This is a genomic window from Pseudomonas baetica (assembly GCF_002813455.1).
Classification (GTDB): Bacteria; Pseudomonadota; Gammaproteobacteria; order Pseudomonadales; family Pseudomonadaceae; genus Aquipseudomonas; species Aquipseudomonas baetica.
In genome coordinates, this window is record NZ_PHHE01000001.1 from 5,002,385 (window position 1) to 5,233,070 (window position 230,686).

At 60.6% G+C, this 230,686-nt stretch carries 165 protein-coding genes, 2 tRNA genes and 8 pseudogenes (2 of these 175 cut by a window edge); 91 read left to right on the forward strand and 84 right to left on the reverse strand.

Translation table 11 applies throughout. The annotated features are described in order from the left end of the window. Nucleotides 1-142 carry the 3' portion of a DUF6124 family protein gene (locus ATI02_RS23290; protein ID WP_095191558.1) on the forward strand. 221 nt of this gene lie to the left of the window's left edge, so 142 of the gene's 363 nt are visible here — the last part of the coding sequence; the start codon falls outside the window, past its left edge; the stop codon is at nt 140-142. A 71-nt stretch (nt 143-213) separates the two neighbouring features. Here the strand turns inward: ATI02_RS23290 and ATI02_RS23295 are convergent, their stop codons facing one another. From ATI02_RS23295 to ATI02_RS33355, 4 genes and pseudogenes are all read right to left on the reverse strand, one after another. After that, nucleotides 214-1,473, reverse strand: coding sequence for a type II toxin-antitoxin system HipA family toxin (locus ATI02_RS23295; protein WP_095191557.1), 1,260 nt, complete (start codon nt 1,471-1,473; stop codon nt 214-216). Further along, the gene (locus ATI02_RS23300) at nt 1,466-1,783 is read right to left on the reverse strand and encodes a helix-turn-helix domain-containing protein (RefSeq protein WP_095191556.1); all 318 of its coding nucleotides are present in this window, start codon (nt 1,781-1,783) and stop codon (nt 1,466-1,468) included. The genes ATI02_RS23295 and ATI02_RS23300 overlap by 8 nt, the downstream gene beginning before the upstream one ends. A 183-nt stretch (nt 1,784-1,966) precedes the next feature. Further along, nucleotides 1,967-2,374: a type II toxin-antitoxin system HicB family antitoxin gene (locus ATI02_RS23305; protein ID WP_100847491.1), complete on the reverse strand. Its 408-nt coding sequence runs from the start codon at nt 2,372-2,374 to the stop codon at nt 1,967-1,969. A 35-nt stretch (nt 2,375-2,409) separates the two neighbouring features. Continuing rightward, a pseudogene (locus tag ATI02_RS33355) lies at nt 2,410-2,487 on the reverse strand (type II toxin-antitoxin system HicA family toxin); the annotation flags it as partial. Nucleotides 2,488-2,556: 69 nt separating this feature from the next. On the opposite strand from ATI02_RS33355, the gene ATI02_RS23315 reads away from it, so the two are divergent. Next, nucleotides 2,557-3,776 (forward strand): IS3 family transposase gene (locus tag ATI02_RS23315; protein ID WP_425273623.1). Its coding sequence is split into 2 segments (ribosomal slippage): nt 2,557-2,902 and nt 2,902-3,776, totalling 1,221 coding nucleotides; the frame shifts between segments, so codons are not numbered across the junction. On the opposite strand, the gene ATI02_RS23320 is transcribed toward ATI02_RS23315, so the two are convergent. Beyond that, nucleotides 3,748-4,716: a UvrD-helicase domain-containing protein gene (locus ATI02_RS23320; RefSeq protein WP_100847493.1), complete on the reverse strand. Its 969-nt coding sequence runs from the start codon at nt 4,714-4,716 to the stop codon at nt 3,748-3,750. The genes ATI02_RS23315 and ATI02_RS23320 overlap by 29 nt on opposite strands. Before the next feature lie 11 nt (nt 4,717-4,727). Here ATI02_RS23320 and ATI02_RS23325 point away from each other — a divergent pair. Continuing rightward, a pseudogene (locus ATI02_RS23325) lies at nt 4,728-5,232 on the forward strand (XdhC family protein); the annotation flags it as partial. Between the two features lie 33 nt (nt 5,233-5,265). On the opposite strand, the pseudogene ATI02_RS33150 reads toward ATI02_RS23325, so the two are convergent. From ATI02_RS33150 to ATI02_RS32785, 4 genes and pseudogenes are all read right to left on the reverse strand, one after another. Beyond that, nucleotides 5,266-5,919: pseudogene (locus ATI02_RS33150) on the reverse strand (SGNH/GDSL hydrolase family protein). A gap of 79 nt (nt 5,920-5,998) precedes the next feature. Next, nucleotides 5,999-7,015, reverse strand: coding sequence for a hypothetical protein (locus tag ATI02_RS23335; RefSeq protein WP_146166084.1), 1,017 nt, complete (start codon nt 7,013-7,015; stop codon nt 5,999-6,001). A 146-nt stretch (nt 7,016-7,161) separates the two neighbouring features. Further along, the gene (locus tag ATI02_RS32780; RefSeq protein WP_238156215.1) at nt 7,162-7,569 is read right to left on the reverse strand and encodes a hypothetical protein; all 408 of its coding nucleotides are present in this window, start codon (nt 7,567-7,569) and stop codon (nt 7,162-7,164) included. Nucleotides 7,570-7,792: 223 nt separating this feature from the next. Then, nucleotides 7,793-8,152, reverse strand: a pseudogene (locus ATI02_RS32785) (DegT/DnrJ/EryC1/StrS family aminotransferase); the annotation flags it as partial. Here ATI02_RS32785 and ATI02_RS32320 point away from each other — a divergent pair. The 16 genes and pseudogenes from ATI02_RS32320 to ATI02_RS32805 all read left to right on the forward strand — a co-directional run bounded on the left by ATI02_RS32320 (nt 8,110) and on the right by ATI02_RS32805 (nt 70,820). Then, entirely contained in the window at nt 8,110-8,451 is a 342-nt protein-coding gene (locus ATI02_RS32320; RefSeq protein WP_167394857.1) for a hypothetical protein, read from the forward strand. The pseudogene ATI02_RS32785 and the gene ATI02_RS32320 sit on opposite strands and share 43 nt — an antisense overlap. 1,314 nt (nt 8,452-9,765) lie before the next feature. Then, nucleotides 9,766-11,646: an ACP S-malonyltransferase gene (gene fabD, locus ATI02_RS23350; RefSeq protein ID WP_095190429.1), complete on the forward strand. Its 1,881-nt coding sequence runs from the start codon at nt 9,766-9,768 to the stop codon at nt 11,644-11,646. A gap of 3 nt (nt 11,647-11,649) precedes the next feature. Further along, nucleotides 11,650-17,001 (forward strand): amino acid adenylation domain-containing protein, encoded by a 5,352-nt coding sequence (locus tag ATI02_RS23355; protein ID WP_095190428.1) that lies wholly within the window; start codon nt 11,650-11,652, stop codon nt 16,999-17,001. Continuing rightward, nucleotides 17,001-20,930, forward strand: coding sequence for a beta-ketoacyl synthase N-terminal-like domain-containing protein (locus tag ATI02_RS23360; protein WP_095190427.1), 3,930 nt, complete (start codon nt 17,001-17,003; stop codon nt 20,928-20,930). The genes ATI02_RS23355 and ATI02_RS23360 overlap by 1 nt, the downstream gene beginning before the upstream one ends. A 19-nt stretch (nt 20,931-20,949) precedes the next feature. Continuing rightward, nucleotides 20,950-29,268: a non-ribosomal peptide synthetase gene (locus ATI02_RS23365; protein WP_100847495.1), complete on the forward strand. Its 8,319-nt coding sequence runs from the start codon at nt 20,950-20,952 to the stop codon at nt 29,266-29,268. A 152-nt stretch (nt 29,269-29,420) separates the two neighbouring features. Then, nucleotides 29,421-30,875 (forward strand): annotated as a pseudogene (locus tag ATI02_RS33360) (type I polyketide synthase); the annotation flags it as partial. A gap of 321 nt (nt 30,876-31,196) precedes the next feature. Beyond that, on the forward strand, nt 31,197-47,396 hold the full coding sequence (locus ATI02_RS23370; protein WP_244196551.1) for an SDR family NAD(P)-dependent oxidoreductase: 16,200 nt from the start codon (nt 31,197-31,199) through the stop codon (nt 47,394-47,396). Beyond that, complete coding sequence (locus ATI02_RS23375; protein WP_100847497.1) at nt 47,380-54,423, forward strand: beta-ketoacyl synthase N-terminal-like domain-containing protein; 7,044 nt, start codon at nt 47,380-47,382, stop codon at nt 54,421-54,423. The genes ATI02_RS23370 and ATI02_RS23375 overlap by 17 nt, the downstream gene beginning before the upstream one ends. After that, on the forward strand, nt 54,423-65,864 hold the full coding sequence (locus ATI02_RS23380) for a beta-ketoacyl synthase N-terminal-like domain-containing protein (RefSeq protein ID WP_100847498.1): 11,442 nt from the start codon (nt 54,423-54,425) through the stop codon (nt 65,862-65,864). Before ATI02_RS23375 ends, ATI02_RS23380 begins: the two co-directional genes overlap by 1 nt. Before the next feature lie 50 nt (nt 65,865-65,914). After that, nucleotides 65,915-67,336, forward strand: coding sequence for a cytochrome P450 (locus ATI02_RS23385; RefSeq protein WP_100847499.1), 1,422 nt, complete (start codon nt 65,915-65,917; stop codon nt 67,334-67,336). 54 nt (nt 67,337-67,390) lie between these two features. Further along, the gene (locus tag ATI02_RS23390) at nt 67,391-68,146 is read left to right on the forward strand and encodes a metallophosphoesterase (protein ID WP_095190421.1); all 756 of its coding nucleotides are present in this window, start codon (nt 67,391-67,393) and stop codon (nt 68,144-68,146) included. Further along, on the forward strand, nt 68,143-68,946 hold the full coding sequence (locus tag ATI02_RS23395; protein ID WP_095190420.1) for a 4'-phosphopantetheinyl transferase family protein: 804 nt from the start codon (nt 68,143-68,145) through the stop codon (nt 68,944-68,946). The genes ATI02_RS23390 and ATI02_RS23395 overlap by 4 nt, the downstream gene beginning before the upstream one ends. After that, nucleotides 68,894-69,454 (forward strand): hypothetical protein, encoded by a 561-nt coding sequence (locus ATI02_RS32790; protein WP_238156200.1) that lies wholly within the window; start codon nt 68,894-68,896, stop codon nt 69,452-69,454. The genes ATI02_RS23395 and ATI02_RS32790 overlap by 53 nt, the downstream gene beginning before the upstream one ends. Beyond that, complete coding sequence (locus ATI02_RS32795) at nt 69,403-69,942, forward strand: hypothetical protein (RefSeq protein WP_238156201.1); 540 nt, start codon at nt 69,403-69,405, stop codon at nt 69,940-69,942. Before ATI02_RS32790 ends, ATI02_RS32795 begins: the two co-directional genes overlap by 52 nt. A 32-nt stretch (nt 69,943-69,974) precedes the next feature. Beyond that, nucleotides 69,975-70,508, forward strand: coding sequence for a hypothetical protein (locus ATI02_RS32800; RefSeq protein WP_238156202.1), 534 nt, complete (start codon nt 69,975-69,977; stop codon nt 70,506-70,508). A 45-nt stretch (nt 70,509-70,553) separates the two neighbouring features. Then, nucleotides 70,554-70,820 carry a hypothetical protein gene (locus tag ATI02_RS32805; protein ID WP_244196552.1) on the forward strand — a complete coding sequence of 89 codons (267 nt, stop codon included), beginning with the start codon at nt 70,554-70,556 and terminating at the stop codon, nt 70,818-70,820. A gap of 453 nt (nt 70,821-71,273) precedes the next feature. On the opposite strand, the pseudogene ATI02_RS33365 reads toward ATI02_RS32805, so the two are convergent. The 3 genes and pseudogenes from ATI02_RS33365 to ATI02_RS23420 form a co-directional block, all read right to left on the reverse strand. Then, a pseudogene (locus tag ATI02_RS33365) lies at nt 71,274-71,420 on the reverse strand (PAAR domain-containing protein); the annotation flags it as partial. A 187-nt stretch (nt 71,421-71,607) separates the two neighbouring features. Then, nucleotides 71,608-72,258, reverse strand: a complete 651-nt coding sequence (locus ATI02_RS23415; protein WP_095190413.1) for a FlhC family transcriptional regulator — start codon at nt 72,256-72,258, stop codon at nt 71,608-71,610. Then, entirely contained in the window at nt 72,255-72,731 is a 477-nt protein-coding gene (locus ATI02_RS23420; protein WP_100847500.1) for a hypothetical protein, read from the reverse strand. The genes ATI02_RS23415 and ATI02_RS23420 overlap by 4 nt, the downstream gene beginning before the upstream one ends. A gap of 241 nt (nt 72,732-72,972) precedes the next feature. On the opposite strand from ATI02_RS23420, the gene ATI02_RS23425 reads away from it, so the two are divergent. Next, nucleotides 72,973-74,192, forward strand: a protein-coding gene (locus tag ATI02_RS23425; RefSeq protein WP_425273624.1) for an IS3 family transposase whose coding sequence is annotated in 2 segments (ribosomal slippage) — nt 72,973-73,318 and nt 73,318-74,192 — 1,221 coding nt in all. Because the reading frame shifts where the segments join, the coding sequence is not laid out codon by codon here. Between the two features lie 256 nt (nt 74,193-74,448). Here ATI02_RS23425 and ATI02_RS23430 read toward each other — a convergent pair. Further along, nucleotides 74,449-74,805, reverse strand: coding sequence for a DUF6572 domain-containing protein (locus ATI02_RS23430; protein WP_100847502.1), 357 nt, complete (start codon nt 74,803-74,805; stop codon nt 74,449-74,451). A 10-nt stretch (nt 74,806-74,815) separates the two neighbouring features. Beyond that, nucleotides 74,816-75,767, reverse strand: a pseudogene (locus tag ATI02_RS23435) (S-type pyocin domain-containing protein); the annotation flags it as partial. A 64-nt stretch (nt 75,768-75,831) separates the two neighbouring features. On the opposite strand from ATI02_RS23435, the gene ATI02_RS23440 reads away from it, so the two are divergent. After that, nucleotides 75,832-76,994 (forward strand): IS3 family transposase gene (locus ATI02_RS23440; RefSeq protein WP_095191983.1). Its coding sequence is split into 2 segments (ribosomal slippage): nt 75,832-76,087 and nt 76,087-76,994, totalling 1,164 coding nucleotides; the frame shifts between segments, so codons are not numbered across the junction. A 463-nt stretch (nt 76,995-77,457) separates the two neighbouring features. On the opposite strand, the gene ATI02_RS23445 is transcribed toward ATI02_RS23440, so the two are convergent. Further along, a complete protein-coding gene (locus ATI02_RS23445) occupies nt 77,458-77,778 on the reverse strand; it encodes a helix-turn-helix transcriptional regulator (RefSeq protein ID WP_100847503.1) in 321 nt (106 codons plus the stop codon). Nucleotides 77,779-77,886: 108 nt separating this feature from the next. Between ATI02_RS23445 and ATI02_RS23450 the strand changes: the two genes are divergently transcribed. Continuing rightward, nucleotides 77,887-78,381 (forward strand): hypothetical protein, encoded by a 495-nt coding sequence (locus tag ATI02_RS23450; RefSeq protein ID WP_100847504.1) that lies wholly within the window; start codon nt 77,887-77,889, stop codon nt 78,379-78,381. Between the two features lie 423 nt (nt 78,382-78,804). On the opposite strand, the gene ATI02_RS23455 is transcribed toward ATI02_RS23450, so the two are convergent. The 14 genes from ATI02_RS23455 to ATI02_RS23525 form a co-directional block, all read right to left on the reverse strand. Continuing rightward, a complete protein-coding gene (locus ATI02_RS23455; RefSeq protein WP_100847505.1) occupies nt 78,805-80,424 on the reverse strand; it encodes a relaxase family protein in 1,620 nt (539 codons plus the stop codon). Continuing rightward, a complete protein-coding gene (locus ATI02_RS23460) occupies nt 80,421-80,798 on the reverse strand; it encodes a plasmid mobilization protein (RefSeq protein ID WP_100847506.1) in 378 nt (125 codons plus the stop codon). The genes ATI02_RS23455 and ATI02_RS23460 overlap by 4 nt, the downstream gene beginning before the upstream one ends. Nucleotides 80,799-81,570: 772 nt before the next feature. Beyond that, nucleotides 81,571-83,538: an antiviral reverse transcriptase Drt3b gene (drt3b, locus tag ATI02_RS23470; protein WP_100847508.1), complete on the reverse strand. Its 1,968-nt coding sequence runs from the start codon at nt 83,536-83,538 to the stop codon at nt 81,571-81,573. Next, entirely contained in the window at nt 83,531-84,784 is a 1,254-nt protein-coding gene (drt3a, locus tag ATI02_RS23475; protein ID WP_100847509.1) for an antiviral reverse transcriptase Drt3a, read from the reverse strand. The genes drt3b and drt3a overlap by 8 nt, the downstream gene beginning before the upstream one ends. A gap of 500 nt (nt 84,785-85,284) precedes the next feature. Next, nucleotides 85,285-87,060, reverse strand: coding sequence for a replication endonuclease (locus ATI02_RS23480; protein WP_100847510.1), 1,776 nt, complete (start codon nt 87,058-87,060; stop codon nt 85,285-85,287). A gap of 149 nt (nt 87,061-87,209) precedes the next feature. Continuing rightward, nucleotides 87,210-87,506 carry a hypothetical protein gene (locus tag ATI02_RS23485; RefSeq protein ID WP_100847511.1) on the reverse strand — a complete coding sequence of 99 codons (297 nt, stop codon included), beginning with the start codon at nt 87,504-87,506 and terminating at the stop codon, nt 87,210-87,212. After that, nucleotides 87,500-87,673 carry a helix-turn-helix transcriptional regulator gene (locus ATI02_RS33370; protein WP_100847512.1) on the reverse strand — a complete coding sequence of 58 codons (174 nt, stop codon included), beginning with the start codon at nt 87,671-87,673 and terminating at the stop codon, nt 87,500-87,502. The genes ATI02_RS23485 and ATI02_RS33370 overlap by 7 nt, the downstream gene beginning before the upstream one ends. A 336-nt stretch (nt 87,674-88,009) precedes the next feature. Next, nucleotides 88,010-88,306 carry a hypothetical protein gene (locus ATI02_RS23495; protein ID WP_100847513.1) on the reverse strand — a complete coding sequence of 99 codons (297 nt, stop codon included), beginning with the start codon at nt 88,304-88,306 and terminating at the stop codon, nt 88,010-88,012. Between the two features lie 22 nt (nt 88,307-88,328). Further along, on the reverse strand, nt 88,329-89,600 hold the full coding sequence (locus ATI02_RS23500; RefSeq protein WP_100847514.1) for a tyrosine-type recombinase/integrase: 1,272 nt from the start codon (nt 89,598-89,600) through the stop codon (nt 88,329-88,331). Between the two features lie 164 nt (nt 89,601-89,764). Continuing rightward, nucleotides 89,765-89,838, reverse strand: a tRNA-Gly gene (locus ATI02_RS23505). Between the two features lie 254 nt (nt 89,839-90,092). After that, nucleotides 90,093-90,977: an alpha/beta fold hydrolase gene (locus ATI02_RS23510; RefSeq protein WP_100847515.1), complete on the reverse strand. Its 885-nt coding sequence runs from the start codon at nt 90,975-90,977 to the stop codon at nt 90,093-90,095. Nucleotides 90,978-91,292: 315 nt separating this feature from the next. Then, nucleotides 91,293-91,985, reverse strand: coding sequence for a pseudouridine synthase (locus ATI02_RS23515; protein WP_100847516.1), 693 nt, complete (start codon nt 91,983-91,985; stop codon nt 91,293-91,295). Nucleotides 91,986-92,018: 33 nt separating this feature from the next. After that, nucleotides 92,019-92,249, reverse strand: a complete 231-nt coding sequence (locus ATI02_RS23520) for a cysteine-rich CWC family protein (protein WP_095187687.1) — start codon at nt 92,247-92,249, stop codon at nt 92,019-92,021. Continuing rightward, nucleotides 92,242-93,729, reverse strand: coding sequence for a sensor domain-containing diguanylate cyclase (locus ATI02_RS23525; protein ID WP_100847517.1), 1,488 nt, complete (start codon nt 93,727-93,729; stop codon nt 92,242-92,244). Before ATI02_RS23525 ends, ATI02_RS23520 begins: the two co-directional genes overlap by 8 nt. Nucleotides 93,730-94,217: 488 nt before the next feature. Between ATI02_RS23525 and ATI02_RS23535 the strand changes: the two genes are divergently transcribed. From ATI02_RS23535 to ATI02_RS33095, 6 genes are all read left to right on the forward strand, one after another. Then, a complete protein-coding gene (locus ATI02_RS23535; RefSeq protein WP_095187689.1) occupies nt 94,218-94,601 on the forward strand; it encodes a hypothetical protein in 384 nt (127 codons plus the stop codon). A gap of 201 nt (nt 94,602-94,802) precedes the next feature. Continuing rightward, nucleotides 94,803-96,011: a glycosyltransferase family 4 protein gene (locus ATI02_RS23540; protein WP_100847518.1), complete on the forward strand. Its 1,209-nt coding sequence runs from the start codon at nt 94,803-94,805 to the stop codon at nt 96,009-96,011. Between the two features lie 36 nt (nt 96,012-96,047). After that, the gene (locus ATI02_RS23545) at nt 96,048-96,908 is read left to right on the forward strand and encodes a hypothetical protein (RefSeq protein WP_100847519.1); all 861 of its coding nucleotides are present in this window, start codon (nt 96,048-96,050) and stop codon (nt 96,906-96,908) included. A 2-nt stretch (nt 96,909-96,910) separates the two neighbouring features. Next, nucleotides 96,911-98,038 carry a hypothetical protein gene (locus ATI02_RS32325; RefSeq protein WP_167394891.1) on the forward strand — a complete coding sequence of 376 codons (1,128 nt, stop codon included), beginning with the start codon at nt 96,911-96,913 and terminating at the stop codon, nt 98,036-98,038. 44 nt (nt 98,039-98,082) lie between these two features. Continuing rightward, on the forward strand, nt 98,083-99,834 hold the full coding sequence (locus ATI02_RS32130) for a calcium-binding protein (protein ID WP_167394892.1): 1,752 nt from the start codon (nt 98,083-98,085) through the stop codon (nt 99,832-99,834). Beyond that, nucleotides 99,791-102,475, forward strand: coding sequence for a calcium-binding protein (locus ATI02_RS33095; protein WP_167394858.1), 2,685 nt, complete (start codon nt 99,791-99,793; stop codon nt 102,473-102,475). Before ATI02_RS32130 ends, ATI02_RS33095 begins: the two co-directional genes overlap by 44 nt. Before the next feature lie 70 nt (nt 102,476-102,545). Here ATI02_RS33095 and ATI02_RS23555 read toward each other — a convergent pair whose 3' ends face one another. Further along, complete coding sequence (locus ATI02_RS23555) at nt 102,546-103,658, reverse strand: enoyl-CoA hydratase/isomerase DspII (protein ID WP_095187690.1); 1,113 nt, start codon at nt 103,656-103,658, stop codon at nt 102,546-102,548. Nucleotides 103,659-103,790: 132 nt separating this feature from the next. On the opposite strand from ATI02_RS23555, the gene ung reads away from it, so the two are divergent. Next, entirely contained in the window at nt 103,791-104,483 is a 693-nt protein-coding gene (ung, locus tag ATI02_RS23560; RefSeq protein ID WP_100848491.1) for a uracil-DNA glycosylase, read from the forward strand. A gap of 138 nt (nt 104,484-104,621) precedes the next feature. Here ung and ATI02_RS23565 read toward each other — a convergent pair whose 3' ends face one another. The 5 genes from ATI02_RS23565 to ATI02_RS23585 form a co-directional block, all read right to left on the reverse strand. Beyond that, nucleotides 104,622-105,653 carry an AbrB family protein gene (locus ATI02_RS23565; protein ID WP_100847520.1) on the reverse strand — a complete coding sequence of 344 codons (1,032 nt, stop codon included), beginning with the start codon at nt 105,651-105,653 and terminating at the stop codon, nt 104,622-104,624. After that, a complete protein-coding gene (locus ATI02_RS23570) occupies nt 105,646-107,160 on the reverse strand; it encodes a tripartite tricarboxylate transporter permease (protein ID WP_095187692.1) in 1,515 nt (504 codons plus the stop codon). Before ATI02_RS23570 ends, ATI02_RS23565 begins: the two co-directional genes overlap by 8 nt. 1 nt (nt 107,161) lies before the next feature. Beyond that, complete coding sequence (locus ATI02_RS23575; protein ID WP_095187693.1) at nt 107,162-107,620, reverse strand: tripartite tricarboxylate transporter TctB family protein; 459 nt, start codon at nt 107,618-107,620, stop codon at nt 107,162-107,164. Between the two features lie 56 nt (nt 107,621-107,676). Next, the gene (locus ATI02_RS23580; RefSeq protein ID WP_100847521.1) at nt 107,677-108,654 is read right to left on the reverse strand and encodes a Bug family tripartite tricarboxylate transporter substrate binding protein; all 978 of its coding nucleotides are present in this window, start codon (nt 108,652-108,654) and stop codon (nt 107,677-107,679) included. Between the two features lie 101 nt (nt 108,655-108,755). Beyond that, a complete protein-coding gene (locus ATI02_RS23585) occupies nt 108,756-110,048 on the reverse strand; it encodes an OprD family porin (protein ID WP_095187695.1) in 1,293 nt (430 codons plus the stop codon). A gap of 236 nt (nt 110,049-110,284) precedes the next feature. Between ATI02_RS23585 and ATI02_RS23590 the strand changes: the two genes are divergently transcribed. Both ATI02_RS23590 and ATI02_RS23595 read left to right on the forward strand, forming a co-directional pair. After that, a complete protein-coding gene (locus ATI02_RS23590; protein ID WP_034153139.1) occupies nt 110,285-110,956 on the forward strand; it encodes a two-component system response regulator TctD in 672 nt (223 codons plus the stop codon). Further along, nucleotides 110,949-112,334 carry a two-component system sensor histidine kinase TctE gene (locus ATI02_RS23595; protein ID WP_100847522.1) on the forward strand — a complete coding sequence of 462 codons (1,386 nt, stop codon included), beginning with the start codon at nt 110,949-110,951 and terminating at the stop codon, nt 112,332-112,334. The genes ATI02_RS23590 and ATI02_RS23595 overlap by 8 nt, the downstream gene beginning before the upstream one ends. 95 nt (nt 112,335-112,429) lie before the next feature. Here the strand turns inward: ATI02_RS23595 and ATI02_RS23600 are convergent, their stop codons facing one another. Further along, the gene (locus tag ATI02_RS23600) at nt 112,430-113,251 is read right to left on the reverse strand and encodes an HDOD domain-containing protein (RefSeq protein ID WP_095187697.1); all 822 of its coding nucleotides are present in this window, start codon (nt 113,249-113,251) and stop codon (nt 112,430-112,432) included. Between the two features lie 35 nt (nt 113,252-113,286). Beyond that, on the reverse strand, nt 113,287-114,228 hold the full coding sequence (gene ygfZ / locus ATI02_RS23605) for a CAF17-like 4Fe-4S cluster assembly/insertion protein YgfZ (protein ID WP_100847523.1): 942 nt from the start codon (nt 114,226-114,228) through the stop codon (nt 113,287-113,289). Nucleotides 114,229-114,378: 150 nt separating this feature from the next. On the opposite strand from ygfZ, the gene ATI02_RS23610 reads away from it, so the two are divergent. Together ATI02_RS23610 and ATI02_RS23615 are read left to right on the forward strand one after the other, a co-directional pair. Continuing rightward, the gene (locus ATI02_RS23610; RefSeq protein ID WP_034153143.1) at nt 114,379-114,633 is read left to right on the forward strand and encodes an FAD assembly factor SdhE; all 255 of its coding nucleotides are present in this window, start codon (nt 114,379-114,381) and stop codon (nt 114,631-114,633) included. Further along, nucleotides 114,617-115,069 (forward strand): protein YgfX, encoded by a 453-nt coding sequence (locus ATI02_RS23615; RefSeq protein WP_095187699.1) that lies wholly within the window; start codon nt 114,617-114,619, stop codon nt 115,067-115,069. Before ATI02_RS23610 ends, ATI02_RS23615 begins: the two co-directional genes overlap by 17 nt. Here the strand turns inward: ATI02_RS23615 and nadB are convergent. After that, complete coding sequence (gene nadB / locus ATI02_RS23620; protein WP_095187700.1) at nt 115,038-116,654, reverse strand: L-aspartate oxidase; 1,617 nt, start codon at nt 116,652-116,654, stop codon at nt 115,038-115,040. The two genes, ATI02_RS23615 and nadB, sit on opposite strands and share 32 nt — an antisense overlap. Nucleotides 116,655-117,212: 558 nt before the next feature. Here nadB and rpoE point away from each other — a divergent pair. The 4 genes from rpoE to ATI02_RS23640 all read left to right on the forward strand — a co-directional run bounded on the left by rpoE (nt 117,213) and on the right by ATI02_RS23640 (nt 121,024). Next, on the forward strand, nt 117,213-117,794 hold the full coding sequence (gene rpoE / locus ATI02_RS23625; protein ID WP_003172477.1) for an RNA polymerase sigma factor RpoE/AlgU: 582 nt from the start codon (nt 117,213-117,215) through the stop codon (nt 117,792-117,794). 30 nt (nt 117,795-117,824) lie between these two features. Further along, the gene (locus ATI02_RS23630; RefSeq protein ID WP_064388462.1) at nt 117,825-118,412 is read left to right on the forward strand and encodes a sigma-E factor negative regulatory protein; all 588 of its coding nucleotides are present in this window, start codon (nt 117,825-117,827) and stop codon (nt 118,410-118,412) included. Between the two features lie 8 nt (nt 118,413-118,420). Continuing rightward, nucleotides 118,421-119,386, forward strand: coding sequence for a MucB/RseB family sigma factor regulatory protein (locus ATI02_RS23635; protein WP_100847524.1), 966 nt, complete (start codon nt 118,421-118,423; stop codon nt 119,384-119,386). Between the two features lie 207 nt (nt 119,387-119,593). Beyond that, entirely contained in the window at nt 119,594-121,024 is a 1,431-nt protein-coding gene (locus tag ATI02_RS23640) for a DegQ family serine endoprotease (protein WP_100847525.1), read from the forward strand. A 76-nt stretch (nt 121,025-121,100) separates the two neighbouring features. On the opposite strand, the gene ATI02_RS23645 is transcribed toward ATI02_RS23640, so the two are convergent. Next, entirely contained in the window at nt 121,101-122,534 is a 1,434-nt protein-coding gene (locus ATI02_RS23645; RefSeq protein ID WP_100847526.1) for a M48 family metalloprotease, read from the reverse strand. Between the two features lie 99 nt (nt 122,535-122,633). Here ATI02_RS23645 and ATI02_RS23650 point away from each other — a divergent pair, with 99 nt between their 5' ends. After that, nucleotides 122,634-122,873 (forward strand): sulfurtransferase TusA family protein, encoded by a 240-nt coding sequence (locus tag ATI02_RS23650; RefSeq protein ID WP_095187704.1) that lies wholly within the window; start codon nt 122,634-122,636, stop codon nt 122,871-122,873. Nucleotides 122,874-122,906: 33 nt separating this feature from the next. Beyond that, nucleotides 122,907-123,977, forward strand: coding sequence for an AI-2E family transporter (locus tag ATI02_RS23655; RefSeq protein ID WP_095187705.1), 1,071 nt, complete (start codon nt 122,907-122,909; stop codon nt 123,975-123,977). A gap of 141 nt (nt 123,978-124,118) precedes the next feature. Here the strand turns inward: ATI02_RS23655 and ATI02_RS23660 are convergent, their stop codons facing one another. Both ATI02_RS23660 and ATI02_RS23665 read right to left on the reverse strand, forming a co-directional pair. Further along, complete coding sequence (locus ATI02_RS23660) at nt 124,119-124,592, reverse strand: peroxiredoxin (RefSeq protein ID WP_100847527.1); 474 nt, start codon at nt 124,590-124,592, stop codon at nt 124,119-124,121. Nucleotides 124,593-124,602: 10 nt separating this feature from the next. Further along, the gene (locus ATI02_RS23665) at nt 124,603-125,163 is read right to left on the reverse strand and encodes a glycine cleavage system transcriptional repressor (RefSeq protein ID WP_095187707.1); all 561 of its coding nucleotides are present in this window, start codon (nt 125,161-125,163) and stop codon (nt 124,603-124,605) included. Nucleotides 125,164-125,500: 337 nt separating this feature from the next. On the opposite strand from ATI02_RS23665, the gene dapA reads away from it, so the two are divergent. The 6 genes from dapA (at nt 125,501) to ATI02_RS23705 (ending at nt 133,095) form a co-directional block, all read left to right on the forward strand. Beyond that, the gene (gene dapA, locus ATI02_RS23675; RefSeq protein ID WP_095187708.1) at nt 125,501-126,379 is read left to right on the forward strand and encodes a 4-hydroxy-tetrahydrodipicolinate synthase; all 879 of its coding nucleotides are present in this window, start codon (nt 125,501-125,503) and stop codon (nt 126,377-126,379) included. 17 nt (nt 126,380-126,396) lie between these two features. Next, complete coding sequence (bamC, locus tag ATI02_RS23680; RefSeq protein WP_095187709.1) at nt 126,397-127,512, forward strand: NlpB/DapX family lipoprotein; 1,116 nt, start codon at nt 126,397-126,399, stop codon at nt 127,510-127,512. A gap of 6 nt (nt 127,513-127,518) precedes the next feature. After that, nucleotides 127,519-128,280, forward strand: coding sequence for an MBL fold metallo-hydrolase (locus ATI02_RS23685; RefSeq protein WP_095187710.1), 762 nt, complete (start codon nt 127,519-127,521; stop codon nt 128,278-128,280). Between the two features lie 28 nt (nt 128,281-128,308). Then, nucleotides 128,309-129,022 carry a phosphoribosylaminoimidazolesuccinocarboxamide synthase gene (purC, locus tag ATI02_RS23690; RefSeq protein WP_100847528.1) on the forward strand — a complete coding sequence of 238 codons (714 nt, stop codon included), beginning with the start codon at nt 128,309-128,311 and terminating at the stop codon, nt 129,020-129,022. An 83-nt stretch (nt 129,023-129,105) separates the two neighbouring features. Then, a tRNA-Ser gene (locus ATI02_RS23695) sits at nt 129,106-129,195 on the forward strand. 399 nt (nt 129,196-129,594) lie between these two features. Then, the gene (locus tag ATI02_RS23705) at nt 129,595-133,095 is read left to right on the forward strand and encodes a glycosyltransferase (RefSeq protein ID WP_095187713.1); all 3,501 of its coding nucleotides are present in this window, start codon (nt 129,595-129,597) and stop codon (nt 133,093-133,095) included. 224 nt (nt 133,096-133,319) lie between these two features. Here the strand turns inward: ATI02_RS23705 and ATI02_RS23710 are convergent, their stop codons facing one another. Next, nucleotides 133,320-133,511: a YegP family protein gene (locus tag ATI02_RS23710; RefSeq protein WP_064119674.1), complete on the reverse strand. Its 192-nt coding sequence runs from the start codon at nt 133,509-133,511 to the stop codon at nt 133,320-133,322. A 230-nt stretch (nt 133,512-133,741) separates the two neighbouring features. Between ATI02_RS23710 and ATI02_RS23715 the strand changes: the two genes are divergently transcribed. Further along, nucleotides 133,742-134,662, forward strand: coding sequence for a LysR substrate-binding domain-containing protein (locus ATI02_RS23715; RefSeq protein ID WP_100847530.1), 921 nt, complete (start codon nt 133,742-133,744; stop codon nt 134,660-134,662). A 53-nt stretch (nt 134,663-134,715) separates the two neighbouring features. Beyond that, nucleotides 134,716-135,081: a 5-carboxymethyl-2-hydroxymuconate Delta-isomerase gene (locus tag ATI02_RS23720; protein WP_095187715.1), complete on the forward strand. Its 366-nt coding sequence runs from the start codon at nt 134,716-134,718 to the stop codon at nt 135,079-135,081. A gap of 3 nt (nt 135,082-135,084) precedes the next feature. Here the strand turns inward: ATI02_RS23720 and ATI02_RS23725 are convergent, their stop codons facing one another. Both ATI02_RS23725 and ATI02_RS23730 read right to left on the reverse strand, forming a co-directional pair. Continuing rightward, on the reverse strand, nt 135,085-136,020 hold the full coding sequence (locus tag ATI02_RS23725; protein WP_095187716.1) for a LysR family transcriptional regulator: 936 nt from the start codon (nt 136,018-136,020) through the stop codon (nt 135,085-135,087). Between the two features lie 197 nt (nt 136,021-136,217). Next, complete coding sequence (locus ATI02_RS23730) at nt 136,218-137,402, reverse strand: cyanate transporter (protein ID WP_100847531.1); 1,185 nt, start codon at nt 137,400-137,402, stop codon at nt 136,218-136,220. Between the two features lie 384 nt (nt 137,403-137,786). On the opposite strand from ATI02_RS23730, the gene ATI02_RS23735 reads away from it, so the two are divergent. From ATI02_RS23735 to ATI02_RS23750, 4 genes are all read left to right on the forward strand, one after another. Continuing rightward, nucleotides 137,787-139,436, forward strand: coding sequence for a phosphoethanolamine transferase (locus tag ATI02_RS23735; RefSeq protein ID WP_100847532.1), 1,650 nt, complete (start codon nt 137,787-137,789; stop codon nt 139,434-139,436). A gap of 237 nt (nt 139,437-139,673) precedes the next feature. Then, a complete protein-coding gene (rnd, locus tag ATI02_RS23740; RefSeq protein WP_095187719.1) occupies nt 139,674-140,807 on the forward strand; it encodes a ribonuclease D in 1,134 nt (377 codons plus the stop codon). Next, nucleotides 140,804-141,097, forward strand: a complete 294-nt coding sequence (locus ATI02_RS23745; protein ID WP_007911350.1) for a YcgL domain-containing protein — start codon at nt 140,804-140,806, stop codon at nt 141,095-141,097. Before rnd ends, ATI02_RS23745 begins: the two co-directional genes overlap by 4 nt. Nucleotides 141,098-141,202: 105 nt before the next feature. After that, nucleotides 141,203-142,135: a D-2-hydroxyacid dehydrogenase gene (locus tag ATI02_RS23750; protein WP_095187720.1), complete on the forward strand. Its 933-nt coding sequence runs from the start codon at nt 141,203-141,205 to the stop codon at nt 142,133-142,135. Between the two features lie 125 nt (nt 142,136-142,260). Here ATI02_RS23750 and ATI02_RS23755 read toward each other — a convergent pair whose 3' ends face one another. Continuing rightward, on the reverse strand, nt 142,261-142,854 hold the full coding sequence (locus tag ATI02_RS23755) for a nitroreductase family protein (protein WP_100847533.1): 594 nt from the start codon (nt 142,852-142,854) through the stop codon (nt 142,261-142,263). 164 nt (nt 142,855-143,018) lie between these two features. On the opposite strand from ATI02_RS23755, the gene ATI02_RS23760 reads away from it, so the two are divergent. Both ATI02_RS23760 and ATI02_RS23765 read left to right on the forward strand, forming a co-directional pair. Beyond that, complete coding sequence (locus ATI02_RS23760; RefSeq protein WP_095187722.1) at nt 143,019-143,468, forward strand: YcgN family cysteine cluster protein; 450 nt, start codon at nt 143,019-143,021, stop codon at nt 143,466-143,468. Nucleotides 143,469-143,503: 35 nt separating this feature from the next. Next, nucleotides 143,504-144,733 carry a hypothetical protein gene (locus tag ATI02_RS23765; RefSeq protein ID WP_100847534.1) on the forward strand — a complete coding sequence of 410 codons (1,230 nt, stop codon included), beginning with the start codon at nt 143,504-143,506 and terminating at the stop codon, nt 144,731-144,733. A 113-nt stretch (nt 144,734-144,846) separates the two neighbouring features. Here ATI02_RS23765 and ATI02_RS23770 read toward each other — a convergent pair whose 3' ends face one another. From ATI02_RS23770 to ATI02_RS23785, 4 genes are all read right to left on the reverse strand, one after another. After that, nucleotides 144,847-145,224 (reverse strand): YgaP family membrane protein, encoded by a 378-nt coding sequence (locus ATI02_RS23770; protein ID WP_095187724.1) that lies wholly within the window; start codon nt 145,222-145,224, stop codon nt 144,847-144,849. A gap of 81 nt (nt 145,225-145,305) precedes the next feature. Then, nucleotides 145,306-145,776, reverse strand: a complete 471-nt coding sequence (locus ATI02_RS23775) for an RNA methyltransferase (RefSeq protein ID WP_046816778.1) — start codon at nt 145,774-145,776, stop codon at nt 145,306-145,308. A gap of 182 nt (nt 145,777-145,958) precedes the next feature. Beyond that, entirely contained in the window at nt 145,959-146,330 is a 372-nt protein-coding gene (locus ATI02_RS23780; RefSeq protein ID WP_007911336.1) for a YajD family HNH nuclease, read from the reverse strand. A gap of 48 nt (nt 146,331-146,378) precedes the next feature. Beyond that, nucleotides 146,379-147,065 carry a spermidine synthase gene (locus tag ATI02_RS23785; RefSeq protein ID WP_095187725.1) on the reverse strand — a complete coding sequence of 229 codons (687 nt, stop codon included), beginning with the start codon at nt 147,063-147,065 and terminating at the stop codon, nt 146,379-146,381. Between the two features lie 78 nt (nt 147,066-147,143). Between ATI02_RS23785 and ATI02_RS23790 the strand changes: the two genes are divergently transcribed. Continuing rightward, nucleotides 147,144-147,428 carry a hypothetical protein gene (locus ATI02_RS23790; protein ID WP_100847535.1) on the forward strand — a complete coding sequence of 95 codons (285 nt, stop codon included), beginning with the start codon at nt 147,144-147,146 and terminating at the stop codon, nt 147,426-147,428. Here the strand turns inward: ATI02_RS23790 and ATI02_RS23795 are convergent. Together ATI02_RS23795 and ATI02_RS23800 are read right to left on the reverse strand one after the other, a co-directional pair. Further along, a complete protein-coding gene (locus ATI02_RS23795; RefSeq protein ID WP_100847536.1) occupies nt 147,425-147,898 on the reverse strand; it encodes a cyclic nucleotide-binding domain-containing protein in 474 nt (157 codons plus the stop codon). The genes ATI02_RS23790 and ATI02_RS23795 overlap by 4 nt on opposite strands. Before the next feature lie 201 nt (nt 147,899-148,099). Then, nucleotides 148,100-150,154, reverse strand: a complete 2,055-nt coding sequence (locus tag ATI02_RS23800; protein WP_100847537.1) for a S9 family peptidase — start codon at nt 150,152-150,154, stop codon at nt 148,100-148,102. A gap of 225 nt (nt 150,155-150,379) precedes the next feature. Between ATI02_RS23800 and ATI02_RS23805 the strand changes: the two genes are divergently transcribed. The 3 genes from ATI02_RS23805 to ATI02_RS23815 are packed head-to-tail and all read left to right on the forward strand — an operon-like array spanning nt 150,380 to nt 152,226. Continuing rightward, the gene (locus ATI02_RS23805; protein WP_095187729.1) at nt 150,380-150,877 is read left to right on the forward strand and encodes an MFS transporter; all 498 of its coding nucleotides are present in this window, start codon (nt 150,380-150,382) and stop codon (nt 150,875-150,877) included. Between the two features lie 17 nt (nt 150,878-150,894). Next, the gene (locus tag ATI02_RS23810; protein WP_100847538.1) at nt 150,895-151,671 is read left to right on the forward strand and encodes a class II glutamine amidotransferase; all 777 of its coding nucleotides are present in this window, start codon (nt 150,895-150,897) and stop codon (nt 151,669-151,671) included. 12 nt (nt 151,672-151,683) lie between these two features. Further along, complete coding sequence (locus tag ATI02_RS23815) at nt 151,684-152,226, forward strand: DUF2937 family protein (RefSeq protein WP_095187731.1); 543 nt, start codon at nt 151,684-151,686, stop codon at nt 152,224-152,226. Between the two features lie 36 nt (nt 152,227-152,262). Here the strand turns inward: ATI02_RS23815 and ATI02_RS23820 are convergent, their stop codons facing one another. Continuing rightward, nucleotides 152,263-153,177 (reverse strand): LysR family transcriptional regulator, encoded by a 915-nt coding sequence (locus ATI02_RS23820; protein WP_100847539.1) that lies wholly within the window; start codon nt 153,175-153,177, stop codon nt 152,263-152,265. Nucleotides 153,178-153,335: 158 nt separating this feature from the next. On the opposite strand from ATI02_RS23820, the gene ATI02_RS23825 reads away from it, so the two are divergent. From ATI02_RS23825 to ATI02_RS23840, 4 genes are all read left to right on the forward strand, one after another. Then, nucleotides 153,336-154,622: an MFS transporter gene (locus ATI02_RS23825; protein WP_100847540.1), complete on the forward strand. Its 1,287-nt coding sequence runs from the start codon at nt 153,336-153,338 to the stop codon at nt 154,620-154,622. A gap of 77 nt (nt 154,623-154,699) precedes the next feature. Further along, on the forward strand, nt 154,700-155,452 hold the full coding sequence (locus ATI02_RS23830) for a 5-oxoprolinase subunit PxpA (RefSeq protein WP_100847541.1): 753 nt from the start codon (nt 154,700-154,702) through the stop codon (nt 155,450-155,452). Next, nucleotides 155,449-156,153: a 5-oxoprolinase subunit B family protein gene (locus ATI02_RS23835; protein ID WP_100847542.1), complete on the forward strand. Its 705-nt coding sequence runs from the start codon at nt 155,449-155,451 to the stop codon at nt 156,151-156,153. Before ATI02_RS23830 ends, ATI02_RS23835 begins: the two co-directional genes overlap by 4 nt. Further along, entirely contained in the window at nt 156,150-157,073 is a 924-nt protein-coding gene (locus tag ATI02_RS23840; RefSeq protein ID WP_100847543.1) for a 5-oxoprolinase subunit C family protein, read from the forward strand. Before ATI02_RS23835 ends, ATI02_RS23840 begins: the two co-directional genes overlap by 4 nt. Nucleotides 157,074-157,215: 142 nt before the next feature. Here the strand turns inward: ATI02_RS23840 and ATI02_RS23845 are convergent, their stop codons facing one another. The 3 genes from ATI02_RS23845 to ATI02_RS23855 form a co-directional block, all read right to left on the reverse strand. Further along, nucleotides 157,216-158,394 carry a vWA domain-containing protein gene (locus tag ATI02_RS23845; protein WP_095187737.1) on the reverse strand — a complete coding sequence of 393 codons (1,179 nt, stop codon included), beginning with the start codon at nt 158,392-158,394 and terminating at the stop codon, nt 157,216-157,218. 12 nt (nt 158,395-158,406) lie between these two features. Then, nucleotides 158,407-159,252, reverse strand: a complete 846-nt coding sequence (locus ATI02_RS23850) for an AAA family ATPase (protein WP_095187738.1) — start codon at nt 159,250-159,252, stop codon at nt 158,407-158,409. 187 nt (nt 159,253-159,439) lie between these two features. Then, nucleotides 159,440-160,516, reverse strand: a complete 1,077-nt coding sequence (locus ATI02_RS23855) for a DUF748 domain-containing protein (RefSeq protein ID WP_100847544.1) — start codon at nt 160,514-160,516, stop codon at nt 159,440-159,442. Between the two features lie 126 nt (nt 160,517-160,642). Between ATI02_RS23855 and cysK the strand changes: the two genes are divergently transcribed. The 4 genes from cysK to ATI02_RS23870 all read left to right on the forward strand — a co-directional run bounded on the left by cysK (nt 160,643) and on the right by ATI02_RS23870 (nt 164,388). Further along, nucleotides 160,643-161,617: a cysteine synthase A gene (gene cysK / locus ATI02_RS23860; protein WP_100847545.1), complete on the forward strand. Its 975-nt coding sequence runs from the start codon at nt 160,643-160,645 to the stop codon at nt 161,615-161,617. Between the two features lie 184 nt (nt 161,618-161,801). Beyond that, on the forward strand, nt 161,802-162,740 hold the full coding sequence (locus ATI02_RS23865) for an aspartyl/asparaginyl beta-hydroxylase domain-containing protein (protein WP_100847546.1): 939 nt from the start codon (nt 161,802-161,804) through the stop codon (nt 162,738-162,740). 524 nt (nt 162,741-163,264) lie between these two features. Further along, nucleotides 163,265-163,429, forward strand: coding sequence for a hypothetical protein (locus ATI02_RS32410; protein WP_208637874.1), 165 nt, complete (start codon nt 163,265-163,267; stop codon nt 163,427-163,429). 95 nt (nt 163,430-163,524) lie between these two features. Further along, nucleotides 163,525-164,388, forward strand: coding sequence for a DMT family transporter (locus ATI02_RS23870; RefSeq protein ID WP_100847547.1), 864 nt, complete (start codon nt 163,525-163,527; stop codon nt 164,386-164,388). 36 nt (nt 164,389-164,424) lie between these two features. Here ATI02_RS23870 and ATI02_RS23875 read toward each other — a convergent pair whose 3' ends face one another. The 4 genes from ATI02_RS23875 to ATI02_RS23890 all read right to left on the reverse strand — a co-directional run bounded on the left by ATI02_RS23875 (nt 164,425) and on the right by ATI02_RS23890 (nt 168,560). Beyond that, a complete protein-coding gene (locus tag ATI02_RS23875) occupies nt 164,425-165,366 on the reverse strand; it encodes a LysR family transcriptional regulator (protein WP_095187746.1) in 942 nt (313 codons plus the stop codon). Nucleotides 165,367-165,433: 67 nt separating this feature from the next. Then, nucleotides 165,434-166,963 (reverse strand): tripartite tricarboxylate transporter permease, encoded by a 1,530-nt coding sequence (locus tag ATI02_RS23880; protein WP_095187747.1) that lies wholly within the window; start codon nt 166,961-166,963, stop codon nt 165,434-165,436. Beyond that, nucleotides 166,960-167,493, reverse strand: a complete 534-nt coding sequence (locus tag ATI02_RS23885; RefSeq protein ID WP_100847548.1) for a tripartite tricarboxylate transporter TctB family protein — start codon at nt 167,491-167,493, stop codon at nt 166,960-166,962. The genes ATI02_RS23880 and ATI02_RS23885 overlap by 4 nt, the downstream gene beginning before the upstream one ends. Nucleotides 167,494-167,546: 53 nt before the next feature. Beyond that, entirely contained in the window at nt 167,547-168,560 is a 1,014-nt protein-coding gene (locus ATI02_RS23890) for a tripartite tricarboxylate transporter substrate binding protein (RefSeq protein WP_095187749.1), read from the reverse strand. 377 nt (nt 168,561-168,937) lie between these two features. Between ATI02_RS23890 and ATI02_RS23895 the strand changes: the two genes are divergently transcribed. The 7 genes from ATI02_RS23895 to ATI02_RS23955 all read left to right on the forward strand — a co-directional run bounded on the left by ATI02_RS23895 (nt 168,938) and on the right by ATI02_RS23955 (nt 179,801). Next, on the forward strand, nt 168,938-170,278 hold the full coding sequence (locus ATI02_RS23895; RefSeq protein WP_100847549.1) for an MFS transporter: 1,341 nt from the start codon (nt 168,938-168,940) through the stop codon (nt 170,276-170,278). Then, a complete protein-coding gene (locus tag ATI02_RS23900) occupies nt 170,271-171,239 on the forward strand; it encodes an amidohydrolase family protein (RefSeq protein ID WP_100847550.1) in 969 nt (322 codons plus the stop codon). The genes ATI02_RS23895 and ATI02_RS23900 overlap by 8 nt, the downstream gene beginning before the upstream one ends. Then, nucleotides 171,236-172,240: a 4-hydroxythreonine-4-phosphate dehydrogenase PdxA gene (locus tag ATI02_RS23905; protein WP_100847551.1), complete on the forward strand. Its 1,005-nt coding sequence runs from the start codon at nt 171,236-171,238 to the stop codon at nt 172,238-172,240. Before ATI02_RS23900 ends, ATI02_RS23905 begins: the two co-directional genes overlap by 4 nt. Before the next feature lie 2,370 nt (nt 172,241-174,610). Then, nucleotides 174,611-175,936 (forward strand): MFS transporter, encoded by a 1,326-nt coding sequence (locus ATI02_RS23940; RefSeq protein WP_095187754.1) that lies wholly within the window; start codon nt 174,611-174,613, stop codon nt 175,934-175,936. Between the two features lie 33 nt (nt 175,937-175,969). Continuing rightward, complete coding sequence (locus tag ATI02_RS23945; protein ID WP_095187755.1) at nt 175,970-177,145, forward strand: L-rhamnonate dehydratase; 1,176 nt, start codon at nt 175,970-175,972, stop codon at nt 177,143-177,145. Nucleotides 177,146-177,200: 55 nt separating this feature from the next. After that, nucleotides 177,201-178,196 (forward strand): AraD1 family protein, encoded by a 996-nt coding sequence (gene araD1 / locus ATI02_RS23950; protein ID WP_100847554.1) that lies wholly within the window; start codon nt 177,201-177,203, stop codon nt 178,194-178,196. 24 nt (nt 178,197-178,220) lie between these two features. After that, the gene (locus ATI02_RS23955; RefSeq protein ID WP_100847555.1) at nt 178,221-179,801 is read left to right on the forward strand and encodes an aldehyde dehydrogenase (NADP(+)); all 1,581 of its coding nucleotides are present in this window, start codon (nt 178,221-178,223) and stop codon (nt 179,799-179,801) included. Between the two features lie 123 nt (nt 179,802-179,924). On the opposite strand, the gene ATI02_RS23960 is transcribed toward ATI02_RS23955, so the two are convergent. Continuing rightward, nucleotides 179,925-180,833 carry a DMT family transporter gene (locus tag ATI02_RS23960; protein WP_100847556.1) on the reverse strand — a complete coding sequence of 303 codons (909 nt, stop codon included), beginning with the start codon at nt 180,831-180,833 and terminating at the stop codon, nt 179,925-179,927. 227 nt (nt 180,834-181,060) lie between these two features. Between ATI02_RS23960 and aceK the strand changes: the two genes are divergently transcribed. From aceK to ATI02_RS23985, 5 genes are all read left to right on the forward strand, one after another. Next, nucleotides 181,061-182,782 (forward strand): bifunctional isocitrate dehydrogenase kinase/phosphatase, encoded by a 1,722-nt coding sequence (gene aceK / locus ATI02_RS23965; RefSeq protein WP_095187759.1) that lies wholly within the window; start codon nt 181,061-181,063, stop codon nt 182,780-182,782. A 104-nt stretch (nt 182,783-182,886) separates the two neighbouring features. Then, on the forward strand, nt 182,887-186,798 hold the full coding sequence (gene hrpA / locus ATI02_RS23970; protein ID WP_100847557.1) for an ATP-dependent RNA helicase HrpA: 3,912 nt from the start codon (nt 182,887-182,889) through the stop codon (nt 186,796-186,798). 330 nt (nt 186,799-187,128) lie between these two features. After that, nucleotides 187,129-188,250 carry a beta-ketoacyl-ACP synthase III gene (locus ATI02_RS23975; protein WP_100847558.1) on the forward strand — a complete coding sequence of 374 codons (1,122 nt, stop codon included), beginning with the start codon at nt 187,129-187,131 and terminating at the stop codon, nt 188,248-188,250. Between the two features lie 96 nt (nt 188,251-188,346). Then, nucleotides 188,347-188,961, forward strand: coding sequence for an RNA polymerase sigma factor (locus ATI02_RS23980; protein ID WP_100847559.1), 615 nt, complete (start codon nt 188,347-188,349; stop codon nt 188,959-188,961). Further along, a complete protein-coding gene (locus tag ATI02_RS23985; protein ID WP_100847560.1) occupies nt 188,955-189,194 on the forward strand; it encodes an anti-sigma factor family protein in 240 nt (79 codons plus the stop codon). The genes ATI02_RS23980 and ATI02_RS23985 overlap by 7 nt, the downstream gene beginning before the upstream one ends. A gap of 129 nt (nt 189,195-189,323) precedes the next feature. Here ATI02_RS23985 and ATI02_RS23990 read toward each other — a convergent pair whose 3' ends face one another. After that, complete coding sequence (locus ATI02_RS23990; RefSeq protein ID WP_034153200.1) at nt 189,324-190,646, reverse strand: putative porin; 1,323 nt, start codon at nt 190,644-190,646, stop codon at nt 189,324-189,326. Between the two features lie 280 nt (nt 190,647-190,926). Between ATI02_RS23990 and ATI02_RS23995 the strand changes: the two genes are divergently transcribed. Next, entirely contained in the window at nt 190,927-192,051 is a 1,125-nt protein-coding gene (locus ATI02_RS23995; protein ID WP_095187765.1) for a GNAT family N-acetyltransferase, read from the forward strand. 113 nt (nt 192,052-192,164) lie between these two features. Here ATI02_RS23995 and aqpZ read toward each other — a convergent pair. From aqpZ to ATI02_RS24020, 5 genes and pseudogenes are all read right to left on the reverse strand, one after another. Next, nucleotides 192,165-192,861 (reverse strand): annotated as a pseudogene (aqpZ, locus tag ATI02_RS24000) (aquaporin Z). Nucleotides 192,862-193,172: 311 nt separating this feature from the next. Then, nucleotides 193,173-195,005, reverse strand: a complete 1,833-nt coding sequence (locus ATI02_RS24005) for an ABC transporter ATP-binding protein (protein WP_100847561.1) — start codon at nt 195,003-195,005, stop codon at nt 193,173-193,175. An 88-nt stretch (nt 195,006-195,093) separates the two neighbouring features. After that, nucleotides 195,094-195,657, reverse strand: coding sequence for a peptidylprolyl isomerase (locus tag ATI02_RS24010; protein WP_095187767.1), 564 nt, complete (start codon nt 195,655-195,657; stop codon nt 195,094-195,096). A 3-nt stretch (nt 195,658-195,660) separates the two neighbouring features. Further along, complete coding sequence (locus tag ATI02_RS24015; protein WP_095187768.1) at nt 195,661-196,464, reverse strand: alpha/beta fold hydrolase; 804 nt, start codon at nt 196,462-196,464, stop codon at nt 195,661-195,663. 14 nt (nt 196,465-196,478) lie between these two features. Beyond that, complete coding sequence (locus tag ATI02_RS24020; protein ID WP_095187769.1) at nt 196,479-197,402, reverse strand: PA3225 family LysR-type transcriptional regulator; 924 nt, start codon at nt 197,400-197,402, stop codon at nt 196,479-196,481. A gap of 49 nt (nt 197,403-197,451) precedes the next feature. Between ATI02_RS24020 and ATI02_RS24025 the strand changes: the two genes are divergently transcribed. The 3 genes from ATI02_RS24025 to ATI02_RS24040 all read left to right on the forward strand — a co-directional run bounded on the left by ATI02_RS24025 (nt 197,452) and on the right by ATI02_RS24040 (nt 199,810). Then, on the forward strand, nt 197,452-197,766 hold the full coding sequence (locus ATI02_RS24025; RefSeq protein WP_100847562.1) for a 3-phosphoglycerate kinase: 315 nt from the start codon (nt 197,452-197,454) through the stop codon (nt 197,764-197,766). 231 nt (nt 197,767-197,997) lie between these two features. Then, entirely contained in the window at nt 197,998-198,597 is a 600-nt protein-coding gene (locus tag ATI02_RS24035) for an FMN-dependent NADH-azoreductase (RefSeq protein WP_095187771.1), read from the forward strand. 346 nt (nt 198,598-198,943) lie between these two features. Next, a complete protein-coding gene (locus ATI02_RS24040; RefSeq protein WP_100847563.1) occupies nt 198,944-199,810 on the forward strand; it encodes a carboxylate/amino acid/amine transporter in 867 nt (288 codons plus the stop codon). A gap of 100 nt (nt 199,811-199,910) precedes the next feature. Here ATI02_RS24040 and ATI02_RS24045 read toward each other — a convergent pair whose 3' ends face one another. Then, nucleotides 199,911-201,209 (reverse strand): mechanosensitive ion channel family protein, encoded by a 1,299-nt coding sequence (locus tag ATI02_RS24045; RefSeq protein ID WP_095187773.1) that lies wholly within the window; start codon nt 201,207-201,209, stop codon nt 199,911-199,913. 191 nt (nt 201,210-201,400) lie between these two features. Between ATI02_RS24045 and ATI02_RS24050 the strand changes: the two genes are divergently transcribed. Continuing rightward, complete coding sequence (locus ATI02_RS24050; RefSeq protein ID WP_038358505.1) at nt 201,401-202,741, forward strand: DEAD/DEAH box helicase; 1,341 nt, start codon at nt 201,401-201,403, stop codon at nt 202,739-202,741. A 63-nt stretch (nt 202,742-202,804) separates the two neighbouring features. On the opposite strand, the gene ATI02_RS24055 is transcribed toward ATI02_RS24050, so the two are convergent. From ATI02_RS24055 to ATI02_RS24070, 4 genes are all read right to left on the reverse strand, one after another. Continuing rightward, complete coding sequence (locus ATI02_RS24055; RefSeq protein ID WP_100847564.1) at nt 202,805-203,404, reverse strand: hypothetical protein; 600 nt, start codon at nt 203,402-203,404, stop codon at nt 202,805-202,807. Between the two features lie 12 nt (nt 203,405-203,416). Further along, nucleotides 203,417-204,001, reverse strand: coding sequence for a papain-like cysteine protease family protein (locus ATI02_RS24060; protein WP_100847565.1), 585 nt, complete (start codon nt 203,999-204,001; stop codon nt 203,417-203,419). 261 nt (nt 204,002-204,262) lie between these two features. Further along, nucleotides 204,263-204,538: a hypothetical protein gene (locus ATI02_RS24065; RefSeq protein WP_095187774.1), complete on the reverse strand. Its 276-nt coding sequence runs from the start codon at nt 204,536-204,538 to the stop codon at nt 204,263-204,265. An 82-nt stretch (nt 204,539-204,620) separates the two neighbouring features. Then, nucleotides 204,621-205,361 (reverse strand): DUF899 domain-containing protein, encoded by a 741-nt coding sequence (locus tag ATI02_RS24070; RefSeq protein ID WP_100847566.1) that lies wholly within the window; start codon nt 205,359-205,361, stop codon nt 204,621-204,623. Nucleotides 205,362-205,536: 175 nt separating this feature from the next. On the opposite strand from ATI02_RS24070, the gene ATI02_RS24075 reads away from it, so the two are divergent. Then, nucleotides 205,537-205,929 (forward strand): transcriptional regulator, encoded by a 393-nt coding sequence (locus tag ATI02_RS24075; RefSeq protein ID WP_100847567.1) that lies wholly within the window; start codon nt 205,537-205,539, stop codon nt 205,927-205,929. 61 nt (nt 205,930-205,990) lie between these two features. Here the strand turns inward: ATI02_RS24075 and ATI02_RS24080 are convergent, their stop codons facing one another. From ATI02_RS24080 to ATI02_RS24090, 3 genes are all read right to left on the reverse strand, one after another. Further along, nucleotides 205,991-206,860, reverse strand: a complete 870-nt coding sequence (locus ATI02_RS24080; protein ID WP_100847568.1) for a DUF6279 family lipoprotein — start codon at nt 206,858-206,860, stop codon at nt 205,991-205,993. 76 nt (nt 206,861-206,936) lie between these two features. Next, the gene (locus tag ATI02_RS24085) at nt 206,937-207,653 is read right to left on the reverse strand and encodes a TorF family putative porin (protein ID WP_100847569.1); all 717 of its coding nucleotides are present in this window, start codon (nt 207,651-207,653) and stop codon (nt 206,937-206,939) included. 217 nt (nt 207,654-207,870) lie between these two features. Next, nucleotides 207,871-208,059, reverse strand: a complete 189-nt coding sequence (locus tag ATI02_RS24090) for a PFL_1563 family small protein (RefSeq protein WP_016985943.1) — start codon at nt 208,057-208,059, stop codon at nt 207,871-207,873. Nucleotides 208,060-208,399: 340 nt separating this feature from the next. Here ATI02_RS24090 and ATI02_RS24095 point away from each other — a divergent pair, with 340 nt between their 5' ends. From ATI02_RS24095 to ATI02_RS24105, 3 genes are all read left to right on the forward strand, one after another. Then, nucleotides 208,400-209,236, forward strand: coding sequence for a CvfB family protein (locus tag ATI02_RS24095; RefSeq protein WP_100847570.1), 837 nt, complete (start codon nt 208,400-208,402; stop codon nt 209,234-209,236). Nucleotides 209,237-209,280: 44 nt separating this feature from the next. Beyond that, complete coding sequence (locus ATI02_RS24100) at nt 209,281-209,670, forward strand: DUF2177 family protein (protein ID WP_100847571.1); 390 nt, start codon at nt 209,281-209,283, stop codon at nt 209,668-209,670. Between the two features lie 299 nt (nt 209,671-209,969). Beyond that, entirely contained in the window at nt 209,970-210,854 is an 885-nt protein-coding gene (locus tag ATI02_RS24105; protein WP_420875225.1) for a DMT family transporter, read from the forward strand. On the opposite strand, the gene ATI02_RS24110 is transcribed toward ATI02_RS24105, so the two are convergent. Next, nucleotides 210,802-211,983, reverse strand: coding sequence for an MFS transporter (locus ATI02_RS24110; protein ID WP_100847573.1), 1,182 nt, complete (start codon nt 211,981-211,983; stop codon nt 210,802-210,804). The two genes, ATI02_RS24105 and ATI02_RS24110, sit on opposite strands and share 53 nt — an antisense overlap. 104 nt (nt 211,984-212,087) lie before the next feature. On the opposite strand from ATI02_RS24110, the gene ptrR reads away from it, so the two are divergent. Both ptrR and ATI02_RS33100 read left to right on the forward strand, forming a co-directional pair. Then, the gene (gene ptrR, locus ATI02_RS24115; RefSeq protein ID WP_095187783.1) at nt 212,088-212,981 is read left to right on the forward strand and encodes a putrescine utilization regulator PtrR; all 894 of its coding nucleotides are present in this window, start codon (nt 212,088-212,090) and stop codon (nt 212,979-212,981) included. A 142-nt stretch (nt 212,982-213,123) separates the two neighbouring features. Next, nucleotides 213,124-213,252 (forward strand): PA1414 family protein, encoded by a 129-nt coding sequence (locus ATI02_RS33100; RefSeq protein ID WP_007914492.1) that lies wholly within the window; start codon nt 213,124-213,126, stop codon nt 213,250-213,252. A gap of 133 nt (nt 213,253-213,385) precedes the next feature. Here the strand turns inward: ATI02_RS33100 and ATI02_RS24120 are convergent, their stop codons facing one another. The 6 genes from ATI02_RS24120 to speB form a co-directional block, all read right to left on the reverse strand. Beyond that, nucleotides 213,386-213,634, reverse strand: coding sequence for a phosphopantetheine-containing protein (locus tag ATI02_RS24120; RefSeq protein ID WP_100847574.1), 249 nt, complete (start codon nt 213,632-213,634; stop codon nt 213,386-213,388). A 43-nt stretch (nt 213,635-213,677) separates the two neighbouring features. Beyond that, nucleotides 213,678-214,403 carry an MBL fold metallo-hydrolase gene (locus ATI02_RS24125; RefSeq protein ID WP_100847575.1) on the reverse strand — a complete coding sequence of 242 codons (726 nt, stop codon included), beginning with the start codon at nt 214,401-214,403 and terminating at the stop codon, nt 213,678-213,680. Nucleotides 214,404-214,489: 86 nt separating this feature from the next. Further along, complete coding sequence (locus ATI02_RS24130; RefSeq protein ID WP_095187786.1) at nt 214,490-215,869, reverse strand: sodium:solute symporter family protein; 1,380 nt, start codon at nt 215,867-215,869, stop codon at nt 214,490-214,492. Nucleotides 215,870-216,046: 177 nt separating this feature from the next. Further along, the gene (locus tag ATI02_RS24135) at nt 216,047-217,549 is read right to left on the reverse strand and encodes a purine-cytosine permease family protein (protein WP_100847576.1); all 1,503 of its coding nucleotides are present in this window, start codon (nt 217,547-217,549) and stop codon (nt 216,047-216,049) included. A 56-nt stretch (nt 217,550-217,605) separates the two neighbouring features. After that, a complete protein-coding gene (locus ATI02_RS24140; protein ID WP_100847577.1) occupies nt 217,606-218,028 on the reverse strand; it encodes a YybH family protein in 423 nt (140 codons plus the stop codon). 10 nt (nt 218,029-218,038) lie between these two features. Next, nucleotides 218,039-218,989, reverse strand: a complete 951-nt coding sequence (speB, locus tag ATI02_RS24145; protein ID WP_003222717.1) for an agmatinase — start codon at nt 218,987-218,989, stop codon at nt 218,039-218,041. A gap of 283 nt (nt 218,990-219,272) precedes the next feature. Here speB and ATI02_RS24155 point away from each other — a divergent pair, with 283 nt between their 5' ends. Both ATI02_RS24155 and ATI02_RS24160 read left to right on the forward strand, forming a co-directional pair. Beyond that, nucleotides 219,273-220,166 (forward strand): LysR family transcriptional regulator, encoded by an 894-nt coding sequence (locus ATI02_RS24155; protein WP_007956593.1) that lies wholly within the window; start codon nt 219,273-219,275, stop codon nt 220,164-220,166. A 6-nt stretch (nt 220,167-220,172) separates the two neighbouring features. Further along, the gene (locus tag ATI02_RS24160; RefSeq protein WP_100847578.1) at nt 220,173-220,769 is read left to right on the forward strand and encodes a tRNA-uridine aminocarboxypropyltransferase; all 597 of its coding nucleotides are present in this window, start codon (nt 220,173-220,175) and stop codon (nt 220,767-220,769) included. A gap of 122 nt (nt 220,770-220,891) precedes the next feature. Here ATI02_RS24160 and ATI02_RS24165 read toward each other — a convergent pair whose 3' ends face one another. From ATI02_RS24165 to ATI02_RS24175, 3 genes are all read right to left on the reverse strand, one after another. Further along, a complete protein-coding gene (locus ATI02_RS24165) occupies nt 220,892-222,253 on the reverse strand; it encodes an HlyD family type I secretion periplasmic adaptor subunit (protein WP_100847579.1) in 1,362 nt (453 codons plus the stop codon). Between the two features lie 9 nt (nt 222,254-222,262). Beyond that, nucleotides 222,263-224,422: a type I secretion system permease/ATPase gene (locus ATI02_RS24170; RefSeq protein WP_100847580.1), complete on the reverse strand. Its 2,160-nt coding sequence runs from the start codon at nt 224,420-224,422 to the stop codon at nt 222,263-222,265. 170 nt (nt 224,423-224,592) lie between these two features. After that, entirely contained in the window at nt 224,593-225,951 is a 1,359-nt protein-coding gene (locus ATI02_RS24175) for a TolC family outer membrane protein (RefSeq protein WP_100847581.1), read from the reverse strand. 532 nt (nt 225,952-226,483) lie between these two features. Here ATI02_RS24175 and ATI02_RS24180 point away from each other — a divergent pair. Next, nucleotides 226,484-230,686, forward strand: partial view of a retention module-containing protein gene (locus tag ATI02_RS24180; protein ID WP_100847582.1) — the 5' portion only. The gene runs 3,669 nt beyond the window's last position; only the first 4,203 of its 7,872 coding nucleotides appear in the window; the start codon lies at nt 226,484-226,486; its stop codon lies off the right edge, out of view.

Consider the following 230,686-nt stretch of genomic DNA (forward strand, 5'->3'; position numbering starts at 1 on the left):
CTCCGCCACCACCATGCTCAACAACTTCGCCGCGCTGCTCGACACCTCGCACCGCAAGACCGCACTCGGCATTGCGCAGATTGTGATGTTGAGTGAGTTGGCGGTGAATAAGGCGCTGGATAACGTGGTGCCGGCGGCTTAACCACAACGTTGAAAGCCAAAGAAACCGGCCAATTAGAGCCGGTTTCTCGAAGCTGCTGACTGGCTGCAACTTCAAACAAGTAGCGCGATGTTTTGGTCGATTCGATGTTGAATGGTGCTTAGGGTTTCTCGGGTGATCACCCCCGGATACGAGCTTTCGGCGATGGCTGAAAATCGGCTTGCCACCTCGCAGAATCGGTCAATGATGTCTGCGGCATTTGCCGCTGCCACCTCAGCTTCCACTGCAAGGTTGAGCAGGTTTTCTCGTCCAATTTCCAATGCTTCGCCCATCACGTCCATCTGATGATAACCACCGGGCCCCTCGCAGAAGGTCACGTCGTAGGCGGGCGCTAATTTCCAATCTCCGCCAGGCGACATGATGTACGCAAAGTTCTTCGGATGGTCGTCTCGGTTGTTGAACGCGACATTGAAGACGATTCGCTCAAACGCGCTCGCTTTCTCTCGGACGTCGTTGGTGCACTTTTGAGTCGCCCGCAAGAAGTTGACGTAATCCAAAGAGCCTGGGGATCTGAAATCTGCACCGGTAAAGGCTGCGAGACTTTGCATTGGCACCCGCAGATTGTTTTGTCGATCAAAGCGTTTAGTGGCGAAAGCGGCCATTCCCTCGGACAGGCTGAAATAACGAGTGTCGGGCGTCTGGATACCGCACAAGCGTAGGCACGCGGCATAAACCATTTCGATGGCACACACCTCGGGATGTTCTTGCTGAGCAGGAAACTTCACCAGCCAGGCTTCGAAACCAGGCGTGGCTGCCGTGGTAAAGGTATCGTTTTCTGGATCGCGATAGACCAGCGCTTTTGGCCGGGCCCCCTGGGGAGAGCCTCCCACCAGTAGCAGCTTCTGAAGAAGCTCTCCACCTTCACCTTTGAGCACTTCCTGTACTTCGGCCGCGAGCAGTTCGATGGGAACATGCATTTGCGGTTCCAGTGCCTCGTGTGCAACAGGTTCGAACGACATGGCGCCCATGGCATTGTTGCCAATGTAGGCCAGACGCTCCAAAGGACCAACGCGTGCGGGGTTAATGCCGCGCCGTTTGAACAATCGGTCCATCAGCAACAGGCCCCAGCCGTCGGGCAGGGAGTCATAAACCGGTCCGGGCAGTCCCATCTGATGTGACGGGAAATCCCTGCTCAATTTGGCCCCCTGTAAAGGAAGCCTCAAAGAGGAGAGTTCCAGCCCTCTTTTTTTCGCCTCGTTGCTGAACTCAAACACAATCAGCGGGCGACCGGTCAGGGCTTTCGTGGAAGCAAGCGTGCCCCACCGCCAACGTTCACCCCAGCCCTCGTAGTAGACGTCAACTTGCTCAAGCATTGTCGGCTTTCCTTTTGATGCGATGACGCTTGGCAGTGTTTTCGTAGCGAATGAGGTCGTCCAGGGTTTCAAGTTTAGGCAAAAACAAATCTTCGAGTTCCTTGCCGCGTCCAAGAACCATGGCGACTCGCACCAGATTGTCGAAACCCACATTACGCCCGGCTTCAAGGTTTGACACCGTGTTCGTCCCGATACCGGCTCGTGCCGCTACGTCCGCCTGTGTCATCTCCAGAGCCAATCGTTCTGTGCGCAAGCGTTGGCAAATCCGTTTGACGATCTCGCTTGCGGTGCTGAGGTTTAAATCCAACATGTCGTATGTACCGTAGGCGTAAGTGCTATGACACTCGGAATTCTGAGTTTACTGAAATTCAGGCTTGGTTGTCACTACACAATATACTGTGGGTTAAGCACTAAAATCCTATTTAAATCACATAAAAATGGAGTTAGTCCTGCTTGGGTAGGGTTAGGTCAGCGCATATTGAAGCGACAAAATTCAACCCTGCTGTAAAACTTTCAAAGCCGCGGAAGCCAGAAACCCCGAACGACTTTTCTCTTCCGGGTGATGCAACACGTATTCATCAATGCGATTAATCAAATGCCCCGGCAGGGTGATGTTGAGTTTCTGGGCTTTGCCCAAATACTTCACGACATCAATATCCACCACTGCCCACGCGCATCCCGCGTACTTTGGATTGGCCACGTTCACGCCAAGTTTGCTGGCAGCCGGGATCGGCGCACCGTCCTCAGCCAAAATCTCGAAATGCCCCTCAATGGCTTCACGAGCCATGGCGACGGCATCATCCAGATCCTCGCCTGCCGAAAAACAGCCGGGAATGTCCGGCACTTCCACGCCCCAGGCCTGTTCCTCATCACCTATTGAAATCGCAATCGGGTAGAGCATGTTCGTTTCCTCTATGGCGCCGCTGACTGAGCAAGTCAAAGCAGCGCCTGTTGCAAAATACTGATGGCCGTTTTCTTCAGCAGATCTTTCTTCGGATGCGGCACCGTGACCATGAACGAGCCCCATGAAAGACAGGACACCGTTTCCCCCTTACGATAAGGGATAGGCAAACGGTTATGTTTATGACTAACAGCAACGATAAGAGTGGGGAGCTTTTGGGCCAGGAGCGGCGGCGCCGCTGGAGCCCAGAGCAAAAGCTGGCCATGGTTCGAGAGAGCCTTGAGCCTGGGCAAAGCGTTTCGGTGGTCGCTCGGCGCAACGGCATCAATGCCAACCAGTTATTCCTGTGGCGCAAGCTGTATCAAGACGGCAGCCTGTCGGCGGTCAGTGCTGGCGAAGCCGTGGTACCGGCCTCAGAGCTGAGCGATGCGCTCAAGCAGATCCGTGAACTGCAACGGATGCTGGGCAAGAAAACGATGGAAGCGGAAATCCTAAAAGAAGCCGTGGAGATCGCCCGGTCGCGAAAATGGATTGCGCACTCACCCTTGTTGCCGGGGGACGACCAGTGAAACTGGTCAGCGAATGTCTCGGTGTGGCGCGCTCGCAATTAACGGTTCGAATCAAGCAATCGGTATCGCCCAAGACACGGCGAAGCAGGCCTGTGAACGACGCTGAGTTGGTGGCCGAAATCCAGCAACAGGTCAGCGAGCTGCCCAGCTATGGCTACCATCGAGTCTGGGGATTGCTGCGTCGCGCCCGTGAAACCCAGCTGCTACCTGCGATCAACGTGAAGCGAGTTTACCGGGTGATGCGTGATCACAACCTGCTGCTTGAGCGCCGGATCAAACAACCCGGCGTGCCGCGTCGGCACGAAAGCCGTATTGCGGTGCAAACCAGCGATACGCGTTGGTGCTCGGACGGCTTTGAGTTCCGTTGTGAGGACGGCGCTAAACTGAGCGTGACCTTCGCCCTGGACTGCTGTGATCGCGAAGCCATCGGCTGGGTCGCGAGCCCGACCGGGTACAGCGGCGATGATATCCGCGACTTGATGCTGGAAAGTGTGGAGAAGCGCTTCGGTGATCAACTGCCTGCAACACCGGTGCAGTGGCTCAGCGATAACGGTTCGGCCTACACCGCCGAACAGACGCGCCTGTTTGCTCGGCAGATCGGCTTGCAGCCGGTGACCACACCAGTGCGTAGCCCGCAGAGTAATGGCATGGCCGAGAGCTTCGTGAAGACGATCAAGCGTGACTACGTGGCGCACATGCCCAAACCGGATCGAGAAACGGCGTTGCGTAACCTGGCAATTGCCTTCGAACACTACAACGAGCAGCATCCGCACAGCGCCTTGAACTATCGCTCACCGAGGGAGTTCAGGCGCTTGGCAGTGGCATCAATTTAACGGGGAGTTGGTGTCCGGTTTTGTAGGGGCAAGTCCAGGTTGTTCCCTTGGAGGCCATACCTTTCAGTACTAAGCCAGGTTTAGCCTTCTTCTTTTGAAGCAACTTATTCGCGAGAATAGCTACCTCAGGGCCAAATCGGAAACTTTGCGATAGCGAGCACCGCCTCCCATCCATGTTTCTCAAAGCGTCGACAGCCCCCCTGAATGCGTAGATCTGTTGTGCAGAATCTCCGACAGCGATCAGATTATTTGCATGCTCCAAGCACCCCAGCATGACCGCCGAGCTGTCTTGAGCCTCGTCGACAAGGACCGAGTCATATTCGTTCATACCTGGAGCACCCAAGAGGTGCCATGTTTTAAGATAAGCATCATGGCTGACCGGGATGCTGCCTTTGCTAAGAGGGGAGACCAGCTGGAACAACTGCTGAGTATCCTCTATGGCCTGCTCCACGCTAATGGCATCGTGCAGCAGCCACTGGGCTATGTGATCGAGGCATATGTTGTTGTCAGCTGATGCGCAGAAACGCTCCATTGATGTGAGCAGCGCTCTGGCATATGCAAACTTATCAGGAACTCCTGCACGACCATCTAGAGCAAGTGCATCGATGATGTGCTTGCTGTAAACGGATCCCGTTTTTCGATGTGCCAAGGCTTTAGAAAGTGCGCGATAGGCAGCACTATGAACGGTTCGAACCTCTACGCCGCTAGAGAATGCTTCTCTTCCTGCGACAGCCAAAGCGGAGTTGTACGCGAGGTACAATTGTTTAGCGTGCCCTGTTTCGAACAGCGCGGATGAGATTGACTGCAGAGTAGTGGTCTTTCCGCATCCTGCACCAGCCTCGATGACCAATGGCTTAGAGGAGTTCGCCGCTTCCAGAGCAGAATTCACACAGTGGATGGGGTTTGGGGAGCAATGGAACCAAAAACCAACGTAAGCCATTTCTGGTTCGTGAACGGCAGCCGCTGGTGCGCATGGCCAGCTGCTGGGCTGGCATGTGACGGTCATCGATGGGCGCTCGCACTTCGCCCGTCCGGAACGCTTTCCCGAGGCGGATGCGGTGCTGGTCGGCGATATTGGCCAGCCCTGATCGAGCAGGCCGCCGTGGCGGTGATGACCCACAGCCTGAGCCAGGACGGCCACTGGCTCCAGGGCGTGCTGCAAGGCAACCCGGGTTATGTCGGCCAGTTGGGCCCGCGCGATCGCACCGAGCGCCTGCTGGCGGCGATCCATCAACAGGCCGGGGCATTGCCCGGGCTGGACCGGCTGCATTACCCCATGGGCCTGGACCTGGGCGGCGACACGCCCCACAGCGTGGCGATGTCGGTCTTGGCGGAAATCAGCGCGTTCGTCAACGGCCGGGCCGGGGGTAGCCTGCGGCTGAGGACCTCGGGGATTCACCAGGCCCTCGAAGCAATCATGGACGACTCGCCGGCAGTCGTTGCCGGACATAGGTGACGATTGTTCCGGGCAGGACTGATGGCCCGGCGCCTACAGCTGGCGAATGACCCGGGCGACGTCGTCGGCAAGGATCCGGTAGAGCGCCGGGGAGGGGTGGAAGCCATCCCCTGCCATCAGCCCGGGGCGGCCAGCAGGCGGTTGAAGCGCCGCGCCCTGAGGCCCAGGTACCAGCGCAGCGGCTGCGGCAACGCGGGAAACAGCTGCATGGGCGGAACGGGCAGGAAGAGTATATGCCGGGCCTCGAACTTGCCCTGCAACAGCTCGACCAAGCGCGAGATTCGCGCCTGCCATCCGCCCGCGGCGACAGTGCCCGTGACATCGTTGACGCCAATGGACACCAGCGCCACATCGAAGCGTTCCACCGGGCCGCCCTCGAGCAACCGGGACAGCTGTTGCGCATCCAGCCCGGATTGGGCCCAGAGCCGCCAGGAAAGCTGAAAGTCGCCCATCAGCTCGCTGACCAGCCGGCCCGCGATGGCCTCGTTGGGTGGGCGCGCCGACCCCGGCCGCCGCAGAGTCGCCGAGGATCAACAGGCGCAGGGTCGGCGCGCTGGCGTCAGCGTGCCCGTGCTGGCCCTGGCGGGGCCCCTCGGCCTCCGGCAACCGGGGGGTGACCCAGCGAGTATAGAGCCCCTGGACGAGCAACAGCGGGCCGAGGGCGAGGGTGGCGAACATTTCAGTCATGGGCGGCAACACTCGCGATTCAGGTGGAACCACAGGATCTTGCCAACCGGTGAATTCGGCAACCGATATCGGTTGGCGGCTAACCGTGCCCGGCACTCCGGGCGTGCCCGCTCAAGGGGCGGCGCAACGGCCGGCAGGCTTTTTCCAGGGTGGCACGCAAGGCCTGGCACAGGCGATCCGGTTCGGTGCCCTGGCGAAAGCCGCCGACCCGCCGTTCGAGTTCGGCGAAACAGCGCCCCTCGGCGGTCCTTGCCAGGCTCAGGTCGGGGTCGGGCTGCACGTAGCGCGGATCGCCTGGCGCCAGGTAGAGGCCGTTGAGGTTCTGGTAGTCGGCGTCGATCCAGGCGTACAGGTGATGGTCGAAACGCTCGGCAAAGCGATAACGGCCGAAGTCCATGACCTTCAGGCGCAGCGGCGCGACGCTGGTGGCCCCGGCCAATTGCACATTGACCCCGTCGATCAGTAGCGGCGCGCCCTGGTGGTCCGCCAGCAGGCGCTCTAACATCCGTGCGACTTCCTGGCTGACCGCCAGCGCTTCGCCGTCGCGCCGCACCTGCAACGCTCCGGCCTCGCGGCTGACCTGGAAACGCACTGCGCCACAACTGCTGGCCGTCAGGCCATAACGCCGCAGCAACAGCTCGGCCTGCAGCAGGGCATCGAAGCCGAGGTCGATCAAGGCATAGGCCGGCAGCGGCGTGATCGCGCCGCCGGCGTGGGCCATGGCGGCGAATACCAGATGCTCCATCAGCACTTCATGCACCGCTTCGGCCAGGGTCAGCAAACCGTTGGAGTAGGGCAGCACCGGGGCTTCGTCCGGCGGCACGCCGATGCCCTTGATGTCGAACAGCACCTGTTCGCTTTCCAGCGCGCACAGCACCGCGGCGCGGCCATAGCGCGGCGGGCGCCAGGCTGCTACCCGGCGGCCGTCGAGGACGATCGGGGTGTTGATGCCTTGTGCCGCCGCCTGGCTGGTGGAGATAAAGGCGGCGTTGCGCAGCAGCCAGCGGTCGATCGCGGCCTGCTCGTCGGTGCCGTGTGGCGTCCCCCAGAGGGCGCGGAAGTCGGCGCGGATCGCCCTATAGTTGGCGAACAGCACCCGGGCGCCGGCCACCCCCAGCAGCTGTTCTTCGGCCAGGATCTGGCCGCAGCCGGCGTAGTCCGCCAGTTACCTTACCCGCGGGCCGGCCGCGAAGGGCAGGTCCAGGTCATGGTTCGGTTCATCCAGCGGGTCGAGACGTTTCATCAGTGGCCTCCGGCCCAGGCGGCGAGGCGCCGTGGGTGGTCGAGAGCGGCGAGCGGGTCCAGCAGAATCCAGCTGTGGTGCAGGTCCTGGGGCGGTTCCGGCCCCTGGGCCACCTCGCCACGGCGCCCGAGCATGGGCAACTCCCGCAGCGCGTCGCGGGCCGGGGCACAGATCCCCAGGGCCTCGGCATGGGGGCTGCAGCGCAGCCGTTCGAACAGCGACCGCTCGCGGGTGCGGACCGGCACGAATTGCCAGATCGGCGCCAATGCGCCTTCGACGGCCCAGGGTTCCAGGCCGTAATCGCGCAACCGCGCCAGCAGCTCCGGCACCTGTTGCCTGAGCCTGTGGGTACGCGCCTGGGCCGCGGCGACGGCGGTTATCAGCGCCGGCAGGGCATGGATCGACAAGGGCGGGCTCGACGCCGGCCGTGGCCGCGAACGCTGGCCCGGCGACCAGACATCGATCTCCATCCACCGGGCTATCGCCGAACAGCGCGCCACCGCCGATATCCAGGGGGTTGCCCTGGCCCATGGACGTGACCACCAGCGAAGCTCCGGAGCGGACCAGATCCCAGGCGCCGGCACTGTCTTCGATGATCGGCAGGCGCTCGCCCACTAGATGGCGCAAGGCCTGGATATCGCAGGGCAGGCCGTACTGATGGACCCCGATCACCGCGTCCAGGCCATTGATATGGGGCGCCAGGGCGGCAGGGCTGAGCAGCAGCGAGGCGGCGTTTTCGATAATCACCGGCACCGCGTCGGCATTGAGCACGGCCGCCACCACTTGATGGCAGGTGGCGGCCGGAACCGCGACCCGCCAACCCGCGGCGACGCCCGATTGACGCAGCGCCAGTTCCAGCGCCGCCGTGCCGGAGCCCAGCAGGGCGCCGTGGCGACGCCCATAGAACTGCGCGAGCCAGGAGGAGCACGGCAGCCGGTCGTTTTCCCGTGCCCGCCACTGGCCATCGGCGGGAAGCGCGACTACTTGCACTTGTCCATGGCACAGGCAGTCAAGGCTTCGACCTTACACTTGTCCATGGCGCAGGCGGTCAGGGCCTCGACCTTGCATTTGTCCATGGCGCAAGCGGTCAGGGCCTGGGCGCGCGGGCCGCCAATGCGCCAACTGGTGAATTTGCTTTCCGGCAGGGCATCACGCTTGACCACATCCAGATGCAGGGTGCGGGCCTCAAAGTCGTTGCATTCGAGGAGAATCTCGTCCTCGTCGACCGCGAAATGGTCATGCAGCAGGCAGAGTCCGAAGCGATCCAGGTTGCCGTGGCGTTCCAGTAGCTCGTGCAGGTCATTGATGAATTACGCATCAGACGCCCCCAGTGGCATGGCTTCGTCAAAGGAGGGATTGGTGTGCCCGTTCATTGGGTGTACTCCAATAGGTTTGATTTAAGGCCTGTCGTCTTCATCAAGCGTGCGTGCTGCGTTTGTGCCTCATACACCTCCTTGTTCCCGGGGGAACCTGGCTTGCGGATACCCATGGGCGCGCTGCCCGGTTGTCCGAGGCCAGCGCGCGTCGGCGCCGACGGCGCACAGGATCAGGCAGGGGAGGCCCCGGTGGCTTGCCGAATGGGGTTTGGCGAAGTGAAGGCGGCCATGCTGAAGATCCTTTTCATGGGGGAAGTCCTGGGTTCAGTACCTTGAACCGAGTGAGAGTCTTTGCGTGCCCCGATGCCTGTCGAGGGCGGCGCGGCAGGGGAAAGAACGCTTTTTGCCATCGCCGCCAGCACCGCCAGAAAGCTCCGGGCATTGTTATGGGCCAAGTAATCAAGGACTTCCGGGACCATCGTTAGGTTAAGGCAGAGTGCCACTAATAACGGTTGGTTATCTGGGCTAAGACAAAATAGTTGGTTGCTCCGCCACCCGGGCATAGCGCCTGGGTGTTGGGGGCGTGCGGCAGGAAAGAGGAAGAACAACCTCGATTCAACATCGCGGCATGAAACGCCTTGTCCCCCAATTGCACTAGAGCGGTCGCCGGCAGAGCCCGCAATTACAGTATGCGGCGTAAAACCAAGACGGATTCATCAAGGCTGTTTCAAATGCAATTAGTATCAGGATGTTTATTTCATGAAATTATTTTCATTCTTTTCAGTTCTTGACAGGCTTGCGAAAAAGCACTTTCTTTTTTTTGCTGGAAGTAACTACTCGGTTAAATAATTCGCTGACTTCAAGTTACTGTTTTACATGGCTTCCGGATATCGTATGGCGACATGTAGATCATGAAATTGGTGTCAAACCTATATGTTAAATTTTGTTCATGTTTTTCAGGTAATCGGGGCATAGTCACTCTAAATCAGGTTTAATATAAACATTAACCATTGATTTAATTGAATATTTTTTTAATCATAAAAAAATCAGTCAGTTTTTAACAAAAACCATTAATTCCCTGTGATAGGATTTATCGATATTCGATAGATGCCGTAATGGCTATTGAGTGGCCATGTTGGATGAACTCAAAAGTTCTCCTGTAGTCGATTGGTATTAATCAGCTCCTCTCTATATAGGCTGCGACAGTCTCGTTGCGGGCCGAGTGTGCGGCATGCCTGAATCAAATACATCTTTGAGGCGCGTCTGTACCTGCTAAAAGGTGATTGAATGCAAAAGATTTATGTTTTTCCTGGCCAGGGTTCACAACTCAAGGGCATGGGCGAGGCGGTGTTCGGCAAGTTCATAACCTATACGGACCTGGCCAGCGATATTCTCGGCTACTCCATCGTCGACCTGTGTCTCGAAGACCGCGACCAGCGCCTGAACCAGACCCAATACACTCAGCCGGCGCTTTATACGGTCAGTGCGCTGACCTACCTGGACCGCTTGCAGAGCGCTTCCGGGAACGAGCAGGTGGCGTATTTCGCCGGGCATTCCCTGGGCGAGTACTGCGCGCTCTTCGCCGCTGGCGGCTTTGACTTTGCCACCGGGCTGCAACTGGTCCAGCGCCGGGGCCAATTGATGAGCCAGGCGCCCAGGGGCGGCATGGCCGCGGTGCTGGGCCTGAGCGAGGAAAGGGTTCGCACTGTCCTGCGCGACAAGGGCCTGGACGCTATCGACCTGGCCAATATCAACTCGCCAGATCAGATCATTCTTTCCGGCCTGCACGACGATATTGTCGGCGAAGCGACCCGAGCGATCTTCGAGCAGGCCGGCGCCAGTTATGTACCGCTGAACGTCAGCGCCGCCTTCCACTCACGCTACATGCAGGATGTCGAACGCGAGTTCGCCGACTACCTGGCGGGGTTCTCGCTACAGCCCCTGTCCACCCCCGTGGTCTCGAACATGACGGCGCGGCCTTATCCGCAGCGCGATTACGCCGCCATCCTCAGCGGGCAGATCACCCATCCGGTGAAATGGTACGAAAGCATTTCCTGGCTGCTGACCCAGGATATCCAGCCGATCGAGGAACTCGGGCCGGGCAATGTCCTGAGCAAACTGACCGACAAGATTGTCAAGGCGCCGATGGCCATCGCGCCGACTGCCGCGCCGCCTGCTCCGGTCGCCCCGGCGCCGCGGGACACGATCTTCATGTATGGCGGGCAAGGCACCCAGTATTTCCAGATGGGCCGCGAGCTGTACCAGCACAACCCGGCCTTCCGCCAGCAGATGGATGCCTGCAGCGCCCTGGTGGAAGCAGAGTCGGGATTTTCCCTGGTCAAGGTTATCTACGATGAATCGCGCCGGGTCTACGAGCCGTTCGACTCGATCCTGCAAACCCATCCCGCGCTGTTCGCCGTCGGCTACAGCCTGACCGCCATGCTGCGCGCCGAAGGAGTCGAGCCCAGGGCCGTCCTGGGCTACAGCCTGGGCGAGTACATCGGCTTGACGGTCAGCGGTTGCCTGTCCTGGCAGGACGGGCTGCGCCTGACCCTGCGCCAGTCGCGGGTGCTGGCCGAGCATTGCCCCAAGGGCGGGATGCTCAGCGTGCTGGCGCCGGTGGAGCACCTGCAGCAGCATCCCGGGCTTTACCAGGGGGTGGAGCTGGCCGGGATCAATTTCGCCGACAATTTCTGTGTCTCCGGCGCCCGGGCCGACCTGGCCCGGATCAAGCAGGGCCTGGATGCCATGGGGGTGATCTGCATCGAACTGCCCGTGCAGTATCCGTTTCACTCCAGCAATATCGAGCCGGTCCGGGACAAGATCCTGGCGATCCTGGAAGGCATCGAGTTCGGCGCGCCGCGCATCCCCTATTACTCCTCCACGTTCGCCCGGGCCATTCACGCCGGCGACCTGGGCAACGCCCGGGATTACCTGTGGCGCGTCATCCGCCAGAGCGTGGATTTCCATGGCCTGGTCAAGCACCTGGCAAGCAGTGGCAGCCAGGCGCTGTTCGTCGACCTGAGCGCGACCGGCTCGCTGGCCAACTTCATCAAGTACACCCGCCCCAACAGTCTCAATTACAGCCATTCGATCAATCAGTTCGGCAAGGACCTGAGCAACCTTCATATCCTTCTCAACAAAATCACCGGCCGTTCAGGGGAGTAGCCCATGTCAGTCAATCCTGTCCCATCGGCGTGGCGCGTCAACGCGCGCGACTTCAACAACGCAGCGGGTTTTCATCAGTTGTTCGACGCCCGGTCCCGGGCCACCCCGGACGCTATCGCCCTGGCGGACGCCCGGCAGCGCCTGAGCTATCGCCAGCTGGCCGACAAAAGCGGGCAGTTGGCCGCCTACCTGGTCGGGCAGGGGGTGGGCGCCGGCTCGCGGGTCGCCCTGTTCATGAACCGCTCCCCCGACCTGGTGGTGGCGATGCTCGCCATCGCCCGGGTCGGGGCCACCTATATTCCGCTGGACCCGGTGTACCCCGAACAGCGCCTGCGCTACATGCTCGAGGACAGCGACAGCCGCTGGGTGCTGACCCAGGCGGAGGTCGAGCCGATGCTCGCCACACTGCTGGGCGAGCGCTGCGTCAGCCTCGCCCTGGACCGCCAGTGGCCGCTGGTCGCCGCCTGCCAGTCGCCCTTGCCCGAGCCGGTCTCGGCGCCCGGCAGCCTGGCCTACATCATCTACACCTCCGGCAGCACCGGCCAACCCAAGGGCGTGATGATCAGCCATCGGGCGCTGAGCAACTTTCTCCTGTCGATGGCCGAAGTGCCCGGGATGTCCGCCGCCGACACCCTGCTGGCGGTGACCACCCATTGCTTCGATATTTCCGGGCTGGAGTTGCTCCTGCCGTTGATCGTCGGCGGGCGTTGCCATATCTGTCCGGCCGAGACCGCGGGGGATGCCAGCCAGTTGATGAAGCTGATCGCCGAAGTCCGCCCCAGCCTGATGCAGGCGACCCCGGCGACCTGGCAGATGCTGCTGCGCGCCGGCTGGCAACCCCTGGCGCAACTGCGCATCCTCTGTGGCGGCGAGCCGATGCCCGAGACCCTCAAGGGCGCTTTCGAGCAGGCCGGGAATGCGGTCTGGAACATGTTCGGGCCGACCGAAACCACCATCTGGTCGACCCTGCAGAAACTGCAGCCCGGGCAGGCGATTTCCATCGGCCGGCCCATCGCCAACACCCGGCTGTACCTGCTGCGTGAAGATGGCGGCCACTGCGCCATCGGCGAGCCGGGCGAGTTGTGCATCGCCGGGGCGGGGGTGGCCGAGGGCTACCTGAACCGTCCCGAGCTGACGGCTGAGAAGTTCATCGACAACCCCTTCGAAAGCTCCGGCAAGCTGTATCGCACCGGCGACCTGGCCTGCTGGCAGGCCGATGGCCTGTTGCAGCACCTGGGCCGGATCGACAACCAGGTGAAAATCCGTGGCTACCGGGTCGAAATGGGCGATGTCGAGGCCCAGTTGGACAACCATCCCGAGGTCCTGCAAGCGGTGGTGGTGGCCCGGCAGCAGGCCGGCTCCGCGCAATTGGTCGGCTACTTCGTCCCGCGCCAGCAGGCACCGGATGCCGCCCTGGCCGGGCGCCTGAAGCACTGGCTCGACGAACGCTTGCCCGGCTTCATGGTGCCGAGCTTTCTGCTGGCCATCGAGCGTCTTCCGTTGACGCCCAACGGCAAGGTCGACCGCAAGGCACTGGCCCAGCGCCCCATTTCCGTGGCGGCGGGCGCCAGCACGGCGGCGCGGGGCGAGGTCGAGCGCTACATCATCGAGCAATGGCAGGCGCTGCTGGGGGTGGAGGATATCCAGCCGGACAGCCTGTTCGCCGAGGTGGGCGGCAATTCGATCGCGGCCAATGACTTTCTCGCCCGTCTCAACCGGCGGTTCGACACGCAACTGGTCCTGGCCGACCTGGCCGCCCACGCCAGCCCGACGGCCATCGCGCAACGCCTGCTGCATGGCCCGCAAGCGGCGCCGGCCGCCGTTGCCCCGCAGCCCGCAGGCGATGAGCGCAGGGACCCGTGGGACGACGACTCGCGAGAGGACATCGCCATTGTCGGCATGGCCTGCAGTTTCGCCCAGGCAGGGTGCGCGCAGGCGTTCTGGGGCAACGTCCTGGCCGGGCGCAACTGCATGACCTCCGCGGCCCTGATGCGTCCGCAGCTGGTGCGCGCCGATGCGCCGCTGTGGGCCGGGTTCATCGCCGATGCCTTCGACTTCGACCCGGTGTTTTTCCAGGTAGCGCCCAAGGAAGCGCAACTGATCGATCCCCAGCAGCGGCTGATGCTCACCTACACCTGGCGGGCCCTGGAGGACGCCGGTATCAGCGCCGAGGCGTTCCGCCAGCGGCGTACCGGGGTGTTCATTGCCGCCTCGCAGAACGACTACGGGGTCGCGGCGGCGCAGGCCGAAGAAAACAAAGGCTACCTGGCCACCGGGCAACTGGTGTCCATGGTCGCCAACCGGCTGTCCCACACCCTGGACCTCTCGGGGCCCAGCGAATGCATCGAGACCACCTGTTCGTCATCCCTGGTGGCCCTGCACCGGGCGATCCGCGCCATCCGCCACCGCGAGTGCGAGCAGGCGGTGGTGGGGGGCGTCAACCTGCTGCTGTCCCCCGAGTATTTTCACAGCTACGACGCCATGGGCCTGCTGAGCCCCGACCAGAGCACCCGGTCCTTCCAGGCCGGGGCCAATGGCTACGTGCGTTCCGAAGGCGCGGCGGTGGTGATTCTCAAGCCGCTGGCCCGGGCGCTCGCCGACAACGACCGCATCGCGGCAGTGATCAAGGGCAGCAGCGTCAACCACGGCGGGCGCTCCTCGTCGCTCACGGCGCCGAACCAGGAGGGCATGCGCAACGCCATGCTCGACGCCCTGGCCGATGCCCGCGTGACGGCGCAATCGCTGGGCTATATCGAAACCCATGCCACCGGCTCGCTGCTCGGCGACCGGGTCGAAGTGAACGCCCTGGAAGCGGTGTTCGCCGAACACGCCCCAGGCGCCGCGAGCACCGCGGACTGTACCCTGGGCAGCCTGAAACCCTGTATCGGCCACAGCGAAGTGGCCTCCGGCATGGCGGCGCTGATCAAGGTGGTGTTCGCCCTGCAGCAAGGCATCAAGCCAGGGGTACCCGGCGTGAGCGACGAGGACGTGGCCCGGCTGTGGTCTTCCAGCGTGTTCCGGATCAGCGCGCGCAACCAGCCCTGGGCCGCTGGCGCAACGCCTCGGCGCGCCGCCATCAACAGCTACGGATTCGGGGTCAACGCCCATGTGATCGTCGAACAGTACTGCCCGCCGGACGATACCCGCGGCGAAGACCACGACGCGCAATTGCTGGTGTTCTCCGCCAGGACCCCGGCGCAGCTGGCCAGCGTCCTGGAAAACCAGTTGGCCCACCTGCAGGGCCATTCACAGCTGCGGCTGCGGGACCTGGCCTACACCCTGCAAGTCGGCCGCGAAGGGCTCAAGGCGCGCCTGGCCTTTGTCGCCAGCTCGATCGCCGAGGCCCGGGAACAACTGGCCCGGGCCCTGGAAGGCCTGGCCGAAGGCGCCGACGCCTGGCCGGCGGGGATTTTCTACAGCGGCCGGCAGCTGGCGGCGGACGGCGAACTGGCCACCCTGGCCGCGCAATGGGTGGCGGGCGTGACGCCGGCCTGGCACCGCCTGCATCCGCCCGGCAGCGCGAAGAAACTGGCGCTGCCGCAGTACCCGTTCCAGTTCAAGCGCTACAACGCCCTGGCCCCGGACGAGTCGGAGCCGGCGGCCACGCCCGGGGCGCGCAGGATCTGCGTGATCGGAGCCGGTCCCGGCGGCCTGGTCATGGCCAAATCGTTGCTGGAGGAGGGGCACCAGCCGGTGGTGTACGAGTCCCAGGACACCCTGGGCGGGGTATGGAACCTCAAGCACGACAAACAGGTCGGCACTTACACCACCACGCGCTTCCAGAACTCCAGGGACACCAGCTTCTTTTCCGACTTCTACCCCGAAGACATCAGCGATACCTTTCCCAATGTCCAGGATGTGCGGCGCTACCTGCAGGCCTACGCCAGCCGTTTTGACCTGGAGCGCCATATCCACTGCCAGTCCCGGGTCGTTTCGGTCAAGGCCGAGGGCGCTGGCTGGCAGGTGGAAATCGAGTCCGCGGGCATCCGTCGCCAGGAGACCTTCGACGGGGTCGCGCTGTGCCACGGGCGATATCAGATTCCGCGCCACGCGCGGATTCCGGGGCTGGAGTCCTTCACCGGCCAGGTGCTGCATTCGGGGCAGTATTTCGACAACGCGCCGCTGGCGGGCAAGCGGGTGCTGGTGATCGGCAATGGCGTCAGCGGCATGGACATCGCCGGCGAAGCCAGCAAGGTCGCCGCCAAAGTCTATTGGAGCCTGCGCTCGCGCAAGTTCATCCTGCCGCGGATGGTAGGGTTCCTGCCCAACGACTTTGTCTCCCCGGCCAACCTGCTGATGCCCGCGGGGCTGCGGGCGCAGCGCAATATCGACCGCCTGCGCCTGGCGCTGCCGGCCTTCAGCGAGGCCCTGCAGCGCAGCGGCTTGCAGCCGACCCTCAACGAGTTCCGCCAGCACCCCTTCATTCACATCAACGATGAGGTGGTGGACCTGGTCAACGCCGGGAAGATCGAGACGATCTTCGGCCAGGTGGAAAAGTTCGTCGGCAACCGCTGCTTCCACCTCGGCCATGAACAGGTGCTCGAGGACATCGATGTGGTGGTGCTGTGCACCGGCTACCGCACCGGGGCGCTGTATGACTATGTGCAAGGCCTGGAGCCTGTCCGCGACCTGGCCATGGGGCTGTTCCACCGAGACGACCCGCTGTTGTTCAACCAGTACGGGCTGCAGGAAATCGGCGTGATCGGCACCTTGCCGTACCTGGAGATGACTTCGCGCTGGTATGCCCAGGTGGTCTCCGGCAAGTACCGGCTCAGCCAGCAGGAACGGCGGCAAACCGCCGATACCGACAAGATCATCATGGGCCCCCTGGCCAGCGTGGTGATCGGCCTGAAGCTCGGCCTGGTGCCGGACCCAGCGCGCGAATTCAAGGCCTTCTGGAGCCTGCTCAATACCCCGGGTTTTCCCGCCCAGTACCGCCTGCGCGGGCCCCACGCCAGCGCCGGGGCCGCGGCCATCGTCGCCGCGAGCCGCCAGCGCGCCTTTATCCAGGACGAAACCGGTGACGAGCAAATCAGTATCGTCAAGGCGCGCCTGCTGGCCGGCCTGGGCAGCGAGGCCGTGGCGCGCCTGGCGGCCGAGGGCCAGATTACTGCCGAGGAACGGCAGGCGGCCCTGGCCCGGCTCGACGATCCGTTGCGGCTCGACTGGGACAGCCAGTTCCTCACGCCCCTCAGCGACCGGGCGCTGGCCATTGACCAGGCCACCCAATCCCAGGACGGGGTGATCGCCGAGCATGACCGCCTGTACCTGGGCCTGCTCCGCAAGATCCAGCGCAAAGAAATCAACGCAGACAACTTTCTGTCGGAACTGAAGAAAATCTCAAGGGCCTCGTGATGACCTACCTGAACGCTTTTATCGACAAGGTTTCCAGCCAGAGCATTTCCGACGCCCAGGCCCTGGACCTGATCCGCCAACTGCATGAGTCGGTGCAGCAACCCGCGCCAGCGCCGGCCCGGGGCACTCTCGTCGAGCAACAGGTGCTGGCCGAACTGAGCGGCTTCCTGGTCGCCACCATCCACCTCGACCAGGGCGAAATCGAACCCGAGCGCAGCCTGGCGGACTATGGCTTCAACTCCATTTCCCTGACCGAGTTCTCCCAGCGTATCGGCGCGCGGTTTCCCGGTTTGCGGCTGGCGTCCTCGACCTTTATGGAGCATCCGTCGCTGGCGGCCCTGGCGCGCCACATCGCGCCCAGGGCCGGCCTTGGACAAGAAGCCCCGGCCACGGCCTCCGTGGACGTCGAGCATGTAGTCGCCGAGCGCTTGCAGCGTTACTTCCACGAGCAGGGCCAGGCGGCCGGGGCAACGGTCCAGCCGATTGCCAGAGTCGTGCGCGCCTCGGCCGGGCAGGGGCCTCGGCCGCAGGCCGGCTCGGGAACGGAGAACCACGACGAAGCGGCGGCACTGCACGAGGACATCGCGATCATCGGCATGGCCGCGCGCCTGCCCAAGTCCGACAGCCTGGCCGACTTCTGGCGCCGCCTGGTGGACGACGAGCCGTTCATTTCCGAGGTGCCGGCCGACCGCTGGGACTGGCGGGCGATCTATGGCGACCTCGACAGCCCGGACAAGACCGACTGTTATCACGGCGCCTTTATCGACGATGTGCGCGGCTTCGATCCGCTGCACTTCAACATCGCCCCGCGCGAAGCGGCGCTGATCGACCCCCAGCACCGGCTGATGCTGCAAACCGTGTGGGAAGCCCTGGAAACCTCCGGTTACCAGCGCGATCAGTTGCGCCAGCAGAAAATCGGCGTGTTCCTGGGCATCGAGCGCAAGGACTACGCCGACCTGATCCGCGCCAGCCAGGTGGCGATCGACGGCCACCTGAATACCGGCAACGCCCACGCCATGCTGGTCAACCGCATCGCCCACTATTTCGACTGGAAGGGCCCGGTGTCGACGGTGGATGCCGCCTGCAGCAGCTCGTTCGTCGCCATCGACCGGGCGATCACGGCCTTGCGCACCGGGCAGGCCCAGGCGGCCATCGCCGGCGGCGTCAACCTGGTGCTGAGCCCGGAAGTGAACATCTATAACCGCAAGCTCGGCCTGTTCACCGGCGACGGCATCGTCCGGCCCTTCGACAAGCAGGCCAACGGGCACTTCTTCAGCGACGGCCTGGGGGTGGTGATGCTCAAGCGCCTGTCGCTGGCCGAGCGCGACAACGACAACATCCTCGGCGTGATCAAGGGCCTGTCGGTGCGCCATGGCGGCAAGAGCCTGTACCTCACCGCGCCGAATGCCGAGATCCACTGCGAAACCATCGCCGAGGCCCTCGGACAGGCCGGCCTGCAACCGCGGGATATCGACTATATCGAGGCCCAGGGCACCGCCAACCCGATGGCCGACGAGGTGGAGCTCAATGCCTTCGACAAGGTCTTCAAGGGCTGCGCCAGCAAGCCCGGCTTCGGCACCCTGAAGGGCCAGCTGGGGCATTTTTCCGGGGCCTCGGGGGTGATCTCGCTGATCAAGAGCCTGTTGGCGCTGCAGCACGACACCCTGGTCAAGATCGCCAACCTGGAGGAGTTCAACTGGAACCCCGGGCAGGGCGAGTTTGCCTGCGAACCGATACGCGAGACCGCCGCCTGGGCACCGAAGACCCGCGACGGGCAACGCCAGGCGCGGCATATCGGCATCCACAATTTCGGTTTCGGCGGCGTCACCGGGCATATGGTGCTGGGCGAATACCTGGCCCCCGAAGCGCCCGCCATGGCGCCGCCCGCCGCTGGCGAGCAGGCGGTGCCGTTGTCCGCCCGCACCGCGGACCAGCTCGAGCAGGCCGCCAAGCGTTTGCTCGCCCATCTGCAATCCCCCGAGGCCGCGCAGCTGAGCCTGCGGGATGTGGCCAGCACCCTGCAGACCGGCCGTGAACACTTCGAACACCGCGCGGTGGTTTTCGCCGATTCGCTGGCGCTACTGACCGAGCGCCTGGAGCGCCTGCTGTCCGGCCAGGAAGATGCCGGCGCCTTCCTCAAGCGCGACCTGGAAACCGGCAAGGATGTGCGTCAGCTGTTCGCCAGCCCGGAGATGCAACCGGTGGTGCGGCAGTGGCTCGACGAGCGCAACCAGCGCGGCCTGGGACGCATCTGGGTCGCCGGGGTGGCGGTGGACTGGCAACGCCTGTATGCCGGCCAGCCAGCGCTGAAAAAAGCGCAGTTGCCCACCTATCCCTTTGCCCGGCATGCGTTGTGGATTCCCCAGGCGCCCGCCAACGGTCCGGCCGTGGCGTTGCCGGCGCCGATCCTGCAGCACAACGTGTCGACCTTCATGGCGCAGAAATACCGCTCGGAATTCACCGGCCAGGAGCCCTGGTTCGTCGCTGGCGGCGCCGACCTGTCGCGGCGTTTCGTCGAACTGGCGCACCTGCCCATGCTGATCCAGGCCACGCGCCAGGCGGCCGAAGTGACGGCCGACGAACCGGTTGGCCTGGTGTTGCACGACATCGTCTTTCCCCACGCGTTGTGGGTGGAGCGGCAGCCGGTCGCCGTGGAGTTGACCCTGGTCCCCGGTGAACACGAGCTGATCGATTACCGTCTCAGTTCTCCCGGCCAGGGCGACGCGGTCTTGCATATCCGCGGCCAGGCGCTGTTCGAGCCACGCCGATCCGTGGCCGCGCTGCAACTGCCGGCCGATGCGGCCGAGGCCGGCTGGCACCCGGTCACGCAGCCGGCGATGGTACTGCTGCAACTCACCAGTTTGCTGGCCCGGGAGCAGGCCTGCGAGGTCGCGGCCCTTACGCTGCTGTCGGTGGACGAAGTGCGGGTCGATGGCGCCCTGGAACAGGCCGCCTGGTTGTGGCTGCGCCCCTCCGACAACGATTTCGCCCAGGTGGAGATGCCGTCCACGGTGTCCCGTCTGGACATCGATATCTGCGATGGGGCGGGCGAGGTGCTGATGCAACTGCGGGACCTGGTGTGCAGCCATGGCAATGACCTGGACGCGGCCCCCGGACCGGTGCCGGTAAGCATGCCCGAACAGATCAAGGGCATGATCCCGACGCTCAACGGCACCGGGGCCATGACCACCGTCCTGCCGGCCTGCTCGCAGCTGTTCGTCGAGTTCGCCGCCACCACCGGAAGGGAAGTGATGGACATGGGCTGCGCCTACGGCGTGGCGACCATCGCCGCGCTGGAGCAGGGCGCCCGGGTGCTGGCGGTGGATATCGAGGAGCAGCACCTGAGGATTCTCGCCGACAAGGTGCCGCCACACCTGCGCGGGCGCCTGAGCACACTGGCCGGCGCCTTGCCGGACATGGATTTCGCCCCGGGCCGGTTCCAGGCGATCCATGCGGCGCGGGTCCTGCATTTCCTGGCGCCCCAGGCGTTTCGCGAGTCGATCCGCAAGATGGCCCGCTGGCTGGCCCCGGGCGGCCAGCTGTTCCTGACCTGCGACACCCCGTACTTCCCGCACTGGGCGGCCCGGGTCGACGAGTACGAGCGCCTCAATGCCGCGGGCGAGGAGTGGCCGGGCTATATCGCCGATATCGCCGGCTATTTCCGCAGCCGCGTCCAGGCCAGCGCCGGCAATGCCATCGACAGCGGCAGCCATGCCAGCGACGCCCTCAACGGCACCCCGCTGATCAACCTGGTGGACCCCGAGATCCTGGCCCGCGAATGCCGGCTTGCCGGGCTGCAGGTGGAGGAGGCCGGCTACGAAGGCCTGGCCATCGACTTCGAGGGCCACGCCGCCAGCGATGGCCTGGAGCATGCCAGCGTGATCGCGATCAAGCCCTGCAGCGCAACCCCGCGCAGCCTGCGCCGCTAACTTTCTGGATGGAACTCAGATGCCTGTTAAAGACGTGCAATCGGTCAAGAACACTATTCGTCGCCTGCTGGCTGACGCCCTGGGCGTCGCCGCCGAGGACATCAGCGAAAGCAGGACCTTTTTCGAACTGGGCCTGACCTCGCGTATCGGCGTGATGTGGATGGCCCAGGTCAACCAGGCCTATGGGCTGAGCATCCCGGCGGTGCGGGTCTTCAACTACCCGACCCTGGCGCGGATGGCCGAACTGGTGCACCAGGAACAGGCCGAGCAGGGCGTGGAGGGCAGTGCCCAGCGCCCGGCACGGGCGATGTTCGGGCGGCGTCCGGCGCCTGCCGCGGTAACGGCTGCGGCGCTGCCTGAGGCGCCGGCGTCCAGCATTCCCGCGCAGCCGAGGAAGCTGGCGTCGTTTCGTGCTCGGTCGCGCCCGGCCAGCGTCGAGCCCGCAAGCGTCCCTCAGGTGCCTGTCGCCAGGCCTGAGGCCAGAGGCGATGCCGGCGCCATCGCCATCATCGGCCTGTCCGGGCGTTTTCCCCAGGCGCGCGACGCGCGGGCGTTCTGGGCCGCCGTGGCCGAAGGCCGCGACTGCATCAGCCGCGTCGCCCGGGACTACTGGCGCATGGACCAGGCCTACAGCCCGACGCGCCAGGCGGGCAAGACCTATTCCGATTCCATCGGCGCGGTCGACGATATCGATTGCTTCGACCCGCTGTTCTTCAATATTTCCCCGGCCGATGCCGACGCCATGGACCCCCAGCAGCGGCTGTTCCTGCAAGAGGCGTGGAGCTGCCTGGAAGATGCCGGCCTGCATCCGCAACAGTTGGCCGGCAGCAAATGCGGGGTGTTCGTCGGCTGTGGCAGCTACGGCCAGAGCCAGAACGGCAATGCCCTGAGCGCCGCCGGTTTCCTCGGCGGCAGCGCCTCGATCCTGGCCGCACGCATCGCCTACCTGCTGGACCTGCGCGGCCCCTGCCTGACCATCGACACCGCCTGTTCCGCGTCCCTGGTGGCCATCGCCCAGGCCTGCGACAGCCTGGTGACGGGTAACAGCGACCTGGCCCTGGCCGGTGGCGTGTCGATCCTCAGCGACCCGTCGATCCACATCATGGCCAGCCAGGCCGGCATGTTGTCCGCCGACGGCCGTTGCTACAGCTTCGATCAGCGGGCCAACGGCTTTGTCCCGGCCGAAGGGGTCGGAGTGGTGGCCCTCAAGCGCCTGGCGGATGCCCAGCGCGACAACGACCCGATCTACGGCACGCTGATCGGCTGGGGGGTCAATCAGGATGGCAAGACCAACGGCATCACGGCGCCCAGCCAGACTTCCCAGGCCGAGTTGCAACAGGCGGTGTTCAAGCAGTTCGGTATCGACCCGCGCAGCCTGGGGCTGATGGAGGCCCATGGTTCGGGCACGCCCCTGGGCGACCCGATCGAAGTGGAGGCCCTGGTCAATGCGTTCAAGCCGTTCACCGACGAGCGCGGGTTCTGCGCCCTGGGTTCGGTCAAAGGCAACATGGGGCACATGCTGGCGGCGGCGGGGGTGGCGGGGTTCTTCAAGGCGCTCCTGGCGATCCGCCATCGGCGTCTGCCGCCCTCGGCGCACTTGCAGACCCTCAACGAACATATCCAGCTCGACCGGTCGCCGTTCTATATCCATACCGACAACCGCGAATGGACAGTGCCCGAAGGCACTCGGCGGCGCGCCGGGGTCAGCTCGTTCGGCTTCAGTGGCACCAATGCCTACGCGGTGCTGGAAGAGTACCCGCAGCCCGGCCCCGTGCCCGCCAGCGCACCCGCCGAGCAGGTGATAGTGCTGAGCGCGCAGAACGAGGAGCGCCTGCGCGCCTATGCCGGCAAGCTGCTGGAGTTCCTGCGCGGCGAGGGGGCGATGCTGCGCCTCGAAGACCTGGCCTACACCCTGCAGGTGGGACGCCTGGCCATGGACGCGCGCCTGGCCCTGGTGGCCGATTCCATGCAAACCCTGGAACAGGCCCTGGCCGCCTACCTGGCGGTGGCCCCTGGCGACGACCGCGAGGCCCGGCTGTTTCACGGCAAGCCTGTGGTCGAGCAGGACGCCCTGCTCGATGCCGACGAACTCCCGGCGACCGCCTTGCGCTGGGCGCGGGAGGGAAAGTGGGCGGCGCTGGCGCGGCTGTGGGTGCGCCGCGGCGGTTTCGACTGGCAGCCCCTGCGGGCCCAGGACGGCGAGCCGCCAGCGCGGCGCGTCAGCCTGCCGACCTATCCGTTTGCCCAGCGACCCTGCCAGATGCCGGTGTTCCGGGTATTGGCCGCGCCGACGGCGCCCGCCGGGCTGTCGCCACTGCTGCAGCGCAATGTCTCCACCTTCGAGGGCGTGGCGTTCCGTTCGCGGTTCAACGGCGACGAGTTCTATTTCGCCGACCATGTGATTGCCGGACGCAAGACCCTGCCCGGCGTGGCCTATCTGGAAATGGCCTGCACCGCCGGCTACCTGGCCTCGGGCCAGGCGATTTCCCGGGTGCGCAATATCGTCTGGCTGCAACCCTTCCTGGTGGACCGCGAGCCGGCCACCCTGGAACTGCGCCTGAAGCAGAAAAACGCCAAGACCCGCTTTGAAATCCACGACCTTTCCGGCGCCCGCGAACAGCTCTGCGCCCAGGGTGAAATCGTCATCGAGGCCGGCGCCTCCGAGCTGCCACCGGTGCCGTCGCTTGCCGGACTGCTGGCCGAGGCCCAACGGCTGGACGAAGGCGCCGGGTGCTATGCGCGTTTCGCGGCCCAGGGTTTTGCCTACGGGCCGACCTTCCGCGCCATCAAAAGCCTGTCGCGCAGCGGCGGCTACCTGATCGCCGAGATCCAGCGCCAGGCGGGCGGCGGCCAGGGCGAACAGCCGGTGCCGGAAGGCCTTGGCCAGCATTACCGGCTGCTCGACGGCTTTATCCTCAACCCGGCGCTGCTCGACAGCGCGTTCCAGCCGTGCATCCGTTTCTGCGAGGACGAAGACCCCAGCAGCACCTACATCCCTTACGCCCTGGAGCAGATCACCGTGCTCAAGGCCTTGCCCGAACGCTTCTACAGCGTCGCGCAGCTGCGGGAGATCGACGCCGAAAGCGCCCGTTGCTCGGTGCACATCCTCGGCGAGAGCGGCGAGCTGCTGGTGCATATCGACAACCTGACCCTGCGGCCGATCAAGGCGCGACAGGCGGCGTCGCCCAGCCAGCTGTACCGCATGGACTGGCTGGCCGCGGCGCCGGCACCCGAGATCGACGCCGCCCAGGCGCAGGCCGCGCGCCTGCTGTTCGTCGCCGATGGGCAACTGGCCGAGCACTTGGCCCGGCCCCAGGACATCCTGGTGTACCCCGGCGCTGCCTTTCGCTGCGTCGGGCCCCGGCACTATGAGGTAGTGCCCGACAATCCGCAGGATTACGCCAGGTTGTGGGAGGCCTGTGCCGAGCCGGTGTCGACCCTGGTCCATACTTGGGCCCTGGGGGCGCCGGTGGAGCTGCAACAAGCCCTGGCGCTCAATCTGTATGCGCTGACCTTCATCGCCCAGCAGTTGCTCCGTGGCGATGCCGCCAAGGGCACCACGCTGCTGCATTTCTATCCCCATGACGTGCCGGCCGGGGTGGCCGTGGGCGGCTTCATGCGCAGCCTGGCAGCCGAGCGGCCGGAGTGGGTGGCCCGCTCCATCGCTTTGCCCGGCCTTGGGGCGCAACCCCTGGCCGCACTGATGGCGCGGGAAATTGGCGTGTCGCAGCAACCCGGCCTTGGGGTCGAGGTACGCCTGGAAGAGGACCGGCGCCTGGTGCTGAGCGCGGTGCCCGATACTCAGACCGCCGTGGGCCAGGACGCCTTGCGCGAGGGCGGGGTCTACCTGATCAGCGGCGGGGCCGGTGGCCTGGGGCTGATCCTCGCGCGGGCGCTGGTACAGGGCTATCGCGCCCGGGTCTTCCTCACTGGCCGCACGCCATTGGCGCAGTTGCCGGCGGCGAGCCGGCAGGTCATTGAGGCACTCGACCAGGACGGGCAGGGCGCAGGAGTGGAATACCTGCCCGCCGATATCACCGACGCCCAAGGCAGCGCCGAGCTGGTGGCCGGGATCAGGCAGCGGGCCGGGCGCATCCACGGCGTGTTCCATTGCGCCGGGAGCATGGACAACGCCACGCTGGCGCACAAGGACGCCGCGCAGATCGCGCGCATCGTCAACCCCAAGGCCATTGGCGTCACCCTGCTGGACCAGGCCCTGGAGCACGAAGCCCTGGACCTGTTCGTGGTCTATTCGTCGATTGCGGCCGTGATGGGCTTTGCCGGCCAGACCGACTACGCCTATGCCAACCGCTTCCTCGATGGCTTTGTCGCCCAGCGCCAGCGCCGGGTCCGCCATGGGTTGCGCCAGGGGCGCAGCCTGGCGCTCAACTGGACCCTGTGGCGCGACGGCGGTATGCAGCTCGACGCGCAGAGTTCGCTGTTCCTGGAGCGCAGCCGCGGCCTGCAGGCCCTGGACGCCGCAGCCGGGATCGCAGCGCTCAAGCACTGCCTGGCTATCGAGGAGGGCACGCAGCGGGTGGTCGTCCAGGGGCAGGCCAACGCCATCCAGGCGGCCTGGAACGAGTTCCCCAAGGCGCCGCGTGGCAGCGCCGCGACACCCCGGCCGACAACCGCCAGCCCGCAGGGCCAGGGCTCGTCGGCGGTGGGGGAGCGGACCCTCGGCGAGCTGGCGGAGCTGCTCAAGCTGGCGCCCGCCGACATCGACCCGGACCAGGACCTGATGAAGTACGGCCTGGACTCCATCGGCGCGATGATGCTGATCAACAAGATCAACGACGCCTTTGACATCAACGTGCAACCGGCGGCGTTGCTGCGTCACACCAGCCTCAGGGCCTTTATCGCGCATATCTGCGAGGAGCATCTGCCCGCAGCCGAGGTTGCCGAGCAGACCCAGGCCGAGCCGCCGCTCGCGGCGCCGGCGGTCGCGGTGAACTACCCCGATCCTTACCTGGCCCCGGTGCCCAGGGGCGACTGGATCGACAGCAGCGCGCCGTCCGCCGCGGCCGCAATCGAGGCCGAGGTGTGGCCCATGAGCCATGGCCAGCAGTCGCTGTGGTTTATCCATAAGCTCAACGAAGCCAGCGCGGCTTATCACATCGCCATGACTTTCCGTCTGCGCTCGCCCCTGGATCGCGCCGCCCTGGAGCGCGCCTACAGCCTGTTGCTGCAGCGTCACCCGGCGCTGCGCGCGCGGTTCAGCGAACGCCAAGGGCAACCGGTGCAGGAAATTCCGCCAACGGTGCTGCCCGACATCGGCCTGTACAACCTGGCCGGCCAGTCGCGCGAGCAGGTGCAGGAGGCGCTGCAGGCCGCCCATCGCCAGCCGTTCGACCTGCAACAGGGCGCCCTCAGCCGGCTGCGCCTGTTTATCTGCGGCGAGCGCGACACCCTGGTGTTGTGGACCGTGCACCACCTGGTGTCGGATGCCTGGAGCCAATGGCTGCTGCTCGATGAATTGCTAGGCGGCTACGCCGCCCTGTGCCGCGGCGAGCAGCCGCTGCTGGCGCCATTGACGGCCAGCTTCGCCGATTTCGTAAGCGAGGAAGAGGCGTTTCTGCTCAGCGCCGCCGGCCAGCGCCAGCGGGATTTCTGGAAAGCCCGGCTGGCCGACCCAGAGGTGCGCCTGAACCTGCCGCTGGATTTCCCGCGGCCCAAGGCCCAGACCTTCAATGGCGCGTCGCTGGCGATCCAGTGCGACAGCGAACTGAGCGAAGGCATCAAGGCCCTGGCGCAACGCCAAGGGGTCACGGTGTTCACCGTGCTGCTGGCCGCCTACCAATGCCTGCTCGCCCGCTACTCCTCGGACCGCCAGGTGTGGATCGGTTCGCCGGTCTCGGGGCGTATCGACCAGCGTTTCAACCCGCTGGTGGGCTACTTCGTCAACTCGGTGGTACTGGCCGCCGACCTGCGGGCCAATCCGTCCTTCGGCGAACTGCTGCAACAGCAGAAACAGGTGGTGCTCGAAGCCCTGGAAAACCAGCGGGTGCCGTTCGCCCGGCTGGTGCAGGACCTCAACCCTCCCCGCGAGGCCGGGCGCACGCCGCTGTTCCAGGCCGAGTTCGTGTATCAGAAGCCGCACCAGAGCAGCGAACTGATCCGCATCCTGTCGCCCGAGGAAGGCGTGCCGATCCGGCACCAGGGGTTGCAGCTGGAGTCTGTGCCGTTCGCCCAGCAGGAGGGGCAGTTCGAGATCGGCCTGGAAATGATGGACATCGACGGGCGACTGGCCGGCGCCCTGAAGTTCAACGCCGACCTGTTCGCCGCGCCGACCATGGCGCGCATGCGGGACAGTTTCCTGACCCTGTTGCAACACTGCGTCAGCCAGCCCGAGACCCCGGTCTGGTCGCTGCCGGTGGTCGCCGGGCAGGATCTGGCGCGCTCGGCCACCTGGCTGCAAGGCGCCCGGGTGCCCGTGGCGCCATTGACCACGGCCCAATTGTTCGAGCAGCTAGTGCTGCGCCAGGCCGCGCAGACCGCGCTGCTCGACTCCCGGCGCAGTTGGAGCTACGAGGCCTTGAACCAGCGGGCCAATCGCCTTGCCCATCACTTGCAGGCCGCGGGCCTGAGGCAAGGGCAGGGGGTCGCCCTGTGCATGCAACGCTCGGGCGACCTGGTGGCCGCCTTGCTCGCGGTGTTCAAGGCGGGCGGTTTCTACATCCCGATGGACCCGGGTTTCCCCGCCCAGCGCCTGCAACACATGCTCGACGATGCCCGGCCGGCCTTCATGCTGGTCGACAGCCTGGCCGGGTTGCCCCAGGGGCTGACCCTGGAGGCCACGACCTTGCTCGACCTGGCCGCGCAAGCCGGGGTCATCGATGCCCGCCCGGCCGATAACCTGGCGTGCCGGTCGCACATGCACGACAGCGCCTATGTGATCTACACCTCGGGCTCCACCGGGCGCCCCAAGGGCGTGCAGATCGCCCACCAGGCCTTGAGCAACTTCCTGCAATCCATGGGCCGCGAACCGGGGCTGTCGGCGCAGGACCGCCTGCTGGCCGTGACCACCATTTCCTTCGATATCGCCGCGCTGGAGCTGTACCTGCCGCTGGTCAACGGCGCCTGTGTGGTCCTGGCGTCCCGCGAGGCGGCCATGGACGCCCTGCAATTGCAGCGCCTGCTGGACGAGCAGCGGATCACGCTGATGCAGGCCACCCCAACCACCTGGCAGATGCTGGTCGGCAGCGGCTGGGCCGGCAAGCAGGATCTGCGCATTCTGTGTGGCGGCGAACCGCTGCCGCGCAGCCTGGCGCGCGAACTGCTGTCGCGCGGCCGTGAACTGTGGAACCTCTACGGCCCCACGGAAACCACCATCTGGTCCTGTGTCGAGCGGGTCGACGGGCAGGGCACGTCGGCCATAGTGCCGATCGGCAAGCCGATCCAGAACACCAGCATCCATATCCTCGACGAGGCCCAGGCAGAAGTGCCGCCAGGGGTGGCCGGGGAGTTGTGCATCGGGGGAGAAGGGGTCGCCAGCGGCTACCTCAACCGCCCGGACCTGAACGCCGAGAAATTCATCCAGGGCCCCACCGGCCGGCTGTACCGCACCGGCGACCAGGCGCGCCTCACGTCCGACGGCCAGCTGGAATTCCTCGGCCGTGAGGACGGCCAGTTGAAGGTCCGTGGCTTTCGCATCGAGGCGGGGGAAATCGAGAACAGCCTGCGCGGCCATCCCCAGGTGCGCGATTGCGTGGTCACCCTGCGCCAGCGCGGCAGCGGCGGCGATGCCGAAGGGGTGTTGACCGCCTATGTGGTCGTCGTCGCGCCGGCGATCCTCGACGAAGCCTTCAAGGCCGAGCTGCGCCAGCGCGTGGCGCGGGACCTGCCGGCGTACATGGTGCCGTCGTTGTACGTCGGCCTGAACGCCTTGCCGCTGACCCCCAACAACAAGATCGATCGCAAGGCGCTGCCCGCACCGGAGAGCGTCGACCCCGTCCATGCGCGACGGCCCATGGCCAGCGGGCGGGCCGAGCAGGTGGCGGGTATCTGGGCGGCGATCCTCGGCCTGCCGCGGGCGCGCGACGACAGCCACTTCTTTAACGCCGGGGGCACCTCGTTCACCGCGACCCGCCTGATCTACCAGGTCCAGCAGGAACTGGGCATCACGCTGCCGGTCAGCCTGCTGTTCGAACATCCGACCCTGGGCAGCTTCGCCGAGGCGCTCGAACGCCAAGCTGGGGGCAGCCCCCTCCCACCGGCGCAGCCCGCCGAGCCTGTCCCGGACGACCCGGACCAGGCCTTGCTCGACATCCTCGCGCAATTACAGAGCGGTCGACTCAGCGTCGACCAGGCCAACCGTTTAATGGGTGATTTCCAATGACTGTGTGCATTACCACCACCGACATCCTCAACCTGGTCAAGGACGGCCACATCTCCCTGGTCCAGGGGCGCGATCTGCTGCGCCTGGTGGCCGGCAACGGCCAGCCTGTCCGGGAACAGCCCGCGGGCGCCATGGATATCGCGATTATCGGCATGTCCGGGCGCTTTCCCGGCGCCGACAGCACAAGCGCCTTCTGGGACAACCTCAAGGCCGGGCGCAACAGCGTGGCGCAGATTCCCGCCAGCCGCTGGGACAGCCGCGACTATTTCGATCCCGACCGCAACGCCCGCAACAAGAGCTACAGCAAATGGGCCGGCCTGGTGGACGACATCAAGGGCTTCGATGCCGACTTTTTCAATATCAGCCCCCGCGAAGCGCTGCTGATGGACCCCCAGCAGCGGCTGTTTTTCCAGGAAGCCTGGGGCGCCATCGAAGACGCCGGCTATGCGCCTGGCAGCTGGTCCAACAGCAAGTGCGGGGTGTTTGTCGGCTGTGTCACCGGCGACTACCTGACGCACCTGCGCCAGCAGCAGATGCCAGCCGATGCCTACAGCCTGACCGGCAACGCCTCGTCGATCCTCGCCGCGCGGCTGTCCTACTTCCTCAACCTGAAAGGCCCGGCGGTGGCGGTGGACACCGCGTGTTCGTCGTCCCTGGTGTCGGTGCACATGGCCTGCGAAAGCCTGCAAAGCGGCACGTGCGAAGTGGCCCTGGCCGGTGGGGTGATGCTGTACAACACCCCGGAACTGTTTGTCCTGGCCTCGCAGCTGGGCATGCTGTCGCCGGACGGCCTGTGCAAGACCTTCGACGAGCGGGCCAACGGCATCGTGATTTCCGAAGCGGTCGCGGTTGTGGTGCTCAAGCCATTGGCGGCCGCCGAACGCGACGGCGACACCATCCACGCGGTGATTCGCGCATCGGGGATCAACCAGGACGGCAAGACCCCGGGCATTACCGTGCCCAGCGCCTATGCCCAGACCCAGTTGCTCAGCGACGTCCATGCCCGCGCCGGGATCGACCCGCGCAGCATCGGCTACGTCGAGGCCCATGGCACGGGCACGCGCCTGGGCGACCCCATCGAGGTCGAGGCCCTGACCGCCGCTTTCCGCCAGCGCACCGAGGACAAGGGGTTCTGCGCCATCGGCTCGGTCAAGACCAACATCGGCCATGCCCAGGTCGCGGCGGGGATCACCAGCCTGATCAAGGCCGTGCTGTGCCTGCGGCACCAGACATTGCCGCCGTCCCTGCACCTGGAGCAACCCAACCAGCACATCGATTTTGCCAACAGCCCATTCTTCACCCTCGACCGCCTGCAGCCCTGGACGGCCCAGGCCGATCACCCGCGGCGGGCCTGTGTCAGTTCCCTGGGGTTCAGCGGTACCAATGCCCATCTGGTGCTGGAAGAGTACGTGCCTGCCGCGCCAGCGCCCGCCCGCCATTGCGACGCCCCGGGCGCCAGTGTGGCGGTGCTGTCGGCGCGCACCCCCGAACGCCTGAAGGTCATGGCCGAGCGCCTGCTGCACTGGCTGGACAGCAACGCCCCGCTGCCGGCTTTGCGCGACGTGCTGCACACCTTGCAAAGCGGGCGCGACCCGATGCCTGCCAGGCTGGCCTTGCTGTGCGATTCCCTGGAATCGCTGGCCCAGGGGGTGCGCGGTTTTCTTGCCGAGGGTGCCGATCGCCAGCTGGTGTTTGTCGGTGACGAAGCCGACGAGCAGGGTCGTCAGGCGGCCCAGGCCGAGCTTGCCGCGCTGCCACAGCCCATGGCTCGCGACCTGGCCCGCCTGTGGGCGGCCGGGGCGGCCGTGCAATGGCCTCTGTTCTCGCCCCAGGAGCACCTGCGTCGTGTCCCGCTGCCCACCTATGCCTTTGCCGCGACCCCTTACTGGGCCGCTGGCACGCCCGTCGTGCCCAGCGAAGTGGCAGCCTTGCATCCCATTCAGTTGCACCGGCTGAACGGGACACCACAGCCCAGCTTCAGTCATCGCTTCGAGAGCGACGAGGTCTATCTCAAGGATCATCTGGTGTCCGGGGCACCGACCCTGCTGGGCGTCTCCCATCTGGAAATGGCCGTCACCGCTCAGCGCCTGGCCGGGGAAGGCGTCCCGGACGGTCTGCTACAGCAAGTGCGGAACGTGGCCTGGATCAAGCCGGTAATCGTCACCGATCAACCCCAGCAAGTGCAGGTTGACCTGCAGGAGACCGAGCGCGGCACGGCCTATCGGATCAGTGACGGGGCGGGGCAGTTGTTTTCCCAGGGCCGGGTAGGTTGGGTGCCGGCTCCGCAACAGATGCCCCGGATGGATCTGGCGGCGATCAAATCCCGTTGCACCGAGGCCTTGCCGGCGGCGGACTGCTATCGGATCTTCGTTCGCAACGATCTGGTCTACGGGCCGAGCTTGCGCGCCCTGGAAACCTTGTATTTCAACGCCTCCGAATCCCTGTCTCGGCTGGTCTTGCCCCAGGCCCTGCGCCATGATCTGGGAGCCTACACCCTGCATCCGTCGTTGGTGGAAGGCGCCTTGCAGAGCATGTTGGGGCTGCTCGGCGACCCCAGCCGCGACAGCACCTTGTACATCCCTTATTCCCTCAACGAGATCACGGTTTACGCACCGCTCACGGCAACCTGTTACGGCTATGCCCGAGTGGCGGGCAACCATGGCGCGGCGCAGTTCGCCGAAAAGCGTTTCGACATCGACCTGCTGAGTGACGACGGACAAGTGCTGGTCGCCATACGCAGCCTGTCCTATCGGCCTTACTCGCTGCGCAAGAAGGACGACCTGCAACTGTTTGCTCCCCACTGGCAGGCGCAAGACCTCGACAGCCAGCCAGCCCAGCCGTTGACCGCCCACACTGTGCTGTTCAGGGCGGCTCAGGGAGGGTGGCAGGCTCTTGAACAGGCCCTGAGCTTCAAACCATGGCGCGTGTCGCCAACGCCGGCCAGCGACGGTTCGGTGCACGTCAGTGAAGACGGCAAGAGCCTGGGCATCGACCCTCGGAATGCCGGGCATTGGCAGCAATGGCTGGACGCGCTGCCCGCCAGCGGCGACTTGAATCTGTTGTTCCTGCTGGAGGAGGGACTGCAAGGCGAGGCGCTGCTGCACCTGTTGTATCAGCTTGTGCCCGTGCTGGTGGCACGCCAGCGGACCCAGGGACGCCTGCTGTTCGTCAGCCGTTCGGCCCAGGCCGGGCATCGCGCCCAGGCCGGGCATCGCGCCCTGGCCGGGTTCGCCCGGGTCCTGCGCCATGAGCATCCCGGGCTGTGGGCCGGTGTCCTCGAGGTCAGCGGCACCGAGGCCGACGCCGCGCGCCAGGTGGAGCAAGAGTTGCGCCATGGACCGGTGGCCGGCCAGGTGCTGGTGCGTTACCAGCAGCAGGTGCGCCAGGTGCAACGGCTCGAAGGCCTGGAGCGCTCGGCGGCGCTTGTGCCCCAGGGCTTGTTTCGCCAGGGCGGTGTCTACCTGATCAGCGGCGGCGCCGGCGCCCTGGGCTTGCAGATTGCCCGCCAGCTGCGCCGGCGCTTCGCCGCGCGGGTGATGCTCTGCGGGCGTTCCCCTGCGGACCGTGTGGCGCAGGCCCTGGCGCAGGCCGAAGAGCCCAGCTTGCCGGGACTGACCCGCTATCTGCAGGCCGATGTCAGCCGCCAGGCCGACGTTGAGGCGCTGCATCGGGCGATCAAGGCCGAGTTCGGCGTCCTCAATGGCGTGCTGCATGCCGCCGGGGCGATCCGCGACAGCCTGATCGTCAAGCAGGACCCGAGCGCCCTGGGACCGGTGATCGAGCCCAAGGTCGCCGGTGTGCGTCACCTGGACGAGGTGACCCGGGGCGACGAGCTGGACCTGTTCCTGGTGTTTTCGTCCATCTCGTCCCTGGCGGGCACCGTCGGCCAGTCGGCCTACGCCTATGCCAACGAATACCTCGACCATTTTGCCCAGTGGCGCGACGAACAAGTGCGGGCCGGGCAACGCCAGGGCAAGTCGCTGTCGGTCAACTGGCCGTACTGGCGCGACGGCGGCATGCGCCTCAGCGAGCAGAACCAAACCCTGATGCGCAATGTGATGGGCGTGCAGCCGCTGTCCCTGGACACGGGGATGGAGGTCTTGCTGGGCCTGTCCACGACCAGCCCGACCTCGCTATGCGTGGCCGTGGGCGATCGCGCGAAGATCGAAAAAGTCCTCGGCATGACCCCGTTGCAGCCAACACCGAGCATGGCGGTGCGCCCACCCGCGATCGCCGCCAGCGAGGGGCTGGTCCGCGCGCTGGGCAAGCTGGCCGCCGATATTCTGCGACGCGATGCCGGCAGCCTGCGCCCCCAGGTCGCCCTGACGGATTACGGCTTCGACTCCATCACCTATGTGGAACTGGCCAACCGGATCAACCGCGATTACGCCCTGGACATCACCCCGGCACTGTTCTACGAGCACAAGACCCTGGAGGCCGTGGCGCAATTTCTGGCGCTCGAGCAGGCATCGGCGACACCTGCCGTGCCAGTCATCGACGCGGCGCCTGTCACCAGCGACGCAGGCGCCGACCTGATGGCCACTCTCAAGGACCTGGCAGCCCAGGTGCTGCACAAGACCGCCTCGGGTTTCAACGTCGACAGCGAGCTGGGCAGCTATGGCTTCGACTCCATCACCTATGTCGAACTGGCCAACAAGCTCAACGGCCACTACGACATCGATATCACCCCGGCGCTGTTCTACGAGCACAAGACCCTGGCCGCGTTGGGTGGATTTATCTCGGCCCAATACCCGCAAACCGTCGCGGCGCCAGCGCCGGCGGCAGTGCCGGAACCGGAGCCGGCCGTGGCATCCGCGGCCGCAGGCTCGGCCATGCCACACGCCGACAATGGCGTCATGCCGATCGCGATCATCGGCATGGCCGGGGTGTTGCCGGGTTCGCCCGACCTGGAGCGTTTCTGGGAACACCAGCTCGCGGGCGATGACATGATCACCACGGTACCGGCGCAACGCTGGAGCTGGGAGGCGATCTACGGCGACCCGGCCGAGGGCGGCAAGACCCGCGCCAAATGGGGTGGCTTCATCGACGATGTCGACAAGTTCGACAGTTTGTATTTCAACATCTCGCCCCATGAAGCGAAGCTGATGGACCCCTCCCAGCGACTGATCCTGGAGACGGTTTTCAGTGCCATTGGCAACGCCGGTTACGCCAGCAGCGATTTCGCCGGCAGCCAGACGTCAGTCTTCATCGGTGTCTGCGCGACCGACTATCTCAATCTGCTGGTGGAGTCCGGTGCGCCGATCAGCGCCTATTCCTCCTCCGGGCTGTCCCACTCGATGCTGGCCAACCGCATCTCCTACCAGTTGGGCTGTCATGGCCCGAGCGAGCCGGTGGACACCGCCTGCTCCAGCTCGTTGGTAGCCCTGCACCGGGCGGTGGAGTCCATTCGTAATGGCTGCGAGATGGCGATTGCCGGCGGCGTGAACCTGCTCCTGAGTCCGTACCTCACCTTGTCGTTCAGCGATGCCGGGATGTTGAGCGAGGACGGTCGCTGCAAGACGTTCAGCGAAAAGGCCAATGGTTATGTGCGCAGTGAAGGGGCCGGCGCAGTGTTGCTCAAGCCGCTGCACCAGGCCATTGCCGATGGCGACGTCATCCACGCGGTGATCCACGCCACAGCTGAGAACCATGGCGGGCGGGCGAGCTCCCCGACCGCGCCGAACCCGGTGGCACAATCGATGCTGCTGGTGGATGCCTACACCCGCGCGGGAATAGACCCCTCGACCATTACCTACATCGAAACCCATGGCACCGGCACCCCCCTGGGCGACCCCATTGAAATCAATGGTCTGAAAGATGCCTTCGCCACCTTGTCGCGCAACCAGGGGGTGAATATTCCCCAAGGACGCTGCGGCCTGGGGGCGGTCAAGACCCATATCGGTCATCTGGAAGCCGCCGCCGGCATGGCCGGGCTGTTCAAGGTCATCTTGTCGATGCAGCACCGCACCTTGCCGGGCAACCTGCATTTCGACCGGCAGAATCCGTACATCAAACTGGCTGACAGCCCGTTCTACATTGTCGATCAGCGACAGCCGTGGACGGTCCTGACCGACGCGCAAGGTCGACCGATCCCACGCCGGGCCGGGGTCAGCAGCCTGGGCTTTGCCGGAGCCAACGCCCATGTGGTGCTGGAAGAGTATGTAGCGCCAGCCGGCACGCCCCATGAGGACAACGAGCACCTGGTGGTGCTCTCGGCCAGGACGCGCGAGCGCTTGCTGGAGAGCGTCCGGCGCCTGGCCCGCCATCTCGAGAAACAACCGCAGATCTCCCTGGCGAACCTGGCGTACACCCTGCAAGTGGGCCGCGATGCCCTGGCCGAGCGCCTGGCGCTGGTGGTGGGCAGCGTGGCCGAACTGGCGCAACGCTTGCGTGAAGCGAGCGACGGGGCAGCGAGCGCCGATGGGGTCTACTGGAGCAGCCCCGACAGCACCAGCGCCGAGTCACCTGGCCAGCAGTGGGATCAGGCCCTCGCGACCCGCGACCTGAAGGCCCTGGCACAACTGTGGACCCGCCATCGCGAGCAAGCCCTGGATTGGCGCGCGCTGTCGCGCCCCGCCGGCGTGCGCCGGGTGGCATTGCCGAGCTATCCGTTTGCGCGGATTCGTCATTGGGCCATCGACGAACCGCCGGTGCCAACGCCGCCGGCGCCCGAGCCATCCCCCCGACACACATTGCTGACATTCGCCGAGCACTGGCAACCGGCGCTCGCCGAGGTCGCCAGCGCGGCGCCGGAGCAACCGCGGCTGGTACTGTGTTGTCTGTCCGATCCGGCCCATCAGGCACAGTTGCGCCAGCAGGCGGCTACGCAGATGCCTGGCAGTCGCCTGGTGTTCCTGTCGCGCCAGGGCCATGCCGGCGCCAACAGCTTTGCTCTCGACCCGCAGCGTGTCCATGAACTCAACGAGGTGCTGGGGACGGTTATCCAGCGGCACGGTGCCATCGACGGCCTGTTGTATCTGTGGCCGCTGGAGACGCCGGAACTCAGCCGCCAGCCCGGCCTGCTGGTGAGCCTGGTGCAGGCGTTGTCGCGGTTGCAGCAGAACGTGCAGCGGGTGTTGCTGGGCGGTATCTGCCGCGACGGGGCGGACCGTTGCCAACTGGAATCCTGGATTGGCCTGGAGCGCTCCATGCCACGCATCCTGTCGCACACCGTCTGGCAGACCGTGCTGCTGGAAAGCACCGCGGCTTGCGACTTCGCCCTGGCCGGCCAGGGGCGGGCGAGCGCCTGTTTCGAGCCGTTGCTGACACAATGGCGCGGCGGCGCAGGCGGCAGCAGCCTGTATGTGGGGCATCAGCGTCATCAACTGTCGATGCAACGCCTGGCCCTTGAGGTGGACGAAGCCGCGCAACCGGCGGCCTTGCCTTCGGCCCGGGCCAACACCTGGCTGATCACTGGCGGCAGCGGCCATCTTGGGCTGCTGTTCGCCGATCATCTGGCGCGCACCCAGGGCACCGCCCTGCGCCTGGCGCTGGTGGGGCGTTCAGCCCCGACCCCGGCCCTGGAGCAGCGCTTGCAAGCCTTGGCCGGCAGCGGCGCCCAGGTGCGTTACTGGCAGGCCGATGTGACGGACTTCGCCACCATGGAGCAGGTGCTGATCCAGGCCCGCACTGCCTTTGGCCCGCTGCAGGGGTTCATTCACGCCGCCGGTGTCGAAGAGGGGGACAGGCTGTTGCAGGCCTCGGCGCAGGCATTCCAGGCGGTGTTGGCGCCCAAGGTGGCCGGCAGCGAAATACTCGATGCCCTGACCGCTGGCGATCCGTTGGTCCATGCCTGTTATTTCTCCTCGACCGCCGCCTTGCTCGGCGACATGGGCGCGGGCAGCTACGCCATGGGCAATCGTTTTCTGATGGCCCACGCCACGTATCGCAACCAGCGGGTGGCCCGCGGCGAGCGCCATGGGCAAACCATCGCCATCAACTGGCCGTTGTGGAAAGACGGTGGCATGGGCCCGGTGCGGGCCGCCGCCGACTCCGAACAGGGGCGTGACCTGGCGTCGTACCTGCACCGAAGCGGTCAAGCCTTGCTCACCGCGCAACAGGGCCTGGCGGCCTTCGAAGCGATTCTGCGCAGCGGTCTGGAGCACGCGGCGGTGGCCTGCGGCGACGCTTCCCGGCTGGCGCAACTGTTCGACCTGGACACTCCGGCACAACCCGCGGTGGCGCCAGTGGCCGCAGCGCTGCCGTCATCCGCGCCGATCGACCTGCACACTCAAGTCCTGTCGGAGCTGCAAGGCCTGTGCAGCGATGTGGCGCAAATCCCGGCCACGGAATTGCCTGGCGATGCCACCCTGAGCAGCTTCGGCTTCGATTCGATCAACCTGGCCCGCCTGGCCAAGAAGATGCAGCAACGCTTCGGTTTCGCCGTCAGCCCGGCGCTGTTTTTCTCCCATCCGACCCTGGAGCGGCTGGCCGGGCACCTGGCGCAACAGCATGGCGCGCCATTGGCGGAGCATTATCGTTCGCAGGCCGCGCCTTCGGCGCCCGCGGCCCAGGCACCGCAACCGTCGAGCGTGCCACTGGGACGGCTTCCGGCGCCTGTACAGGCCCCCGGTAACCAGGCCGCATCGACGCGGCCGGCCGAGCCCATGGCGATCATTGGCGCCAGCGGTCGTTTCCCGCAATGCGACTCGGTCGATGAAATGTGGCAGTTGCTGCTCGACGGCCGCAGCGCCGTGAGCACGGCCCAGGCCGCGGAGGGCTACAGCTGCGGTTCGCTGCGCGGCGTCGATGAGTTCGACCCCCTGTTCTTCGGCATTTCCCCGCGCGCGGCGCAAGAGATGGACCCGCGCCAGCGGCTGTTGCTGGAAGAGTCCTGGCGCGCCCTGGAAGATGCCGGGGTCGGTCCCCGGCAATTGGCCAGCCAGCGGGTCGGGGTGTTCGTCGGCCTGGAGGAGGGCGAGTACTTCCAGCTGGGCGGTGGCGGTTCCATCACCGCCAACCACAGCGCCATCGCGGCCTCGCATCTGGCGTATTTCCTCGACCTCGACGGCCCGGTGATGGCCCTCAACACCGCCTGTTCCTCGGGGCTGGTGGCCTTGCACCAGGCCTGCCAGAGCCTGCGCCTGGGCGAGTGCGAGATGGCCCTGGTCAGCAGTGCCAACCTGATGCTCATGCGCCAGTCGTTCACCCGCATGGACGAGGCCGGCATGCTGTCGCCGGACGGCCGCTGCCACACCTTCGACCAGCGGGCCAATGGCATGGTCCCCGGCGAGGCGGTGGTGGCGCTGGTGGTCAAGCCGCTGTCGAAGGCCCTGGCCGACGGCGACCCGATCGTCTCGGTGATCGCCGCCAGCGCGATCAACTACGACGGCAAGACCAACGGCATCACCGCGCCCAACGGCGCCGCGCAGGCGCGGCTGCTGGCCTCGACCTACGAGGCCTGCGAACTGGCGCCAGGGCAGATCGATTATCTGGTCACCCACGGCACCGGCACCGCCCTGGGCGATGCGGTGGAGGTCAATGCCCTGGCACAGGTCTTCGGCCAGTCGCAGGAGGGGGCCCATTGCGCGCTGACCTCCACCAAGACCAACTTCGGCCACTGCCTGGCCGCATCGGGCCTGGTCAGCACCTTGTGCCTGGCATCGGCGCTGCGCCACGAAACCATCCCGCCGAGCCTGAATTTCGAGACCCACAACGACTTTGTCGACTGGCAGGCCAGTGGCTGCTTTGTCAACACCGCGCCGCGCCCATGGCCGGTCAAGGCCGACGGCCCGCGGCACGGCGCGGTGAGTGCCTTTGGCATGAGCGGCACCAATGCCCATGCGGTGCTGCGTGACCTTGCGCCCGGCGAGCGTCGCCAGCCGCAGCGCTTCCAGGCGTCGCCGGCCTATCTGCTGGTGCTGTCGGCGCGATCGATCCTGTCGCTGTGCGACCGGGTCGAGCAGTTGATCGAGGTGCTGGTCGGCAACCCGCAACTGGAGCTGGCCGCAGTCAGCCACAGCTTGCTCGACGGCCGCCATCACTTCGAATACCGCTGCGCCCTGGTGGTAGAGGATCAAGCTTCGGCACTGGACCTGCTGCGCCAGCTGGCCAGCGAGTACCTGCCACAGGCGCGGGCCCGGGCGGCCAGCGACGATGCCTTCCCGGCGCAGGTGTTCCAGGAGCGGGTACTGCTCGGCAAAGGCGACAAGCGCCAGGCGCCGCAACCCTCCATCGTGCGCACCATCGAGCAATGGGTGCGGCTACTGGGGGATGACCTGGACGCCACTCCACAGGTCGAGGGCTACGAGGAGACCCTGCGCGGCCTGGCCGAGTTCTACTGCCAGGGCTACGCGCTGCCCTGGCACCTGCGTTACCCGCGGCAGGCGCCCGTGCGCCTGCAACTGCCGACCTATCCCTTCGAGCATGGCCACTATTGGGTCGATCCCCAGGGCCCCGGTCGCGGCAGGCAAGCGCCTGCGCCGGCGGTCCGGCCGCTGGTGCGCCACCAGACCTCCCAGGCCAACGGCGAACATTTCGTCTCGGCGTTCAGCGGGCAAGAGTTTTTCCTGGCCGACCATGTGGTGCAAGGGCATCACGTGCTGCCAGGGGTGGCTTACCTGGAAATGGCCCTGCAGGCCGCCACGGCGCTGCATCCCCACTGGCGCAGCGCGCGTATCGCCAAGGTTGGCTGGATGGCGCCCTTGATCTGGGACGCCGAGCGGTCGCGGCAGGTGGAAACCCGGCTGACTCCGCTGGAAGGCGGCTTCGCCTACCGCATTGCCAGCCGCCTGGCGGATCAGCCCGAGTCTGAGCCGCTGGTGCATGGCCAGGGCGTGGTCACGCTGTTCGACACGGCCCTGGCCGAAGACTGCGACGTGCTGGATATCCAGGCGCTCAAGGCGCGCAGCCGCCATGTCCTGTCCGGGGCCGACTGCTACGCCGCTTTCCAGGCCGCGGGGCTGGCCTACGGGCCGGCCTGCCGGGTGATCGAGGCGGTCTACCGCGACGCGCGCCAGTGCCTGGTGCGCCTGGTACTGCCCGAGGCGCCGGGCAGCCAGCCCGCCAGCGCCTGGACCTTGCACGCCGCCTTGCTGGACGGTGCGTTGCAAGGGGTGGCGGGGTTCTTCCTCGGCGCGGATGGCCGCGGCAGCCTGCCGCCGAAAGTGCCGTTCGCCCTGGAGCGGATCGATATCCATGGCCGGCTCGATGCCTCGCTGTGGGCGCTGCTGAGCCTCGATGAACAGGGTGCCGTGAGCAAAGTCGATGCGCGGCTGTACGACGATCAGGGCCAACTGCGGGTCAGCCTGCGGGGGCTGGCGGCCCGGGACATTGCCCTGGGCGCCGGCGAGGCCCCCGCGCCGATCCGCCTGCTGCGCCAGTGGCAGACGGTGGCCGAGGCCGACGCCGTGCCGGCTGTGAACGGCGAACATCAGCTGTTGTTGCTCGCCGCGGGCGATCCGGCGCCGGCATTGAGCGGCCTGCGCCGATTGTTTCCCCAGGCGCGGGTCCAGGCGCTGGCGGTGGCCTGCACCGGCCAGGACAACCTGGCCCTGGCCCGGGATTACCAGGCGGCGGCCGAGGCACTGTTCGCCCATCTGCAAGGCTGCCTGGGGGCCGGCGCCAGCCAGCAGCCGCTGTTCGTCCAGGTGGTTCTGCTCGGCTGGCCGGCGGCGCCGGCGATGCTCGGCCTGGACGGCCTGCTGAAAACCGCGAGCCTGGAAAACCCACGGCTGCGCGGACAACTGATCGCTACGCCGACCCTGGAGGCCCTCGAACGGCAGCCGATCGACGGCGGGCACGCCACGGTCTGGCTCGACGGCGGCCAGCAGCGGGTGCCGGTCTGGACCGACGGCGGGGCGCTGGCGGCCCAGCGGCCAGTGTGGAAGGACGCCGGCTGCTACCTGATCACCGGCGGCGCGGGCGCCCTGGGACGGCTGTTTGCCCGCGACATCATCGAACACAGCCGCGATGCGCGCATCGTGCTGGTGGGGCGCTCACTGCTGAGCCCGGCCGAACATCAGCAATTGGCCGCCCTCGAACGGCGCGGGGCACGGGTCGAGTACTGCCAGGCGGACATCGGCCAACTGGCGGAAGTCGAAGCGCTGCTGGCCTCGGTGCAACAGGCCCATGGCCCCCTCAGCGGAGTGATCCATAACGCCGGTCTCATCGCCGACGACTTTATCGTCAACAAGACCCTGGCGCAGTTCGCCAGGGTGCTGGAACCCAAGGTGCGGGGCACCGCCAACCTCGACCACGCTACCCGCAACATGGCCCTGGATTACTTTGTGCTCGGTGCCTCGGCCAGCGGCGTGACCGGCAATGTCGGCCAGGCCGACTACGCGGCGGCCAATGCCTTCCTCGATGGCTTCGCCCAGGTGCGCAACCGGCAGGTGGCTCGTGGCGAGCGCCACGGCCATAGCTTGTCGATGGACTGGTCGCTCTGGGCCGAAGGCCGCATGCGCCCCGACGCCTCGACCGAGGAGCGGCTGTGGAGCCGCTCGGGCATTCGCCCCCTGAGCACCGCGGTGGCGCTGGCGGCGCTGCGCGGCGCCCTGGCCGCGGGCGCGACCCAGGTGCTGGTGGCCGAGGGCGATCGTTCCCGGGCGCTGGCGTCCCTGGATTTGCACGAGAAGCCTCGGACCCGGGACGAGCAACCCCAGGCCGTGTCGGCCTCGACTCCAGCAGCCGCACCGAACGCCGAGCAGGTCCAGCAGTACTTCAAGCAATTGCTCTGCGATGTGTTCGCGCTGCCGGCGCATCGGATCGATGCCCGGGCGCCCCTGGAAGACTACGGCATCGACTCGATCATGGTCGGCCGGCTGACCGCGCGGCTTGAAGAGGTGTTCGGGCCGCTGTCGAAGACCCTGTTCTTCGAATTCCAGACCCTGGAGAAACTCTGCGGGTATTTCCTGGATCAGCACGGGCCGGAACTGGCGCGCCGCCTAGCCCCGGCCGCCGAGGCTACCGCGCCGCTGGCCCCGATGACGGCCCCGACGGTGACCGCGACCGTTGCGCCCGAGCAGCCGGCGACCGTCGCCGAAGGGCCGATGGAGTTCGCCATCGTCGGGCTCAGCGGCCAATACCCGCTGGCGGCGGACCTGCAGCAGTTCTGGAGCAACCTGCGCGAAGGCCGCGACTGCATCACGCCGATCCCGGCCGGGCGCTGGAACCACGAACGCTTTTATAACGAGCAGAAAAATATTCCGGGCACCACCTATGGCAAATGGGGCGGTTTCATCGAGGATCTGGACTGCTTCGACACCCTGTTCTTCAACGTCTCGGCTCGCGAAGCCGAGCTGCTCGATCCCCAGGAGCGGCTGTTCCTGCAATGCGCCTACCACCTGCTGGAAGATGCCGGCTACACCCGGGCGAGCCTGGCCGCCACGGCCCGTCGCCATAGCCGCGAACACAGCGCCGCCCAGCGCCTGGACAGCGCCGCCGTCGGGGTGTTCGTCGGCGCGATGTACAACGAGTACCAGCTCTACGGTCCCGAGGAGACGGTCCTGGGCCATCCGCTGGCGATTCCCGGAAACATCGCCTCGATTGCCAACCGGGTGTCCTATTTCTGCAACCTGCATGGCCCCAGTGTGACCCTGGACACCATGTGTTCCTCGTCGCTGACCGCGATCCACATGGCCTGCCAGAGCCTGCTGGCCGGCGACTGCGCCCTGGCGATCGCCGGCGGCGTGAACGTCACCGTGCACCCGAACAAGTACCTGGTGCTGGGCCAGGGCCGCTTCCTCTCCGACGACGGGCGTTGCCGCAGTTTCGGCGAGGGCGGCAGCGGCTATGTGCCCGGCGAAGGGGTCGGTGCGGTGCTGATCCGTCCGCTGGCGGATGCCCTGGCCCAGGGCGACCGCATTTATGGGGTGATCCAGGCATCGTCCATCAACCATGGCGGCAAAACCAACGGTTTTTCGGTGCCCAACCCCAATGCCCAGGCGGCGCTGATCGAGGCTGCCTTGCAACGGGGCCGGGTCGACCCGCGCACTATCAGTTACATCGAGGCCCACGGCACCGGCACGGCCCTGGGCGACCCCATCGAAATCGCCGGGCTGGGCAAGGCCCTGGGGGCTGGCCCGCGGGAGTGCGCCATAGGCTCGGTCAAGTCCAATATCGGCCACTGCGAAAGCGCCGCCGGTATCGCCGGGCTGACCAAGATCCTGTTGCAGTTCCAGCACCGGCAACTGGTGCCGTCGCTGCACTCGGCGGTGCTCAACGGCAAGATCGGCTTTGCCGGCACGCCGTTCCGGGTCCAGCAGACCCTGGCGGACTGGCAGGTGGCCACGGGCGAGGCGCGAGTGGCGGCGGTGTCCTCGTTTGGCGCCGGCGGTTCCAATGCCCACCTGATCCTGCGCGAACCCACGGCGCAGGAAAGCGCCACCGCAACCGAGCACGACAACGGGCACGCCCGGGCGATCCCGCTGTCGGCGCGCACCGCGGGGCAACTGCGGGACAAGCTGGAACAACTGCGCCTGGCCCTGGCCGATGGCAGTCCGCGGACCCTGGCCGACATTGCCCACACCTTGCAGGAGGGGCGCGAAGCCATGCGCGAGCGGCTGGTGTTCATGGCCGACTCGCTGGAGACCCTGGCCACGCGCCTGCAGACCCTGAGCCTGAACTGGGCGCAGGTCGAGGCAGCGAGCGCCGAGGGCCTGTGGCGTGATCCGGCCGGGGCAGGGGTGTTCTTCCGCGCCCGGGCCGGCGCCGCGCCCGCCGAAGTTGCGGCCGGGGCTGACCTGGAGGCGCGTCTGCGGGCCTGGGTCGAGGGGGCCGCGCTGGACTGGGCCGAACTGCGCCCGGACCGCCTGGGCCGGCGCATCGGCCTGCCGCTGTACCCCTTTGCCAAGGAACGCTACTGGGCGCCCCTGGGACGGGATGCGCTTGCGCCGGCGTTGCCAGCAGTGGCGGACCAGCCGATCCTGGCCCGCACCTGGCACGCCGCACCTCTGCAACAGCCGGATGCTCCCGTCGCCCAAGGCGGGCTGCTGATCCTGTGCACCGAGCGCACCCACGCGCTGGCCCAGGGCCTGTTCGCCTCCGGCGGCCAGGGCCTGGATACGCATTACCTGGTGCACCAGGGCCAGGGCGCGCTCGACTTCCATGACCCGGACACTACCCTGGCCGCCTATCGTCGCTGCCCGGGACCGTTGACGGGGCTGATCGACCTGACGGCCCTGGACGCCGGTTATGAGGCCGGCACCGCCCTCGAACGCGGCAAGCTGGCGCTGCTCCAGGCCTTTGTCGCCGAGCAGCGGCAACACGCGCCACGGTTGTTGCTGGTGAGCCATGGCCTGCATCCGTGGCAGATCCAGCCGACGTTGCAAGGCGCGCGCACCGCGGGCCTGTACCGGATGTTGAATGCCGAGTACCGCGGCGTGCGGGCCGGTGTGCTGGATACTGACCTAAACGCGGCGCAACAGAGCGCGCTGATCGCCCAGATCGAAGCCGAGTTCAACGCCGGGGCCCAGGCGGACTGCTGCTACCGCCAGGGCCAGCGGTTTGTCCCGGCCTTCGAGCCGATCGCCACGACCGAAACGACAGCGCCGGCCTACTGCGCGGACGATGTGCTGCTGGTGACCGGTGGCACCGGCGGGATCGGCGCGGCACTGGTGGACCACCTGGTCCAGGGCGGCGTGCGCGCCATTGCGATCATCGGCCGCGAGCCGTTGCCCGATGCCGGGCAGTGGCCACGGCTGCTGGCCGATAAAGCCGCCGTCGACGACCGGGTAGTGGCCAGGGTGCGCCGCCTGCAAGCCTGGGTGGAGCAGGGCGTGCGGCTGGCCTATCAGGCGTGCAGCCTGGAATCGCAAGAAGCCGTCGAGCAGGCCGTCGATCTTATCGAGGAGCGCCTGGGGCCGGTCACCGGGGTCTTCCACTGCGCAGGTTCCGTGAGTGCCGCGCCGGCCTTTATCAAGAAATCGCTGGCCGAGATGGCGGCGGTGTGCGCGCCGAAAATCACTGGCCTGGCGGCCCTGTATCAGCGCCTGGACAGTCAGCGGCTGCGCTTTTTCCTGATGTTTTCCTCGGTCTCGGCCAGCGTGCCGACCCTGGCGGCAGGGCAGAGCGACTACGCCATGGCCAATGCCTATATGGATCAGTTCGCCCTGGCCCACCGGCGCGCGGGGCTGTGCTCTGTGCAATGGCCGGCCTGGGCCGAGGTCGGCATGGCGGTGGGCAACGGCGGGCCGCTGGCGGTGCAGCTGGGGCTCAAGCCGCTGGACACGGCCGTCGGCCTGGGCTTGCTCGATCGGGTGCTGGCCCTGGCCCTGTCGCCGGCCAACCCGGGTGTGTGCCTGCCGTGCCATGTCGAGGTCGAGCGTTTCAGCCCGGCGCGGTTGAGCGAACGACCCGCCGTCACCCCGGCGGCGAAAACCCCGGCCGCGCCGGCACCGGTGGCCGCGGCATCCTTGCTGGCGGCGGTGGAAGCGACCATGCGCCAACTGCTGATGGAGGAGTTGAAATTCTCCGCCGAACAACTGACGGACCGCGACATGGCGTTCGCCGACTACGGCATCGAGTCGATCATGGTCCTGCAACTGATGGAGAGCCTCAGCGCCTGGGTGGGCAACCGCCTGGACCCGTCGCTGATGTTCGAGTTCACCACCCTGGGCAGCCTGTGCGAGCACCTGGCAAGCACCTATTCTGAAGCCCTGGCGCAACACCTGGGGCTCCAGGATCAGGGCGCCGAACCGGCCCCGCTGGAGCAATCGGCTCCGGCAACGCTAGAACCGGTAGCCGCGGCCGAGCCCGCGCGGCCCGCGGAGATCGCCATCATCGGCCTGGCGGTACGCCTGCCCGGCGCCGCCGATACCCAGGCGTTCTGGGCCCTGCAAAGCAGCGGCGAATCGGCCATCGGGCCGATGCGCGAGCACCGCTGGCCGGGCGGCCATGGCCAGGCCCAGGGCGGCTGGCTGGACGGTATCGACCGGTTCGACCCGGCGTTCTTCGGCCTCAACCCCAAGGACGCGGCGGTGATGGATCCTCAGGCGCGGCTGATGCTGGAACAGGGCGTCACGGCGCTGTTCGATGCCGGCTATTCGCTGCGGGAGCTGTCGGCGCGGCCGGTGGGGGTGTACATCGGCGGCCGTCTGCGGGTCACCGCCGATGCCCGCTCGCTGGCCGAGGCCAGCAACCCGATCCTGGGCGTGGGGCAGAACTACCTGGCGAGCAACCTGTCGCGTTTCTGCAACCTGACAGGTCCGAGCATGGTGGTGGACACTGCCTGTTCCTCGGGCCTGACCGCCATGTCCCTGGCCTTCGATGCCCTGCGCAGCGGCAGCATCGACATGGCCCTAGTGGGCGCCACCAGCCTGTTGACCTCGTCCGACGCCCATGACCTGTTCTCGGCGCGCAATATCCTTAGCCCCGACGGCGCCTTCAATATCTTCGACGACCGTGCCGCGGGGGATGTGCTGGGCGAAGGCGTGGTGGCCCTGGTGTGCAAGAACCTGGCCGCGGCGCAGGCCGACGGCGACCGGATCTACTGCGTGGTTAAGGGCCTGGCGGTGAACAACGACGGGCGCACCCTGGGGCCGGGCTCGCCCAGCCTCAAGGCGCAGCAGGAGGTGATGCGCCAGGCCCTGGCCCAGGCCGGGAAGACCCCGCGGGACGTGGGCTATATCGAGGTCAATGGCGGCGGTTCGGTGGTGGTCGACGCGGTGGAGATCAAGGCGCTGGCCCAGGTCTACCAGCTCAACGACAGCGCCCTGGACGCCTGCTGCCTGGGCTCGGTCAAGCCCAGCGTCGGCCATCTGCTGCTGAGCTCGGGGCTGGCCGGCTTCGCGCGCTGCGCCCTGAGCCTGCAGCAGCGGCAGATCGTGCCCAGTGCCTGTGGCCTGGCGCCTTTCGAACACTTCGATTTCGCCGCCTCGCGGGTGCACTTCAACCGGCGCACGCTGGATTGGAAAACCCCCGACGGCCGGCCCCGGGTCGCCGCCCAGAGTTGCTTCCCGGACGGCGGCACCAACTGCCATGTGATCCTCGAAGAGTTCATCGCCGACGTTGGCTATGTGCAGGTGCGCCAGCCCCTGCCGGCCCCGCTGTTCGACCGCCGTTCCTTTGCCCGCCATGGCGACCACGCGCCGGCCCCCGTTGCCCAGGTCGAACCTGCGGCCATGGCAGCGGCCGTTGCGCCTTCTTCTATCCCGTCAAGCTGGGGTGTGATTCATGAACAAGTACTTTGATCTGACGATCGGCGCCGACCATCCGTTGGTCGCCCATCATCGCGTCCAGGGCCAGGCCGTGCTGCCGGGCCTGGCCTATATCGACCTGCTGCTGCGGGTGGCCCGCGACGGCCTGGGGCTGGACTGCCTGCACACCCAACTGCGCGACCTGGTGATTTACCAGCCGTTGTTGGTCCCGGCCGGCTCGGCGCTGCGCCTGACCCTGACGCTGCAAGCGCAGGACGGCGCCTGGGCGGTGGATGTCGACGGCGTGCCGCTGCGGGACAACGCCGTGGCCGGGGAACGGGTGAAATACTGCACCGCGCAACTGCACCCGGCATCCCCGGAGGCGGGAGCCAAGCCGGATCTGGATCTGGCCGCGCTTAAGGCCCAAGCCGATGGCCGGGTGCCGCTTGCGCAGCTCTATGCCCAGGCACGGCAGCGCGAGCTGGTGCATGACGGCTTGCTGCTGGCCGAAGGCAGCGTCCAGCGGTTTGCCTGGGGCTGCCTGATCGAGCTGGGCGTCGCGCCGCAGTGGCGGCAGTCGATGCCCGATGCGCTGTTTCATCCGACCCTGATCGATGGCGCGGCGGTGGCCTCGGCGGTGCTCGAAGACCAGTTGCCCGCCGACGACGGACTGTACCTGCCGTTGCATTACGGCAGCTTCCAGGCCCGGGCGTTGTTGCAGGAGGCCTGCGTGGCCCGGGTCGAGCTGGGGCGGATCGCCACGGCCAACGATATCCGCAAGCTGGACATCGATTTCTACGACCTGGCGGGCCGCTGGGTGGCCAGCCTCGGCGAGCTGACCGGCAAGCGGGTCAGGGCGACGCTGGGGGCCGTCGCGTCCCCGGCGCCAAACAGCCCGCAGCCGGCCAAGGCGCAGTCCGACGATGTGGCGCCCGAGATCCTCGCGGTATTCGCCCGGCATCTGCAGACCCGTCCCGATCAGGTGGACCCACGGCGCGGTTTCTTCGACATGGGGCTCAGTTCGGCGCAGATGCTGACCATCCTCAAGGAAATCGAAGGCCTGCTGGCCCGGCGCCTGAACCCGACCCTGCTGTTCGAACACAACACGCTGGAGGAACTGCTCACGCATATCCGCGAGCTGGCGCCCCAGCTCGCGACTAGGCCGGCGGCACCGGTGCCCACCCGGCAACCGCAAGCGGCGGCGTACCGCTTCGCCGCCGACGAGGCCTACCTGCAGGATCATCGGGTGAACGGCCAGCCGGCCCTGATGGGCATCACCTACCCGAGCCTGGTGCTGCAGACCGCGCTGGCCGGCGCGGCGCAGCTGCCGCTGAGCCTGCAGGACATCCGCTTCCAGGGCGGCCCGCTGAAGTTGCGGGCGGGGCAGATCGCCGAGGTCGAGGTCCGCCTGCCAGCCGATGGCGGCGGACGCTTCAGCGTGCATCAACAACTGGCCGGGGAGGGCGCCGGCCTGTGTTGCGAAGGCCTGGTGCACGCGCCGGACACTCCCGAGCCGGCCGCCCTCGACCTCAAGGCGCTGATCGCCGCGGCGCGGCCGTATAGCGCGCAGCAGATCGACAGTTGGTACCGCACGGTGCCGGCCTTTGCCCTGGGGCCGATGCTCAAGACCCTGGTCGCCGCCTATGAAGGCGCCGACGGCAGCCTGATCTGCGAGGTCGAGCTGCCCGCCACCGGGCGGCGCTTTGTCGATGGCCTGGCCCTGGACCCGCTGCTGCTCAACAGCTGCTACCTGTTTCCGGTCCCGGGGCCGTCGTCCGAGGGCTCGGCCGCCACCTTCGTGCCGCTGCTGCTCGAGCGCCTGACCCTGTGGCGCGACGCTGGCCGCAAGGCCTTCGTGGTGACCGGGCCGAAGCGGGTCAAGGACGGTTTCATCGCCTTCGACTCGCTGATCGTCGATGCCCAGGGGCGGGCGCTGGCATCGCTGGACAATGCCTCGTTGCGCCGCCTGGAACCGGCCGTCGCGGCTCGGGCGGATGCGCCTTCGAGCCCGGCTCCAGGCCCGGCCGCGGGCGGCCAGCGGATCGCGGTGATCGGCATGGCCGGGCGCTTTCCCCAGGCCTACGACCTCGATGGCTTCTGGCAGAACCTGCAGGCGGGCCAGGATTGCATCGGCGAAATCCCCGCCAGCCGCTGGGACTGGCGCGACTACTACAGCGACAGTGGTGAGCCGGGAACCATTTCCAGCAAATGGGGCGGCTTTATCGAGGATGCCACCAGCTTCGATCCGCTGTTCTTCCAGATTTCGCCCCGGGAAGCCGAAGTGATGGACCCCCTGGAGCGGCTGTTCCTGCAGCATGCCTGGATGGCCATGGAAGACGCCGGCTACACCCGCGAAGCCTTGCAGCGCAATACCGCAAGGGACGGCGCGGCCAACGTCGGGATCTACGCCGGCGTGATGGGCCAGGAGTACCCGTTGTTCGCTGCGCAATCGGCGGCCGCCGTGGGCCTGGGCGGCGGCACCTCTTCGGTGGCCACGCGCATGGCTTATGTCGGCAACTTCAACGGCCCGGCCATGGCCATCGACACCATGTGCTCCAGCTCCCTGGTGGCCCTCGACATGGCCTGCCAGGCCCTGCGCTCGGGGGCGGTCAACGCGGCCTTCGCCGGGGGCGTGAACCTGAGCCTGCACCCCGGCAAGTACCTGATGCTGTCCCAGGGCCGGTTCATTTCCGCCAAGGGCCATTGCGAGAGCTTCGGCGAGGGCGGTGACGGCTACATTCCCGGCGAAGGCGTCGGCGTGCTGCTGCTCAAGCGCCTGGAGGACGCCGAGCGTGATGGCGATTTCATCCATGGGGTGATCCGTGGTACCGCGGTCAATCACGGTGGCCGGGCCAGCGGCTACACCGTGCCCAACCCCTCGGCGCAGACCCAGGTGATTCGCCAGGCCCTGCTCCGGGCGGCAGTTAGCGCGGATGAGATCAGCTATATCGAGGCCCACGGCACCGGCACCAAGCTGGGCGACCCCATTGAAATCAGCGGCCTGACCAAGGCCTTCGAGCATGATCCGGCGCAGCCCCGGGAGACGCCTTGCCTGATCGGTTCGGTCAAATCCAATATCGGCCATTGCGAAGGCGCGGCCGGGGTCGCCGGGGTGATCAAGGTGCTGCTGCAGATGCGCCACCAGCTCATCGTGCCGTCGCTGCATTCCCGGACGCTGAACCCCAATATCGATTTTTCCCTGACGCCGTTCCAGGTCAACCAGCAGCTGCAGCCCTGGCCAGCCAAGGGCGGGCAGGGGCGGCGCATCGCCGGGATCAGCAGCTTCGGCGCCGGCGGCGTCAATGCCCATGCCGTGGTCGAGGATTATCCGCTGGCTGTGACCCAGGCTCGCCCCGCGGCCGCCTGCCTGATTCTGCTGTCGGCCCGCGACGCGTCCCGGCTGCCGTTGATGGCCGGCAACCTGCTGGCGGCCATCGAGCGCCTGCAACTGAGCGACGACGCACTGCCCAGCCTGGCCTACACCCTGCAAGTGGGCCGCGAAGCCATGGAGCATCGCGCCGCCACTGTGGTCGGCGACCTCGAGCAACTCAAAGAGCGCCTGCACAGCCTGGCCGCCTCCGCCGTCGACCCGCACTGGCAGCGTGGCGTCGCCAGCCAGGGCAAGGACACCCAGGACCTGTACCGGGACGAAGACGCCCGGCAATTGCTGCAGACCTGGCTGGACAAAGCCAACCTGGCGGTGCTGGCCCGGGTCTGGGTGCTCGGCGTGGCGGCACCCTGGGCGCAGCTGTACGGACCCGGCCAGGGCTTCGAGCGGCCGCCCCGGCGCCTGCCGCTGCCGACCTATCCGTTTAAGACCGAGCGCTACTGGCTGGCCGAACTCGCGGCGGGCGGCGCTCGCCCGGCAGCCCTGGAACCGGCCTTGCCAACCGTCCACAGCGGGCTGTTCGAACAACACTGGTTGCCCCGCGCGGCAACGGCGAGCGCTGCCGCCCACAGCCATGAACAGGGGTTTGTGCTGATTATCTGCACGGCCGCCACCCAGGCCCTGGCCGAGCGCCTAGCGGCGGGGCTGGACGCCGCGCGGATCGTGCCGATCGACGAGCTGGCCGAGCACGCGCAAGCGCTGTGCCAACCCAATGGCCACGGGTTGTTCGGGGTGCTGGATATCACCGGCTGCGACCCGGCCTTCGTCGAGCGTTGCACCACCGATCTGGAGGGCTGGTTCGAGGGCGTGCAACGGCTGGTGGAGCAGACGCGCCTGCGGGATATCCGCCTGCTGTACGTCTCCCGCTACCTGGAAGCCTTCCAGCGTCCGCCGTCCCTGGCCCCCGCGGCCCAGGCAGCGCTCCCGGCCTGCCTGTACCGCTGCCTGGGCGCCGAGTATCAGCGCTTGCGCAGCAGCCATATGGACACCGACCTGGCGGCCGACGACCCGCTGCTGGTGGCGCAGATTATCGAGCAGATGTATCGCGAGCCCCACGAACGGCATGCCTGCTATCGCGCCGGGCAGGCCTATGTGCCTGCGCTCCAGGCGCTGGCCCCGGTGAACGGCGCGCAATCCTTCAGCCTGCCCGGCGACCGGGTGCTCTGGGTCACTGGTGGTACCCGCGGCCTGGGGCTGCTGTGCGCTCGCCACTTCGTCAACCGTCATGGGGTGCGCAAGCTGGTGCTCAGCGGTCGCGAGGCCTTGCCGCCAGCGGAGCAATGGCCGGCGCTGCTGTCGGGCCCGGCCAGCCCTCTGCGGGACAAGCTGAGCGCGCTGCACGCCTTGCAGCAGCAGGGGGTCGAGTTGCTGACCCTGGCGGTGGACATGAACGATGCCCAGGCGATGCAGCAGGCGGTGGCGCGGATCGGCCGCGAGCTGGGCCCCGTGGCGGGGGTGATCCACTGCGCGGGCCTGGGGGACTACGACCACCCGGCGCTGATCCGCAAGCCGCTGGCCGCGGTGCGCAAGGTCCTGGCGCCCAAGACCCATGGCCTGGACAACCTTTACCAGGCGCTGCGGGGCTCGCCGCTGGCGCTGTTCGTCCTCTACTCCTCGGTCAGCGCGCAGTTGCCCGAGCTGGCGGCGGGGCAGATCGACTACGCCATGGCCAACGCCTACATGGATGCCTTTGCCGCGCAGCATCAGGCCGATCGGGTGCTGAGCCTGCAATGGCCGAGCTGGAGCGACACCGGCATGGGCGCCATGGACAGCGAGCTGTATCGCGGCAGCGGCCTGCTGGGGTTGAGCGACCAGGACGGCCTGGCGCTGCTGGACCTTGCCCTGGCAAGCGGGCGTTCGGGGGTGCTGTTGCCGGCTTGCTTCGACCCGGAGCTGTGGTTGCAGGCGCCCATAGCCGAGACGCTCATCCCGGGCGCGGCCCTGGAGGCGGAGGTGCAACACTGGCTGGGCGGCTTGTTCTGCGCCGAACTGCGCATCGCCGCGGCGGACTTCGATCCGAGCCTGGATTTTGCCAACTACGGCCTGGACTCGATCCTGATGGCGCAGATCCTGCGCAACATCAATCGGCGGCTGAAGGTCGAGCTGGCGCCGTCGTTGATTCTCGAACAGCCGAATCTCGCCGATCTGAGCCAGTGGCTGCTGACCCATCAGCGGCCGGCGCTGGAACAGGCCTTTGCCGCCGCCCCCGCGCCGCAGATGCCGCCGCTAGCCGTGGCCGCGCCCGCGCCGCAGCCCCAAGTGCAGTCAGCCCAGGCAGCGCCCGTCGCGCGCGCCGCCGAGGCGGATGAAATCGTCGTGGTCGGCATGTCGGCGCGCTTTCCCGGGGCGTCCAGCCTCGACGACTATTGGCGCCTGCTCAAGGAAGGGCGCAGCGCCCTGGCGCCCGTGCCTTCCCGGCGCTGGCCGCACGGCGGGCACTACCTGGCCGGCACGCTGGAGCACCACGATCTTTTCGATCGCCAGACCTTCCACATTCCCGAGGAAGATTTCCACGCCATGGACCCCCAGGCCCTGCTGGTGCTGGAGGAGTGCCTGAACCTGTGGGCCCATGCCGGCTACCGGGTCGAGGAAACCCGCGGCAGCGCCATCGGCGTCTACCTGGGCGGCCGCGCCCGCAGCAGCCTGGACCCCGAGGCCCTGGGCAAGGCGCGCAACCCCATAGTGGTGGCCGGGCAGAATTACCTGGCGGCCAACCTCTCGCACTTTTTCGACTTCAGCGGCCCGAGCATGGTGATCGATACCGCCTGTTCCTCGGCACTGGTGGGCATGGGCATGGCCGTCCAGGCCCTGCGCAGCGGCGAGATCGACGCGGCGGTGGTCGGCGGGGTCAGCCTGCTGGACGGCGAGCGCACCCACGGGCTGTTCCAGCAGCGCGGTCTGCTCAGCGGCGGGGCGCAGTTCCACCTGTTCGACGAGCGGGCCGACGGCATCGTGCTGGCCGAAGGCGTCGGCCTGGTGCTGCTCAAGACCGCGGCCCGGGCCCGCCAGGATGGCGACACCGTGTATGCCCGGCTCAGCGCCCTGGCCAGCAACAACGACGGGCGCACCGCCGGCCCGGCCACGCCCAATGTGCAGCGCCAGAAGGCAGTGATGGGCAAGGCCCTGGGCCAGTCGGGGCTGACGCCCGGGCAGATCGACTACATCGAGGTCAACGGTTCCGGTTCCCAGGTCACCGACCTGCTGGAGCTCAAGGCCATCGATGCGGTGTACGGCCTTGGCGCCGGAGCCGGACACAGCCCCGAAAGCCCCTGCGGGCTGGGCTCGATCAAGCCCAATATCGGTCATCCGCTGTGCGCCGAAGGCATCGCCAGTTTCATCAAGGCGGTGCTGATGATCCAGCACCGCAGCCTGGTGCCGTTCCTCTCGGGGCAACAGCCATTGCGCCATTTCGACCTCGAACGCTCGGCCTTTTACTTTCCGCGCAACGCGGTGGCATTGCCCGCGGGGCAACCATTGCGGATCGCCCTGAACTGCTTCGCCGATGGCGGCAACAACGTGCATGCCATCTTGCAGAGCCCCGAAACCCCCGCCACACCCGCAAGGCGCCAGCCCCTGGCGGCGCCGATCCTGCACCGTCAGTGCCAGGGCCAGGCCCCGGCGGCGACGCTGAAACCGATACCGCTGGCCCGCGACCGCGCGAACGCCACCTCCATGATCTGGGAGCAACTCTGATGCGCACTCTATTGGCCGAGAGCAAGATTTCGCTGTCTTGCGCCAACCCCGTCATCGGCGCCCACTGGGTGCACGGGCGCCCGGTGTTTCCGGGACTGGCCTATATCGATCTGATTTATCAGCTGTGCCGCCAGCATGACCTGGCGTTCGCCGAGCACCGCTTGCAGACCTTGCGCATCCACCGCCCGCTGGCCCTCGAAGAGACGGGCAGCACACGGGTGGTGCGGGTCGCGCTGTTTCGCGATGGCCCAGGGCATTACAGCCTGGTGGTCGAAGACCCGGGCGCCGACGGCCAGGCCCGGCCCTATGCCACGGCGCAACTCGAATACACCGGCGCCGCGGCTTTCGCCCCGGGCGAACGGCTCGCGCCCCAGGCCGCCGGCGCTACCCGGGAGCTGTCCATGGAGACCCTCTATGGGCAGTGCCGAGACCAGCAACTGGTGCATGAGGACTACATGCAGGTGCGCGGGCAGATCAACATCGGCGCCGAAGGCCTGCTGGCCGACCTGGGCCTGGGGCCGCTGGCGCTGCCCGATGCCGCGCGGTTCCTGTTCCACCCGGCGCTGCTCGACGGCGCCGCCATCAGTTCCCAGGCCCTGGAACTGCGGGACGGCGAGCACTCGCTACCTCCGGACCACCTGTACCTGCCGCTGCTGTTCCAGGGCTTCAGCGCGGTGGCGCCGATCACCGCGCAATGCCGGGTACGGATCAAGGCCGATTCGGTCAACGTGCAAGGGGAGCTGGTGGTCTTCACCCTGGAGTTTTTCGCCGCCAGCGGCGAGAAAATCGCCCAGATAGAGCGCTTCACCGCCAAGCGGGTGCGCGCCGGGCAGGACCTTCATCAACCGTCGATAGCGGCGCCGGCGCCCACCCTCGAACCCGGCCCGCGGGCAGCGGCCGATGGCAGCGAACATCCGGTGCTGCTCAGGCTGCTGCGGCTGATCGCCGACAAGCTGGGCACCAGCCTGGCCCAGGTGGCCCTGGACAAAGGCTATTACGAGCTGGGGCTGGACTCGGCGGACTTGCTCGATCTGGTGGCCGATGCCAGCCAGGCCCTGGGGCTGGAACTGTCGCCGACCCTGTTGTTCGAGCACACCACCTTGCAGGAGCTGGGGGCGTTCTTCCAGCAGCACCATGGCGTGGCGCCGGGCCCGGCGACGGAGCCGGAGCCGCCAGTGCAGCAAGGCGCGGCCTGGACCCAGCGCTTCGTCGCCGAGGAAGCCTATCTGCAAGACCACCTGGTACTCGGCACGCCGGCCCTGATGGGGGTGACCCATCCGTGCCTGGCCATCGAGGCCTGTGTGCAGCAGTGGGGCGCCGACAGCTTTCCCCTGAGCCTGGGCAACGTGCGTTTGCTGGGCGGGCCCATCACCTTGCAGGCCGGTGAATCCGTTGAACTGGCGGTGACCCTGGAGCCCCGGCGCGAGGCGTTCAGCGTCGGTTTTCGCCGCGACCCGGGGGCGGCCCTCGAACCCTGCTGTGTCGGGCAGTTGCGCCTCGGGGTGCGCTTCGAGGCCCGCCACCAGGCACCGGACAGCCTGCTGGCGGGGCTGACGCGGCTGCCTGACGCGGCGATCGAGCAGTCCTACCGGCGTATCCCGCAATTCACCGTGGGCCCGCTGGTGCGCACCATCCAGGAGGCCTACACCGACGGCGACGGCCTGCTGGTGAGCAAGGTCGATCTCGGCGCCCCCCGGGTCAAGGGCGGCCGTAGCCACTACGGCTTCGACCCGCTGCTGCTCAACGGCTGCTTCTTCTTTCGCGACCCGGACTTCGGCCAGCCACAGTCGAGCATGTATGTGCCCTTGCTAATCGAAGCCATCGTCCAGGCCAAGCCGCTGCCGTCCACGGTCTACCTGGTCAATCGCCTGCGCACGGCCAAGGCCGGCTATATCGCGTTCGACGTCGATGTGCTGTCGCTCGAAGGCGAACACCTGGCCAGCATCCGCAATGCGTCGGTCAGGCAAGTGAGCGACCCGGCGCGCCTGAGCAACGCCGACTTCTCCCGCCCACGGGCCGAGACCGTGACGCCGCCAGAGCAGGACGACATCGCCATTATCGGCCTGGCCGGACGTTATCCGGGGGCCGCCGACCTGGAGCAGTTCTGGCGCAACCTGAGCCAAGGCGTCGACAGCATCACCCCGATTCCCGCCACGCGCTGGGACCATGAAGCTTTCTTCGACGCGGACAAGGACCAGCCGGGCAAGACCTACGGCCGCTGGGGCGGCTTCCTCGAGGATATCGATCAGTTCGACCCTTTCTACTTCGCCATCACCCCCCGCGAGGCGGCGTTCATGGACCCCCAGGAGCGGCTGTTCCTGCAGTGCGCGGTGCATGCCCTGGAAGATGCCGGCTACACCCGCCAGGGCTTGGCGCGGGATGTCGGGGTCTATGTCGGCGTGATGTACCAGGAGTACCAGTTGTACGGCGCGCAGCAGACGGTGCTTGGCAACCCCATGGCCCTGGGCGGCAGTGCCTCGAGCATTGCCAACCGGGTGTCCTACGTGTGCAACTTCACCGGGCCGAGCATGGCCATCGACACCATGTGCTCGTCGTCACTGACCGCCCTGTACCTGGCGTGCCGCGCGCTGGAGCGGGGCGATTGCGGCAGTGCCCTGGTGGGCGGGGTGAACCTGTCGCTGCACCCCAACAAATACCTGATGCTGGGGCAGGGGCGCTTCATTTCCAGCGAAGGCCGTTGCCAGGCCTTCGGCGAAGGTGGCGACGGCTATGTGCCGGGCGAGGGGGTCGGCGCCATGCTGCTCAAGCCGCGCGCCCGGGCCGAGGCCGATGGCGATCATATCTACGGGCTGATCAAGGCCTGCGAGATCAACCACGGCGGCAAGTCCGCCGGCTATTCGGTACCGGGGGTCAAGCCCCAGGCCGAGGTCATCGCCCGCACCTATGGGCGCGCCGGCATCGACCCACGCCAGATCAGCTACCTGGAAGCCCACGGCACGGGCACCGCCCTGGGCGACCCGATTGAAATCGCCGCCCTGGGCGCGGCCTTCCGGCCCCACACCGAGGATTGCCAGTTCTGCGCCATAGGCTCGGTGAAATCCAATATCGGCCACTGCGAAAGCGCCGCCGGGATCGCCGGGATCACTAAGGTGCTGCTGCAGCTCAAGCACCGCCAGCGGGTGCCTTCGCTGCATAGCGCGACCCTCAACCCACGGATCGACTTCGCCGCCTCGCCCTTCGTGGTGCAGCAGCAACTGGACGACTGGCCGGCGCAGCAGCGGGGGGGCGAGGCCCTGCCACGGCTGGCCGGCCTGTCTTCGTTCGGCGCCGGCGGCGCCAATGCCCATGTGCTGTTGCAGGAATACCTGCAGGCCGAGGACCAGGGCGCGGTCGCGCCACGGCCGTTGCTGATCCCGCTGTCCGCCGCCAGCCAGGCGCAGCTGCAACGCCTGGCCCGGGCGCTGGGCGCGCGGGTCGCCGGCCTGCTGGACGAGGCGCCGGCCGCGGACGCCCGTCAGCGCCGGCTGGCGGACCTGGCGTTCACCCTGCAGACCGGGCGCGAGGCGCATCGGCAGCGCCTCGGGCTGCTGGTGGACTCCCTGGCGCAGCTGGCGGAGAAACTGCAGCTGTTCCTCGCCGCCGAGGTGCTCGACGCTCCGGCATTGGCGCGCCTGCGCGAACAGCAGGTGTTCGTCGGCGAACGCCCGTCAGGCGGCGAAGCCCTGCAAGGGCAGTTGGCCGAGGCGGATATCCAGCTGCTGGTGAAGTCCTGGCTCGAGCGGCAACGCTTCGACCAAGTGCTGCGCTTCTGGTCCCAGGGCGCCGCCGTGGACTGGCGCCTGCTGCAAGCCACGGCCAGCCATGAGTACCGGCCACGGCGCATCAGCCTGCCGGGCTATCCCTTTGCCCGGGAACGCTATTGGTTCGAGCCCCGGGCCAAGGCGAACATTGTCGAGGCCACGCCAGCGCTACAGGCAACGGCCGCCACGCCAGAGCCGGCGGTCCGGGCCACAGCCTTCGAGCACCTGGCCCAGGCGCTGTTCGAGATCACCGGCATCAGCCCCGAGCGCCTCGACCCCCATGGGGATTTCGAAAGCCTGGGCCTGGACTCGGTGACGATAATGAAGCTCAACCAGCGGGTCGGCGCCTGGATCGGCGAGACCGACGCCACCCTGTTCTACAAGTACAAGACCCTGAGCGAACTCAGTGGCTACCTGGAGACGCGGCCGGGCCGTGCCGTGCCGGCTGCCGAGGTCAAGGCAGAGATCGAGAGCAGCGCCAGCGCGCCCTCGGCCAAGACCGGCAATGAGCCGCCCCTCGACGACAGCATCGCGATCATCGGCATGAGCGGCCGTTATCCGCAGGCCCAGACCCTGGAAGCCTTCTGGCAGAACCTGCGCGATGGCGTCGATTGTGTGACGGAAATCCCCCTGGAGCGTTTCGACTACCGGCCGATCTTCAACCCGGGGGCCAAAGGCCGCGCCGACGCGATCTACTGCAAGTGGGGCGGTTTCCTGGGGGACGTCAGCCAGTTCGACGCGCCGTTCTTCAATGTCTCGGCCATGGACGCGGCGTTCATGGACCCCCAGGAACGGCTGTTCCTGGAAATGGCCTGGAACTGCCTGGAAAGCGCCGGCTACCTGGCGCCGCGCTGGCAGGCCAAGCCCCGGGATTTCGGGGTGTTCGCCGGGGTCAGCGTGAACAACTACCAACTGGTGGGGGCCGATGCGCTCAAGGGCTGGGCTCCATTCTATCCGGCGGGGTCGCAGACCTTCTCCGTGGCCAACCGGGTGTCGTTCTTCTTCAACCTCACCGGCCCCAGCCTGACGGTGGACACCGCCTGTTCCTCATCGCTGTACGCCCTGCACCTGGCCTGCGAAAGCCTGCGCAACGGCGAAACCCGCGCGGCCCTGGCCGGCGGGGTGAACCTGACCCTGCACCCGAGCAAATACCTGACCCTGTGCGCCGCGGGCTTCGCGGCCAGCGACGGGCGCTGCCGGGCGTTCGCCGCCGGTGGCGACGGTTATGTACCGAGCGAAGGGGTCGGCGTGGTGCTGCTCAAGCGCTACGCCGATGCCGTGCGGGACGGCGACCGGGTCCTGGCGCTGATCAGGGGCAGCGGGGTCAGCCACGACGGCAAGACCCAGGGCTTTACCGTGCCCAACCCGGTCAGCCAGACCCAGGCGATCAATGCGGCGCTGGCGCGGTCCGGCGTGCCGCGGGACACCATCAACTACATCGAGGCCCACGGCACCGGCACGGCCCTGGGCGACCCCATCGAGATCCAGGGCCTGATCGACGCCTATGTGGCCGGCGGCGAGGAACCTGTCCCGCGGGCCCTGGGTTCGGTCAAGGCCTCCATCGGCCATGGCGAGGCCAGCGCCGGGATCGCCCAGTTGACCAAGACCGTGCTGCAATTGCAGCACGCCACCCTGGTGCCGAGCCTGCTGCATGGGCCGCTCAATAGCGATATTCCCTTCGCCAAAGCCGGGTTGTATATCCCCGAGCGGGCGATGCCATGGCCGGTGCTCGAGCGCAAGGGCCGGGCAGTGCCGCGGCGCGCGGCGATCAGCTCGTTCGGCGCGGGCGGGGTGAATGTGCATATGATCCTGGAGCAGGCCCCCGAGACCGTCGCCACGCCAGCGACCCCGGACAGTCCTTGCGTGCTGCTGCTCAGCACCCAGGCGACGGGCGCGCTGAAAGAGCAGGCCCGGGGCCTGCTGGAGTTCCTCGATAACCCGGCCAACGACCGGCATGCCTTGAACGACATCGCCTTGACCCTGGCCCATCACCGGGCGGCCTTGCGTTTTCGCCTGGCCATGGTGGTGGCCGACCGCCAGGAGGCGCGTGCGCGCCTGCGCAGCTGGCTGGAGCAGGGTGCCGGCGCCCCGATCCCCGGCCTGTACCAGGCCGACAGTCTGGACCGTGGCGCCAGTGCCCCGGCCACCGACGACCTGGATGGCCAGGCTCAGGCCTGGGTGGCCGGGCTACCGATGCAATGGCCGGGCAGCCCGGCTCCCGGCCGTTGCGTGCCGCTGCCGGTGTACCCGTTCCAGACCAAGCGCCACTGGATCGCCGACCAACTGGCGGGGCTGGAGCCCAGCCCGCGCCAGAATCCGCTCCAGAGCGCGACGCCAGCGGATAACCTCGACCACTGGCTGATGCAGACGCGCTGGGTCGAAGCCCGGCTCGACCCGGTGCAGGCCGGCCCGCGCCAGGTGCTGGTGTTCGGCGAGGACCAGGCACTGCTGCAACCCTGGGCCTCGCAGCCGGGCGTCAGCCTGTGCACCGAGGCGTGCGACGAGCCGCGTATGGCGCGGCTGATCCAGGACAGCCAGGCCGATACCCTGGTGCTGGTGCAACCGTATACAGCGCTGTCGGGCCTGTCGGGCGCGGGGCTGGAGCGGTGCTTCGCCCGGCAGGCCGCGGCCCTGACCCAACGGGTGCAGGCGCTGGCCAGCCTGGCCACGACCCGCAAGGGCCTGAAGCTGGTGCTGCTGAACATCACCCGGGACGGCCGGACCGACGCGGTCCAGGAAAGCCTAGCGAAGTACTTCAGCTTCCTGCGCTACGAAGTCCCGGAACTCGGCAGCCTGGTACTGGACACCGACAGCCTGGAAAGCCCGCGCCTGGAGCAGATCCGCCAGCAACTGCATTGCCGGCAGGCGCACCTGCGCCTGCGCTGGCAAGGCGGCCAATGGCTGACCCAGGCCCTGCAACCGCTGGACATCGCCCGCGACCCCGCGGCGGACCCGGCGCTGGACCTGTCGGGCAGCATGATCGTCACCGGCGGTTTTGGCGGCATCGGCTTGACGCTGCTGCGCTGGCTGGTGGGCAAAGGCCTGAAATCGTTGATCGTCATCGGTCGCAAACCGCTGTCGGCACAGCTGCGGCACCCCAGCCTGAGCGCCGGCACCACGGTGCAGGGGCTGATCGACAGCTGGGCGCGGGAGCAGGGCGTCCGGCTGCACTATGTGCAATCGGATCTGACCGACGAAGCCGCCCTGGCCCGGCAACTGGACGAGCTGCGTCCGCTGCTCGGCGGACCGATCACCGGGGTGTTCCACCTGGCCGGCGTGACCACCGAGGCCATTGCCATCCAGGCCACCTCGGCGACGCTGCTGGCGGACGTGGTGCGGCCGAAACTGCTGGGGGCGCAACTGCTGGAGCGCCTCACCCTGGGCGATCCGCTGCGTTACTTCTGCCTGTTCTCGTCGATCTCGGCGGTGGAGGGCATGCAGGGCAACGGCCTGAGTGCCTACAGCGCCGCCAACGCCGGCCTGGTGGCTTTCGCCGCCGAGCGCCGGCAACGGCGCTTGCCGGCGCAGCTGATCCAGTGGACCGACTGGGACGGCGCCGGGATGGCGGTGGCGCACAATCACCGGGCGTTCTTCGATGCCCTGGGCATGCGCATGCTGACGCCCGAACAAGGGGTGACGCTGCTCGAGCGGATCCTGGCCAATGCCATCGACGAGTGCATTGTGTTCGATGCCGACTGGGAGCGCTTCGCCGCCATCAACCCGGCGATCCAAGGCCTGCCGGTGTTCGCCCACTATCGTCAGCGCCTGCGCGCGCCGGCGGCGACCCAGGCCACGACGCCCGCCCGCACGGCAGCGGGCGAGCCCTTCGATATCGGCGCGCTGCTGCGCGACGAACTGCAACGGCTGCTGGGGCTGGAGGATATCCACCCGGACCAGACGTTCGCCGAGATCGGCCTGGATTCGGTCAACTCCCTGGCGTTCTTCGCCAGCCTGTCCCAGCGCCTGGCCTATCAGGTGCTGCCATCGGCGATCTTCCGCTACCCGACGATCCGCGCCCTGGCGGACTACATCGCCGCCAACCGCGAGCCGGGGCCGCTGGACGAGCGCCACGCAGCGGCTCCGGCAGCCAGCGGCCAGACACCTGTGGCCCAGGCCGAGGACAATGCCGCGATCGTCATCGTCGGCATGTCCGGGCAGTTCCCCAAGGCACCCGACCTGCCAAGGTTCTGGGAGCAACTGTGCGCCGGTTTCGACGGCGTCGGCCACTACCCCCGGGCCCGGCGCGACCTGCTGGGCCTGGGCGACAGCTTCAGCGACCAGGACCTGCAGGGCATCCATGGCGGCTACCTGGACGACATCGAGCTGTTCGACCCGGGCCTGTTCAATATCTCGCCGCGCGAAGCGCGTTTCATGGACCCCCAGCAGCGCCTGCTGCTGCTCAATGCCCACCGGGCCATCGAGGATGCGCAGATCAAGGACCATCCGTGCTTTGCGCGCACCGGGGTGTTCATCGCGCAATACGCCAGCGAGTACATGCAGTTCGCCAATGACTACGACAAGGACAACGCGCTGTTCATCGCCACCGGCAACGCCGGCTCCATCGCCGCCAACCGGCTGTCCTACCACTACGGTTTCCGTGGCCCCAGCCTGGTGCTGGACACCGCGTGTTCCTCGACCCTGGTGGCCATCGATATCGCCTGCCAGTACCTGCGCGGCGGGCAGATCGACTTCGCCCTGGTGGGCGGTGTCAGCCTCAACCTGAGCCCGGCCCTGACCCGGCTGCTGCAGGACTCGGGCATGCTGTCGCCGTCGGGGCGCTGCCAGACCTTCGATGCCAAGGCCGACGGCTACGTGCCGGGAGAGGGCGTGGGCATGATCGTCCTGCAACGCCAGGCCGACGCCCGCCAGCACCTGGCGCAACACCCCGAGGCACGGCTGTACGCGCTGATTGCCGGCTCCGCGGTCAACCAGGACGGCAAGAGCAACGGCATGACCGCGCCCAACGGCCTGGCCCAGGAGGAAGTGATCCGCCAGGCCTTCCAGCGCGCCGGCCTGGCTCCGGCCCGGGTCGGCTACGTCGAGACCCACGGCACCGGCACCTACCTGGGCGATCCGGTGGAAATAGAGGCCCTGGGCAATGTCTTCAACGAAGGCCGCGACAGCGGCGAAGGCTGCATCCTCGGCTGCCTGAAAACCAATATCGGCCACCTGGAACCCGCGGCGGGCATCGCCAGCGTGATCAAGGCCGCCTTGTGCCTGTACCTGGGGAAAATCCCCGGCAACAACCACCTGACGACCCTCAATCCGCTGCTGGCGCCGACCCGGCCGGCGTTCCGCCTGCCGGACCGCCCGCTGGACTGGGACGGGGCGGGGCGGGTGGCCGGGGTCAGCTCCTTCGGCTTTGGCGGGGTCAATGCCCATGTGGTGCTGACGTCGGCGGACATGCCCGGGCACACGCCGGTGCCTGCCGCCGAACGCGAACGGCTGTTCCAGGCCCGGTACCCGCAACCCCGGCTGGCCCTCAAGGCCTATTGGGCGCGGCGCGCGCCGGCTGTTGCCGCCCCCGTCGAGGCCGTTGCCCCCACTGCCTTCCTGAACATTGCCTACACGGGGCAGGGCAGCGCCACCCGCGAAGCGCTGTTGACCCTGGCGCCGACGACCCCGGGCTTGCTGGACACCGGCAACTTCCATGTCGGCTTCTACCTGGAGGCGCTCTACCAGGTGTTCCGCGAGCGCTTCGGACGCAGTAGCCTGCATGTCAGCCGTTTCGACTTCCAGGCGCCGCTGCTGATCGCCCATCACCTCACCACCGACGTGCGGATAAGCATCGAACCCCAGGCAGAGGAGGCCTATCGCCTGCGCTTCGATTATCGGGCCCTGGCCCAACAACCGGGCGCCTGGGTGCAGACGGCCGAAGCCCTGGTGGACTTTGCCACCCAGGCCCAGGCCGACAACCCGGTGCAGGCACGCCTGGCGGCGGTGCTGCAAGCCCCTGGCAAGCCGCTGCGGACCCTGGACCGGACGGCGTTCTACGCCCGCTACGAGCAGATGGGCTTTCCCGCCGACGGCTTCGTGCGGGCCATCGACGAGTGCCAGTTGCACGAACGCTTCAGCCTGTCGAGCCTGACCCCGCGGTTCGAGCCCGGCGCTTATGCCTGCGGCGCCCACCCGGGGCTGATCGACGCGGCCTTGCAGCCGGCGATCCTGCTGGCCGACAGCGAGCACAACGTGCCCTACATGACCACGAGCATGGAGGACATTTATCTCAACGGTCCGTTGCGCCGGGATGAGACCTATCGCCTGGTCAACCTGCTGCACGGGCCGGCGGACGACGCGGCCCCGGCCCGTGGCGTGCGGCGTTTCCAGACCGCCTGGGCGCTGCTGGACAGCCGTGGGGACAGCCCGATCGGTTGCGCCCGCGCCAGCCTGCAGCAACTGGCGACCAGCAATCGTGAACTGTCCGAAGCGGTACAGAGACGGCTGGCCGAGGCGGACGGGCTGTCCGGCGACGGCTTGCTGTCGATCATCGCCGACCTGTTGGAATGCACCCCCGACGAGATCGACCTGGACAAGGCGCTGCTGGAACTGGGTATGGATTCGCTGATGCTGATCAAGCTGCAGAAACGCCTGGACCATCAGCGGATCGCCATCAGCGGCCTGTTCAAGATGACCCTGCGCCAGTTGCTGGCGCAGGTGCGGCCGAGTGAGCCGACGGGCATCGAGAGACCGAATAAAACCCATGCTGTAACGCCGGTGGTCGAGAGCACGTATCCACCCTTTACCGAGCTCAAATCCTGGTCCAGGGACAAGCGTCTCTGGCTGCGAGGGCAGGCGCGACCGGGGAACCGGATTCGTCTGTATTGCTTCCCCTACGCTCACCTGTCCACCACGGTATTCAAGGAGTGGCAGGCGTTGCTGCCCGATTATGTGGAGGTGCGTCCCATCGAACTGCCCAACCGTGGCGACCGCCTGCGTGAACGGCCGCTGCAAGATATGTGGACCTTGGCGGCGACTTTGACCGAAGTCCTGGGCGATGAGCTGGACCAGCCCTTTGCCCTGTATGGCCACAGTGCCGGAGCGTTGATGGCGTATGTGTGGTGCCTGCATCTGCGGGCGGTCGGCAAGCCATTGCCACGGCATCTGTTTGTGGCGGCCTTTTCGGCACCAGGGCGAGCGGTCAACCCGGTGATCCACGACATGCTCACGGTTTATCGCCAGCACGGCCTGGATCGGATGCCTTCGCTGGACGACATTTGCCAACCCGGCGCCGAGCCGATGATCGGCCAGTTGATCGACGCCCTCGAGTCCTCCATGAAGCAGGCCGGGGTGTTCAATTTCAGCCGCGAGCTGATCCATGCGCAGTTGCCCTCGCTGGTGGCTACCTTCGAGATGGTCGACCGGTTCCGGCCGGGCACGCTAGCGCCCCTGGCCTTGCCGATTTCCGGCTTGCATGGCCTGGGGGACATCCAGGTGCCGGAGCGCGATGTGCGCGACTGGCGACAGCTGGGCAACGCGCAATTCACCTTCAAGGCATTCGAAGGCAATCACCTGTTTATCGAGCCGGGGCAGAGCATCAGCCAGGTCACCGCGTATGTCGGCCAGGTGCTGCAAGGCATTGTCGACAACGACCTCGAACCGCAGCCAAGCGCTGCCGAAGCCTATCTCTCGCCTCCGGGCATGGCCGCCGCGCTGCATGACAGCGGGGAGACCGGGGCCTGACGGCCCCACCACTTGTCTGTTTTGATCAATCCATATCGAGGTTAATCGTAATGAAAACGCTCAAGGATCTACCCCAACACCCAGGTCTGCCTTTGCTGGGTAATTTGCACCAGTTGAGTAAAGCCTCCATTTTCCTGTCACTTGAGCAATGGTCGCGGGACTTTCACCACGAACCGTTCCGCTTGCAAATGGCCCATATGCAATTCGCGGTCTTCAGCAAACCGGAGCAGGTGCGCCATATCCTCAAACACCGACCTTCGCAGTTCCGGGCTATGAAAGAGATGGCGAAACTGTTCGATGAAGTTGGCTTTAGCAGCCTGTTTACCGATGAAGGGGAAGCATGGAAGCGCCAGCGATCACAGATCATGTCGGCTTTTTCCAAACGCAGCCTGGTGGCGTTTACTCCACAGATCGCCACTACCGCCCTGAAATTGCGTGATCGCTTGCGCAACAGCCTGGGGCAACCGTTCGACCTGCGGGATGACCTGCGGCGCTTTTCGGTGGATGCCAGTTGCCTGCTGGTGTTCGGCTTCGACCTCAAAAGCCTGGATAACCACGACAACCAGTTTCTGCAGAACTTTCATGATGTGGTCAATACCATCAACAAACGCGTGCGGAGCGTGGTGCCTTATTGGCGGGTGCTCAAGCTGCCGTCCGACCATCGCTTCGACCGCTCCCTGATCAAACTCAAGAGCCTGGCGATCGAGATCGCGAGAGACACCCAGGCACGCATGCGCCTCCAGGAAGATCTGGGGCCCCATTGCATTCTGCATTCCATGCTCGAAGCGGCCAGCGGTGGCGACGGCATGCTCAGCGAAGATGAGCTTTTCGCCAACATGATGGCGCTGATTCTGGCCGGAGAAGGCACCACGTCGGCGATGCTCAGCTGGCTGTGTTTTTTCCTCGGGCAGGACTCAACGCTGCAGGACAACCTTCGCCGCGAAGTCGCTCGCTTGGATCTACATCAGCTTGACTATCACGCGCTGGCCGACCTGCCGCTGACGGAGGCGGTCATCGAAGAGGCCTTCAGGATCAAGTCCACGGTGCCCGGGTTGTTAGTGGAACCCCTGGAGGACACGATCGTCGACGATATCCTGCTGAAAAAGGGCACCAGGATCATTGTCCTGACTCGAGTCGATGGTTTGAAGAATCTGCAAGAGGACTCGGTATTCAACGCCTATCGCTGGCTGGACGAACAGCACGCCTTAATCGATACGAAAGAGGCGCGGCAGAAGCAGTTTCCTTTCGGATTCGGCCCTCGTTCGTGCCCGGCGGCACCTCTGGCCAACATTGAGCTGAAAGTGGCAGTGGCGATGCTGGTCAAGTACTTCGAGCTGGAGCTGATCGACAAGGAACAGGTGAAGGAAGTGTTCACCACCTCGGCGGTGCCGGATACGCTGAGGATCCGCCTCAGCGCCCGTGCAGAGCTGGAAATACCTGCGGCACGGGGCACGGAAACCGATGCGGTCTGACGCTATCAGCCCGCGCCAGCGGGCTGTTTTCAATGTCTCTGTCCAGGTACCTCAATGCGGCTATTTACCGTTTCAGATTTGCATACCGACCATCCGGAGAACTGGAAATGGCTGGAACGCCTGTCTCGCCAGGACTACCTCGACGACACCCTGATCGTGGCCGGGGACGTCGCCGATGAAATCGGCCGGCTCAGGGCCAGCCTGGCGCAACTGAGCCGGCGTTTCCGCCAGGTGTGCTTCGTGCCGGGCAATCACGACCTGTGGGTGATCCGCTCGGACCTGCGCTCATCCTTCGACAAGTTCCGCACGGTCGGCCAGGCCTGCCGCGACGCCGGGGTGCAGACCCGGGCGTGCCGCGTGGGCAGCACCCTGATCGTGCCGCTGCTGGGTTGGTATGACTATTCCTTCGGCCCGGTCAACGAGACGTTGCGGGACAACTGGATGGACTTCAAGGCCTGCCACTGGGACGGCCATGACGACGCGGCAGTGAGCCGGGCATTCGACGAGCTCAACCCACAGCCCGATACCCGGGGGGCGCGGCACATCGTGTCGTTCTCGCATTTTTTGCCCAGGATCGACCTGATGCCGGACGGCGTGCCGGCGCAGTACCGCTACCTGTATCCGGTGCTGGGCTCTTCGCGCCTGGAACGGCAAGTGCGCCGGCTGGGGGCCCAGACCCATATCTATGGCCACAGCCACCTCAATCGCCGTGTCACCCTGGAGGGCGTGACCTATATCAACAATGCGTTCGGCTATCCGTCGGAGCGGCATATCGCCAACAAGGCCTTGCTGTGCCTGGGGGAGCTGTGAGCGCGCCCGGCGATCGGCCGTTGCGCCTGGGCCCCGGGGAGATCCATGTGTGGAGCGCCCGGGACCCGCAGATCGCCGACCCGACGCTGCTGGCGCGGTATCGCTCCTGGTTGAGCGCCGAGGAAAGCCAGCGCATGCAGCATTTCATGTTCGAGCGCCATCGCCATCAGTACCTGGTCACCCGGGCGCTGCTGCGCGCGACGCTGTCGCTGTATGCGCCGTGGGTGGCGCCGCAGCAGTGGGTATTTGCCAGCAATGCCTGGGGCAAGCCGGCGATTGTCGCGCCCGCGCTGCCGATGGCTTTCAACCTGTCCCATACCGAGGGCCTGGTGGTGTTGGCCCTGACCCTGGAAAACAGTGTCGGGATCGATGTGGAGCCGCGGCAGCGGCTGGCCGACGAGGATCTGGCCGAGCGCTTCTTTTCCGCCAGCGAAGTGCGCTACCTGTGCAGCCTGCCGAGCGCCGAGCGGGCGTCGGCGTTCATGGGTTTCTGGACCCTGAAGGAGGCCTATATCAAGGCGCGCGGCCAGGGCCTGTCGATCCCGCTGGACAGTTTTTCCTTCGAGCTGGCCACGCCGGGGCAGATCGGCTTTGCCTGCCAGACGCTGGCGCCGCCCGAGGCGCGCCGCTGGCGTTTCTGGCAATGGGAAAGCGGGCCGTTTGTGCTGTCCCTGGGCTGCTGTCCGCAGTCGCGGCACCAGCAGGGGATGGCCGTGCGGCTGTACGAGACAGTGCCCGGGGCGACCCATGGACCCAGGTCTGCCGTCATGCGCCGGGCGTCCGACGCCATCCGCTTCTGACCCGTCGCCGCAAGCAGGCAGACGGCCCGTTGCCCGCGGGCGCAACAACTGGATCGTCTGGACCGCCGGCAACGATGCGCTGTGGGACGAGCTGTCGCGCGACAGCGTCGGCAACCTGGACCTGCTCAAGACCATCTCCAACCACCCGAGCCTGGCCTACAACGACAGCAAGCTGGTCAAACCCTACCGGGTCGGCATGTCATGCGGTTTCTGCCATGTCGGGCCGAACCCGACCAACCCGCCGGCCGATCCCAAGCATCCGGCCTGGTCCAACCTCAACTCCAACCCGAGGGCGCATTACTTCTGGGTCGACCGCATCTTCATGTGGAAACAGGACAAGAGCAGCTTCCCGTTCCAGCTGTTCCACACCTCAAAGCCCGGGGCGCTGGACACCTCGTTCGTCTCCACCGACTACATCAACAACCCGCGCACCATGACTACAACCTCAAGGCGCGCATGGAGCTGGCCAGGCATCCGGGCAAGGAGCAGCTCGCCGGCGGCGGGCTGAACAACCGGCAGTTCAACGACGTGCCCGGGGTGACGCCGGACAGCCCGCTGGCGAAGTTCTACCAGCAACCCGACACCGTGTTCACCCCCCGGGTGCTCAAGGACGGCGCCGACTCGGTGGGCGCGCTCGGGGCCTTGAACCGGGTGTTCATCAATATCGGCCTGTACAGCGTGGAGTGGACCACTCACTTCCGGCCGCTGATCGGCGGCAAGCCGATCACCCCGTCTTCGGGTGCCGGTCACGCTGCTGGAAACCAACGCCTGCAGCCCCCTGGCGACCAACGCCCTAGGCGGCAATATCTGGGACAACTTCTCCTCGCAGTCGTACAAGCAATTGCCGGCGGTAGGGCCGATGCTGGTGCAGAACCGCTACACCGGCGAAGCCTGGGAATACCCGATGCCGGCCGGCGGGCGCGGCTACACGCGGCCGGGGTCGCTGATCAGCCTGTGGTCCACCGCGCCGCTGCTGCTCAACAACCGCCTGGGTAAATTCCACTGGAAGGGCCGGGGTCGAGGACCGCATGGCGTCCTTCGACAGCTCGATCGAGATGCTGCTGTGGCCGGAAAAACGCGAAGGCCGCTTCCAGGTCATGACCCGCTCCGGCAAGACCCACCCGGGCACCATCGACGTCACCAGCGAAACCAGCTACCTGCGGGTCGACAGCGGTTACCTGCCGACCTTCCTGCAACGCCTGGAAGGCCTGCTCAGCAGCTGGCTGCCCTGGTTGTTCGGCGAAGACGGCATCCAGCTGGGGCCGATTCCCCAGGGGACACCGGTGAGCCTGCTGTCCAACATCGACCTGGAAAAACACGACCAGGTGCTGGACCTGCTGCTCAAGATCAAGCACGACCTCAAGCAGCTGCCGCCCGGGGCCAGCGACGAAGAGGCGCGCAAGGTGTTCGCCGGACTGGTCAAGCCGTTGCTGGAAGTGAGCAAGTGCCCCGACTACGTGGTGGACAAGGGGCATTACTTCGGCACCAGCTTCATCAAGGGCGAACCGGGCCTGAGCGATGAAGACAAACGGGCCCTGATCGCCTTGCTGAAAACCTTCTGAGGGCAGGCCGCGATGAGCGACGACATGGAGTACGAATACATAGTGGTGGGGTCCGGGGCAGGGGGCGGCACCGTGGCCGCCCGCCTGGCCGAACAGGGGCGCAAGGTGCTGGTGCTGGAGTCGGGTGTGAATGCCGTACACCCGCATGATGCCTTCGGCATCCCGGCGGAACTGAAAGCGTACCCTGGTAGGGGCCGCCATCATCCCGCGCAACTGTTCCTCGGTCAGGGTGGAGTCGCCCATGCTGGTAGGCCACAGGGCCAACAACAGCGTACTGGCCGCTGTACCCGCTGCGGCGGCAGCACCACGTAGACTCCAGGTGCCGAGCGTTTCCAGTGCGGCTTGCCCGGCTACCCGGCCAAGGGTTGCGCCGCCTTCCGTGCTGACGATCGCCGTCGAACCCATCACCACGGCCTGGCCGAAGTTGGCCGCGGGCTCGATCCGTGTACCAGCCTCGGTTGACTCTGGCGGCACGGTGCATGTCTTGGCAAAGACGCAAGCCTGCTCAGGCTCGCCGATAAATACCAGCCCGCCCTTCAGATGTGTCTGGTTCGGATCAGCACCATATTCATAGCGCTGGCCTTCATAACTGACCCGGTTGAAATCGACAGGCGAGGCGGCCGTGTAACGCCCGGCGACGGAGCTGGGCGCTCCCGTCTTCACCGTTGAGGACGACAACACGACTCCGCCATGCGAGTGCATGCTGCCGTGCACGGCAGCATGGCAGTTATCGATGAAGAACCAGGACAGTCCGGAAATGATGGTGGCGCCACACGCAGTCTTGCTGACGCCCACCAACGCAGCGGGTTGATGGTCCACCAGGGTATCGGGTGATCCGCTGACGATGTGGTTAGGCCCGCATCGCGGGCAAATAACAGGGTCGCCGACCTTGGCCAAATCAGCCATATGCATCCCTCATAGCTGTGAGTTGGAGGTCGGCGCCTACCAAGCCATCGGGGAGGCTACACGTATGCCGTTCACGAACCAGAAATGGCTTACGTTGGTTTTTGGTTCCATTGCTCCCCAACCCCCTGGATCTGCTCTTCAGTCTGTACGTGCATTTACTACTGCTGCAGTTGAGAAAGGGGAGGGGAGGGTATCAGTGGCTTAGCAACTTCTCGACATCATCACTGGACACGCCGAGTGAGCGGGCTATTTCATCGTCTGATTGACCCCAGTTGCGCATTTTTAACGCCTCATCCCTTACTTGGGAAATGTTAAGGCTATTATCAAACGCAGATGGTTGATCTTCGACGTCCTGCAGCTGACACAGCGGGCAGGATTTTTGAGAAAGGCGAACGGGCCTAAAAAACGATATTCCGCAATGACCGCAGTAATGCTCACTCAGTTCTGCAGAACGGTAATCACGGGCAATAACCCAGGCGTCATTGATATCAAGGAGCACCGTCTCATCGACTTTACCTCCGCGAGCAGCCCCGTGTGCATCCTGGTATACATCGAATGCAGCGATAACAGCTTCAACGTCGATTTCCTCATCCGGCTTAATCGCCAGTTGACGATAACTGAGCAAGAAGATGGTTGCCTCGACAGCCGCGGCATTGCTTTTGATCAATGTCTCAGCACTGCTCAATGGGCCGCATGAGGACTCAGGCGCGTCGGAATTCTTTCGCATGTTCTCAATGATCTTTCTGGAAACCCCCGTGGAGTTTCTGACCACAACACTTCGAAAGCCTGCGCCAATCATCTTTCTCGCAAAAATGATGGTTTCCGATGATGCTGCCTGGCTCATAGCTTTCTCCCTCGCTTAGCGTTTCCGCCCAATATCCGTAATGTTTGTAAAGCATTATTTCTGTCCGCAACATCAGTCCCGGCGCGCAGCTGGAACTGGATGCGTCCGCCTCGAAGGGCATCATGAACAGATTGAAAGTTTGCGTTCTGAAGCCAGCTCGCCTTTTGTCGGGTGAGGCCATGCCGTAGCTGAGCTTTAAGTTTGTCGCTCTTTAACTGCGCACGAATCTCTAAAAGCACACACATGACCTTGTAAAGGTCTTCAGAGCCTTTGAGCTGTGAGGTCGCAGTGTCATCAAATTTGATTGTCAGTGGGCTGACAGGACTGCTGGCCAATCCCATATAGGTCGAATGGTCGACTTTTTTCATCCACTCTCGTTCAGCGAGAGAAAATGCAGTCAAGCTCCTGAAAGAATCGGGCTGTGATTGACTGAGAGAAAAGAGGGCCTCGAGAAGCAACTGAGATTCAAACATCAGTTCACCTTGGCTGACAAAATCTGTAGCCGCCGCCAAATAGAGAGGACTTTTCTCGCATAAACGCGGCTTGTCTCTTCTAGGTCGGGGTTCTGGGTGTTGTAGCCGCCAATGGCCAGCTCCATGTCTCCTGGCCGAGCGTCGATCGCTTCTCTAAGGATCTGCGCACCTACCTTTACATTTGTTCTGAGTTCGAACAGGTCCTCTACGCGATCGACCCGGTAGGCAAACGGTTATGTTTATGACTAATAGCAACGATAAGAGTGGTGAGCTTTTGGGCCAGGAGCGGCGTCGTCGCTGGAGCCCAGAGCAAAAGCTGGCCATGGTTCGAGAGAGCCTTGAACCAGGACAAAGCGTTTCGGTCTTGGCTCGGCGCAACGGCATCAATGCCAACCAGTTATTCCTGTGGCGCAAGCTGTATCAAGACGGCAGCCTGTCGGCGGTCAGTGCTGGCGAAGCCGTGGTGCCGGCCTCCGAGCTGAGCGATGCGCTCAAGCAGATCCGTGAACTGCAACGGATGTTGGGCAAGAAAACGATGGAAGCGGAAATCCTCAAAGAGGCCGTGGAGATCGCCCGGTCGCGAAAATGGATTGCGCACTCACCCTTGTTGCCGGGGGACGACCAGTGAAGCTGGTCAGCGAATGTCTCGGTGTGGCGCGCTCGCAATTAACGGTTCGAATCAAGCAATCGGTATCGCCCAATACACGGCGAAGCAGGCCTGTGAACGACGCTGAGTTGGTGGCCGAAATCCAGCAACAGGTCAGCGAGCTGCCCAGCTATGGCTACCGTCGAGTCTGGGGATTGCTGCGTCGCGCCCGTGAAACCCAGCTGCTACCTGCGATCAACGTGAAGCGGGTTTACCGGGTGATGCGTGATCACAACCTGCTGCTTGAGCGCCGGATCAAACAACCCGGCGTGCCGCGTCGGCACGAAGGCCGTATTGCGGTGCAAACCAGCGATACGCGTTGGTGCTCGGACGGCTTTGAGTTCCGTTGTGAGGACGGCGCTAAACTGAGCGTGACCTTCGCCCTGGACTGCTGTGATCGCGAAGCCATCGGCTGGATCGCGAGCCCGACCGGGTACAGCGGCGATGATATCCGCGACTTGATGCTGGAAAGTGTGGAGAAGCGCTTCGGTGATCAACTGCCTGCAACGCCGGTGCAGTGGCTCAGCGATAACGGTTCGGCCTACACCGCCGAACAGACGCGCCTGTTTGCTCGGCAGATCGGCTTGCAGCCGGTGACCACACCAGTGCGTAGCCCGCAGAGTAATGGCATGGCCGAGAGCTTCGTGAAGACGATCAAGCGTGACTACGTGGCGCACATGCCCAAGCCGGATCGAGAAACGGCGTTGCGTAACCTGGCAATTGCCTTCGAACACTACAACGAGCAGCATCCGCACAGCGCCTTGAACTATCGCTCACCGAGGGAGTTCAGGCGCTTGGCAGCTGCATCAATTTAACGGGGAGTTGGTGTCCGGTTTTGTAGGGGCAAGTCCAGATTGTAAACACGTCGAATTGTCGCTCTTGGCCGAAAGAGGTCTATTGAGAGGTTCTATACTGGCAATCGCTAGGCTTGCCGGTCACTACACGAAACCTTTTGTTTGACCCTATCTAGCTCTGCTGGACGGGGACGATTCATCTAATTGCGGCCCGCAAATGACGGCAGAGAGCGGCCCCGACCTTTGTAGCATCAAGATAACAGGGCCAGGTACTCGGTCACATGTTGCGTATCGCATCGTTCTCATCGAGCACAAACTCTAGTCCAATACCCACTTCCTTTAGCACCTCCGCAGCGCGGTCAATGAAAAACTCGCCTTGCTCTGGCAGCTCATACAAGCCGTTGATGCGAATGATGGGGTGCTTCCCAAGTGCATTGGGGATCTCGGTGTAGATCTCGCCGCTCTCGATGAATGCAACGTAGGTATTGAGCTTGCCTTGAAGCAGCTGCAGGTGTTCGCCTTGCTCAGCTTTGTCGCCCCATTCAAGGTGGTCAGAGATATACAGCACCACATTGTCAGGTTCCCATGTCGGGATTGCCCAGATATCAATTACCTGTGGATTTGTGATGGACATGTCTGCTCCCTCAGGGTTTTGGTTGAACAATTTCGACTTTGGTTGGTGGGATTACGGTGCCCCCGGGAAAGCCGGGTTTCCCTTTACCTACAACGATTGCACCGCTTTCTTCGATCTCTGGATACGCAAGTTTTTGGTTGCGAGTGAGTGGTGCTGTTTCCGACGATTTGCATTCGATGCAGGAAATGTTGCCTTCAGCATCCCGCCCTAGCATATCGAACCTAGTGCGTACTCCGCTTTTGGTCTTGGCGGTCACTTCTCGGCCCACTTCGGGTGTGTTTTCCCGTAGCTCGCGTTCCTTTTGGTCCTCGAAGGCCTTTCCCTTTTCCTTGTTCTTCTCCAACTGCGTACTGAGCACAATGTAGATTGGCTCGATCCCAGAGTCAGGGAACCAGATGATTGCATCTTCGAACTCGGGAGGATGTGCAGGGTTCGCCAGCACCGTGTCAGATTGTGCAGTCGGCGGATACACCCAGACGGGTGGCAACTGTGGGGCGCCTTCCAGTGCAGGAATACCCAGTACACCGTTAACATCTGCCGCTGGCGTCCAAGTGAGGCCAATCCCGTTGCCGATGTCAGCAACAAATTTCTCGCCGACTTTCTCGCCCTTGATGACGGGGACATTTTCCCATTCCGCTTTACTGCCGGTGTAGAAGCCGTAAGCGTTGACGGAGCCGTCTGGCAATGTCTTCACGTTGACACGGACACGGGTGCGGCCAGTCTCAAGCGTTGCGTACTGGTCCTTCGTGTAGAAAGCGCTGTCGGGGGAAAATACTGGTGTTCGGTATCAGCATCCCAACGATACCCGTTACAAAGCCAGCAGCCACAACACCAGATCCTTCGAGTAGACCCAGTGACAGCGATCCGCCGAGACGTTGAGCAATTGCACTGCCAGTAGCAGACCCGCCCACCAGTTGCAGTGGAGTGCCTTCGGCGGTAATCGCTGCCCCGGTGCCAAGCACTGTAGTGGTCTAATGAAACCGGACACCCATTTAGGCGAGAATGCTCGCCAGATAGAGGTGTCTGATGACCAAACAACGTCGTTCTTTTTCCGCTGAATTCAAACGCGAGGCCGCAGGCCTCGTGCTCGATCAAGGCTATAGCCATATCGAAGCCAGCCGCTCGCTTGGTGTGGTTGAGTCCGCGTTGCGCCGCTGGGTTAATCAGCTTCAGCAGGAGCGCACTGGCGTTACTCCGCAGAGTAAAGCGCTGACGCCAGAGCAACAGAAAATCCAGGAATTGGAAGCTCGAATCGCTCGACTTGAGCGGGAGAAATCCATTTTAAAAAAGGCTACCGCGCTCTTGATGTCGGAAGAGCACGAGCGCACGCGCTGATTGATCAACTGAGCCCCCAAGAGCCGGTTGATTGGCTTTGCGCAGTCTTTGACGTCACTCGTTCGTGTTACTACGCCCATCGTCTCAGGCGCCGAACTCCAGACGTTGAGCGGCTTCGGTTGCGCAGCCGGGTTAACGAACTGTTTACGCAAAGTCGAAGCGCCGCCGGTAGCCGCAGCATCGTGTCGATGATGCAGGAAGACGGCGAGCAAATTGGGCGGTTCAAGGTGCGAGGCCTGATGCGGGAACTGGAGTTGGTCAGTAAACAACCTGGATCACATGCCTACAAACAAGCGACGGTTGAGCGGCCTGACATTCCGAACATATTGAATCGAGAGTTTGATGTGCCGGCGCCGAATCAGGTCTGGTGTGGCGACATCACCTACATCTGGGCTCAAGGGAAATGGCATTACCTGGCTGTCGTTATGGATCTTTACGCGCGCCGAGTGGTGGGCTGGGCGCTGTCGAACAAGCCGGATGCGGATCTGGTCATCAAGGCGTTGGACATGGCTTACGAACAGCGTGGCAGGCCTCAAGGGCTTCTGTTTCACTCGGATCAGGGCTCGCAATATGGCAGTCGCCAGTTTCGCCAACGGCTCTGGCGTTACCGCATGCGCCAAAGCATGAGCCGTCGTGGAAACTGCTGGGATAACGCGCCGATGGAGCGTGTGTTTCGCAGCTTGAAAACTGAATGGATACCGACCGTGGGCTACATGACAGCTCAAGAAGCGCACCGCGACATCAGTCATTACCTGATGCATCGGTACAACTGGATTAGACCGCACCAATTCAACAACGGACTGGCCCCAGCTCAGGCCGAGAAAAAACTTAACGTCGTGTCCGGGATTAGTTGACCACTACACTTCGCACATGCTGCAGTGCGAATGCTGAGTTCGGCTAGGAGCTTCCAATGCAGCATCAGAGACTGGCTAGGTTTGTCGCAGCAGACGTTCTCTGTGATTTGCGGTCGAGTGCTTACCTACCTTCCTGCGTGCCTGAGACCTATTGACTGCGTCTGACAGTTGATGACTGTTTGGCTTCGATGCTCGGTTTTCTTTATTCACAATCTGATGCGAGCGCAGGTGGTCGCTGATTTACATGGGGAAAGAGCTGCTTGATTGGGGAGCGAGTCAAGATGAGCGAGAGTGCTGATCAGAGAAGGGGTGGGCGGGGAGCCCGTTTTTACTGGGGAAGGAGTCAATTTTATGGAGCGGGTAGAGAGAATCGAACCTGATATATAAATCAATAAGTTAGGTTATATTTTGGTGTGTGCTGTACATGTAGCCATACAAAATACCGGAAGCCGACGAACGGTCGCTATTTTTGCGTTGCTGATCGCTCTGCGAGTGCTGCGATTGCCTCAAGCGCTTCACGACGCTGTTCGTGCCCTAGCGAGTTAAAAAGCGCTAGTAGGCGGGCTTCCTCGTCGTCAGCGTAGAAAAAAGCGAGCGGCAAGCCAAGTGCATCCGCGATCTGTTTAGCGGCAGTCGGACTCGGGGTGTGCACGCCGCGTTCGTACTGATTCATCCGTGCGCTAGCGCTGGCGGGCTCAAAACCAGCTTCCTGCCCCAAGCGCTCTTGAGACCAGCCTGCTGCTTTCCTTGCCTCCTTCAGCCGATTGCTAAATACGCTGCCCATTCTCTCACTCGCAAAAGCTAAGAGAATCTTAGATTTTTCTTGACGGGATACTAAGTAATCCTTAGTGTCGCAAAAAATGTGGATCGTAGTCTGCGGGGGAGAGCAGTGATGCTAAAGCTGAAAAAAGAAACCGTGATAGTGAAAGATTCGATTTATGACACCGTTGAGGATGCGGGTTCTATATATCGTCGTGTTCGGGTTCAGAACGAAGGTGGAAAAACCGCATTCTTCAAAGAATTGATTGTTCCAAGATACGTGGGCAAGAGCGGGGCAATGAAGGAGGGTGTCCCAAGAACTTGGTATATAAAAAATATCACCAAGAAGAAATCAGTTGTGATTGCTCACCAGAAACCGAACGGTGAGGTAGATTTTGATCTCGATGAAGTAAAAGTAATATCTAGATCATTTGTCTTGGTTGGAGTGTATGTTGGTGTTGCAGCCCTTCCAGCGTCAATAATAATTGCAACAGCAACTTTTGGCTTTGGTCTTCTTTTGTTTCCAGTATTTTTGTATATGGCTTATCGAAATATTTTTAAAATTGCACCCGCACTTAGCCGAGCAACTTTGGAAAAAGAGCTTAGGGGGTTTGGAGTCAACTTATAGCTTTCGAAGCCCCTTAGGGGCGGCCAGAGTCAAACGAAATGGCGGGGGGCCCCACGAAGTGGGGTTCCGCCCCGCAGGGCGCACGCAGGGCGTATTTCGCTTGATGCTGGCGGGGGAAGTTAAGCCTTGGGAGAGGGGTGAGGGGTTGCTCTTCCCCCTCACCCCCGAGCCCATCGGCGGCGAGATGGGGGGGACGGGGGCGCAGCCCATGGTGCTCCGCCTTACTGTTCGCATACTTCGTATAGTTCACAGTAGTTTACTTGGCCAAGTTTCAACCCGGCCTGCCCCGTGGCAGTGCACACGATGTTGATTTCCAGTTCCTTGACAAACTCATCAATTATTGCGGGCGATGCATACTCGCCAGGAATATCCTTGTTTGAACGAACTTGTAATCTTGCATATGCACATCTCAAACAACGAGTCTTATTTGCCTGGCAGTGTTGGAGCAGGTGCAGGCTCTGTAGCGTGTCTTTCCGCTTGCTGATCTGAATTTTTTCCATGATCTAACTCCTCTGGTTTTATTTTTGTTTTTATTGCAAAGCCAAATCTATACTTATCTCCACTTCCGTCCTCCCCGACACTCAGCTTGTCAATTTTCTTGATGTGCCTCTCGGTCTTCTTAGCCAATTGAACTTCTAATTTGATGTCCTCAATTAATTTTTCGACTTTCAGTTTTAGTTCTGAAAATTCGTACTGTAGCGTTTTTCCGGGGGAGTAAAAATTCTGTCCGGTGTACATGCTTACGGCGAATGAAAACATATCTTTTACCGCGCTTTCTATTTTTTTGATCGTTTCCTTTGCCAATTTTGCATAGTCACCGGATAGTTTCTGTCTATACAGAATGTCTTTCTTGATAGCTCCAGCCATATCATTGTGATATTTTGCCAAGAGTTCATCATGAACTTTATTGCCGGTTGAAATATTCGGCGCGACAATAGATCTGGGCGACGTCTTCGGAATATTTATTAGTGGTTCGGCAATCAGCTTGTTCTGGTTAACAAGGTTGCGAGCAGCGCTAGCAGCGGGAGGGCTAAAATTATTAATAACATCCCGAATCTCACTAAGTTCTTTGTGAGTTTTTTGTAGTCCTGCTGATGATTTTGCAAATCTATCTTCTGCTCGTTCAGCGACACCTGCAGGGATACGATGCCTGCTCTCAACTTCCGTTGATCTGAAAGTAAGCGTTTCACTGTAGCGGGATTCAGTGCCAGCTCTTTCAGCTTCAAATTTTGCATCTCGCTTTGAATGCCTTTTTGCAATTTCTGAGAAAGGTTGCTCACTGTATAATTCTCCTTCAAGCTTTGCGGCTTTACTCATTCCTTCGAATTTAAAGGAAAAATAGTTATGGCCTTTTCTTGTTATTTCCGCACCCTGCTTCTGCAAAAAAATAAGCATATCTTCTCGGGAACTTACGGCCCCAGCATCTATTAAATTATCTATAGCAGCGACGACCTGTTTCTTTATATTTCTCTGGGGGTCAAACTGAGGTAATTCAACCGAACGCCGTATTTTTGTATCCCTTGGGTTTTGCAATCCATATTTATTGCATACTTGGTCGACAAAGCTGTCATTCTGCAAAATGAACTCGTTATTATTCCCAGGGCCTTGCTTGCCATTATAGTTCGGTGGAAAGGGGTTGAAATATTTTCCAGATTCGAGATGAATCCGAGGGATCATATAATGAATCTCAAGCCGCCCGGTGTGCTCATGCTGTACTAGTAAAATGTTTCGACAGTCTTTTTTCACGCCAGCGAACGCGAAATCCTTGAAGTCTTCAATGATTTTGCCTTTCATGCCCCGTGTGGAATTAATTAATGCCGTTTCTTCTTCGGAAAAACTCAGCACTCCACTTGTGTATTTGTGTTTGAAGTCCAGTGATTCGCAGAGCACGCGCATTGCAGAGGGGTTGCCTTCAAGTAAAGTGGCTGCTGGAGTTCTCTGTCTCCACTCATGTGTTTCTTTGTCGAAATAATTTTCGGAGAGAAAATAATTAATACCAGTCCCAGCGCCGACAGTGCTATGTTTCGATAAACCATGGATCATGATGCTGTGGCCTTTTTAACTCTTTGTGTGCGATTGCTTTTCCTTATTTCGTCCGAAAATATTACGACCTCGTTTATATCTCGCGCGATAAAGTTAAGCTGATAAATTATTAGGTCTGCATCCGCTTTTTCTCTGTACGTATTTGCATGATGCGCAAGCATATTGATATTTGAGTTTATCCGTCCAAGCCAGCTATTGAGGTCGCGCATCTGCGCCGGCATTCCTGGAGATATGTCGATCTGCGTAGATGTGATCATCTCATTGATTAGTTGCGAGACACTCATCTCGCATTTGCGCGCATTCTCTTTTAGCCGCTCTCGCTGTGAGAGCGGTACCTGTGCATTAATTTGCACCCATTTTACCTCATGTTCCATGCGGCCCTCCGGGCTCTTATTTTTGTGATCGTCAGGGGTGTGGGGAAACCCCACTGGGTCTCTAGGGCTAGCCCTAGACAAGGCCGGAAAATGTCGAAGACTATTTTTCGAGGAGCCTTGTTCGCCCTAATCATCTAAGAGTATTATTAATTTATAGCTGGCAGCGATGCAAGTTACGCAACTAATAAAATTGTATATAAATAGGGAATGACACAGTGGGAGACATATATTTCGGCAATGTTGCGATATTTTATGAAGGTGAAGACGTTATGACTCCAGGGGCAACCTACCGTCAATCTGAGGAGGACATTGATGCGAAGAATAATTTTAAAATGCTAAAGCAGCACTTGGCCAAATACCTTTCATCCACAAGCACTGCTCCGCTCGGCTGTGTGTCTGAGGGAAAAGACGCAGTAGGTGGGTCGCAGAGACAGGTCTCTTTAGATGATTTTTTTGAGTGATACTGAATCTTTGGAAAAGATGACTTGGTGGGACACACTAGCCGGGCGAAAGATAAGGCACCGGCTGCGAGAAGGAAGCGCTTAAGACCTGCGGCGTTGAGAATGGGGAGAAAGGCAGTCTCAACCTTAGTGTGTACGGCTTTCACCGCTCCTAGGTAGCTAGCGCCTCATCGACCCATGAGGTGATGAAGAATTCGCTAAGTAGGTATGAAACGCAGCCTTCTGAGGGGCCGCGTGGAGGTATATTGACTAACCTTTCAGCCTGCAGGCTAGCACAGAAAAACATCCGAAAAAAGCCTCGACAGCTCCGATCAGTACACCTGCCGAAGCTCTTTTCGCTCCAGAGCGTTTAAAAGATCGACTTCTGTCCAGTTAATGAACCAATATTTAGAAGCATAATGCGTAAAAAAATCGCTTAACTCTTGTTGAGTCGGCTTGCTGATCTTCATCGCAACGCATAGCCTATTTACATATTTGGATTTTCTTTTTCGGCCTATATATGGACATGTCAGGCTGTCTAACAACAGACAAGCTTGCTCTGTATTAGAGAGGATTTTTGACATGTCTTGAAGCTTTGCATCTAATTTTTTAAGAGTGCTTTCTTTAATTGTTGAGTATTGAACATGATCTTTGATATAAAAAAGACAAGAAACGATGTTAAAATACGAGCTATCGCCACCGAACACTTTCTCTACTATATGCGAAGGGAGCAGATAAGCAGCGCCAAAATCGCTCAAAGACAAAATAACATTTAGAACTTCAAGCGATATGAAATTATCAATATCAGCTCTTTTGTGGAAGGTGTCGCTATCGAGCAGGGACAGAGACAGGTCGAATGCGCGCTGTTTTATTGTATGCTTGTAATGACCTAAATGTTGGTCGGCAAACCGACAGAGCAGTATCAATGATGCGCAAAACTTATACGAAGAGCTAACAGAGGGTGCCACCGAATAGAAAAAGTGCATGACCTCCAAAAATACGATACAAGCATCCTTGTAATCGTTAATTTCGGCTTCGGGATTAAGTTCTTTGGGGATGTTAATTAGCAGCTTTGTTCTTTCAAACAGCGCAGATATGATATATGAAGACACCTCATCATAATCCATACCTTCAGCAGAACAAGTTGCTTTGATAGCATCAACAAAGCTACGCACAAGCCTATCAACTTTGAATATCTTCTTTGGCTTTAGCGAAGCCCCTTCTTCAACTTCCTCTAAAAACCTTTCCGTGAATTCGTTTACGTAAAGATTTACCTCTCTAATCACTTTAGATTTTGGTGTGAAAAAAGGGCGCTGATATATTTGACTTTTGGCTGAGTTGACGTGCAGCTTGTACCCCAAAAGCGTATCCGCATAAATTTCGTAAATTTTATTTGCCATTTCGATGGATCTGGCAAATATGAAAACATCGTCAACGTAGCGTTTGATAGAATAGTCAATGTTAAAAATCCAATTGAACTTTTCAGATGCCAGCTTAGCTTCTACTCTACAGTCAACGTTCTGGAATATTATCTCTGAAAAGATCCGACTTACTTCTGGGCCTATCACAATCCCATTTGTTTCGTTGTGATTCGCCATCCGTATAACGTCGTCAAAATTATTTCCGAATATAGATGCGGCGTACCTTCCGTCCTTTACAAAGCTTTTGTCTTTAGTAGCCCACGCAATCGAATGCGTATAAATACTATCAAAGCACTTTGAAACGTCCAGAGTTTTTAGAACGCTAAAGTCTTTTTCAAGATCGAGAAAGGCTTTTGAGTTAAACATTTTATAAAGTCTAGTGTAACCCTTGTACGCGTAGAAGGATGAACTGTGTTTTAGCGTTGTTTCAGAGGCGGTGTCGTCAACGGTACCTCTCTTGTATTGCCCTATGTTCTCCCATGAGCTCTTGTAATAAAATACACTCGCGGTTTTGAATGGAGTTCGTATCGAGTATTTACCTAATGTACAGTAATGACAAATGAGATGCTCGTAGCGCTCATAGAATAGTTTAATTTGCCATTGTGAGAGTGGATGCAAAACCGAGAGGCATCTGAAGTCAGTTGCACTTTTCCTTATTTTATATTGGTAAGGCACAGTGCTCCATTTCCCGCCCTTACTTGTTATAAATAAGCTTTCGATTGTCTTGGCGAAGCCTGTGCTCGAAGCTTGTTTCTTTGCAATATTGTAGAAGCCGTCATTCGAAAATATTATCGGGGTTTCATAAGGAGCTGTTTCAGTTACGAGAACTCGACAATAGTCACCCTTTATAATTCGCTCAGATTTTTTATCATCAAGCATACTCCCAACACTCCCTGATCGCTTTGAACTGTGAACGGTTGAAGTGGAAATAATTACGTTCACTGAATCCGCGCTTAAAGCTGAAAGTCAATAGTCTGCGGCGTTGCGCGACAGAAGTGATCGAGAAAAAACGATCAAATACTTTACCGTAACTGCTCATTGTCGCCAGGTATAGGTACTCATCCAATATAGCTAGGGCTGTTGATTTTGCTTCATCTATCCTGTGATAGTTATGATAAATTCCAGCCAATCTATATCCGCCTCTATTAATATCTAGTACGCTAAAGTTAGAAGTCAAAAACTTTACGCGCATTTCTAAAAGCTCAAAATTTCTGTTTTTACAGTAGTCTAGATAAGCTTTAGTGAGACGCGTTTTGATCTTTTTTATCTTAGAGTCCGCTATATCCAATACTACTTCTCGGCTGCCGTTTTTCTCCGGTGGTTCGTAAACCGAAAAACTATAGCCTAAGTATTCGAAAGTGAAGAGCAGCGGCATTTCCGGATGCTGACTTTTTTTGTATCCAGAAGAATCGGGTGCAGAACAAAGCTCCTGTTTTTTCGTATTTAAATGGAGTCCAGGCGGTAGCAGCTTGCTCACTTTAGCGAGAAACTGTTTTGAGTGCTCCTCCCCGCCAGTTATCACAATAATGTCATCGACATATCGACTATAAAAATATACACCTGCCATCGTTTTTATTGAAGAATCAAAAGAACTCATTACTACTTCAGATAACGTCGCACTTAAGGCCATACCTCTTGGGATCCCTAACCCTCCAGCCAAGGTATGATGCTCAATAATGTCTTTAATGTGTTTTTTGGTCTGAGGACTTAAACCCTTAATTCCGTACACAGCACTCAGGACATTGGACGCCGTGAATGACTCGTAAAAGCTCTTGATATCTAATCTATATATTTTAAATTGAGCACTTTCTGCGATCAGAGCGCGAAGATTAGCGATTATAGTGTCTCTTGACGGCGAGTATAACGACTTAGCCATTCGTAAATTTTTATCTATCTTTCGTAACACCAGCTCGTGACTGAAGGCGGGAACTCTGTAGACATTCTTCCCGCGAAGAATTGAGCTCTCAAGAAAAGAGTATGATTCGTACCCAACATCAGAACGAGCGACAGCAGCTTCAACCTCTGCGGTCTTTGATAACGGGTTTCTCAGCCACGGCCTAAGGTAGAAATCATTCTTTCGCAGAACCTTTGAAACCGAAATAAAATTAAACGACTGGTCGTACATATGTCATCCCTTACAAAAAGAATGAAGCACCCAAGCACCCAAGCATTCCAGACACTGGGCCCTATTACCACCGTTGGATGGGGAACAACGCGGATGAGTCGTCAACCCCACATCTCGGGCATGCCCTCTCCTGCGCGTACTTTTCTTTGCTAGGACGAGATCGGCTTTGGAGATGACCCCGTCGACTCTTGTATTCTGACGTCAAATACAGTGTGTTCGCCGCCGATAGATCACTCTTCACGGGTATCAAAGAAATTGGGGCATCGCTGCCTGCGGTACACACGGTTGATCGTAACATGACAATTCGCTCCTTGAATCGCTGAGATAGCGCCGAGCATAGCGCTTCCGGCACTTAGGAGCTACGGACGTTATGGAGGCCTAGGGAGTCGATCTCTCAGCGTCGTCGCCTGTTTGACCTATCTTGATCTGGCAAGGGCACGCATGACGAAAATATTGGCCATCGAGACTCAAAAATTTGAACAATCGGCATGGGGTGCGGCTCATCCTAGGCTGCCGCTAGGCTTCTCTTCTGCCGCTGTCTTATAACGCGTCACCCGCCGCTCCTCCAGTGCCGCCAATGCACGTATCATCTGTGGGTGCAGGTGTATTGAGCCTTTATGCGAAGAAAGGCTCCTGGCGGCACTGTACGCCCTCCTGACCGCTTCTTTCTCACACTCACTAGCCGCTTGAGCACAGAATCTCTTCCAGATTCGAATCTTCGTGAGCGGTCTCGCGTGTCGTTTCTTTCTTTTTGCTTTTCTTGAATAATTAATAACAATTGTGACCTGTTCTGTCTCCTTACGTCTCAATTTTTCCGCTTGCTCCTGGCTGATGTCTTCGCACAAACCTGCGATCTGCACAGACTGCTCATCCAACTCATGCTTTATTGATTTTGCGGTGAGGATTACTTCGCCGTATTTGTTATTTCCCTCTTCTTTTTCAAAGTTAAGCTTATCCGAATCATTCTCAAAAAAATGCACGCGGGCCGTTAATTGGCTCTCGTTCCTATCGTCTAAATCCATAGGGGGGTGGATTTGCTTGGCCAGTTGCTTTATATGTGTCGGCGCATCGGGATCTTTAGCCACCCGTTTAAGTGCTCTCTGTTTTCCTGTGGCGCACTTGATACCAAAAAATGAATATTGTCTCGCGCCCATGGCACGGATGGCGCATTTGTACCTAGTGGCAGTGTCATCGTCTTCACCCGCTAATGCTTTCAGTACGTATCCGAATATATAAGATGAAGGGGTGGCGGTATCATCACCTGTCTTTTCAATAATGCGGACAATATCGCGCTTGTTATTCGCAAAGTAGTCTTTACGATCTATGTACAGTCGTTCAATTGAATCTTCAATAGCTTCCAAAATCTCTAATTCTTTATTGAAGAAAATTGCTATGTGCCAATGCGGGCATCCATCTTCATGAACCTCGACCACCCGGAATCCGAAATAATCCCCGCTTCTTCTATCGACACCAATGTTATCTAGAGCGTCCAATATCGAACGCCAATCCTTTTGCAGAGATCGGTTAGCCTCCCTGGCACTCGCCCCCGAATACTTATCCCTTCCAATCTTCGGGTTTGGATGAAATTCTGGGGACGCCGTTAGCGTGATAAAAGCGCAGCCAAATTGGTTCTGCTCCGCGATCCTCTCAAGAGCTTTTATGTCCAGAAATAACTCGTTAAGTCTGTTTTTTCTTGCCCCGTTGGCCACATCTAGCAAGTTGAAGACAAATGCGTCAGAACCATTGCTGCGGATTATTTTGTTACAGCCCATCAAGAACTTATCTGTTTTCTTTTTGCGTTCTTTATGCATTTCTATTGTTCTGTCGGTGCAGCACACTTGAGTGGCATTCTTTCCGCCGAGCTCTTTTTTTAGATGTGCTAGATGTTCTCTTTTTTCATCAGCTAGTTTGATGATTTGCCTGCGCCACCATTTTTTATCACTGATTCTGAGGGCCAGTGAGTCGATAGTTGAGTTTTTGGGTTTTTTTAACTTTATATTAAACGGTAAGTCGTCAATGATAAGTTTCTTTTGATTTTCGTTTGCAGATAGCAGTGAAAATCTATATGCGGCAGCGATTTTATGCGCGAGACGGACAAGCTCATCATTTGAAAAATAGATTATTTCTTCGATGGTGGGGAGTGTTTCAGAGGGCTGTATGTCGACCTTTTCATACATCTCGTTCCCGTGTTCGTCGAATCCACGGAAAAGAATTTTGCTATATTGGGTTTCTAACAACTGCTTTGGGAGAATTCGGTTGGGAGTGGTAGTGTACATCTTATTGTTCTTATTTTTATAGGCCGCTCTAGGCGGCGTTTGTGCTTCTAATCCGCTCCGGGCGGTGAACTATGTCATCTTTCTTATGCTACCTATCCGAAGGATGACTCTACAATTTCAGTCGATATCCAGGGTCGATAGGCCAAGGTTCACAAGGCTTCTCCTTGCAGTTCAGCGATCTGTTCTAAAAGATTAGCTTTAGCTTCTTTCAGAAGTTTTAACTGGTCTCTTTCACGAGTGATCCGCTTTTGCTCTACCCATACGTCTTCTTCAATCCGCTTGATCAACTCGCGGCTAGCAATCATGAAGTTTTCACTGTCGTCCTTGTTCGTCAAGCTTTCACTAAGATCTGATAGCAGATCACGCTCTGACACCCACTCATCAATAAGGCTTTGAGTAATGACGTTTCTCTTGGGTTTTCCCAGTTCGCAGATATTAATCAACATTGGCTCGCGCTCCTGTTGTTAAAGTAAGTTTCGACATCGCTTTTTCTCCAACGGCTTGATTTCCCAAATTTCAATGGCGCGGGAAAACCTTGGCTTTTGATTGATCGGTAAATTGTTGCTCGTGAGAGCTTTAGCTCTTTGATGAGGTCTTCAAGTGTCATCAGCATTATTCGTCTCCTACGACGTGTTGTTGTTGCTGTATGTAGATTTAAAGACCGAGGAACTTACGTCAAGCAGTATTTTTTGTTGTACGACACTGCCCGGAGTATTCAACAAAAGACACCGCTACGACCGTTTGTAAGCGCCTGAAAATACGGGGGATACCGGTGTCATCCAACTTTTTCGCGTAATAAGAAAATTTTCAGATTTTTACTAGCAGGTGGAGAAATCTACGGGCGGAATTGGCGTTTATTTTGGTTGTCCGAAATAGCCCCGAGCTTTCGTCGGAGCAGTTATTATGACGTTGTCTGACACTGCCCCGGATTTTTGGAAAGGGCAGTAGGTTATACGTATAGCTTTGTGCTGATGGCCGCTTCGCACATATTGACGAGTCCCCTTTTGAGCCTTTCGAGTGCCGAGAAATTCAGCTTTTTTTCGAGTAAGTTACTCGCGTCATAAATCTCAAACTCAAAAATATCAAGTTGTCCCTTTGCGTTTCTGAAGTACCCGAATTCGATACGAACGTTGTCTTCCTGCGAGTTTCCCTCCACATCTGACTCCTCGTGGAGCATGTAAATTTTTGCTACTGCCAGGGTGTGCCCGGATTCTGCGCGATTCATTTGGCTGAGTTCAATATTCATTCGTGTTATTTTCCAGTCCGGTCTATTTGTTTTTTGATACTGCTGTTCTTTTCTTAAAGTCGGATTTTTGATTCTGCGTCAAACCTTCTTTTAATGCATCTAGGTAATCGCAGTACCATTGCATCATTATTTCCCTATTTTTGAGATGCGATGCTTTGTCATAAACCGCTCTAAGCCCCGGCTTCTTATGTGCGAGCTGCATCTCCACCCAAGGTTCAGGCCAGCCATGTTCGGAGAGCAAAGTCGTTGCTGTGTGACGTGATCCGTGCCCCGTCATACGGTCTTTATATCCAGCACTTGCAAAACATTTGTTAACAGTATTTTCCGACATCACTAAGCCTTTCGATCCTTCCGAAGGAAATAAGTATCTAGATTTGCCAGTAATGTTTTTCAGGTTGTTTAAAATTGATATCACTTGACTGCTCAGCGGGACTACATGATCACGACCCATTTTCATTTTGCTGTTAGGAACGCTCCAGATTTTTTTATCAATATCAAATTCTATCCACTCGGCGTTTCTGACCATGCCTGGCCTGGATGCTGTATAGATAGTTAGCCACGCAGCACTTTTAACAAGTGTGCGGCTGGGTGAAGCCTCAAGAGCTTTCAAGAAATCTGGTAGTTGATGTTCGAGTAGGTGAGGGTATTGTTTTTCTTGTGGCTGTACTGATGCGATGTCCAATAAATTGCTTGCTGGATTATTTTCACATCTGCCACTTGCTATCGCGAATCCAAAAATCTGATTCAGCCAGCTCCGGACTTTTTTTGCAGTGTTATGCGCCTCTCTAAGCTCAATTGAATTCTGTAATTCGGCACAATGCTTGCGAGTGACTTTCGAGATGGATAATTTACCCAGTGCTGGCAGCATGTCGTTGTCCAGCGCATATCGCATGGACTTGAGCGTTTTTTCTGCTCTGCCGTCGGCTGATTTTTTGGTGTACCAAGCCTCTGCAACGCTCTCAAAACTGTTGCTTGTCGCTTCGCTCAATTCGTATTTTTTTTGCGCCTTATGCGCGACAGGATCCGTTCCCGCTGCAAGCAGCTTGAGAGCCTGCTGAGCCTTTTCACGGGCTTGTTCGATGTTCACGTCCCGATAGCTGCCCAAGCCGTGCCAGCCCCATTTTCCATCAGATTTTTTATATCTCAGCTCCCAGCGTTTGCGCCCGGTTGGGCTCACAACGATGTGAAGCCGCTCCGCGCCACCGTAGTTCTCGCGATACTCCTTGACCTCGGGTTCAAGTGCATCGATGACAGTTCGAGAAAGGGGTCGTCTTTTTATCTCTGATCGTTTCATGTTTGTGTATGGCCTGGTTCGAAGTTTTCGAAACCGTACACGAGCCTGTACAGAAAAAGTAGGGCCGTGCAGAGACCACCGGAAACCATGAGAGATTCACGGAGCGCTAAGTTATTGATCTATAAGGGGAGATGAGATGTGGGAAGATGGGTGGAGATGTGATGTGGAGCGGGTAGAGGGAATCGAACCCTCAACTAAAGCTTGGGAAGCTTTCGTTTTGCCACTAAACTATACCCGCATTACACATATTTCTTTGCTCACAAAACGGGGTGTCCTATAAGAACCCTCGTTATCAGCTTGGGAAGCTGGAGTAATGCCATTATACGACACCCGCTCAGAGCGGCTGACTTTGTACCAGACTCGGCCACGGATTTGAAGTTTTCTTTTGCTCGCATAACGTTACAGCGCTGAAATCGGTCAATCGCGGGCAAGCGCTGCGGGCCTTGTAAACAACGTACTCAGCCCGGCAGCCTTGCTCGCGACGACGCTTTTTCAAATGGCCAGTGCATGGTGATCCTGAACAAACGAGTAACGCGTTCGGCTAGCCTGCGGTGCCGGTTTCAGAAAGCCGAGCAGGGCGTTCTGGCTATCGCGGCAGGCAGCCTTGTGCTCCATGTCGAGAAAGTGCCCGGTGGCTTGCAGGGTGGTGAAGGTGCTTTGCGCCACGTGGTTGCCGAACAGGCGGGCGTCTTCGGCGGCGGTGTATTCGTCCCATTCGCCGTTGAGAAACAGCACCGGTACGTTGATTTTCTTCGCTGCGTTTAAGTAGCACTGGCGATCGCTGTGCAGCACGTCACTGATGTGGAAGTGCATCTGCCCGTATTCGTGCTCGGCCAGGCTGCTGACGTGGCGGTAGTTGAAGCGTTTGAACAGCGACGGCAAGTGTTTGCCGATGGTGCTGTTGACCAGTTCGCCGACCCGGTCGCCGTCGCGCTGGCCGAGGTAGTCGACGCCACGCTCCAGGTAGTCGAGCATGTGCGCGTTGATCACCGGTGAGAACGAGCTGATCACGGCTTTTTCGATGCGCCGTGGCTGGTGCGCGAGGGCAACCAGGGTGGCGGCACCGCCCCAGGAGAACGACAACACGTGCTCGGCGGCGAAGTGGTCGATCAGCTCCAGCAGGATCATCCCTTCGACGTCTTTCGTCAGATGTTTCTCATGGCGGTTGTGGGCTTTTGACCGGCCAGCGTAGGGCTGGTCGTAGCAGACCACGTTGAATTGCGGGTGCAGATTTTTCACGGTTTGTGCAAACGACGCAGTCGTGGCCATCGAGCCGTTGACCAGGATGATGGTCTTTTCTGCGGCGTCTGCGCGATAGAACTCCGTGTAAACCCGATACTGACCCTGTATATCCAGCACAGCGATTTCTGGCCTCATGTCATAAGACTCCTGGCAAGCAAGCGGGTATGCGCGCAAATAGAGATTGCACGAGCTTTGTGACAGGTAGGCATACGCCTGGAATTTGCAGGCCCATGTCGATCCATGACTACGGTCGACGGGTATTGTTATTGGCGGGCAGTTTGCCGGGGCAAGGCGGAACCTGAGGGCTCTCTACCGGCAAAAAGTTTCTTGGATGTATGTTGTGACTAATCGGTCACAATCTGGCCGACGTCCTGATTCAAGCAGGGGTGGGGGGATCGCGCAAGTGCCGTTGGTAAATTGTTCGACAACTTCTGCTGAGCGGTCGGCTGCTTAGAACAAATGAATCTCTTCGGTGCGCAAAGCACGATACTCGCCCGGTTTTAGCGCGTTATCGAGCAGCAACGGGCCCATGGATTCGCGGTGCAGGCGCAGGACTTTGTTGTTGAAGTAACCAAACATGCGCTTCACCTGATGGTAGCGACCCTCGACGATGCTCAGGCGCGCCGACCTCGAGCCGAGCAACTCCAGTTGTGCGGGCTGCGTGGTCAGATCCTCGAAGGCGAAGTAGATCCCCTCGGCAAACTTGAGCGCATATTCCGCAGTGATGTCCTGCTCGGTTTCGACGTAATAAACCTTTGGCAGTTTGGTCTGCGGCTGGGTCAGGCGCCGCGACCAGGTGCCGTCGTTGGTGATCAGCATCAGCCCGGTGGTGTTGAAGTCCAGGCGTCCGGCGATGTGCAGGTCGTCCTTGTCCGGCTCATCCATCAGGTCAAGCACGGTCGGGTGTTGCGGATCGCGGGTGGCGCTGACGCAGCCGGGCGGTTTGTGCAGCATGAAGTAGCGCGCCGGTTTGCCGAGTTGCAGTACTTCCTCATCGACTTCAACACGGCTGAATTCCAGCACTTCGCTGTGCGGGTCAATGACGACTTTTCCGTCAACCCGCACGCGCTTTTCCACCAGCAACAGGCGAACCTGCTGACGGTTGTAGCGGGGCAGGTTGCTGAGGAAACGGTCGACGCGCATGTTCAGAATTCGATGGATAAAGGGGCGCGCATCTTACGGGATCGCCGGTTTGGCCGCTTGCAGTTGCGCCTCGACCTGGGCGCAGCGCGGGCACAGGCAGGATTTGTCGCGTAACGCTGGCGGCAAGGCTTCAAGCACTGCCGGGTCGATGCTCACGCCATAGCACCAGCATTCGCGGTCGGCAGTGCGCGGGTCGGCCAGGCTGCAGTCGTTACGAGCGCCGCAGGCCGGGCAGTGGTCGGGTTTAACGTCGGAATCAGGCATAAGTCGAGTGGGGCATTTCCACGCAAGTGCGGTTACGGCCGGTTTGTTTGGCTCGGTACATTGCATGATCGGCCCGCGACAGCAGGCTGTGCAAGGTGTCATCGCGTTGCAGGGTGGTCGCACCGATGCTCACCGTCAGATTCATGCTGTGGCCGTTGTAGGCATATTCGTGTTGCTCGACGTGCTGGCGGATCTTCTCGGCAATTTTCTGACCCGTTTCGCCGTCGGTGTCCTTCAGCAAAACGATGAATTCCTCACCGCCCCAGCGGCAGACGATGTCGGCATGGCGCAGGCAACTTTGCAAATCGCGGGCAAAACCGATCAACACCTGATCGCCGGCCATGTGGCCGTAGGTGTCGTTCAATGCCTTGAAGTGATCGAGATCCAGCAACAACGCGGTCAGTGGTTTGGTTTCCCGTTGCGCTTCGTGCAGGGCTTGTACGGCGAGCAGATCGAAGCCGCGGCGGTTCGGTAGCTCAGTGAGGCTGTCGAGCGTGGCCTGGGCCTGGATCTTCGCCTGAAAACGTTTAATCACTCGATTGAGCAGCGCCAGCACGATCAGTGTGACCAGCAGGCAGATCAACAGATTGAGGTACAGCGATTGACGAATTTCACTCAGCGCGCCGTCCTCGCGTTTATCGACGAACAGGTACCAGTTCAGCTCCGGAATAAACCGCACGTTGAGGAAATGCCCTTGGCCATGCGCGGAGTACTCGTAGCTGCCGCTGTGCGGCTTGGGTAACTGGCTGACCAGGCTTTTCATGCTCTCAAGTTCACCGAGGCTTTGCCCGATATGCGCACCTTCTGGGCCGCCCTCGGCGCCAGTCAGCACCAGTCGGCCAAAGGTGTCGACGAAATACACGCTGCGTTGATAACGCTGTTGATACTTGTCGATCAGTTTGATCACCGCATCCACCGTCAGACCGACGCCAGCCGCGCCGATGAAGCGGTTGTGGTAGTCGTAGACCTTGTAGTTGATGAAGAACGTCTGGTTGTCCTTGTTGGCCAGGTCCGGGTCGACGTTGATTTCGTATGGGTCTTTCATGTCGCGCACGCGGAAGTACCAGGCATCGCGTGGTTCATCGACTTTGACTTGCTTGAGCACACCCTTGGCGTGGTAGTAGGTGAGGGTGCTGTTGGAGACGAAGAACGCGGTGTAGGCACCGTAATGGGTCATGACCTCGTCGAGGTAACGGGTCATCTGCTCGGGATTCTGCTCACCGTTCACCACCCAGTCGCGCATGAAAGTGTCGCGGGACATCATCGAGGAAATCAGGATCGGTCTTACAAGGTCTTTCTGGATTTCCGAATAGACCGTGTCGGAAGTCAGCGGCAGTTCGGTGTTGACGATGTTGTCGCGGATCGACGCGCGCGAAGCGTAGTAGCTGAGCAGCGAGGTGGCGAGGAAGCCAGCGCCGAGCAGGGCGATCAGCGTCAGTACCAGCGAACGTTGGGAGTACAGCGGAGAACGAAGCGGCATGGCAGATCCGTTGGCAGTGGCCCGATGGCAGCATTTTAATGGGACTGCGGGGAAAATAGCTGCTCCATGTGCGGCGCGAAGGGTCGTTCCTGTCTTTACCTTTCGCCACGTCGATCCCTGTAGGAGTGAGCCTGCTCGCGATAGCGGTGTGGCATTCACAGATAATATGTCTGACACACCGCTATCGCGAGCAGGCTCACTCCTACAAGGATTTGCTTTGGTAGCGACGCCGCTGATCTGAAGATAAGTCAGGTTTGTGGCTACGGACGGGGTTATCACGGCGGCGGATATCACGGTGGCCACCACTAATCAGCCGCTGAATGACGGCGTTTGGCGGATGAACAAGGTTTCATAAATCACTTGTTTCAACTTGTTGCAGAAACGCACCAGATTCCGAAAACGCTGTCTGATCTTTCGTCAGTCACCGAATAAACGACTGACGCCTGCCAGCGTCGCTGGTGTGGCTACCCGCGGTCCAGGAGGCCGCCATGTATCGCCGAATCCTACTGCTTGCCGTGATGTTTTTTTCCATTGGCGGATGTGTCCCTTATTCATACGGAGACAGCTATTACAGGTCAGAGGTCTACTCATCACCCGCGCCGGCGTACTACAGCGGCGGCACGTACTACACGCAGCCGCGCTACTACCAGCCAGCACCGCGTTACTACCAGCAACCGCGCTATTACCAGGCGGCGCCACGCTACTACCAGCCGGCCCCGCGTTATTACGAAAGCCGTCGCTGGCACGGCAATGATCGCGGACGCTGGGATGGCCACCGCCGCGGCGGTTGGGACAACGACCACCGCGGTCGCGGCAACTACGACCGCCACAGCGGACGCGGCGACCACAACGGACGTGGCAACCGCTGGTAACTCACCGCAAACAAAAAGCGGCGCATTGAGCGCCGCTTTTTTTGTGCCTGCCGAAAATGAATCGTGTGTCCATCTCCTAGGAGAATCTCGGAAGCCTCCTACAGTTTTATTTCTGAATGTTTGTTAGCGTTTGTATATGTCAATTGATGTTGGAAGACTTCAATTTTATGGAGATATATAAACACGGAAGTTTGTTCAGGTATGAATCTGCTTATTATTCATCAAAATTTTCCAGGTCAATTTCGCCATGTTGCATTGGAAGCACTTCGTAGGCGTTTCAAGGTACTGGCAATTGGGCGGGATACTGCATCGGGTATAGCGGGTGTAAGCGTTTTTCGTTATCGGTCTTCAATAAATAACACTAATAGCAGTCATCCGTATTTGCATGGATATGAAAGTGCTGTGCTGGATGGGAAAAGTGTTTTAGGTTTGTTGAGGAAACTCAAGCAAGAGCGGTATCGACCCGACGTTATTCTCGCTCATCCCGGGTGGGGTGAAACGTTATTTGCAAAGGACGCATACCCGGATGTGCCGCTGATTCACTTCTGTGAATATTATTATCGAGCGGAGGGGGCAGACTCAGGTTTTGACCCTGAGTTTCCCTGTGCACGGGACGCCTCGTCAAGACTAAGAATCCTGAACTCAATGCATCTCTTGAATCTTGAACAGTGCGATATAGGTATTGCGCCGACACAGTGGCAGCGTAGTCTTTTTCCGCAAAACTATCAGTCTAAAATTCGTATCATTCATGAAGGTGTTATCCAAGCTTCTCATCCAGAGAAAGTTAAATTTGCAACGCTGCCCAGTGGGTGTGTGATTGCGGCGGGTCAGCCAATTGTGACCTACGTTGCCAGAAATCTTGAGCCTTATCGTGGGTTTCATAGTTTCATGAGATCCATTCCTTATATCCAGGCTGAGTGTCCGGCCGCTCAAATAGTCATTGTCGGTGGAGATGAAGTCAGCTATGGGCGGAGGCCTGTCGGATATAGAAATTGGCGAGAGCGGATGTTGTCTGAGGTGGATTGCGATACTGCCAATGTGCATTTTGCGGGGAGGCTTCCTTATCAGGAATATAGAACTGTTCTGCAACTTTCAACGGTGCACGTTTACTTGACGTATCCGTTCGTTTTGTCTTGGTCTGTGTTGGAGGCAATGGCGTCTGGTTGTGTGGTGGTCGGTTCTGATACAGCTCCGGTGAAGGAAGTTGTTGTTCACGGATGCAATGGGGTTCTTGTCGACTTTTTTCAAAGCGAATCAATAGCTGCCAACGTATGCAGAGTTTTAACTTGTCCCGGGGAGTTTGATCGTATCAGAAAGGTCGCGTGGCTGACGGCAAGCAGCTTTGATGTAAGTGCCGGTCTGAAGGGCTACTTTGAGGTTTTTGAAGATGCAATAGCGGGACGGTTTTAACTAGAGTGTTTTGTCATTTTAAAATGGAGATTTGAAATGTTTAAGATGTCACGCAAGGAAGCCTTAAGACGGTGTAAAGCCTTACTGAAGTATGGTCTGGTTTTACTGGTGTGCTATTGGATGGTGGATTTTTATATTGAATGGGAGGAGGCAGCAGAACGCAGGGCGATTTATCAAAAGGAACAAGGAGACTGTAGTAAAAAACTGGCGGGTATGGAGCAGGTGCCTATCCGGGGCGGGAGCTTGCTCGATCGAACTCGGATACCCGGATTTTATTTCGGATCGACATTGAAGAGTGACGGCTCATGCATTGCAGATGTTCTTGAGGGCTCGTTTTGGTGGACGGGAACCGAACTCCTTACGGAGTATGAACTGAGCGGGATAGAAAAGCCTGCCAGTTGGGGGTATTTCCAGGTTGCGGCCAGGCTCTATACCCGGAAGACGCCCACTGAGCCGCACAGGATGGGGTATCAACATGTAGATTGGCCGGATGATTTGATTGTGCAACTAAAAAATTATCCAGGATTAGAGCTTTGGCTTAATGCTCCTCCGCCTCATTTCAAGAATGAACTTTCCATTACAACGTTTGTTATGCGTGATTGGCGTCGACATGACGGAACGCCTCGAACGATCAGTTGTGATGGTTTGCGTTTTCCTGGTGACAAGGTTCAGGCGAGCGGTTTTGGAAAATCAGACTTGTTGAAGCTTAATAAACAGCAACTGGAAAGCTTGGATTTTGGAGCGTTACAGACCCGCTGCACGGTCCAACTCTACAGCTTTGATTTCGCAGGTGGGGATGGACGTGTCGGGCTGGACACAAGTTCGTTGCGAGGTGCGCCTGAGGCGCTTAAATTTGTTAGTGATTATCTTTCACGCTCCATAATTACAGGGAAGTAACTATGAGTTATGTTTTTGATGATTTAGAAAGGGCAATGGTTTTGAAGGTCGCGAATGCTTCTGGTGGGATGCGATTTGACCAAGATATTAGAGAGTATATAGCTTTGGCGGAAGAGGGACGAAACTGCGCTTCCTTTTATCAGCTCTTATCTAAAGTTATTGGGGGAAAAATTTCTGAAAATATTCTCTTTGAGAAGGATGTAATTGATGTTTTGAAGAGTGCCAGACTTTGGCTTGATGTGGCGATTGACGCAAATGGCGGGCAGGGTGCTTACTCCGCTTTGATTCGCGCTTACACTATGCGGCAAGGGGAACTTCGATTAAGTATGAGGTTCGCTGAGTCAAAAATGCAGGCGTCTTCAAATCAGGTTGCAGTGAATTTCATGAATACGCTGTTGTATGGATCAGTTAAGGACGATTTGGCGCCATGGACAGTTCCTTCAATCAGCCAAATCGCAGGTATTGACGCGAGTGCCATTGGAAGGGTTTTATTCCTTGATGGCGTAGGTAAGGACGATACCGCTACGAGCCATAACGCAGGTTGGTCAGGAACTATCGGTTTCAGTCTATTAGGCGGAAAGCCCCCATATGAAACCTGGAGATTAATTTCCGCAGGCGACCCCAACTCAGAAATCAAAGGCAGTCATGAACTGGCTAAAGTTAATAGGTTCGATGATTTCAAAAATATTCTATTTGCCATCGATTCATACAGTGTCGGCCTTCGCGCAACGATCAATAATTTTGGTCTGAATGTGCTTGAGAGCTTGTTTTCAGTAGTGCCTGAGCAAATCAATATTGCAACGGTCAGTGAGAATATCAGCCCATTAATGCAGCATGTGGTGAAAGGCACACCTGTTTCGCCTATCGTTGATCTTATATTGCGATATGGCATAAATTCTTTTTTGACATGTTCAGGCGAACATACGACGGCAACTCTAATACCGCGCCCACCACCGATGAAACGTTCGCATCCAACGCTTACGCATTTTTCTCAACGTTTTCACCGACTCAATCCCAAAGCATCGTTACCAGAACCCTTAGTGAATACGGCGGCGCGACCGCGTGGGCAAAGCAGGCTGGCCAGGCAACGCCAATCGGCCAGGCATTACGCAACTCGCTTAAACAACTGAGCGAAATAGTCATAGAGCGAGATGACGGTTTTCCCGACCGCGAGTTGGAGCTTTATGACCCTGCCACTGGCGAAGGCTTTATTACCGAACAATGGATTTCTGATCGCGCAGAAATGTTGGGCCGGTTGATTTCCAGAACCCATGGCTCGTTCGGAGAAAACACACGACAGAATTTTTCCTATTCTGATATCGGCATGGGCAAACAGGCACCAATGATGACTGGCGTTTCAAACCCGCTGGTGGTGTTCGGTGATGATGGTGGGCGATCTTTCAGTGGCGCGACAAATGCCGATCATCTGTATGGCGGTGGCGGCAATGACTCTATCAATGGACTGGCGGGTAGTGACGTAATCGAAGGCGCTCGTGGTAACGACTCGTTAAGCGGTGGCGACGGCAATGACGCGCTGTACGGCATGGCGGGCGATGATGTTTTGAATGGTGGCAGGGGGCGTGATTCTCTGACCGGTGGCGAGGGTAATGACCGGTACGAGTTTGCCAGCGGTGACGGTATCGATGAGATCTTCGATGCAAATGCTGATGGCCGGTTGTTGATAAATGGCCTTTCGATTCCTGCCCTCAAACGCAGCGCGCCTTTAAGTAATACGTGGTTTACGGAAGATCGGCCCATCACTTTAACGCTTATCGAAGACCACGCTGATAGCACGTTGAATATCAAATACGGCCAGAGTGATCTCATTGTTATCAAGCGCTACAGGCCAGGCTTGCTGGGCATAGAGCTTCCTGATTACGAAGGACAGTCCCTTTCTGCGCCTGACCTTGTCGTCCAAGGTGACTGGAAAGCGAAAGATGCCGATCCCGATATTCCAGGTCATCAACCTTCATACGATGAGTTGGGCAACGCTGTGTTGTTGCCCAATGTGAAGCAGAGGAATAAAGCCGACGTAATTTACGGATCACCAAAAGACGACGTCATCCTCGGGCTCGGTGGTTCGGATCGATTATTCGGCAAAGCAGGAAGCGACCGTTTATTTGGGGACAAGCAGACGACCCTCGAAAAAGCCATGGGTGAAGGTGCCGCTAAAGGCAAAGTGAATCGTGGGGATTGGCTGGATGGAGGGCAGGGCGAAGACCTGCTTGTCGGTACTGCCTCTCGAGATGTACTGCTCGGCGGGAACGGTCGGGACACGTTGGTTGGGGGAGCAGGTGACGACATTTTATCCGGTGATGAAGCAACTGGAGCGCTGGAGCAGGATTGGAATTTCAAGCAGGTCGACGTTCTTATAGGTGGCGATGTCACCAGTCACCGTGTTGTGTTTTCCAAGGCTTCGTTGAACAGTCCATCGGAGGGCGATGATGACGTGCTGTACGGTCAGAGCGGAAGAGACGTTATCAATGGTGGCTGGGGGGCGGATCTTCTTGACGGCGGAACTGACGATGATCATTTGTACGGCGGAGAGGGGGGCGACACTTTAGTTGGCGGGAGTGGCAATGACACATTGCTGGGAGACAACCTTGATTGGGGGGGAGGGCTCCAAAGCAAACACCATGGCAACGATCTGTTGGAGGGGGGGATTGGTAATGATGCTCTTGCCGGGAACGGTGGTAGCGACGTGCTGTATGGAGGTCTCGGCAACGATGTCCTGAAGGGTGATGACGATGTATTGGATGGTGTTGCGGGTGACGCCGCGCATTTCTTCGGACGTGATTTTCTCGATGGTGGAGCAGGCGACGACACGCTCTGGGGCGGCGGTGCTGCTGATTTGCTGTTTGGTGGCGAAGGTAACGAATCGGATGGTCGGCGATTACCACGACCATCCGATTCGTTACCACGGTGATGATCTGCTCGATGGCGGTCTGGGGGACGATACGCTTCGTGGATTAGGTGGCTGTGACACATTAATAGGTGGCCCGGGGGCCGATGCTCTGGATGGCGACGAACCAAACCTGCAATCCGGTGGAACCAACGATGACTACATTCAAGGTGATGCCGGAAATGACACGCTTTGGGGCGGTTTAGGCGCCGATACGCTTTTGGGCGGTGCTGGCGATGACTTGATATCTGGCGACTACGAGCAAACACCTGAAATCGAACATGGCGCAGATTATCTGGACGGTGGTTCAGGCAACGATACATTGCTTGGCGGCGGTGGAGACGACACATTATTTGGCGGTGAGGGTACGGACTTTCTACGCGGTGATTCAGGAAACAATGTGTTTGAAGGCGGAGCCGGTAATGATCACCTGGAGGCGTTAGATGGTGATGATATTTACTATTTCGGAGCCGGTGATGGGCTTGATGTTATAGCCGACGCCGGTGGTAGTAATGTCATGAAATTTGGAGCCGGATTTTCTGCGGAGAATCTGCAAGCGGAAATTCGTCAGATTGAAATGAGCCCGGTATTACGCCTGTCAAATAGAGCGGGTGACACCGTGCTGATAAAAAATCATCAGGCGTGGCATGGCTCAATTTTCAGTTTCAGTGATGGTTCGGTCTTGGGTTACCAGGATGTCATCAATAAAACACTTGCTCCGGTAGTTGGGATCGTCCCGAGGGTAACGGAGGCCACGGATAACAAGGGAAAAACAGAAAACACCAGTGAATCTATGGATGTAGCTGGTATTTCGGTTCAGCCAGCCATTGATGATTCCAGCGAAGAGCATGAGGCGAATGTTGATGGTGGAATTTTTGCAGCTGGAAAATTCTTTGCCGAAGTTGAAGGGAAACGTTCGGCAAGCAGACGAGCGACAGGATTTTCTTTAAATGATCAGGGTGTCTGGGTCAGAAGTCACATCGTAACCACTGATACGGGTTACACCACTTATACAGACCTGATTAATGAAAGTGTCGAGAGCGGAGCTTTGTCTGATCCACCGCAGTGGATGGGTTCGGTATATGGCCGTGCCGTGTATAGCGACAGGCAGACAAGCTCTACATCCCAGACTACTTTCAGAAATGTAAAGGCAGAAGGAGTAATGCCTTCTGCCGTTCATGAGCCACATTATTATCGGTCTGGTTCTGGTAGTGGATTTTCGTTTAAAACAGGGGATGTGATTGTAGAGGATAGAAAAGAATCAGGTTCGATTGAAGGCTGGTACATCTATCCGGCAGGAAGCTTCGGTTCTGGTGAAACTGTCCGTAAAGAGTTTCGATGGAATGTAACAACTGAAACGATCAAGCATAAAATCGTCCAAGGTGACCCCGCCGGCGGGCGAGTAAATCTCGAAGTCGGGAATGTATTTCACGGTGGTGCGGGCGATGACTTGATAGTCGCTTATGCAGGCTCACCGCTTGATTATGGCACCGCGAATGACAGGTTCCCTGGCGCTGTGTTTTCGGCTGGAGCAGGCAACGATACGTTGCTCGGATCGGAAGGTGCCGATTATTTAATCAGCGGTTCAGGGATTGATTGGCTTTACGGTGAAAATGGCGCCGATACCTACAGGGTGCAGAAGCATGCTGGAGCGACGACCATAATCGCGGATGTGCTGACTCCTGTTTTTCTTCGCCCTGAGTTGGGAGTCGCAGGATGGAGAGACGAGTTTGGGGTGGCCGATCAAGATACCGTTATTCTTCCAGATGAAGCGAAGCGTGAGGGGCTGCAATTAAGTTGGGGGGCTGCGTTGCTTGAAACAGTCAATATCGAATTGGCTCCCGATCCGCCCCGTGAGGCCTATCGCCATCCACCTCGGGTGCACATGCTGTATTCGACACTTGATATCAAATGGGGTGGTACTCAGAAAGTTCGCATTGCTTTACCAAATGCGGGAGATATCGAAGGTTCCGGCATTGAAGTTATAAAGTTTTCCGATGGAACGAGCGTCAGTCTGAAGGAACTTTTGGAGGCGAGTCAGCTAGGTCCTGCTCCGGGCACCTATCACAATGGCGTTCTTGTTGATAATACGGTTAGTTTCAAATCTATTCGAGATGGGGGAATCCTGCCGCTTGTAGGTAGTCACGGTAATGACACTTTAAGCGGATCAGGTGAAATCAGAGGTATGCGGGGAGACGATCTACTCTCTGGTAGTGTCGGCAATGATGTGCTTTCGGGGGGCGCAGGTAATGACACATTATCCGGTGGCGCTGGCGATGACATTTATAAATATGATGGTCTCGGCAGGGACGTGATTGATAACACTGGGGGTGGGTTTGATGGGATCGATTTTTCAGCGGTTGGTCTTTCGATTGAACATTTGAGGTTTCACCGCGAGCGGGATGATCTTGTCATCGTGGTGAGTTATGGGATGGCTCCAAAAATTCGAGTCGTCAATCATTTTTCCGGAAATGAAGCGGCTGTTGGTTTTATAAGAGTTCTAGGTGAAGCTAATTCAACTCAAGACTACACAGCGGCTCAACTTGCTGAACGTCTGGATCCTCGCCCTCCGCTACGAGATGTGGAAGATATTTTGATAAAAGAAAACGAGGAGTCATCACTCGCACTGACAGAAATAATAAAGTTTTACGAGTTGAATATTTAACCCTGTTAACGTCAGTCAGACTCTGCCCGCGATAGTGCTAAATAGGCAACTATCGCGGGCAATCTGCGATTCAATACTGCGTCAGATCCGCCAACGGATGCCGCCCCTCCCAAACCTTGTGAAAATGCGCCTCGACCACCGCATCCGGCACACTGCCGACGTCCGGCCAGTGCCAGTGCGGCTTCTGATCCTTGTCGATCAAGCGCGCCCGGACCCCTTCGCTGAACTCCGGATGCCGGCAGCAGTTGAGGCTCAGGGTGTACTCCATCTGAAAAACTTCGGCGAGGGACATGTGCCGCGCGCGGATGATCTGTTCCCAGACCAGATGAGCGGTCAGCGGTGAACCTTCGCTCAGCGTCTTGGCCGCTCGGGCGATGAGCGGATCGCTGCTGTCACGCTGCAGACTGATGGCTTTCCAGGCGCAAGCCACATCGCTGACGTCGAGCAGTTCGTCGATTTGCTGACGACGCGGTAACCACTGCGCTTCGGGCAGTTGCGCCACGGCTTCCTGCTGCAACGCCTTGAGCAGGCTGTTGAGCTGCATCGGCGTCTGTTCCTGCCAGTTCAGTTGCAGCAGGCCTTCGATCAGTTCCGGTTGCTGTTCGTCGAGCAGGAAACGGTCGGCCAGATCCAGATCAATCGCATCACGCCCGTTGATGTGCGCGCCAGTCAGTCCGAGGAACAACCCCAATTTGCCCGGCAGGCGTGACAGGAACCAACTGGCGCCAACGTCCGGATACAGGCCGATGGTGATTTCCGGCATCGCCAAACGGCTGCTCGGCGTGACGATCCGCGTGCTCGCGCCTTGCAACAGTCCCATGCCGCCGCCCAGCACGTAACCGTGACCCCAGCAGATCAACGGTTTCGGGTAGGTGTGCAGGCTGTAATCCAGGCGATATTCCGCAGCGAAAAACTGTGCGGCCAGTGGCGGTACTTCGCCGGGATGGGCGCGACAGGCTTCCACCAGGCTGCGCACTTCACCGCCGGCGCAGAAAGCTTTGGCGCCATTGCCGCGCAGTAAGACGCAGACGATCTGGGGATCTTTGGCCCAGGCGTTCAACTTGTCGCTCAGCGCATTGATCATCGGCAAGGACAGCGCGTTGAGCGATTTTTCAGCGTCCAGGCTGGCGATACCGAGGCGGGCGCCGTCGGTGCCGGTGAGTTCTTCGAAGTGCAGATTCATCGTGACCTCGATCGGGAATTTGAACGATCAGTATGATCGCTGTGTGGGAAAGTGCCGGATCTGCGTCAGATCAATTGACAAGCGTGGTCGGCTTTCCTAGGGTTCGCCCCATTGTTTTTGCCGGGTATGACCATGACTGCTGACGACCGTATCAAACTCGAACCGAGCTGGAAGGAGGCACTGCGTGCTGAATTCGACCAGCCCTACATGGCAGAGTTGCGCAATTTTCTGCAGCAGGAGCGGGCGGCCGGCAAGGAGATCTATCCGCCGGGGCCGCTGATTTTCAATGCGCTGAATTCGACGCCGCTGGATAAAGTCAAAGTGGTGATCCTCGGCCAGGACCCGTATCACGGCCCGGGCCAGGCCCATGGCTTGTGCTTCTCGGTGCAACCGGGCGTGCCGGCGCCGCCGTCGCTGGTCAACATCTATAAAGAGTTGAAACGCGATCTGAACATCGACATCCCCAATCACGGTTACTTGCAGAGTTGGGCCGATCAGGGCGTGTTGATGCTCAACACTACCATGACGGTGGAACGCGCCAACGCCAATGCGCACAAGGACAAAGGCTGGCAGTTCTTTACTGACCGGATCATTGAACTGGTCAGCGAACAGCAGCCGCATCTGGTGTTTATGCTGTGGGGCGCCCATGCGCAGAGCAAACAGAAGTTGATCGATGCGACCAAGCACCTGGTGCTGACATCGGTGCATCCGTCACCGTTGTCGGCGTATCGCGGCTTTCTCGGTTGCGGGCACTTCAGCCGGACCAACAAGTTTCTTGAGCAGAATGGCGAGACACTGATCGAGTGGCGTTTGCCGCCGGTTTGATGGCTTGACCGGGTTGGCCCCTTCGCGAGCAAGCCCGCTCCCACAAAGGATGTGTGGTGTTCACATAATGTGTGGCAACCACAGAGCCCATGTGGGAGCGGGCTTGCTCGCGAAGCAGGCAACTCGGTCTGTCAGTTGTTACTCGGGATTACGATTCCAGTACTTGAACAGCGGCTCCGCCAGAAACAGCACAAACAACAGCCGCATCACCTGCATCGCCGTCACCAGTGGCACCGACAGTTGTAGCGTCTCCGCCGTCAGGCTCATCTCGGCAATACCACCGGGCATCATGCCCAAGGTCAGCGAGCGCAGATCCAGATGGGTCAGCGCACTCAAACCCAACGCCGCGAATGTCGCTATCAACATGGTCAGCACCGTGCCAATCAGTGTGCGGCCCATGAACGATGGCGCACGCCGGAAGAACTGTCGGTTGAAGTGGCAGCCTAGGCCGCTGCCGATCAGCCACTGGCCAATCTGACTGCCGCCATTGGGCAAACCGATGTGCAGATCCCAGCCGATGCTCACTGCCGCACTTACCAGCAACGGCCCGAACAGCCACGGATTGGGTTGCCGCAGCCGCTCCCAGATCCACGCCGCCAAGGCACCCGCCGGAAACAGAATTGCCAGCCAGCGCCAATCGACGCTGCCGGCATGAGAAATCGGCGTGCCGTCGCCAAGCAGATATTTGAACGCCGCCGGCACACACAAAACCACCACCAACACCCGCAGACTCTGCCCCGCCGCAACATGGCTGAGCATCGCGCCATTGCGCGCGCCGAGGTTGACCATCTCTCCGGAACCACCGGGCATGCTGGAGAAAAACGCGGTGGCGCGATCCTCACCCGTGCGGCGCATCAACCACACGCCCACCACCGCCGACAGGCTGGTGACCAGTGCGCCAAAAAAGATCAAACCGAAATGACTCAGCACCTGCTCCATCACCACCGGGGTGAAGTGCAGGCCGATGCCGATCCCGACAATCCACTGGCCGCATTTGCGCCCGCCAGGGATTTCCGTGAGTTGCCACGGGGTCAGGCAGCGCACCAGGATGATCGCCAGCAACGAGCCGACCATCCACGGCAGCGGCCAGCCGATCTGGCTGGCGACAAAGCCGCCAAGCAGACCGACCAGCGGGGTTCCCCACCAGGTTTTGAAGGACCGATCAGACATCGGCAACGGCGCGACGGGCGACCGAGCGTTTGCGCCAGATACGCAGCAGCGGCATGAACAGCATGATCGCCGTCAGCACCCAGACACCGAAGGTGATCGGGCTCGACCAGAGGATCTCCAGCGCACCGTTGGAAATCGACAGCGCACGACGCAGGTTCTGCTCCATCAAACCGCCGAGGATGAAACCCAGCAGCACTGGCGACAACGGGAAGTCGAGCTTGCGCAGGATGTAGCCGAAGATGCCGATGCCGACCATCAGGAACAGGTCGAACGTGGTGGCGTGCACCGCGTAGACGCCAATCCCGGTGATGATCGCGATCACGGGTACCAGTGCCCAGTTCGGCACGGCGAGGATGCGGGTGAAGATGCGGATCATCGGGATGTTGAGGATCACCAGCATGATGTTGGCGATGAACAACGAGGCGATCAGGCCCCAGACGATGTCCGGTTGTTGTTGGAACAGCAGCGGCCCCGGGGTGATGTTGTACAGCGACAAGGCGCCGATCATCACCGCCGTGGTGCCCGAACCCGGAACGCCCAGCGTCAGCATCGGCACCAGTGCGCCACAGGCCGAAGCACCGATGGCGGTTTCCGGAGCAGCAAGACCACGGGCGTCGCCCTCACCGAATTTGCCACTGGCACCGGCGATGCGTTTTTCGGTCATGTAGGCCACGGCGCTGGCCAGCGTCGCGCCGGCACCCGGCAGCACGCCCATGATGAAACCGAGCAGGCCGCAACGGATGTTCACCACGAACACCGACGATGCTTCCTTGAAGTTGAACATCATCCGCCCGGTGGCTTTCACCGCTTCCTGACCGCGATGGGTTTTCTCCAGCAGCAACAGGATTTCGCTGATCGAGAACAGACCCAGCACCAGCACCACGAATTGAATGCCGTCAGTCAGGTGAATGTTGTCGCCAGTGAAGCGGTACACGCCGCTGTTGGCGTCGATGCCGACGCTCGACAGGAACAGACCGATTAGCGCCGCAATAAACGTCTTCAACGGTCGGTCACCGGCCATGCCGCCCAGGCAGACAATCGCAAACACCATCAACACGAAGTATTCCGCCGGGCCGAAGGCAATCGCCCATTTAGCCAGCAGCGGGGCGAACAGCACCATGCCACAAGTGGCGATGAATGCGCCGATGAACGAGCTCCATGCCGACAGCGACAACGCCACACCGGCCAAGCCTTTGCGGGCCATCGGATAGCCGTCGAGGGTGGTCATTACGGTGGACGCTTCGCCCGGAATGTTCAGCAGAATCGAACTGATCCGACCGCCGTATTCGCAACCCAGATACACCGCTGCCAGCAGGATCAGTGCCGACTCCGGTGGCAGACCCAGGGCAAACGCGATCGGGATCAACAGTGCCACGCCGTTGATCGGGCCAAGGCCCGGCAACAGGCCGACGACGGTGCCGATCAGGGTGCCGCACAGCGCGGTCACGAGGTTATAGGGACTCAGCGCGACGCCGAAACCCTGACCCAAATAGCCAAGCGTATCCATATCAGTTCTCCAGAACGTCGAGGAGGCCGAGGGGCAGCGGAACGTCCATCAGACGGTCGAACAGCAGGTACAGACCGATCGCCATCAGCGTGGTGACCACGATGCTTGGCATCCAGCGACCGCCATACAGGCGCGCCATCGGAATACCGATCAGGATGCTGCTGAGGATGAAACCCAACGGTTCGAAGAGACCGGCGAACACCAGCAACAGCGCGACGCAAATGCCGATCTTGGTCAGGGTTTCGCGATCCAGTGGCGGCTCGTCTTCACTGTGTTTGATCGGGGCCGGGCGGAACACCATGTACAGCAGCGCCGCGCCCATCAGGCCGAGCATCAGCAGGGGAAAGGCTCGCGGGCCCACCGGTTCGTAGGAAAAAGCCGCTTGATACGGCCACGCCATCAGGGCCAGGCCGGCACAGGCCAGCAACAGTATCGAGGCGAAAATGCGTTGAATAAGCATGGGAGCTCCTGTGCCGCGTCCCCGTCATAGGGAACGCAGCCGCTAGACAGAGGCGATCACTGGATCAGGCCGAACTCTTTGGCCAGCACTTTGTAGTCGGCGACCTGCTTCTTCACGTAGGTGTCGAGTTCCGCGCCGGTCATGGCGAACGGGAACAGTTCACGCTGATCGCGCAGCTTGGCGAACTCGTTGGAGGCCAGCAGTTTGTCGAACGCGTCTTTCCACCAGGCGTAGTCTTCGTCGCTGACTTTTGGCCCCAGGTAGAAGCCACGCACCACAGGCCAGACGATGTCGTAGCCTTGTTCCTTGGCGGTCGGGATGTCTTTCATTTCCGGCTCGTCGAGACGCTTCTCGGAGAACACCGCGAGCAGACGCATGTCACCGCTCTGGATGTGCGGCATGGAGTCGGAGATGTCGGTGCTACCGACCTGAATGTGCCCGCCGAGCAGCGCGGTGGCAATTTCGCCGCCACCTTCGAGGGCAACGTAACGCAGGTCACGCGGGTTGATCCCGGCAGCCTTGGCGATCAGCGCGGTCTGCATCCAGTCCTGACTGCCGACGGTGCCGCCGGAACCAATCACCACGGAGCCTGGATCTTTCTTCAGCGCCTGCACGAGATCGTCGAGGGTCTTGTAGGGCGAATCGCTTTTCACGGCGATGGCACCGTAGCTGGTGCCGACCGCTGCCAACCAACGCACGTTGGTCTCATCGAAACGACCGAACTTGCCTTGGGCCAGGTTCAGCAGCGAACCGCTGGACCACGCCACCAGCGTGCCGGCGTCGGCCGGCCGTTGCGCAACCACGGCGTTGTACGCCACCGCGCCGACACCGCCGGGCATGTAGGTGACGCGCATCGGTTTGCTCAGCAGTTTTTCGTTGACCAGCGCGCTCTGCGCCAGTTTGCAGGTCAGGTCAAAACCACCGCCGGGGGAGGCCGGGGCGATGCATTCCGGGCGTTTCGGTTCGGCCATGAGTTGGCCGGCAAACAGCATGACGCCAGCGGCTAGAGCAACTTTACGCAGTGACAAATTCATTGGTTTCTCCACGGTCTTGTTGTTGTAAGGGCTTCATGTAGGAGCTGCCGCAGGCTGCGATCTTTTGATCTTTTGATCACAGCGCCCGGCGTTTCAATCAATCACCAAAGGGCAACGCTATAGCTCACCAACAACCGCACTTCATCAGCATCGCGAGCGGAGTAATTGGAGCGATAAGTGGCATTACGCAAACGCACGGCGACATCCTTCAAGGCGCCGCTTTGTACTACATATTTGATCTCGGTGTTGCGCTCCCACTCTTTGCCTTCTTCACCGTTCTTGAGCTTGATGTTGTCACCGCTCAAGTAGCGGCTCATGAAGGACAGGCCGGGAATCCCGAGTTTGGCGAAGTCAAAGTCGTAGCGTGCTTGCCACGAGCGCTCTTCGGCGCCAGCGAAATCGTTGATCTGCACGAAGTTGACCAGATACGGGTCGCTGCCATCGACATACGGGAAGGCGCTGTCGCCGGACATGTGCTGATAACCGGCGCTGAACTTGTGGCCGCTCAGGGCGTAGCTGACCAGACCGTTGAGCGAGCGGTTGTCGATCTTGCCGCCACGGGCCGCGCCCTGATCGTCACTGACCGCGAAGCGCAGGTCGGTGGCGAAGGTGCCGGGGCCCATCGGCCGCGAGGCGACCAGGCCGAAGAAGTGCTGGTTGTAGACTTCGTCGAGTTGCGCGAAGTGGTAGCTGCCGGTGATCTTGTCGGTGAACTTGTAGTCTACGCCGCCAAAATCGAAGTGCTTGCCGGCAGCGGTGCCGGCGAAGCGGCTGTTCTTGTTGTTGAGGGCGATGTCCTCGAAATCGGTGCTGTCGCGATCCTTGGCTTTCTCCAGGCGGCCGCCGGTGAAAGTCAGGTTTTTGATTTCCCTTGAGGTCAGCAGGCCGCCTTCAAAGGTCTGCGGCAGGATGCGTCCGTCGTTGGGTTTGAGGATCGGCAGTTCGGGAATCAGGCTGCCGATTTTCAGTTCCGTGGCGGAGATTTTTACTTTGCCGGTCAGGCCGACTTTCGAATATTCATCCGCTGCGCGCCCGTCGTCGTGGGTTGGCAACAGGCCGGTGCCGGTGCGATCCGGACTCGAATCGAGTTTTACGCCAAGCATGCCCAATGCATCGACACCGAACCCCACGGTGCCATCGGTGTAGCCCGATTGCAGATTGAGCATGAAGCCCTGGGCCCACTCGTCGCGCTTGGATTGCTGGGCACTGGTGCCATCGCGAAAGTCACGGTTGAAATACATGTTGCGGGTTTCGAACGTGGCGCTGCTGTCTTCGATGAAGTCGGCAAAACTCAACGGCGAAAAACCGGCGAGGGCGGCGGCACTGGCGAGAGCGGTATGGCTGAAACGGGAAGGGCGAACAGGCATAAGAGCCCTAGGCTGCATGGACGGCATGCGGGTGTACTCCGTTTATTGTTCTTATTGGTCGAAAACGCTTCGTGGCGTTTTTCGTAACGCTGTGTGGCAGCAGCGACGGCAGTCGAAACTGTCCGTAAACCGACTCTAACGGCCCAACCTTTCGCTAACCTTTCAGCAGACTTTCACGGTTTTCGGGCTTCACAGCGGCGGTTGCGGCTGTAAACTCCGCGGCAAAGCGTGGCGCCGGCCATCCCTGAACGAGGTAAAAACCCATGCGTGTCCTGCTCGTCGAAGACCATCTGCAACTGGCCGAAAGTGTCGCCCAGGCGCTCAAGAGCACCGGTCTGACCGTGGATGTGTTGCACGATGGCGTGGCCGCCGACCTGGCGCTCGGCAGCGAGGAATACGCCGTGGCGATCCTTGATGTAGGGCTGCCGCGCATGGATGGTTTTGAGGTGCTGGCACGGTTGCGTGCGCGGGGCAAAAATCTGCCGGTGCTGATGCTGACCGCGCGCAGTGACGTGAAAGACCGGGTGCACGGCCTCAATCTTGGCGCTGACGATTACCTCGCCAAACCTTTCGAACTGACTGAACTGGAGGCGCGGGTCAAAGCCCTGTTGCGCCGCAGTGTGCTGGGCGGCGAGCGCCAGCAGCGCTGCGGCGTGCTGGCCTATGATCTCGACACCCGGCGTTTCACCCTCGGCGAAGAATTGCTGACGCTGACGTCCCGCGAGCAAGCCGTGCTCGAAGCGCTGATCGCCCGGCCGGGGCGGGTGATGAGCAAGGAGCAACTGGCCGCGCAGGTATTCGGCCTCGACGAAGAAGCCAGCCCCGACGCCATCGAGATCTACGTCCACCGCTTGCGCAAGAAACTCGACGGTCAACCGGTGGCCATCGTGACCTTCCGTGGCCTCGGCTATCTGCTGGAAAGCCGCGATGCATAAGCCCAGCAGCCTGCGCTGGCGGTTGCTGTGGAACCTCGCGCTGTTGTTGGTGGTGCTGATGCTCGCCAGCGGCTTGAGCGCTTACTGGAATGGCCGCGAAGCGGCGGACACCGCGTATGACCGCACCTTGCTGGCCTCGGCGCGCACAATTGCTGCCGGCCTGTCGCAACGTGACGGCACGCTCAGCGCCGACGTGCCTTACGTGGCCCTCGACACGTTCGCCTACGACAGCGCCGGGCGCATTTATTATCAGGTCAACGACATTCACCAGAAGCTGATTTCCGGCTACGAAAACCTGCCCGGTCCACCGCCCGGTACGCCTAGAACAGACGACTATCCGGCGCTGGCGCGTTTCTACAACGCCACTTACAACGGCCAGAATGTGCGGGTGGTGAGCCTGCTCAAAGCCGTGACTGAACCGAACATGAACGGCATGGCGGAAATTCGCGTCGCCGAAACCGACGAGGCCCGGGTCAGCATGGCCCGCAGTCTGGCCGCCGACACCTTGTTGCGTTTGGGCATGCTGGCGATTGGCGCGTTGCTGTTGGTCTGGTTCGCCGTCAGCGCGGCATTGCGACCGCTGGAGCGTTTGCGCACGGCGGTGGAAGAACGCCAGCCCGACGACTTGCGGCCCTTGCCGCTGGTGGAAGTGCAGCATGAGCTTTGGCCGCTGGTGCGCGGGCTCAACCATTTCACCGAGCGCCTGCGCGGCCAGTTCGAGCGGCAGGCGCAGTTCATCGCCGATGCGGCGCATGAGTTGCGTACGCCATTGGCAGCGTTGAAGGCACGGCTGGAATTGGGCCTGCGCTCGAATGAACCCGAAACTTGGCGCACGACTCTCGAATCATCCGCGCAAAGCACGGACCGCCTGACCCATCTGGCCAATCAGTTGCTATCGCTGGCCCGCGTCGAAAACGGCGCCCGGGCGATTGCCGAGGGCGGTGCGCAGTTACTCGATTTGAGTCAGTTGGCTCGGGAACTGGGCATGGCCATGGCGCCGCTGGCGCACAAACGCGGCGTGGCGCTGGCGCTTGAGGCGGACGAGCCGGTGTGGCTGCGCGGGGAGCCGACGCTGCTCAATGAGTTGCTGAGCAATCTGGTGGACAACGCGCTGGCGCACACGCCACCGGGCGGCAATGTGATCTTGCGCGTGACGGCGCCGGCGGTGCTTGAGGTTGAAGACGACGGGCCGGGCATTCCACTGGAAGAGCGCGATCGGGTGTTTGAACGGTTCTACCGGCGTAATCAGCAGGTGGCCGGTTCCGGGTTAGGCCTGGCGATTGTCGGCGAGATCTGCCGGGCGCATCTGGCGCAGATCAGTTTGCATGATGGTGAGCGGGCGGGGTTGAAGGTGCGGGTCAGTTTTATCGCCGGGTGATTCTGCGGTGTTCTTGCCGGCATCTTCGCGAGCAGGGGGAATGCATTCCAATGTGGGAGCGAGCCTGCTCGCGAAGGGCGCGCCGCGGTTCTCGATCAGTAAAACATCGTCCGCGATTCTTCCAGATCCTCGCACATCGCCTTGTTCTCCGGATCGATTCCAAGCTTCCTGAATGCCGGAACGCTGAGCGGATCAATGCGCGCGAATGGATGATCGGTGCCCTTGTGGCAATACAGGCTCGCCACCTGCACCAGATCGACGTAGTCGATCTCTTTCGAGTCGCGTTTGAAGTCCTGATAGCGCCCCGGCAATTCCACCAGTCGCTCCGGAAACTCCCAGACCCGCAACAGTTTGTCGCCGAGCAGCGGATGAATACGGTCGATCACATGGTTGAGACTGACCGGATCCGACAGCAGTTCGTAGTGGTCTTCGGCGTAGGTCAGAATCGGCAGCACGCCGATCTGATGCACCAGTCCACCCAGCGCCGCCTGATCAGGTTTGAGCTGGGTGTAGCGGCGACACAACGCGTAGCTGGCTCCGGCGATTTCCAGGCTCTTGCGCCAGACGTCGCGCATTTTCTGTTCGACCACCTCGGAACTGGCGTGGAAAATCTGCTCCATCACCAGGCCGATCGCCAGGTTGCTACTGTAGTTGATGCCCAGTCGGGTGATGGCGGTGTGCAGGTCGGTGACTTCCTGCGCCGCACGCAGCAGGGGGCTGTTGACCACTTTGATCAGCCGTGCCGAAAGCGCGGTGTCTCGGCCGATCACTTTGCTCAGGTCGCTGACGCTGATTTCCGGATCTTCTGCAGCCTTGCGAATTTGCAGGGCCACCTCCGGCAACGTAGGCAGAACGAGGTCATCGTTATTGATGGCCTCAACCAAATCCTGTTGGACCTTATCCGCCAGTTCGCTCATTTAGACTCTCTAGGGTGTTGCAACAAAGGCTACGATCAGCGCTGGATTTCGCGGTCGCGATCCAGTTCGTAGGGCAAATCGAGCAAATGCAGCGCGGGCCCTTCAAGGGTGCCCAGATGCAGATCGCCCGCTTCGGCAGCTTCGGCCTGCAACACTGCCAGGAGTTCAATGTTTTGCCCGGCGTTGGCCGCCATAACGACTTCGCCGATCGAACTGTTGTGGCTCGGCGCAAACAACTGGGTGCCGGGTTCCGGCAATTGCTCGGTGTCCAGGCTCAAGCGATACAGACGGCGCTTGAGTTTGCCCAGGTATTGCATGCGCGCGACGATTTCCTGGCCGGTGTAGCAGCCTTTCTTGAAACTCACGCCGCCGACGGCTTGCAGGTTGAGCATCTGCGGGATGAACAGCTCGCGGGTGGTCGGCATGACCTGGCCGATACCGGCGCGGATCTGGCCGAGCAGCCACTGATTCAGCTCACCTTCTGGCAGGGTTGCGGCCAACTTGCCTTTGATGGTTTCGGCTTGGTCGGCTGGCACCCAGAGTTCGGCGCGATCCGGTGAGACGCGAATAGCGATCAGGCCTGCGTTGCGCACGATGCTGTCGGTTTCGGCCGGCAAATCGAGGCCGAGGTTGCTAAGCGCTATATCGCCTGACCTCAGGCCAAAGCGCATCCAGGCAGCACTTTCGTCAGTCAGCTTGGATTTGGAGAACACCGCGTACTTTTTCAGGTCCGCCAGTTGCGGTTCGAGCAGTTCGCTGGCCATCGCCAGCAGCACGCCGTCACCTTCCAGCAGAATGCGGAAACTCGACTGCATCCGGCCTTTCTGCGTGCAGCGCGCGCCAAGGCTGGCCTGGGTATCGCTCAGGTAATTGATATTGCAGGTCAGCTGGCCTTGCAGGAATTTTCCGGCATCCGCGCCGCGAACCGCGAGAACGCCTTCATGAGACAGGGTGCAGAAAAAAGCAGAATCGGCCATGGGTCATCGCAGGGTAAATAGACTGGGGCACATCATAAGGGGGTGCTGTTGAAATGGGTAGTTGATAAAGGATCAGTGGTGCCCGACCAAAGCCGACTGTGCGAGCCGCTTCGGGGCTGTATACTTGCCGCCAAATTTGAGGAGGGCTCCATGGTCGAACAAGTTGAACTCAATCGCCTCTTTTGGCACAGCCGTCGCGGCATGCTTGAACTTGACGTGTTGCTGGTGCCGTTCGTGAAAGAGGTTTATGCAGACCTGAATCAGGTGGATCGCGATTTGTACGTGCGCCTGCTGGAGTGCGAGGATCAAGACATGTTCGGCTGGTTCATGGAGCGCAGCGAGTCTGAAGATCCCGAGCTGCAGCGCATGGTTCGCATGATCCTGGATCGTGTCCAGCCCAAGTAATACGTTCGAATGCCGCTGGCATGCCTCACGGCAGTTGCTGGCGGCGTATCTGTTGGCCCAGGCGTTCGCGCTGGGTTCGTTGTTTCTGCTTTCGATTCCTCTCTGGGCGAGCCTGCTCGGTGCTTTCGGCTGCTTGCTGCACGGTTTTTGGGTGTTGCCACGGCAGGTTCTGTTGAGCCATCCCCAGGCTTTTTGCGGCTTGCGTCGCGATGCTGATGGCTGGCAACTGTGGAATCAGGCGGATGGCTGGCAAGCCGTGCAGCTGCGACCAGACAGCCTGGCGCTGCCGCTGATCGTGGTGCTGCGTTTTCGCATGCACGGAGAATGGCGGGTCAGATCGATCTGCGTACCCCACGACTCGCAGGCGGCGGACTTGCACCGACGCCTGCGAGTGCGGCTCAAGTTCAGCCGACGTAGGTGGGCGGCACCAGAATAGTGTCGAGTGCCTCGGGCAGCAGATCCGGATAGTCGAGGGTGTAATGCAGGCCACGACTTTCCTTGCGCTCCATGGCTGAGCAAATCATCAGCTCAGCGACCTGGGCGAGATTGCGCAGCTCGATCAGATCGCGGCTGACTTTGTAGTTGCTGTAGAACTCGTCGATCTCGTCCAGGAGCAGGCGCACGCGATGTTGCGCCCGCTGCAGGCGCTTGTTGGTGCGCACGATGCCGACGTAGTCCCACATGAATCGGCGAAGCTCGTCCCAGTTGTGCGCAATGATCACGTCTTCGTCGGAGTCGGTGACTTGGCTGGCATCCCAGACGGGCAGGGCGCTTGGCACTGTTACAACATCGAGTTGCGCCAGAATGTCCGCCGCGGCCGAGCGTGCGTAAACGAAACATTCCAGCAGCGAGTTGCTGGCCATGCGGTTGGCACCGTGCAGGCCGGTGAAACTGGTTTCGCCGATGGCATATAAACCCGGCACATCGGTGCGGCCGTTTTGGTCGACCATCACGCCGCCGCAGGTGTAATGCGCCGCCGGTACGACCGGAATTGGCTGTTTGGTGATGTCGATGCCGAAACCGAGGCAGCGCTCATAGACCGTCGGGAAGTGCGTTTTAATGAACGCTTCTGGCTTGTGGCTGATGTCGAGATAGACGCAGTCGACGCCAAGACGCTTCATTTCATGGTCAATCGCCCGGGCGACGATGTCGCGCGGGGCCAGTTCGGCGCGCTTGTCGAAGCGATACATGAAGCGTTCGCCGTTCGGCAGTTTCAAGTGCGCGCCTTCGCCACGCAGGGCTTCGGTGATCAGGAAGCTCTTGGCCTGCGGGTGATACAGGCAAGTGGGGTGGAACTGATTGAATTCGAGATTCGCCACCCGGCAGCCCGAGCGCCAGGCCATGGCGATGCCATCACCGCAGGCGCCGTCGGGGTTGCTGGTATAGAGGTAGACCTTGGCTGCGCCGCCCGAGGCCAGAATTACAAAGCGTGCGCCGTAGGTGTCGACTTCGCCGGTGGCGCGGTTCAGCACATAGGCGCCGAGGCAGCGCTCGCCGTCCAGGCCCAGGCGCCGTTCGGTTATCAGATCGACGGCAACCCGCTGTTCGAGCAGCTCGATGTTCGAACGTTCTTTGGCTTGGGCGAGCAAGGTTTTGAAGATCGCGGCGCCGGTGGCATCGGCCGCATGGATGATGCGCCGATGGCTGTGGCCACCTTCGCGGGTCAGGTGGAATTCGAAACCGCCATCTTCGGTGCCGGATTGTTCGTCGCGGGTGAACGGTACGCCTTGATCGATCAGCCATTGGATCGCTTCGCGGCTGTGCTCGACGGTGAAGCGTACGGCGTCTTCGTGGCACAGACCGCCGCCCGCGTTCAAGGTGTCATCGACGTGGGATTCGACAGTATCGGTGTCGTCCAGAACCGCAGCGACACCACCCTGAGCCCAGAACGTCGAACCGTTGGCGAGATCGCCCTTGCTCAATACGGCAATGCGCAAATGACCCGGCAGGGTCAGCGCAAGACTCAAACCGGCAGCACCGCTGCCAATGACCAGAACATCGTGTTGGAACTGTTGGCTCATTTCAGGATTCCGCTCAAAGCGACCCGGATCGGGGTTGGCGCAAGACAGCTGGTTCGGCGAGTCAAGACAGCCACACAGCCCACTAGTATATAGAGGGGTGGGGCGGCACAATAGCCGGGCCCAGATGGCATTGTGAAACTACCGTGACGGAAAAAACCGGGTGCTTCGTCGGAAGTTTTTTTCCAGGGTTCTGGGAAAAGGCGACTGTATCGGCACTGAAACAGGTTTTTTCACCCCAGGGTTGCCCAATGTCGGGTGGATACGGCTATAAATAATTGGAACTTTTGCCAAAGGCCCAAGATCAATAGTCGGTGCCAGAAACAAGGGACAGTGTCGGCTTCAGTGCGGAATCTGCGGTTGGGTTCCTGTCGGCGAAACCGATGACAAGATTATTCGCGCAGCCGGTTTATCCCGAGCTGCGTTTTTCGTGCGTGCCAAATCAGAGCCCGCAGGAAACTTGCTTGGAGGGGGAGAACTTTTGCGAAAAGCCCGAGTCTATGTTTGCAAGTCTGGTCGTTTAGTTGTGCAAGTCTCCTTCGGGCTTATCGAGGAGTGTTCATGCTAACCCAGGAAGAGGATCAGCAGCTGGTCGAACGCGTTCAGCGTGGCGACAAGCGAGCTTTCGATCTGCTGGTGCTGAAATATCAGCACAAAATTCTCGGGTTGATCGTGCGTTTCGTGCACGACACCCATGAAGCCCAGGACGTGGCTCAAGAAGCCTTTATCAAGGCGTATCGAGCACTTGGAAACTTTCGCGGCGACAGTGCGTTTTATACGTGGCTATACCGTATTGCCATTAACACGGCAAAGAATTACCTCGTTTCCCGTGGCCGTAGGCCGCCGGATAGCGATGTAAGTTCTGAAGATGCAGAGTTCTACGACGGCGATCATGGCCTCAAGGATCTCGAGTCACCAGAACGTGCACTGCTGCGGGATGAGATCGAAGGCACCGTCCATCGAACCATTCAGCAACTGCCAGAGGATTTGCGTACGGCTTTAACTTTACGTGAATTCGATGGTCTGAGTTACGAGGACATTGCGAGCGTCATGCAATGTCCGGTGGGTACCGTGCGCTCCCGGATTTTCCGCGCTCGGGAGGCCATCGATAAAGCCCTGCAGCCGTTGCTGCAGGAAAACTGAGACAGCGGCGACAGCCAAGAGAGGAACGCCATGAGTCGTGAAGCCCTGCAGGAATCGCTGTCCGCAGTGATGGATAACGAAGCGGACGAACTGGAATTACGTCGGGTGATTAATGCACTGGACGACGTAGAAACCCGTGAGACCTGGGCCCGTTACCAGATCGCTCGGGCAGCCATGCACAAGGATCTGCTGCTTCCGCGTCTGGATATCGCTGCGGCAGTGTCTGCTGCGCTCGAAGACGAAACGGCCCCGGCCAAAGTATCCCGTAGCCCATGGCGTAACCTTGGTCGTCTGGCTGTTGCAGCCTCGGTGACGGTTGCCGTTCTGGCGGGTGTTCGCCTTTACAATCAGGACGAAATTGCTGGTGTCGAATTGGCGCAGCAATCCAATCAGCCAACTTTGGCTACACCACAAGTCAAAGGCCCGGCTGTTCTGGCAGGCTACAGTGAGAGCTCGGAAGCCACTGGCCCGATGGCCAACGGCGTATTGCAAGGTCAGCCTGGGTGGCATGATCAGCGTCTGCCAGGTTACCTGCGTCAGCACGCTCAGCAGGCTGCACTCAAAGGTACTGAAAGCGCCCTGCCATATGCGCGTGCAGCAAGCCTGGAAAACCGTTAAGGAGGATCATGCGCGCCATACCTCTACTTTCGCTTCTGCTCAGTGGCTGGTTCATTGTTCCAGCCCACGCCGATGAGGCCCAAGACTGGTTGACCCGTCTGGGCCAGGCCGAGCAGCAGCAAAGCTTTCACGGTACTTTCGTTTACGAACGTAACGGTAGTTTTTCTACTCACAATATCTGGCATCGTGTCCAGAACGGTCAGGTCCGCGAGCGTTTACTTCAGCTCGACGGTTCGGCGCAGGAAGTCGTGCGCATCGATGGGCATACTCAATGCGTCAGCGGCACCCTGATTGCCGGTTTGGGAGATTCTCCCAACACGGCCGCTCGTCCTCTCGATCCTCAAAAGCTTAAGAGCTGGTATGACCTTGCCGTGATTGGCAAGTCGCGCGTGGCTGGACGAGACGCAGTAATCGTCTCGCTGACGCCTCGTGATCAGCATCGTTACGGGTTTGAGTTACATCTGGACAAGAAGACCGGGCTGCCACTGAAGTCGTTGTTGTTGAACGACAAGGGGCAGTTACTTGAGCGGTTCCAGTTCACCAGTCTTGATACTGACAATGTGCCTTCGGATAAAGATTTGCTGGCCGACGCCGACTGCAAGCCGATTACGATCGACAGCGACAAGGCCTCTGCCGTGAAAACGACTCAGGACTGGCACTCCGACTGGCTGCCGCCGGGCTTTGAGCTCACCAGCAGCACCTCGCACAAAGACCCGGAAACCAAAGCTCAGGTCAACAGCCTGATGTACGACGATGGCTTGGCCCGCTTCTCGGTTTTTCTTGAACCTTTGAATGGCGCTACCGTCACCGACACCCGGACTCAACTTGGCCCGACGGTGGCAGTATCCCGGCGCCTGACCACGCCGGAAGGCGAAATGATGGTGACGGTGGTCGGTGAAATTCCGATCGGCACCGCTGAACGAATCGCGCTGTCGATGCGAAAGAAAGATGGCACTGCAACCAGCAAGCAGTGAGCTGATTCCAGTCATACCCACTTCGTCGTCGAGACGTAGAAATGTTTGCTGAGCATTTTCATTTGCAAATCACCTGAAAGTTTTTTATAGGTCAGAGCCTCACGGCTCTGGCCTTGTTTGTCGTTCCTGGAATAAAACGGCTCGCCTGTGGTTTTCGGTGTCCCTTGTTCCATATCGCTTAAACCTGCTCGTCGTAACGGGAGCTGTATGTCGATACCTAGCTTGAAATCTTATCTCTCCATCTTCGCCACTGTGCTGCTGCTTGGGCAGGCTGTACCTGCCGCCCAAGCGGCCGATCTGCCTGATTTCACCCAACTGGTCGAACAAGCTTCGCCTGCCGTGGTGAACATCAGCACCACGCAGAAACTGCCGGATCGTAAAGTGAACCAGCAGATGCCTGACCTCGAAGGCCTGCCGCCAATGCTGCGCGAGTTCTTCGAACGCGGCATGCCGCCTCAGCAGCGTTCGCCGGGTGGTGGTCGCCAGCGTGAAGCGCAATCGCTGGGTTCGGGCTTCATCATCTCTTCGGATGGCTACATCCTGACCAACAACCATGTGATTGCCGATGCTGACGAAATCCTCGTCCGTCTGGCCGATCGCAGTGAAATGAAAGCCAAGCTGATCGGTACTGACCCGCGCTCCGACGTGGCCCTGCTGAAAATCGAAGGCAAGGATCTGCCGGTGCTCAAGCTCGGCAAATCCCAGGATTTGAAGGCCGGCCAATGGGTGGTGGCAATCGGTTCGCCATTCGGCTTTGACCACACTGTGACCCAAGGCATCGTCAGTGCCGTGGGCCGTAGCCTGCCGAACGAGAACTATGTGCCGTTCATCCAGACCGACGTGCCAATCAACCCGGGTAACTCCGGTGGCCCACTGTTCAACCTGAACGGTGAAGTGGTCGGGATCAACTCGCAGATCTACACCCGCTCCGGTGGCTTCATGGGTGTGTCGTTCGCGATTCCTATCGATGTGGCAATGGATGTTTCCAATCAACTGAAGAACGGTGGCAAAGTCAGTCGTGGCTGGTTGGGTGTGGTCATCCAGGAAGTGAACAAGGATCTGGCCGAGTCGTTCGGTCTGGAGAAACCGGCCGGTGCGCTGGTTGCCCAGATTCAGGACGACGGCCCGGCAGCCAAGGGCGGTCTGCAAGTGGGTGACGTGATCCTCAGCATGAATGGCCAGCCGATTGTCATGTCTGCTGACCTGCCACACTTGGTCGGCGCTTTGAAGGCTGGCGCGAAAGCCAATCTGGAAGTGATTCGTGAAGGCAAACGCAAAAACGTCGAGCTGACGGTTGGCGCGATCCCGGACGAAGACAAAGAGCTGGGTGCATTGCTGAAGTCCGGTGCGGAAACCAACAGCAATCGTCTTGGTGTTTCGGTGGGCGAATTGACCGCCGAGCAGAAGAAAACCTACGACCTTAAAGGTGGTGTGGTGATCAAGGAAGTGCAGGACGGTCCTGCGGCCCTGATCGGTCTGCAGCCAGGCGATGTCATCACGCACCTGAACAACCAGGCCATCGGTTCCTCCAAGGAGTTCGCCGAGATCGCCAAGGCACTGCCGAAGAATCGCTCGGTGTCGATGCGGGTTCTGCGCCAAGGTCGCGCGAGTTTCATCACCTTCAAACTGGCTGAATAACCGCTGGTAAATAAAAAGAAACCGCCTCGAAAGAGGCGGTTTTTTTATGTCTGAGGTTTTGTGTCGTAAAGAAGGCTCAGCCCATCATGTCCTTGACCATCCGCTCCTGCTCCATCAGCTCACGCTGGCGGGCATCGATCCGTGAGGAAAGCGGGAAGTTGCTGCCCGCCTTGCGCTTGGCAAAGTCGAGCTGCTGGATCGCCTGACGATAATCGCCAACCAGGGCAAAGTATTCGGCGCGCGCCTGGTGCAGGCCGATGATGTTGCCCGACAGGCCGCGGGTTTCGGCAACCTGATACCAGACGTCCGGATCATCCGGACGTGACTTGAGCAGGCTTTCCAGCGCCTTCTCGGCATCGGCGGCACGGTTCTGCTTGAGCAGAAGATCGACCCGAACCTGATTCAGCGGGTAGTTGCCGGGATATTGCGTGAGCATCCGGTCAACCCGCGACTGCGCATCGGGCAGGCGATTATTGGTGATGTCCAGATCAACCTGGGCGAGGTTGTAGATAATCTCGTTCGGCGCGGTGACCAACAGTTGCTTGAGATTTTCCCGTGCTTCATTCAATTGGCCGCCCTTGATCTGGGCGATGGCCAGACCGTAGCGCGCCACATCGTTTTTCGGATTCTCGTCCAGTTGTGCGCGGAACCGCTTGGCGCCCAGCCCGGGAGTTTCTTCGTAGATCAGTTGCACGCGTGCGCGAATCAGTTGATAACGCTTGGTGTCTTCGATGCCGCCCGATTTGGCCTGTTCGGCGCGGTTGCGGGTGTCGGCGATCCGCGATTCGGTGACCGGGTGAGTCAGCAGAAACTCCGGTGGCTTGGCGTCGAAGCGATACTGGCGCATCAGACGCTCGAACATGGTTGGCATCGAGCGCGGGTCGTACCCGGCTTTTTCCAGATTGAGGATGCCGATGCGGTCGGCTTCTTGTTCGTTCTGACGGGAGAAGGTCCGTTGCGACTGAATCGCCGCCGCCTGAGTACCGGCGATCGTCGCAATCCCGGCGTCACCGCCGCCGGCCGCGGCAATTACGATCCCGGCCAGCAGGGCAGCCATCATCGGCACCTGCATCCGCTGTGATGCTTCGACGCCGCGCGCAAAGTGGCGTTGCGACAAGTGAGCCAGTTCGTGCGCCAGTACCGAAGCGTATTCGCCCTCGGTCTGCGCATTGAGGAACAGACCACCGTTGACCCCGACCACGCCGCCAGGCGCCGCGAAGGCGTTGAGTTGCGGGCTGTTGATCAGGATGAATTCGAGGCGCCGGTCAGTGACCTGGCTGGTCTCCACCAGTTTGTAAACGCTGGACTCGACGTAGTCCTTGAGTTGCGGATCGTTGAGTTGTGAAACCTGGCTGCGCAACATGGCCAGCCAGGCGCGACCGAGCTGGTATTCCTGTTGCGGCGAGACAATGGCAGAACTGGCGTCGCCGAGTGACGGCAGATCGTCGGCAAAGCCCGGTGAGGCAAGCAGGCAAGCGAGCGTCAGCAGGGTAGGGCGCAGAAAAGTCATGCACAAAGCCTTCGAAGACAAAGACCTTACTGTAGCCGGACACCAAGCCTGCGACCAGATATTCTAGGTAGCTCAAACCACCCGACCCGGAGTAACGCAATGACTGATGCTGTAGCCCATGACGTGGAACTCGACGCCAGTGGCCTGAACTGTCCGTTGCCGTTGCTCAAGGCAAAAATGGAACTGAACAAGCTCGCCAGCGGTGCTGTACTCAAGGTAATCGCCACCGATGCTGGCTCGCAGCGCGATTTCCGCACCTTTGCCAAATTGGCCGGGCATACGCTGCTGCGCGAAGAAGACGAAGCGGGCGTCTATCGTTACTGGTTGAAAAAAGCCTGAAACCCACCGCGCAAAAAGACCTAGGGATTATTGATGTTCAAAGTGTTACGCGACTGGATTCAGCGCTACTTCTCCGATGAAGAAGCCGTTGTGCTGGCGGTACTGCTGTTTCTTGCCTTCACGGCCGTGCTCACCCTTGGCGGCATGCTGGCGCCCGTATTGGCCGGGATGGTGTTGGCGTATCTGATGCAAGGGTTGGTGGTTACGCTCGAACGTTTGCGCGTGCCGGGAGGGGCAGCGGTGGGGCTGGTGTTTGCGCTGTTCATGGGCGTGCTGATGCTCTTCATCGTCGTGGCGTTGCCACTGCTATGGCATCAGCTCATCACGCTGTTCAATGAGTTGCCGGGCATGCTTGCGAAATGGCAGTCGCTGCTGTTGCTCCTGCCAGAGCGCTATCCGCATCTGGTCTCCGACGAGCAGGTGTTGCAGGCAATCGAGGCGGCGCGGGGCGAGATCGGCAAGTTTGGCCAGTGGGCGTTGACCTTCTCGCTGTCGAGTCTGCCGTTGCTGGTGAACATCATGATCTATCTGGTGCTGGTGCCGATCCTGGTGTTCTTCTTCCTCAAGGATCGGGCGATGATCGGCGAGTGGGTGCGCGGCTATCTGCCGCGTGAACGGGCACTGATCACCCGGGTTGCGCAGGAAATGAACCGGCAGATCGCCAACTACATTCGCGGCAAGGTCATCGAGATCGTGATTTGTGGCGGCGTGACCTACATCGCCTTCGTCGCACTTGGCCTCAACTATGCCGCGCTGCTGGCGTTGCTGGTCGGGGTGTCGGTGGTGGTGCCTTATGTCGGCGCGGTAGTGGTGACCGTGCCGGTGCTGCTGATTGCGCTGTTCCAGTGGGGCTGGAGCGATCAGTTCATCTATCTGATGGCGGTCTACGGGATCATCCAGACGCTTGACGGCAATGTGCTGGTGCCGTTGCTGTTTTCCGAAGCAGTGAATTTGCACCCGGTAGCCATTATCTGTGCGGTGTTGTTGTTTGGCGGATTGTGGGGGTTCTGGGGAGTGTTCTTCGCGATTCCCTTGGCGACGCTGTTCAAGGCGGTACTGGATGCGTGGCCGCGCAAGGAGCCGGTGGTGGCGCCGCTGCTTTAGTGGCTGATTTAGATTGTTTGGTGGGGGGGGGAGGGCCTCTTCGCGAGCAAGCCCGCTCACACATTGGATTTGTGAACGCCACAGATCCAATGTGGGAGCGGGCTTGCTCGCGAAGGCGTCAGTGAAGACGCCAGAGAAACATCAGGCCTTGTGCAGTTCCTGAGCCGCAGCCAGAACCGCATCCACATGCCCAGGCACTTTCACACCGCGCCATTCCTGACGCAGCACACCGTCCTTATCGATCAGGAAAGTGCTGCGATCAACGCCCAGGTATTCCTTGCCGTACAGCTTCTTCAGCTTGATCACGTCGAACAGCTGGCAGACGGCTTCGTCCTTGTCGCTGATCAGCTCGAACGGAAACTCCTGCTTGCACTTGAAGTTCTCGTGGGACTTCAGGCTGTCGCGCGAGATACCGAAGATCTCCGTGTTGGCAGCCTTGAACGCCGCGTACTGGTCACGAAAGCCCTGGCCTTCGGTGGTGCAGCCCGGGGTGCTGTCCTTCGGATAGAAGTAGATCACCACTTGCTTGCCCTTCAGCGCAGACAGGCTGACGGTTTGCCCGCTGGTGGCAGGGGCTTCGAAATCCGCAACAGGTTGGTCGATGACAACGGCCATGAAAGCTTCCTTACATTGGGTTTTGTGGACGCCAAGGCTCGATCAGTGCATCCAGATTCATCGCGTCAGCGAAGTCCAGGAACTGGTCGCGCAGCCAACTGATCTGGGTGCCGGCCGGCAGCGTCACGGTGAAGGTGGCGTTGAGCATGGTGCCGCCGGTCTGTGGCGCCTGATACGTATCGCAGGTCAGGTTTTCCAGCTCGACGTTGTGATCCATGAAGAATTGGCACAACTCATTGATGATGTCCGGGCGATACGCCGAACTGACGTAAGCCACGTACGGCAGCGCCTGCGGTCGATTTTCCAGCGGCGCGCTGCGCACTACATTGACGGTGAAGGCGTGCTTCTTGGCGAGACCCGACAGGCTGCCTTCCAGACGCGCGAGGGCGTCCCAGCTGCCAGAGATCTCGAGGATCAGCGCGCTGCACTCGCCGTGGCGGGTCAGGCGGGAAGTAACCACGGCGCAGCGATTTTCATGGCTGGCGCGGCACAGGACGTTAGTCAGCTCCATGGGGTTGGCGCCGAGGGCACTGATGACAAGGAATTGTTCGCGAACTGTGGGGGTGGACATGCAGCATTCCTAAAGCGATGAGCGGTCGGTAGGTTTACGGGCATTGGCCGCCGGGCGTGTGCCTGTGCCCATTCAGGCTGTCCGTTCAAATAGCCCCGGCAAGCGCTCGCGGCTCGCTCCACTATAGCGGGAGCGCGTCGATGCGACGCAGGAACGGGGTCTGGGAGGCCGAAAAGGGAGGCTGGAACCCGGCGTACAAGCTGATCAGTACCGATCAAAGTCTGAAGGGTAGCGAAAAGCGACGCCAAGGGGAATGGCGGCGGCGCAGTACTTCGCTTGTGCAAGCATCTTGGCGCCAGTACCATTACCGCTCTCTTTTTCCGGCAGGAGCGGTTTCATGATTGCGGGCAGTATGGTGGCACTGGTCACTCCCATGGATGCACAAGGGCGTCTTGACTGGGACAGCCTCAGCAAACTCGTGGACTTCCATCTCAAGAACGGCACCCATGCCATTGTCGCGGTCGGAACTACCGGCGAGTCGGCAACCCTTGATGTAGAAGAACACATCGCCGTGATCAAAGCCGTGGTCAAACAGGTTGCCGGGCGTATCCCGGTTATCGCTGGCACCGGCGCCAACTCGACCCGCGAAGCCGTCGAACTGACCCGCAATGCCAAAGAAGCCGGCGCCGATGCCTGCCTGCTGGTGGTTCCGTACTACAACAAGCCGACTCAGGAAGGCCTGTACCAGCACTTCAAGCACATCGCTGAATCGGTCGACATCCCGCAGATTCTCTACAACGTTCCTGGCCGCACGTCTTGCGACATGCAGGCCGAGACCGTGATTCGCCTGTCCACCGTGCCGAACATCATCGGTATCAAGGAAGCCACCGGCGACCTCAAGCGTGCCAAAGCGATCATCGACGGCGTGAGCAAGGACTTCATCGTGCTGTCCGGCGATGATCCGACCGCCGTCGAGCTGATCCTGCTGGGTGGCAAAGGCAACATCTCTGTTACCGCCAACGTCGCTCCGCGCGAAATGGCGGATCTGTGCGAGGCCGCGCTCAAGGGCGACGCCGACACCGCACGGGCGATCAACGAAAAACTGATGCCGTTGCACAAGGACCTGTTCATCGAAGCCAACCCGATTCCGGTGAAGTGGGCTTTGGTTGAAATGGGCCTGATGCACGAAGGCATCCGCCTGCCGCTGACCTGGCTGAGCGCACCTTGTCATGAAACGCTTCGCACGGCCCTGCGCCAGTGCAGCGTTCTGGTTTAATTGAGGAAGTACAACGCATGAAGCGAATGGCCGGACTTTCCGCACTTGCCTTGATTATCTCCAGCACCAGTGGCTGCGGATGGGTCTGGGGCCCGGAAGGTTATTTCCGTGACCGTGGTAGCGATTACCTGGAAGCGCAACAGACTGCACCGATGCAACTACCACCGGATGTCAACACCTCCAAGCGTCTGGATCCGCTGTTGCCGATCCCACGCAACGTGGCTGACGACACCGCCAAGGGCGAGTACGTGGTTCCACGTCCTCAACCGCTGTCGGCGATCGCCGATGCCAATGACTACTCGCTGCAGAAGAGTGGCGATTCGCGTTGGGTCATGGCCCAACATCCACCGGCCGAAGTCTGGCCAGTGGCCGTGCAGTTCTTCCAGGACAACGGTTTCCGTCTGGATGAACAGCGCCCGCAAACCGGCGAGTTCACCACCACCTGGCAGCATTCCGATGAACTGTCCGCCGCCATGGCCAAGCGCCTGAGCGCGGCCGGTATCGCCAGCGACAGCGAAACCCGCGTTCGCGTGCGAATCGAGCCGGGCGTGCAGCGCAACACCAGTGAAATCTACGTAGTCAGCGCCGAGCGTCCTGCCGGCAGCACGGCCGACGTGGCCTTCACCAACCGTTCGGTCAACACTGGCCTGGACGCAGCCTTGGTCGATGACATGCTCGCGAGCATGAGCCGTATTGCCGAGAAGGGTGGTTCGGTGTCGATGCTGGCTTCGCGTGATTTCGATACCCCAAGCCGTGTCAGCCTCAGCGAAGACGGCAGTGGTAACCCGGTGTTGAACGTCGGTACCGATCTGGACCGTGCATGGTCGAGCGTTGGCCGTGCGCTGGAACAGGGCGAATGGCGCGTTGAGGACATCAACCGCAGCCTGGGCCTGTACTACATCAACCTGGCCGAAAAAGCCGAAAAGAAAGACGACAAGCCTGGTTTCTTCAGCAGTCTGTTCGGCAGTGCGCCGAGCAAGGAAGAAGTTGAAGCCCGTGCCGAGCGTTATCAGGTTCGCCTGAGCAAGGTTGGCGAGAACATCCAGGTGACCGTCGAGAAAAACATCAACACCGTCGCGCCGGCTGAAGTGGCACGCAAAGTGTTGAGCGTGATTCAGGACAACCTGGGCTGATCAACCATGCGTTTTGCCGTTCTCGGCAGCGGTAGCCAAGGGAACGGCACGCTGATCGCCAGTGCTGATACGTACGTGCTGGTGGATTGTGGCTTCTCCCTGCGGGAAACCGAAAAACGCCTGTTGCGCCTGGGTGTAAGCCCGGCGCAACTGAGCGCGATACTCGTGACCCACGAACATGCCGACCACGTGCATGGCGTGGGTTTGCTGTCTCGGCGCTACAATCTACCGGTCTACCTCAGTCGCGGCACACTGCGCGGGATGCGCAAACCGATCGAGCCTGCGGGCTTTCTGGCCGGCGGTGAGCAACTGCAGATCGGTGCACTGAACATCGGGGTCATTGCCGTGGCCCATGATGCGCAGGAACCGACCCAGTATGTCTTCAGTGACAACGAGCAGCGGCGTTTTGGCCTGCTGACCGACCTGGGTTCCTACTGCGAGCGGGTGCTGGACGGTTATCGGGATCTCGATGCGTTGATGATCGAATCCAACCATTGTCGCGACATGCTGGCCCGTGGTCATTACCCGTACTTTCTCAAGCAGCGGGTGGGCGGCGAGCTGGGACATTTGAACAACCATCAGGCGGCATTCCTGGTGTCCGAGTTGGGCTGGCAGGGTCTGCAACACCTGGTCCTTGCCCATCTGAGCAGCAAGAACAACATGCCGCAGCTGGCCCGGCAGTGTTTTGTCGACACCCTCGGGTGCGACCCGGACTGGCTGCAACTGGCCGATCAAGATTCAGGGCTCGACTGGCGCCACATCGCCTAGCCCACCTACTTAGCAAGCGGAGCCCATCATGGAAAAACGTGAAGAACTCTACCGCGGCAAAGCCAAATCGGTTTACAAGACCGACGACGCTGACCGCTTGATCCTGCTGTTTCGCAACGACACCTCGGCGTTCGACGGCAAGCGCATCGAGCAGCTCGACCGCAAAGGCATGGTGAACAACAAGTTCAACGCCTTCATCATGCAGAAACTCGAAGCGGCCGGCATTCCGACCCAGTTCGACAAACTGCTGGGCGACAACGAGTGCCTGGTGAAGAAGCTCGACATGATTCCGGTCGAGTGTGTTGTGCGTAACTATGCCGCTGGCAGCCTGGTCAAACGTCTGGGCGTCGAAGAGGGCATGAAGCTCAACCCGTACACCTTCGAGCTGTTCCTGAAGGACGACGCCAAGGGCGACCCGTTCATCAACGAATCCCACGTCGTGGCATTCGGTTGGGGCACCGCCGAGCAACTGGTTCGCATGAAAGAACTGTCGCTCAAGGTCAACGAAGTCCTGAGCAAACTGTTCGACGACGCCGGCCTGCTGCTGGTCGACTTCAAGCTTGAATTCGGCGTGTTCAGCGATGGCTCCATCGTCCTCGGTGACGAGTTCAGCCCGGACGGCTGCCGTCTGTGGGACAAGGACACCAAGAAGAAGATGGACAAGGACCGCTTCCGTCAGGGCCTCGGTGACGTCATCGAAGCCTACGAAGAAGTTGCCAATCGTCTGGGCGTACCGCTTTAATCGACGCAAGCATCTGATAGCACGAAGAAAATTTCGAAAGAGGGTTTGCTTTCGGTAAAAGTGTTGTTATGATGCGCGCCGTTGGAGAGATGCCAGAGTGGCCGAATGGGACGGATTCGAAATCCGTTGTACCTTCACCGGTACCTAGGGTTCGAATCCCTATCTCTCCGCCATTATTGAACAAGACGAAGCCCCCGTAATCATTGCTGATTACGGGGGCTTTTTCGTTTCTGCGAATCTGCTTTTTCGTCGCCGTAGCGAAGGCACTGAAGCGCACCGCGCCCACGGTTGACTCATTGGGAGTTAAGCAATTTTTAAGTAAACTCCGCCTCTGCCGACATTAGAGGTACGGTGATTACAGGGCTCGCCAACAAATTCAACGCCGCGTTCGCAGAGCCGGGTGCTGTCATTGTGGGTCTGCGATCAGCAGCCAGAGCACGCCTGTGGTCAATTATTCTCTGCCAGACCATGAGGTCAGCGCTCTCATTAAAGCGGATGCTTGCGATCGCCTCGGACGCAAAAGGCGTCTTCAGCGAGATCTATCTTCGCCCCCTATTTAAATTGGATTGAACATGACAATTCCACCTTCAGCCCCAGATGCTTACCTGACGTCTAAAACTCAACCCGTCAATGCAGGCCACAGCGCAGGCCTGGTGGTCGAGGGGTGCGAAGTGCTGGTTGCACAGCAGCCGGCATTCGAAGATGGCGAGCCGCCAGTGGGCGTGGTTATCCATGCGTATTTTCCCGAAGTGCTGCCAGATATTTTGTCCCGTCTGCTTAAACTGCCTGAGCGCCTGCATCTATACGTCACCTGCGTGGCCGGACGTGACGATGAGGTAGGTGCTCAACTGGCGGCCTGTGGATTGGGTTATTCGCTGTATCGGGTGCCCAACCACGGCAGGGACGTTTTGCCGTTTCTGCGGATGCTGCCGTTCTTGCGTGCCGATAACATCCGCACGCTGGTCAAGCTGCACACCAAGCGTTCATTGCATTTGGGGGCGGAAAACGGCTGGGGTCTTGAACTATTTGATGACCTGCTGGACCCGGTACGTTTTCGTCGAGCGCTGGAGCAGCTTGCCGATCCGGTGCACGTTCCAACGCTGGGGCCTCAGCAATACCTGTTGCCCGTGACCAGACACCTCAGTGAAAGCAACCGCACGACGCTTGTCACTCTGGCCGAGCGCGCGGGCATTGACCCCCAAGGCATCAACGAGGCGGATTTCTTTGCCGGCACCATGTTCATTGCACGCACCGACGTGTTCGCCCCCGTGGAACGGATGCAACTGACGGACAATGATTTCGAAGTTGAGAGCGGCCAGCTTGACGGCACCCTGGCACATGTTCTGAAGCGTTTTTTCGGCATTCTGGCGAATGTTGGCCGACAGCAGCGCAGTATTGACCTTTACCAGCGCTGGCTGGCTAACCGGCAATTGACTGCCGCAGAGGCTGAAGGTTTGCCCGCGCGACTTGCGAGCTGGCCTGGGCAACCGAACGTGTTGCTGGTGTTGACCGACACCACGGGTGACATTGGGTTGCTGCGCTCCACCCTGAAAAGCATCGACCGCCAGCTTTACGAGGCGGCGGCCATCGTGGTGCTTTCCAATGCTGAACCTGTAGAGGTGACGCCGGCCGCCAATCTGCTCTGGCTACCGCTGGCTGAATCCTGGCCAAGCCAGCTCAACGAGCTGCTGCAAGGCATCGAGGTTGACTGGTGGTACCTGCTGCGGGGTGGCGACGAACTGGATCCCCACGCGCTGCTTTTACTCGCCGAGGGCATCGCCCTGAATCCCGGCGTCAGTGCTTGCTACAGCGATGAAGACTCACTGACCGACTGCGGTTGCCAGAACCCGGTATTCAAGCCCGATTTGAACCTGGATATGTTGCGCAGTCTTCCGTATGTCGGCCGTGCACTGGCTTTCAGTCGCGAGGCCGCGCTGGCGGCTGATGGCTTCGATCCGGCCTTCAGCGAACTGGCGCCTCATGATTTGCTTTTCCGGCTGATTGAAACTCATGGACTGGGCACTGTCGGGCACCTCGCCGATGTGCTGGTGCATCAGGCAATCAACTTCTCCCAGTGGCTCGGTGAGCCCCAGGTTATCGCGAACTCGGCGGCCATCGTCGAGGCGCACTTGCAGCGCCTGGGCGTGGCTCATGAACTGCAGGCCGGACCTTTGCCAATGGCTAACCGTGTGGTCTACCAACACGCCGATCAGCCGTTGGTGTCCATCATTATTCCTACCAAGGATTGCCTGGCGATGCTGCTTCGCTGCATCGAAAGCATCATGGAGAAAACCCGCTATACAAATTACGAACTGATCATCGTCGACAACAACAGCGAAACCGACGAGGCCCGTGATTGGTTCAACGGTATGGAGCACTTGAATAACCCCAAAGTGCGCATCCTGCGTTACCCGCACCCGTTCAACTATTCGGCGATTAATAACTTTGCCGCCAGCCATGCCCGTGGCGAATACCTGGTGCTGCTCAACAATGACACCGTGATCATTGATGGCGACTGGATGGGGGCGATGCTCCATCACGCCCAGCGGCCAGAAGTGGGGGTAGTCGGTGCCAAACTGTTTTTCCTCGACGGGACCGTTCAGCATGCAGGCGTGGTACTCGGTTTGCGTGGCGTTGCAGACCACCCGTTTATCGGCGATTCAATGCAGTCCAACGGCTACCTTCACCGCTTGCATCTTGATCAGAACTACAGCGCGGTAACCGCCGCCTGTCTGATGATCAGCACCGAGCTGTACCATCAAGTGGGGGGTATGGACGAGGTCGGGCTGGCCGTTTCCTACAACGACGTGGATCTGTGCCTGAAAGTCGGCCAGGCAGGACATTTGATTGTCTGGACGCCGTACGCGGTGCTTGTTCACGAAGCCAGCGTGAGCCAGAACAATGTCGACACGACCAAACAGGAAGCCAAGCGCATACGGTTCAAAGGCGAACAGTCGGTGATGTACCAGCGTTGGCTTGGACAAATCGCCAACGATCCGGCCTACAACCGTAACCTGACCCTGGAGGGGAGTGGCTTCTCCTCCAAATACCGCACCGATACGGACTGGCACCCTTTCGCCAGTCGTGAGTTGCCGCACGTGCTGTGTCACCCCCTCGATTCTTTCGGCAGTGGACATTATCGGGTGCGTCAGCCCTTCGCTGCCCTGAAGGCCGCGCAACTGATCGGCGGGTCGCTGAGCGACGAGGGGCTTCAACCGACAGAGCTGGAGCGCATGGCACCAGACACGATCATTTTCCAGGGGCAACACACAACGCCTCATCTGGAATACATGCAGGACACCCAGGCATTCTCCAAGGCCTTCAAGGTTTACGAGCTGGATGACTACATTCTTGACGTGCCCGCCGCCAACCTGACCCATGACTTGCTCCCCAAAGACATCGCAAGGCGCGTGAAGAAAGCCGCAGAGCTGTGCGATCGGCTGGTGGTGTCGACCCAGCCGCTGGCCAATGCGCTGAAGGGTTTCAGTACCGACATCCGGGTGATCGAAAACCGTCTGCCAAGCCATTGGTGGAGCGGCTTGACCGGCCAGCGTCAACAAGGCAGCAAGCCTCGAGTCGGCTGGGCAGGCGGTTCGAGTCACAGCGGCGACCTGCAAGTCATTGCCGAAGTGGTTCGTGAGCTGGCAGGGGAAGTGGAATGGGTGTTCATGGGCATGTGTCCACCGGCACTGCGTCCCTATGTCCATGAGTACCACAGAGGTGTGAGTATCGAAAAATACCCGCAAAGGCTGGCCGGTTTGAACCTGGACCTGGCTTTGGCGCCGCTGCAAGATAACTTTTTCAACACCTGCAAAAGCAATTTGCGCTTGCTGGAATACGGTGCCTGCGGCTTCCCGGTGATCTGCTCGGACATCCTCTGTTACAGCGGTGACTTCCCTGTGACGAGGGTCAGGAACACAGCGCAAGACTGGATTTGCGCCATTCGCGAACATCTCGCTGAAGCTGATGCCAGCGCCAGGGCCGGAGAAGCATTGCGCCGCGTGGTACTCGATAACTGGATGCTCAAGGACGAACATCTGTTGGCGTGGCGAAGCGCCTGGCTGGCGGATTGAGCAAGAAGCCAGCATTGCGTGCTGGCCTGTTGCATGCGACCCCGGAAAGCGCTCAAGCAGGTTCGATACCGATCCGAAAAAAAGCCTCACAGCATTAAAACCGTGGGGCTTGTTCCTTTCCGCAGGATCTGCAACGTTCTGCACACGCTCACTCGGGGCTGCGAGGCGCCAACTGACGATTGATCAGCTCATGAGCGTTCTTGTGCGTCGGTCGTGCAGAGCGGCTAAATCTCCTTGACCGGTGTCTCCCCCTGCACAGCCTTGATCAACTCGATCACGTGCAAACAATCGGCCTTGTTCACATACGATTCGCCACTGGCGATGGTCTCGTGATTGCCCGCTCGCAGCCTCCAGCGCCATTGCCCTTTGCCGGTGCTCGGGGTGCCTCTGGATTGCCTGTAAATCTCGAAATACATTCAGTTCGCTCCATGCGATTTTTACGTGCGACAGCCTGTGTGGCGCATCGACGCAAGCCTAGCGCAGGAGGTTTTTTTGGCTATCAGACATTTGTTTCCAATCGTTCTCGGATGTTTCTGAAGCGTGCGGGCCAGAGCGGGGTGTCGTCACACGACCCTGCAAAGGTTGATGGACGCCGCCCCCATAGCCTTTCTACACTGCCCTCCAGTTTGGGGATGGGGGGCAATGGATGAACCGCAACGAATTACGCAAGGCCGACATCAACCTGATGGTGGTGTTCGAAACCTTGATGCTTGAGCGCAACGTGACCCGGGCGGCGGAGAAGCTGTTTCTCGGCCAGCCGACCATCAGCTCTGCACTCAACCGCTTGCGCACGATGCTCAACGATCCGTTGTTCATTCGTGTCGGTCATCGCATGGAGCCGACGGCGCGGGCCGAGGATATCTTCCGCCACCTCAAACCTGCGCTGGATTCGTTGTCAGTGGCATTGAGCCTGACCCGCGATTTTTATCCGGCGGTCAGCACCATGACCTTCCGAATCGGTTTGTCCGATGATGTCGAGTTCGGCCTGTTGCCGCCCCTGTTGCGCGCGTTGCGTCAGGAAGCGCCGAACGTGGTGTTTGTCGTGCAACACGTTGACTACTGGCGGATTCCCGACCTGCTGGCCGCCGGCGACATCACCGTCGGCATCAGCCAGACTCGCGGCCTGCCGGCCAATGCCAAGCGCAAACTGCTGCGGCACATTCAGCCGAGCATCCTGCGTGCCGATGCCTCGCCGACACCGCTGACCCTTGATGAATATTGCGCGCGCCCGCACGTGCTGGTATCCCACACGGCCAACGTCAGCGGTTTCGCCGATGAGTGGCTGGCAGAGCTGGGGCGTACCCGTCAGGTCGTGCTGTCGGTGCCGCAATACAGCGCATTGCCGGCGCTGTTGGCCGGCACGGATCTGATCGCCAGCCTGCCGGATTACACCGCCGCAGCCATGGCTACCTCCGGATTGCTGTTCAAGGAGCCGTTCCCATTCAAGACGCCGACGCTGGATCTGTCGATGGTCTGGCTCAGCCACGTCGACAGCGACCCGGCCGAGCGCTGGTTGCGTTCACGGCTTGAAGCGTTCATGAGCGAGCGGCCGATCACACCGCCCTGAGCCGGCGCTGTGTTATATGTACGCCCTTTCTGCCGACTGACTGGAGCAACCCAATGCCACACCTGCATATGGAATACACCGCCAACCTGCCGCAGTTGAACGCCGACGTCGCGTTGATCCGGCTCAACAACACCTTGGTGGGGTCCGGTCAGTTCGCGGCAGAGTTCGATATCAAGAGCCGCGCGGTGAAGGTCGAAACGTTCAAGGTCGGCACCGCCATGAGCGAACGGGCTTTCGTCCATGTGAAGCTGGCGCTGCTCAGCGGTCGCTCAGCGGAAATTAAAAGGCAGCTCTCGCAGAGCCTGTTGGCGGTGCTGCAGGAGTTGTGCGAATGGCCAGAGGGCCTCGAAGTGCAGCTGTGCGTCGAGCTTGTCGACATTGATCGAGAGTCCTACAGCAAGACCGCTATCGGCGTGTAGGACTCAGGCCGCTTCCAACTCACTGCACACTTTAATCACCTGCTCGCGCAGCCAGACGTTGGCGCTGTCTTGATCAACCTGCTGGCTCCATTGCATGTCGAGGGTAAACCCCGGCAAGCCGTTCGGCGCCTCACAGTGATTGAACACTGCTTCGTTGGTCAGCAAACGCTGGATGCGCCGGGGCAGGGTGAGGATGAAGTCTGTGCCGGTGATCATCTTCAAGGCCGCGCTGTAACTGTTCGAGCGCGCGACGATCTGGCGTTTCTGTGCCTGTCGCGCCAACCAGCCATCGACCATATTGGTTGTCGAGGTCCAGGGCGTCGGGAACACATGCCGCCGTTCGGTAAAGGCTTGCAGGCTCAGGCGAGGTTCTAGCGGCGTGGCACGTTTATCGAAGACGCAGACCAGGTCATCTTCCAGCAGCATGCGCGACTTTAGATCCGTGTGATGACGGTGGAAATTCGGGCCGAAACTGATCACCAGATCAAGACTGCCGTCGCGCAGTTCTTCAGCCGGCACGTCGGTTTCAAACTTGTGCATGTTGACCATCACCGGCAGGTCATCGAAGTCGAAGCGCTTCAGCAGACGTGGCAGGACCAGTTGCTCGAAGTACTCCGGGGCGCAGATGTTGAACGTGACCGCTTGTTGAGTCGGGTCAAACACCGAGGCGCCAGCGTGACACAGGTTGATGCTTTCGAGAATCTTCTGCACATGGCCATACATGCTGCTGGCCTTGTAGGTCGGACGCATGCCGGTACGTGTGTTGATGAACAGTTCGTCTTCGAAACTGGTACGCAGTTTTTTCAGGCAGTAACTGACGGTGGACTGGCTGACAAACAGCGCCTCCGAGACATCGGTGACGCTGCTTTGCTCATAAACGGCGATAAACACCATGAGATCCTGCATGTCGAGCTTTCGAAGCAAGTTACTGTTCAGCATCCGTTCCGTCTCGCTGTGCTCCTTGCGCTGAATCCGCGCAAACGTGTGCGAACGATCCTAACGGAACGATGGTGCTAGGAGAAAGCCTTGTAGGACATTTCACGGTCAGTTGTGGGACAGAAAGTTTTAGGAATACGACGTCCCTCGGTAATCTGCGAAAAGCTGGCCAGAGGCCTCTAGCCCAAGCGCGTCAGCAATTACTGGATATGCCGCGCGTATTGCCGCGGATCGAAGCGCTGCACCATGAGCAGCATGCCCACCATCACTGCCGTCAGCGACCACCAGGCCCATTCAAAGCTGCCCAGTTGATCGCGAACCATCCCGGCCAGCAGCGGCGATAGACCGGCAATCAAATAACCAACGCCCTGTACGAAGGCGGTCAGTCCACCGGCGCGCTGCGGGTTGTCGAGGTGATCGAGCGAAACGATCAGGCTCATCGGAAACAATCCGCCAATACCCAAGCCCAACAGGCACGGCCAGAGCAGGCTGAGGTGTTGCGGGCTGAGGATCAGTCCGCAGAAACCGGCAATGATCAGCATCAGCAGCGTCGCCAGCAATGCGCGCCGGTCATGGCTGCGATTGGCGATGGCCGGAACCACCAGGCCGGAAATCACCTCCATGGCCGTCAGAAAACCCAACACCAGGCCGGCATTTTGTTCGCTCCAGCCTTTTTCGACGTAGTACGGCGCCAGCCAGGCGAGCACACAGGTGTAGGACGCCGTGCCCAAGCCGAAGAAGGTCGCGAGTAACCAGGCGCGGGGATTGCTGAAAAACGCTTGTTTCTTCGCCACACCGGTCGCGACGGTCGGCGATTGCCTGCGTTGCAACCACCAGAACACCAACGCCAGCAGCGCCAGCGCTGCCCAGATGGCCAAACCGAGGCGCCAGCTACCGGTTTGTCCCATCACCAGTGGGGCGAAGGAGGCCGCAATCGCTGCGCCACCCATGATCGAGGTTACGTATAAACCCATGCACAGCGCGACGTTGTCGGGGAAGCGCGATTTGATCAGCGTCGGCATCAAGGCTTGAATCAACGCGATGCCGATACCTGCCAGCACGGCGCTGGCGATCAATTGCGCCGCCGAATCGACGAACAGCCGCGACAGGGTCGCCAGACCAATTATCAACAGCGATAGCAGCACCGTGCGCCGTTCACCCAGTCGCTGGCTGATGCCAATGCCGAAAAACATCGCCAGCCCCATGGCCATCACCGGCAACATGGTCAGCAACGACGCGAGGCTGAAGCTCAACGGGATGTCGCCGCGAATCGTCGAAAGCAGGGGGCCGATGGCCGCCATCGACGGTCGCAGATTCAGCGCGACCAGAATGATAGCGAGCATTAGCCAGAGGGCGGGGCGGGCAGTGGTGCGGACGTTTTCCATCTTCAAACCTTGGATACCGGGACCGAGGATTAGGCGCGCGATCCCGTCCGAGGGGCAAACCAGAAAACCCATGGCGCCACCGAAAAATCAAATACCCCCGATTTCCAAGGAGCTGCCGCAGGCTGCGATCTTTTGATGCTTTAAAAACAAGATCAAAAGATCGCAGCCTGCGGCAGCTCTACAGGGGGCACGTATTGTTCGCTGAACCAGAGCTGAATCATTCTCAAATACGTCGCCAGTTTTAACTTATCACCCAATGCCAACTAATCGTTGGCGTCTTTTTCACAAAAAATTGATGGTTACCTGCCTAAAGTTTGTCATGACTTGGTTAATGAACTTTTCACAGTTGGCCAAGGCTTTTCTATTCAGGAATTGCCCACCTCTATGTTCAAGTTAAAAGCCGTGCGCCCGGAATGGGTGACGTTGATCGCCAGCGCCTTTCTTTTGCTGGGTTTCAATTTTGTGCTCTGGCAGCACCTGTTCGAGATCACCGCCGGGGACGGCAAAGGCATCGTCATGCGCGTGGCTTTCGGGGTGATGATCTTCGCGGCGTTCAACATTGTGCTGACGTGTTTGGCCTTCCGTTCGCTGCTTAAACCGGTGCTGACGCTGATGTTTCTGATCAGCGCCGGTGTGGCTTATTTCATGAGCCAATATGGCGTGATGATTGACGCGGGCATGTTGCGCAACTTTGCCGAAACCAATGTCACGGAAGTGCGTGATCTGCTGTCTCTGAAGTTGTTTTCTTATATATTCCTGCTCGGCGTTATACCGTCCTGGTTGTTGTGGAAAGTTCCGGTAAACTATCGCCGCTGGCATCGCGAGTTGTTCAGCAAAGTTATTGTCAGTGTGGCGTCGGTTGCGGTTATCGGTGGTGTGGCGCTGGCGAACTATCAGGGCTTGTCGTCGCTGTTTCGCAATCATCATGAACTGCGTTTGATGCTGGTGCCGAGCAACTACATTGGTGCGTCGGCCGGTTACTTGCGTGAGCAGGTCGTCTCGGCTCGCCAGCCGTTCATCAAGGTCGGCGAGGACGCGCAACGCAACCCGAGTGTGAACATTCAGCCGCGTAAATCCCTGACCGTACTGGTGGTGGGTGAAAGTGCGCGTGCCGAGAACTTCGGCATTCTCGGTTATAACCGTGACACCACGCCGGAACTGGACAAGGAAGCGGGGCTGATCGCCTTCACCGACGTGCATTCCTGCGGCACTGAAACCGCCGTCTCGGTGCCATGCATGTTCTCCAACATGGGCCGCAAGGATTACGACGCCAGTAAAGCGAAGAACGAAGAAGGCCTGCTCGATGTGCTCAAGCGTGCCGGTATCGACGTGATCTGGCGCGATAACCAGTCCGGCTGCAAGGGCACTTGTGATCGTGTCACCTTGCAGGATGTCAGCAATTTGAAAGACCCGACGCTGTGCGCCAACAGCGAATGCCGCGATGAAATCCTCCTGCAAGGTCTGCAGAGCTTTATTGATCATCTGGATAAGGACACCGTGTTGGTCCTGCATCAGATGGGCAGTCACGGCCCGGAGTACTTCAAGCGTTATCCAAAGGAATATGAGCACTTCACGCCCGTCTGTGAAAGTAACGCGCTGAACAATTGCAGCCGCGAAAGTATCGTCAACGGTTACGACAACACGCTGGTCTACACCGACCATGTGCTGTCGAGCCTGATCGATGTCTTGCGTGCCAACCAGGACAAAGTCGATACCGCCATGCTGTATCTGTCGGACCACGGCGAGTCGTTGGGCGAGTACAACCTGTTCCTGCACGGCACGCCTTACCTGCTGGCGCCGGAGCAACAGAAACATGTGGCGATGCTGGCGTGGTTCTCCGACAACTACCAGAAAGCCTATTCGGTCGACACTCATTGCCTGCAAATGAGCCGCGACAAACCGCTGAGCCAGGACAACCTGTTCCACTCGATGCTTGGCCTGCTGGAGGTGCGCAGCAAGGTGTATCAGCCGGGGCTGGATATGTTCGCCGGTTGCCGGGGTGCGGTGATCGACGGCGTGCTGGCCAAGGACTGAGCGGGTTTTCACCGGTCACCTCTGTAGGAGCTGCCGCAGGCTGCGATCTTTTGATCTTCAAAAACAAGATCAAAAGATCGCAGCCTGCGGCAGCTCTACGTTACGGGCCTGTCTGTTTCCTCTGTCAGACTATTCTTGCTCTTTGGCAGGACCTTTCGTTACAGCTCTTGCCCTTCGCAGGCGCGTAAATCGCCAGTGGCGATATATACTGCGCGCCATTCTTCAAGGGAGAGCCGTGTGGCCATCGATATTCACTGGATTCGCGACAACGAAAGCCTCGCGCAATTTTGCGCCGAGTGGCAGCAGCTGCCTTTCGTGGCCCTCGACACCGAATTCATGCGGGTCGACACCTTCTATCCCATTGCCGGTCTGCTGCAGATCGGCGACGGCAAACGCGCCTACCTGATCGATCCGCTGACCATCAACGCCTGGCAACCGCTGGCGGCATTGCTGGAAAACCCGGCGGTGCTCAAAGTCCTGCATGCCTGCAGCGAAGACCTCGAAGTCCTGTTGCGCCTGACCGGCAGCCTGCCGGCACCGATGTTCGACACCCAACTGGGCGCCGCTTATCTGAACCTCGGTTTCTCGATGGGGTACTCGCGTTTGGTGCAGGCCGTGCTCGGCATCGAACTGCCGAAGGGCGAGACTCGCTCCGACTGGTTGCAGCGCCCGTTGTCCGACACGCAAATCAGCTACGCCGCCGAAGATGCTGTGCATCTGGCGGAGGTTTTCGTACAGCTTCGGCCGAAACTGTCTGACGAAAAATTCGCCTGGGTGCTGGAGGACGGCGCCGAACTGGTCGCCAATCTGCGTCGGGAAACCGATCCGTATGAGGTCTATCGCGAGGCCAAACTGGCGTGGAAACTGTCCCGTGCACAACTGGCCGTGCTGCGTGAGCTGTGCGCCTGGCGCGAACGCGAGGCCCGTGCCCGTGACCTGCCACGCAACCGCATTGTCCGTGAGCATTCGCTGTGGCCGCTGGCCCGCACGCAACCGGACTCCCTCAGTGCGCTGGGCAAGATCGAAGACATGCACCCGCGTACCGTGCGTCAGGACGGCGAATTTCTGCTTGATCTGATCAAGCGCTCTGGCAGTGTGGGGCCTGACCAATGGCCGCCCGCTGTGCCGGAGCCGTTGCCGATCGAAGCGGCTGCATTGATCAAACAACTGCGCGCCCTGGGTCAGGCCGAGGCCGAGCGTCTGGACATCGCGCCAGAGCTGATGCTGCGCAAGAAAACCCTCGAGGCGCTGGTCAAAAGCGGCTTCCCCGAGGGCCCTTACCAATTGCCTGAGTCGCTGCGTGGCTGGCGCCGCGAACTCATGGGTCAGAAGCTGCTCGACAGCCTGGCCACCGCCGGAGAACAGCCTTGAAACGTATTTGCTCCATTTACCAAAGCTCGAAACGTAGCGGCATGTACCTTTACGTGCTTAAAAGTGATGCCCTCGAGCGCGTGCCGGAAGCGCTGATGCTGGCCTTCGGCAAACCGAAACACTCGTTCGATCTGGTGCTTTCGCCGGAGCGCAAACTGGCCAGCGAGGACATCGTCGTGGTTCTGGAAAACCTCGACAAGCAGGGCTATCACCTGCAAATGCCACCGGCCGAGGACGAGTACATCGAGCACTTGCCCGAAGAGTTGCTGCGACGCAACGACCCGGTCTGATCGACGAGGCCCTGTTCTGGGCCTCTGCTAACCCTGGAACTGTTTTTACCGCGATGGCCGCCCTCAATCCGGCGGCTGTCTGCACGGTTTGCGAAAGGTTTGAAGATGCGCGTTCTGATTGCTGAACACGACCACGCGATATACGCCCGGCTGCTGCAACAGGCAGCGCCCGAACTCGACGTGCTGACCAGCGGCGACTCCGCTGAGCTGGCTCGTCAGGCCGCCGATTGCCCCGTATGGCTGGGTCAGCCTGATCTGCTGGCGACCCTGTTGCGTCAGGGCCATCAACCGCAATGGCTGCAATCGACCTGGGCCGGCATCACGCCGTTGCTTGCCGGCGGCTTGTGCCGGGATTACCGCTTGACCCGCGCGGTGGGAATTTTCGGCCAGGTGATGGCTGAATACGTGCTGACTTACATGCTTGGGCACGAACGCGAAGTGCTGGCGCGACTGGTCAGCCAGGTTGAGCGCAAGTGGGACAACCGCACCGGGCAGAGTCTGGTCGGACGCAAAGTATTGATCGTCGGCACCGGTGACATCGGTCAGAGCGTGGCGCAGTTTCTACTGCCGTTCGGCGTCGAGTTGTACGGCATTGCCAGCAGCGCCCGCGAGCAGGCACCGTTTGTCGAAGTCGGTTCGATGGCCGATCTGCCACGGCTGGTGGGCGAGGTGGATTACGTGGTCAATCTGCTGCCGAACACGGCGCAGACCCACGATATTTATGATGCGGCGTTGTTCAAGCAATTCAAGCCGACCGGGTTGTTCATCAACGTCGGGCGCGGCGTGGCGGTAGTTGATGCGGATCTGGTGGACGCCCTGAAGGAAGGGCATCTGGCGGGTGCGGTGATCGACGTCTGCCGTCAGGAACCGTTGCCGCAGCGTCATCCGTTCTGGACGGCGTGGGGCTTGCTGCTGACCGGGCACAGCTCGGCGCCGACTTCACCAGCGTTGATGGTGCAGTTGTTTGTCGACAACCTGAAGGCGTATCAGGCGGGCGAGGCGTTGCGCGGGGAAGTGGATTTCAACCGCGGTTATTGAGTGTTCCCCTGTCAAAAGGTGGGAGCGAGCCTGCTCGCGAAGAGAGTGTGTCAGCCAACATCATTGTTGTCTGACACACCGCTTTCGCGAGCAGGCTCGCTCCCACTTTGTTTTTGTGCAGGCTTCTATAGGGTGAAATCGCCTTCAGCCGCCAGTTCGCTCAGCGGACGACGCGGGCTCGGCTCTTCACGGGCTTGCAGGTATTCGGCCAATGTCGCCTTGTCACCCAGCTTGCCCACTGCGACGGCCGCATGCAGCGCATAACCCTCAGGAATACTCAGCTCCTTGCGCGTCAGCTCCTGATCGAAGCCGGCCATGCCGTGGGTGTGCCAGCCGCTGATGCTTGCTTGCAGTGCCAGATGGCCCCATGCCGAACCGGTGTCGAAAGTGCTCCACAACGCCGGTGTTTCTTCAGTGGCACCCGGAACGGCGAAGGTGGTTTTCGACATCACGATCACCAGTGCCGAAGCGTGCTGCGCCCAGCTGCGGTTGAACTCGTTGAGCAGGCCCAAATAACGCTCCCAGTTCGGCGTATCGCGACGCGCGTAGAGAAAACGCCACGGCTGCGAGTTGTAGGCCGATGGTGCCCAGCGCGCCGCTTCGAAGAAGCTCAGCAGGGTTTCTTCCGGGATCGCTTCGCCGGTGAAGGCGCGCGGCGACCAGCGATCGGTGAACTGTGGGTGGATGGCGTAATCGGCAACGCGAGGGTTGGCACTCATCGAAGATTCCTTGCTGTGTTTGAGTCATGAATTCGTGGCAAAACCCTACTGGGCGGCGATTCGGCTGACAAGCACGATTTACCGGCAGTCGCCAGCGCTTGGCCCGCAAGGCCTTGGGCACTAGACTGGCGGCCTTTTCACCACCTGATGTTGATGCTTGAGCCATGGCCGCCAAAGTCGAACCGTTCTGGAAACGCAAAACCCTCGATCAACTGGATCACGAGGAGTGGGAATCGCTGTGCGACGGCTGCGGTCTGTGCTGCCTGCAAAAACTCGAAGATGAAGAAGACAACAGCGTCTATTACACGCGCATCGCCTGCAAACTGCTGGATCTGAAAACCTGCCAGTGCAGCGATTACCCGAATCGCATCAAGTTTGTCCCGGACTGTATCCAGCTCACTCCAGGTCAGGCCGAAGAATTCAAATGGCTGCCGCCGACCTGCGGTTATCGACTCGTCAGCGAGGGCAAGGATCTGCCGCTTTGGCACCACTTGGTGTGCGGCGACCGCGATGCGGTGCACCACGAGCGTATTTCCCAGTCCGGACGCATGCTCGCCGAGGGCAGCGTGGCGGAGGATGACTGGGAAGATCACCTGATTTTCCGGGCGGGTTAAACGCCCACAGATTCATGTTTCAACAAGGAGTGTGTATGGCTGTGGGATTGCGGCGGGTGGTGATTGCCGGGCTGCTGGTGCTGAGTGCGCCGGTGTGGGCGGCGAAGAAAGTCGATCTGGATTATCACGTGCGCCTGTTGCCGCAGAGCGATCAGGCCGAAGTGCGCCTGACCCTGGCCAAAGGCGAGGCGGTGCGCAGTCTCGATTTCGACCTCGGCGACGGCAGTCACTACAGCGACTTCAAGACCGACGGCCAATGGCTGCTGACACCGGGCAAGCAGACACGCGGCGTCTGGCGTCCGGCCAACAACCCGTCCAGCCTGACCTATCGCGTGCGCATCAGCCACGGCCGCAAGAACGGCAGCTTCGACACCCGCATGACGCCGAGCTGGGCGCTGCTGCGCGGTGATGATCTGGTGCCAGCGGCCAAACTCGATCAGCAGGACGGCACCGAACTGGTCTCGCGTCTGCAATTCGAATTGCCCGACGGCTGGAAAAGCATCGAAACCGCCTGGCCGCGCATCGGCAAAAACAAATTCCGCATCGACAACCCCACGCGCCTGTTCGACCGCCCGACCGGATGGATGCTCGCCGGGCACTTGGGCAGCCGTCGCACGCGTCTGGGCGAAACCGAAGTCACCGTGGCCTCGCCGCAAGGGCAGGGCATGCGCCGCATGGACGTACTGACCTTGCTGACGTTTGTCTGGCCGCAAGTGCAGGCGTTGTATCCACGCCATCCGACGAAACTGTTGATCGTCGGCGCCAACGATCCGATGTGGCGCGGCAGTGTGGGTGCGCACGAATCGATCTACCTCAACACGCGGTTGCCGTTGGTCAGCGAAAGCGGCAGCAGTGCGCTGGTGCGCGAGTTGGCGCAGGTGTTCGGGCGGATCAATGACGAGCAGCGCAGCGACTGGATCAGCGAAGGGTTTGCCGAGTATTACGCGATCGAGCTGGTGCGCCGGGCGGGCGGCATGAGTGATGAGCGTTATCAGGCTTTGCAGGCGAAACTGGCCAAGGATGGCGCAAAGGTCACGACGCTGCGCGGCGGGCAGATCAGCCCGGCACAGGTCTCAAGAGCGGTGGCGATGTTGCAGGAGCTGGATGGCGAGATCCGCTTGACGACCCACAACAAGCGCTCGCTGGATGACGTGTTGCGTGGGGCGATGCATCTGGGGACGGTGAGTACCAAGGCGTTTGTGCAACTGGCCGAGAGTGTTCTGGGCGAGTCCTCCAAAGTGCTTGATAGCGCGTTGCTTCAGTAACATCCCCATTCGCGAGCAGGCTCGCTCCCACACTGGTTTTGTGTTCGACACAGATCAAATGTGGGAGCGAGCCTGCTCGCGAAGAGGCCACAGACCTCACAACAAATTCAGGATCACACCCCGGCTTTCGGCGATTTCACCGAATCATTGCCGGTCACCGTCGCCGTGCTCGTCGCCGCCTCGGCATTGGCTTTGAGCTTGCTCAGTTCTTCGCCAGCGCGCTCAATCTTGGCCCGCACGTTATTCATGTCCTGACGGCTTTTCTCGAACAGGCTTTTCACCGAACTGTGCCCGGTAATCCCGCGAGCCATGGCCACACCGCCAATCGCCACCTGAATCAAACCGAACACCCCGCCACGGCGCAAGCCCTTGCCGACCATGATCACGCCGCCGGCCAGCGAGCCGATACGCTCCCAGCCCTGTACGTTCTGATCGGTTGGGGACTGAAACGGGGTGGATTCGATACGCTCGACGCGTTTGAGCTCGGTCATGATCTTTCTCCAGGCAATGAGTAATGGATACACAAGCTGACTGCCGGAGCGGTCAGCTTGTTCCATCGGATGTGCGACGCCTCAGCGGAATTTCGGCCCGGAGCGGGTGTTCAGGCCCTTGGCCATGCGGTCGTAGAGCACGACGTTGACCGTGGCGGCGAGGTTCATACAACCGGTGGTCGGGATGTACACGACGTCTTCGCACCAGTCGCGGATCTCTTTATCGAGCGAGCCGTCCTCGGGGCCGAAGATGTACAGCGCGCGATCCGGGTGGGTGTATTCCGGCAGCGGGCGGGCGCCGTCGACCAGTTCCACGGCAACCGGTACGCAGTTGAGCGGGAGGATTTTTTTCAGATCGTCGATGCCGATCAGCGGGATGTCGTAGTGCACGCGCTTGGTGTCGGTGACGAAATCGGCGGCTCGTTCATAACGCTTGCCGGTGTAGAACACCGACGCCACGCCGTAACAGCCGGCGGCGCGCATCACCGAACCGACGTTCTCCGGTGATTTGGGGTTGTACAAACCAATGCAGCTGTAACGTTTGTCTGCCACGAGCGGGGTGCCTTCGGGAAAAAGAGCGCGATTATACGGGGATTGGGCAGTTGTAGTCAGATCACGGATTACCGGTGTCTGATCGACCGCTTTCGCGAGCAAGCCCGCTCCCACAGGTGAACGCATTCCAACGGTGGGAGCGGGCTTGGTCGCGAAAGGGCCGGGTCAGGCACTGAAAATATTCAGTCTTCTTTCTTCATCAACCCGGCCAGGGCGGCAAACGGGTTATGCGTGGCCTTGGCAATCTTCGGCGTGCTCAGCGAGCCTTCGCTGAAGTATTGCTGGTCGGTGTAGCGCGAGTGTTCGTTGTCGTGGCAATACAGGCACAGCAACTCCCAGTTCGAGCCGTCCTGCGGGTTGTTGTCGTGGTTGTGGTCGCGGTGATGCACGGTCAGTTCGCTCAGGCGCTTGCCGGAAAATTCACGGGTGCAGCGGCCACAGACGTGCGGGTACATCTTCAGGGCCTTGTCGCGGTAGCCCATTTCCTTGTCGCGCTGGTTGTCGGCGAGGATGCGATCCAGCTTCGACGTGTTGGTTGGGGTGGACGAACTCATGGGTTCACCTTTGTAGAAGACTAATGACGGTTATGTGCAGAGTTTAGCTCAGCCCTTGAGCTTCTCGGCAATCCAGATCGTGTGGCGCGTGCCCTTGTTGCCGTGGGCGAACACCTGGACTTCCTCAGCCTTGAAACCGGCCTTCTTCAATTTGTCGGAAAACAGCCGGTCGGCGCTGGCCGACCAAACCGCCAGCACACCCTTCGGGCGCAGGGCTTTGGCGCAGGCATTCAGACCAGCGGCGGAGTACAGCCAGCTGTTGGCCTTCTGGGTCAGGCCTTCGGGGCCGTTATCGACGTCGAGCATGATCGCGTCGAAGCCGTTTGGCTCGCTTTGCAGCACGTTAGCCACGTCGTCCTGACGGATCACCGTGCGCGGATCAAGCAGCGGCCGACCGGACTTTTCACCGAGCGGGCCACGGTTCCACTCGACCACGCCCGGCACCAGTTCGGCGACCACCACTTCAGCGCTTTTGCCCAGATGCTTGAGCGCCGAAGCGAGGGTGAAGCCCATGCCCAGGCCGCCGATCAGCACCCGCGAATCCGGCCGGCCAGCGACCTTGCGGCAGGGAATCTCGGCCAGCGCATCTTCGGAACCGTGCATGCGTGTGTTCATCAACTGCCCTCCGTCGCCGCCCTGGATCTTGATGACGAAGTCCTCGCCATACTCGAACAGGCACAGGGCACCGCCGCTTTCAGGGATCGGGGTGGTGTCGAGCAGAACGAAACGTTTCATGGAAATCTCTACAAGGGGGAAGGCAAGCAGGCGCGTTGGGAGTAGCCTGAGCACAGACTAAGGCCAACGGAGCCCTTGATGAAGCGCACCATTCTAACGGTCATTGCCCTGGCCGCGCTCTCGATTACTGCAGTGCAGGCGCAGCAGACCATTCCGGTGAGTCCGGCGCCACAGCCAGGCTCGCCCGGCACCGCAACCCCCACGCCGTATCCGCAGATCACGCCGATCAACATCCCCAAGTCTGGCGCCGGCAGTGGCAGTCCGCCGCTGGTGCCGATCGAAATGCCCAGCCCGCCAATCAAGGATCAGCCGGTGCCGGGTATTGAACCGAGCGGTACCAAGGCCAAATCCCCGGTCGGTTAAACCTGTTGCGCTGCCAGTTGGCCGTCGGCCATGCGCAGGCGTTTGGACAGGGAGACAGCGAGGGCGCGGATGATCTTGGCGGCGATTTTTGGCGCGTCGTTGAGCATTTTCTCCAGCGAGTCCTTGCCTAGATTGAGCAACTGGCAATGGCTCGCGGCAATGCACGTGGCCGAACGCCGTTCACCGTCGAGCACGGCCATTTCTCCGAAGGCCCGACCGCTGCGCAGCGTCGCCATTGTGATCACCTGGCCGTCGGGCCCGGTTTTCTGTACCGCGACCTGGCCACTGTGGAGGATGCACATGAAGCTGCCGGCATCGCCTTCGCGGAAAATCGCTTCGCCTTCAGCCACGGTGCTGATGCTGAAGTAGCCCGAGGCCGCGGCGAAGTCGGCCAGTTGCAATTGATCGAACAGGCCACAGTCCATCAGCCAGTCGCGGATTTCGTTGTTCAGTAAGGTGGGTTCGGACATGTCGTTGCGGTCTTTTTGTTTTCACATTTTCAAGGCTGTACATTGCCCCAGTGGGAGCGAGCCTGCTCGCGAAAGCGTAGTGTCAGTCACCGACGATGTGGATGACAGGTCGCATTCGCGAGCAGGCTCGCTCCCACTGGGTTTTGTGTGTTATCGACCACCGGAGTCTTGAGTTAAGACCCAAGTGACCGGCGGAGTTCCTCAGGCCAGGCCCAAAACCTTGAACACAAATGCATATTCGAGGGCTACGTCACGTAATCCCTGATAGCGCCCGCTCATCCCGCCATGCCCGGCGCCCAGTTCGGTCTTGAGCAGCAGCAGATTGTCGTCGGTTTTTGTCGCGCGTAATTTCGCCACCCACTTGGCCGCTTCCCAGTACTGCACGCGGCTGTCGTTGTAACCGGCGATCACCAGCGTCGCGGGATAAGCCTGCGCTGTGACATTTTCGTAAGGCGCGTAGGCCTTGATTCGCTCATAGACGTCCGGTTCTTCAGGATTGCCCCACTCGTCGTATTCGGTAACGGTCAATGGCAGATCCGGGTCGAGCATGGTGTTGAGCACATCGACGAACGGCACTTCAGCAATCGCCACGCCAAACAGGTCCGGGCGCTGGTTGAGCACTGCGCCAATCAACAGACCACCCGCGCTGCCGCCGCTGATTGCCAGCTTTTCAGGTGTGGTGATGCCGTTGAAGATCAAGAACTCGGCGCAGGCGATGAAGTCGCTGAAGGTGTTGTGCTTGTGTTCCTGCTTGCCGGCGCGATACCAGGCTTCGCCCAACTCGCCGCCGCCGCGCACGTGAGCAATGGCGAAGGCCATGCCACGATCCAAAAGGCTCAGGCGGGCGTGAGAGAACCACGGATCAAGGCTCGAACCGTAAGCGCCATAGCCATAGAGATACAGCGGCACCGCTTTACCAACCATTTCGCGCTTCATCACCAGGCTGATCGGCACCTGCGTGCCGTCCGGCGCGGTGGCCCAAAGGCGCTGGCTGACGTAAGCGTCGGCGTCGAACGGGCCGAGTACCGGGGTCTCTTTCAGCACGGTCTGTTCGCCGCTGGCCAGCATCAGTTGGCGCACTTGGGCCGGGCGATTCAGCGCCTCATAGCGCAGACGAATGCGATCGCTTTCAAACTCCAGGCTGTTTTGCACGTAGAGGCTGTAGGCCGCGTCCGGCAATTGCACGCGATAAGACGCCAGACCGTGTGGGTGAACTTCGATGACTGGCAGGCCGCCTTCGCGCAGACTCAGGGTCATGGCCTCGGTGTTCAGGCTGACGCCATCGAGCATCACCGTGTCGCTGTGCGGGATCAGGTTCAGCCAATCGGCTTCTGTCGGCGTGATGCCAGTGTCCGGGGCCTGATACAGGGCGTAGTTGATGCCGTCGCGGTTGGTGCGGATAAACCATGTCCACACGCCATCGAGCACGCCGTGATCGACGTCGTATTCGTGATCCTCGACGCGCGGTGCCAGGCAGGTGAAGGGCAGGTGTGGCTGATTGGCGTCCAGTGCCCAGACTTCGCTGGTGGTCTTGCTGCCCAGCGACAGCAGCAATTGCTGTTCGGAGCTTGCGCGGTAGCAATGCAGGAAGAAGCGCCCATCCGGCTCGTGGAAGACTTCTTCGGCAGCGGTGCCGTCGAGGCGATAACGGAACAGTTTGTGTGGGCGATGGGTGTCGTCGAGCACGCCGAAGAACAAGGTCAGGCTGTCGTTGGCCCAGGTCATGCTGCCGTCGCAGTCCTCGAATTCCAGTTCGCTGACCTTGTCGTTGGCCAGTTCCTTGACGAACAGCGTGTAGATCTCATCGCCCGAGGCATCGACGCTGTAGGCCAGGCGCTGGTGATCGGGGCTGATGCTGAACGCGCCCAGTGAGAAGAAGCCGCCATTGGCCAGAACGTTCGGGTCGAGCAGCAGTTGTTCGCGGCTTTCGTCGAGGGTCAGGCTGTCGTCCGCCGGACGTGGGCAACGATAGTGGCGGGCATATTCGTCGCCAGCGGTGGTGCGGGTGTAATACAGGTACGGCCCCCACGGCGAGGGCAGGGACAGATCGGTTTCCAGAATGCGGCCCTTGATCTCTTCGAACAGGGTTTCGCGCAGTTCGGCCTGATCGGCGGTTTGTGTTTCCTGAAAAGCGTTTTCAGCCTTGAGGTAGTCGAGCACCGCGTCGGTGTCGCGCTCCTGCAGCCAGGCATACGGGTCGGCGCCGGCCGCCTTGTGGGCAATCGGGGCGCTGGTGACGTTGGCGGATACGGGCATGGAAGGCTCTCGGACAATGTACGGAATAGGGGGTTTCGCAGCTCTGGTTACCAGCGCAAACCCTGTGGGAGCTAGCCTGCTCGCGAAAGCGGTGGGTCAGACAACAATGTTTCAACTGACAGTCCGTATTCGCGAGCAGGCTCGCTCCCACAGGTTGTGTGTCTATTGGGACAAGCCTGGCGGGCGAAAAGTCGTTACTATAAGCGCCTCTTTGCCTGCCTTGCCATGGACACCATGACCGAGAACGACTATCTGATCGCCTGGGGCCTCTACGCCTTTGCCGCTGTAGGCTGCCTGTTGGTATGGCTGCGCCTGACCACCTGGATGTGGCGCTGGCTGCGCGAGCCGTTGCGTGTGTTGATGGCGGTGTTGCTGTTCAGCCCGACCATCGTTGACCCGGTGAAGGAAAAGGTCGCCCCGGCCATCGCCATCACCGCGCTGGATCTGGCGTTCAAGGTCGGCAACAACGCCTGGCGCGCAGTCTCCGATCTGTTCATGTACGGCATGATCGCGTTCGGCATCTATCTGATTTACGTGCTGATCCGCTTCCCGATCGAACGGGCCTCCAAGGCTCGCCGTGAACAGGCCGAAGCGGCCAAAGCAGCAGCCCGCGCCGATGAGCGCGATGACGACCAACCGTTCGGTGGCGCCGGTGATGACCGTTACGGTCGCCCGCCAGTGCCGAACAATCCGCAGCGCATGCGGGTCGAGCCGCGTCTGTAACTCCCGAGAGTCCGCACATGTGTGAATTACTGGGCATGAGTGCCAACGTGCCGACTGATATCGTGTTCAGCTTCACCGGGCTGATGCAGCGCGGTGGGCGCACCGGCCCGCACCGCGACGGCTGGGGCATCGCCTTCTATGAGGGCCGTGGCCTGCGGCTGTTCCAGGATCCGGCCGCCAGCTGCGAGTCGGAAGTCGCCAATCTGGTGCAGCGTTACCCGATCAAGAGCGAAGTGGTCATCGGCCATATCCGCCAGGCCAACGTCGGTAAGGTCTGCCTGTCCAATACCCACCCGTTCGTCCGCGAACTGTGGGGGCGCAACTGGTGCTTCGCACACAATGGTCAGCTCGCCGATTTTACCCCGATCAAAAGTTTCTACCGCCCGGTCGGCGATACCGACAGTGAAGCGGCGTTCTGCGATTTGCTCAACCGCGTACGTGCAGCCTTTCCGGAACCGGTCGATATAGAAGTGCTGCTGCCGGATCTGGTTGCCGCGTGCGCCGAATACCGCAGCAAAGGCGTGTTCAACTGCCTGCTCAGCGATGGCGACTGGCTGTTCTGCTATTGCTCGACGAAACTGGCGCAGATCACCCGGCGCGCACCGTTCGGCCCGGCGCGGCTCAAGGACGTCGATGTGATCGTCGATTTCCAGGCTGAAACCACGCCCAACGATGTGGTGACGGTGATTGCCACCGAACCTCTGACCGAAAACGAAACCTGGACCCGCTACGAACCGGGCCAATGGAGCCTGTGGCGACGCGGCGAATGCGTCAGCCAAGGCAAGACCGAATAAGGATTACACCCCATGTTGCTCAGTTATCTACGGCTGGTGTTATTTGCGGCGGGCCTGTTGATCGGTGTCCAGGTGCCGGGGTTCATCAACGATTACGCGAAACGTGTCGAGGCCCATCTGATTGAGGCGCAGACCGGTCTGCGCGGCTTTCAGGGTACGGCCGATCAGTTTTTCAAAGGTGATATGCAGGCACTTGTCGCGCATTACCGCGCCAGTGAAGACCCGGTGTTTCGCAGTGATGCGGACAGTCTGAACACGTTGCTCACGCGTCAGTTGGCGCTGGATAAACAATTCCAGGCGATGCAGGGCCCGTGGTACATCCGCTTCCTGCAAGTAGTGCTGGCCGCCGACCCGGACATCCGCAAGGAAACCTGGAATGGCTACAGCTACCAGATCCTGCTGACCCCGGAGGCGATGATCTGGGGCATGAGCGGCGCATTGCTGTTGTCGTTCGGCATCGAATGCCTGTTCCGTCTGATCGACTGGGTGGTGCTGGGTGGCAAACGCCTGCGCCAGAGCCGGCCGATTGAAGACCGCGACGTTCGCGGTCTCTGATGATCGTTCCCACGCGGAGCGTGGGAACGATCATGTTCAGTCAGTGAGGGTGATGTAGTCCTTGCCGACCTTCTGCGCATACCCCGCCAACACCTGCTGACACAACGTCACAATCTCCTCGACCCACTCCACGCCCACTCGCCACGACACCACCACCTGCAAATTCGGTGGCCGCTGATCAATGGCCAGCAAAGTCAGTTCCCCCCGCGCCAATTCCTCAGCCACCAGCACCGGCGGCAGCACACCAATACCAAACCCATCGCGCAACAACCGCGTGATCGCCGACACTGAATTCACGCAATTCAAGCGCGGCGCTATCACGCCGCTCGCCTGCATCAACGCCAGCAGGTCCTGATGCGGCCGGGAGTTTTTCGAGTAGGTAATGATGCGTTCCTGCGCCAGTTCGGCGAGGTCGGCGTAGTCGCGGTTGTAGATCGAGTTGCTGGCGACGATCCAGCCCAGCGGATGGCTGGCCAGCTCCAGGCTGCGCACGCTTTCATGGCGCACCAGATCGGTTTGCAGGATCAGATCGAGAAAGCCTTTTTGCAGCTGATCACAGAGGTTCAGCGAGGTATCGGCCACCAGCTCGATTTCCACCCGTGGATACAGATCGGTCATCTGCGCTACCAACGGGCTCAGCCAAGTGTGAATCACCGTGTCCATCACGCCGATGCGCACCCGGCCGACTTTGCTCGAGCGGGTTTCGATCGACTGCTTGAGCGCGCTCATGGTGTCGAGCATCTGCTCGGCATAGTCCAGCACTTTCAAACCTTCGGGCGTCAGGCTGACACCGCGCGAATCACGCACAAACAGCTTCACCCCCAGTTCACCTTCAAGTACTGCAATGCGACTGGAAATCGACGCCTGGGTGGTGAACAGCTTGTCGGCGGTCAGGCGAAAACTCTTCAGCCGGGCGACCCAGACAAAGGTCTCGAGAAACTTCAGGTTCATGGGCAAGGCTCGGGTGACAAATTTTTCTTATGCCTAAGGCGGGTTTTTATTCGTTGGACGCCGTACGGCCAAGCGCCCAAAAATCGGCGCATCCGGTTCCCACGATAGGCGTCGTCGGGACTACGAACAAGACCAATAAAAGCCTGCGGAGATTTGCCATGAGTGCGCCCGACACCCTCGACCTCCCCAAGTCCACGGCCCGCCCCGGCCCGTTCGACTGGTATCGCAACATCAACAAACAGGAACGCCGCACGTTCTGGAGCTGCAAGATCGGCTACGGTCTGGACGGCATGGACACGCAGATGCTCAGCTTCGTGGTGCCAACCCTGATTGCGATGTGGGGCATTACCACCGGCGAGGCCGGGCTGATTCACACCAGCACTTTGATTGCCTCGGCCATTGGTGGCTGGGTTGCCGGAATCCTCTCCGACCGCATCGGTCGCGTTCGCACGCTGCAACTCACCGTGTTGTGGTTCGCCTTCTTCACCTTCCTCTGTGGCTTCGCGCAAAACTACGAACAACTGTTGATCGCTCGCACCCTGATGGGCTTCGGTTTCGGCGGCGAATGGACGGCCGGCGCGGTGCTGATCGGCGAAGTGATCCGCGCGAAGGACCGTGGCAAAGCGGTGGGCATGGTGCAATCCGGTTGGGCGCTGGGCTGGGGCCTGACGGCAATTCTGTATGCGCTGCTGTTCTCGATCATGCCGCCGGAAGACGCCTGGCGGGCGCTGTTCATTCTCGGCATCGTGCCGGCGATTTTCGTGGTCTTCGTGCGACGTCTGGTGAAAGACCCGGAGATCTACCGTGAAGCCAAGGCTGCGCAAACTCCGGAGAATCCGGCGAAGTTCTACGAGATTTTTGCTCCCGGCATGCTGTTCACCACGATCCGCGCCTCCTTGCTGACCACTGGCGCACTCGGCGGTTACTACGCGATCACCTCCTGGCTGCCGACCTTCCTGAAAAACGAGCGCGGCTTGAGCGTGCTCGGCACCGGCGGTTACCTGGCGATGGTGATTGTCGGTTCCTATGTCGGTTACGTGATCAGTGCTTATCTGACCGACCTGTTGGGGCGCAAAAAGAACTTCATCCTGTTCGCGGTCGGCTCGTTCACCATCGTTCTGCTCTACACCCAATTGCCGGTCAGTAATGGCGTGATGCTTTGGCTGGGCTTTCCGCTGGGGTTCTTTGCCTCGGGGATTTTCAGCGGGATGGGTGCGTTTCTCACCGAGTTGTTCCCAACGCGGATTCGCGGCTCGGGCCAAGGCTTCTGCTACAACATCGGCCGGGCGCTGGCGGCGCTGTTTCCGCTGCTGATCGGCCTGCTCAGCCAGAAAGTGCCGTTGAGCGTAGGCATTGGTGCGTTTGCTGCGGTGTCTTACGGCGTGGTGATTCTCGCGGCGCTGAGCCTGCCGGAAACCCGTGGCAAGCAACTCGACGCGCAGTAACTGATAACCTGCGGGGGCATTGCCCAAGGGGCGATGTCCTACGGATAGAAAGATAAAAAGCTACAGGAGTGTTTACCGTGAGCCGCCTGTTATTGAATTGCGACATTGGCGAGAGTTTCGGCAGCTGGACCATGGGTCTGGACGCCGAAGTCATGCCCTTCATCGACTGCGCCAACGTGGCTTGCGGCTTCCACGCCGGCGACCCGAGCATCATGCGCAAAACCGTCAGCCTGGCGCTAAGCCACGGCGTGCAGATCGGCGCGCATCCGGCCTATCAGGATCTGGTCGGGTTCGGCCGGCGCTCCATGGCGTATTCCGCGCAGGAGCTGCAAGACATCCTGCATTACCAGATCGGCGCCCTCGACGGCCTCTGCAAGGCGCAGGGCGGCAAGGTCAGTTACGTCAAACCGCACGGTGCGATGTACAACGACATGATGGCCAACCCGGCGCAGTTGCGCGCAGTGATTCAGGCTGTTGCCGACTATGACCGCAGTTTGCCGTTGATGCTGATGGCCACCCGCGACAACGCCGCCGCGCAGCAACTTGGCGATGAGTGCGGCGTCACCCTGTGGTTCGAAGCTTTCGCTGACCGCGCCTATGACAGCGCGGGTCGTCTGGTCTCGCGACAAACGCCGGGCGCCGTCCATCACGACGCCGAGAAAATCATCGAGCAGGCACTGATCATTGCCCGTGGCGCCAACCTCACCGCCAGCGATGGCAGTGCATTGCACCTGCAAGCCAACACCCTCTGTGTGCACGGCGACAATGCCAGTTCGGTGGCGGCGGTGCGGCGTATCCGTGAGGCCCTCAATCAGCAGAGCGCATCATGAATCCACGGATTGAAGTCGTGGCGCTGGACTGTCTGATGCTGCGTCTGTTTGACGATATTGCCGAAGCCAATATGCCGTGGATGCTCGCTGCCAGTGAGCGGTTGCGCGGGGTGTTCGGTGCGCAACTGATCGATCTGGTGCCGTCCTATACAACATTGATGGTGCATTACGACTTGACCGTTTTGAGCCCGAGTCAGGCTCGGGAGTTGATCGCTGAGGCGTTGATCAATCTGTCGCCGAATGCGCAGGCTGGCGGTCAATGCCACGTGCTGCCGGTCTGGTACGACCTGAGCGTTGGCCCGGAACTGAGCCTGCTGTCTGCGCGCAGCGGTCTGGCGGTGACGGAAGTGATCCGCCGTCACAGTGACCGGGAGTATCAGGTGTTCGCCCTCGGTTTTGCCCCGGGTTTTGCGTTCATGGGGTTGGTCGAAGAAGTTTTGGCCGCGCCACGCCTGAATACCCCACGCAAGAAAGTCGCCGCCGGCAGTGTCGGTATCGCCGAGCGGCAGACGGCTGCTTATCCCGTCGTCTCTCCCGGCGGCTGGAACCTGATCGGTCGTACTCCAGCGAAATTGTTTGATCGCAATCGTGATGGCTACAGCCTGATGCAACCCGGCGACACAGTGCGCTTCGAGGCGGTGAGCCACGCCGAATTCATCCATCTGGGTGGCGACGACACCCCGCTGGAGGCACAGGCATGAGTCGACTGACGATTGAAGCGAGTACGCCGCTGTGCCTGTTGCAGGACGCCGGGCGGTTTGGCGTGCGGCATCTGGGCGTGACCCAGGGCGGCGCGGCGGACTGGCGTTCGATGAGCTGGGCCAATTGGCTACTGGGCAACGGTCTGGATCTGCCGGTGATCGAAATCACCCTCGGTGGCTTTGCTGTACTGGCCGAAGAAGAATGCCTGCTGGCGCTGGCCGGGGCTGATCTCGGTGCGCAGATCGACGGCCAGCCATTGGCGCCGTGGCGCAGTTTCAAATTGCACAAAGGGCAGACGCTGAAATTCACTCAACCACTGCTTGGCGCTCGTGCGTATCTGGCAGCACCCGGTGGTTTTGACGCGCCGAAGGTTCTGGGTAGCAGCGCAACAGTCGTGCGCGAGGAGCTTGGCGGGCTCGATGGCATGGGCCTGCCGTTGGCCAAAGGGGCGATGTTGAGCTATCACGGGGAAACCCTGCTGGTTCGTGATATGCCGTTGGCTCATCGTCCGGATTTTCGCCTGAATGCGCCGTTGGACCTGGTACTGGGTGCGCAGATCGGTCAGTTCAGCGGCCAGAGCCTGTTTGATGTGTTCAATAGTGCGTGGACGCTGGACAGTCGCGCCGATCGAATGGGCATTCGCTTGCTGGGCAAGGCGCTGGAATATCAGGGGCAGCCGATGATTTCCGAGGGGATTCCTTTGGGCGCGGTGCAGGTGCCACCGGACGGGCAGCCGATTGTGTTGCTCAATGATCGGCAGACGATCGGCGGCTATCCGCGATTGGGAGCGTTGACGCCGTTGGCGTTGGCCAGATTGGCACAGTGTCTGCCAGGGGCGCAGGTGAGGTTACGGCCGGTGGTGCAAGACGTTGCGCATCGCGAGCACATCAAATATCTGCAGCGCTTCAGAAATAGCTAAAAGCATCGCGGGCAAGCCCGCTCCCACAGTGTTGATCGTTTCCACGCTCCGCGTGGGAATGCCGCCCGGGACGCTCCGCGTCCCTGTGACGCAGAGCGTCACTGGATGCGTTCCCACGCAGAGCTTGGGAACGATCTGGTCGTCATTTGGACAAAAACCGCATGCCTTCTTCCAAACCACGCAACGTCAGCGGATACATCTGATCCTCGATCAAGTCCCGCACGATGTTGGTCGACGAGGTGTAGCCCCAGGTATCTTTCGGGTACGGATTGATCCAGATGAGCTTCTTGTATTTCTCCATGAAGCGCTGCATCCACAGATAACCCGGCTCTTCGTTCCAGTGCTCGACACTGCCGCCAGCCTGGGTAATTTCATAAGGCGCCATGGCGGCATCGCCGATAAAGATCACTTTGTAGTCGGCGCCGTACTTGTGCAGCAGATCCTGAGTGGAGAAACGCTCGGAAGTGCGGCGCATGTTGTTCTTCCACACCGATTCATAAATGAAGTTGTGGAAGTAGAAATACTCCAGATGCTTGAACTCGGTCTTGCAGGCCGAGAACAACTCCTCGCAGATCTTCACGTGTGCATCCATAGAACCGCCGATGTCGAACAGCAACAGCAGCTTCACCGTGTTGCGCCGTTCCGGGCGCATCTGAATGTTCAGCAGGCCGGCGTCCTTGGCGGTGTGGTCGATGGTGCCGTCGATGTCCAGCTCCTCCGCCGCACCCTGACGGGCGAATTTACGCAGGCGGCGCAGGGCGACCTTGATGTTGCGCGTGCCTAGTTCGACGGAATCGTCGAGGTTCTTGTACTCGCGCTGATCCCAGACCTTCACCGCTTTGCCCTGGCGCTTGCCGGCATCGCCGACCCGAATGCCTTCCGGGTTGAAACCGCCGGAACCGAACGGGCTGGTGCCGCCGGTACCAATCCATTTGTTGCCGCCGGCGTGACGCTCCTTCTGTTCTTCCAGGCGCTTCTTGAACTCTTCAATCAGTTTGTCCAGCCCGCCGAGGGACTGGATCTGCGCGCGTTCTTCGTCGCTCAGCGAGCGTTCGAACTCCTTGCGCAACCAATCTTCGGGAATCAGCGCCTGAAGGTGATCGTCGAGTTTTTCCAGGCCATTGAAGTAGGCGCCGAACGCACGGTCGAACTTGTCGAAATGCCGTTCGTCCTTCACCAGAATCGCCCGCGACAAGTAATAGAACTCGTCCATGTCGGCGAAGATCACGCGCTGTTTCAGCGCGTTGATCAGGTCGAGCAGCTCGCGCACCGACACCGGCACCTTGGCTGCACGCATTTCATTGAACAGGTTGAGCAACATGGCATCAGCCTCTTAGCGGGTGCCGCGACGGCTCATGAACGCCAGGCGCTCAAGCAGTTGCACGTCTTGCTCGTTTTTCACCAAGGCGCCGGCCAGCGGCGGAATCGCTTTGGTCGGATCGCGTTCGCGCAATACGGCTTCGCCGATGTTGTCGGCCATCAGCAGTTTCAGCCAGTCGACCAGCTCCGACGTTGATGGCTTCTTCTTCAGGCCCGGCACCTTGCGCACGTCGAAGAACACGTCCAGCGCTTCGCTGACCAGATCCTTCTTGATGTCCGGGTAGTGCACGTCGACGATTTTCTGCAGGGTGGTGCGGTCGGGGAAGGCGATGTAGTGGAAGAAGCAGCGACGCAGGAAGGCGTCCGGCAGCTCTTTCTCGTTGTTGGAGGTAATGATGATGATCGGGCGCTTTTTCGCCTTGATGGTCTCGTCGATCTCGTAAACGTAGAACTCCATCTTGTCGAGTTCTTGCAGCAGGTCGTTGGGGAACTCGATGTCGGCCTTGTCGATTTCGTCGATCAGCAAAATGACCCGCTCTTCAGACTCGAACGCCTCCCAGAGCTTGCCTTTCTTCAAGTAGTTACGAACATCGTGGACTTTTTCGTTGCCCAGTTGCGAATCGCGCAGACGGCTGACCGCGTCGTACTCGTACAGGCCTTGGTGGGCCTTGGTGGTGGACTTGATGTGCCAGGTGATCAACCTGGCATTGAATGATTCGGCCAGTTGCTCGGCGAGCATGGTCTTGCCGGTGCCCGGTTCGCCCTTGACCAGCAGCGGCCGCTCCAGGGTGATGGCGGCGTTGACCGCCAGCTTCAGGTCATCGGTGGCGACGTAGGCCTGGGTGCCTTCGAACTTCATCTGCTAATCCTCGAACGGTAACGCCGACCTGAACGGGCAGGGCGGGGGCGAAAAATCGGATGCCCGACTATAACGCGCGACCCGGTCGACTGTGAACGCAGACGGCTTATTCAGTCTCTGAATGGGGCGTCACATGTTGACTCGGTTTCGGCCGATACCCTTCATCGGGAGGTGCTGGCGCAAAGCCTTAACCTTCATCCGGCTTCGGTCGCTCATACCGTGCATTGAAAGCCTGAACAAATCCATTGCGCAAAATCTGCAAAAACGCTTCGAACCCGTTGATATTTTGCTGGTGCACGTTACCGCTGAGTTGCACGCGGGTAGCGAACTGGTTTTTGATCTGGTTTTTCAACACGGTTTCGGTACCACCGACCAGTGCTTCCCAGACCGAGCGGAACAGACCTTTATTCTTGTTTTCAACGTCTTGCTGCCAGTCGAACACATCGACATCGCGCAGCAACGGTTTGATGTAACCGGTCACTTTGGCTTTTTCGGCTTTTGCTTCAATCACCACGTCGCCATGCCCGGCGTTGAAGTCGAACTTGCCATAAGCCGAGGCGAAGTCATTCATGCGCTTGAGCTCGATGTCTTTTGCGCGAAGGCGAAACTCGAAGTCTTCGAAGTTGCTCAGCGGATCGAAGGTCGCGGTGGTTTCCAGAGGGGCGTGGCCCAACAACAAAGCTTTGCCTTCGAAACGCGCATCGCGTTTGCCCTCTTTGTCGACCACGTTGGTCAAGTTGTAGATGCTGGCGTCGACGTTGGTGGCGTTCATGTTAACGGGCGGTTTGGAGTTGAAATTGCGGAATGTGACGCGACCATCGTGGATCTGGACTTCATCGAGGGTAATCGGCAGCAACTTGCCCAGTTGCTCGCGCCAGTCAGTGCCCTGACCGGTCTGGGAATTCTGCTTGTTGGCCCCACCGTCAACGAAATTCACTTCCGGTTTGATGAACTGCACCTGCGCTACCACGGCATGGTCGTACCAGAGCGAATGCCAGCTCACTGACAGATCAATCAGCGGCGCATTGACGAAAGGCACAGGCACTTTGCCGTCGACCTTGACGATCTTCAGGCCGTTGATCTTGTAAGCACCGCGCCACCACGCCAGGTCGACATCGGTGATCTGTCCACGGTAGTCGCCCATGTTCGCCAGCTTGCCGTTCAGATAGTCGCGCACCAGATAGGGCAGGGCGATGTGCGCTGCGATCAGCAGCACGACAACGCCTGCAAATGTCCATAACGGCCAGCTGTAACGACGCTTCATGACGACAATTCCCGAACGGTGTAATCGATTGACTGCCCGTCGCCGCAGACGTTCGACCCGACTGGACTGTGATGGGCAACAGGCATACCTTGGGCGCTGAATTCAATGCTGCATAAGGACCCAGCCATGAGCCGTATTTTTGCTGACAACGCCCATTCCATCGGTAACACGCCGCTGGTGCAGATCAATCGCATCGCGCCGCGTGGCGTGACCATCCTGGCCAAGATCGAGGGGCGTAACCCCGGTTATTCGGTCAAGTGTCGTATCGGCGCCAACATGATCTGGGACGCTGAAAGCAGCGGCAAACTCAAACCAGGCATGACCATCGTCGAGCCGACGTCGGGTAATACCGGCATCGGTCTGGCTTTCGTGGCTGCCGCCCGTGGCTACAAGTTGATGCTGACCATGCCGGCGTCGATGAGCATCGAGCGGCGCAAAGTCCTCAAGGCGCTGGGCGCCGAACTGGTGCTGACCGAACCGGCCAAAGGCATGAAAGGTGCGATCCAGAAGGCCACTGAGATTGTTGCCAGCGATACAGGCAAATACTTCATGCCGGCGCAGTTCGATAACCCCGCCAACCCGGCGATTCACGAAAAAACCACCGGCCCGGAAATCTGGAACGACACCGATGGCGCGGTCGATGTGCTGGTGGCGGGTGTCGGTACCGGCGGAACCATCACCGGTGTTTCGCGGTATATCAAGAATACCCAGGGCAAACCGATTCTCTCTGTGGCCGTCGAGCCGGTGTCTTCACCGGTCATTACTCAGGCCCTGGCTGGCGAAGAAATCAAGCCGAGCCCGCACAAGATTCAGGGCATCGGTGCCGGTTTTGTACCGAAGAACCTGGACTTGTCGATGGTTGACCGGGTAGAGCGGGTTACCGACGAAGAGTCCAAGGCGATGGCTCTGCGCTTGATGCAGGAAGAAGGCATCTTGTGCGGTATTTCCTGCGGCGCGGCCATGGCGGTCGCGGTGCGTCTGGCCGAAACGCCTGAGATGCAGGGCAAGACCATCGTGGTGATTCTGCCGGACTCCGGTGAACGCTACCTGTCGAGCATGCTGTTCAGCGATCTGTTCACCGAGCAGGAGAACCAGCGGTAATCGATTTGACTCAGGTCAGCCCAGGTTCAGGGTGCTTATGTTAATAAATGCTTTGTTGCGCAATTCTTAACACTGAATCTTGGGCTGAACGGGTTTTGTACCAGGCCGGTAGTGTTTATCATGGCCGGCTGCCATGTCGGGTAAAGGGCATTGCGCAGCGTTGTCTTTATTCAAGGAGTCGTTGATGACCTTTTCGTTAGCCGCCAAGGTGTTGGTGTTGCTGCTGTTTGTGGGCAGCATCCTCTATGTGCATTTGCGCGGTAAGGCGCGCCTGCCGGTGCTGCGCCAGTTCGTCAACCACTCGGCATTGTTCGCCCCGTATAACACCTTGATGTACTTGTTCTCGGGTGTACCGTCCAAGCCTTATCTGGATCGCAGCAAGTTCCCGGAACTGGACGTACTGCGCGATAACTGGGAAACCATCCGCGACGAAGCCATGCACCTGTTCGACGAGGGTTACATCCGCGCCGCCGAGAAGAACAACGACGCCGGTTTCGGCTCGTTCTTCAAGAAGGGCTGGAAGCGTTTCTATCTCAAGTGGTACGACAAACCGCTGCCATCGGCTGAAACCTTGTGCCCGAAAACCGTGGCGCTGGTCAGTGCCATCCCTAACGTCAAAGGCGCCATGTTCGCGCTGTTGCCGGGCGGCAGCCACCTTAACCCGCACCGCGATCCGTTCGCCGGTTCCCTGCGTTATCACCTCGGCCTGTCGACACCGAACTCCGACGATTGCCGGATCTTCGTCGACGGTCAGGTTTACGCCTGGCGCGACGGTGAGGACGTGATGTTCGACGAGACCTACGTGCATTGGGTCAAGAACGAAACCGACAAGACCCGCGTCATCCTGTTCTGCGACATCGAACGTCCGCTGAGCAACCGTCTGATGACCCGCATCAACCGCTTCATCAGTGGCTGGCTCGGCCGCGCGACTGCGCCACAGAATCTTGATGATGAACGCGTCGGCGGGATCAACCAGGCCTACGCCTGGAGCAAGAGCTTCAGTGACAAGTTCAGCGGTGTGGTCAAACAGTGGAAACGCCGCAATCCCAAGGCCTACCGTGTGTTGCGGCCAGTGCTGGCGGTGGTGGTGCTGACATTGCTGGGGTATTGGCTGTTTGGTTGAGGGCTAACCAGAAATGAAAAACCGCTCCTTGTGAGCGGTTTTTTGATGATGGGAACGCGAAAGAGGCGCCCGCGAGAATACCGCCTCGCTCCTCAACGGCTGGATTTGCCAATGCCTCCCTGATTCGCTGCAACTCCTTTTCAGACAACTCTCCAGAAGACCGCTTTCTATTGGCCTTTGTTGATTTGGCGTCTGAGGCCTTGTTTTCAACGACAGCTTTCATGGTGTCTCCGGCGTTGATCATTAAATGAGCAGTTGCCCCGATACTAGTCTTAGTCAATAAGCTTCACAAGCCGACCCTCTGAATCGAACTCAAAGCCCAGTTGCTGGTAGAGAGAGATGACCCCTGGGAGAGGCTCCTGAATTTCAATTTGTTTGCTGCCACCAGCCTATCCACCTCCCTTCAGCCTGTCGCTACTGGCCCTTTGTCCAAATCATTGCAATCCATGTCCCGCGCTGGTTATAGTCGGCGCTCGTGAGTCATACGACTCACGTTCCAACCCCTTCAAAAAAGATCTGCCCCAATGCCTGCATCCCTCATCAACGCGGTAGTCGATTCAGCGGTCAACGCTGGCGTCGTGCCGTGCGGGAATCAGCAGCCCAAGCGGATCAGTCATTACCCCCCACCTGTCAGTAGCACGCCGGTGTGCGCAGTCGTATCACCGCCGGGCGTTGGCGTTTCGGGCTGATCGGCAGTTTCTGCTGACCCCTGTGCCCGCCGCAAAAATCTACTGAATTTCAGCTTCGGCTGAGTTGGCTATTTGCCTGACTACAGGTGGTATTCATGTTTGTCCTTTCGAAAAAGTCCGCGCTCGCGGCGGCGTCCACGAGCCTGTTCGTTCTGCTGTGGAGCAGCGGGGCGATTTTCTCCAAATGGGGCCTGGCCCACGCGTCACCGTTTGCCTTTCTGTTGATCCGCTTTGCCATCGCCCTGTGCGGGTTGGTGCTGCTGATGCCGTTGCTCAAGCTGAAGTTGCCCAAGGGCGGCCGGCCGATGCTGTTTGCGATTGCCACCGGTGTGGTGTTGTTGGGGGCGTATCAGATTTTCTATCTGTTGGCTCTGAACACCAAAGTCACCCCGGGGGTGATGGCGACCATCATGGGCGTGCAGCCGATTCTCACCGTTGTACTGATGGAGCGGCAGCGCTCGGCGAGCCGGATGTTTGGTCTGGCGTTGGGGCTGGCCGGGCTGATCATGGTGGTGTATCAGGGCATCGGGCTGGCCGGGATGTCGTGGGCGGGGATGCTGTTCGGTCTGCTGGCGCTGGCGAGCATGACGCTGGGTTCGATCATGCAGAAACGCATCACCGACAATCCCCTCGGCACGCTACCGGTGCAGTACCTGGCCGGACTGTTGTTGTGCGCGATCTTTGTGCCGTTCCAGCCGTTTCACTTCGAGCACACTGCCGGTTTCATCGTGCCGGTGTTGTGGATGGGGCTGGTGGTGTCGGTGCTGGCGACGCTGTTGCTGTATCGGCTGATCGCACGGGGCAATCTGGTGAATGTCACCAGTCTGTTCTATTTGGTGCCGGCGGTGACGGCAGTGATGGACTACCTGATTTTCGGCAACCGACTGGCGACGTTGAGCTTGTTCGGCATGCTGTTGATCGTCATTGGTCTGGCATTCGTCTTCCGTAAAACAGCGTAAACCGCAAAAAGCCCGGAGCCATTCTCCGGGCCTTTTTCATTTGCTCAACGCATGTTCGGCCCGTACCGAATTCATGAACGCCTGCATCGCCGACGATTGAATCCGATGACGGCGGGTGATCAGGCCGAACGGTGGCAGGCGCGCCTCAAACTTGATCGGCAGCACCGCCAGCAGATCGCGACCAGGATAGTCCTCGACCACCGACACCGGCGTCACACCGAGCATGTCGGTCTGCTGGATCAATGATAACAAGGTCATGATCGAGGTGGTTTCGACGATGCTGCTGGGGATGTCGACCCGGGCGTTGTGGAACACCTGATTGATGATCGCACGCATCGGGCTTGGCTGCTGTTGCAGCACCCAGGTCATGTTTTGCAGTTCCGCCCAGCTGAGGTTTTTCTCTTTTGCCAGTGGATTCTGCGCGCCGGCAATCACACACAAGGCTTCTTCGCCGAGGCTGTCGAAGAGCAATTCTTCTGCCCGCGCTCCGGCGGGAATTCGGCCCAGCACGATGTCCAGTTGATCCTGCAACAGCGCCTGCACCAGCACGTCGCTGGTGTCGACCTGGATGCTCATCGACAGGCGCGGATGGCTTTGCTTCAAGGTCGCAATGGTGCGCGTCAGCAAACCCGAGGCCAGCGCCGGAATCGCCCCGACCGCTACCCGTCCGAGATTGCCCGACTCCAGCGCTACCAATTCTTCACGCATGCCGCTGAGTTCGGCGAAGACCATGCGTGCGTAATAGATCACCGTCTCGCCAAACGGCGTCGAGCGCATGCCCCGGGGCAAGCGCTCGAACAGCTCGACGCCGAGCAAATCCTCGGCCTCGTGGAGCATTTTGGTCGCCGCCGGTTGGGTCATGCCGATGTGGTCGGCGGCGCGGCGCAGCGAGCCGAATTCCTGCAACGCCAGCATCAGCCGCAACTGGCGCAGACGCAGGCGGCTGTGGATCACGTTGGCATCAGGAATTCGGGTCATGGGCCGTGCTCGCGAAAAAGACAGGTGGCCAGCCTGACAACAAATGTCAGGCAGTGCCAGTCCTGTGTCACAGCACCGATTTTGGCTTGGCCCCAGGGGCCTTGCGCAAACCGACCATGACTTGCAGCGCCTTGGAGATCAACGGCCAGAACAGCATCAGCAACGCCGCCGTGGTCAGGCAGCCCACCAGCGGGTTGGACCAGAAGATGCCCAAGTGCCCGTCGGAGAACAGCATCGATTGGCGGAACGCATCTTCAGCCTTGTCGCCCAGCACCGCCGCGAGCACCAGCGGCGCGATCGGGTAGCCGAGTTTCTTGAACAGATAACCCAGCGCGCCGAAGCCGAGCATCAGCACCACGTCGACGAACGAGTTGTGTACCGAGTAGGCACCGATGGCACAGACCATGATGATGATCGGCGCAATGATCGAGAACGGAATGCGCAGGATCGAGGCGAACAACGGCACGGTGGCCAACACCACGATCAGACTCACCACGTTGCCCAGGTACATGCTGGCGATCAGGCCCCAGACAAAATCATGCTGCTCGACGAACAGCGTAGGGCCGGGGTGCAGGCCCCAGATCATCAAGCCGCCGAGCATCACCGCAGCGGTGGCCGAACCGGGAATGCCCAGGGTCAGCATCGGCAGCAAGGCGCTGGTGCCGGCGGAATGGTCGGCGGTTTCCGGGGCGATCACGCCTTCCAGTTCACCCTTGCCGAAGTTGTCGCGATTCTTCGAGAAACGCCGCGCCAGGCTGTAGCTCATGAACGACGCCGCCGTCGGCCCGCCCGGGGTGATGCCCATCCAGCAACCGACCAACGTGCTGCGCACAATGGTCAGCCAGTAACGTGGCAGTTTCGCCCAGGTACGCAAGATCACCATCGGTGTGATGCGCGCATGTTCGCCGCGAAACACCAAGCCTTCCTCAACCGTGCAGAGGATTTCGCCGATGCCGAACAGGCCGATCACCGCCACTTCGAAGCTGATCCCGGTCATCAGCGCAGGTTGGTCGAAGGTCAGGCGCAGGTTGCCGGACACGGTGTCCATGCCCACCGCCGCCATGGCGAAACCGATCATCATTGCTACTACGGTTTTCAACGGCGGATTCTTGCTCATGCCGATGAAGGTGCAGAAGGCCAACAGATACACCGCAAAGAATTCCGGTGAGCTGAAGGACATCGCGAACGCGGCGATCTTGGTCGACAGGAACGTCAGCAGCAACACGCCGGCCAGTGCGCCGATCAGCGCCGAACTGAACGCGGCGGTGAGGGCTTCGGCGGCGCGACCTTCGCGGGCCATCGGGTAGCCGTCGAAGGTGGTCGCCACCGATGACGGCTCGCCGGGGATGTTGAACAGAATCGAGGTGATCGACCCGCCGAACAACGCCCCCCAATACATGCACGACAACAGGATGATCGCCGACACCGGCGACATGGTGAAGGTCAGCGGCAGCAGCAGCGCCACGCCGTTGGGGGCACCGAGGCCGGGCAACACACCGACCAGGATGCCCAGCAGCACGCCGATCACCATCAGGCCGATATGGCCCGGGGTCATGATCAGGTTCATGCCTTGCATCAGGGAATCGAATTCGCTCATTTGAAATTTCTCCCGGCGAGGACAATCCAGTCGCCCATCGGGCCGGCATCCAGCGGCACCTTGAACCACAGCGCGAAGATCAGATAACTGGCGAGCACCGCGCCGAGCGAGACCGTGCCGATCATCCATTTGCCATAGGGTTTGGCGCGCACTTTGTCGCGCCACATGAACCAGGCGATGAACGCCGCCGAGGCCACATAGATGCCGGTGAAGGGCATGGCCGCGACGAACAGCGCAATCGGCAGGAACACCGATAACACTTGCCGAAACGCGCTGCGGCTGACGAACGCAATGCTCAGAGCCTGCCAGCGCACCACGGTCAGAATGCCGTTGCCTACGCTGGCAGCGCTGAGCATCAGGCCGATGTAGAAGGGGAAGTAACCCGGCTCAGGCCCGGCGTCACCCCAGCCGATGCCTTGTTCCAGGCTGCCGTACATCACCACCGCGCCGATCAGCGTGGTGAACAGGGTCAGGCCGAGTTCGACCCAACGGGTGCCGACCAGCGCCGGTGAATCCGAAGAATGAGACATGAAACACCTCCAGCAGGTGACGGCCGCGCATCATCGAGCGGCCGTGGACGACCTCAGTTTTTCAGCCAGCCGGCTTCTTTGAACACCGGCGTGACACGGGCGGTGTCGTGCTCGATGTAAGCGGTCAGCGGCTCGCCTTCGAGGAAGGTCGGCACCAGCGCGTTCTGTTTCACGTACGCCTGGAATTCGGGAGTCTGGGTCACTTTGCGCATCAGCTCGACATAGAACGCGCGCTGTTCGGCGGTGACTTCGCCGGGCATGAATACGGTACGCGGGAAGCGGTACTGATCGATGCCCAAGCCCTGTTCATGACAGGTCGGGACGTCCGCCCAGGATTTGTCGCCGGCGACTTTTTCGGTGTAAGCCATGCGTTCCTTACTGAACACGCACAGCGGCTCGACCTGATCACCGCGCCATTGGCTGATGCTTTCGCTGGGGTTGTTGACGTTGGCGGCGATGTGTTTGCCGGCCAGTTGTGTGGCGGCTTCGCTGCCGCTCTTGAACGGGATATACACCAGTTTGCTGTTGTTGGTCTGGTTGAGCAGCAGGGTCAGGGTCTGGTCGACGTCCTTGGACTGGCTGCCGCCCATGCGCAGTTTCGACGGGTCGGTTTTCACCGCCTCATAGAAGCCCTTGGCGTCTTTCCACGGCGCGTCCTTGTAGCTCCAGAGAATGAAGTCGTCTTCGGCGACGGCAGCCACCGGGGTCAGTTCCTGCCATTGGTAACCGAGCTTGGACACCAGCGGCAGCAGGTAGATGTTGTTGGTGCCGATCACCAGTTTTTCCGCATCGCCCTTGTTCATTTTCAGGTCGAGGAAGGCTTCGGCGCCGTTGCCGCCGCCCTTGTTGAGGACGATGGTGTTGACCTCAAGCAACTTGTGGGTGGTGATGATCGACTGGATCAGGCGACCGAGCTGGTCGGTGCCGCCACCGGGGCCGCCGGCAACGACGATCTCGACGTTCTTGTCCGGTTGCCAGGCGTGGGCGAGAGAGGGGAGGACACCGGCCGCGAGCAGGGCAGAACCCAGCAGCAGACGGGAGGTGCGACGGACGAATGCAGTACGCATGGGAGGCCTCATTCTTGTAGTTGTTATGAGTGACTTGTCTGCGCTCGAAAGCCGCAAGCCTGGCCTGAGTGTGGGAAGGTATGAAGGCGGCGTCTACTCAAAACAAAACATACACCGATAGCCTGGGGTTATCGCTCAGGCGCCGATCAATCACCCAAACGAGGGCAGACTTTGCCGTAGAGCGTTTCAGGCGCACATTCATTGTCATGGCTGGCGTTGTAAGCCTGATGAAAGATCGGCATGACATAACCCGAGGCTATCGCCTGATTTCAAGTTTTGATTAGACGGTTATCGCAGGGCCTTCGATAGTGCCCACCGGATGCCGTGAAACAGCGGCGTGGCGACACCCACAAAAATAATAAATCGAGGTACGCACCATGGCTCGTCCCAGTGCTTCCCTGCATCTGTCTGTCGCAGGTGCCCTCCCGACGGCAGCGGCGGCTGCGCTGACCGCCAGTGATAAGGCCAGTAACGTGCGCTGGCGGATCTTCGCGATTGTCTTCGCGCTGACCATGGTCAACCTGATCGATCGGGTGTCGTTGTCGATTGCGATGCCGACCATCGCTACCGAATTTTCCCTGTCGCCGAGTCTGCAAGGCTTGATCCTCAGCAGCTTCTTCTGGGCCTATGCGCTGTTGCAGATTCCCGGCGGCTGGCTGATCGACCGTTACGGGCCGCGCCGGGTCATCACCTGGTCGACCGGTTTGTGGGGCACCTTTCAGGTGTTGGCGGCATTCGCCACTGGCGGTCTGTCGTTGTTGTTTGCCCGGGTCGCCTTGGGCGCTGCGGAAGCGCCGCTGTTTCCGTCTGGCGGCAAACTGATTTCCCTGTGGCTGGCCCCCGGCGAGCGCAGTCGCGGAGCAGTGTTGATGGACAGCGGCAGCCCGTTGGGCGTGGCGCTGGGCGGGTTGATCATCGCTTACCTGATTGCCTCGCTGAACTCCTGGCGCCTGGCGTTCGTGATCGCCGGCATCGCCACTTTGGTCTTGGCGTGGCTGGCCTGGCGTTATCTGCGTGACGATCCGGCCTGTCACCCGCAAGTGAATGCGCCGGAGCTGGAAAAGATCAACGCCGGCCGCGCCACGCCTGCTGCCGAAGCGGCGCGGGCACCGGTCAAGGGCCTGGGCATTGCCGCACGTTCACTCAGTGGTTTGCTGCTCGGGCGGGCCAGTTGGGCGATGGTTTATTTCGGGCTGCTGACCTGGGGGCCGACCTATTTGTCCCAGGCGCGCGGCTTCGACATCAAGGGCATTGGTTTCGCCACGTTTGTGATTTTTGTCTGCGGCGCGCTCGGCTCGCTGACCGGTGGTTTTCTCTGCGACGGGTTGATTCGCAAAGGCGTGAGCCGTGGAGTGGCAGTCAAAAGTCTGTTGGCGTTTTCCGGCCTGATCGCGCTCGGCGCGTTCCTGCTGCTGCCGACCTTGAGCAACCCTTTTGCGGCGGTGGCGCTGTTGGCCATGACCGCGTTTTTCCTGATGTGGGGCAGCCTCTACTGGAGCTTCCCGGCGCTGCTCGCGGCGCCGGCAAGGGTTGGCCTGATCGGTGGGGTGATGAACATGGCCGGCAGCGTCGGCGGGATCACCGTGCCGATTCTGGTCGGTGTGATCCTGCAGGTGGCCGGCGGGTTCGCCCCGGTACTCGGTTTCTTCGCGGTGTGTTCGGCGGTGTTTGTGCTGGCCACGCTGTTCATTGCACTGGACGAGGTGCGCCATGACTGAGCAGAACCGCCCGCTGTGGGACGGCCCGATCATCGATGCCCATCATCACTTCTGGGATCCGGCGATCAACGATCACCCATGGCTCGCGCCCGAGGCCAACATCCCGTTTCGCTATGGCGATTACAGCGCGATCAAGCGCCGCTATTTTCCCGAGGATTACTTCGCCGACGCGGCGCAGCACCAGGTGGTGCAGACCGTCTACATCGAGACCGAATGGAACCCGCAGGATCCGATCGGCGAGACCCGTTTCATCGAACAACTGGCCGCCCGTTATGGCGTGCCGAACGCGGTGGTGGCCCAGGCCTGGCTCGATCATCCGGACGCCATCGATGTGCTCACCGAGCAGGCGCGTTTCAAGCATGTGCGCAGCGTGCGGCACAAACCCGGCGGGCCGACGTCACCCGCGCAAGTCGGGCGTTCGCGCAGCCTGATGAGCGACGAGCACTGGCGGCGCAGTTACGCCGCACTGCAAGGTTTGGGGCTGCACTTCGATTTGCAGACACCGTGGTGGAACCTGCCGGAAGCCGAGCGACTGGCCCGGGATTTCCCCGGCACTGCGCTGATTCTCAACCACGCCGGCCTGCCCAGCGACCGCAGTGCCGAAGGTTTGGCCGGTTGGCGCAAGGCCATGGCGCGACTGGCCGAGTACCCGAACGTGCAGGTGAAGATTTCCGGCCTCGGTCAGGCTGGCCGCGCGTGGCGGGCCATCGACAACGCGTGGATCGTGCGCGAGATCATCGCCATGTTCGGCAGCACGCGAGCGATGTTCGCCAGCAACTTCCCGGTCGACAGCCTGTGCGGCTCGTTCGACAGCATTTACAGCGGTTTCAAACACATCGTCGCCGATCTGCCACGGGCCGATCAGCAATGTCTGTTCTATAGCAACGCGCAGCGGGTCTACCGCTGCGAACCTGGTGTCCTTGAGCGCGCCGGGTCTGAGCCTTTGAGGAGTCAAGCATGAACAAAACCACGATCGCCATGGTCCTCGGTGACCCAGCGGGTATTGGCCCGGAACTGATTGCGCGGTTGCTCGGCGAGCCCGCGGTGCGCAGTCAGGCGCAGGTGATTCTGATCGCCGATGAAGCCGAGATGCAGCGCGGCATGCGCATCGCCGGCGTGACGTTTCCCTACCGCCGGATCGAGTCGCTGGAACACCTGGATTTTGCCGATGACACGCCACTGTTCTACAACGTTCGCGGCGATACCGTGGGCGAGTTTCCCCGCAGCGAAGCCAGCGCCATCGGCGGCCGTTACAGCCTCGATACGCTGGAAATCGCCCTGCGCCTGACCCAGGCGGGCACCACCGATGCGGTGCTGTTCGGGCCGCTGAACAAAACCTCGCTGCACATGGCCGGCATGGCCCACAGCGACGAGTTGCACTGGTTCGCCGAACTGTTGGATTTCCACGGGCCGTTCTGCGAATTCAACGTCCTCGATAACCTGTGGACGTCGCGGGTGACGTCACACGTGGCGCTGGCCGATGTGCCGGGGCTGCTCAGCCAGGAGCGGGTGGGCGAGGCGATCCGCCTGATCGACACCGCGCTTAAACGCAACGGCCTGGAGAAACCGCGCATTGGTGTGTGTGGCCTCAACCCGCACAACGGCGACAACGGCTCGTTCGGCCGTGAAGAACTCGACATCATCAGCCCGGCAGTGCGCACCGCTCAGGCTCAAGGCATCGCGGCGGAAGGGCCGTATCCCGGCGACACGATTTTCCTCAAGGTGCAGGGCGATGCCAGCGCATTTGATGCGGTGGTCACCATGTATCACGACCAGGGCCAGATCGCGATCAAGCTGATGGGCTTCTCCCGTGGCGTGACGGTGCAGGGCGGTCTGCCGATCCCGATCACCACCCCGGCCCATGGCACCGCGTTTGATATTGCGGGGCAGGGCAAGGCCAACGTCGGGGCGATTCGCCAGGCGTTCGAAATTGCCTGCCGGATGGGCGCCAACAGCTACTGATCTGCGCTCTTCAGAACAACATCACTTCTTCTGTGGGAGCGGGCTTGCTCGCGAAAGCGGTGGATCAGACGGCATCAATGTCGACTGACACACCCTCTTCGCGAGCAGGCTCGCTCCCACTTTTGTTTTGTGTGTGGCAAATAATTCAATCTGCCAGGAGATGGCTTTTTCCCGTATCCAGAACAACGTCAAATTACCCCTGTGGGAGCGGGCTTGCTCGCGAAAGCGGTGGGTCAGGCGGCATCAATGTCGACTGACACACCCTCTTCGCGAGCAGGCTCGCTCCCACTTTTGTTTTGTGTGTGGCAAATAATTCAATCTGCCAGGAGATGGCTTTTTCCCGTATCCAGAACAACGTCACATTCCCCCGGTGGGAGCGAGCCTGCTCGCGAAAGCGGTGGGTCAGACGGCATCAATGTCGACTGACACACCCTCTTCGCGAGCAGGCTCGCTCCCACTTTTGTTTTGTGTGTGGCAAATAATTCAATCTGCCAGGAGATGGCTTTTTCCCGTATCCAGAACAACGTCACATTCCCCCGGTGGGAGCGAGCCTGCTCGCGAAAGCGGTGGGTCAGACGGCATCAATGTCGACTGACACACCCTCTTCGCGAGCAGGCTCGCTCCCACTTTTGTTTTGTGTGTGGCAAATAATTCAATCTGCCAGGAGATGGCTTTTTCCCGTATCCAGAACAACATCACATCTCCTGTGGGAGCGGGCTTGCTCGCGAAAGCGGTGTGTCAGACGACATCAATGTCGACTGACACACCCTCTTCGCGAGCAGGCTCGCTCTCACTTTTGTTTTGTGTGTGGCAAATAATTCAATCGGCCTGGAGATGGCTTTTTTCCGTATCCAGAACAACGTCACATTACCCCCGGTGGGAGCGAGCCTGCTCGCGAAAGCGGTGGGTCAGAGGGCATCAATGTCGACTGACACACCCTCTTCGCGAGCAGGCTCGCTCCCACTTTTGTTTTGTGTGTGGCAAATAATTCAATCTGCCAGGAGATGGCTTTTTCCCGTATCCAGAACAACGTCACATTACCCCCGGTGGGAGCGAGCCTGCTCGCGAAAGCGGTGGGTCAGAGGGCATCAATGTCGACTGACACACCCTCTTCGCGAGCAGGCTCGCTCCCACTTTTGTTTTGTGTGTGGCAAATAATTCAATCTGCCAGGAGATGGCTTTTTCCCGTATCCAGAACAACGTCACATTCCCCCGGTGGGAGCGGGCTTGCTCGCGAAAGCGGTGGGTCAGACGGCATCAATGTCGACTGACACACCCTCTTCGCGAGCAGGCTCGCTCCCACTTTTGTTTTGTGTGTGGCAAATAATTCAATCGGCCTGGAGATGGCTTTTTCCCGTATCCAGAACAACGTCACATTCCCCCTGTGGGAGCGGGCTTGCTCGCGAAAGCGGTGTGTCAGACGACATCAATGTCGACTGACACACCCTCTTCGCGAGCAGGCCCGCTCTCACTTTTGTTTTGTGTGTGGCAAATAATTCAATCGGCCTGGAGATGGCTTTTTTCCGTATCCAGAACAACGTCACATTACCCCCGGTGGGAGCGAGCCTGCTCGCGAATGCAGTGGGTCAGATGGCATCAATGTCGACTGACACACCCTCTTCGCGAGCAGGCTCGCTCCCACTTTTGTTTTGTGTGTGGCAAATAATTCAATCTGCCAGGAGATGGCTTTTTCCCGTATCCAGAACAACGTCACATTCCCCCCGGTCGGAGCGAGCCTGCTCGCGAAAGCGGTGGGTCAGAGGGCATCAATGTCGACTGACACACCCTCTTCGCGAGCAGGCTCGCTCCCACTTTTGTTTTGTGTGTGGCAAATAATTCAATCTGCCAGGAGATGGCTTTTTCCCGTATCCAGAACAACGTCACATTCCCCCTGTGGGAGCGGGCTTGCTCGCGAAAGCGGTGTGTCAGACGACATCAATGTCGACTGACACACCCTCTTCGCGAGCAGGCCCGCTCTCACTTTTGTTTTGTGTGTGGCAAATAATTCAATCGGCCTGGAGATGGCTTTTTTCCGTATCCAGAACAACGTCACATTACCCCCGGTGGGAGCGAGCCTGCTCGCGAAAGCGGTGGGCCAGATGGCATCAATGTCGACTGACACACCCTCTTCGCGAGCAGGCTCGCTCCCACATTTTTTTGTGTGCAGCCCTGATAACCCTATTTGCCTATAAATCACTTGATGCGATCACCGCAGGTTATCGCCGGATACGCATAAGTGATTATCCGGCAGCCCTTCGCGCTGGCTACAGTCGCTCCATCGACTGAACGCCTGTTCAGGCGCCCAACAACTACAAAAAGCCCGCCCTGTCACTTCCGCAGGGCACATACCGGCAGCAAAGGAACCTTCACATGACCCGTCCAGATTCCGCCCTGGCTCTGTCCAGTGCCATCGCCAAAAGCCGGCTGCGCCTGCTGCCGTTTCTGATCCTGATGTACATCCTCGCCTTTATCGACCGCTCCAACGTCGGCTTCGCCAAAGCGGCGCTGCAGGCCGATACCGGGCTGGGGGATGCGGCGTTCGCCTTCGGCGCGAGCATCTTTTTCATCGGTTACGCGTTCTTCGAAGTGCCGAGCAACTACATGCTCCATCGCCTCGGCGCCAAGGTCTGGCTGTGCCGGATCATGGTCACCTGGGGCCTGGTCTCGGCGGCGATGATGTTTGCCCACAACGCCGAAACCTTCTACGTCCTGCGCTTCATGCTCGGTGTGGCCGAAGCCGGTTTCTTCCCGGGCATCATTCTTTACCTCACCTACTGGTTCCCGGCGCAGAGTCGTGGTCAGGCGCTCGGGCTGTTCTATTTCGGCCTGCCGCTGGCGCTGGTACTGGGCAGCCCGTTGTCCGGCTGGTTGCTGGACTTCCATGGCGTATTCGGCCTGACCAACTGGCAGTGGCTGTTCGTCGTCGAAGGCTTGATGGCCTCGGTGGTGGGCATCGCCGCGTACTTCTATCTGGTCAACCGTCCGGCCCAGGCGACATGGTTGAGTGCCGAAGAAAAGCAGGCGCTGCAAACGGCGCTCGATGAAGAAGACGCGAAGAAAAAAGACTCCAGCCCCCACGGTTTTCTGAGTGCCTTGCGCAACCCGCGAGTGCTGCAATTCTGCCTGGCGTATTTCACCATTCAGATGAGTGTTTACGGCGTGGTGTTCTACCTGCCGACGCGCATTGCCGGGTTGCTCGACGGTCATGTCGGTTTGAACGTCGGCCTGATCACGGCGATCCCGTGGATCTGCGCGCTGATCGTCACCCGCATCGTCACTCGTTACGCCGACCGCACCGGCCAGCACCGCCGCCTCGCCGTGTGCATGTTGACCATGGCCGCCCTTGGCATCGCGGCGTCGGCCTTGGGTACCAGCATGGTGCCGGTGGTGCTCGCCTTCTGCTTCGCGGCCGCCGGATTCGTTTCGGTGCAGCCACTGTTCTGGACCATTCCCACCAGTTACCTCAGTGGTGCTGCCGCCGCTGGCGGGATCGCCCTGATCAACTCCATCGGCAACCTCGGCGGCTTCGTCGCGCCGAACCTGAAAACCGTGATGGAAACCTCGTTTGCCGACCCCCGTGCCGGGATGTTTGCCCTGGCTTTGGTCGGCCTCGTTGGCGCCGTCCTGTTGTCCCGACTTCGCACCACGCAAACCCCTGTTTCTCCCTCGCAGCTCACACCGGCTCAGGTTGGCTGATCACTACTTAAGCGTTAGCAAGGAACCGTATTCATGAAAATCAAAGCGATCCGTACCCGCGTCTTCGAATGGAAAGGCAAAGTCGTGCCACCACAGGCGCACTTTTGCACCAACGCCAGTGACATTCTCTTCGAGCGTGGCGATGCCATGGGCTCGTTCCGTTTCCACGGCTGGCTGGTGGTGGAAATCGAAACCGACACCGGTCTGGTCGGCATCGGCAACTGCGCCCTGGCACCGCGTGTGGCCAAGGAAATCATTGACACCTATCTGGCGCCGATTGCGATCGGCGAGGACCCGTTCGACAACGAGTACATCTGGCAGAAGATGTACCGACAGAGCCACGCCTGGGGCCGTAAAGGCATCGGCATGGCGGCGATCTCGGCCATCGACATCGCCATCTGGGACATCATGGGCAAAGCAGTGAACAAGCCGGTGTTCAAACTGCTCGGTGGGCGCACCAAGGAAAAGATCTGGACCTACGCCTCCAAGCTCTACGCCAATGACAACCTCGACCTGTTTCTTGAAGAGGCGCAGGGCTATCTGAACCAGGGTTTCACCGCGCTGAAAATGCGCTTCGGCTACGGCCCGAAAGACGGCCCGGCCGGCATGCGCAAAAACATCGAGCAAGTGCGCGCCCTGCGTGAACTGGCCGGCCCCGACGTCGACATCATGCTCGAGTGCTACATGGGCTGGACCCTCGAATACGCCCGCCGGATGCTACCGAAACTGGCCGAGTTCGAACCGCGCTGGCTGGAAGAACCGGTGATCGCCGACGACATCGAAGGCTACATCGAGCTGAAAAAAATGGGCATCATGCCGATCTCCGGCGGTGAGCATGAATTCACTTCTTACGGCTTCAAGGACTTGCTCGAACGTCGCGCCATCGACGTCATCCAGTACGACACCAACCGCGTCGGCGGCATCACCGCCGCGCGCAAGATCAACGCCATGGCCGAAGCGTGGTCGGTGCCGGTGATCCCCCACGCCGGGCAGATGCACAATTACCACCTGACCATGTCCACCACGGCCTCGCCGATGGCCGAGTTCTTTCCGGTGTTCGACGTCGAGGTCGGCAACGAACTCTTCTACTACGTGTTCAAGGGCGAGCCGCAACCGGTCAACGGCTATATCCAGCTCGACGACCACAAGCCGGGCCTGGGCCTGGAAATCTCCGATGAGTATTTGAGCGACTTCAACATCATCGAATGACCTGCCGGGCGTCGCCTGCGGGCGGCGCCATCCATGTATTTCCGGAGGGCCGCACATGCGCCTGATTCAATTTGAAAACACCGCTGGCCAGCGCCAGGTCGGGCTCGTCGAGGGCTCGCAGGTTCACGTCGTGCGCAACACCGTCAGCACCCGCGAACTCGCGCTGGCGGCGATTCGCGCCCGCCACGGTCTGCCAGAGCAAGTGGCCCTGCGTGGCACTGAGCTCGGCCCCGATTACGCCGAGCTGCTGCAACAGGGGCGGGTTCTGCCGCCGCTGGATCACGAAGATCCGGCCCACTGCCTGATCAGCGGCACCGGCCTGACCCACTTGGGCAGCGCCTCGGCCCGAGACAAAATGCACCAGCACTATGGCGCCGTCGAAGCGGGCATGACCGACACCATGCGCATCTTCAAGTGGGGCATCGAGGGCGGCAAACCGCCGGCCGGCGAAGTCGGTGCGCAGCCGGAATGGTTCTACAAGGGCGACGGCAACATCGTCGTGCGCCCCGGCGCGGATTTCCCGGTGCCGCCGTTTGCCGAAGACGCGGGCGAAGAACCAGAGCTGGCCGGCCTCTACGTGATCGGCGACGACGGTCTGCCGTATCGCCTCGGTTATGCGCTGGGCAACGAGTTTTCCGACCACATCATGGAGCGGCGTAATTACCTGTACCTGGCCCATTCCAAACTGCGCTTCTGTGCCTACGGCCCGGAGCTGCGGGTCGGCGCGTTGCCTACCGATCTGGCCGGCACCAGCCGCATCCTGCGTGACGGCGAAGTGCTGTGGGAGAAACCGTTCCTCAGTGGCGAAGACAATATGTGCCACAGCCTCGCCAACCTCGAATTCCACCACTTCAAATACGCGCAGTTCCTGCGTCCCGGCGATGTCCATGTGCATTACTTCGGCACCGCCACGCTGTCGTTTGCTGACGGCATAAAAACCCGTCCGGGTGACCGCTTCCAGATAAGCCTCGACGCGTTCGGCGCGCCGCTGGAAAACGGCATCGGCGAAAGCGCCCAGCCGCTGGCCATCGGTCAGGTACGTGCGCTGTAACGCCCAATTGTTTGAGGAATTGCCATGACATCGCTACTGGGTCACAACTACATCGGCGGCCGCCGCAGCGCCCAAGGCAACGTGCAGCTGCAAAGTCTCGATGCCACCACGGGTGAGGCGCTGCCGGGGCATTTCGTCCAGGCCACCGAAGCCGAGGTGGACGCTGCTGCCAAAGCCGCCGCTGCTGCCTATCCGGTTTACCGCAACCTCAGCGCGGAAAAACGCGCGTTGTTCCTTGATGCCATCGCCGATGAAATCGACGGCCTCGGCGATGAGTTCGTCGCTACCGTATGCCGTGAAACCGCATTGCCCGCTGCCCGTATCCAGGGCGAGCGCGGACGCACCAGCGGCCAGTTGCGGCTGTTTGCCAAAGTCCTGCGCCGGGGCGATTTCTACGGTGCGCGGATTGATCGGGCGCTACCTGAGCGTCAGCCGTTGCCACGTCCGGATCTGCGCCAATACCGCATTGCCCTCGGTCCGGTGGCGGTGTTCGGTGCGAGCAACTTTCCGCTGGCGTTTTCCACCGCGGGTGGCGATACCGCCTCGGCGCTGGCCGCTGGTTGCCCGGTGGTGTTCAAGGCCCACAGCGGCCACATGGCCACGGCCGAGTGGGTGGCGGACGCGATCATCCGTGCCGCCGAACGCTGCGAAATGCCTGCCGGTGTATTCAACATGGTCTACGGCGGCGGAGTCGGTGAATGGCTGGTCAAGCATCCGGCGATCCAGGCGGTAGGGTTCACCGGTTCGCTCAAGGGCGGCAATGCCCTGAGCCAGATGGCCGCGAGCCGCGCGCAACCGATCCCGGTGTTCGCCGAGATGTCGAGCATCAACCCGGTGTTCCTGCTGCCTGAAGCGTTGGACGTGCGCGGCGAGCAGATCGCCGCGCAGCTGGCCGGTTCGGTGACACTGGGTTGCGGGCAGTTCTGCACCAATCCCGGTCTGGTGATCGGTTTGCGCTCACCGCAATTCAGCACGTTTGTCCGGCGCTTCTGCGCCAATATGAGCGGCCAACCGGCACAGACCATGCTCAATGCCGGCGCCTTGGCCAGTTACAGCAAAGGCCTTGGCGAGTTGCACGAGCATCCGGGATTGACACATCTGGCCGGTCATCCGCAGCAAGGCAATCAGGCCCAGCCGCAGGTGTTTCAGGCCCACGTCAGCCTGTTGCTCAACGGCGATGCGCTACTGCAGGAAGAAGTCTTCGGCCCGACTACCATCATCATTGAAGTGGAGGATCAGGTGCAGTTGGCGCAAGCGCTGCAAGGTTTGCGCGGGCAACTGACGGCGACGTTGATCGGTGAGGCGGGGGAGTTGCTGGAGTACCGCTGGCTGGCCGAGCTGTTGCAGGAAAAGGTCGGGCGGATTCTGTTCAACGGTTATCCGACCGGGGTCGAAGTGTGTGAGGCCATGGTGCATGGCGGGCCGTATCCGGCGACCTCGGATGCGCGCGGGACGTCGGTGGGGACGCTGGCGATCGATCGGTTCTTGCGGCCGGTGTGCTTCCAGAATTACCCGGATGCGTTGTTGCCCGAGGCGTTGCAGGATGCCAATCCGCTGGGGATTCGGCGGTTGGTGGATGGCGAGGTGAGTGAACTGGCGCTGTAGATTTTCAGTGCCTGTGCGGGCCTCTTCGCGGGCAAGCCCGCTCCCACAGGGATCTATGTTGCTGCACAGATCCAGTGTGGGAGCGGGCTTGCCCGCGAAGACGGTTTCAGCAGCCCCGACAAACTAGCGGGCCGCTACCTCGGTAGTCTTCACCACCGCCGGCTTCAACACCAGCCACAACGCAATGGCAATCAACACCCCGCCATACAGATGCGCCATCGACAGCGGTTCATCCAGCAACGATGCCCCCCACAACACGCCGAACGCCGGGATCATGAAGGTCACGGTCATCGACTTCACCGGTCCGATGGAGCTGAGCAGGCGGAAGTAGATGATGTAGGCAAACGCCGTGCAGCCCAGACCCAGGCCCAGCAGCGACAGCCAGACATTCCAGCCGCCCCAGCTGGCCGGTGGCGCGGTGATCACGCTGTAGCCGAACAGCGGCAACAGAAACAGCGTTGCGCCGAGCATGCTGCCCACCGCCGACAAGCGGCTGTCGAGCCCGCCGGCCTGATCCAGCCAGCGTCGCGCGAGGAATCCTGCGAAGCCGTAACAAGTGGTCGCTAGCAGACAGGCGAGGGCGCCCATCAGCAGTTGCAGATCGAATGCCACCGGGCCTGCGCGGGTGAGCACGCCGACACCGAACAGTCCGAGGAACACGCCGCTGAGCTTGGCAGCGGTGAGTTTTTCACTGAAGAACAACCCGCCAATCAACACACCCATCAACGGCGTGGTGGCGTTGAAGATCGCCGAGTAACCCGCCGGCAGCACCTGCGCCGCCACCGAATACAGCGTCGCCGGAATCCCCGAGTTGATCACACCCAGCAACATCACGGTTTTCAGCTTGCCTTTGAAATCCCAGCTGATACGCATCAGCCCGAGGATCACCAGCAGCCCGACGGCCGCAATCGACACGCGAAAAAATGCTGTCGGAATCGTACCGATCACCGGCGCAATAATGCGCATGAACAGGAAGCTTGCGCCCCAGATGGCTGCCAGCGACAGCATGCGGAAAATATCGACAGGGCTCACGACAGCACTCCTTCCTTGATCGGGACGAGAGTGTTGCCGAGCGCCCTGACGATGGCAACCGCTAATCAGGCATTTAATTTTGGTCTGACCGGTCCATTGTTTACGCCGGCAACGAATAATCCCTGCCGTGTGCAACTACGACGAGGTTTTGGCCGAAATTGCACTTCTCCTCTGGCCGGTTCCGTGGCTAAGCTCAAGCATTCCACATGCACGCAGAGGTTTGATCTATGCCGCAGCCATGGCCCGCCACCGATATCGCCCGCATGATCCTCGATGGCTTCGACGATTACCGCGAGCATTTCCGCCGGATCACCGACGGCGCGCGGGAGCGCTTCGAGCAGGCGCGCTGGCAGGAGATCCAGACGGCGTCGGCGGCGCGGATCAATCTCTACGAAGAAAAGGTCGGCGAAACCATCGCTCGGCTGCGTGAACATTTCGACGAAGAAGCACTGATGAACGTCAGTTGCTGGCCGCTGGTGAAAAGCGCCTACATCAGCGTCATCGACCTGCGCTTCGACGATGAATTGTCCGAGACCTGGTACAACTCGATTTTCTGCGGGCTGTTCAGCCATGACCTGATCAGCGACGGCTGCATGTTCATCCACACCACCCGGCCAAGCCTGCGCCGTGCCCGCGCCGCGCAAACCCGCACGTACAAACCGCAGGGCCAGTTGTCGGGGATGCTGGCGAGCATTTTTGCCGACTACCGCTTCAGTGAGGATTACGCCGACCTGCCGGGCGACCTGCGCCGCCTCGAAGCGCAACTGCGCGAGAACCTGCCGGACTGGGTATGCAAAGACCCGGAGCTGAGCGTCGAGCTGTTTTCCTCGGTGCTGTACCGCAACAAAGGCGCGTATCTGGTCGGGCGCATCTACACTCGCGACGAGCAGTGGCCGCTGGTGATTCCGCTGCTGCACCGCGAAGGTCGCGGGATTCAGATCGATGCGCTGATCACCGACGAAGCCGACGTGTCGATCATCTTCTCCTTCACCCGCTCGTATTTCATGGTCGACGTGCCGGTGCCGGCGGAATTCATCGGCTTCTTGCGGCGGATCCTGCCGGGCAAGCACATTGCCGAACTGTACACCTCGATCGGCTTCTACAAGCACGGCAAGTCCGAGTTCTACCGGGCGCTGATCAATCACCTGGCCAGCACCGATGACCAATTCATCATGGCCCCGGGCGTGCGCGGCATGGTCATGAGCGTATTCACGCTGCCGGGTTTCAACACCGTATTCAAAATCATCAAGGACCGCTTCTCGCCGTCGAAAAACGTCGACCGCGCCACGGTGATCGAGAAGTACCGTTTGGTGAAAAGTGTCGACCGGGTCGGGCGCATGGCCGACACCCAGGAGTTCGCCGATTTCCGCTTTCCCCTGAGCAAGTTCGACCCCGCGTGCCTGGAAGAACTGCTGGACGTTGCGCCGTCGACGGTGTCGGTGGAAGACGACACCGTGCTGATCCGCCACTGCTGGACCGAGCGACGCATGACACCGCTCAACCTCTACCTGGAAAACGCCAACGATGCGCAGGTGCGTGAGGCGCTGGAGGATTATGGGCTGGCGATCAAGCAGCTGGCGGCGGCGAACATCTTTCCCGGTGACATGCTGCTGAAGAACTTCGGCGTCACCCGGCACGGGCGCGTGGTGTTTTATGACTATGACGAGATCTGTTTTCTGACCGAGGCCAACTTCCGCCACATCCCGCAGCCGCGCACGCCGGAGGATGAAATGGCCTCCGAGCCGTGGTACTCGATCGGGCCGCTGGATGTATTCCCCGAGGAGTTTCCGCCGTTTCTGTTTGCCGATTCGGGGCAACGCAAGTTGTTCGATCAGTTGCATGGCGAGTTGTACAACGCCGATTACTGGAAGAGCCTGCAGGAGGCGATTCGGGCGGGGAAGGTGATTGATGTGTTTCCGTATCGGCGTAAGGGCCTGGATAACGAATAACCCACGCTGATCGTTCCCACGCTCTGCGTGGGAACGATCACACGGTGCCGCAAATCTGCGACAATCGCCCCCCTGCGCCACTAGACGACCGAATTGCGTACCTGATGACCGACGAATCGCCCTCCATCGACAAACTGCTGAAAAACCTCGATCACGCCATGCTCGCTGACCGTCACCGGCTGCGGCGGCAGTTGCTTGAGCTGCGCAAGAAACCCGATGAGGCCAAACTGGCCCAGTGGGTGGTGCGCATGCAGGCGTCCTGCGATCAAGTGCTGGCGCGCAAGGCCAGCCTGCCGGTGATCCGTTACGACGACAGCCTGCCGATCGCCGCCAAGCGCGACGAAATCAAAAAAGCGCTGGAACAGCATCAGGTGCTGATCATCGCTGGCGAAACCGGCTCGGGTAAAACCACGCAGTTGCCGAAAATCTGTCTGGAAATCGGTCGCGGCCAGCACGGTTTGATCGGCCACACCCAGCCACGGCGGATCGCGGCGCGCAGTGTTGCCAGCCGGGTTGCCGAAGAACTCGCCACGCCCCTAGGTTCACTGGTCGGTTATCAGGTGCGTTTCGAAGACCAGAGTGATTCCAACACCCTGATCAAACTGATGACCGACGGCATCCTGCTGGCGGAAACCCAGAACGACCGCTATTTGGAACGCTACGACACGATCATCGTCGACGAGGCTCACGAACGCAGCCTCAACATCGATTTCCTGCTCGGTTACTTGAAAACCCTGCTGCCGCGTCGTCCGGATCTGAAAGTCATCATCACGTCGGCGACCATCGATCTGGAGCGTTTCTCCAAGCATTTCGACGACGCGCCGATTGTTGAAGTCTCGGGCCGCACCTTTCCGGTGGACACCTGGTATCGCCCGCTGACGCTGGAACAGGACGAAGAAGGCAACCGCGTCGAAGATGACCTGACCGTGGATCAGGCGATTCTCGCCACCCTCGACGAAATCGCCGCTTACGAGCGCAGCGAACGTCGCAGCCCCGGCGATGTGCTGGTGTTCCTGCCCGGTGAGCGCGAGATTCGCGACGCCGCCGATATGCTGCGCAAAGCCCAGATCAAGCACACCGAGATTCTGCCGCTGTACGCGCGCCTGTCACCGGCCGAACAGCAGCGGATTTTCCAGTCGCACCCGGGCCGTCGTGTGGTGCTGGCGACCAACGTTGCTGAAACCTCGTTGACCGTGCCGGGCATCCGTTACGTGATTGACAGTGGCACCGCGCGCATCAGCCGTTACAGCTACCGCGCCAAGGTGCAGCGCCTGCCCATCGAAGCGATTTCCCAGGCCAGCGCCAACCAGCGTAAGGGCCGCTGCGGCCGGGTCGAGCCGGGCATCTGCATACGTTTGTACAGCGAAGAAGATTTTCTCGGCCGCCCGGAATTCACCGACCCGGAGATTCTGCGCACCAACCTCGCCGCCGTTATCTTGCAGATGCTCCATCTGCGCCTCGGCGAAATCACTGCGTTCCCGTTCATCGAGCCGCCCGACGGCAAGGCGATCAGCGACGGTTTCAACCTGCTGCAAGAACTCTCGGCGGTGGATCGCAACAGCCAGTTGACCCCGCTGGGTCGCCAGTTGGCGCGCCTGCCGGTCGACCCGCGCATGGGCCGCATGCTGCTTGAAGCGGCGAAGCTCGGTAGCTTGCAGGAAGTGCTGATCGTCGCCAGTGCCATGTCGATTCAGGACCCGCGCGAGCGTCCGCCGGAACGCCAGCAAGCGGCCGATCAGGCCCACGCACAATGGAAGGATGTCGATTCCGACTTCGCCGGGCTGGTCAATCTGTGGCGCGGTTTTGAAGAGCAGCGCCAAGCGTTGACCGCCAGCCCGTTGCGCAACTGGTGCCGCAAGAACTTCCTCAATTACCTGCGCCTGCGCGAATGGCGCGACTCGCATCGGCAGTTGAGTCTGATCTGCCGCGACATGCAGTTGAGCCTCAATAAAGAGCCGGCGGATTACCCGAAACTGCACAAAGCCGTGCTGGTCGGTCTGCTCAGCCAGATCGGCCAGAAAACCGAGGATGGCGACTACCTCGGCGCCCGTCAGCGACGCTTCTGGATTCATCCGTCATCGGGCATTGGCAAGAAGCGCCCGCAATGGCTGATGACCGCCGAGCTGGTGGAAACCACCAAGCTCTACGCGCGCATGGTCGCCAAGATCGACGCCGACTGGATCGAGCCGCTGGCCGGGCACCTGATCAAGAAAAACCACTTCGAACCGCACTGGGAGAAGAAGCGCGGCCAGGTCGTGGCATTTGAACAGATCACTCTGTTCGGGCTGATCGTGGTCGGCCGTCGCCCGGTGCATTACGGCCCGGTGGATCCGGTGGTCTCGCGTGAGTTGTTTATCCGCGAAGGTCTGGTGCGTGGCGAGATTCAGTCCCGAGCCAAGTGCCTGACGGCCAACAAGCAGTTGCTGGAACAGCTCGACGAACTCGAAGCCAAGGCCCGTCGTCGCGACATTCTGGCCGACGAAGAAACCTTGTACGCCTACTACGATGCGCGGCTGCCGGCGGAGATTCACCAGACTGCGACCTTCGACAGCTGGTATCGCGTCACCAGCCAAAAAGATCCGCAGCTGTTGATCATGCGCGAAGAAGACGTGCTGGCCCGCGAGGCCAGTGAAGTCACCGCACGCGATTACCCGGACACGCTGCACATCGGCGATCTGGAACTGGCGCTGACTTACCACTTCGAACCCAATCACCCGCGCGACGGCGTGACCTTGCGCGTGCCGGCGCCGCTGTTGCCGATGTTGCCGCCGGAGCGTCTGGAGTGGCTGGTGCCGGGGCTGATCGAAGCCAAGTGCATCGCCCTTGTGCGTAACCTGCCCAAAGCGCTGCGCAAGAATTTCGTGCCGGTGCCGGACTTCATCAAGGCTGCGTTGCAACGGATGACCTTCGCCGAGGGCTCGCTACCGCAGGCGCTGGGCCGTGAGCTGTTGCGCATGACTGGCGCACGGGTCAGCGATGAAGCGTGGGCGGAGGCTGCGCAGCAAGTCGAAGGGCATCTGCGCATGAACCTGGAAATCGTCGACGGCCAGGGCAAGTTCCTCGGCGAAGGGCGTGATCTGGCCGAGCTGACTGCACGCTTCGCTGAAGCCAGTCAGGCGGCGTTGGCGGTGCCGCAGAGTGCGAAAAGTCAGCAACCGGTGGAAGCCAAGGTTTTCGCACCGGTAGCGGAAAAGACTCAGCAGAAGATTGCCGGGCTGTCGATGACGGTGTACCCGGCGCTGGTGGAAGAGGGCGGCACGGTCAAGGAAGGGCGTTTCTCGACCCCGGCCGAAGCCGAGTTCCAGCACCGTCGCGCCTTGCAGCGGCTGTTGATGCAGCAATTGGCCGAGCCGGCCAAGTTCCTGCGTGGCAAGTTGCCGGGGCAGACTGAGCTGGGCTTGCTGTATCGCGAGCTGGGTCGGGTCGATGCGCTGGTCGAAGACATTCTGCTGGCCAGTCTCGATAGCTGCATTCTGGAAGGCGAAGACCCGTTGCCGCGTGATGGCGCCGGGTTGGCAGCCTTGGCCGAACGCAAACGTGGCAGTTGGACTGAACACGCCGAGCGCGTGGCGCGGTTGACACTGGATATCCTGAAAATCTGGCACGGTCTGCAAAAACGCTTCAAGGGCAAGATCGATCTGGCGCAAGCCGTGGCGCTCAACGACATCAAGCAGCAGATCAACAATCTGGTCTATCCGGGATTCGTCCGGGAAACGCCGATGCAGTGGCTCAAGGAGTTGCCGCGTTATCTGAAAGCGGTCGAACAGCGCTTCGAAAAGCTGGGCGCGCAGGTGCAGAAGGATCGGGTCTGGAGCGGCGAACTCGCCGGCCTGTGGGCGCAATACCAGACCCGCGCCGCCAAGCACGCGCAGGAAGGCAAGCGCGATCCGCAGCTTGAGTTGTATCGCTGGTGGCTGGAGGAATACCGGGTTTCACTGTTCGCCCAGCAGTTGGGGACGAAAGTGCCGATCTCCGACAAACGCCTGAATAAACAGTGGACCCAGGTCGAGCCCTGATCTTGCTCCCCTACGCAATCCCCCTGTGGGAGCGAGCCTGCTCGCGAAAGCAGAGTGTCAGTCAACGCAATAGCGACTGATACGACGCAATCGCGAGCAGGCTCGCTCCCACATCGGGATTTGGGTTGTGCTTGAGAAAGGCGCCAAATGTCCGGGTTTATGGCAAACTTCGCGACCATAAACGCCAGTTTCGCGACCCAGAGCCTTCGGCTCGGTCGCGGATCGGAATAAAGCGATGCCAGGTTTGCGTCCCCCGGATGGGAATAGACCCTTTGTGTGTTGGTACGACGGTTCCAGCACTTTCTGCCTGAACAGATTAGAGAAACGACCATGCATAACGTCGTCATCAGCGGCACCGGCCTGTACACCCCGGCCAACAGCATCTCCAACGAAGAGCTGGTGCAGTCTTTCAATACCTACGTCGCCCAGTTCAACGCCGACAATGCCGACGCCATCGCCAGCGGCGAAGTCCAGGCCCTGACCGAATCCAGCGCCTCGTTCATCGAAAAAGCTTCGGGCATCAAAAGCCGCTTTGTCATGGACAAGGACGGCATCCTCGACCCGCAACGCATGGCCCCACGTCTGCCGGAGCGCTCCAACGACGAATGGTCGGTACTTTGCCAAATGGCCATCGGCGCTGCCGAGCAAGCCTTGCAGCGTGCCGGCAAGACCGCCGCGGACATCGACGGCGTCATCGTCGCCTGTTCCAACCTGCAACGCGCCTACCCGGCCATCGCCATTGAAGTCCAGGAAGCGCTGGGCATTCAGGGTTTCGGTTTCGACATGAACGTGGCCTGCTCCTCGGCGACTTTCGGCATCCAGGCCGCGGCCAACAGCGTGCAACTGGGCCAGGCCCGGGCGATCCTGATGGTCAACCCGGAAGTCTGCACCGGTCACCTGAACTTCCGTGACCGCGACAGCCACTTCATCTTCGGCGACGCCGCCACTGCGGTGATCATCGAGCGCGCTGATCTGGCCACCTCCAAGCATCAATTCGACGTGGTCAGCACCAAACTGCTGACCAAGTTCTCCAACAATATCCGCAACAACTTCGGCTTCCTCAACCGCGCAGCGGAAGAGGGCATCGGCACCCGCGACAAGCTGTTCGTGCAGGAAGGCCGCAAGGTGTTCAAGGATGTTTGCCCGATGGTTGCCGAACTGATCGGTGAGCATCTGCAAGAGAACCAGCTCAACGTCGGCGATGTGAAGCGTTTCTGGCTGCACCAGGCCAACCTGAGCATGAACCACCTGATCGTGCGCAAGCTGCTGGGCCGCGAGGCCACTGAAGAAGAGGCACCGGTGATCCTCGACACCTACGCCAACACCAGCTCTGCCGGTTCGGTGATTGCCTTTCACAAGCATCAGGACGATCTGGCCGCCGGTTCGTTGGCCGTGCTGAGTTCGTTTGGTGCCGGTTATTCGATCGGTAGCGTGATTCTGCGTAAACGTTGATTGCGCCCAAAAGATCGTAGCCTTCGGCAGCTCCTGCACTGACCCCCTGTAGGAGTTGCTGCAGGCTGCGATCTTTTGCTTTTAGAGAGGTAATACATGCCCGCAAAAGACGACACCCAATTGCTCGAACGCCTGTTGGCCGGCGAGCAAAAGGCATTCAAGGAACTGGTCAGCGCTTACCAGGGCGCAATGCGCGCTGTGGCTTTTGCCATCGTCGGGCAGCGGCATGTCGAAGAGGTCGTGCAGGACGCCTGGCTGTCGGTGGTGCGCCATATCGGCAGCTTCGAAGGGCGCTGCAGTCTCAAGACCTGGCTGTTGACCATCACCGCCAACTCGGCCAAGAGCCGCTACAAGCAGAACCGCCGAGAGGTGCTGCTCGACGACCTGCCTTCGCCCCACGGCATCATCGATGACGACCGTTTTTCTGCCGGTGACGGCCATTGGCTGGTCGCACCCTACACCTGGCACCAGGACACCCCGGAGGCATTGTTGACCGAAGGCGAACTGCGCGAGTGCCTGGAGCGCACGCTGCTGAGTCTGTCGGAGTTGCAACGCAGCGTTTTGCTGCTGCGCGAGCGGCAGGGCCTGGAACTGGAAGAGATCTGTAATCTTCTGGATATCTCGCTCTCCAATGTCCGCGTGTTACTGCATCGTGCGCGGTTGAAAGTCTTCGCCACGGTGGAGCATTTTGAGGAGACCGGCGAATGCTGACCTGTAGGCAACAAGTGGCGAGCTCCAGCGATTATCTCGATGGCCAGCTGAGCTTTCGCCAGAAACTGATGGTGCGTCATCACCTGATGTTTTGCCTCAACTGTCGGCGTTTCATTCGCCAGATGAAACTGATGCAAGCGACGCTGAAAGCAATGCCGGAAAAGCCTGAAGACGGAGTCGATGCTCTGGCCGAACGCCTGGCATCTCAACGACGCAAAGACAATCCTCTGTAGGCGCTGCCGAGTGAAACGAGGCTGCGGCAGCTCCTACAGGGGAGCAAGCAGTGAAATAGCCCGGCGCGGGTGAGACGAACGGATGATGGGGATCGTCGCGCCCGCACCGGGCTATAGGATGAAGCGCTTTTAGAACTTGGCTTCCGCATCCAGCTGCAGGGTGTTGGCGTCTGCGTCACGCTGGGTACGGCTGGCGAAGTCGGCCTTGGTCAGGAAGTAGGTGGCACCGATGGCGAAGTTCTTGTCGATGTCGTAACCGACCTTGAACTTGTGCCCACGGGAGCCGGTGGTGCCGTTGGCGAAGTCGGAGTCGGTGAAGGCGCCGACCACAGCATTACGCTGCACGTCACGATAGTTGTAGTCGAGGTTCAGGCCGAAGACTTTCGACTTGGCACCCAACAGCCACGCGGTGTCCTGATCGGTCACGGCATCGTTGTTCTTCACGTATTGGCCGTAGAACGACAACGGCATCGGCAGACCGCCGATGTCGACCTGGCTGAAGCCTTCATACAGACGGAATTCGTTGTTGGCCGAGTTGCCGTTGACCGCCAGGGCGCACGGCGTGGATGTGCCGGTGCAGCGGCTGTCTTCGTCGTTCTGGTAGGCGTAGACGCTGCCGCCCAGCGTCAGTTTCAGGTTATCGGTGATGTTGAAGCGGCTACCCAACTGGCCTGCGGTCAGACGCAGGTCGTGACGAAATTGCACGCCATCGCCGTCAACGTTGTCCTTGAGGTTGTAGTTACCCAGGCTGCCGAACAGTTCGGCGCTGCTGCCCAACGGGTATTTGTAGGTAACGGCCAGACCTTCCGGGTTGATGTCGCTGTCCCAGATCACGTCGCCCATGCTGACCCACGGCTGCAGCATCTTGCCGCCGATGATGTGCAGGTTCTTGATCTGATCGGGGTGGTAGTCGATGTAGCCGAGGTCGAGCCAGATCTGCTTCTTGTCGAAGTAGTTGTCCTGATCCTGGTTGGTCGAACGAGCGTCATCGCCGCCGCCGGTGGCGATACGGATGCCGGTGTCGACTTGTGGGTTGATCTCGGTGTAAGCGCCCAGACGGGCACGGATGCGCTGGCGATCCTTGTCGCGGCCGCCGTTGTTCGGTTCGCCGTCGATCTTGATGGTTTCCTGACGAATACGCACATCGCCCTTGAACTGGGTCTTGGCAGCCCAGGCCAGTTTCTGGTCGAAGACGCTTTGTTCGTTGGTTTTCTTCGCAACAGCGGCGACTTGTTCGTTGGTCTCTTGCTGCGCCTGCTGGGCGATTTGCTGAGCCTTCTGATCCTTGGCCAGTTCAGTTTGCAGTTCGATGTACTGCGCCTGGGAAATGGAACCGTTAGCCTTGAGCATGTCGAGCAGTTTGGCGTCGACTGCGGCACTGGCCGGAACACTCATGGCCAGCAACAGGCCACCGCACAGGGCCGCCGCAGTTTTCGTGGAAGCAAGACGCATAGCAATCTCCGAATAAGAGGGATGGCTGAACCATCCCGGGCACAACCGACGGTTGAAGGTCGGAAAACAGTGTCCGGGTAGAACCCGGCGCTCTAAAAACAGGCGCCAGTATCGCGATGGTTTATGACAGTGCAGTGGCACGGTGATGGCAGGTTGATGACGGTGCAGGTTTGCCGTGAACTATTGATCTAGAGCGCTGTCGGCGCGATGGCGGGTGTGTAATGCAGCGCAATCGGCGATACTCGCCGGGCGCTGAAACCCAGATGTGGAGAGCTTGTTGATGCCGCTGCAACGCCTGCAAAACCTGTCAGAAATTGCTTCGACAACATGGGATGCGCTGGTGCCCGAGAATCAGCCATTTCTGCGTCATGCCTTTCTCAGTGCACTGGAAGACAGCGGCAGTGTCGGGCCTCATACCGGTTGGCAGCCGGAGCATTTGCTGCACCTTGAAAATGAGCGGCTGATCGCCGCACTGCCCAGTTACCGCAAATGGCATTCCTACGGCGAGTACGTGTTCGATCACGGCTGGGCCGATGCCTGCGCACGCGCCGGCATCGATTACTACCCCAAGCTGTTGACGGCGGTGCCGTTCAGTCCGGTCAGTGGCCCTCGGCTGTTGGCGGCAAATGCCGAAGACGGCTTTGAACTGCTCAAGAGCCTGCCGGGTTATCTGGAAATCGAAGGGCTTTCCAGTGCCCACATCAACTTCACCGACCCGTTCACCGATGCCGCCATGGCCGAACAACCGGGCTGGCTGCAGCGCATCGGCTGTCAGTATCACTGGCAGAATCGCGGCTACCGCGATTTTCAGGATTTTCTCGACGTGCTCAGTTCGCGCAAGCGCAAACAGATGCGCAAAGAGCGTGAGCAGGTGGCAGGGCAGGGTTTCGAGTTCGAATGGCTGGAAGGTCGTGAGCTGGACGAGAAACAGTGGGACTTCGTCTACGCCTGCTACGCCAACACCTATGCGGTACGTCGGCAAACGCCGTATCTGACGCGAGAATTCTTCAGCTTGCTGGCCGAGCGCATGCCCGAATCGATTCGCGTGGTGCTGGCCAGACAGGGTTCACGGCCGGTGGCCATGGCCTTCAGCCTGGTCGGTGGCGATAGTTTTTACGGACGCTATTGGGGCTGTCTGGCCGAGTTCGACCGACTGCATTTCGAGACATGCTTTTATCAGGGCATGGATTACGCGATTGCGCAGGGTTATCAGCGGTTTGATGCCGGTGCTCAGGGCGAGCACAAACTGATTCGCGGCTTTGAGCCGGTGATCACCCATTCGTGGCATTACCTGCGGCATCCGGGGCTGAAAGCGGCGGTGAAAGATTTCCTGCAACAGGAACGCGCCGGCATCCTCGCCTACGCCGAAGAAGCCAGAACAGCCTTGCCCTACCGCCAGACATAAATCCCTGTGGGAGCGAGCCTGCTCGCGAAGGAGTTGGGTCAGTCGGCATATACGTTACTGACACAACGTCTTCGCGAGCAGGCTCGCTCCCACAAAGGGATCTCAGGCACCCCTCAGGTTTCTTCTTTGCCCAACCAGCGATAGATTCCGCCACCGACCACCGCGCCAATCAACGGCGCGACCCAGAACATCCACAACTGCGCGATCGCCCAGCCGCCGACCATCAGCGCCGGGCCGGTGCTGCGCGCCGGGTTCACCGAAGTATTGGTCACGGGAATCGAGATCAGGTGGATCAACGTCAACGCCAGGCCGATGGCAATCGGTGCCAGCCCTGGCGGAGCGCGTTTGTCGGTGGCGCCCAGAATGATGATCACGAACATCGCGGTCATCACCAGTTCGGTGACAAACCCGGCGGCCATCGAATACTTGCCGGGCGAGTGCTCGCCATAACCGTTGGAGGCCAGGCCAGCGGCGATGTCAAACCCCTCCTTGCCGCTGGCAATATGGGCGATCAGGGCGGCAGCGAGGATTGCCCCCGACACTTGGGCGATGATGTAAGCAGGTAACTCTTTGGCCGGGAACCGGCCCCCCGACGAAAAGACCGACCGACACGGCCGGATTGAGATGACATCCGCTGATGTGGCCGATGGCAAAGGCCATGGTCAGCACCGTCAGGCCAAACGCCAGGGCCACACCCAGCACCCCGATTCCCAACGGTGAAGACGCGGCGATCACCGCACTGCCACAACCGCCCAATACCAACCAGAACGTGCCTAACAACTCAGTGACTGAACGTTTGAACAGAGACATGAGAAGCGTCCTTGATAGCCCTGCTATCGAGACTGCATCGAGTTGTGCGTCCTTGCAGACTTACTACAGATTCCCTGCTGGAACCTTGGCTGAGTACAGCACGCTTTGGATGGATTTCCAGCAGCCGATAAAAAACCGCCAGCGCCCGTGGTTAAAGGGCTGTGGCGGATCTCAGTCGTTCAGGATCACTGCGAGTCCTGTGGGAGCGAGCCTGCTCGCGAAAGCGGTATGTCTGACAACAATGATGGTGTCTGACACTCCGCCTTCGCGAGCAGGCTCGCTCCCACATTGGAATTGTATTGACCCAATGATCAATCGATGCCGACAAACCCGCCGGTCTGGTGCGCCCACAAGCGCGCATACAACCCGCGATGGGCGAGCAATTCAGCGTGGGTGCCGCTCTCGGCGATCTTGCCGTTTTCCAGCACTACCAACCGATCCATGCGGGCAATAGTCGAGAGGCGGTGGGCAATCGCGATCACGGTTTTGCCTTGCATCAGGGTTTCGAGGCTTTCCTGAATCGCGGCCTCGACTTCCGAATCCAGTGCAGAGGTCGCTTCGTCCATGATCAGGATGGGCGCATCCTTGAGCAGCACTCGCGCAATCGCGATGCGCTGGCGCTGGCCGCCGGACAGTTTCACCCCGCGTTCGCCCACATGCGCGTCAAACCCGGTGCGGCCTTCAGCGTCCGACAGCAGCGGGATGAACTCATCGGCGCGGGCCTTGCGCACCGCCTCCCACAACTCGGCGTCCGTGGCGTCAGGCTTGCCGTACAGCAAGTTGTCGCGAATCGAGCGGTGCAGCAAGGACGTGTCCTGGGTGATCATGCCGATGCGCGCGCGCAGGCTTTCCTGGCCGACTTCGGCGATGTTCTGTCCGTCGATCAGAATGCGCCCGCCTTCGACGTCGTACAGGCGCAACAGCAGGTTGACCAAGGTCGACTTACCGGCGCCGGACGGCCCGATCAGGCCGATTTTTTCACCCGGCTTAATGTCCAGGTTGAGGCCGCCGATGATGCCTTTCTTCTTGCCGTAGTGAAAATCAACGTGCTCGAAACGCACTTCGCCACGGGCCACGGCCAGCGGTTTGGCCTGCTCGTGATCGGTGACGCTGACCGGTTGCGAGATGGTGCGCAAACCGTCCTGAACCATGCCGATATTCTCGAAGATGCCGGTGACCACCCACATGATCCAGCCGGACATGTTGACGATACGGATCACCAGGCCGGTCGCCAGGGCAATCGCGCCAACGGTGATCAGCGATTGCGTCCACAACCACAATGCCAGCGCCGTGGTGCCGACAATCAGCAAGCCATTCATCGCGGTGATCGCGACGTCCATGCTGGTCACAACACGGCCGGCCATCTGCGCTTTGACGGTCTGCTCTTCGATGGCTTCCTTGGCGTAGTGCTGTTCGAAATTGGTGTGGGCAAACAGCTTCAAAGTGGCGATGTTGGTGTAGCCATCGACGATGCGGCCCATCAGTTTCGAGCGCGCGTCGGAGGCTTCCACCGAGCGATCCTTCACCCGTGGCACGAAGTAGTAAAGCGCACCGATGTACGCGGCGATCCACATCAGCAGCGGGATCATCAGGCGCCAGTCGGCCTCGGCGAACAGCACCAGCGCACTGATCGCGTAGATCACCACGTGCCACAGCGCATCCACTGCTTGCACCGCCGAGTCACGCAGCGAGTTGCCGGTTTGCATGATGCGTTGGGCGATGCGCCCGGCGAAGTCGTTCTGGAAGAAGTTCAGGCTCTGCTTGAGCACGTAGCTGTGGTTCTGCCAGCGGATCATGCTGGTCATGCCCGGGCTCAACGTCTGGTGCACCAGCAAATCGTGCAGGCCAAAGAAAATCGGCCGCAAAACCAGGGCAACCACCACCATCCAGGTCAATTCGAGGGCGTGGTCGCTGAAGAAATTCGGGTTCGGCGTGCCTTGCGCCAGGTCGATGATGCGGCTCAGGTAACTGAACAGCGCCACTTCGATCAGCGCGGCAAACAGGCCGACCACCAGCAGGGCGGCGAAACTCGGCCAGACCTGCTTGAGGTAATAGGTATAGAAGGGGAGCACGCGGTCCGGCGGAGACGCTGTCGGGGCGTCGCGGAATATGTCGATCAGTTGTTCGAAACGGCGATAGAGCATCAGATAACCGCCCGAATTACGGGCTCTCCTTTTATCGGTGTGAGCGGCGTGGGGTTGAGTTCACGCCGCTCGAAACGCCCTGTACAGCTTAGTCGATGACTTTGGCCGACTTGATGATCACAGGGTCGACAGGCACGTTTTGCATGCCGCCTTTGGTAGTGGTTTGCGAGTTGACGATGATGTCGACCACGTCCATGCCCTTGACCACTTTGGCGAACACGGCGTAACCGGCGTCACGACCTGGATCGAGGAAAGCGTTGTCGGCGACGTTGATGAAGAACTGGCTGGTGGCCGAATCAGGGTTGGAGGTACGCGCCATCGACAAGGTGCCACGAACGTTATGCAGGCCGTTGCTGGCTTCGTTCTTGATCGGTGCCTTGGTGTCTTTTTGCTGCATTTGCTGGGTGAAACCGCCGCCCTGAGCCATGAAGCCCGGGATCACACGGTGGAAAATCGTGTTGGTGTAAAAGCCGCTGTTGACGTAATCGAGAAAGTTCTTGGTACTGATCGGTGCCTTGACCGGGTCCAGCTCGATTTCGATCTGGCCGTTGGTGGTGTCCAGCAGCACGTGCGGCGCTTTGGTCGGCGTGGCAGCCATCAGGTTGGCAGCGAACAGCACGGTACCGGCAGCGAGGGCGAGTTTTTTCAGCATGGGTCAGTGATCCTGAGATTGAATATCGGCTGTGGCAAGAAACTCCAGCAGCGTTTGATTGAAGCGTTCGGGTTGATCGAGCGGGGTGGCATGTCGCGAATCGGCGATCACCACCAGCCGCGCATCGGGCAGCAGTTTTACATAGGTTTCTTTCAGTGCCACCGGTGTGTAGTCACGGTCGGCGCTGACGATGAGGGTTGGACAGGTCACTCGGGAAAGTCGTTCCTGAACCCCCCAGCCCACAATCGCATCGAAGCTGGCGAGATAAGCACGTTTGTCGTTTTTTGCCCAGCGTTCAGCCATTTTCTGCCGCAGATCGGCCTGTTCCGGCTTGGGGAAAAGTTTGCCACCCAGCGCCTTGCCAATGGTTGCCAGGCTCAGCACACGCATCAGGCTCCAGCGTTTGAACCACTGCCAGTAGTCGTCGCGGCTACGCAATTTGACCTCGGGCGCGCTGTTGACGATGGTCAGGCTCTTGAGCATCTGCGGTTGATCGACGCCAAGCTGAAAACCGATCATGCCGCCCATGGATAAACCAACATAGTGCACCGGGCCGAGTTGCAAATGCTCGATCAGTGCAACCAGATCGGCGCTGAACCCGGCGATGCTGTAGCGCTCGCGGGGTTTGTCCGAACGCCCGTGGCCGCGAATGTCCGGGACGATCACCCGGTAATGCGCGGCCAGTGCCGGGATCTGCATTTCCCAGTCCAGCGTGCTCGAACCCAGCCCGTGGACCAGCAGCAACGGCGTGCCGTGGCCATATTCCTCGTAGTGCAGGTTGCAACCGTCGTGCTCGAAATACGCCATCGGTGAACTCCGTGTCAGGCTTGTTCGGGGGCGGCGAACGGTGCGTCCAGCGGCAAGGTGTCGAAGGTACGCAGCAGTTCGATAAGGATTTGCGTGGCCGGGCCCAGCGGTTTGTCCTTGTTTGAATACAGGTAGAAACTCGGGTTGCGGCTGCCGCCCTGATCCAACGGTAGCAGCTTGAGCGAACCTTCCTTCAGTTCCCGCTCGATCATGTGCCGTGGCAGCCAGGCGAACCCCAGGCCGCTGCTGACAAACGTGGCGGCGGTGGCAAGACTGCCGACGGTCCAGCGCTGCTCGGCGCCGAGCCAGCCGACGTCCCGTGGTTGCTGGCGACCGGAATCGCGGATGACCACTTGCATCTGGGTTTCCAGATCCTGAAAACTCAGTTCCCGGTTGAGACGATGCAGGGCGTGGTCGGGGTGAGCGACGGCGACAAACTCGACGTCGCTCAATTCAGCACCGAGGTAGCCCGGGATACCCATGCCGGTGATGGCCAGATCGGCCACGCCTTCGAGCAGCACTTCTTCCACACCCGACAGCACTTCTTCACGCAGACGCACGCGGCAGCCACGGCTTTGCGGCATGAACGCGGTCAGTGCCCGCACGATGCGCGCACTCGGATAGGCCGCGTCGACCACCAGCCGTACTTCGGCTTCCCAGCCTTGTTCCATATGGTGGGCAAGGTCTTCCAGTTGGCTGGCCTGTTTCACCAGTTGCCGCGAGCGGCGCAGCAGCACGCCGCCGGCTTCGGTCAGCACCGCTTTACGCCCATCAATGCGCAGCAACGGCACGCCGAGCTGATCCTGCATACGGGCGACGGTGTAGCTCACCGACGATTGCGAACGGTGCAGGGCCTCGGCGGCCTGGGCGAAGCCGCCGTGGTCGACCACGGCCTGCAATGTTCGCCATTGATCAAGGGTCACGCGGGGCGCTTTCATCAATAGCTCCTCTTGTCCTAAGCTGGCGGTCCCTCATGGAGACTGCCGAATGAAAAAATTCTGTTGTGTGTTGCTGGCACTGCTGCCGCTGACGGCGTTTGCGTATCCGATCGACGTGGAAAAAGACCTCAATGGCCTGAAGATCGACTTCGAGACGTTCGCCACCGATAACGACATCGGCTCGATTCGAGTGGCCAACTACGGCGACGTCGATGCAGTCTGCAAGGCCGTGTTCAGCAACGGCCCGGAAGCACCGCGCACCCGCACCATCGAAGTGCCGGCCGGCAAACATAAAAACGCCACGGCCAAGTTCACCCGCGAGATCATCAAGCTGCGCATCAAGCTGACCTGCACCCCGAAATAACACCGTAGTTACCTGTGGGAGCGAGCCTGCTCGCGAAGGCGGTGTGTCAGTAAACACATTCCTTGACTGACACACCGCCTTCGCGAGCAGGCTCGCTCCCACAGGGTATGAGGTGAATCTAAACGAATTATTCGATGCTTTGCAGCAATTATTTGCGCTTTTTCATCGATTCGACTCTGTTTAACCTTCACTCCATCGACCTACAACATTCTCGGATGGAGGCTACACAACATGTCCCGCGTTCTGATCATCGAAAGCAGCGCCCGCCAGCAAGACTCGGTGTCCCGCCAGTTGACCCAGACCTTCATCAAACAGTGGAAAGCTGCGCACCCTGCCGATCAGATCACCGTGCGTGACCTCGCCGTGAATCCGGTGCCGCACCTGGACATCAACCTGCTGGGTGGCTGGATGAAACCCGCTGAGCAGCGCAACGACAGCGAGCAATCTTCGCTGGACCGCTCCAATGAATTGACCGACGAACTGCTGGCCGCCGACGTGCTGGTGATGGCCGCGCCGATGTACAACTTCGCCATCCCGAGCACCCTCAAGGCCTGGCTCGACCATGTGCTGCGTGCCGGCGTGACCTTCAAGTACACCGAAACCGGCCCGCAAGGCCTGCTCAGCGGCAAACGTGCCTACGTGCTGACGGCTCGCGGTGGCATCTACGCTGGCGGCCCGGCGGATCATCAGGAACCGTACCTGCGTCAGGTCATGGGTTTCATCGGTATCCACGACGTGACCTTCATCCATGCCGAAGGCATGAACCTGGGTGGCGATTTCCAGGAGAAGGGCCTGAACCAGGCCAACGCCAAACTGGCCTCGGTCGCTTGATATGTTAATCGCCAGATAATCGCCGATTGTTTTAGTGACCTGGCGCAACCCCTTCAAGGCTTTACGCGCATCGAACCTCCCTTTGCACTTGTTGCTCCTGAGTGCTGTAGCCCGATCGAACGCATTAGCGAGATCGGGCTTTTTTTGCCTGTGATTTCTTGAGCGACGCAAAACTCCTTGTGGGAGCGAGCCTGCTCGCGAAAACGGTCTATCAGACAAGTCTCTGTCGCCTGACACTCTGCCTTCGCGAGCAGGTTCGCTCCCACAGGGAATTTTTGTGTTTCCGGCTATTCGCAGTGACCGGAAAAAACCGCTATCGTCGCCGCCATTCGAAACAGAGGCGACCATGGGCTATCTACTTTTTGTCACGCTGATCCAGGCGTTTTCCTTCAGTCTGATCGGCGAATACCTGGCAGGGCACGTCGACAGTTACTTCGCGGTGCTGGTGCGTGTCGTGCTGGCCGGGCTGGTGTTCATCCCGCTGACCCGCTGGCGTTCGGTGGAACCGGCGTTCATGCGCGGCATGCTGCTGATCGGCGCGCTGCAGTTCGGCGTGACCTACGTCTGCCTGTACCTGAGCTTCCGGGTGCTGACGGTGCCGGAAGTGTTGCTGTTCACCATCCTCACGCCACTGCACGTGACCCTGATCGAAGACGCGCTCAACCGGCGCTTCAACCCATGGGCACTGATCGCCGCGCTGGTGGCGGTGGGCGGCGCGGCGGTGATTCGTTTTGACAGCATCAATCCGGACTTCTTCATGGGCTTTTTGCTGCTGCAACTGGCCAACTTCACCTACGCCGCCGGGCAGGTGCTGTACAAACATCTGGTGGCGAAACACCCGAGCGACCTGCCGCATTACCGGCGCTTCGGCTTCTTCTACCTCGGCGCGCTGGCGGTGGTGCTACCGGCATTCCTGCTGTTCGGCAAAGCCAACTTCCTGCCGGAAGCACCGCTGCAATGGGGCGTGTTGCTGTTCCTCGGCCTGGTCTCGACGGCGCTGGGCCTGTACTGGTGGAACAAAGGCGCGTGCATGGTCAACGGCGGTACGCTGGCGGTGATGAACAACCTGCATGTGCCAGTGGGGCTTTTGCTTAACCTGCTGATCTGGAATCAGCATGAGGAACTGGGCAGGCTGTTCCTCGGCGGCAGTGTGATTCTGGCGGCGGTGTGGATCAGTCGGTTGGGTATCCGCAAATCTGCGGCCACTACCTGATCCCTGTGGGAGGGGGCTTGCTCCCGAAGTCGGTGTGTCAGATAAAAATGGACTGGCTGACACACTGCTTTCGGGAGCAAGCCCCCTCCCTCATTGGGTATCACATCAGGTGTTTTTCTGGCTCGGGAATGTGGCTCGCGCCCAGCACCGCCGGCAGTAACCCGGTACGCAAATCCCCACCACTCGGCTGCTGATACAGGCTCAACCCAAACTCCGGCAGCACCGCCAGCAGATAATCGAAAATATCCCCCTGAATGCGCTCGTAATCGGCCCACACCGTGGTCGTCGTGAAGCAGTAGATCTCCAGCGGAATACCCTGCGCCGTGGTTTGCATCTGGCGCACCATGCAGGTCATGTTCGGTTGCACCTCCGGATGGCTCTTCAGATAAGCCAGTGCGTACGCGCGAAAGGTACCGATGTTGGTCATGCGCCGACGGTTGGCTGACATCGCCGCGACATTGCCCTGCGCCTCGTTCCACGCCTTGAGTTCGGCTTTCTTGCGGCTCATGTAGCCGGTCAGCAGATGCACCTGGCTCAACTTCTCTTCTTCATCGTCACGGATGAAGCGCACGCCGCTGGCATCGATGAACACGCTGCGCTTGATCCGTCGGCCACCGGACTGCTGCATGCCGCGCCAGTTTCTGAACGATTCCGACATCAGGCGCCAGGTCGGGATCGAGACGATGGTCTTGTCGAAATTCTGCACCTTGACCGTGTGCAGGGTGATGTCGACCACGTCACCGTCGGCGCCGACTTGCGGCATCTCGATCCAGTCGCCGACCCGCAGCATGTCGTTACTGGTCAGTTGCACGCTGGCCACGAACGACAGCAGCGTGTCCTTGTAAACCAACAGAATCACCGCCGACATCGCACCCAGACCCGACAGCAGTAACAGCGGCGAGCGGTCGATCAAGGTGGCGACGATGATGATCGCGCCGAACACGTACAAAACCATCTTCGCCAGTTGCACGTAGCCCTTGATCGAGCGGGTGCGGGCGTGTTCGGTGCGCGCGTAGATGTCGAGCAAGGCATTGAGCAGGGCGCTGATCGACAGCAGCAGGAACAGGATGGTGAACGACAGCGCGACGTTGCCCAGAAAGGTCATCGCGGTTTTGCTCAGTTCCGGCACCAGATGCAGGCCGAACTGGATCACCAGCGACGGCGTCATCTGCGCCAGGCGCTGAAACACCTTGTTGTGGCGAAAGTCGTTGAGCCAGTGCAGCGCCGGCTGGCGACCGAGCATGCGGCTGGCGTGCAGGATCAGATAACGCGCCACTCGTCCGAGCACCAGGGCGATCACCAAAAGCAGGATCAGCGCCAGGCCCGATTGCAGAAACGGGTGTTGTTCGAGGGTGCCCCAGAGGTCTTGGGCTTTGAGCCAGAGCTGTTTGAAATCCATGAGAGAACCGGTTCTTCTGTAAGACGCGATGGGCGATTAGAGCATTTAAGCCGCTGTGTATTACCGTAAGAGACAAATCGAGCAACAAAAAAGCCACTGATTCACGCCGTTTGTATAAAGAAACTCGGCCTGAGCGCTCGAAACCGGTAACCTATGCAGCTGTTTTTTTGCATATCTTCGAGGTAGCACCCGTGTTTTCCCAATTCGCCCTGCACGAACGCCTGCTTAAAGCTGTGGCCGAGCTGAAATTTGTCGAGCCAACGCCTGTGCAAGCTGCGGCCATTCCGCTGGCGCTCCAAGGGCGTGATTTGCGGGTGACTGCGCAAACCGGTAGCGGCAAAACCGCCGCTTTCGTTCTGCCGATCCTCAACCGACTGATCGGCCCGGCCAAGGTCCGCGTCAGCATCAAGACGCTGATCCTGCTGCCGACCCGTGAACTGGCCCAGCAAACCCTGAAAGAAGTTGAACGCTTTTCGCAGTTCACCTTCATCAAATCCGGCCTGATCACCGGCGGTGAAGACTTCAAGGTCCAGGCCGCGATGCTGCGCAAAGTGCCGGACATCCTCATCGGCACCCCGGGCCGGATGATCGAGCAACTCAACGCCGGCAACCTCGACCTCAAAGAAGTCGAAGTGCTGGTGCTCGACGAAGCCGACCGCATGCTCGACATGGGTTTCGCCGAAGACGTGCAGCGTCTGGTTGACGAATGCCCGAACCGTCAGCAGACCATGCTGTTCTCCGCCACCACCGGCGGTTCCGGCCTGCGCGAGATGATCGGCAAAGTGCTGAACAACCCTGAGCACTTGCAGCTCAACGCGGTCAGCCAGTTGAACTCGACCACTCGTCAGCAAATCATCACCGCCGACCACAACCAGCACAAAGAACAGATCGTGAACTGGCTGCTGGCCAACGAGACCTATCAGAAAGCCATCGTTTTCACCAACACCCGCGCCATGGCCGATCGCATTTACGGTCGTCTGGTGGCTCAGGAATACAAGGCGTTCGTGCTGCACGGCGAAAAAGACCAGAAGGATCGCAAACTGGCGATCGATCGTCTGAAGCAGGGCGGCGTGAAGATCCTGGTGGCCACCGACGTGGCGGCCCGTGGTCTGGACGTTGATGGCCTGGACCTGGTGATCAACTTCGACATGCCACGCAGCGGCGACGAATACGTCCACCGTATCGGTCGTACCGGCCGTGCCGGTAACGACGGTCTGGCGATCTCGCTGATCTGCCACGGCGACTGGAACCTGATGTCGAGCATCGAGCGTTATCTGAAGCAGAGCTTCGAGCGCCGCACCATCAAGGAAGTCAAAGGCACCTACGGCGGGCCGAAAAAGGTCAAGGCCTCGGGTAAGGCCGTTGGCGTGAAGAAGAAAAAGACCGACGCCAAGGGCGACAAGAAGAAAACCGCCGCCAAGACGCCGACCAAGCGCAAGAGCGTCAACCGTCCGAAGCCGGATTCTCTGGTGAGCAGCGACGGCATGGCGCCACTCAAGCGTCGTAAGCCGGCAGAGCCTGCGGCTGAGTAAGGCGTTTCTGACAGGTACAAAAAAACCCGGACAATGTCCGGGTTTTTTTATGGCTTATGTTTATCAGCTACCAAGCAGCCCGCTGGTGTCGGCATCAAAACGTTGCTTTGCCTTGTCGGCGGCCGGTTTAAGTAGAGCGAGCAGCGCAGCCTCGCTGTACAACCGTGTGGCCGCCAACTCCTTCGGCGTTGGCTCGATTGGAATCAGCACATCTTCACCGTCGGCGTGCAGCCAGATCGCCACAACGTGCAGTGCCGAAACAAACAACAACCGCGGTTCCACGGTTTTGCCCTGCAATTGCGGCGATTGCTCGGCCAGTTTCAGCGCACCGACCGTAGCGGCCGCCAGACCGCCATGGTTCAACGAAGCGAACTCGACATGGCCGCGCACTTCGGCCAACTGCGCATCGGCAATGGTCACGCCATCGGCGAACACCAGGTAATGCCAATCGCCGATTCGGGCATCTTTCAGACCTTTGCCGTTGCTCAAGTCCTCCAGACTCAGCGAGTAACTACGCCAGGCTTCGCCGAGGCTGATCTTTGCCGCAGTCGCGTTGGCAAACTGCCGGTTGGCGCCGAAGCCCTGGGTTTGCAATGCGGCTTGCAGCGCCGGACGCAGTGTCTGTACGCCGTTGGAAGGCGCCTTTGGATAAGTCAGTTGCATGATGTCGCCCTCCTAGTTTTTCGCGGTGAAGTAAGTGTGGGTCCAGTTGCCGCCGCCGTTGTACGAACCCGGGAATGAGTTCAGCGCGCGGGTCGAGTAACCGTAGATCGAGTCGGCGACCAGCACGTAGTTGCCGTTGGTGCCGTAGATCGCCAGGAAGTGCGCACCACCCCCGTACCAGGCGCAGCGCAGGCCGACCGGTCGGCCCATGTTGATCTGGTTCTGGATGGCCGACATCTGCAGCGAACCCTGATTCATGCCGTTGTAGCTGCGGGTGGTCTGCAGGGCCGAATCAAGGTAGCCATAAACGTTGCACGGCCCCGGCTGGCTGCAGCAGTTGCGATCCAGTTGCGTGCTGGCGACGCCGCACTGAGTCCAGGACCCGGTGCCGTAGTAGTTGCCGACCGAGGCGGAAACGGCGGCCCAGCACCAGTTGGTCTGAGTCTGTTTCTGCATCGTGAAATTGAGGTTGGCAGCGGCCAGTGCAGCGGTGTGTGCAGTGGCTTCAACCTCGACCAGTTGCGGGTCGAGCAAATGGCCGACAAGGCACCTTGGCTGGCTCTCGCCGGTGAATGATGTTGCTTGAGTGGTTAACATTTTTCAGTCCTCCATGAGTGAAAACAAGCGTCCAGCTTGTGATTGTGTTGCGGTATTGCCGAGCGATCGGTGGTTAACGGTTTTCATCTGCGATGAACGGTGCCGATCTCCTTGCTCGAGGTAACCTTAGCCTTGATATGCGTTCGTGCAAGAAAATAAATGCATTAATGCATTTTCAGGGGCGAAAGATCGCAGCCTTCGGCAGCTCCTACAGGGATCGGTGCAGGAGCTGCCGAAGGCTGCGATCTTTTGATGTTGCTTTTAGCTCTCGGCTTTTTTCTCGGCCGTGCCCAATTCCTTCAAACGCTGATCAATCAACTGGCACTTGTCTGGTAGATCCGCACTGGCGGTACCCAGATCCATCTTTTGCAACTCGGCGTTGATCTCCTTGGCCTTGGTCGGATTCTGTTCCGTGAGCTTGGAGACTTCCTTGGCCAATTGTTCGCGTTTTGCCGTGGCTTCTTCCGGCGTGCAAGCCCAGACGGGCAGGGCGCTGGCGAGGGTGGCGACTAGGGTGAGCTTGATCAGGGTTTTCATGGGGGCAGGCCTCAGTTCCGGTTAAGGCGGGTTAATCGGTTGAGGCCTTGAAGCCGAGAAAAGTTCAGTAATGTGGCGCCTTTCAGCCGCTATGGCAGCAGCTGGATTTGGTCGCCCCTTCATACCGGTCATGGTGCCGGACCCAGTCCATGATCTCGTCTTCATTCCTGCCCTTGGGCGTGAGGTCGAGGTAGTTGTAGGCGCCAACCAACATGTCCAGACCTCGGGCATAGGTGGAATAGGTATGGAACATCTCCCCGGCCTCATTGCGATAAAACACGCTCAGCCCCGGCATTTCTTCCTCGGCGCTGTCGGTTTTTTCGTAGTTGTACGTAGCCTTTCCGGTTTCAGCGTCTTCGGCTCGGGCGCAAACGCCGAAGTCGTAGTTGAAGTCGGAACCGGAACCGTCTGACGACACCCACTCAAACTTCCAGCCCATTCGCCGTTTAAAGTCCTGAAATTCATTGAACGGCGCGTGGGAAACCGCTACTACCGAAATATCGTGATGCGCCAAATGCTGGTTGGCGCCATCAATATGGTCGCTGAGAAACGAGCAGCCTGGGCAGCCTTCCTCCCAGTCCTTGGCGAACATGAAGTGGTAAACCACCAATTGGCTGTTCTTGCCGAACAGGTCAGCCAGTTTCAATTCGCCGTCCGGGCCTTCAAACGGGTAGTCCTTGTCGACCTTCACCCACGGCAGCGCGCGGCGCTCAGCACTGAGGCGGTCGCGTTCCTTGGTGAAGGCTTTTTCGTGAGCGAGGTGTTGCCTACGGGCGGCGAGCCATTCTTCGCGCGATACCACCGGATGATTCTCAACGTTCATGATGATTTCTCCTGCGGGGTTGGAACCGTCTGTTTCAGACTAGTCGTTTAACCAGCAGGCAATTCGACAGACCGCCGGTCGGTCGGCGCTGCAAACGCGGCTGAACGGCTGCGGCACGCTCGGGTCACAATTTATGACCGCGCCATAAACCATGCGCACCGGAGGTTGAATCAGGATGACGACTTATAACTGGGATTTGATTGAGCGTTTGCTGCATGAAGTGCAGAACAGTGCCGGACACAGTTTTGCTCCTCGGGCCTACGCCGAAGACTATGCGGCGCAGAAATCCAGCGCTGGCGAGCCCATCGAGAATCTGGATCATCTTAAAACGCTGGCTTGCGACTATGAAAGGATGTTGCTCCTGCGCGGCTACATCGCAGCGCGTCCGGATGAAGAGGGCAGCACAGGAAACAATTTTGTCCTGACGCCACGCGGTTCCAGCCTGCTGAGCCTGATTGATAGCAGCATTCCCGGCAATGACCATCCACGCCAGGTGCTGGATGAGCAGGAGGATGCGCTGGCTGAGGCGACGTTTGATGAGGTGGCTTCGAAAGCCCAGATCGCCTGAGTTCAAAGATATCCCCATGTGGGAGCGAGCAGGCTCGCTCCCACATTGGTCTTCGTTTTGTTCAGGTTTTTTGCGCCGCTTTGAGGCATTTGAGGTCGTTGAAGTCTTTACGCACCCCTTCGATCTTCTTCAACAACCGCTGCCGCTGTTGCGGCGTACTTTGCGCCATCAAGTCAACCGCCAGCGAGCGTCCCTGCGCCTCGGTATCGGCGAAGGCCTTGCGGTAATCCGCTGTCCATAAACGCTCGCGATTGACCAGAAGCGTCTCGATGCGTTGTGGGAATTCGGGACTCTGGCGTTGCGCAACGGCAGCGCTGAACTGCTGCTGCCAATGGGCACGATTGGCGATCCACTGGGTATTCTGGTCGCCCAAGGCTGTCGACCACGCCATCACCCGCTGCTCTTGATTGGCGCTCAAAGGACCGAGCCAGTCGTTGAGGCGTTTGACCATGCGCGCGCCGCGCTCGGCGATCTGCTGGTCCAGCGGTGGTTTCAGATATTCTTGCTGACGCTTGCGCAGATCCTTGGCAAACGCGTCGTTCATCTCCGCCACTTGTTTATCGTCCAGGCCTTGCAGCAACTTGATGGCTGATGGCGTGATTTCTCGCGCGGTTTCAGCAATCGCTTGTTTGGCTTCCGCCGTGCGCGACTGAAGTGCTGCGTCTGTCACCTGATTGGTCTCGACCATCTTTTGCAAACGATCCATCCAGTCGAGGTAGCCGGGCAGTTGCGTGGTGCAGTGCCAGTTCAAGTGCTCCTTGAGCCGTTCGTCGAACCAGTCCTTCTGCTCGCCGTTCATGTCCAGGTAGTCGCCAAGCGTCCACGGGATGATCACATCGAGATTGCGATAGGCCAGGCCGACGCGGCTGCAAGCGCCGAGGGCGAGGGTGAAAATCAACAGGGCTGCTATGTGTTTGAACCAGCGAGACATGGGCGAATCCTTGCGATGGCCAGCCTTGGGGTCTGATTCTTATGTGAACGCAGAATGAACCCGGCAGTTCAGCCGATCAATAGAAGGCGCGCTCGGCCTTGAGCGTGACGAGGCCGTCGCACTCGCTGTTGTGCCCTGAGTAGGCGGAGCAATCGCTGCCACTGAGACTGGAGTTGCTGTAGGTCAGGTCCAGATTGACCCCCATGAACGGTCGGGAAAATTTCACCGACCAGTCGGTGAAACTGCTGACATAACCACCGTCCACCGCAGCCGGCGTGTTCAGTTGGTGGGTGGTGTATTTCATGCTGACGCCAATGCCGAACGGCTGATTGCCGCTGAGGTCGGCAAACAGGGTGTTGTTCTGTTTATCCGGATCGTTGCTCAGGGCGATTCCGAAGCGACTACCGAGCAGGGTCAAGCCGCCGAACAGTTCCTGGCTGTCGAGGGTGTCCACTTTGGGATAGCTGTAGTGGATCATCCCGACTTCGTAGCCGAGGGTTTCGTCGAAAGGTTGTTTAAAGCCGACGTAGGAGTCGATTTCGAGGTTCTTGCCCGGGGTGATGCCCATGCTCGGCGCGTACTGGCCAACATAGAGGCCGCTGTCGTGGCTGAGGTCGAGTCCGCCATGAAACGAGCCGGTGGACGCCGGTTTGACCAGTCCTTGCGCCATGCTGCGGCTGGGCGTGGTGCCGAGTTTGAGATCGAAGTCGCCCAGTTCACGCTGGAAAATCTGTGCGTGCGCGGTCGAGCAAGCCAGTAGACCTACGATCGATAAACAGGATGTTTTGCGCATGCGTCACTCCATTAACAGCGAGCGCAGGACGGCGGGCCTGCTGAAACGCTTGATCTAGACGCGTGCAAGGATACCGGCGAATGCCCGGCATTGATGGCCGTTCGTCGATTTTCAAAGATTTGATGATTATTTGTTTAACGCGGGGAAGGATGTTGCGCGGTGCCAGTCCAGACGCTTCGAAGCTCAAAGCGCCTATGGACGGGTGTATTACCGGGTGTTACTTCTTGCCCAGGCTGATCTGCTTGGACGGGCCGAACGTCTGGCCGCTGACGCCTTTGGCAATTTGCTGAATCTCGCCGCCGGACTTGAGGAATGCAGCGATTTGATCGTTGATCGATTCGCTGGTTTCAACGGCTGGAGCTGGCTTTGCTTTGCTGGTGGATGCTTTTACACGCATGGCGGCCATTAACCTGTAGAAAAGTAACTCGGCCAGGCATCGTACAGGAATAACTTGACAATTGCTTGGTAAATATCCTCCGGAATAACCAACCTTATGGGTGCATTATTCGCGATTCAATGTGTGAAATAACCGTCTAACCTTCTGTTTTAAATAAGAACATTGATGTCTCGCAGCGCTGAGCCAGTGAGGCGAGATACGCGATACCGGACTGACGAGCGGCAACGTGCGTTCCGCAACCAAGGAAAATCAAGGCTTTGCGCAGTTTTCACTGCAAGCACGGATCTGCCGGTCAACGTTCGCGGCAAAACCGGGTAGAATGCCGCCCACGCAATGAGGGTTTTGGAAAATGGCTTTAGTCGGGCGTTACAACAGTCTGCAAGTGGTTAAACACACTAACTTCGGTTTATATCTGGACGGCGGTGCCGACGGCGAAATTCTTTTGCCCAACCGTTATATCCCCAAAGATATTCCCAGCGAAGATGAAGACTGGCTCAATGTTTTTATTTATCTGGACAGCGAAGACAAACTTCTCGCCACCACTGAAAAACCGAAAGTTCAGGTCGGCGAATTTGCCAGCCTGAAAGTGGTTGAAGTCAACAGCATCGGTGTGTTCCTCGATTGGGGCCTGCCGAAGGATCTGTTGCTGCCGTATTCCGAAGAGAAACGTCAGATGACCGCTGGCGAGTACTGCGTGGTGCACGTTTATCTCGATAAACATACCCGCCGTATCACCGCCACGGCACGTCTGGATCGCTACCTCGACAAAACCCCGGCCACTTACAGCCAGGGCCAGGAAGTTGATCTGCTGGTTGCCGAAGCCACCGACATGGGCTTCAAGGCGATCATCAACAACAAACACTGGGGTTTGATCCACAAGAATGAAATCTTCAAGTTCATGCGCGCCGGCATGATCGAGAAAGGCTTCATCAAGGAAGTGCGCGCCGACGGCAAGATCAGCCTGAGCCTGCAGCCGGTCGGCCAGGAAGCGGCCAGCAGCCTGAACTCGAAGATTCTCGCCAAGTTGCGCGAGAACGACGGCACGCTGCCAGTCAGCGACAAGAGTGATCCGGCGTTGATCAGCAGCCTGTTCGGCGTCAGCAAAGGCAACTTCAAGAAGGCCATCGGCTCGCTGTACAAGGAAGGCAAGATCGCCATTCACGCTGACCGCATTGAACTAACCTGAGCCTGCGTGGCCCATGTTGCATGGGCTCACTTGAGGTCGGGTAGATGAAAAAAACGCTGATTGCCTACGTCGCCACGCTGGTGACGGTTCTTTTGCTCGACGGCATCTGGCTCGGCCTGTTGATGGCGCCGACCTATCGTGAACTGCTAGGGCCGCTGATGCTCGAAAAACCGCTGCTGATTCCCGCAGCGGTTTTTTATTGCCTGTACGTTTTTGGTTGCTTGATGTTTGTGGTGTTGCCAGCGGCCCGTTTGCAGTGGGCAGCAAAGCGGGGCGCTTTGCTGGGACTTATCGCGTATGGGACGTATGACCTGACCAATTGGGCGACGTTACGCGGGTGGTCGGTGCAGGTGTCGTTGATGGATTGGGCGTGGGGGACGTTTGCTACCGCTGTGGCTTGTTCGGTCGGGTTTCTGGTTGCGAAACGGTTGTGACGTCAGATCCTTGAACCGTGTTGATTGAGCTGACGTCTTCGCGAGCGGGCTCGCTCCCACATTGAAATGCGTTCTCCTGTGGGAGCGAGCCTGCTCGCGATGGATGGCGCAGCCATCGGCCATTCACCTCTGACGCCACCGATGAACTAAATGTCTTTTCCAGACGGCTTTTTCTGTCTGACTGATTGATAATCCCCGGCACTGTTTTTTGACCATTGGATGGCTGCCATGTTGTGTGTGTTCGAGGTGTTGCGGTGATTGTCGAGCGGCGCAATGCCGACCGTTTTGCCTTGCAGGTGATGATTGGCCTGTGCCTGATCTGGGGCGTGCAGCAGGTCATGATCAAGTGGGCGGCGCCGGACATTGCGCCGGTGATGCAGGCGGCGGGGCGGTCGGGTATTTCCGCGTTGCTTGTAGGATTGCTGATCTGCTGGAAGGGCGGTTGGGATCAGGTCGGCAACACCTGGCGCGGCGGCTTGCTGGCCGGTGCACTGTTCGGTCTGGAGTTCTTCTTCATCAGCGAAGGCTTGCAACTGACCACCGCTGCGCACATGTCGGTGTTCCTCTACACCGCGCCAATCTTTACAGCATTGGGCGTGCATTTTCTGTTGGCCAGCGAGCGTTTGCGGCCATTGCAGTGGCTGGGGATTTTGCTCGCATTCATTGGTATTGCGATTGCCTTTGCCGGCGGCGTGTCGTGGGACAACCTCGACCGACGCATGCTGCTGGGCGATGCCTTTGGCGTGTTGGCCGGCGCCTGTTGGGGCGCGACCACCGTGGTGGTGCGCGCCTCGCGACTGTCGGAAGCGCCGGTGACGCTGACCCTGTTCTATCAGTTGATCGTCGGCTTCGTCGGCCTGCTGCTGATCGCATTGTTCAGTGGCCAGATCAGCCACGTCAGCCTGACCACCGTGGCGGTGGCCAGCGTGTTGTTCCAGGGGCTGGTGGTGTCGTTCTTCAGTTACCTGGTGTGGTTCTGGCTGTTGCGCCGTTATCTGGCAGCCAACCTGGCGGTGTTCTCGTTCATGACGCCGCTGTTTGGTGTCACCTTTGGTGTGTTGCTGCTCGGTGAGCAATTGAGCCTGAACTTCATCATCGGCGCGGTGCTGGTGTTGCTCGGCATCACGTTTGTCAGCGCTGAACAGTGGGTACGTCGGCGTTTGCGCAAAGCGCTGGGCCAGTAACAGTCGATTGCATCGCCAGCCCGCCAGCAATCAGCAAGCCGCTGCCTGCGATCAACAGGGCCGGCTGTAAGCCACCGCTGAAATGGCTGCTCAGCGCGGCCAGTAGCGGGCCGCCGAGTTGGCCGACGGCAAAGCAGGCGGTAAGCATGCCGGCGTTGCGCTGAGTGGCGTGGGGCGCCAGTTCCCGCGAGCGTTGCATGACCAGTTGCATGCAGGCCAGGAACGGCGTGCCGCACAGGATTACGCCCAAGGCCAGACCCCAGCCGCTGCCCAACAGGCAGGCAAAAACACCGGCCGCTTGTAGCCACAACGTCGCCACCAACCAGTGACGCGTGGTCTGCGGATCGTGACGGCGCAGACTCACCAGCAGCACCCCGATGGCCGCGCCGAGGCCGAAGCACGGCCAGAACAGATCCGCCTGCCATTGCCCGTGAAATTGCGCGTTGGCCATCTGCGACAGGAACGTCGCCGGGATGACGTAGCCGATGCCGTACAGAGCGTAAATCACCGCCAACCGACCGATGCCACGATTCGACGGACTGACGGCCGCTGCCGCAACTGCCCTGGCGGCAGCGGGTTGCGGCAGGAGTCGCCAGACCGCCAGCATCATCACCAACGCGGCTGCTGCATAAATCAGCCACAACGTCGCGGACGTCTGGTTCAGCAGATGTGAGACCAACGCCAGCAACCCCGTCAGAACAATCCCCATTCCCGGTCCGGCAAATACCAGCGCCCCAAGCCGTGGACGACCCGCCGCCGCAGCCAGCGGCTGACTGAGCGTGGTAATCATCACCACTACCCAGGCACTCGCCACCCCGGTGCCAAAGCGCAGCAGCAGATGCGACCAGAAGCCGCTGGCCCAGAAGGATGCCAGCGTCAGCAGCACGCATAGCCACAAGCCACCGTGCAGTCGACGCAGCACCTGTTGCGGACGCCGGGCGAACATCGCATCCACTGCACCGAGCAGATAACCGAGGTAGTTGGCCGCCGCGATCAGACCGGCGGCGGTCAAGTCGAACTGCCCCTCACTGAGCAGGTGCGGCATTTGCGGGGTGAGGGCGAAGCGCCCGATGCCCATGGCCAGCATCAGGGCGATGAAGCAGGCGGATAAGCGAATCAGTGGCGACATGGTCTGGATTCCGTTGGAAAAGCAATGACCGTCAGGCTAAGACTGATTGACTTTCTTTAAAATTGAATAATAGTGAGAAACTTGTTCTGTTCTGGAGAAAGGTTGTGGAGTTCAGCCAACTACGGATTTTTCAGGCCGTCGCCGAGGAAGGTTCGATCACCCGCGCCGCCGAACGCCTGCACCGGGTGCCGTCGAATCTGTCGACCCGACTGAAACAGCTGGAAGAGCAAATGGGCGTCGAACTGTTCGTCCGTGAGCGTCAGCGCTTGCAGCTGTCACCGGCGGGAAAAGTCTTGCTGGACTACACCGGCAAATTGTTTGCCTTGCGCGATCAGGCCAGCGCGGCAGTGATGGGTGGGCAGCCGGCGGGGGACTTTGTCGTGGGCACCATGTACAGCACGGCGGCGATCCATCTGCCGGCGCTGCTGGCGCGGTATCACAAGCAATACCCGGCGGTGAACCTGCAAGTGCAGTCGGCGCCCAGCGGTGAACTGCTCGAAGGCTTGCTCACGGGGCGTCTCGACGCGGCGCTGGTGGATGGGCCGCTGGAGTTCGCCGGGCTCGACGGCGTGCCCTTGTGTGAGGAAAGACTGGTGTTGATCACCGAACCGGATCATCCGCCGGTACTAAGCGCGCGGGATGTCGAAGGGCGCTCTGTGTTCACCTTCCGCCGCGGCTGTTCCTATCGCATGCGCCTTGAAGCGTGGTTCGCCCATGCCCACGCCGCGATGGGCCGGGCGATGGAGATCGAGTCGTATCAAGGCATGCTCGCCTGCGTGATTGCCGGCAGTGGTGTGGCGTTGATGTCGGAGTCGATGCTGGCCAGTCTGCCGGGACGCGAGAGCGTCGCAGTGCACCCTTTGGCCGAGCCATTTGCGGGTGCGACAACGTGGCTCATGTGGCGCCGGGGCATGCTGGGTGCCAATCTCAATGCGTGGATCGAGGTGCAGCAGGCGGTCTATTCCGCACCTTTGACTGAACGTCGGGAAACAGCCTGAACCCATGGCAGCAGACTCTGTTCAATTCAGTAACAGATCATTGCGGATTTGGCCGAGCATTGCGTAGGACTTCGGACTATTATCAGTGCGAAGCGGCCTCAGAATTCCGGCCGCTCGGCACTACCCTGAAGGGGGCATGACGATGAAAGAGAAAATTCAAAACTGGCTGCATGATTTGGGTGTTGCCCTCGGCTTGATCGAACCGCCTCTGCAACCGGTACCGATTCGCACCGATGACGAGCAGCGCCGCCGTCAACAACGGCGCCGGTAACGCCCCCGATCCGAGATCAAAGGATTCAAGATCAAAAGATCGTCCGATCGCGGTCCGAGCCTTCGGCAGTTCCTACACGGATCAATGTAGGAGCTGCCGAAGGCTCGGACCGCGATCGGACGATCTTTTGCTTTCAGTGCCGCGCAATCATCAGCAAAAAACGGCTCAAGTCATTCGCGGTCTTCGCCGTCTTGAGCATGTGATCTTCCTCTGCGGTAAAGGCCGTCAGTCCGAATTCATCCTCTAGGTGGAAGATCAAATCCTCGATATCGGCTTTTTCCAAACCCAATTGCACCAGACTGGTGTTGTCATTGAATTCGCGCGTTTCCAGCAATCGCCGGATGTATCGGTGCACGGCGGCACGTACGGCAGCTCTTCTCATGGCAGATTGTTCTGATGGTTGTTCTGCTTGAGTACAGCAGGGGTCAGGCGTGTGCGCGCAACCATTCGTCAATCATCGAGCGCAAATGCTCACCGCAGAAACTGCCGAAATGTCCGCCATGCACGGTGCGGATCGGCAGGGCGTGCAGCCTGCGCAGACTGGCGGCATAGTCATCCAGATTGGAATGGTAGGCGTCTTCGATCAACGGCCCGTCGTAGATGATGTCGCCGCTGAACAGGGTCTCGGTGGCCGCTTCATACAGGCTGATCCCACCCGGCGAATGCCCCGGTGTGTGCAGCACCTGCAACGTGCGATTGCCCAGATCCAGCACATCACCGTCCTCGACAAACCCAGTGGCCGGTGCCGCTTTGACCCGGTACTCGGCGTAACACAGCGGGCAGTCCGGGTGCGCCTCGAACATGTCGTCGCCGACGAAGGCGCGGCTCAAGTCATTCTCGCCGTCCGGCGCTGCCAAAATGTCTGCTTCGGCCGGATGCACCAGGCGTTCGGCAAATTCGTGATGTCCGGCGATATGGTCGAAATGACAATGGCTGGCCACTGCCACCAGTGGGCGCTCGGTCAGCCATGGCAATTGCTCGCGCAGGCTGACCAGACCTGAACCGCTGTCGAGCAGCAGATCCTTGTCGCGACCCTGAACGTGCCAGAGGTTGCAGCGGTAGAACGGGCGGATGTACGGCTCGTGAATCAGGCGAATGCCATCGCTCAGGGTTTGCACTTCGAACCACTGATCGCGGGGAACAATCATCATCGGCACATTCCTCAAGACGAAAAAAAACGGGTGTGGCAACCGACGCCACACCCGTCGAAGAAAGCATCAAGTCGTTACATCAAAGCTTAGATGGCACTGGCCACGGTCGCAGGACGACGCGACGCCAGGCTGACCACCACGAAACTCACCAGACCCACCGCCAGGCTGTAGTAGATCGGCGTGTTCGCATCCAGACCGTCCTTGAACATGAATACCAGCGCGGTGGCGAAACCCAGGCCCATGCTGGCGATAGCGCCGGCGGTGGTCGCGCGTTTCCAGAAGATCGCACCGATCAGCGGAACCAGCATGCCGCCCACCAACAGGTTGTAAGCGAGGGTCAGGGCGCTGATCACGTCGTTCACCACCAGCGCGATGCCCAGCACGACGATACCGGTCAGCAGGGTGAACAGACGGTTGATGGCCAGGCTCGACTGTTTGCCGCCACGCAGTTTCGGCAGCAGGTCTTCAGTCAGGGTCGTGGCCGCGGCGAGCAGGCCGGCGCTGGCGGTGGACATCATTGCAGCGAGTGCCGCAGCAATCACCAGACCACGGATGCCGTCCGGCAGCGACAGTTTGACGATGGCGGCGAAGGCGTTGTTGACGTTGTCCAGATCCGGGATCAGCACGTGCGCAGCCATGCCGATCAGCGCACAGGCCAGACCGTAAAGGATGCAGTAGATACCGGCGATGCTGCCGGCGTATTGCGCGACTTTAGCGGTCTTGACGGTGAACACCCGTTGCCAGATGTCCTGACCGATCAGGATGCCGAAGAAGTAGATCATGAAGTAGGTGATGATCGTGTCCCAGCCAATCGTGGTGAAGCTGAAGGCAGTGGCCGGCAGTTTCAGCACCAGCTCGTCCCAACCGCCAACGCGGTACAGGCAGATTGGCAACAGGATGAACATCAGGCCCACGGTCTTGATGATGAACTGGACGATGTCGGTGAGGGTCAGCGACCACATGCCGCCGATCGCCGAGTAGATCACCACGACGCCACCACCGACGAGTACCGAGACCCAGAATGGCAGGTCAAACAGCACTTGCAGGACGGTGCCGATGGCCAGTATCGAGGTCACGCCGATCATCAGCGCGTAGGCCAGCATGATCACCGCGCTCGCCGAGCGGGCCATCGGGTTGTAGCGTTTTTCCAGCACTTGGGTAACGGTGTAGATCTTCAGTTTCAGCAGCGGTTTGGCGAGGAACAGGTTCAGCGCGACGATGCCGCAACCCAGTGCCGCACACAGCCAGAAACCGGAGATGCCATGCACGTAGCCCAGGCGCACGGTGCCGACGGTGGACGCGCCACCCAGCACGGTTGCGGCCATGGTGCCCATGTACAGGCTTGGGCCGAGGTTGCGACCGGCGACCAGAAAATCTTCGTTGGTCTTGGCTTTGCGCATGCCGAAGTAGCCGAGCAAGAGCATGCCGGCGGCGTAGATGAGGACGACGAATAAATCCAAAGCCATGATGGCGTGTCTCCGATTGTCTTTTTTATGTTGAAACAAATTTGGTTCAGCAATGCTGCCCACTGTGGGAGCGAGCCTGCTCCGGGCGGCGATCCGACGAAGGCGTCAGCACATTCAACAAAGAAGTGACTGAAAGATTGCTTTCGCGAGCAGGCTCGCTCCCACAGGGGATCTGCGTCAGGTGGCCTGGCGCAGTTCAAGTTTTTCCACGATTTGACTACGGGCATCCGTCGGGCCGAACACTTCCCGCGGTTCCGGGAACAGGCTCAACAACGTCAGGTACACCACCGAAGCCAGGCCCAGCGTCACCGGCAAACTGACGTCGATGCCGCCGGCCATTTCACCCAGCGGGCCGACGAATTGCCCCGGCAGATTGACGAAGCACAAGCCGACCGCCGCACTCGGGATCCACGCGCCCAGACCACGCCAGTTCCAGCCGTGGGTGAACCAGTAGCGGCCACCCTGTTCGCCGCGAGTGAACACTTGCAGGTCATCCGGGCAGTAGAAGCCGCGACGCACCACCAGGCCGATGATCATGATCACCATCCACGGGGTGGTGCAGGTGATGATCAGCACCGCGAAGGTCGACACGCTCTGCACCAGGTTCGCCGCAAAGCGTCCGATAAAGATGAAGGCAATCGACAGCACGCCGATCAGCAGCGTCGCCTTGACCCTAGACAACACCCGCGGAAACACGCTCGACATGTCCAGCCCGGTGCCATACAGCGAAGTGGTGCCGGTGGACATGCCGCCGATCACCGCAATCAGGCACACCGGGAGGAAGAACCAGCTCGGCGACACCGCCAGCAGACCGCCTACATAGTTGTTGGCCGCGATGTAGTCCGGCGCCTTGATCGCGACGATGGTCGCGGTACTCAGGCCGAACAGGAACGGGATGAACGTGGCGATCTGCGACAGCACAACCGCTGCCATGATCCGTTGCTTGGAGGTGTCACGCGGGATGTAGCGCGACCAGTCGCCGAGGAACGCGCCGAAGGAAATCGGGTTGCTCATGGCCACCAGCGCCGCGCCGATGAAGGCTGCCCAGAAGCCCGGTTGACCGAGATTCACGGTGCCGGCGTAGTGGACGTCGAAAGGACCGGCGAAGGCGAAGATGCCCAGCAGGAATAACAGGCTGGCGCTCCACACCGCGATCTTGTTCACCCACAGCAAGAAGCGGAAGCCGTAGATGCACACGGTCAGCACCAGGATCGCGAACAGACCGTAGGCCAGGCCCAGGGTCAGGTCGGTTTCCGGCAAACCGATCAGGCGTTTCGCACCACCGATCAACGCATCCCCCGAACTCCACACCGAGAGCGAGAAAAACGCGATAGCGGTCAACAGCGACAGGAACGAACCGACGATCCGCCCGTGCACGCCGAAGTGTGCACCGGACGACACGGCATTGTTGGTGCCGTTGAGCGGGCCGAACAGGCCCATCGGTGCGAGGATCAGCGAGCCGAGCAGCACGCCCGCAACAATCGCCCAGACGCCGGCCTGAAACGACAGGCCGAACAGCACCGGGAAACTGCCGAGCACGGCGGTGGCAAAGGTATTGGAACCAGCGAAGATCATCCGGAACAAGTCCGTCGGACCTGCGCTGCGTTCGTGGTCCGGGATCTGCTCGACCCCGTGGGTTTCAATCTGCGTAAGGCTTTGGTCGTTGTTGTTGTTATTCATGATCTGCTCCGATCATAAAGGCGCGCCTCATCGTGTGTGAGGCGTCACCTGTTTGGCTAAGGGGATGGCAGCCCTTCCGGCATTGCGGACAAATGTTCGTGGCAGGCCAGCCAATGGCCTTGTTGTTCTAGGCTCGACGCTTGTTTCTTGAAAACAATCGTCTCGCGCTCCTGGCTGAAGTGTTGCTCCCCTTGCATGCGCAGCTCGGTGGCCACGTCATGGATAAACACCGCCACGTCACCTTGCAGGCTGACGAAGGCGTTGCTTGAGGTGCAGGAAAGCACCTCGAAGCCATCCTCGGCGCGCCAGTTGTCCCACAAGGCCTGATAGGCATCGCGCGACAGCAGCGGCTGGTCGAGGGTGTAGAAGACGAAGCTGGCATCGGCGCTGAATGCGCCGAAGTAGGCTTCGCGATCGTTACGGGCGAAGGCGGACACCAGATCGGCGGCGGCCTTCAGAACCTGATCACGTTCGTTCATGACCCAACCCTCAGCGGTGAACCACGCCTGGCAGTACGCAGAGCATTTCGTACAGCAGGTTGGCGGCCAGCAGCGAGGTGTTGCCGGTGGTGTCATAAGCGGGCGAGACTTCTACCAGATCGCAACCGATCAGGTCGAGGCCTTGGCAGCCACGCACGATCTCAATCGCCTGAATGGTCGTCAGACCACCGATTTCCGGGGTGCCGGTGCCGGGCGCCCAGGCCGGGTCGATGCCGTCGATGTCGAAGCTCAGGTACACCGGGCCACCGCCGACTTTCTCGCGCACTTCGGCCATCAGCGGTGCCAGCGACTTGTGCCAGCACTCTTCGGCCTGCACCACGCGGAAACCCTGATCGCGGCTCCAGTTGAAGTCGTCAGCGGTGTAGCCCTGCGCACGCAGACCGATCTGTACCACGCGGTCGCAATCGAGCAGACCCTCTTCAACCGCGCGGCGGAAGGTGGTGCCGTGGGCGATCTTCTCGCCGAACATGTGATCGTTGACGTCCGCGTGGGCATCGATGTGTACCAGACCGACCTTGCCATGCTTTTTATGGATCGCACGCAGGATCGGCAGGGTGATGGTGTGGTCGCCACCCAGGGTCATCGGGATCACGTTGTGCTCGAGGATGTTGTCGTAGGCTTCTTCGATGATGCGCACGGCGTCGAGCAGGTTGAAGGTGTTGATCGCCACGTCACCGATGTCGGCAACCGACAGCGAGTCGAAGGGCGCAGCGCCGGTGGCCATGTTGTACGGGCGGATCATCACCGATTCGGTGCGGATGTCGCGTGGCCCGAAGCGGGTGCCGGGGCGCAGCGAAGTACCGATGTCCAGTGGCACGCCTACGAAAGCAGCGTCCAGGCCGGCAGCGGTCGGTACATGGGGAAGTCGGAGCATGGTGGCGATGCCGCCGAAGCGCGGCATTTCATTGCCGCCCAGTGGTTGGTGAAGAATCTTGTCCACGGGTAGGGCCTCATCGTCTTTGTTTTATTTATGTCGGCGCGCCGGCATGCGGGCACCGCTGTGGGCCGATTCTGCGAAATGTAGTGGAGGGGAAGAATCGCTACGGGCAAATACTTAGTTCAGATTTTTCTAAACTAATGCCAGACTTCCACACTTGCTCGTTCCCATGCTCTGCGTGGGAATGCATCCACGGACGCTCCGCGTCCAGCCGTACTCGCAGGTGACGCAGAGCGTCACGGGCTGCATTCCCACGCGGAGCGTGGGGACGATCCTTGGAGTAGACATGGCCAACGCTTTACCCGACCTGAAACTGTTACGCATCTTCGTCAGCGTGGTCCGTCATCAGGGTTTCGCCAACGCGCAGCAGGAACTCAACCTGTCGACCTCGGCGATCAGCACCTACATGAGTCAGCTCGAAGCTGCGCTCGGTCTGGTGCTGTGCCATCGTGGCCGTGGCGGGTTCAGCCTGACCAGCAAGGGTGAGCTGTTTCATCAGGAAACGTTGCGCCTGCTCGCCGAACTCGAAGGCTTCGAGCAGTACGCCGCCGCGCTCAAAGGCGAACTGCGCGGCACGCTCAACCTCGGGGTCATCGACTCCACCGTCAGCGACAAGGCTCTGCCGTTCGCCGAAGCCATCGGAGCCTACAGCCAGGAACACCCGGCGGTGCATTTGCATCTGTCGGTGATGAGCCCGTATGAACTGCAACTCGGCGTGCAGGACAACCGTCTCGACCTGGCTATTGGCGCGTTTTCCACGCGCATGAGCGGGCTGGTCTACATGCCGCTGTACCGCGAACAGCACTGGCTGTATTGCAGTAGCCGGCACCCGTTGTTCAACGAACGGCGCATTCCCGAACAAGTCATTACCCAGCAACGCATGGTCGGTCGTGGCTACTGGAGTCAGGCGGAACTGGCGCGGCACGGTTTCAAACACAGCGCCGCGACCGTGGAAAGTATGGAGGCGCAGCTGATTCTGGTGCTGTCCGGCGCCTACATCGGCTATCTGCCGGAACACTACGCGCAAGCCTGGGCCGACAAGGGTGATCTGCGCGTGCTGTTGCCGGCGACCTTCGGTTATCAGGCGCCGTTCTCGATGATCATGCGCCGTGGCCGCAGCCGTGAACCGCTGATCCAGACCTTTCGCGATTTGCTCAAAGCTCAGCTCAATCAGGCCTAAGAATCAATGTCCAGACCCCAATGCCCGCGCTGCCTGCGCCCACAAACCCATTGCCTGTGCGCGCTGATCCCCAGTCTCGACAGCCGCACTCGCGTGTTGCTTTTGCAGCATCCGAGTGAGGTCGGTCATGCGCTCAATACCGCACGGCTGGCGGCGCTTGGTTTGACCAATGCCGAACTGATCGTCGGTGAGGTGTTCGAGGATTTGCCGGCGCTGTTGAATCAACCGGGGTATCAAGCGCGGTTGTTGTTTCCGGCGGACGATGCGCAGCCGATGCAGGCCTACGGCGAGTCTGATCAACCGCTGTTGCTGGTCGTGCCGGACGGCACCTGGCGTAAGGCGCGCAAGATGCTGCACCTCAACCCGTTGCTGGCAGCGTTGCCGCGGGTGACGCTGGCCGAGGGCGGGGTGTCGCGCTATCGCTTGCGCAAGGCACCGGGGCCGGGGGCGTTGTCGACGATTGAGGCGATTGTGCAAGCGTTGCAGACGCTGGAGGCGCCGAGGTCATTCGAGCCGTTGCTCAAGCCGTTCGAAGCGTTGATCGAGGGGCAGATTGCGGCGATGGGCGAGGAGACCTTTCAGAAGAATCATGGCGAAAGATAGGTGTTGGTAATACCGGCCTCTTCGCGAGCAAGCCCGCTCCCACAGGGGGAACGCATTCCAAATGTGGGAGCGGGCTTGCTCGCGAAGGCGCCAGATCAATCATCGCCAAATCCTGATAACCCCTAGCGCTCGCGCATCGCCTCGGTCCGGGCTTTCAGTACCGGTTTGAGCAGGTAATCCAGCACACTTTTCTCTCCGGTAATAATGTCCACCGTCGCCACCATCCCCGGAATGATCAGCAACGGTTTCAAATCCCCGCCCAAGTGGTTTTTATCGGTGCGCACCTGAATCAGGTAGAAACTGTTGCCCTTGTCATCGGTAATCGTGTCGGCGCCGATCAACTCAAGCTTGGCGCTCAACCCGCCGTAGATCGTGTAATCGTAAGCACTGAACTTGACCATGGCTTTCTGGCCCGGATGCAGGAATGCCACGTCCTGCGGCCGTACCTTGGCTTCGATCAGCAGGTTGTCTTCCAGCGGCACGATTTCGACCATGTCGCTGCCCGGCTGGACCACGCCGCCGATGGTGTTGACCTTCATTTGCTTGATCACTCCACGCACTGGCGAGGTGACCGTAGTGCGGCTGACGCGGTCGTCGATGGCGATGCTCGATGCGGTGATTTTTGACAGATCGGTGCGTTTCTCATTCAGTTCTTTCGCCGCCTCGGAGCGGAAGGTCTGCTCCGACTCGTCGATCTTGCTGCGGATCTCGGCAATCGCCGATTCCGCCCGGGGAATCGCCAGTGTGGTGGCATTCAGCGAACCTCGGATTTCCACGGCGCTGCGCTTGAGCCGCAGGATTTCCACCGGCGATACCGCGCCGGCTTTCACCAAGGGCTCGGACATGCTCATCTCTTGTTGCAGCAGCGCCAGGCTGGAGCTGAACTGGCCTTGCTTGGAGCGAAACTCGGCCAGTTCCTGAGTCTTCTGCCGCAGTTGCTCGCTCAAAGTGCGCTGTTCACTGGCCAGCCGTCGCTGGCGTTGTTCGTACAGCGAGCGCTCGTCTTCGGCGACTTGCGGTGCCTTGGCGATCACTTCGGCGGAGAGCTTGAACGGCCGACCTTCGGATTCTGCTGCCAGTCGTTCGACCTGTGCAGTCAGCGCATAGCGGTCGGCCTCGCTTTCACCCTTGTTCGAGCGAAATCGCGTGTCATCCAGGCGCAGCAGAGTGTCGCCCTTGTTCACCATCTGGCCTTCGCGAACAAAGATCTCGGTGACAATCCCGCCCTCAAGGTTCTGGATCACCTGGACCTTGCTCGACGGAATTGCCTTGCCTTCGCCCATGGTCACTTCTTCAAGCACCGCGAACTTGGCCCAGACCAGTGCGCTGATCAACAGTCCCGCCGCCAGCCACACGGTAATCCGCGACCAGCGTGGCGAATCCTGCAATGACGCGCCGGCGGTTTCCGGCATGAACTCGGCCTCGGCGCTTTTGCCGAAACTGTCGAAGTAGCCGCGTGATTTGCCATCGGATGCAGCAGACATGGCTTACTCCTAGACCGCCGCCGAGCCGACACGGCCCTTGCGCAGTGCATCGATGACTGCTTCTTTCGGACCGTCAGCGACGACCCGGCCGTTGTCCAGCACCAGCAAGCGATCCACCAGGCTCAGCATCGAGGTACGGTGGGTGACCAGCAGCAGGGTTTTGCCTTGTACCCAGCCATGCAGTTTCTGGCGTAACTGGTCTTCGCTACTGTTATCCATGGCGCTGGTGGGTTCGTCGAGCAGCATGATTGGCGGGTCGAGCAACAGGGCTCGCGCCAGCAACACCGCTTGGCGCTGACCACCGGAGAGCAATTGCCCGCGTTCGCCCACTGGCCGGTCGAAGCCTTGCGGGTGCTGGCGGGCGAGTTCGGTGACGCCGGTCAGTTCGGCGACTTCGAGCATGCGTGAATCGCTGATGTAGCGCGCGCCCAAGGTCAGGTTGTCGCGCAGGCTGCCGGCCAGCAGTGGCAGGTCGTGGGCGACGTAGCCGATCTGTTGGCGCAGGTCGGCGACATCCAGTTGCCGCAGGTCGAGGCCGTCGAGCAGTAACTGGCCTTCCTCGGGCTCGTAGAAACCCATCACCAGCCGCGCCAAAGTGCTTTTTCCCGAACCGCTGCGGCCGATGATGCCGACTCGTTCGCCGGGTTTCAGACTGAAACTGACATTGCTCAGGGCCGGTGCATTCTGGCCGTTGTAGTGGAAGGTCACGCCGTTGACGTCGAGGGCACCCTGCAGTTGGGTGCGTTCCAGCGGCCGCTGTTTGCCGTCGCGTTCCTGCGGCAACGCCATCAGCGCATCGGTGCTTTTCATCGTCAGTTGCGCTTGCTGGTAGCGGGTGATCAGCCCGGCGATTTGCCCCAGTGGCGCCAGCACGCGACTGCCGAGCATGTAGGTCGCGACCAGCGCACCCACGCTGAGGTTGCCGGCAATGATGCTGTAGACCCCGGCAACAATCGTCGCCATCCCGGAAAACTGCTGGATGAACAGCGTGCCGTTGGTGGCCAGTGCCGAGAGGTTGCGCGCATGGCTGTCGAGGCGGGTGAGGGCGCCGTGGGTGCTTTCCCATTTGTGCTGGCGCTCGCTTTCGGCGCTGCAGGCCTTGAGGGTTTCCAGGCCACCGAGGGTTTCGATCAACAGCGCCTGACGTTCAGCGCCGAGGCTCAGACTCTTCTGCACGGTGTCACGCAGGCGCACCTGAATAATCATGGCGAATATGATCGTCAACGGAAACGCCAGCAGCGGGATCACTACCAGCCAGCCGCCGAGCAGGCCGATCACCACCAGCATCAACACCACAAACGGCAGGTCGATCAGGCTGGTCAGGGTCACCGCCGTGAGGAATTCGCGCAGACCCTGAAAGTCGTGAATGCTTTGGGCGAAACCGCCGATGGTCGCCGGCCGCGCCTTCATCGACATGCCGGTGATGCGCTCGAACAAAGTCGCGGAAAGGATCACATCGGTTTTCTTGCCGGCGGTGTCGAGCAGGTGCGCGCGCACCACCCGCAGCACCAGTTCGAAGCCGGTGCCGATCAGCAGGCCGATCGACAGCACCCACAGGGTCGACGTGGCTTGATTGGGGACTACGCGATCGTAAGTCTGCATGACGAACAGCGGCACCATCAGCCCCAGAAGGTTGATCAGAAAACTGGCGAGAATCGCATCGCTGTACAGCCATTTCGACAGCTTCAGGGTGTCGCGAAACCAGGCATGCACCCGTGGTACCAGCGGTGAGCGCAGGTCTTCGAGTTCGTGACGCGGGCGGGCGAACAACGCCTGGCCGTTGTAGTGTTCGGCGAGTTCCTCGCGGTTGACCCATTGTTCGCCGCCATCTGCTTCACTGGGCAGAATCAGCGCTTTGCCGTCATCGCCAAAACGCCGCAGCACGGCGGTGCGGCCGTCGTTGAGCAGCAACAATATTGGCAGGTTCAGTGGCGAGATATCTTTCAGTTCACGGCGCAACAGCCGCGCCTGCAACCCGGCACGAGCGGCGGCGCGGGGCAGCAGATCGAGGCTCAGGCGTTGCTTGTCCAGGGGCAGCCCGGCACTCAGGCTGGCGCGACTTACCGTCGCGCCATGCAGTTTGCATAGGATCAACAGACCGTCGAGTAACGGGTCATCGAAGCTCAGCCGCGGATCGACCCCGGAATGGCCGGGTTCCATGCTGGTCATATTGATCGCTCCCCTGTTACCGCTTCATTGGGCTTACTGATCGTTCCTACGCTCCGCGTGGGAATGCCTCCAGGGACGCTCTGCGTCAGTGACGCGGAGCGTCACGGGCTGCATTCCCACGCGGAGCGTGGGAACGATCAGGATCAGCAGCCTTCGGCAGGAGGTTTACGTCATTTCAGCTCTGGCAGACGTGCTTCGTTCTTCACTTCGGTCGCGGCGATCGCGTCGGCAGGCAGCACCACCCGTTGTTTGCTCAGCAACTGGCCCATGTTCGCCAGTACGCGGTACATCGAATATTCCTCGGTGTAGCGGATTTCGGTGTAACGGCGGTTGGCGTTGTAGAGCTCGTTTTCACTGTCGAGCAAGTCGAGCAGGGTACGTTGGCCGAGGCCGAACTGATCCTGATACGCGGCGCGTACGCGTTTGGTGGTTTCGGCATATTCGCGGGCGGTCGGGGTTTGCTTCTTGGCATTTTCCATGGCGTTCCAGGCCAGGCGAATGTTCTCGTTGAGCTGGCGCAGGGCGTTGTTGCGAATATCCATCGCCTGATTGATGTCGTGCGCATTCGCAGCCAGGCGAGCCTTGTCACTGCCGCCGCGGAACAGGTTGTAGTTCATCACCACACCCACACGCCATTCGTTGTCGTGGCCCTCGTCACCCTGCACGTTGTTGTTGGCGCCGACCGCCGCTTCGGCATCGAAACGTGGGTAGAACGGCGACTTGGCAACTTCGTACTGGCTCTCGGCCGATTGCACGTCGGCCTGGGCTGATTTCAGGTACGGGTTGTTGTCGACCATGCTCTGCTGGGCTTCGCGCAATTGGGTTGGCAGCTCGCCGCGAGTCGACGCTGGAGTTTCCAGCTCATCGGGCATGCGCCCGACCACGCTGTAGAAGTTGGCCTCGGCATCGGCCAGATCGACTTCGGCGGTGTCGAGGTTGTTTTGCGCCAACGCCTTACGGGCACCCGATTGGTCGGAGTCGGCGGTGCTGCCGACGCCGCGCTCGGTACGCAGACCGATCTGATCGTTGACGCGCAAGTGCGCTTGCAGGTTGTTGGTAGCCAGGGTTACCAGTTCGCGGCGTTTGAGCACTTCGAGGTAGACCTCGATGGTGCGCAGGGCCAGATCCTGGGCGGTGCCTTGCGCGTAATAGGCGCGCGAATTGGACACGCCTTTGGTGCGCTCGACCTCGTTGGCGGTGTTGAAACCGTCGAAGAGCATTTGCCGCAAGCGCAGCTCGGATTGGGTGTAATTGAGGATGCGCTTGTCGTGATTGCCAAACGCGCGGGTGTTGGTGTTATCGCTGTAGCCGCGACCGTAAGCGGCGTTCAAATCGACGGACGGATAGAAGCCGCCCTTGGCGACTTTGACTTGTTCATCTGCTGACAGGCGGGCGTCCACGCGCGAAGCAAGTTCCGGGTGGGTGGCAATGGTGCTCTGGATCGCTTCGGTGAGGTTCATGGCCTGGGCTTGAGAAGTGCAAGCCATGGCCAGCAAAACCGCGCTGCAGAGGGGGGTTAGAACGCGCATGGGTGCATCTCCCTGAGTCCTGATGGTGTGTTACTGTCGCCAAATATTTGACGATATTTATAGGCCTAAGCGTTTCACTCTTGTAACAACAGAGCTAAGAACATCCTGAAGCGTAGCTAAGAAAAAATTTTCATAAGGCTTATGCCGAAAAAAACTTATGTGCTTTGTAAAAACCGGCACATTGTTCACCTCGAAAGCCTTTGTTTTATGTGCTTTAGGGAGTGCAGAAAGGCTTGAGGAAAGTTCAACTCACTTTGCGACATACGGCGAAGTACTGCTGAAGGGGAGGGACGCGTAGCAGGTGGCGGGCGACATTTTTTTGTCACTCGAGTGTTTCACCACCGTTACGTAGCGTTAGTAGGCGTGTTGCCTTGAACAGGGCTCGGAAGTGCTTGATAGCACTGATGTTTCCCGATGGGGTGCCACCTGCCAAACGAACTGTCGAGGTGCGAGCGTCGCCCCGACAACCCGATTGAGCCATGGGCTGCTTCGCGAACCAGTGCCGACGGTGGTCGGCAGCGGAGGATTTCACATGGCAACGCTCATCGGTACCGTCACTAAAGTCATTGGTCAGGTTTTCGCCGTCGCTGCAGATGGCAGCAAACGCGCACTGGTTGAAGGGGATCGCCTGTTTGCCGGCGATCAACTGATCACCGGGGCCGAAGGCGCCGTCGCCGTTCATCTGCAAAATGGCCAGGAATTGACCCTGGGCCGCGACAGCAGCCTGACCATGACCGGCCAATTACTGGCCGGCCAGGCGGCGCATGTGAACGCTGCGGAGGCCGTGACCCCGAGTGATGCGCAACTGACCGATGTCGAGCAGATCCAGAAAGCCATCGCCGCCGGTGACGACCCGACCCAATCCGCTGAAGCCACCGCCGCCGGTCCCAACGCCCCCGGCAACACCACCGGTGAGTTGGGTGGCGGGCACAGTTTTGTCTTGCTGACGGAAGTCGGTGGGCGGGTCGACCCGATCATCGGTTTCCCCACCGCCGGGTTCAACGGCATTCCCGAGTTTCCCGAAGAGCGGCGTAACGCGGTCATCGACAATGGTAACGACACGGTCGCGCCGGTTGTTCCACCGCCGCCAGTCAATAATCCGGTGACCCTCACCGGGCTTGGGGCGGCCGGTGGCGAGCTGACCCTCAACGAAGCCAATCTGCCTGACGGCTCGGCGGCCAATCCGGGGGCACTGACCCAGAGCGGCAGTTTCACGGTATCGGCCCCCGATGGTCTGAGCAGCCTGAGTGTCGGCGGCATCAACCTGATCAACGGTGGCGTGGCGGTCGGTTTTCCGCAGTCGATCACCACGCAACTGGGCAACACCCTGACCATCACCGGTTACAACCCGGCCACCGGGGTGGTCACTTACAGCTACACCCTCAATGGCAATGAAACCCACGCGGCGGGCGACGGTGGCAACAATCTGAGCGAGCAATTCACCGTAATTGCCGGCGACAGCAATGGCGACACCGCGACCGCTACGCTGGACGTCAACATCACCGACGACGTGCCTAAAGCCTTCGACGACAGCAATGCCTCACAGGCATTGGAAACAGTGTTGACCCTGACTGGCAATGTGCTGACCAACGACGTGCAAGGCGCCGACCGAGTGCCGACCGGCCCCGTTACGCCGGGTACATTCAACGGGACTTACGGCACGCTGGTGCTCAACGCCAACGGCACTTACACCTACACGCTGAATACCAATGACGCTGATTTCAAAGCCCTGCATGGCGGCGGCAATGGCACGGAGACATTCGCCTACACCCTCACCGATTCGGACGGTGATACCAGCACGGCGAATCTGGTTTTGCAGATTCACAACAACGACGACCCGGTGATCATCAACGGCTTGAACGTCGAGGGTGGCGAACTCACCGTTTACGAGAAAAACCTCAGCGACGGCAGCACTCCGGATGCCACCGCGCTGACCCAAAGCGGCACGTTCACCATCACCGCGCTGGATGGCGTCACCACGCTGACCGTCGGCGGTATTGCCGTGGTCACCAATGGTATCGCCGCAGGGTTCCCACAATCGGTCACCACGCCACTGGGCAGCACGCTGACCATCACTGGTTTCAACGCCACCACCGGCGTGGTCAGTTACAGCTACACCCTGGTCGACAACGAAGCCCATCCTACCGCCAGCGGCGCGAACAACCTGCCAGAGCAGTTCGCCGTGACCGTGGTGGATGACAACGGCACCACCGCCAACGCGACACTCGACGTGAACATCGTCGACGACCTGCCAAAAGCCGTGGACGACAGCAACCCAACCACCGCTTCGGAAAGCCAGCTGACCCTGACTGGCAACGTCCTGACCAACGACGTAGAAGGCGCCGACCGCGTAACCACTGGCCCGGTCACCGCTGGCACGTTCACCGGGACTTACGGCACGCTGGTACTCAACGCCAACGGCACTTACACCTACACGCTGAACACCAGCGACGCCGACTTCAAAAACCTGCACGGCGGCGGCAACGGCACCGAGAACTTCACCTACACCATCACCGATTCCGATGGCGACACCAGCACCGCGAATCTGGTTTTGCAGATCCACAACAATGACGATCCGGTGATCATCAACGGCTTGGATGTGAACGGTGGCGAACTCACCGTTTACGAGAAAAACCTCAGCGACGGCAGCACACCGGATGCCACCGCGCTGACCCAAAGCGGCACGTTCACCATCACCGCGCTGGATGGCGTCACCACGCTGACCGTCGGCGGTATTGCCGTGGTCACCAATGGTATCGCCGCAGGGTTCCCGCAATCGGTCACCACACCGCTGGGCAGCACGCTGACCATCACTGGTTTCAACGCCACCACCGGCGTGGTCAGTTACAGCTACACCCTGGTCGACAACGAAGCCCATCCTACCGCCAGCGGCGCGAACAACCTGCCAGAGCAGTTCGCCGTGACCGTGGTGGATGACAACGGCACCACCGCCAACGCGACACTCGACGTGAACATCGTCGACGACCTGCCAAAAGCCGTGGACGACAGCAACCCAACCACCGCTTCGGAAAGCCAGCTGACCCTGACTGGCAACGTCCTGACCAACGACGTAGAAGGCGCCGACCGAGTGTCGACCGGCCCCGTTACGCCGGGTACATTCACCGGGACTTACGGCACGCTGGTACTCAACGCCAACGGCACTTACACCTACACGCTGAACACCAGCGACGCCGACTTCAAAAACCTGCACGGCGGCGGCAACGGCACCGAGAACTTCACCTACACCATCACCGATTCCGATGGCGACACCAGCACCGCGAATCTGGTTTTGCAGATCCACAACAATGACGATCCGGTGATCATCAACGGCTTGGATGTGAACGGTGGCGAACTCACCGTTTACGAGAAAAACCTCAGCGACGGCACCAGCCCCAACACCCCGGCGCTGACCCAGAGCGGCACTTTCACCGTGACCGCCCTCGACGGCTTGCAAACCCTGACGGTGGGGGGCATCAATGTGGTCACTGGTGGCGTGGCCGCAGGCTTCCCGCAATCGATCGTCACGCCGCTGGGCAGTACGCTGACCATCACGGGCTACAATCCGGCGACGGGCGTGGTCAGCTACAGCTACACCCTGGTCGACAACGAAACTCATCCGAACGCTAACGGCGCCAACAGCATCACCGAGAACTTCAACGTCGTCGCCACGGACACTGACGGCAGCACCGCCAGCGGCCAGATCAACGTCAACATCGTCGATGATCTGCCGAGCGCTTATTCCGACGCGGCGTCGGTGGCGGAGGGCGGCACCGTCAGCGGCAATGTGCTGGACAACGACATCGGCGGCGCCGACGGCCCGGCCGTCACGGGCGCAGTAGTCGGCGTGCGCGCCGGCGCGGATACCTCGACCTCGGCCATCGGCGGCCTCAACAGCAACATCAACGGCACCTATGGCTACCTGACCCTCGATGCCAACGGCAACGCCGTCTATCACAGCAACCCAAATGCGGTGAACGGGCCGGGCGCGGTGGATGTGTTCACCTACACCGTGCGCGATTCCGACGGCGATGAAAGCACCACCACCATCACCATTGATGTCGCCAACAGCAAGCTGTACGCAACCAGCGACACCGACGTCACTGTCTTTGAGAAAGCCCTCGACCTGACCAAGGACGGCGCCGATCTGGCCCCTGGCACCGTCACCGGCAGCGACCCGACCAACACGGGCGAAACTGCGTCCGGCACGCTGGTCGGCTCGGTGACTGGCGCCGTCGGCGCGATCAGCTATGCGCTGGTCGGCAGTGCCACCGGCAACTACGGGCAGATCGTCCTCAACCCCAACGGCACCTACACCTACACGCTGACATCGCCAGCGAGCACCACGCCGCATGCCGACGACGGTGCCAATACCCTGACCGAAACCTTCACTTATCAGGCCACCGATTCACTGGGCAACGTCGTCACCAGCACCCTCGTCGTCAGCATCGTTGATGACGTGCCGAAAGCGGTGAATGACAGCAACGCCAGCAGCGCTTCGGAAACCCAACTGACGCTGACCGGCAACGTGCTGACCAACGACGTGCAAGGCGCGGACGCGGTCGCGACCGGTCCGAATGCCGGGCCTATCACGCCTGCCACGGTCGTCGGCACTTACGGCACCTTGGTGCTGAACGCCAACGGCACTTACACCTACACCCTGGACAGCAGCGACGCCGACTTTAAAGCCCTGCACGGCGGTGGCAACGGCACTGAAACCTTCACTTACACGCTGACC

Coding starts and splice junctions, on each gene's coding strand:
- ATI02_RS23455 (WP_100847505.1), bottom strand. CDS start 80,424: ATGATCCATGGTTTATCGAAACATAGCACTGTCGGCGCTGGGACTGGT.
- ATI02_RS23855 (WP_100847544.1), bottom strand. CDS start 160,516: ATGAAGCGTCGTTACAGCTGGCCGTTATGGACATTTGCAGGCGTTGTC.
- ATI02_RS23430 (WP_100847502.1), bottom strand. CDS start 74,805: ATGTCCATCACAAATCCACAGGTAATTGATATCTGGGCAATCCCGACA.
- ATI02_RS24130 (WP_095187786.1), bottom strand. CDS start 215,869: ATGGCTTTGGATTTATTCGTCGTCCTCATCTACGCCGCCGGCATGCTC.
- ATI02_RS32410 (WP_208637874.1), top strand. CDS start 163,265: ATGCCTGCATCCCTCATCAACGCGGTAGTCGATTCAGCGGTCAACGCT.
- ATI02_RS23940 (WP_095187754.1), top strand. CDS start 174,611: ATGACCCGTCCAGATTCCGCCCTGGCTCTGTCCAGTGCCATCGCCAAA.
- araD1 (WP_100847554.1), top strand. CDS start 177,201: ATGCGCCTGATTCAATTTGAAAACACCGCTGGCCAGCGCCAGGTCGGG.
- ATI02_RS23875 (WP_095187746.1), bottom strand. CDS start 165,366: ATGACCCGAATTCCTGATGCCAACGTGATCCACAGCCGCCTGCGTCTG.
- ATI02_RS23580 (WP_100847521.1), bottom strand. CDS start 108,654: ATGAATTTGTCACTGCGTAAAGTTGCTCTAGCCGCTGGCGTCATGCTG.
- ATI02_RS24105 (WP_420875225.1), top strand. CDS start 209,970: ATGATTGGCCTGTGCCTGATCTGGGGCGTGCAGCAGGTCATGATCAAG.
- ATI02_RS23780 (WP_007911336.1), bottom strand. CDS start 146,330: ATGAGTTCGTCCACCCCAACCAACACGTCGAAGCTGGATCGCATCCTC.
- bamC (WP_095187709.1), top strand. CDS start 126,397: ATGAAGCGAATGGCCGGACTTTCCGCACTTGCCTTGATTATCTCCAGC.
- ATI02_RS23865 (WP_100847546.1), top strand. CDS start 161,802: ATGACCTTTTCGTTAGCCGCCAAGGTGTTGGTGTTGCTGCTGTTTGTG.
- ATI02_RS23810 (WP_100847538.1), top strand. CDS start 150,895: ATGTGTGAATTACTGGGCATGAGTGCCAACGTGCCGACTGATATCGTG.
- ATI02_RS23555 (WP_095187690.1), bottom strand. CDS start 103,658: ATGAATCTGCACTTCGAAGAACTCACCGGCACCGACGGCGCCCGCCTC.
- ATI02_RS23480 (WP_100847510.1), bottom strand. CDS start 87,060: ATGTACACTACCACTCCCAACCGAATTCTCCCAAAGCAGTTGTTAGAA.
- ATI02_RS23895 (WP_100847549.1), top strand. CDS start 168,938: ATGGCTCGTCCCAGTGCTTCCCTGCATCTGTCTGTCGCAGGTGCCCTC.
- ATI02_RS23955 (WP_100847555.1), top strand. CDS start 178,221: ATGACATCGCTACTGGGTCACAACTACATCGGCGGCCGCCGCAGCGCC.
- ATI02_RS23880 (WP_095187747.1), bottom strand. CDS start 166,963: ATGAGCGAATTCGATTCCCTGATGCAAGGCATGAACCTGATCATGACC.
- ATI02_RS24020 (WP_095187769.1), bottom strand. CDS start 197,402: ATGAAAGCGCCCCGCGTGACCCTTGATCAATGGCGAACATTGCAGGCC.
- ATI02_RS23650 (WP_095187704.1), top strand. CDS start 122,634: ATGACTGATGCTGTAGCCCATGACGTGGAACTCGACGCCAGTGGCCTG.
- ATI02_RS23990 (WP_034153200.1), bottom strand. CDS start 190,646: ATGCGTCTTGCTTCCACGAAAACTGCGGCGGCCCTGTGCGGTGGCCTG.
- ATI02_RS23535 (WP_095187689.1), top strand. CDS start 94,218: ATGTATCGCCGAATCCTACTGCTTGCCGTGATGTTTTTTTCCATTGGC.
- ATI02_RS23645 (WP_100847526.1), bottom strand. CDS start 122,534: ATGACTTTTCTGCGCCCTACCCTGCTGACGCTCGCTTGCCTGCTTGCC.
- ATI02_RS24155 (WP_007956593.1), top strand. CDS start 219,273: ATGGCCAACGCTTTACCCGACCTGAAACTGTTACGCATCTTCGTCAGC.
- ATI02_RS23845 (WP_095187737.1), bottom strand. CDS start 158,394: ATGTTGCTCAACCTGTTCAATGAAATGCGTGCAGCCAAGGTGCCGGTG.
- ATI02_RS23415 (WP_095190413.1), bottom strand. CDS start 72,258: ATGAGCCAGGCAGCATCATCGGAAACCATCATTTTTGCGAGAAAGATG.
- ATI02_RS23495 (WP_100847513.1), bottom strand. CDS start 88,306: ATGAATATTGAACTCAGCCAAATGAATCGCGCAGAATCCGGGCACACC.
- ATI02_RS23715 (WP_100847530.1), top strand. CDS start 133,742: ATGAACCGCAACGAATTACGCAAGGCCGACATCAACCTGATGGTGGTG.
- ATI02_RS23300 (WP_095191556.1), bottom strand. CDS start 1,783: ATGTTGGATTTAAACCTCAGCACCGCAAGCGAGATCGTCAAACGGATT.
- ATI02_RS24140 (WP_100847577.1), bottom strand. CDS start 218,028: ATGAACGAACGTGATCAGGTTCTGAAGGCCGCCGCCGATCTGGTGTCC.
- ATI02_RS23705 (WP_095187713.1), top strand. CDS start 129,595: ATGACAATTCCACCTTCAGCCCCAGATGCTTACCTGACGTCTAAAACT.
- ATI02_RS24025 (WP_100847562.1), top strand. CDS start 197,452: ATGAAAAAATTCTGTTGTGTGTTGCTGGCACTGCTGCCGCTGACGGCG.
- ATI02_RS23630 (WP_064388462.1), top strand. CDS start 117,825: ATGAGTCGTGAAGCCCTGCAGGAATCGCTGTCCGCAGTGATGGATAAC.
- ATI02_RS23995 (WP_095187765.1), top strand. CDS start 190,927: ATGCCGCTGCAACGCCTGCAAAACCTGTCAGAAATTGCTTCGACAACA.
- ATI02_RS24015 (WP_095187768.1), bottom strand. CDS start 196,464: ATGGCGTATTTCGAGCACGACGGTTGCAACCTGCACTACGAGGAATAT.
- ATI02_RS24055 (WP_100847564.1), bottom strand. CDS start 203,404: ATGCAACTGACTTATCCAAAGGCGCCTTCCAACGGCGTACAGACACTG.
- ATI02_RS23320 (WP_100847493.1), bottom strand. CDS start 4,716: ATGGCTTACGTTGGTTTTTGGTTCCATTGCTCCCCAAACCCCATCCAC.
- ATI02_RS24090 (WP_016985943.1), bottom strand. CDS start 208,059: ATGGCCGCCATGCGTGTAAAAGCATCCACCAGCAAAGCAAAGCCAGCT.
- ATI02_RS23445 (WP_100847503.1), bottom strand. CDS start 77,778: ATGGGCAGCGTATTTAGCAATCGGCTGAAGGAGGCAAGGAAAGCAGCA.
- hrpA (WP_100847557.1), top strand. CDS start 182,887: ATGACCGACGAATCGCCCTCCATCGACAAACTGCTGAAAAACCTCGAT.
- ATI02_RS33095 (WP_167394858.1), top strand. CDS start 99,791: ATGGTCGGCGATTACCACGACCATCCGATTCGTTACCACGGTGATGAT.
- ATI02_RS33370 (WP_100847512.1), bottom strand. CDS start 87,673: ATGCTGATGACACTTGAAGACCTCATCAAAGAGCTAAAGCTCTCACGA.
- ATI02_RS23980 (WP_100847559.1), top strand. CDS start 188,347: ATGCCCGCAAAAGACGACACCCAATTGCTCGAACGCCTGTTGGCCGGC.
- ATI02_RS24045 (WP_095187773.1), bottom strand. CDS start 201,209: ATGGATTTCAAACAGCTCTGGCTCAAAGCCCAAGACCTCTGGGGCACC.
- purC (WP_100847528.1), top strand. CDS start 128,309: ATGGAAAAACGTGAAGAACTCTACCGCGGCAAAGCCAAATCGGTTTAC.
- ATI02_RS24100 (WP_100847571.1), top strand. CDS start 209,281: ATGAAAAAAACGCTGATTGCCTACGTCGCCACGCTGGTGACGGTTCTT.
- ATI02_RS23820 (WP_100847539.1), bottom strand. CDS start 153,177: ATGAACCTGAAGTTTCTCGAGACCTTTGTCTGGGTCGCCCGGCTGAAG.
- ATI02_RS23945 (WP_095187755.1), top strand. CDS start 175,970: ATGAAAATCAAAGCGATCCGTACCCGCGTCTTCGAATGGAAAGGCAAA.
- ATI02_RS24010 (WP_095187767.1), bottom strand. CDS start 195,657: ATGCTGAAAAAACTCGCCCTCGCTGCCGGTACCGTGCTGTTCGCTGCC.
- ATI02_RS23660 (WP_100847527.1), bottom strand. CDS start 124,592: ATGGCCGTTGTCATCGACCAACCTGTTGCGGATTTCGAAGCCCCTGCC.
- ATI02_RS23665 (WP_095187707.1), bottom strand. CDS start 125,163: ATGTCCACCCCCACAGTTCGCGAACAATTCCTTGTCATCAGTGCCCTC.
- ATI02_RS23805 (WP_095187729.1), top strand. CDS start 150,380: ATGGACACCATGACCGAGAACGACTATCTGATCGCCTGGGGCCTCTAC.
- ATI02_RS23380 (WP_100847498.1), top strand. CDS start 54,423: ATGCGCACTCTATTGGCCGAGAGCAAGATTTCGCTGTCTTGCGCCAAC.
- ATI02_RS23390 (WP_095190421.1), top strand. CDS start 67,391: ATGCGGCTATTTACCGTTTCAGATTTGCATACCGACCATCCGGAGAAC.
- ATI02_RS23850 (WP_095187738.1), bottom strand. CDS start 159,252: ATGAAGTTCGAAGGCACCCAGGCCTACGTCGCCACCGATGACCTGAAG.
- ATI02_RS23595 (WP_100847522.1), top strand. CDS start 110,949: ATGCATAAGCCCAGCAGCCTGCGCTGGCGGTTGCTGTGGAACCTCGCG.
- ATI02_RS23360 (WP_095190427.1), top strand. CDS start 17,001: ATGACCTACCTGAACGCTTTTATCGACAAGGTTTCCAGCCAGAGCATT.
- ATI02_RS23985 (WP_100847560.1), top strand. CDS start 188,955: ATGCTGACCTGTAGGCAACAAGTGGCGAGCTCCAGCGATTATCTCGAT.
- ATI02_RS23735 (WP_100847532.1), top strand. CDS start 137,787: ATGTTCAAGTTAAAAGCCGTGCGCCCGGAATGGGTGACGTTGATCGCC.
- ATI02_RS23365 (WP_100847495.1), top strand. CDS start 20,950: ATGCCTGTTAAAGACGTGCAATCGGTCAAGAACACTATTCGTCGCCTG.
- ATI02_RS23725 (WP_095187716.1), bottom strand. CDS start 136,020: ATGCTGAACAGTAACTTGCTTCGAAAGCTCGACATGCAGGATCTCATG.
- ATI02_RS23485 (WP_100847511.1), bottom strand. CDS start 87,506: ATGTTGATTAATATCTGCGAACTGGGAAAACCCAAGAGAAACGTCATT.
- ATI02_RS23765 (WP_100847534.1), top strand. CDS start 143,504: ATGGCTGTGGGATTGCGGCGGGTGGTGATTGCCGGGCTGCTGGTGCTG.
- nadB (WP_095187700.1), bottom strand. CDS start 116,654: ATGAGCCAACAGTTCCAACACGATGTTCTGGTCATTGGCAGCGGTGCT.
- ATI02_RS23790 (WP_100847535.1), top strand. CDS start 147,144: ATGAAGCGCACCATTCTAACGGTCATTGCCCTGGCCGCGCTCTCGATT.
- drt3b (WP_100847508.1), bottom strand. CDS start 83,538: ATGCTTGATGATAAAAAATCTGAGCGAATTATAAAGGGTGACTATTGT.
- ATI02_RS23375 (WP_100847497.1), top strand. CDS start 47,380: ATGAACAAGTACTTTGATCTGACGATCGGCGCCGACCATCCGTTGGTC.
- ATI02_RS23355 (WP_095190428.1), top strand. CDS start 11,650: ATGTCAGTCAATCCTGTCCCATCGGCGTGGCGCGTCAACGCGCGCGAC.
- ATI02_RS23460 (WP_100847506.1), bottom strand. CDS start 80,798: ATGGAACATGAGGTAAAATGGGTGCAAATTAATGCACAGGTACCGCTC.
- ygfZ (WP_100847523.1), bottom strand. CDS start 114,228: ATGGCCGATTCTGCTTTTTTCTGCACCCTGTCTCATGAAGGCGTTCTC.
- ATI02_RS23815 (WP_095187731.1), top strand. CDS start 151,684: ATGTTGCTCAGTTATCTACGGCTGGTGTTATTTGCGGCGGGCCTGTTG.
- ATI02_RS23720 (WP_095187715.1), top strand. CDS start 134,716: ATGCCACACCTGCATATGGAATACACCGCCAACCTGCCGCAGTTGAAC.
- aceK (WP_095187759.1), top strand. CDS start 181,061: ATGCCGCAGCCATGGCCCGCCACCGATATCGCCCGCATGATCCTCGAT.
- ATI02_RS32325 (WP_167394891.1), top strand. CDS start 96,911: ATGAGTTATGTTTTTGATGATTTAGAAAGGGCAATGGTTTTGAAGGTC.
- ATI02_RS24120 (WP_100847574.1), bottom strand. CDS start 213,634: ATGAGAAGAGCTGCCGTACGTGCCGCCGTGCACCGATACATCCGGCGA.
- ATI02_RS23800 (WP_100847537.1), bottom strand. CDS start 150,154: ATGCCCGTATCCGCCAACGTCACCAGCGCCCCGATTGCCCACAAGGCG.
- ATI02_RS23500 (WP_100847514.1), bottom strand. CDS start 89,600: ATGAAACGATCAGAGATAAAAAGACGACCCCTTTCTCGAACTGTCATC.
- ATI02_RS32790 (WP_238156200.1), top strand. CDS start 68,894: ATGGACCCAGGTCTGCCGTCATGCGCCGGGCGTCCGACGCCATCCGCT.
- ATI02_RS23510 (WP_100847515.1), bottom strand. CDS start 90,977: ATGAGGCCAGAAATCGCTGTGCTGGATATACAGGGTCAGTATCGGGTT.
- ATI02_RS24175 (WP_100847581.1), bottom strand. CDS start 225,951: ATGCGCGTTCTAACCCCCCTCTGCAGCGCGGTTTTGCTGGCCATGGCT.
- ATI02_RS23840 (WP_100847543.1), top strand. CDS start 156,150: ATGAGTCGACTGACGATTGAAGCGAGTACGCCGCTGTGCCTGTTGCAG.
- ATI02_RS24160 (WP_100847578.1), top strand. CDS start 220,173: ATGTCCAGACCCCAATGCCCGCGCTGCCTGCGCCCACAAACCCATTGC.
- ATI02_RS23610 (WP_034153143.1), top strand. CDS start 114,379: ATGGTCGAACAAGTTGAACTCAATCGCCTCTTTTGGCACAGCCGTCGC.
- ATI02_RS23420 (WP_100847500.1), bottom strand. CDS start 72,731: ATGTTTGAATCTCAGTTGCTTCTCGAGGCCCTCTTTTCTCTCAGTCAA.
- ATI02_RS24135 (WP_100847576.1), bottom strand. CDS start 217,549: ATGAATAACAACAACAACGACCAAAGCCTTACGCAGATTGAAACCCAC.
- ATI02_RS23755 (WP_100847533.1), bottom strand. CDS start 142,854: ATGAGTGCCAACCCTCGCGTTGCCGATTACGCCATCCACCCACAGTTC.
- ATI02_RS24075 (WP_100847567.1), top strand. CDS start 205,537: ATGACGACTTATAACTGGGATTTGATTGAGCGTTTGCTGCATGAAGTG.
- ATI02_RS23295 (WP_095191557.1), bottom strand. CDS start 1,473: ATGCTTGAGCAAGTTGACGTCTACTACGAGGGCTGGGGTGAACGTTGG.
- ATI02_RS32800 (WP_238156202.1), top strand. CDS start 69,975: ATGGCGTCCTTCGACAGCTCGATCGAGATGCTGCTGTGGCCGGAAAAA.
- ATI02_RS23635 (WP_100847524.1), top strand. CDS start 118,421: ATGCGCGCCATACCTCTACTTTCGCTTCTGCTCAGTGGCTGGTTCATT.
- ATI02_RS24085 (WP_100847569.1), bottom strand. CDS start 207,653: ATGCGCAAAACATCCTGTTTATCGATCGTAGGTCTACTGGCTTGCTCG.
- ATI02_RS23825 (WP_100847540.1), top strand. CDS start 153,336: ATGAGTGCGCCCGACACCCTCGACCTCCCCAAGTCCACGGCCCGCCCC.
- ATI02_RS23835 (WP_100847542.1), top strand. CDS start 155,449: ATGAATCCACGGATTGAAGTCGTGGCGCTGGACTGTCTGATGCTGCGT.
- ATI02_RS23520 (WP_095187687.1), bottom strand. CDS start 92,249: ATGCCTGATTCCGACGTTAAACCCGACCACTGCCCGGCCTGCGGCGCT.
- ATI02_RS23305 (WP_100847491.1), bottom strand. CDS start 2,374: ATGCTCTACCCGATTGCGATTTCAATAGGTGATGAGGAACAGGCCTGG.
- ATI02_RS23585 (WP_095187695.1), bottom strand. CDS start 110,048: ATGCCGTCCATGCAGCCTAGGGCTCTTATGCCTGTTCGCCCTTCCCGT.
- ATI02_RS24040 (WP_100847563.1), top strand. CDS start 198,944: ATGGGCTATCTACTTTTTGTCACGCTGATCCAGGCGTTTTCCTTCAGT.
- ATI02_RS23760 (WP_095187722.1), top strand. CDS start 143,019: ATGGCCGCCAAAGTCGAACCGTTCTGGAAACGCAAAACCCTCGATCAA.
- ATI02_RS23575 (WP_095187693.1), bottom strand. CDS start 107,620: ATGCTTATTCAACGCATTTTCGCCTCGATACTGTTGCTGGCCTGTGCC.
- ATI02_RS23565 (WP_100847520.1), bottom strand. CDS start 105,653: ATGTCTGATCGGTCCTTCAAAACCTGGTGGGGAACCCCGCTGGTCGGT.
- ATI02_RS24125 (WP_100847575.1), bottom strand. CDS start 214,403: ATGATGATTGTTCCCCGCGATCAGTGGTTCGAAGTGCAAACCCTGAGC.
- ATI02_RS23590 (WP_034153139.1), top strand. CDS start 110,285: ATGCGTGTCCTGCTCGTCGAAGACCATCTGCAACTGGCCGAAAGTGTC.
- drt3a (WP_100847509.1), bottom strand. CDS start 84,784: ATGTACGACCAGTCGTTTAATTTTATTTCGGTTTCAAAGGTTCTGCGA.
- ATI02_RS24060 (WP_100847565.1), bottom strand. CDS start 204,001: ATGTTAACCACTCAAGCAACATCATTCACCGGCGAGAGCCAGCCAAGG.
- ATI02_RS24165 (WP_100847579.1), bottom strand. CDS start 222,253: ATGTCTGCTGCATCCGATGGCAAATCACGCGGCTACTTCGACAGTTTC.
- ATI02_RS23655 (WP_095187705.1), top strand. CDS start 122,907: ATGTTCAAAGTGTTACGCGACTGGATTCAGCGCTACTTCTCCGATGAA.
- ATI02_RS23570 (WP_095187692.1), bottom strand. CDS start 107,160: ATGGATACGCTTGGCTATTTGGGTCAGGGTTTCGGCGTCGCGCTGAGT.
- ATI02_RS23890 (WP_095187749.1), bottom strand. CDS start 168,560: ATGCGTACTGCATTCGTCCGTCGCACCTCCCGTCTGCTGCTGGGTTCT.
- ATI02_RS23750 (WP_095187720.1), top strand. CDS start 141,203: ATGCGCGTTCTGATTGCTGAACACGACCACGCGATATACGCCCGGCTG.
- rpoE (WP_003172477.1), top strand. CDS start 117,213: ATGCTAACCCAGGAAGAGGATCAGCAGCTGGTCGAACGCGTTCAGCGT.
- ATI02_RS23900 (WP_100847550.1), top strand. CDS start 170,271: ATGACTGAGCAGAACCGCCCGCTGTGGGACGGCCCGATCATCGATGCC.
- ATI02_RS33100 (WP_007914492.1), top strand. CDS start 213,124: ATGAAAGAGAAAATTCAAAACTGGCTGCATGATTTGGGTGTTGCCCTC.
- ATI02_RS23685 (WP_095187710.1), top strand. CDS start 127,519: ATGCGTTTTGCCGTTCTCGGCAGCGGTAGCCAAGGGAACGGCACGCTG.
- ATI02_RS23710 (WP_064119674.1), bottom strand. CDS start 133,511: ATGTATTTCGAGATTTACAGGCAATCCAGAGGCACCCCGAGCACCGGC.
- ATI02_RS23385 (WP_100847499.1), top strand. CDS start 65,915: ATGAAAACGCTCAAGGATCTACCCCAACACCCAGGTCTGCCTTTGCTG.
- ATI02_RS23770 (WP_095187724.1), bottom strand. CDS start 145,224: ATGACCGAGCTCAAACGCGTCGAGCGTATCGAATCCACCCCGTTTCAG.
- dapA (WP_095187708.1), top strand. CDS start 125,501: ATGATTGCGGGCAGTATGGTGGCACTGGTCACTCCCATGGATGCACAA.
- fabD (WP_095190429.1), top strand. CDS start 9,766: ATGCAAAAGATTTATGTTTTTCCTGGCCAGGGTTCACAACTCAAGGGC.
- ATI02_RS24080 (WP_100847568.1), bottom strand. CDS start 206,860: ATGTCTCGCTGGTTCAAACACATAGCAGCCCTGTTGATTTTCACCCTC.
- ATI02_RS23600 (WP_095187697.1), bottom strand. CDS start 113,251: ATGAGCGAACTGGCGGATAAGGTCCAACAGGATTTGGTTGAGGCCATC.
- ATI02_RS23885 (WP_100847548.1), bottom strand. CDS start 167,493: ATGTCTCATTCTTCGGATTCACCGGCGCTGGTCGGCACCCGTTGGGTC.
- ATI02_RS23870 (WP_100847547.1), top strand. CDS start 163,525: ATGTTTGTCCTTTCGAAAAAGTCCGCGCTCGCGGCGGCGTCCACGAGC.
- ATI02_RS24035 (WP_095187771.1), top strand. CDS start 197,998: ATGTCCCGCGTTCTGATCATCGAAAGCAGCGCCCGCCAGCAAGACTCG.
- ung (WP_100848491.1), top strand. CDS start 103,791: ATGACTGCTGACGACCGTATCAAACTCGAACCGAGCTGGAAGGAGGCA.
- ATI02_RS24110 (WP_100847573.1), bottom strand. CDS start 211,983: ATGTCGCCACTGATTCGCTTATCCGCCTGCTTCATCGCCCTGATGCTG.
- ATI02_RS24170 (WP_100847580.1), bottom strand. CDS start 224,422: ATGACCAGCATGGAACCCGGCCATTCCGGGGTCGATCCGCGGCTGAGC.
- ATI02_RS23515 (WP_100847516.1), bottom strand. CDS start 91,985: ATGCGCGTCGACCGTTTCCTCAGCAACCTGCCCCGCTACAACCGTCAG.
- ATI02_RS23785 (WP_095187725.1), bottom strand. CDS start 147,065: ATGAAACGTTTCGTTCTGCTCGACACCACCCCGATCCCTGAAAGCGGC.
- ATI02_RS23525 (WP_100847517.1), bottom strand. CDS start 93,729: ATGCCGCTTCGTTCTCCGCTGTACTCCCAACGTTCGCTGGTACTGACG.
- ATI02_RS23545 (WP_100847519.1), top strand. CDS start 96,048: ATGTTTAAGATGTCACGCAAGGAAGCCTTAAGACGGTGTAAAGCCTTA.
- ATI02_RS23640 (WP_100847525.1), top strand. CDS start 119,594: ATGTCGATACCTAGCTTGAAATCTTATCTCTCCATCTTCGCCACTGTG.
- ATI02_RS23540 (WP_100847518.1), top strand. CDS start 94,803: ATGAATCTGCTTATTATTCATCAAAATTTTCCAGGTCAATTTCGCCAT.
- ATI02_RS23450 (WP_100847504.1), top strand. CDS start 77,887: ATGCTAAAGCTGAAAAAAGAAACCGTGATAGTGAAAGATTCGATTTAT.
- ATI02_RS23730 (WP_100847531.1), bottom strand. CDS start 137,402: ATGGAAAACGTCCGCACCACTGCCCGCCCCGCCCTCTGGCTAATGCTC.
- ATI02_RS32795 (WP_238156201.1), top strand. CDS start 69,403: ATGGAGCTGGCCAGGCATCCGGGCAAGGAGCAGCTCGCCGGCGGCGGG.
- ATI02_RS24095 (WP_100847570.1), top strand. CDS start 208,400: ATGGCTTTAGTCGGGCGTTACAACAGTCTGCAAGTGGTTAAACACACT.
- ATI02_RS24005 (WP_100847561.1), bottom strand. CDS start 195,005: ATGCTCTATCGCCGTTTCGAACAACTGATCGACATATTCCGCGACGCC.
- ATI02_RS24065 (WP_095187774.1), bottom strand. CDS start 204,538: ATGAAAACCCTGATCAAGCTCACCCTAGTCGCCACCCTCGCCAGCGCC.
- cysK (WP_100847545.1), top strand. CDS start 160,643: ATGAGCCGTATTTTTGCTGACAACGCCCATTCCATCGGTAACACGCCG.
- ATI02_RS23795 (WP_100847536.1), bottom strand. CDS start 147,898: ATGTCCGAACCCACCTTACTGAACAACGAAATCCGCGACTGGCTGATG.
- ATI02_RS23975 (WP_100847558.1), top strand. CDS start 187,129: ATGCATAACGTCGTCATCAGCGGCACCGGCCTGTACACCCCGGCCAAC.
- ATI02_RS24070 (WP_100847566.1), bottom strand. CDS start 205,361: ATGAACGTTGAGAATCATCCGGTGGTATCGCGCGAAGAATGGCTCGCC.
- ATI02_RS23905 (WP_100847551.1), top strand. CDS start 171,236: ATGAACAAAACCACGATCGCCATGGTCCTCGGTGACCCAGCGGGTATT.